This window comes from Methylobacterium sp. D53M, assembly GCF_053345625.1.
The window spans coordinates 110,731-331,511 of sequence record NZ_JBKFAL010000003.1; the positions used below are offsets into that span (position 1 = coordinate 110,731).

Here is a 220,781-nt window from a genome sequence, read left to right on the forward strand (position 1 = left end):
TCCCACGCATCAGCGGACGATCCTCACGGGGATGCCTAGAAGGCGCTCTGCATCCGCGCGCGACAGCTTCGCGATCGGGCCGGCCGGTGCGCCGAGGTTCTCAGCACCGACGGACAGCTCGTGCTCGCCGCGATGGACGCGGGCCGGCGCGGGCCTGGCCGAGCGCGTGCCGAGCAGCCAACGGAGAACGATGCGCTTCAGCAGCATGGCTTGGCGTTCCTCATCGCCATGGAGCGGCGGACCTCGAACTCGCCGGCCCGGGCCTCGTCGTACGGCGTCTCAGCCGAGAGCTGCACCAGCGACGGGATCAGTCCCTGCCGACGAAGGTGGTCGCCGTAGGCCTGGGCCGCCGGGTCGCGCTGGAGGCGCTGCGCATGGCGAAGCGCCCGGTCCGCGTCGACCGGGGTGAAGTCGGGGCGTGCGGTCAAAGGATGATCGCCTCATGGGCGCCCGGCTGGAGCACGTGCTGCTCGGCGCCGGTCCAGGTGAAAAGGTACTCGACCGCCCCGCGGTACTTCGGGTTGTCGAGGACGTAGCCGACCGTGTCGTGCCGCCACCGGCGGCCGGTCGGGGAAGGGATGCCGTCGCGGTTCAGCCCCTCGGCGATCGCCTGGAGGGTCGCCCGCGGGCGCTTGCCGCGGCCACGCTCTCGGAAGATGCGCCGGACGATCGCCGCCTGCTCCGGAACGATGACAAGGCCGCCGGCTCGGTCGGTCGCGTAGCCGTAGGGGACCCGGCCCCCAGCGAAGCCGCCCCGGCCGGCCTTGGCGAGCTTCCCGCCTGCGGTCCGGTCCCGGATCGTGAAGCGCTCCGATTCCGCCATGCCGGCGAGGATGGCGAACACCGTGCGCCCCATCGGCGTCGCTGTGTCGATCGGCTCGGTGACGGACCGGATGCCGACCTCGTGCGTCTCGGCGAGATCCGCCACCGTGGTAACCGCGTACCGGATCTCGCGGGCTAGCCGGTCAAACCGGTAGACCAGCAGCACCGAGAACTTCCCGTCGGCCGCGAGCTGCAGGACCTCGCCGAAGCCGGCGCGATCGGCGGGCCGGGTCGCTCCGGACACGCCCGCATCGGTGATGACCGCGACGAGCTCGTAGGCCTGGCTCTCGGCGAAGGCGCGGAGGGCTCGCTCCTGCGTCTCCAGCCCGAAACCGTGAGCGGCCTGCTCATCGGTGGAGACCCGGAGGTAGGCCACCGCTCGGGTGGCCAGAACCGCCTTCGCGGCCTTCTGGGTTTTTATTCTGCCTCGGGCGCGAGCAGTTCGCCGCGACCCTGAAATCGCGGGTAAGTCACTCATATTGCTTCGTTATTTACGCTGTCGGGGCGGTTCTTGCGGAAATGTCTTGGTAATTCCGCATCGACCTACAAATCAGGCCGCCCGACGCCGCCGGGCCACCGTGTACGGCTTGCCCTTCTCGCTCCGCCCGGACGTGCCGAACGTGCGCTTCTCGACGGTCCCGATCAGTGGCCGAAGCTGGCGGATCAGCGACCGGATGCGCCGGCAGTGATGGTCCCGCGCGGCGAGGTCGACGTCCTGGCGCCCGGTCGCGCGGAGGCGGCAGAGCGCGAGGCTCTCCTCCTCGATCGCGGTGACGATAGCGTGGGCGCTCATCGGGGACCGATCATGGCATGGAACACCGCCCGCGTCTCATGGGGCAACGCCTAAGCTGTTGAGCGGGTTCGGTGAAGCTGGGTCCGGACATGCAAACGCCCGGCGGCTTCTCAGCCCCGGGCGTGCGTCTCGCGACCTCTAAGGGAATGGACGGTTTCGCCCGTCGGGTCAAGAACACGCGATCCTGATACTGCGCCAGCGCTCAGCTTCCTTGCCAGGCCGCTCGCGATCAGATGCATTGCGATCAGGCTTCGAGTTTTCTGAGGGCATGATGATACGGTTCGCAGTTGCGTGCGCGGTATGTTTGGCAGCGGTAACAGCGACCGCGCAGGTTGCCCCGAATATCCCGAACTCATCGGCTGCGCAGGACCAAGGCCCTACAAACTCACGAGGCGCACCTCAAGCAGAGAAGCCAACAGGCCCTTCCGCGGGGCAGTCGGTGACTCAGGAAGCACCCTCTGAAGCGCCAAAATCAATATCTCAGCCAGAGAAAGCCTCGTCTGCCGAAAAAGCTCAGGCTCCGCGTATGGAAGCGAAATCTGAGGATCATGAAGATTGGTGGACGACGTTTTTCTCGGAAGTGAAAGCAACGGATGTAGCTATTGCAATATTCACTCTAGCATTGGTATATTATACTGCCAGACTCAATAATTCCACCTTGAAACTATGGAGCGTGGCTAAACAGCAGGGTGAAGACGCAAAAGAGGCTATCGCAGCGGCGCGTTTGAGCGCTGAGGCCGCCAAACAATCAGCCGAGACGGCACGACTTGCGCTTCTGAATGATCAAAGAGCACTGCTCAGCATGGATATCCTACTTACTGGCGATCCAATAACGCTGAATTCAAGCGTCCTGCACATGCTCGGTATAGTAAGCGTGAGGAACGTCGGGAAGGTACCAGCTAAAAATGTTAGCCTTGATTGCTGGGCAATCACTACAAGCAGCGGCGATTATCTAGATAAGTTTTTGGCAAGATGTGAGCAATCGCGCAAAAATCATGCAGAACAGATCTCTGTCATGCCGAGTCCACTTTGGCAGACTCTTTTTCCTGGAGATTACCTAAATCCCGGGATAGCTAATTATGGCTTTTCGCTTAGCCGGGATGAGCTCAGCGCAGCGGCAGATCCAAATCGCAATCAGTCCATGATCAACATATGGCTGGTCGCCTGTGTAAATTACACTTTTGACACAGACCCTTCTCACGTACACCAGACCAGAAACACGAGATTGCTCCTAGGGTTTGAGCCTATCCTCCTGGAGCACGAGGAATTGAGCATACCACCTGGTAAGATCACTATGATTGCTGGACCGGATCTGGGAGCCGGCGCCGATTGAGGAAACGTGCTCACCGGCAGCCGGCCATGACTGCCTACGTCACCCGTCCTCACCCACCCGGTACCGCGCCGCCACCCTATCCCGCACCTTCGCGGTCCGCCCGGCCAGCGCCAGCGCATCCCGGTTCATCTGCGGCGCGTAGCGGGCCTCGCTGATGCCCCAGGCGTGGCCCTTGCCGGCCGGCACCGTGCGGCCGCGGGCATCCGTCTCCTCGCCCATCCGCTCGCCCTGGAAGAACCGCTCCTGGACGCCCTCGACACCTTCAGCCGCGAAATCCTCGTCGAGGTTCTCCATCAGGATCCGGAAGTGCGCGGCGATCTGGCTGGTGCCGCGGTCGCCACCCTTGCCGCGGGCCTCGGCGAACTGGGCGAAGGTCTGCCGGCCGGTGAGCACCTCGTGGAGGAAGCGGGCGCCTGGCACGCCGACGGCGCGGACGACCTTGTCCTTCAGCTTCGCCACCAGCCGGGCGTCGTCGATCGCGTAGATGACCGACAGCTCGTGCGCGATGGTCATGTCCTTCGAGCCGCGGACCCCGAAGTCCATGGAGCCGAGCCGGGCGCCAGAGGCCCGCTCGAAGATCGCCTGGACCTGGCGCCCGACCTCGTACTGCGAGACCGTGAGCCGCCCGTGCGAGCGCTCCATCTCCAGCACGTCGACGCGGCGGTTGACCGCGGCGAGCGAACGACCGCCCGGCGTCCACGGATCGTCGACCGCGACGGCCGCCGTCTCGATCGGGCCGCGCTTGCCCCGGACCGGCTTCGACAGGTCTGTGCGCGGGTCGAAGGCGCCGGCGTGGTCGTACCGGTCGCCGCGCGGATCCCGGCGCCGCTCCGGCTGGGCGAAGCGCACATGGGTGTGGGTTGCCGGCGAGCCGGCGAGAGAGATGGCCTTGGTCCTGGACGCTGCCACGGTGGTGCCCCTTGAGGCGGTCGACCTTCCGTCGATCCGTGACACCTGATCTGCGTCCCGTTTTTGGACATACGCAAGCGTGATCTATGCCTGCGTCACTCCGGCCGGCCGCTATCACGTGCGTTCCAGGCATCGGCGAGGCGCTCGCAGGCTCGCTTCCGGCGCCGGTCGAAGGTGCGCCGCCAGATCCCGAACTCGCGGCAATGGTCGGTGATCGATCCGCCCGGCACATCCTTCAGCAGCCGGAGGCGCCTGTGCCTTCTGATCCTGCCTCGCGCCTTGGCCCGGGCCCAGGTGAGGAGCGCGACCCGCTCGTCGCTGTCGCGCCCCAGGATCTCACCCGAGAAGACGATCCAGTCGAAGGTCGCCCGCATCTCCTCCGGGTCGTTCGGCTGGAGCCGGTTCGGCCGGACGCTGAAGATGCCCGAGCTGGTGAAGGCCATGAACGCCGCCACCAGCCACCGCTCCACGTCCGCGCACGTCATGGCCGGCGGGTCGGGCCCCTCAATCCTCAACGGGTTCGCCATCAGCACCGGGCGCCGTGTCTCCGTTCTCGTCCGCGACTACGGACGGCCGGCCGTGGGCGGCGGCTCGCCGCGGCGCCCGGCCTCGTACTGGTCGCGCAGGACGGCGCCGAACGCGCGAACGACGCCGCACTCGTCCGCGAGCATGTCGGCAACCGTGCCGCCCAGCTCATAGGTGCCGTCGCTCTTCAGCTTGAGCAGAACGTAGCTGGGCGGGTGGTAATAGATGGTCTGCTCCGCCGGCATCGTCAGGAAGGCGGGCTGATCCGCCGAGATGGTGGGCTCGTCCGTCACGGTGCGCTCCTGCTGAGGGTGCCAGCTACTTCCCGACGTTGAGCATCGGAAGGGCGCCACCAGGCACCATGGTGCTCGGCAGCTTTCCGTCCCAGCGCTCCGCCTGCGTCAGGGCCACGAGACCGGGGTTCGAGCCGAGCGCCTCGGCGCGGGCCCGGATCGCGCTCGCTTCCGCATCGCCCCGGAGCTTCGTGGCATCAGCCTCGGCCTGCGCCCGCTGGCGGATGGCGTTCGCCTCGGCGCCGGCCTTCGTGCCGACGATCTCGGCCTGGACCTTCTCGCGGAGGGCGTTCTGCTTCAGCCGGTCGACCTCGACGGAGGCCTGCATGCGCTGCTCGATCGACCGCATGTACTCCGGCGAGAACTGGATGTCCTCGATCTGCACGGCCTCGATCACGATCGGCGCGTTCATGCCGCCGATCGCCTCGTGGATGGCCGCCGCCATCTTGGCGTTGAGCTGCACCCGCTCCTGCACGGCCGTGACCGCGTCGAACTGGCCGAACACGTTCTTCGACTGCTCCAGCACCTTCGGCTCGACGACGCGGTCCTCCAGGTTCGCGGTCGACGTGAACCGGCTGTAGACCTCGGACACCCGGTCCGTCGGCACGTGGTAGAGCACGGACAGCTTCATCACCGCCGGCTGCTGGTCGCGCGAGTAGGCCTCCATCTTGTCGAATTCGACTCGGTGCGACTCGACGCTGATCGACACGGCCGACTGCACGAACGGCAGCTTCCAGTGCAGGCCCGGGTCTGCCTCGCCGACGACGGCGCCGTTCGTGAGCAGCACTACCCGCTCGCGCTGATCGACCGTGTAGAACGAGCCGCCGACGACGGAGAGGGCGACGAGGCCCGCGACGCCGATGAGGCCGAGCCGGACGTAGTTCATCTTCTTCGTTTCCCCTTGCCCCGGATCGCGCCCATCGCGCTGCCGTTCGAGCTGTGTGCCTTTAGCCATCGTTCCCTCACCCAGCCGCGCGACGTGGATTCACGCGGCCTGCTCTACTGTATGCGGAGGCAGAGGAATCGCCGCCCGCGCCTCGACAATCGCAAGGCACTCCCGGTCGGCGCACGACCACAGGCCGTCGGAGAGATTCCGAAAGACCCCGAAGCCGAACGAGGCGCCGAATACACCGCACTCGGCGCAGACGTGCTCGCCCGGCGGCTCACGCTCTGCCTCGGCGGCCTTCCGCGCGGCCTCGCGGTCGCGCAGCTCGGCCTTCCATAGATCGGGACGGCGGCTCACGACGCACCTCCGGTCAGGCCTTGGCGCTGGTCGAGGCGGGCCATCAGCCGGCCGATGTCCGGACCGTGGCCGGTCGCGCGGAGCCGGGCGAGGTCCTCGTCCAGCTTCGCCCGCTGCGCCCGGGCGATCTCGGCCGGCGTCTCGGCGCGGCGCCGCTCGGGCTCGGTCTGCCGCATGCGCTTCAGGTGCGCCTCGGCCACCTTCGCGACCTCCGCGCGCTGCTCCGCCGTCGGCTCATCGTAGATCTCGGCCTCGAGCACGTGCCGGATGTGGAGGAGTTGCCGCTTGAGCGGGATCAGGCCCTCGCGCACCTCTTCGGCGAACTCGGCCGGGGAGGGCCGGAATCGCTTCGACCAGGGACGCAGCGCCTCGCCGGATCGGAAGCGCTCGGCCGCGGCGTGAATCGCGGCCAGCGGCAGCGCCTTCAGCGCCGACACGTACTCTGCGATCAGCACCTCGTTCTCGTCGTCGCCGCGGCCGCGCCCTTGCTCGAATCCCAGCAGCACCCGGGTCACGACTACGTCGACGTGTCGGGGATTCGAGGCCGCCGTCAGCTCGGCCCTAAGCCGCTCGGCGAGCGCGCAGAGCTGCTGCCGCTCGGTGGTCGAGACCGCCCTGTCCCGCCGCACGCAGTACCGCGTCGGAAGGACGGGATGCGCCTCCAGCCTGCCATGCAGTGCCGAGATCCTCTCCTCGGCTTGGGCCGGCGTCAGGGTCGTTCGCGTCGATGGCAGGCGGTTCGACATCGTAGGCTCCCGTCAGGGATTCGGCACGTTGGCGGATGAGGCGGGCGGCGAGGCCGGTAGGTGCGGGCTGAGCGGGGCGTCCGCGGTCCGGGCGCCGGCCAGTGGCTTCGCGCCGGGCCTGGAGGCGCCGCTCGACCCAGGTCGAGAAATCGGCCAGCTCGCGCCCATCGGCCTCCTCGATCAGGCCGAGCACCACCACAGCCTCGTCGTGGGCGATGCCCAGCCAGTGCCCGATCAGGCCGCGGGCCGAGTGCTCGGACCGACCGGTGTTGGCGCAGATCAGCGAGATGCCCCGGGTCATCAGCTCCCGGCGGAAGCTCCGGGTCTCGTCGCCATCGGCCGCGCCAGCGCCGCCAGCCTGCCCGACGACGTCGGCCGACCCGTCAGGGTCGGAACCGGGGGCTGGGGAGGGGTTAAGGGGTGGGGGTGGAGGTGCAGGAGGAGGGGGTGGACCATCCGGGGAGGGGACGGGGGGTAACGTGCCGTCTGCGGTGTCACGTGACTTCACGTGACGCGTCCGGCCCTGGCGGACCCGGTCGGAGGTCCGGCGCTTCTCGATCGCCTCGACGGCGACCTGCGCGCGCGCGAGCTCCATCGCGACACGCTGCAGCAGCTCGGGTTCGAGGCCGGCGCGGGCCAGATCGGCGATGAGGGTGGGATCGCCCATCGGCCTACTCCGCCGCCATGGGCATGGGGCCGGGCTCGTGGTCAGCCTCGGTGTAGTCCTCCCAGGACATGCGGCTGAGCTGCGTCGGGCCGCGGTGGGAGAGGTCCCAGACGAACCAGGCGTGGGCCATGTTCGAGGACGCCTTCGGGCCCTCCCAGCCGTCGCGATGCATCATCGGCAGGCGCTTGCGGAAGCAATACACCCGGGCCAGCGTGCCGGTGTCGAGGATGGAGCCGCGCGAGATGCTCTCGTAGAACGAGAACCGCAGCAGCATCATCACGCGCGGACAGAGCCGCACCGCCTTCTCCACGAAGGCGCGCGCGTCCTTGTAGGGCGGGTTCGTGACGATGCAGTCGATGCCCTCGGGCGCCGCGTCGACCTTCAGGAAGTCGAGGCCCGAGACCTGCCCCTTCCAGCCATACTCGACGAGGTCGGTGGCGAGCACGTCGTGCCCGCCGGCATACAGCTCGCGCACGATGGCGCCGGGCCCGCAGGCCGGCTCCCAGATCCGCTGCGGCATCCACTCGATCGCCATCAGCGCGCGCACGGCCACGGCCGGCGTCTCGTAGAGGTCGTTCCCGCGCTCCGAGAGCGCATGCGCCTTGTTCTCGCGGTGGCTCACGCTGCAGCCCTCCGCCGGAAGGCCGGGACCATCCGCGAGAGCACCAGCATCACGCCGCGATCCAGGCGCGGCGCCAGCTCCGTCCCATCCGGATGGAAGTCGCGCTGGCAGAGGCGCATGGATTCGGCCGCGTCGAGCGCGCCTGCATAGGTGCCGCGGAACAGCTCGCGGCCCGAGAAGATGAGCACCCATGTCATGCCGCCGCCCTCACGGCTTGCGGCTCCAGCGCCGTGACCTGGATCACCAGCTCGGGCGTCTCGCCGTAGAACTTGCGGACAAGGCCATCGACCACGGAGGCGTCATCGGCCCAGACGACGTGGTTCAGCGCGTCGATGACCTTGGCGATGTTGTCCCAGTCGGGCTTGGTCGTGGGCCGCAGGCGGCGCTCGATCGCATCCAGCCGCTTCCGCCTCGACCAGCTCGCCGGAATCGGCATGGTGGCGAAGATCCGGACCTCCAGCGGTCCGGTGAGGAGGGCGCGCCCGCGCATGACGGCGCCGGCCGCGAGGCGCAGGGCGCTCTCGTAGGCCTCGGTCTTCTGGTCGGGATGGGAGTGGATGCGCGCCACGCCTCCCCGATGGACGAGCTGCGCGCGGTGCCGGCCCTTCCCGCGAGGGGCACCCGGCAGGCGGATGATGACGGTCTCGGACACCGCGCGCCTCCAGGCTCAAGCGTCCGCGGGTTCGCGCGTGCGGCGCGACCGGGTCTCGCGGGTGGGCGGCTCCGGCAAGGGCGAGCGACCGGCCTCCTCGCCGTCGCCGTCACCATCCTCGTCGCCGTCCTCGGCCTCCGAATCCTCGTCGATCGGCAGGTCGGGCTGATCCTTGTCCGCGACCGCGTCGGCGCGCTGGCCGAAGAAGACGCTCGGCTCCGCCAGGACGAGGACCGCAGGCTTCGCGCCGTGCTCGGCCAGCTTCGTGATGTCGTCGACCGAGCCGGAAGCGCCGACCTCGAGCTTGAGGCCGTCCTTCACGGTCCACTTGCCGGTCGACACCACCAGGTGGTCGAAGCCCTGGTGCGCCACGACCTTGATGGCCTCGCGCACCGTCTTGGCGGCCACCTCATCGGCGCGCCCGATGATGGTCCGCTGCTCGTGCTCGGACATCTTGGTCCAGCACGGCATCTGCCGGCAGATGTTGTCGAGGATCCGGTCGCGGATGTCGCCGCGCAAGGTCTCGATGCCGAGCTCTACAGCGGCTTCGGCTTGCGCGACGGCGTCTGTTGTGGCTTCCATTGCTCTCTCCATGGATGGGCACCACGCCCATTCGGTTCAGACCGCCCGGCACCCGCTCCCACAGCAGGCCGGGCGGTTCTCGTTTCAGGGTCAGGGGTGCGGACGGCCGCCGAGCGGATCGGAGCTCGCCGCCACGGCGTCGCCAGTGTCGTTGCGGCCGCGCGGAACGCCGGGCCCGTTCGATAGCGGCAGCGCCAGAGACGCCGCCGTCGCCTGGACGCCTGAGCCTCCGAGGCGACCTTCGAGCGCCCGGAACTCGTCGCGCATCGCAGCGAGGATCCGCGCCTCGGCCTCACCGACGGCGCCCTCGACGCAGATCTTCACCCTGGTCTCGGCGCGCTCGACCTCGGTGCGGATGCCAGCCTCGGCGTCGGCGACCGTCTCCCGCACGGTCTGAAGGCGAGCGCGCAGGCCGCCTTCCAAGGCGAAGAGGTCGTCGCGGACCCCTTCGGTGAGGGACCGAACGAACGACCGGATCGCGGAGAGGGGATTGAGCGTGAGGCGCATGGTCAGGCCGCCCAGCTGTCACCGGGCAGATCAATCCGCGTCGGCTGCATCACCGCGCGGTTGATCGCCATGAAGGCCTCTTCGACCTTGGTGCGGCCGATGGCGTACCAGCGCGGGTCGAGAGTACCGGCGGGCATCGCAGCAAGCGCGTCGAGCCGGCGCAGGACGATCTCCTCCAGTTCCTTGTTCTCGTTCACCAGCGTCTTCATGACGTCGGTGATCGGCCGATAACCTGCGATCGAGGCCGAGGCGGTTCCTGCCTCGACGACCTCCTGATCCTCCGGCACCGTGTCACCGTCGGCGCCCTTGCCACGCATACCCATGCTCAGCTCCTGAAGGTGGCCGAGCGGCGCCGATCGCCGCCCGGAGGTGGCGGGTCAGCCGATGCGAGCGCGGATGCGTTCGGCCGCACGCAGGATGCGCAGACGCGGTCCGTGCAGCTGCTCGATGCGGTCGTTCAGCGCGTCCGTCAGGCTCGGAGGCTCGGCGCGCGTCGCCGTGCCGCCAGCGCCTTGGGGCTCGGAGCCAGCCAGCGTCTCGGCGATGCCTTCGATGACGCTCGCGGCCTCGTTGAGGCTCTCGTTGTGCTCGCTGAGGCTGCGCAGGGCCGCATAGAGCGACGGCATTTCGCGAGGTGCCGCCGGTGCCGCTCCCTGCAGCGACGCGTGCGATTTCTGATGATCGGCTCCGTAAACCATGGTCTCACTCCTCCTCGTTCGCGGCCCGCCACAGCGGCAGGTCCGTCAGATCACCCGCACCCGGCAGGCCCGGCACACGCGGGCGAGCATCCGGAACGACCAGTGCCGATGCGGCCGCCCGTCCTGGACGGCGCGGAGCTGCGCCCGCAGCCGGCGCGCCTCCCGGTGTGCGCGGATGAGCCGCCCGATCTCCCCGAAGAGCCGCATGGAGATCCTCCCGGAGCAGAGCGTTGGTGGCTTCTGCGGCGTCGGCCGCGGCCTCGATGTTCGAGCAGAGCCGCTCGTAAGCGGTCCGGATGTTGTGCAGGACGTGCCCGTCGAGGCCGGTGTCCTGGCGCCCCATGAACTTGCGGACCCAGGAGCCCGAGGCGCCGATCCGGCGCCCGACCGCGTCGTAGGCGGCCATCTTCGAGCCCATGCTCGACTGGGCGAGGCGGACGAGCGCCGACAGCTTCGGCAAGGTCTCGTCCCGAGCTTGAGATGCGGTCAGCATTGCTCGGTTCCGGTCAGTCTTTGTCCCCACAGCGCCATTCCTTCGCGACATCTTGCGGATGTCGCAGAGGAGCGCAGCGAATGCGGGAGGTTGACGGAGTACGCACGACACACAGCGCGACCGGCAGCTTGCAGGCGGAGACGGGCGCGCAGGAGAAGGGACGACCCGGCCGAGGGTCCGAGATTGCGATGGTCTCGGCCGGGTCGCTCGCTGGCGGGAGGCGTGAGCCTGCGACCGCTGCGATGGGTTGAGGCTATGCACAGTCGCGCAACAGCCAGTAGAGACGCCGATACCGTGCAACGGCTACTGTTCTCGCAACCGAGGGCAACGGAACCGGCGATGTGCACGGGCACCGACATCTCAGGCCGCCTTCCGGAAGAGGCGGCCAACCGCGCGGATGACGCGCTTCAGCGCGCCGGCATCGTTCGCCGCGGGCCGATGCTGCTCCGGCTGGCGAACGACAACCGCAAGCGGGAGGAGCAGGACGTCGCCGCCGGCGGCGCGGTGCGCGAGGTAGGCCTGCAGGTCCGCGTCCGCCGCCTGGCGGTCCAGCTCCTGCGCCGCCTCGTGCATCCCGAGCGCCAGCAGGGCGATGTCCGCGCTCCGGCCCGTCGCCGCTTCCGCGGGACGGCGGCGCTGGATCTGCTCCACCTCAAGGAATAGCCCCGAGGCGCCGAAGCGCAGGATCCGCGCGAGCTGCATCAGGCGATCGGCGGCGGTGAGGGCTTGCGGCATGGCAGTCGTCCGGAGGGAGACCGCCACCGAGGCCGCAGCCTCGACGCTGGCGACGGCAGGGGCACGCGGCGAAAGGCGAGGGGCGGCGCTCACCGGAGCGCTCCGCCGCAGACGATCAGCCCCGCGCCGACGACGAGGCCGACGTGGCTCGCACGGCGGACCAGACCGTCAGACGGACCACCCGAGATCAGGGCGCGCCCAGCGGTGCAGCTCAGGACGGACCACGCACCGAGGAAGAGGCATGCCGTACCCATCAGCGCCGGCCCTCCCCATCGGGGAGCAGGCGCGCGTGCTCGGTTGCCTCGTCGGCAGAGCAGAGGATGCCGTTCACGATCCGGCCGTCCTCGGTCACGGCCCGATACCGCACGGCGAACGGCTCACCCCACGCGCAGGGCCGGCCGGTAAGCGGCGCCCGCGACAGGGCGATGCCGTGAAAGCCGAGTTCGGTCAGGGTCGCCCGGGCGGCGATCGGGTCGGCCTCGCAGGCCACGAGCGCCAGCGGCAGCAGGGCCACCAGCGCGGGCCGGAGTATCCGGTGGACGCCCGGCCCGCGCGGCCTACCATCGGAAGTGCGAAGACCGATGGAGCTGAAGATGGTGGGAGATGGGCCAGAGAGCGCGCGGCTCGACGCGCTCGAAACCGCACTCGGCATGGTCATCACGCGGATGCGGAGAGATGAGGCGAACGCCATCGTCAGCGATCTCCGCAATCTGGCGAAGTCGAGCCGCAATGATCCGGAGATCGCTCTGGAGACGATTGCGGCCGTCGATCGGCTTGCGGGCCTACTTGGGCAGTGGGCGAGGCTTCCACCGCCGCTTCGTGAAGTCTGAACAGCCGCTGCACCTGAGACTGGCGGAGCACTCTCGTATGCGTGTCGATGTGATCGGCGCCCATCACGCGGCCGCTCCCTCGACCGGTGCGGCGGAGGGCGGGTTGTCGCGCATGTACGCTCGGATGCGCGACGCCTTCTCCAGTGTGACCGTGCTCCCGGCCTGGAGGCGACTGACCAGCTTACCGTCGTTGACGGCCTTCCGGCCGAACGTGCTTGCTGCCATCCGAGCTTCGCGGATGAAGCACTCGATCTCGCGGAGAAGCTGGCTGGTCTCGCTCATGGCAGGCGAGATAAAGGGCATTTGCCCATCACGTCAATGGGCATCTGCCATATTGGCGATGGGCAAGCCGGTGGGCAGTCTCCCACTATGATCGAGAACGCAGTACGTCGCCGCCTGGAAGGCGAGATGCAGGCGCAGGGCCGCGAGATGAAGGAACTGTCCTTGGCTGCTGGCCTGGGGGAGACTTACGTTCGCGACGCTCTGAAGCGCGGCCGCGGCAAGCTGGAGAACCTGTTCAAGGTCGCCGCCGAACTCGGCAAGTCCAGCGAATGGTTGCTCGGGACTGCCGAGCCCGGACCAGCCGCGACGAAGGGCGGCGGGCCCGTGACGATGAAGCCGAACGCTTCACGTCGCGAGCCTGCACCGTCCTATGGTCCGCCGTTGGACGTGCTCGGCGTGTCGCGAGGAGGCGACGATGGCAAGCTCGTCTATAACGGGCAGGTGATCGAGACGATTCCGCGCCCGCCGCAGCTGGAGAACGTCGACGAGGCCTACGCCACCTATGTCGTTGGCGACAGCATGCGGCCGCGCTTCAAGCCGGGCGAGAAGGTATGGGTGCATCCTCACCGGCCGCCGCGCCAAGGCGACGACGTCGTTGTTCAGCTTCATCCCGAGACCGAGGGAGAGGCGCCGGAGGGCTACATCAAGGAATTCCGCAAGTTCACGCCCACAAAACTGGTGCTCTGGCAGCATAACCCAGGCGAAGAGATCGAGATTAATCGCGGCCTAGTGAAGTCTGTGCACGTCATCGTTGGCTCGCTGTACATTTGAGATCGGCGCCGATCACTTCCAGTGATATGCTTTTACCGAGGCCGCCAGCAGCGTAGCAATCGTGGCATTTTAGTCGGCGGCCCAGATCGCCGAAGGTGACACAGCCCGCGTCCGACAGGTCCGCAAGTCGATCAGCATCTAAGTATCCCATATGGCCGCAGTCGTCGCATTGCACTCGGACAGATGGGGCAGAGGTAAGTGGTGTAGATAATCGAGGATCAACCGGCGTTCTTTTTGCCATCACCACGGAAGAGAGTCCTCCAAAAATTCAAGCGGTACGGAGCCGTTCTGGGCGAAGATCTCCGCATCCGCCCAGTCTCCTTCCTCGGGATCGCCGGTACGCGAAAACGCCACCGCGCCAGCCAATCCGCCGTGCAGCGTCTCCACGATCCGCTCCGCCTCTCGCCGTGAATGCACGCGTCGAGGCTCGCCGGGCGCGATGCGTCCGCGCCCGGCATCACAGAATGGCTGAACGACGAAATAGGTGAGGCTTGCCACGACCGACCTCCCGGGCTCCGTTCGCCTCAAGGTTGCACCTAAAGGAACAGAACGGGAACAAAGTTGCCCCGCCATCCCCAGATTTTCAGCTGCCCTGTGGACAACCTCCGATGGGCATTTTGGGGCGTTTGCCCATTTAATCGTTGACAGGGGGCATTTGCCCATTATCATCTGCCCATCGCCGCTCTCCGAGCCGATGGAGCCCCAGATGCTCACCGCCTACCTCGACAATCTCCAGCACGCCTCGGCCACGGTGGTGGTCGCGCACTGCCTGCTCGGCTCGCTGACCATCGGCCTCGCCCCGTTCGTGCCGGCGTTCATCGCCCAGCACGTGGCCGCCGTCCGGGGCGCCCGCTGATGGGCGGCCGGATCGTCAGCGACGCCGACCGTCGCATCGCCGAGCGCGTGAAGGCCGCTCGCCTCGCGGCCGGCATCAGCCAGACGCAGCTCGGGGAAGCCCTCGGGATCACCTTCCAGCAGATCCAGAAGTACGAGGCCGGCGCCAACCGCTGGTCGGGCGGCATGCTCCAGGGCGCCGCGCTGCGGATCGGCGTGCCGGTCGCCGGCTTCTTCGACGACGCGTCCGAGGCGGCCTGACCATGGCGCGCCTCGAACTCCCCGCCGGCTACCGGATCACCGGCTCCTCCGTCGGCTACGCCCTGCGCGGCCCCTACGGGCCCCTCGGCGACGACTTCGACTGCTGGGCCGAGGCCTGTTTCGCCGCTCAGGACCACGCCGATTCCCTCGCGCTGGAAGCCGCCGACGAGCTGGCCGCCATCGCGGACTTCGAAGCCGACCAGTATCGCGAGGCAGCATGAACGCCCAGCATCCCATCCGCGCCGCCTTCGGCCACCTGCCCAAGGTCGCCCCGCACCTCGTCGAGAGCGTCGCCGAGGATCAGCCCCTCGTTCGTCTGGCGCCGGGCATCGCGGTCCAGGCCGTGACCGAGCCGCTGCCCAGCGCTTCCGAGGCGCTCGGGCGCCTGGAATCCTCCCTCGCGATCCTCGACGCGATCAGCGAGTCCTCGCTCACGGCGGTCCACCACCTGGAGCGGGCCACCATCGCCGGCGCCGGACAGCGCGCCGATATGGGCCGCCTGGAGGACGTCGCCGCGAAGCTCGCCGCCGCGGCGCGCCGCGCCGAGGCCGCCCGCGCCCGCGTCGCCGACAAGCTGGCGGGTGCGCGATGAGCTGCGCCGTCCGCTCCGCCCCGGACCATCAGGCGTTCATCGCCCTAGTCGACCGCCACGCCGCCGCGTTCGGCGTGCCGAGCTACAGCGAGCTGGTCCGCGCCATCCACGCGCAGGACCAGCGCGCCGCCGAGCTCTACGCCGCCCTGCGCACCACCACCGAGCACGCCGCGGCAGCGCAGGTTTTGCTTTTGAACACCGGCTTGGACCAGCCGCGCGAGACGCTGGACCGCGTGCTCGAGGAGGCGCTGGAGCGCGCCACCGCCGGCACCATGGCCGGGAACATCGCGCTCTTCACTGCCGAGACCCGCGTCGACCTCGACGGGCGCGACGACGTCACCGTGCTCGCCGACGCGCGCACCCGGCTCCGGGCCGCCGGGAGGCGCCTGTGACCCTCGAATCCTTCTCACAGACCGAGGCCGTGATGACCCGTGCCGTTCTCCCCGCCGAGATGCGCGAGCCGCGCGCCGTAACGCCGGCGCACCGCGCCACCTTCCTCGGCATCCGCCCGCCGGTCCGCGCCTGCGAGAGCACCCTGCGCGGCCTCGCCGACGCCGATGGGACGGTGTTCGCGCTGGTCATCCCGGCCGGCTCCGCGAGCCTCGACCGCGAGCGGGCCGAGATGCTCGCCGCCGCCATCAACGCTGGGCTCGGCGTCGCCGGCCTACCCGTCACCGCGGAGGCGTGACGATGGCGCTGGACCTCGAACCCTACTGGCTCGTCCACGGCGCCGGCCCGGCGAACCACCGGCACGGGACCAAGGTGGCCGCCATCCGCGAGGCCGAGCGCCTCGCCCGCGAGAACCCGGGGCAGGCCTTCGTGGTGCTGGAGGCCGTCGAGGCGCTCCGCCTCGTCGAGTTCGAGCGCCTCACCTTCGGCGAGCCGTCCGAGGTCTCGCCCGGCCCGATGCCGGGCAGCCGCGCTCGTCGCTTCGACGACATCCCCTTCTGAGGAGCGCCCCATGGCCTTGCTCGCCCCCGACGCCCCCGCGCGCCCGTCCTCCGTGCGCATCCACGCCGACCTCTACCAGGGCACCGACGAGTGGATCGCCGCCCGCTGCGGGATGCTCACCGCCAGCGAGATGTCGCTGATCCTCACGCCGACCCTCAAGGCGGCCAAGAACGAGAAGGAGCGGGCTCACCTGTACGAGCTGCTCGCCCAGCGGATCACCAAGTTCGTCGAGCCCCGGTACGTCAGCGACGACATGCTGCGCGGCCGGGACGACGAGATCGAGGCGCTCACCCTCTACGCGCGACACTACGCCGAGACCGAGACCGTCGGCTTCATCACCAACGACCGGTGGGGCTTCACGCTCGGCTACTCGCCGGACGCGCTGGTCGGCACCGACGGCCTCGTCGAGTGCAAGTCGCGCCGGCAGAAGTACCAGGTCCAGACCTTCCTCGAGCACGTGCCCGAGGGCGCGATCCCGGCCGATTACGTCCTCCAGATCCAGACCGGGCTCCTCGTGTCCGAGCGGCTCTGGTGTGACCTCGTCTCGTATTCCGGCGGCCTGCCGCTCGCGGTGATCCGCGCCTACCCGGACGAGACGATCCAGGCCGCGATCATCTCCGCCGCTGGCGACTTCGAGCAGCGCCTCCGGGACGCGATGGGCCGCTACCACGACGCCGTCGCCTCCGCCGGAGCCATCCCGACCCAGCGCGTCGAACGGGAGATCATGGCGTGATCGACATCTCGCAGACGGTCGCGCCCAAGAGCGACCAGCTCAACGCCGACGACCTGATCGGCGGCCCGCGCACCATCACGGTGACCGGCGTCGTCAAGAAGGACGGCGACCAGCCGATTTCCATCCACTTCGAGGGCGATGGCGGCAAGCCGTACAAGCCCGGCAAGTCGATGCGGCGCGTGCTCCTGCAGCTCTGGGGCAGCGACGGCAACGCCTATGCCGGCCGGCGGATGACGCTCTACCGAGACAACGCCGTGCAGTTCGGCGGCGTGGCGGTCGGTGGCATCCGGATCAGCCACATGTCCGGCATCCCGGGCGCCGTGACGTTGCCGCTCACCGTCGCCAAGGCTGTGCGCCGTCCGTTCACGGTCAGGCCGCTCGCCGAGGAGCGCGCGGCCGACAACCAGACGGCCCCGAAGCGGACCCTCCCCGATGTCGCGCGCGAGAAGGCGCGTGCGGGCCGGGACGCGTTCGAGGCGTGGCACCGGCAGCTCAAGCAGCACCACGTCGCGGCGCTCGCTCAGATGGAGGGCGAACTCGACCGGCTGATAAACGAGGCCGACACGCGGGACGATGGGCCGCCGCTCGAAGACGACCGCGGCTTCCCGGGCTTCGCGCCGGCAGACGAGCAGGCCGCCTGATGTGCTGGCCGAGCTTCTTCACCGGGCTGGCCGTGGGTCTCGCCCTGGCCGGGGCCGCCTGGGCGCTCGTGTCCTCGTACCGCGCCCTCAAGGCCGAGGATGCCGCGCGCACAGCGTCCTCTCACGATCAACCGAGCAGCGGACAGGAGAAAGTCTGACGTGACCGAGCCTCGTGACCGGCTGCCCGAAGGCTGCGAATGCCGCCTGGACTTCTACCTAACCTCCGACTCCAACGGGATGGAGATCAAGGTCGGGATCGGCGGTTTGCCGATCATCCCATCCTTCAAGGACCAGGCGCCCGACGCGCTGAAGCTCATCGCGTCGCTCGGCGCCGCCGTCGAACCGCTGGCCAACCTTGCGCAGGATTGGCGGTTCATGACCCGCGCTGAGATCGCAGATTACAAGTCCCGGGAAGAGGAGGACGCCTGATATGGCGCCCATCTTCTGTGCCGACTGCGGCACCGAATGCGCCCTCGTCGACGGCCGCGATGTCGACGCGCGCGACCCCGAGATTGTCGACGTGTGGGTCTGGGCCTGCCCGGTGTGCCCGGCATCGTGGGCGCATCAGGACAAGGCCGGCGGCTGCGTCGGGCTCCCGGCCGGACTGGCGACGGTGAACGCTCGCGCGCTGCTCCGCCTGCAGGTGGTGGTGCCTCTCGTCCGGCAGGCGCCGCCGAACGAGCAGGTCCTGGCCGCATCCCGCGTCCGCGCCTTCCTCGCCGACCATCTGGAGCTGGCCGACCAGGAGGGGCTTCTCGCGCACCTCAACCTCGACCAGCTCCGCCAGGCTTGGCGCGTCCTTCACGCGGCGACCTACGACGACGTGCGGATCTGGGCCCAGCGGCACCGTGGCACGAAGCGGCGCGCCCCGGCGAGCGGCGAAGGGGTGGCGGCATGAACGCGCCCACACCGATCCTCCGCGGTTCGCGGCAGCACGACCTCTTCGCGCTGACGGCCGAGCGCCTGGTCTACGACGACGCCGTCGAGATGACCCTCGCCTCGCTCCAGGCCTACGGCCCGCAGCACGAGCACTGGGCCATGGCGTGGTCCGGCGGGAAGGACTCGACCGCGACGCTGACCCTGATCGTCCACCTGATCGAGGCCGGCCGGCTCGCGCCGCCGAAGACGCTGACCGTCTACTATGCCGACACCCGCCAGGAGCTGACGCCGCTCGCGATCGCCGCGGCCGACGTCATGGCGCGGCTCGCCCGCTTCCCGTGGATCCGGCTGCGGGTCGTCACCGCGCCGCTCGACCGCCGATTCCTCGTCTACATCCTCGGCCGGGGCGTCCCGCCGCCGAACAACAACACGCTCCGCTGGTGCACCCGGCAGATCAAGATCGACCCCATGGCGGCCGCGATCGAGGCCGACCTCGCCGGCCTGCCCGAGACCGACACGGTTCTGACGATCACCGGCGTCCGCCAGGGCGAGAGCGCGATCCGCGACCGGCGGATCGAGATGAGCTGCTCGAAGGACGGCGCCGAGTGCGGCCAGGGCTGGTATCAGCAGGTCCTCCCCGACATGAAGGGCGTCCGCGGGCGCCTCGCGACCCTCGCGCCGATCCTGCACTGGCGGGTCTGCAACGTCTGGGACTGGCTGCGGGTCTACGCGCCGATGCGCGCCTACGGCGGCTGGGCGACCGCGATGCTGGCCGACGCCTACGGTGGCGACGAGGCCGAGGAGGCGAACGCGCGCACCGGCTGCGTCGGCTGCCCGCTGGCCGCCCGGGACAAGGCGCTAGAGGCGGTCGTCGCACTGCCGGCCTGGTCGTACCTCGCCCCGCTGCTCGGCCTGCGCCCGATCTACCGGGAGTTGCGGCTCGCCCGGAACCGGCTGCGCCAGCCCGGTGGCGAGACCCGCAAGGACGGGACGCTGGTGCCGAACCAGCAGCGCATGGGCCCGATCACCCTGCCGGCGCGCCTCGACGCGCTCGACCGGATCCTCGCCATCCAGGCCGCCTGCAACGCCGAGGCTGACCGGCTCGGCCGGCCGCTCGTCGACTTGCTGAACGCCGAGGAGGAGGCGCGCATCCGCGAGCTGATCGCCGCCGGCACGTGGCCGCAGCGCTGGACGGGCGACGAGCCGACCGCGGACGTGCCGCTCGATGCCGTCTTCTCAGACGGGTCCGTCCAGCCACTCCTCATCACCGACCACCCAGCCCTCACGCCCGCGGAGTAGCAGCATGGCCGAGTCCAGCACCATCACGCGCGAGGGTGGGCGGTCAGGCCGTCAGCTCAAGCTTCGCGCCTTGGATGGTGACGTATTTGAAGGCGCCTTGCTTGAGGCATCGAAGCCGAACAACTCCATCCGGCTCCTGATGACTGCTCAGAACTATCAATGCCTCGCCGTCGTCGATCCGACGCACGCGGCTGCCCGTCCGCACCTGCCAAAGATTTTTCGCGTCGATCATTTCGACCCTCCGCGACGTCCCCCCACCACGCAAGCACCCCTTTTGCAATCGGGCGCCGATAACGTGTTTTCAGTGAGCACCTTAGCGCCCGACCGCCAAACCGACTACTAACAGATGTGAGTAGGACAATGGCCGTACACAGTACTGATGGTCACGAACTCGTGTTCCCGAAGGCGCTGACGCCCGAGGTTCGGGACGTCCTAAGCATCATGTGCTTCGAGGCTGCACCGATCGCGCGCGCCTTCCGCGAGTCCGGGCGCGCCGAAATCAAGACGCGGGCCGAGGACGAGCAGGCCTTCGTGCTGCACTGGCTCCTCACGATCGCGCTGGAGCATGGGGCCGAGTGGCGGAAGCATGCCAGCGAGGCACTCGCGCCCGTGATTGCCGAGGCCAAGGCCGCGATCGCCGCCCGGAAGGAGGCCCTCGCGCCGGGAGGCGCCCGTGGCTGAGAACAGCAAGATCGAGTGGACCCACCACACGATGAACTTCTGGCTCGGCTGCACGGCGCTGAGCCCCGCGTGCGACCACTGCTATGCCGAGGGCTGGGCGAAGCGCACTGGCAACGCAGCCCTGTGGCAGGGGGAGCGCCGCCGCACCAGCGCCACGCTATGGCGCCAGCCGGCGAAATGGGACGCCGCGTGCGCCGCCGCCGGCATCCGGCAGCGGGTGTTCACCAACTCGCTAGCCGACTTCTTCGACAACCAGGTCCCGGCCGAGTGGCGGCATGACGCCTGGGAGGTGATCGCGGCCGCTCGGCACCTCGACTGGATGGTGCTGACGAAGCGCCCGGAGAACATCGCGAAGATGCTTCCGGTGATGGACAGCTCGGTGCCCGGCTACCGGCCGTGGAACGAGCGCTGGCCATGGCGGAACGTCTGGCTCGGCACGACGATCGAGGACCGGGCGCGGCTGCATCGCCTCGACAAACTGCGCGCGGCCCCCGCCGCGATCCGCTTCCTGTCGATCGAGCCACTGCTCCAGGACCTCGGCGAGCTGGATCTGTCCGGCATCCACCTCGTGATCGTCGGCGGCGAGAGCGGGCCGCGCGCCCGCCCGCTGAACCCCGCCTGGGCCCGGTCCCTGCGCGACCAGTGCGCAGCGCAGGGCTCGGCGTTCTTCCTGAAGCAATGGGGCGAGTGGGCAGACATGGCCGCCGCCCGGATCGCAGCGGACGGGCCGGTTATGTCCCGTGCCGGCATCGTGATGGACTGGATGGACCGGGCCGTCACCTTTGAAGACGGCAGCTCGGCTCGGCTTCGCGGCCACACCTTCACCGGGCACGGGACCGATCTCGTCTTCCGCGTCGGCAAGAAGGCGGCCGGTCGCCTCCTCGACGGCGTCGAGCACAACGGATTCCCAGAGGTGCGGCCGTGAACCTCTATGCGAACGTGACGCCGAGTCGATCGGGCTTCCGCCAAGTCACACGGACATCGCGGATCTCGCCGCTGTGCCCGACTATCAGCGTGAACGACTCGGGGAGTCCAAGCGCGTGGGCAACTTTCAGCGAGACGCCCGAAGCGGATCGATCAATTACAGTGCAGGACACCCGCCTTCCATCATCGCCAAGGATATGTGCTGCAACATTCTCTGCCGAATGCAGATTTTCGCGTCGATCGCAGCTCACTTTCCCCCTCCATAAATCCGCGCCGCGATCAGACTGTCACGTCAATGATCTGTCTAATCATCTCAGTTGCGCTCTGTTGGGCGGGCGAGGCCATTCTTTGCGTGATAGCAACGGGCACACTTTGCTTGTCGCCGAGTGGCAATCCCACGCGGAAAGCTTGCAACTGCGCGGCCCGCACCATCGCGAAATAGCTATTCGTAGAGACGGTCACCATCTATCCCTCCCGCCATCAATCTATATTGAATTTACGCGGATTAAAAATGAATTAAAAATTCGCGTATACAATCCATCCGCCCTATCTATGCTCGTCTTTATGGCAGCAGCCTGCCGACCGGGAGCTGGTGCGATCAAGGTGCCGGCTCCCCCCGACCGACGCGCTCAACATCGCGGGGCGACATGACCTGCTACGTCGATCAGCCCATCTTCCCGTTCGGCCGGATGGTTATGTGCCACCTCTGGGCCGACAGCCTCGGCGAACTGCTAGCGATGGTGGACCGCATCGGCGTCGACCGGAAGTGGATCCAGGGCCACCCGGATCTCTCGTTCGGGAAGCACCGCAACGCCTCATGGGTCCACTTCGACATCGCGAAGGGCAAGCGCGCCCTGGCGATCCAGGCTGGCGCGCTGGAAACCGACAGGTACGGGGCCAGCTACTTCGACGCGCAGCAGCGCGGTCGCACGAAGATGGTCTCCGACATCGAGGCGATCCGGGCCAAGGCCGGGAAGCCGGTCGACGGCATTATCCGACCGGCCGAGGAGCTGATGCTGGAGGGTCCGCGCTGATGCCCCGAGAGCAGTTGGCCAGCGCCGCCGACCTGGTACGTGAATTCGGCTTCACCGAACGGCACTGGATCCGTCAGGCTGCGGCCGGGCGAATCCCCGGTGCTCGACAGCCGTTCGGTCCGCGGTCATCGTGGGTCTTCGACCTGCGTGCCGTGCGTCAGTGGTGGGATGCTTCGACGAGGACGGTGCCAGAATGGCCGACATCTACCTCCGCGGTAAGACGTGGTGGGGCCGGGTCCAGAAGAACGGCCAGGACATCCGCGAATCCCTCGGAACACGATCTGAAAGCGTTGCTCGCCAACGTCTTGCGATCTGGCTCTCCGACCTCGAAGCCCAAGCGTGGGGCGGGAAGCCGCGGCTGAACCTGAACGCTGTCATCGCGTCCTTCATCACCGATCACGGGCCGTCCCTGCGCCCGAGCACGCTCCGCCGGTACGGCGTGTCGATCAACTGGCTGAACGAGCACTTCAAGGGCAGCCTGCTCTTGGAGCTGCGGGCGAAGGACCTGAAGGAGTTTGAGACTGCGCGGCGCACGGCCGGCGCCTCGGCTCCGACAGTCCGGCGCGACCTCGCCTGCCTGTCGACGATCTTCGGCTTCGCGATCGAGAACGAGTGGGCCGACCTCAACCCGGTGATCCCGTTCCTCAAGCAGCGGGCGAAGCGCGGGCTGCGGGAGGCGCCGCCGCGGACCCGGTACCTCAACCGGGCGGAGGAAGGGAGGCTGCTGGAGTCAGCGGTGCCCTACGTCCGTGACGCAATTCTGTTCGCGATCTACACCGGCCTGCGCCAGGAGGAGCAGTTTTCGCTCACGTGGCCGCAGATCGACCTCGCGCGGAAGCAGCTCACCGTCTCGGCCGAGACCGCCAAGGGCAAGCGCGAGCGCACGGTGATCCTGCTGAAGCCGGCGCTCAAGGTGCTCGCCCGGATGCCGCGGCATCTGACCAGCCCCTACGTCTTCCATCACGGCGCGGCGACGACGAAGCGCGGCGCCGCCCGAGCGTCGGCGGCAGCGCGACCGGAGCGCAACGACGGCGAGCGGTTCAACCACCTGGACCGCGGGCTCCGGAACGCCGCCGGCCGCGCGAAGGTGAGGGACCTGCGCTGGCACGACCTGCGCCGGACCCACGGCTGCCGGCTGCTCCAGGAGGAGAAGTGGACGATGGAGATGGTGCGCGACCAACTCGGCCACCGCAGCGTCGTCCAGACGGAGCGCGCCTATGCGTTTCTCGAGGTTGAGGCCCGGCGCGCGGCGGCGCATGGTGCCGGCACAAATCCCGGCACAGGTGAGGGCGGGGCATTCCCGCAGGAGATCGACGCCGCGACCGGCTTGCCGATCGTTGCACAAAAGCCGGCACAGGGGCAGCGGACTGATCTAGAAAAGCGAAGTCGTGCAAGACGTTAATACTTGGGGGTATTGGCTTTTGGTACCGCCATTCCCAGGTTCGAATCCTGGCGCCCCAGCCAAGCCTCCGCTAAGTCATTGATCTGATTGCATTCGGCTCTCGGCCGCTTCGGCGGTCCTGCCGATTGTACGCAGAGATGTTGCACGCGCTTGTCCACAGGGGCAGGCCGTTGACGATTTGTTCTAACGTCTACCGTCGCGGGGCGGTATACTGGTGGCGAAGGCGATTCCGTTGCGATGAGCGGACACGACCGGCCGGTGCCCCTGTTAGGGGGACGTCCACCACGGTCGCTCTGAGCCTGGGCACCACCGACCCAGCCCGTGCGCGCACACTCGGCTGGGGGCTCAACGCGGAAAGCCTCCGCGTCCGGGATGACCCCGCCATGCAAACAGCGACTCAAATCCGCGACCACCTCCGCGCGTTCGTCGATCGGGAGCGAAGCGCGCGGATCGCGCGCTTGCAGCGTGACCTCAATCCACCGCGCGCGCCTCTCATCGGCGACTGGTCCTCGCTCATGGAGAAACGGGAACGGGAGTATCGGATCTTTGGACGCCTTCAGGCACTAGCGGCCAAGGAAGGCTTCGAAGCAGGGTACGACAGCGAACTCGATGCCCGCCTGAAGCGGGAAGGCTTCAGCCTGACGGAGCGCGGAGCCATCCGACGGCGCATCGAGAACGGTTACCTGCGCGATCTCGGTCGCCCGGACGAGACTGGTCGGCTCACGCCACCGCGCTCTTATCTACAGACGATGCTGACCAGCATGAACGAGCCTTTGACGGAAGCTGGCCTCAATCGCTGCCTCCGTGGCCTCGCGGCGCTCTCCAGCCATGTTTCACGCGAGTTCGCCTCAACCTATGCCGAGGCGCGTGCAGATCCACGGGAAGCCTGGGCCAATCTCTCAGTGATGCGTGCAAAGGGCGAAGTACCCCGCGACACATTGGGCTGGGCCAAGTCGGACTTCGACGGCGCCGACAGCTTCGAATGGGGCAACTTCGAAGTTGACGTCCCTACCCCGTCGCAGCAGGCGATGGACGATGATGAGAGATCTAACGCTCGCCAAACCGAGCCTGCATCCTCTCGGACTTTCGAACAAGATGCTGTGCCCAGCAGGCGAGACCAGACCTCCGCCGCGCCGACGCCTCCTCATCAAACGGATAGCGCTGCGCCTGAGCAGGCCTCAGAAACCCTTGGCACTACGTCAGTGAATGAAGGTCGGAACCCCGTTGAGAACGCCACCATCGGCACCGAGGTTCTCAACCAAGAAAGCTCAAATTGTAACGACAATCAAACTGAGACGACCTCTGCCGAAAAGACAAATTCTCTCATAGAAATCGTCGAAGAGCTCATCGGCCACAAAGGTAAGACGTGGGACGAGAAGACCCAGCGTCAGCATCGGGCCGTCTCCAAGATGCTGGTCGCTATCGCGGGCACTGACGATCTGGGAGAGATCAAACACGCCCATTGCGTCGCCTATGTCCAGAATCTCTCGAACTTGCCGAAATCTTACGGCAAAAGCCAAAGGGATGCGGAACTCTCGATCGCGGATCTTCTCGAACGTGGGCAGAGGTTACGGGCTTCTGGACAGGCCGAGAAAGTCGGGCTCAGTCCTGCGACGGTCAATCGGCATATCACACAGCTTTCGACCATTTTGAAATACTGCCGCGCCAATCAGCGTCCGATCGGAGAAGTGGAGCTCTTACGCGACTTTCGCCTGATCGACCCCCAACGGGATGGCGACAAGCGACCTGCCTTCGAGGTTGAAGATGTCGAGCGGCTCTTCGCGCATCCCGTCTGGACATCGACGACGTCCGAGGTGGATATGCGGCAGATCGCAAGCCGACAGCAGATTTTCGCGGCCGTCTATTGGCTGCCGCTTCTCGGCTACTACACCTGCGCACGCTTGTCGGAGTTGACCTATCTCGAGATCGACGACGTCGATGTAACGCGGGGCACGCTCAGGATCAGGCCAACCCGCAGACGGCGTCTCAAGAATGCGGTGTCACAGCGAACTCTGCCGATCCATCCCGAACTTATTCGGCTCGGCTTCCTCGATTTTGTGCAGAGACGGTCGGGAAAACGAACGGACCTAATTTTTTCGGAAATTGAACAGCTCGGTGAAAACACCCCACTGTCGAACTTGTTTGACAAGCGCTGGAGCGTCGTCCTGGACGAAGCCGTGCCGTCGGCACGGGAAGAAGGAAAAACGTTCCATTCCTTCCGGCACTTCGGCAACATGGAAATGATCTTAGCCCTTGTCCTCGACCCGATACGCGAGTCGATGATGGGTCACGAGGGCGCCACAGTGAATTCGCGCCACTATAAAAAGACACTCAAGCCCGAGAAGCTTCAAACTGCTATCGCTGCCATACCTGAGGTCACAAGGAGCTTGAGCGCGTACGACTGGTCGCTGATGGAGAAGGCGCTCATGGAAGACCCGCCGAAATCAAGAGCAGCACGACCTTGTGAGGCGCGACGTCCGACATCCGGCGGATCACCCCGGCATGCTTCAGGCAAGGATCGCATCATCGTGCCTGGACGTTCGCCACATTCTGTCGAACCCCGCTCAGAACCACGCCGCAACCTGAAAAACACGACCTAACCGACTATGGATCGCGTCCGCTTAGATGTGTCATTTGTCCGGAGCGGACATTCTGCAAAGCGCCCATCCCGGTCATACAACCGCATCCTCACGATGCCTGAAAGCGGACATGCAAGCTTGGCATCGATTGTTCAGCAGCAGCAACGCTTCGATCAGCAATGCTGTGATGTAAGGCCTCCGGATATCCATGGTCACCGACGACCGTCCCGAGTCTGTGTGGCCATGTATCGTTGTGCTATGGAGTGCGGGGAGGATGACACGTCAGGATGCGGTCCATCGGTCAGCACCTCGTCGACGCATGGCCGCGCCTGTATCGCTACGCGTTGACCCTGACGCGCGAGCCTGACGCCGCACGGGACCTGATGCAGCAGAGCGCGCTCAAGGCGCTCTCCACGCGGACGACTCCCCGTGAGCCTCGGGCGGCCCGCGCCTACCTGTTCCAGATCGTGCGCCACGCCTGGATCGACCGGATCCGCCGTTCCCGCATCCGCAACGAGGACGATCTCCTCGATTGGCCCGACGAGGGGTTCGACGACCGCCTGATCGAGGCCATCGCAGTGCGCCAAGCCTTCGCCGCCCTCGACGCACCCTGCCGGTCTGTCGTGACCTGCGTGGATGTCGAAGGCTTGAGCTACCGGGAGACCGCCGAGCGGCTCGGTGTTCCCATCGGCACGGTCATGAGCCGACTGCACAGGGCGAGGAGGATCATGCTGCACCGGATCGCCGGGACATCCGATGGGAGCGAGGTGCCGTGATGCGCTGGGAGACCCTCAATGCCTATGTCGATGGGGAGCTCGATACGCAGAGCCGGCACGAGGTCGCGGAGTCGCTGGCCCGGGACCCGGTCCTGGCCGCGCGGGTCGCGACCCTGACCCGGCTGAAGCAGGGCCTTAAGGCGGCGGTCGTGCGGCCCCGGCGCGCGCCCATCGCCCGCGCCTCCCTCGGATGGGCCTGCGCCGCGGCCTTGGCCGTCCTCGTCGGCGCCGGGTGGCTGGTGATGGCGTCCCGGCCCTCGGCCGACCCCGCGCGTGCGGCCTTCACCGCCTGGAGCGCGGCGGGCTCGCCCGCGAACGACGTGCGGCTCGCGGGCGGCTTGCGTGGCTTCCCCCTCGATCTCGGAGTGGTCGGCTTCCGCTTGGTCTACCTGTCCCCGGACGACGGTGCGGCCGGTCGCCTCGCCGGGTACGAGGGACGTCATGGCTGCCGGCTGGCCCTCTGGAGCGGGCCGGCGCCTGCCCAAGCCGGTCTCGCAATCGCGGAAGGCAGAAGCGGCCTGCGCCTGGCCCGCTGGGACAGCGAGGGTCGCCACTACGTACTCCTGTCCGAGACGGTGCCGGCCGAGCGGTTCGCCCTGCTGGCCGAGGCGGCCGTGCTGCTCACCAAGCCGGACATGACCGACCGCCTGCGCATCGCCCTGGACCGGGCCACCGGCCTCCCGGAGCGCCCCTGCGCCGGGTGAGGGGCGAGGATGGAAATTATTTCGATCCGCCGCGAATAGACCGGGGGCGCCATGCGTCTCCCCTTCCGCACAGCGCGGGCCCGAACGCCGGAGCCGTGCGCGGACGGGGGAGGACTTTCGGATGCTCGACAGACGGGATCTCATCAGGCGCGCGGGCCTCACGGCCCTGGCGGGCCTCGGCGGCGGCAGCCTCGCTCCGCTGCGGGCACTCGCGGGTGAGACAGCCGCGCTGCCCTTCGGCAACGGCGAACGGCCCCTGGTGGCCTATCCGGGCAAGCGCCCGCTGCTCCAGATGACCGCGCGCCCGCCGCAGCTGGAGACCCCGTTCTCGGTGTTCGACGAGGGCGCGATCACGCCCAACGACGCGTTCTTCGTCCGCTACCATCTCGCCGACATCCCGACCGAGATCGATCCCGAGACCTACCGGGTCGCGATCAAGGGGCATGTCGAGAAGGAGATCTCGCTCTCGCTCGCCGACCTGAAGGCGATGCCGACGACCGAGATCGTCGCGGTCAACCAGTGCTCGGGCAATTCCCGCGGCTTCTTCGAACCACGCATGGCCGGCGGGCAGCTCGCCAACGGGGCGATGGGCTGTGCTCGCTGGACCGGCGTGCCGCTGAAGGCGGTGCTCGACAAGGCCGGGGTGAAGGCGGGCGCCGTCGAGGTCGCCTTCACCGGCCTCGACGGCCCCGTGATCCCTGAGACGCCGGACTTCGCCAAGTCGCTGAAGATCGACCACGCCCGCGACGGGCAGGTGATGCTCGCCTGGGGCATGAACGGGCAGGACCTGCCCTGGCTCAACGGCTATCCCCTGCGCCTCGTCGTGCCGGGCTTCTACGGCACCTACTGGGTCAAGCACCTGGAAAGCATCAGCGTGCTCGACAAACCCTTCGACGGCTTCTGGATGCAGAAGGCTTATCGCATCCCCGACAACGACTGCGCCTGCACCCAACCCGGCAAGACGGCGGACAAGACGGTGCCGATCAACCGGTTCACCGTGCGCTCCTTCCTCACCAACCTGACCGACGGGGCGGATGTGAAGGCCGGGCGCACGCCCTTGCGCGGCATCGCCTTCGACGGCGGCTCGGGAATCAAGTCGGTGGCGGTCTCGACCGACGACGGCAAGACCTGGACGGAGGCGCAACTTGGGCAGGATCTCGGCCCCTACGCCTTCCGGCCCTGGACCCTCGCTGTCGACCTGACGCCGGGGGCGCACGCGATCCGGGTACGGGCCACGGGCAAAGACGGGGTGAGCCAGCCGATGGAGCCGCGCTGGAACCCGGCCGGCTACCTGCGCAACGTGGTCGAGACCACCCGCGTGCGCGTGGCCTGAGGGAGTGACGAGAATGACCCGCATCACCCTCGCCCTGACGGCGGCCCTCGCCCTCGCGACCGGCGCAGCCCTGGCCGCGCCGAAATCCTACGAGGTGCCGGAACCGACCGCGACCCTGCGGGCGCCGAAGGCCGGCACGCATGCGGAGGGCTTCGAGGCGGCCCAGGCGAACTGCCTCGTCTGCCATTCGGTGGACTACATCGCGATGCAGCCGCCGGGCAAAGGCGCGGCCTTTTGGGAGTCCGAGGTGCATAAGATGGTCAAGGTCTATCACGCGCCGATCGACGAGGCGCAGGCCAAGGCCATCGCCGCCTACCTCACAGACACCTACTGAGCTTCGGCTTGCAAAGGGGGCGGTCCGGCGACCGCCCCTCCTCTCGTTACTGCGGCGCCTGCGTCTGGACCGTCGCGCCGGTCTCGCCGGGCTTGCCCTCGACGATGACGAGGCTGCGCCGCGCGGCCTCGTTGGCGTTCTGCGTCACCTGCCGGATCGGGCCGACGGCGTTGACGATGGCCGCGCCCGCCGGGTTCGTCATGAAGGCTGCAAGCGGCTCCAGCGGCCCGGTGCCCTTCGGATCGGCCGCGAGGGCCAGGACGTAGGGCTTCTTCGGCGTGAGGCCGGTCACCGCCGCCTGCAGGGTCTGCAGGACGCCCTGGTCGAACAGCGTCACCTGCGTGGCCGCCTCGCCGTCCGGCCCGGCCAGCGTCAGCGTGCTCGATTGGCCCGCCACCCCCAGAGGCTGGAGGTTCGGCGCGCTGGCTCCTTCCGGCACCGCCTCGGGGACGTAGGCGACGCCCTGAGGCCCCTGGCCGATCGGGATCGTGGCGATGACGGTGTTGCTGCCCGTGTCGATCACCGCGACCGCATCGGCATTCTCCAGGCCGACATAGATCCGCGATCCGTCGCCCGAGGGCCAGAGGCCGTGGGGAAGCGCGCCGGTGGGAATGGTCGCGACCTGCGTGAAGTCGTCGGTGCGGAACACCTTCACTTGGTTCAGGCCGCCGATCGTCACGTAGGCGAACTGCCCGACCTTCGTGCGCGCGATGTTGACGTGGTTGGTGATCGGGCCCGTCTCGATGGTCTTGAGCGCCTTGAAGGGCGGCGTGGCCTCGAACACCTGGACGCGGCCGACGTCCTTGAGGGTGAACCACACCTGCTTGCCGTCCGGCGTCGCCGCGATGTCGGGGCAGAACGGGCTCTCCTGCTTGATCCGCCCGACGATCTCGCGGCTCTTCACGTCGATGGCGACCGTCTCGGGGCTGAAGCTGGAACAGACGTAGCCGTAACGCCCGTCGGGCGAGAAGATCGTCATGCCGGGCCCGTTCGGCACGGTGATCCGGCCCGTCTCCTTGCCGGTCCCGGCGTCGAGGATCGCGATATAGTCCTCGCCCCGCACGCTCACCCAGACTTCGCGCCCGTCCGGCGTGAAGAATGCCTCGTGCGGCGAGCGGCCGACATAGTTCGTGTGGCGTACCGTGTTGGTGGCGGTGTCGATGAAGCTGACCGAGTTCGAGCCGATCGAGACGGCGAGCAGAGTCTTGCGGTCGGGCGAGAAGCCCATCCCATGGACGAGGAGCTGACCGCGATAGAGCGGGCTCAGGTTCGCGGGCGTCGTGTCGCCGAGGCGGATCACGCCGAGGAGTTTGTTGTCGGCGGGATCGATCACCGAGACCGTGTTGGAGAACTGGTCCGAGGTGTAGAACCGGTCTCGGGGGCCGACCGGCACGTCCGGCGCCGAGGCGGACCCCGGTGCCTGACCCGCGAGGGCGGTTCCACCGAGGAGGGCGAGCAGCAGGGTCGCCGGAATGACGTGTCGCATCGTAAGGTCTCTTCGCGCTGACGAGGGGGATGGCGAGCGGCGATCCGCTCAGTGATGGTGAGGGGCCGGGCTCCGCTGCGGCGTGGCTTGCGCGACCGGCCGCTCGGCCAGGGCGCGGCGCATGACCTCGATCTCCTGCGCCTGCTCGACGATGATGCCCTGCGCGAGCCGGCGCAGGACCGGATCGCGGCCATAGGCGAGTTCGGCCTTCGCCATCTCGATCGCGCCCTGATGGTGCGGGATCATCATCGCGGCGAAGTCCCGGTCGGGGTCGCCGGACGGCGCCACCGCCATGTCCGCGTGCATTCGCGCCATCGATTGGGCCATCATCGCATCGAAGCCGCCGTGTGCGGACTCCGCATGCCCGGCGCGCATCATCATGCCGCCACCTAAGGCACCCCCGGCCATGAGCAGGGTGATGAGGATCGCCGTCGGTGCTCCGCGCATGGTCTCTCCCGCAGTGTCGAGGTCACGCGGTGAGAGATGCCGGTAGGGCCGGGATATTCCCCGCGGCACCGAGCGCGCCGATCACGGATGCGTGATCGGATTTCGACATGCTATTCCGGAATAGATCCGGCGTTTCCGGCATCTCTTGTCCAAGCGGCGGCGCGAGCATGGCCAGCGCCCCGATCCGGAGACCGCCTTGGACGATCTCGCCGTCCTGATCGAACCGCAGATACCGGCCCTGCGCCGCTACGCGACCGCGCTGCTGCGCCAGCGTGAAGCGGCCGACGACCTCGTTCAGGACACGCTGGAACGGGCGATCCGCGCGTGGCCGCAGCGCCGCGAGGGCGATCTGCGGGCGTGGCTGTTCGCGATCCTGCGCAACCGCTACCTCGAAGGCGTCCGCCGCCGCCGGGGCATCGAGGTCGGCGTGGAGGCGCTGGACACGATCGCCGATTTGGGGGCCGATCCCGAGGCGGCTTTGGGCGCGCGGGACGTGCTCGATGGGATCGCCGCGCTTCCCGAGGAGCAGCGATCCGTCCTGCTCCTCGTCGCAGTCGAGGACATGTCCTATGCCGAGGTCGCCGCCGTGCTCGCGGTCCCCGTCGGCACGGTGATGTCGCGCCTCAGCCGGGCCCGGGGGCGGATGCGCGCCTTTCTCGATCTGGCGCCCACGATCGTCACCGGGCATCTGCGGAGGGTGAAATGACCGCGTCCGACCCGCGTCCCGTCGGCGAGGACGACCTGCACGCCTTCGTGGACGGACGGCTCGATCCGGGCCGCCGCGCCAGCGTCGAGGCGTGGCTCGCCGCGCATCCGGAGGCAGCTGCGCGGGTCGCCGCCGATCGGGAGGTGCGGGACCGCCTGCGGGCTCGGCTCGCGCCCGTGGCGGAGGAGCCGATCCCCGCCCGCCTGCGCATCGCGAACCTCGCGGCTCCGCGCCGGATGGGGATCCCGCGCTGGTGGAAGAACCTGGCGGCGGCGGCGCTCCTGCTCGCCCTCGGCGGCGTGGCCGGGTGGGCCGGGCGCGGCGCCATGCCGGGTGCGGGCGCGCCCGCCGAACCGATGACCCAGGCGGCCGTCTCCGCCTTCCGCACCTACGTGGTCGAGGCCGCCCATCCGGTCGAGGTCCGCGCCGATGGCTCATCCGACCTCGTGCAATGGCTCACCGCGCGACTGGGACGGCCCGTCATCGTGCCGGATCTGCAGGCGCAGGGTTTCCGGCTGATGGGCGGTCGCCTGCTCCCCGCCGGAGACGAGCCGGCGGCCATGCTGATGTACGATGACGACCGGGGCACCCGTTTGACCCTCTACAGCCGGGCCGGGCCGTCCGGTGGGCGCGGCGTGTTTCGCTATGCCCGCGCGGACGACGTGGCGGCCTTCTCGTGGATCGACGCGGGCATGTCCTACGTGGTGACCGCCCGCACGGACGAAGCGCGGCTGCTCCGGGTCGCCCAGGCGGTCGATGCGCAGGTCTCGGGCCAACGCGAAGGCGCGCGGTGACGCGCGCGTCCAGTGTGCATAGAGACGCGACGGCCCCGCCTAATCTCCCCCGTCCGCCCAGGCCCTTCTGAGCCCGAAACGCCATGACCCTCGACCAGTTGCGGATCTTCGTGGCGGTGGCTGAACGCCAGCATGTCACCCGGGCGGCCGAGGCGTTGAATCTCGTCCAGTCGGCGGTCAGTGCCGCCATCAACGCGCTGGAGACCCGGCACGCCGTCAAGCTGTTCCACAGGGTCGGCCGTGGCATCGAACTGACCGAGGCAGGAAGCGTCTTTCTCGGTGAAGCTCGCGCCGTGCTCGCCCGCGCCCAGGCGGCCGAACTGGTGCTGGCGGACCTCAGCGGCCTGCGGCGCGGCACATTGACCATCCAGGCGAGCCAGACCATCGCCAGCCACTGGCTCCCCCGGCATCTCGTCGCCTTCCGGGCGGCCTACCCGGACATCGTCCTGCGTCTCGGCATCGGGAACACTGCGGAGGCGGCCGAAGCGGTGCGGGCGGGGACGGCGGAACTCGCTTTCGTGGAAGGCGCGATCGACGATGCCAGCCTGGGGAGCACGCCGATCGCCGAGGACCGGCTGGTGCTCGTGGTCTCGGCCGGCCACCCCCTGGCCGGATGCGCACGGCCGGAACCAGCCGACCTCGCTTCGGCCTCCTGGGTGCTGCGGGAGCCCGGATCGGGCACGCGCTCCGCCTTCGAGGCGGCGCTCGTTGCTTTGGGCATCGCGCCGGATACCCTCGCCGTCGCCCTGGAACTGCCGTCGAACGAGGCCGTCCTCGCCGCCGTCGTCGCGGGGGCCGGCGCGAGCGTGCTCTCCGAAGCGGTTGTCGGACCCGCGCTGCGAACCGGCGCACTCGTCGCCGTGCCCCTCGCCCTGCCGACGCGGACCTTCCAGGTCCTGCGCCACAAGGAGCGTTACCGCAGTCGCGCCGCCGACGCACTGCTCGCCCTAATTCACGCCGCCCCCTGACCGGCTGCGCGACTCAGGCGACCTCGACTCGCACACGGTGCCACGAAGCGCTGAGGTAGCCCTTGAAGTTCCACGTGTCGTCCGGCTGCGCCGGCTGGGTCTGCCCGGCCGAGTCCCAGGCGCGCACCGCGAGTTCGTGTTCGCCGGGCGGAAGGTCCAGCACGATCTCCCAGAACGTCCAGGCGAAGGGCGCGTCGGCCTCGTGGTCCAGCGTGGCCTGGCGCCAGGAGCGCCCGCCGTCGCCCGAGACATCGACCCGCACGACCGCCCGGTCTCCCGCGATCGCGTACCCACGGACGGGGGTCTCCCCCGCTTCGAGCCGAGCCCCGCGCGGGGGCTCGCAGATCGCCGCGTTGAGCGGCATCGTCTCGATGGTGTGGCCTTTGGAAGGATCGGCGGTCTCGGCCGTCACGTCCGGTGGGAACAGCTTGTAATCGTCGGCTTGCATCGGGTTGGCCGACGGATGGTCCTGCACCGTGATGCGCCGCAGCCATTTCGGGCTGCGCACCCCCGCGAAGCCCGGCACGACGGCACGGGCCGGGAAGCCGTGCTCGGGCAGCAGCGGTGCCCCGTTCATCGCAAAGGCCAGCAGCGTCTCGTCGGCGAGCGCCTTGGCGAGGGGAATGGAGACGCCGTAGGGCCGGCCCTCGACCACGTCGTGGCTTTCGAAGGCCACGTGGAGATCCGCTCCCGGCGTCACCCCTGCCGCTCGCAGGATGTCGCCGAGGCGGACGCCCGTCCAGTCCGCCGTCCCGATGGCGCCAGCGTCCCAGGGATCGCCCGAGACCGGGGCGACCGCTCGCATATCGGCACGGCGGTTGCCGGCGCACTGCATCGTGGCTGTGACGGTCACCTCGGGAAAACGCGCGCATAGATCCGTCAGGGACAGATCGAGAGGCATTGCCACCGCACCGTCAACGGACAAACGCCATGTGGAGGCGTCGATCTCCGGCAGGTCGCCGTGGGAGCGGACGTAGAAATCGTCCGCGGCGGTCCGGTAGTGCGCCCGCAGGCGGTCCAGCGGCGGCTCGGCGTTGTAGGGCCGCTCGCTGTGGACGATCAGGCGCGCCATGCGCTCGGCTAAGCTCTGCATAGTGGCTCCTTCCGGGGAGAGGTCGGGGTTCAACGCATTCGGACGCACCGGGTGGCGCGCCCCGGTCAGGCGATGCCGAGCAGGCGGATCAGCCCGAGGCTCACGACGGTCAGGGCGGCGAGAGAGGCGACGACCGCCAGGGTGACGCGGGGTCCCGCCTTGACGACGCTGCGCACATCGACCCCGAGGCCGAGGGCCGCCATCGACACGATAGTTAGCCCGTTCGCCGTCGCGGCCATGGGGTGCACGGCCGCCTCGGGAATGAGCCCCGCCGAGCGGAGCCCCGCCAGGGTCAGGAAGGCGAGGATGAACCACGGCACCAGCCGGTGCAGCGGCACCCGGCTCGGGGCGGGGCCCTCATCGACCGTCTGGGACGGGACGGTTGCGTCCGCCTCTCCCCGCAGCCGGCTCGCGCCCAGCGAGAGGGCGAGCACCACCGGCCCGAGCATCAGCACGCGGACCAGCTTGACCAGAGTTCCGACCTGGACGCTGAGAGCCGCCACCGGAGCCGTAGCAGCCAACACCTGCGGTACGGCATAGACCGTAAGCCCCGCGAGCACGCCGTACTGCATCGGCGAGAGCCTGAGCAGCGGCACGAGCAGGGGCAAGCCGAGGACGACGAGGACTCCGAGCACGGCGGTGAACGCGATGGACGAGGCGACGTCCTCGCCGTCCGCGCCGATCACCGGGGCCGCCGCCGCGATCGCCGAGTTTCCGCAGATGGAGTTGCCGCAGGCGACGAGGATGGCGAGGCGCGGGGCCAGCCCGAGGGCCCGGCCGATGCCGTAGCTCCCGGCGATGGCGAGAGCCACCACCCCTGCAATGCCGATGAGCAGTCCGGGTCCTGCCGCAAGCAAGGTACCCAGGCTCAGCGAGGCGCCGAGCAGGACGACGGCGATCTCCAGGACGGTCTTGGCGCCGAACGCGATACCGCGAACGAAGCGCGGCCCCGGGCTCCAGGCTGTGCGAACGGCCGTGCCTAGCACGATGGCGAGAACGAGAGCCTCCAACCACGCACGACCGAAGAAATACTCCTCGACCCCTTCCAGGGTGAGGGCGGCGCCTGTCACCGCGAGGCACAGGATCAGGCCGGGCAGGACGTGGCGCAGGGCAAGCTTGCGCGACATGGAAAAGGTTGCTGCGAACATGGTGCGGACACATCGTGGGCTGGATCTGCTCTGGATCATGGCCGCAGTCAATCGATCAATCCAATGGAACGTATCGAACGTTTTGATCGAATTATTTGATGAGTTGCCGGTGATCAGCAGCTTTCGTTTCTCCTCACGGCCGTAGCGCCATCGGAGTGAGTGGACAGATTGCGCGGAAGCCCTGCAGATCTTGGTTCCGGAGTTTCCAACGCAAACGACCGGATCCTTCAGGCGAGCTTGTGTCGCCTGAACAGCCAACAGTACGCCGAGCAGGGGCTGTTGAAATTACGGCTGATTTTCCCATCAACTCATCGGAGCGGACGGATCGATTTCGGTCACGCCCAGCTTCGTTGGCGGGTGCCTTAAATAGTTGAGTTGGATGGATTTCTGCTGGTCCGCTTTAAAGCAGAAAGGCGTCGGAGCGGGCGTAGCCGTGTCGCTGACGCATCCACAGAGGCAGTCTGACCGTCCGAATGCGGATGAATGAAATCAGAAGCGGCCCGCGATGGTGAGGCGCACAGCCGTGGGTTCGACAGGGTGAAACACGCGATCGATCAGCCCTTCGGCCGGCTCGCCGGGCAGGCGCGAGACATACGCGTAGGTGATCTGATCGGACTTGCTGTTCGTCAGGTTCAGCACGTCTAGGGAGATGCTAATGCCGCTCTCGAAGTTGTAGCCGACCCGGCCGTTGAAAAGCGCGGTCGCCCGCGAGCGGATCGAATTGTCCTCGATCAGCGGACGCGGCCCGAAGTAGCGGAAGCGGAGGGACCCGAACCAGCCGAGCGGCTCGCCGAAGGTGACGCCCGCCGAGGCGATCGTGGTAGGCGCCTCAGGCACCCGGTTGCCCACCGGGTCGAAGCTGGAGAACCGGGCGTTGGTGATCGTCAGATCGCCCTCTAGCGAGAGCCAGGGCGTCACGGCATAGCGGTTCGTCCACTCGACCCCGAAGCGCCGGGTCGGACGGCTCGGCTCCGTGGTGCCTGTGTCGCCCTGGAAGATGTTCTCGGAGGCGAAGTCGAGCCGAAACAGCGCGAGGCTCGTCTCCAGCCCGGCGATCGAGCGGTTGCGGACGCCGACCTCGTAGCCCGTGGAGGGCACCAGGAACGGCGAGCGGGTGATGTTGAACAGGGGGCTCGCAGGATCCACCGTGGCGGTGACGCCGCGGGCGTCGTTCGAGTGGAACCCGCCGCCGTAATTCACATAGAACTCGGTGTCGAACCACGGCCCGAGCACGAGACCCAGCTTCGGGTTGACGATCCCGTCCGTGGCCTTGCCCGAGTTGGCCGGCGTGTCCGAGCGGACATCGGCGTAGTAGCCATCGGCGCGCACGCCCACGCTCGTGCGCAACCACTCGGTCCAGCGCACACGCGTGTCGAGGTAGAGCGCACCGCTCGACTCCAGCACCCGGTCGTCGAGCACGCCGGAGCGGTACTGGCGTGCAGTGGTGTTGAACAGGCCGACCCGGATTGAGTCGGTGCGGGTCTGGGCGCCGACCTCGACCTCCAGCGGCCGGCCGAACAGGTCGCCCTGGAAGATGTGCAGGACCTCGCCGCCGCCAAGGATGCGCTGATCGAGCTGGTGGAACTGGTCGCCGTTCACTGGGTCGTTGAGAAAGTAGGTGAAGTCGTTGAATAGGTTCATCTGGTAGCGGATCACGTAGGCCGAAGCCCGGGTGATGCCGGTGTCGTCCGTGGCGCTGAACCGCCCCGAGAGGGAGAAGCGGCTCGTGTCGCCGCCATCCGTGGGGTTGATCGTGCCGTAGCGGCTGAGCTGCCCCGAGACCACGGCACGCTCGGGTATCTGGTTGGTCGCCGTCCACTTGGCGGCGTAGGCCATGCCGGTGATCGAAAACCCGTCCAGCGCCGTACCCTGGCTGTAGCGGGCGACGCCGTTGATCTTGCGCAGGGCGTCCGGCACGACCCACGGCCCGTCGTAGACCTGCGCCTCACCGGCCACGAGCAGGTTGCCCTCGCCCAGCGGCACCGAGGTGATCGATAGGGCTCGCTTGTAGCCGAATGACCCTATTGAGGTCAGGGCGAGGTTCTTGGGCGTGCTGTCGAGGTAGTCGATCCGGACCGAGCCCGCGGAGGCGAAGTCGCCGTCGCGCACGAAGTACGGGCCCTTGTGGAACTCCACCGCGCCGACGAGTTCGGGGATCAGGAAGTTGAGGTCGGCATAGCCCTGACCGTGGGCGTGGGTGCGCATGTTCACCGGCATGCCGTCGACGCTGATGGCGATGTCGGTGCCGTGGTCGAGGTTGAAGCCGCGCAGGAAGTACTGGTTGGCTTTGCCCTCGCCGCTGTGCTGGGTGACGATCAGACCCGGGACCTCTTCGAGCACCTCTCCGGGGCGTGTGACCGGCCGGGCGTTGATGGCCGCGCCGCTGATGATGCCAGCGCTGGCGGAGTCCACCGTCAGCAGGGCGCCGCCGATCCCGGTAACGCCTCCGACGTACCCGGCGCTGGCGTTCGGCGTCCCTGGCGTGAGAGTGGTCGAAGGCTGCGCGGAGACCACGGAGATCTCGGACAGCGTGACTGCGGACGGTGATGGCGCAGCCGCATCGGGAGCTGCCCATCCAAGAGTGCATGTCGCAATGACGAGACCGCCAGTGGTGAGCAGCGGACGGGTGACGCTGCGAACGCGAATGCCTAGTGCGGAGCAACTGGGCCGGGAGATCGGACGAGGCACTTGCAGACCGGGCAAAGCGTGACGGTTCGCTTGTTCTGGCACGGATGGAGTATGAGAAACATACGGATAACTCACACCGCCGGATTAGCTTGGCCCTGTTGCTCGTGAGACGCAGCGCCATCGGCAACCTTGTTGTCATGGCCATGCAGATGATGAGCTTCGTCACCTTCAGGGATGAGATGCAGATGACCGTAACGGACCCCGCGCTGGGTAATGACGGCGTCCGCGTAGCTCTGCATCTGAGAGACTGACCCGTGCAGAACGGCCACCTCCAGGCAGTCGTCCTGGTTGAGGTGGACGTGCATGCTGGCGATGGAGACGCCGTGCTGGTGACCCTGATCGGTCAGCCGGCGGGCCAGATCGCGCGTGCCGTGGCTGTAGACGTAGCTGAGCGCCCCGTAGCAGGCCGCTGATCCAGCGCCGGCGGCGCGGGCAGGCGCCAGGGCGTCGCGGACAATATCGCGCACGGCCTCGGAGCGGCTGCCGTAGCCGCGGCTGTCGCAGAGTGCATCGATCGCCGTCAGCAGTTCGTCGTCGATGGTGATGGTAACGCGCTGCATGAGTGTCTCGATGTGACCGTCGCGGCGCAGCCAGGTGGCACCGCTTTCCACCCTTAGTCGAAGTCGTCGGAGAACGGACGAACGGCCACTTTAGATAACCGCCGTTAGCGTTTCGATCGGCTGGGGTGGGTGGAAAGCTTCCGGTCCGCTTCCACGCCGATCAGTTTGAAAAGGAGGCCTCGGCCGACCTGCGTCAGGCCAGCGACTTGGACATGCGATAGTTGTGGATCACGATGCCGTTCAACACGAAGTCGTTTCGGACAACGACCTTGAAGCCTCGACGCTCGAAAAGAGGGCGCGCGCCTTCGCTGGCTTCGACGTACAGAACTGCTACCGCCGCAGCTCTAGCTGCGTCTTCCAGGGCGGCGTAGATCGCGGATCCGACGCCTGTCCCGATCCTGTCTGGACGACAATAAAGGTGGTCGATATGGCCGTTGGGTTCCAAGTCCCCATAGCCGATAGGCTGTCCAGCTTCATCGATCGCGACGAGGAATGTCCGACCCTTGGACTGTCGAAGATACCGTTCGGGTTCCGGCCTCGACGGGCTCCACGCCTTCACCTGCGTGTCGGAATAGTACCGACGACCGGCTTCATGGACAGACGCATGAAACAGCGTTGCAAGCGCATCGGCATCTGACGGTTCGAAGGGGCGAATGATCATGCCAAAGCGCTATGGCTGCTTCTAAAAAATCGAAAGGGGCTCCTCAACGGCGGCAAAGGGTCGTTAGGAGGCCGTCCGCTTTTCCAGCGGACTTATTCGGAAGCGGACCAGCTGCTTTCGGCCAATTCCAGCCAACTGTCGAGCGTCCGATTTCTTCGAGCTTCCTCCCTAAACCGGAACAGCAGCAATTCACCCAACATAGATCTTCATCAAGTCTTCTCTGCGCTTGCGCTACGATATCTGATACCTGCCGTACAGTAGTGGGGTTTGGAACTCCACTCATGCCAATGCGGCATCGCATTCGAAGGGAACAGCCTCTTCGCTTTTGACTACGTGAACATCACCGCTGGTACCATAAGGCTCGGCGGTGGCGCTGCTCCCGATTACGCGTTGCGTCGACGCAGGTCGGCGATGCGCGCGATCAGCATGGTGCGCAGCTCCTGCACTTCCGCGTAGGCGGCCTCCGCCTTCTCGAAGGCGCCAAGACCTTCGCGGCGGATCTCCTGTGTCAGCGCCTCGATGCGCTTCACCGCCCAGAGGAAGCTCGGCGTCTCGGGCGCAGCGGTCATGTCGGTGCGGATCGTGGTCATGCTAGGGTTCTCCACGTTGTGGCTCAGTGGGTGGTTACGGAGGGGATGGCTGTGGTCCAGGCTTCGACCCGGGCGGGCACGGTGCCGTCCGGGAAGAGCAGCAGCAGGTCTGTCTCGGCGCGGGCCTGCTCGGCCGTGCTGACGATCCGGCCCGTTTCGGCCGCGATCACCAGCGTCAGGGCTTCGCTTAGGAGATCCTCCTCCCCGCTCTCTTCGAGCAGGGCAGCCTCATTGAGCGGGGTGGCCCCGGCGGTATCGGCAGCTGATGCGGACTTCGCGCTGACACAGGTGGCAGCGGCGAGATTGGCGAGTAGGCTCCGCTCGACCGCTTGGCCGAGGTGACGCAGCCGCTCGTCGGCCTGGTCAGCGAGATTGCGCAACGCCCGATCGAAGGCGGCCCCGGCCCGGGCCAGGACGATGCGGCCCGCCGCCTCCAGCTCCGCCTCGATCGCGGCATCGAGGTCGGCCAGCGCCCGCTCGGCCCGGTTCCCGGTACGCTCGACGAGCTGGCGTACCAGCATCGCCGCCGCCGTCGGGGTCGGCTCCGAGCGCGCCGCCACTGCATCGAGCGCGGTGCAAGGGGTGCCGGCATGGCCGAGGCCCGTGATCAGGTTCGGAACCTCAGGGTGCGCGGCAGCGTTCGCTGTCCCGAATGCGTTAAGAGGCCGGAACGCCTCGACCGGTCCGCCGCCCCGGCAGACCAGCGTCGCGGAGAGGCCGTGCTCGTGCTGAAGGCCCGCTACCCGGGCGAAGGCCTCGGCCAGCGAGCGCTCCGCCCCCGCCCCCTCGAAGATCGCCCAGACCCGGTGGATCCGGATCAGTCCAGCTACCTCCAGCGGCTGCAGCACGTGCTCGACGTCGCGGCGCACCTCGCCGTGCTCGGAGACGACGAGGGCGATGTGGCAGGGATCCTCCGGTTCGCTCCAGGTCTCGGGCCCGAAGCGCCGTCCCTCCAGGCGCAGCCGCTGCAGCGTGCGCTCGCGGTCGAGATCGGCCTCGAGCGGGACCTGACCGACGCAGATCAAGCCGATGACCTTGGCCTGGACGCCGGCCCCGCGGCCGAAGCGCTGGCGCAGGCTGGTGCGTAAGGTGAGCGTGACCGTGCGGTTGACGAGCCCGGCGGGGTCGAAGTCCGGACCGTACTCGGTCCGGATCTGGGCGAGTTCAGCCGAATCGAGCCGGGCCTTCAGCCGGGGCGGATCGTTGGTGAGGCGGGCCTCGGCCTCACCGAGCAGGATGAGATAGCCGTCCTGTCCGTTCGGCTCCGCGGTGAGCACGCTGGCGCGCACCGTGTGCTCGCCGCGCAGGCGCTGGCGCAGCCAACCGATCAGGTCGCGCAGCTCGCCGACGACCGCCGCCTCGGAGTGAACCGCATCGCCCGCATCGGGCAGGCTTCGGCGGCCGCCGTCCGGCAATGAGGCCGGACGCGGCGGTCGGGGCGGTGTGTCCGACCCGTGATGGAATCTGTGATGACGCATGGGATGTCGGAATCCTGTGTTGTTGTGAAGGTGTCGCGAACGCGCGGGCTCGCGTGCGGAGGGTCGAGGAGCAGCGTGAGACGCGGTGACTGAGGAGCGGATCCGGCCGCCCGGATGCGGGCAGCCGGATCGATATTCACCGCCTCAGTCGAACAGCGGCCCCTGTCGGGTGGGGCCCGGATCGGTGGGAGCTTCGGACGCCGATGCAGGCGCTGTCGCGACCGGGTCTGGACCGAGCGCGCGGGCGATCGCCGCGAGGCGGACGTAGCCCCCGGTCCGGAGCTCGCCGCGCAGGATTTCGGTAAGATCAGCGAGCAGCGCCTCGGCGGTGTCGCAGGCGCGGAAGGCCACGCCGTCGATCAGGGTCGGCGCGCTGACCCGACGGAACAGCACCGGTACCGGCAGCACGGCGATGCGGCGCATCAGGCCCTCGTCCGAGAGCGCCCGGTGAGCGAAGCCGAGGCCCGGCTCGACCACAACCGCGTCGAGGGTGCCCCAGTCCCACTGGTCGTAGACCGCCGCGAAGGCCTCGTGCAGCGCAGCGACCGAGCCCGGCTCCTCGTAGGCGACGGGCAGGCGGATCAGCTCGATCAAGCCTTGCTCGTACCAGCGTGCGAGCGTCGCCCCGATCGGGTGAGGCGCGGCGTCGTCCGGCTCGATCAGCACGACCCGCCGGAGCTTCTGAGGGACTGGAAAGCCGCGTTGCCGGTCCCACAGTCCATCCGCTTCCAATGCCGCCTGCGCTATCCGATCCTGTTCGCGCCAAGCCTGGAGGAAGGCACCGCGCTCGAGCCCGAGCACCTGCCCGGTCAGTCCGAGCAGCGGATCGACCACCAGGGTGAGCAGCAGGGTGTGCTCGCCCACGAGGTGGTCCGGGTCGAGCAGGACGCCCGAGGCTGCCTCGATCTGGCGCAGGAAGGGGCCGGAGAGGACGGCGCTGAGCCGGCCCGGGCGATGCGGATCGAGTGGTTCGAGCGCGAGCAGTAGCCCGTCCCGGTGCCGGCGCGATTGCCGGACCTGGGCGCGGACCCAGAGGCCGGTCGGGGTCAGCGCGCAGCCGGGCTCGTTCGCGCCGGAGGGCGCGTCGTGATCTGTCATGGTGGGGGGACTTTCGTGATGCGGGGTCAGGGGATCGAAGGAGCCTCGCCGACCTCGGGCCGGCGCTGTGCGAGCGCCGCCCTCCGTCATCCCGTCGTCAGGTCATTCCGGGGTTTCGAGCGAAGGTGCCTTCGCCCTGCTTCCCCATTCTTGTGCTCGTCCTCGCCTGTTCTCGTCCCTGATTCCCCACCCGAGCCTGTACGGCGGCCCCGGCGGCACCGGCTCGGGTGAGCACGCCATCGTCCAGTCCTTCGTGTGTTGTCCAACGCAGCGCCAAGTCTTTGCTACAAAATCGGCATTCGGCCTCGGGTGTTGTCCAACGCACCCCCCTGCCGATGTGTGACGTAGGGTCATCCGTCTCGGCGTCGTACCCCTATCCCATCTGCCGGATCCCACCGATCCGGCAGCCTTCCTTCGTCTCCCCGGCACTCAGGCCGACAGCGGCTCGGCTTGGAGCTCCGGCCCGCGTGCGGCCTCGACCCGCCTTCAATATCCCATGAAGGCAACACGATGCGTCCCGACTAGGGGAAAGTTGTACTGCCAGATCAGCAACGCACTCCAAGTGACGATCCACTCGTACATCCAGTCGTCGTTCTCGGCGAAGGCGTCCCAGAATGCTTTCTCGCGAGCTACATCATGGGCTGCGAGGGCCTTTCGCACATCCCTCACGGTGAGGTAGCCGCACGCCACCATCTCCAGGCCGACGTGGATCAGGTCGGCGCGATCCTGCATCAGCACGGCCATCACCTCGCGGCGCAGACGCTCGCAAAGCACCGAATCGGTCAAGACGAGCAGCGCGTCGTCGTCGAGCCCGGCCATAACCTTCAGCGGGCTCTTCTTCCCTCGACCCTCCCGGTAGGCGACGACTGGGTGCCTCCTATCCGTCTCCTGGCCCTGGACGAGCCTATACCGGCGCAGCCAGAGGTCGGCGGTGGGCTCATCCCAGAGATCGATCGGCCCCTTGAGCTCGCCGGGCTCGGGCGGCCAGTCCATCATCCACTCGGCGACATCCGCGATTGTCCAGCGCTCCAGCGCCCGGGCGCCCGGCACGAGCGGGAGATCCCAGCAGGGATGATGGGCCAGGATCTCCGCCGGTGGACGCCCGCGGAAGCCGAGGTCGAACGGCGCCTCGGCATAGACCCTCTGCTCCGGCGCCAGCAGGGAGAGGTCACGGCAGGCCGCGCGGGCGTCGCGGAAGGCGTCGGAGGCGAACACTTCGGGCAGGGCGCGCACGATCTCGGGATCGGTCAACGGCATCGGAGCGTCGAGGCGCGCCTTCCAGACAGCCGGGTCGAGACCGGCATTCTGCGCGAGCGCGTAGAGGATCGGGCGCATCCGGGCATTCAGGCTCTCGCGGGCCGCATGGCGGCGCGCCGCCTTGGTGCGCGCGGGCGCCGGGCGGTCCTGGCGCGGCCTGTCGACAGCGGCGGCCGCGCCATCGCGCCGGTCCGCCGTCTCTCCGACGACGTCTGGCGCCTGCACGCCGATCAGTCCCAGGCGGAAGCGCTGGCTCATGAGGCCGGCGCGCATGTGGTCGAGAAGCGACACGACGGTCGCCGGGTCGCGGGGCGGATCCCGATCGCTGACGGGATCGGTGGTGGGGCGGGTGTTCGACATGATCGTGGGTTCCTAGTGCTCATGCTGCGGGATGGGAGCGCCCCAGCATCGGGGCTGCCCCGGCGGCGCGGCGCCCGGGGATTGGGGCCGGCCAGTAGGGCGTTGCGCTGGGGATCGAGGCTGGAGGCGGGGCGGTCTTCGTCCGGCCTCCGGGGTGAGACGCCGGAGCGCTCCCAGCTACCGAGACGCCCTGATGCTGGAGCGCCGAGATGCCGTGATGCCGAAGCGTCAAGATGCCGGAGCGTCACGGCATCAAGGCGTCGTGATGCCGGGCGGTCGGGACCAAGGCATGAGCGGGGTCAGCTCGTGTCCCGGTGGATCGGGGACGGCAGGTGGCCGCTCTCGCGCAGGACCGCCTCCGCGCCCTCGACCAGCAGGTCGTTGACCTTGCAGTCGCGGGCGAGCGCGAGCTCCTTCAGGCGCCGCAGCGTCGCCGCGGACAAGTAGACCGAGGTGCGCCGCGTCGCCGCGGAGCCTCGGCCCGCGGCCGGGCACACCTCGCTCCGCGCCGCCGGGACGCGCTCCGCCGGAATGGCCGACGGGCCGGAGCCGGGCGGTGCCCCGCCCAGATCGTCCAGGCTGCCGAGCAGGTCGAGCCGCTTCCGCGGGGGCCGGGTCGGGTCGGTCATCGTGGCATCTCCATCAGGCGCTGCGCGGTCCAGGCCCAGAGCGCGCGAATCTCGGCCGCCGCCTTGCCGGTCGGGGCGAACTCGGTGACGGCCTGGCCACCCAGCAGCGCGTCCTGATGGTCGATCCGCTGGGTCAGCGGCGGTTCGGCCAGATGGCCCCAGCGGCGCAGGCGCTCGGCGTAGCCGGCGGTGCGCGCGCCGGCCTGCGGCGGGCACTGGCTCAGAAGGAGCGCCAGGCGCGCGGCGAGGCCGATCTGGGCGAGCGCCCGCAGCGTCGGCTCGGTGGCGAGGAGATCAAGCAGGGTTGGCCGGGTCGGGACCAGGACGAAATGGGCCGCGCGCAGCGCCTGGTTGGCCACGGGGCTCAGGGCCCCGGCGGTGTCGAGGACGACGAGGTCAAAGCCGCGTCGCGTGAGCGCGGCGAGGATCTCGGGCAATTGCCCGACCCGCTCGAGTCCGAGATGATCGACGGCCGGATCGTCCGCCGCGCGGCGTGTAGCCCAGGCGGCGAGCGAGCCCTGCGGGTCGAGGTCGAGGGCGGCGACGCGCCGCCCGGCCTGATGGGCGGCGACCGCGAGGTTGACGGCAGCCGTGGTCTTGCCGGAGCCGCCCTTCTGGTTGGCGATCGCGAGGACGTCCATCACGACGGTCCCCCGCGCGCGGGCAGGCCCGGGGTTGCCGCATCACGGCGCCCCGACGCATCGGCATCACGACGCCACGGCATCACGGCGCTGCAGCGCCAGGTCATCGTGATGCGCCAGCGCCGTGGCGTCCCCGCATCGTTGCGCCACTGCATCGCAGCGCCACGGCATCCTGGCCTCACAGCGCCATGACGCTGCAGCCTCGTCGTGCGGGGCCGGCCGCTCGCCAGGTGCGAGGCGGGCGGGCGGTATCGGGTCCGACGGGCACGGGGATTCTTCATATCAGTCTCCGATCCCGCGACCGCCACAGCCGCGTCCGTTTCGCTTTGGCTGTGGTGCGTGCTGCCGCCGACCCGCGCGACGATTGCCGGTCGCGGCAGCCTCGTCCGCGCCGTGGACGGCCAAGAGCGGCAGGCGCAGCGGCGGGGCCTCGGCCGACGAGCGGGCCGGAGGGGCGACCCGAGGCGCCGGGTCGGTCGCTTCGCCGCGCGGCGGCCAGGGCGCATCGCTCTCGTCGTCGCGCTGTTGCGGCCCAATCGCCACCCGGTCCGCAACAGGACCGTCGGCGTCGGAGGATGCTGCTATCCGGACCTGCGCTTCCCGCACCGGCTCGACCGCTGGGACCCGTGGCTCGGGCTCACTCCGGATCGCCGGTGTCCCGACCTGCGGGAACTGGATCGGGATGGGTTTCGTGTCTGCGGTAGCCGGACCAGCGACTATCTCCGACGTGGCCAGGGCCGGCTCGGCCTGCTCCGGCGGCGCGTCAGTCTCGACCGCGACGGCGACCGGAGCCGACGTGGTGTCCCCGATCTCTGGTTTCGGCCGTACCGGCACCGGCACCGTCGGCGGCACCGCGGTCTTGTCGGACATCGGCGCGACCGCGGGCGGGTCTGCCGGCGTTGTGGCGACAATGTGCTCAACGCTCTCCGCGACGATGGGCGGTGCGGACGCCGGTGTAGGCAGAGCCGAGGCTGGCGGCGAGAAGGCGCTACGCGCCTCGGGCGGTCGCGCGAGCGGCTGACCTCCACCCGGATCCGCGGCCCCTGTGCCCGCACGATCGGCCGTGGGGTGAGGAGCAGGCGGCGTCAGCGGCGCACCGTTCGAGCGGTGGCTTCCGCCGAGGCTGAAGACGGGTGGTCGGACGCGTTCGTGCTGGGGCGGTCGAGGCCGCTGGGCTGGGATCGGATCGACCTGAGCTTTGCCATGCCGCTCCGCCGCACGCGCGACGGCGTCCGACCAGGACGAAGCGCGGGTGACGACCGGCGCGATCTGAGCCGGCGGCTCTGCCGGGGGGGTTGTCGCGGGCCTCAGGTTCGGTGTCGGTTCGCGCAAGGCGATCGCCGGCGACGGCCTCCCGGCGGCCGCCTCGGCCCCGTCCGGCACGACCTCGGCGTATCGATGCCAGAGTGCCGCAGTGATGGGCTCTAGGTTCGCCCGCACCCGGGCCGCGAACTCAGCCTCCGGGACCGGATCGGTCGGAACAGCAGTGATCGACGGATCCGGGCCAACTGCTGAGGCCGCTCCCGCCCGCGCCGGGTCCATGGGCCGCGTTCGCCCAGCCGGAGAGAGGTCGGCGCGGATTCTGTCTAGCCGCCTCTGTGCGTCCGCGATCCGGGCCTCGTAGGCCGCAGCGAGCTGTCCCGCCCTTCGATCGAGCCGCTCGCACAGCCCGACGAACTCGCTTCGGCGCGCCAGACCGAAGGGCGCGCCCTCCGGCACCGCGGAATCCGCCCCGGTGATCCCGCGCGGATCGGCCTTCGTGGCCCGAGCGGGCGCGGGCGTCGCGCTTGCCGCCAAGAGCAGGCGCGGCCGGGACTGGGTTCGCGCGCAGACGAGCCGAGCCAGATCCCGCCCCAGCTCGAGCCTGCCAATCTCCACGACGAGGGCGAGCCCGCGCTGGATCAGCAGCCGCACTGGTTGGACGGGGTCGCTGGCCCTGTCACGGCCGGCGGCACCCCGCTCGCCCATCGCGGGGCGCGGCGCGGCGAACTCGGCCTGCCGGCCGCGCTGCAGGAACAGGCCGAGCTTGGCCCCGGTCGCCGCGGCCCGCGCCTCGAGGATGCGGTCCGCCTCGGCCTGCCACTGCCTGCGGGCAAGGTCGGCCCCCGCCTCGGTCAGGGCGCCCTTGCGCTCTTTGTTGTACTGGCGCGCCGGAATGTGCACGCCCGGCGCCAGGGCGATGCCGATCGTGGCGTAGGCGCGCAGGTCATAGCGCTTGCCGATCCCCGCCTCAGCCAGCACCGCGTTGCAGCACGCCCCCCAATGCGTCCGCAGCTCAGCGATCCAGGTGCGGTCGTGGCTGGCGCGATCTTTGGACTGCCGGTAGGGCCGCGTCAGCACCCGGGTGCGGTTCGCCCGCCGCCTCTCGCAGGTGATCGCGAAGTCCCAGCTCGGCGCACCCGTGTCCGGGTGCGGCATCCGTCGCGCCGGGCGGTCGTAGTAGACGATGTGGACGTGGACGTTGCGGGCGTCGTTGCGTTCGTCGGGCGCGTGCACCACCGCCCAGAAGGGAAAGCCCTTGCCCGCGAGCTTGCCCGTGAAGGCCTCGACGATGGCAAGCCGCTGACGGGCGTCGATCTCGTGCGGCAGCTCGGCGATGATCCGGGTCTGAATGCGCCCGCCGCGCCCCGGCGCGATCGTGACCGGCGCGTCCGCGCCGAGGCCGATGGCCCAGCGCCACAGCGCGAAGGCGTCCTCGGTCGGGAGCGTCAGCGTCAGGGGAGCCGAACGCTGTAAGCCCGCCGCCCGCAGGATGTCTCGGGCTGCCTCCGGTGCCGCGTCGATCGCGGAGAGCGCCCGCGCCCACCAGTCCGGGTCCCGCCCCGGCACGATCCTGATCCGGTCGCCTCGGGCCGAGCGCTCGCTCTCCTCGACGAGCGTCCAGAACTTTGACCGCTCCGCGGGCGTGTCGCCGATCGTGCCGAACGAGGCGAGCGCGAGGGCGTCGTCCGGGTCGACCTCGACCGCTCCGTCGCGCTCGAGATAGGCCTGCTGCGCGCGACCGTCGCGGCCGGTGGCGCGTCGGCTCCGTGCCGGCCCGAGCCGCTCGGCGGCGCCCGGCCGCTCGATATACGCCTCGTGCGCGACGGCGCGTGATCCCTGGTAGCTCCGGCCGGCCTTGGCGGCCCGAATCCTCGCGAGGATCGGCGAGGTCTTCGAGACCGAGGTCTGAGAGAAGTGGCAGGTCACCGCCCCGTCGCGCGAGAGCGGGCGCTCGCGCTCGCGCTCGCCGCGGCTGGCGAAGCGCACGCCCGGCGCGCCATAGAGGTGCCGCAGCGTCTCGGGCAGGCGAGCGCGGCCGAGGTCGTGTTCGGGCAGGAGCGGGCCGTCCGCGTCGTGGCAGAGCGACGCGAGGACGCCGCGCACGAAGGGGTGCGTGATGGTCGGTTCGGGCATGTTCGATGGCCACCGGCAAGCACCGGCAAGTGCAGATGGCCAAGCTTAGGCAGGCTCTACCGATTCACGCAAGCGCATGAAAAGCATTGAGCGATTCGGGCAGAAGCAACCGTCTTACGCGGCCGCATTGAGGTCTTGACCTTAACAAACGAATCGCAAACGGTAACGAATTGTTAGCTATCTGAGATTGAGTCGATGCTTTCATGCAAACTCTACGTTGCGTGTGTTGAAATGCGATGTTCTGCCGCATGAATCATCTCGCGCCGGTTGTGGGGCGCGTTCTGACAGGCCGCCCGCGCCCGTCACGGGGCGAACCGGCGGACGTGTCAGACGGGCTCGGGCAGCCTCGTGCCGAGCCGATGGACACATCGCGATTGAATGGCTGACGGCCCGGTCAGCCTGCTCTTGTTTTGGGAAGTCGAAGCCGGCGCGTAGGTGCCGCCTAATCGAGAGTGGCCGCCGGGCTGCTCTGAATTAGGGGAGCTGAGCCCTGTCCCGGTTCGGCTCGCACCTCCGAGCCGAACCGGGACGTCCTTCCGGGATCGTCCTTCCCGGGATCGATGTCCTTCCGGGGTGCTGGCCGGGCTTTGGTTCGCGCGCCCGAGCGAACGGCAAAGCCCGGCCGCCGCCCGTCGGGGCGGCCGTCTTCTGGGGTTCTCTTCCGGGGTTTTGAGGGCTGCCCAGGCCATTCGCCGCGGTGGCCCAGGCAGCCGATCCGGCGCTCCGACACGGTCAGCAGAAGCTTGACGGTTGGCCGCGCGTCCTGGTCGCCTTCACGCGGGAGCCCGTCGCCGATCCCCGGCGCGGCCTGAATGCAAGGTGCGTGGTGTCGTGAAGCGGAAAGTGACCAACCTGGATGTCCGCGAGGTGTTCGCGGCCCTGTGCGCCCGCTTCGGGTTGCAACCCCACCAGCCCCGTCCCGACGCACCGTACGTCTGGGGCGAGGAGAAGCTGCGGGCCCGCTGTAACCGCCTGATGCGGCAGCTCACCGTGATCGAGGCCGAGCAGGAGGCCGCGACGCAGGCCTTCGCCCGCAGGATGCACGAGCTCGGCCAACGGCGCGCGGCCTGCCTGCTCGAGCTGACGATGGCGGATTTGTATGCCGCGGCGGCGGAACGGTCGGGCAAGCCCGACGCGGCCGCGCCTGCCCCGGACTCAAACGCGCAGGCGGTGTCGCCCCTCGGGACGACGGTCGCACCCTCATCCGATCCGGGAAGCAGGGAGACGCCGACGCTTCCCGATCACGAGGCCGATCCGGGAAGCGGAGAGCCGGTGCCGGCTTCCCGGACGAACAACGGAGCGGGAGCCGAGGATGTGCATGGCGACGGCGTGTCCATGGCGCAGCGGCCTGCCGATGGTGACCCCGGCCCGGGGCCGGCTGCCGATCCCATCGAGTACGATGTCGATCCGGAGCTCGCAGCCATGCTGCCGACGATCGAGGCGTGTGCGCCGGATTGGCGCGACGTCAGTTCGCCCCCGCAGAGCGTGCGTGAGCGCTTTCCCTTGTTCGAGAAGCGGATCGGTCCACTGAGGGATATCGACCGCGAGGATCTGATCGAACTCCTGGTGCTGCTACCCGCAGAGCATGACGATCTCGTCCGGGCGGCGCCCATCTTCGCGGCGCATCTGTTCGAGTGGTTCTGGTCCGAGGACGGGGCCGCCTGCCGGGCAGCGCTCTCGCAGGCGATCGAGCGGGAGCAGGCCCGCCGAGCCGTCTGGTGCAATCTGCTCGGGTGGTATCGTTGGGTCGTGGCGCTCGCGCCCGGCGGCTCGTGGCAGGCCGCGACGCGCGAGCAGGTCCGGGCGATGTTCCAGGAAGAGCAGGCTGAGTTCGTCGCGACCCTGGATCCCCATCGACTTTCCGTCTGGCTCGAACTCACAGCGCTTCTGGCCGGCGGCGCCTGAAGGACCGATGAGTACGGCAGGATGTTGAGCAGAGACCAGCAGGCCGGCAGCGCGGTTCGCCGGCAGACGCCCGGCGCGGGTCATCCGCCGCGCCGGGGGCCACGCTCGGGATCAGCGCAGGAGCTGGAGGATGCCTTGGTTGGCCTGGTTGGCCAGCGACAGCGCCGAGATCGCCAGCGACTGGCGCGTCGACAGCGCCTGCGAGATTGCGGCCTCCGCGTTCATGTCCGCGTTCACGAGGTTGCCCGAGCCGGTGTCGAGCACGTCGACCATCTGCTTGGTAAAGTCCTGGGGCGTCTGCACCACGGACAGGTTCGAGCCAAGGCTCGAGGACAGCGACTTCAGCCCCGTCAGCGCGTTCGTTAGCGCGTCGGAGGCCTTCGACAGGTCTGCGTTGTTCTGCACCCCGAAGTCCGCGCCCACCTGCGCCGTGGCCGCGTCGACGAAGCGTCCGAGCCCGAGCGCGTCGGCTGTAATGGCGCTGCCCTGCACGGACACCTTCGTGCAACCGTCGACGCCCGGCCTCGTCGCACTCGTTCAGCGTGGAGCCGCTCGAGCTCGGCGCGTCGCCGCCATCTGCACGGCGGCCTTTGTCCTCGGCAAGGCTCGACGGGCGGCGGGTCACGACGCACTGGATGCATGCGCGGGAGCTACAGGTCCAATTCCCGCAATGCACGGCCGACACGGATCGCATTTTCATCAACTACGGCCCGATCTGGACGTCGGCGGGCATGAGCGCTGGAATCGACCTGGCGCTCGCCCTGATTGAGGCGGATCTCGCGGCCGGCGTCTGGGCCGCCCTGCACCGGGTGATGCTGAAGCAGCGCCAGGATGCCGACGCGCTTGATCGGTCACGGCCCGCCATCGACAGTGCGAGCCTACCTGTGAAAAAAGGGGCTCCGCGACGGGGCCGAACCCGACGGATCGGGGCAAGCCAGGCACGAAACGCCACCTCGTCGTGGACGCCAACGGCACGCCGCTCGGCCTGACGCTTACCGGAGCAAACTGCCACGACAGCCGCATGCTGGCCGCCACGCTCGATGCGGTGCCGGGCGTACGCACAGGCCGGCGCGGTCGCCCGCGGCGCAGACCGGACAAGTTGCGCGCCGACAAGGGCTACGATCATCGCCGCTGTCGGGGTGAGTGCCAGGCGCGCAGCATCACACCTCGGATCGCGCGGCGCGGCATCGAGAGCAGCCAAAACTTGGGATGCTACCGCTGGATCGTGGAGCGCACCCTGGCGTGGCTGGCTCGCTTCCGTCGCCTCGCCATCCGCTACGAAGGTCGCGCCGACCCCACCTCGCCTTCACCACGCTCGCCTGCGCCCTGATCTGCAGAACTCAGGCCAAACGGTTTTGTCCCTAACTCTAAGAGCATGTCCTTCAGGTCTGGACGAAAGAGCCCGAACGCTTCAGGCTCGACCCGTCACATCACATCCCGGGACCATACACCTAGCACAGAAGCATCGCGAATCTGGGTCCGGAATCTGGGACATCAGGGAGGGCTATCTCAGCCTAATCACCGACACGCTCGATCCGGAGGTCTGTATCAGCGATCTGCGCTCGCGTCGTGACGATCTGACGAATCGCCTGCATAAGGTCTATCAGGGCGCGCCGCAGACCACCGGCAAGGCCTACTCTCAGGCACAAGATGCTTTGAAAAACAAGGAGGACCTAACTTTCTCAGAGAATGAGTTCGACTTACTCCCCCCCCACCCCCGCTTTGCGTCCTTCTGCGCGCAAGACGTCAGAGGTCAAATTCAATGTGGTCGAGAGCGTGAGTGGCGGCGAAGGACATTACAAGAGACAGTAGTGCGAGAAGCCCGAAAATGGCGTAAGGCATAAAATATATCTCAATATATCAAACAGATAAGCGCTATAATTGCATCAGCCTAGATCATTGGGTGCAAGATGACGAGCGGACCGACGCAGGGCGGCATTCACGCGATCCGAGGTTTTGATTACCAAGCGACAGTGATCCTTGATCGCCTGTTCGCGCACTTCGACGCGCATGGCGCTGGCGCGACGGTGAGACCGGAAGGTACTGACGATCTCGATCTCGCCTGGATTGCGACCGACGGCGTCCTGCATCGACGCTTCGAACAGATCAAAAAACCGCGCGAGGATCGGGACCTGAACCCAACCGGCCGCCCCTGGACCTTGGCGGCGGTTGCTGGCGACTTGCTCCCGGACGCCCTATTCCACCTTGAGGGAAACACGCATGAGCAAGTCTGGATCCTGGGTGACGAAGTCGAAGACGAGGTTGCCACCCTCGTCGCGGCTGGTCGGGCAGCGCCGACGCGCGTACCCGCCGCTTACTGGCGGGCGGTCCACCTGCTCGCGCGCGACGAGACCCTGAAGGCCACGGCTGCAGAAGCAGGGGTCCGGAGACGCCTTTTGCGTTGGTCGGTTCCCTCGGACCTTCCGCCTGACCCGGATGCGGCTCTCGCCCACCTAACGGCAGAGTTCAGCCGACTTATCGTGGCACTTGGGGGCGATCCAGCCATTGCCGAGGGACATTCGACCGCTGCCCACCGCGCTCATGCCCTTCTGCCGAACGTGCTTGCAAGGCTCCACTTCGAGTCGGTGTTCGGGTCCGAGGAGGAGGTTGCGCGCCGCGTTCAGGATCACCTGCAGCACCGCTACGGCCTTCAGCCGTCGGTCGTGGGGCCCACACTGTTCCGCAACCTCCGGGGCTTCATCAACGACATCGCCAAGCAGCCGGGCCGCTGGTTCGACCAGGAAGAGTTCGAATGGGAGTTGCGCTCAGTCTGGCCCACCATGATGCCGATCAGGGAGCCGCCGCTTCTCGACGAGGATCACATACCCAGAGCCGACCTCTCCGCCCGGTTCACGACCGGTTGGACAGGGCGGGCCGTAGAGGCGGTCGGGGTCTCAGGGGCAGGCAAGACCATGTTGGCCGCGGAAGTCTGCGAACGATCCCGTTTCATCGAGCCCGATCGCCTCGTCATCTACGCGGAGATCAGGCCCGACACCGCACTACGCGATGTCTTGGTCGGAGCCGCGTTCCATCTACGACGGTTCGGGATTGATCGGCCGTTCGCTACGGGCGTGGAGAGTATGACGGCGAGCGACGCGGTGATGGAGCAGCTAGCTGAGTCACTTTCCTCCATTCCGAGGAGTCTGCTACTCCTTGTCGACCTCGTCCAAGGCACATGTAGCGAGGCGTTCGCCCGCGACTTGGCGATCTTCGTTAGGTCATTGGTCCCGCCGGTGTGCCGGGTCGCGGTGCTCGGTCAGGAGAGTGCTTTCCGCCAACTCACGGCCGTCGACCGCGCGCGGCTTGGCGTGGGGGGCGTCGATGTGCGGGGCTTCAATGTCGACGAGTTCGTCACGCTCGCTCTCCGGCGCCATCCCGGACCGAATCATGCCCGCTTCCACGAGGTGTTCCGCAGGGTGACGGCCGGCCGGGCCGCCGGCCTCTACGCTAGACTGGCTCGGTCGCTTGCCGACGCACCCTCGCTGGAGGCTATGACGGATCTTTCACGGCGACCTGCCGACGAGATCCTCGAGCGTGCCGAGCAACTGCGCTTCGCTGGCATCAGCGACGGCGCTCGCCCGGCGGCGGAGAAACTCGTCTGCTTCGCGCTGCCTTTCGAGCGCGTTGAGGCCGAGGCGGTTTTCCCTAACGACAATGTCGGCGCGGCGATCCGTGAGTTGCTCGGCCTCGGACTTCTTCGCGAGACGGGTGACAACGGCTACGAGATGCACGAGATCGTGCGAGGCGGTCTTGAGAACCTGATCGCGCCGCGCACGCGCCGCGAAGCGCACGGCGCACTGGCGCATCACTACGCGAGGCAGGGCGACGTGGTCGCCGAGATCCTGCACCTCCAACGCTCCAGCCGTTCGGAGGAGGCGCGGGAACGCGCCCGTACCTCGTTTCTGCGCGGCGAGCGGTGGGCCGGCCTCGCCGGTTTCGTGACGGCCCACAAGCTGGTCACGCCGGGCGAGGTAATCCGCGTTATGGCGGCGCCGGACAGGGTCGAGGACGCTTACCTGTTCGGCGATATCCTCGCACGGCTGGACGAGCCGGTGGACTTTGAGGAGATCGCGACCGTCCTACGCAGCCAGACCCAGCGATACGTTTCTGACTTCAACTGGGCGTTGGCGCTTGTTGAAGCTTGCCTCTCCCGGGAACCTAACCGCCTGATCGAGCTGATCCGCTTCGGTCTCGGTGTTGCGATCGGGATTGATCGCGATCAACCCGGCCGGGCTGATCGTGATTTGACCGTCATCCTGATCGCGGCCCGTCGACACGGGCAGGTGTTCGGTCCGGAATTGCTCGCGATATTCGATGGGGCGGCGCCCGACAGTAGGCACCTCCTCATACCCTTCCTCCTCGCGGACGGCCGGCGTGACGCTCTCCGGCGCGCTTTGGCCTTCATGGCAGATAATGAGCCCGATGACCTCGACCGGCGCAGGACGCGATGGTCACACCGCGATCTCACCATCGTGGGCCGTGAGGCGGCGGCGGAGTTCCTCGCCGCTTTGCCGGACGTGAAGGGCCACGTCATGCTGGTGCATCGGTCTCCACTCTTTGGTCCGCTGGCCCCACTCGTCTGGCGCAATCGCCAGTCTCTCAGGCCGCACTGCATTGATTTCGCGCAAACTTCGGAGGTCGAGCCGGCGATTCAGGAGGCGGCCATCCGCGTCCTGGCCCTCCTTGGAGAGCCGCGCCTGTGTGCGCTATGTGAGGCGCTCGCGGAGCAGAAAGACAACCCGATCCACGGGTTCGCCGCCCTCGCGCCAAGCTTGGTGCCGACGTTGGTCGATCGCGTCCGCTATGAGGCGATCCTGCTCGACGAAGGAGAGAACCTCCAAGGTCGGATAGTCGCTCTCGCGGTCCTGGCTGCGGTTGGGGCCGACCTCGGCGCGTTGTACGAGCGCCTCAAGGCGTCCGGCGAGATTGAAGTCGGCCGCCCAGGCATCTGGAGTTTCCTCTTTCTGCAGATGGCGGCGCGGAGCCCGTTCGCCGCGGCTATCCCCTTGCTAGAAGCTGAGCTGTGGTCCGCCGAGACGGGCAAGACAAATTTATTCCTAAGCACCCTCACGAGTCTCGGCCGCCTGCCTGACTCGGCGGCGACCGCGATGTTGCTGAGGGCGTCCTCCCACCCTGACCGTTCGGTGCGGGTAACAGCTGCGTTGTTGTTGGCCAACAGGCGCGCGAGGACGGCCCTCGCGACTTTGAAGGAGCGACTCGCCGCCGAGACGGACCCGGCCATCGGCGTTTTTCTAGGCACCGCCATTGTGGCCTCAGGCGCCTCGTCGGTCGCCGACCTTACTGGCGCGTCATCCGAGTCAGTGCACTTCTTGTTGTGGCGGTGCGTGCTGGCCGCACGCACGCGCGACGCCTCCTTCGCACCTCAGCTCGTCCTGCTCGCCAACAATCCCAAAGCCAATTGGCAACTGCGCCGTGCCGCAATCAACGCGGCGGGGTTCCTGCCTTTCGAGGCTGCGCTCTCGCAGATGCTGCCCATCCTGCGCGAAGCCTCGCCGTTGACCATCGACAATCATCAAGGTCTTCACACACATTTGATGCTTTCATGGTTATTGCTGGAGGAGGGGGCGGGCCTGCTGCCGGCGTTCCTCGGCGGCGAGGCGCGCTTTGTAGCGCTCATGACGGGCATTCTCGAGGACGCGCAGGCCGACCTCATCGACCCGCGCGGCATAGCCCCTGGCACGGAGATATCTAAGTGGCTCTACCAAAGCCTCCTCGAACGCGGCTGGCCCGCAACCCCGGGCGTGCTCGACGACCTGATCAACGAGTTGCACGTCCCACTACTCCGCAGCGCTGTCCTGCGTGCCCTGAGATGCACCGGTCGGATCGACTTGATTGAGGGCGAGCTCGCGCGCGCGGACCACGTTTGGATAGCGACGAAGTGCCTGCTCGAGTGCCTGAGAGGCGCATCGGCCGGTACGGCCGCTCGGCTTGCGGTGATTGTGGCGGGCTCGCCGATAGCGGGCGAGCCACGGCTTACGTTCATCCTGGATAGAGCCCGTGAGGACGAAGTTACGGCCAAGCCTACCCCGATTACATCCGAGAGTGTCGAACCTGCTCCGCAGAGATCAACGTTCCGCTACGAGGAGGCCGTCTCGACACTGACCTGCGTCGAGCCGAATGCTGAGCTCAGCCGTCGCGCACCACTCGTCTTCGAGGAGATGACCTCCGCCCAGTTCGAGCACCTCGCGCGGTTGGCCGACCCAGCCAACGACCGCGAAGTCCCGGTCGAGCGTTACGTCCCACAGGTCACGCTCGGCGGCGAAAGTCACACCGTCGCACAATGGCAGCGAACCTACAGCAGCAGCTCAGAGACGGTGGGAGCTTGGATCCGCCCTGCCTTAGTTGCCGCAAACCACTGCGACATTCCTATCCGCTGGCACGAGAAACTCCTGTCCGGACCATACTTAGACGCGTACGCCGGGCGGCTGCTCGCCTGCCTCGCCGCGGCGGGAAACGCTAAAATCTTCTACCGGCTGCTTGACCGCGACGGCGATGCTCTGCTTCCCCACATCTGCTCATACTCCGGACGCCAGCAAATTGCCGTCTTCATCGACGACCGGCTCATCCCGTTCCTCAACGTGCATCTATCTTCCGGGACCGACGAAATCTTCGCAGGCCTCTGCGGGCTTGCGCGGGCCATCGTGTCTCCATCCATCGACGGGGTGCTGACCGCGCTGTTCCAGCGCTGGACGGGTACCGTCGCGCGCGGAGGAGAATCTGGCCCGAGACGGACCAGCATTGAACTCTGGCGTGCCTTCGACGATCTCGCAGGCCATCCCCGCTTCGATCTGATCGAGGATTGGCAGGGACTGTTGTCGCCGGTGCTGCAGGGGCCGCTGCGATGGTACGAGAAGCAGACGGTCTTGCGCGTGCTCGAACGCGACCAGCGTTCATACATCCAGATAGAGTCAATGCTGTTCAAAGCCGAGGATTGGGAACATTTCAACGAAAGCGAAGTCGAGCGTCTCGAAAGGGCTGCCGAAAGCCTTTTCGCTAGAGTCGCGGACTGAGCCTTGTTGAGAGGTGCAGCATCAAACGGTGTGACCTTTAGTTCGCAACCCGCAGGCGACGTTGCGAGCGGGAAATTATAGACTATTTGGACTGGAATTGTCGATATCACTGTCATCCCCAGGGGGGCGCATCTGTGTTGGCGGCAATGTCACGGTCCAGACGAACTACGCCGGAGCGTCCACCCAGGCCGGATCACCCCGCCGGGCGTACGAGTTTCAAGCGCCGCAGTTCATCCACGATCACCGGCCCGAGGCGCAGCGTGCCGATGTCCTCGATTCCCGCCAGCCACCTGCGCGCCGCATCAGGCGTGAGCTGGCTGTCGGGGAATTCCGGCTGGAGGGCCGCCGCAGCGATCCGGGACAGGCCGAGCTCCATGAACGACCAGCCGGACTTGGTCGGAATGCCCAACTCCAACGCCAACGGGAAATCGTAGACGTCGCCGATCAAACCTTCCTGCCCGGTCTCCCGGAGGACGATATTGAGGATGTCGATATACGCCTTGCCGAGCTGGACGAAGCGGAAGCGAACCTGGTCCTCGATGAGGTCGAATTCCCGGCGGACGACGTCGTCGATGACGATTTCGCCGGGATCTCTGACCCGGCTGCCAGGGTTCCGCTCGCGCTCGATCCTGTTCTTTTCGCGCCTCTTGTCGTCGTAACGCTTCTGGCGTTCGACCGCCTTCGCCAGCATGACGGGATACGGCACGCCGCTCATCCACCGAAGAGCAATACCCGAGACGAGGCCTGCGAAGCCGGCCTTACCGCGGTTCACCTCGCGGTGGATCCGAGTGAAGATCTTACCGTACCTATCGTAGGCTCCCTTATCGAGCGGGCTGATGGGCATCAGCTTGAGCGTCTCCTTCTCTGCGACTTTCTTCAGCATGTTGTCGTAGAGCCGACGCAGCCCGAACGGATCGACGGTCCAGTTCGTCGACAGCAGCGTCGCCGGGAGACCGATCTTCTCGTGCGCGGCGAGGCTCGCTTCGGTTAGGCGGTTTCGCAGCCCCTCGTCCAAGCTGCCGAGGGTCCGGTCGACGTACCCGCGGACCTCGTCTCCGGCGGCCTTAGATATCAGCAGTCCGGCGGCTGCCCTGACCCGCCCAGCGTCCTCGTCTTGCGGCGACTCGGTCGGCATGGCACCGCCCAAGGCACCGAGTAGGCGATCGGGAAGCTCGGATGCAGTGCGCAGGAACGCCGACTGGACCTCGTAGCCGACGAAGGCATCGAGGGGTTTGTCCGGCCAATCCTCGTAGTCGACGAGGAACACGTTGCCGACGATCTCCGAGGACATGCGCCCAGCGCGCCCGGCGAAGTTCCACAGCGCAGCGGGAGCGAGCGGCTTCTTCGTGCCCCTCGTGGGCGTGTCGATGAAGACGTTCCTTGCCGGGAGGTTGATGCCCTCGAACAGCGTCGTCGTGCAGACGAGGAACTTCACGTGGCCGTCGCGGAAGGCGCCCTCCAGGGTCTCGCGAAGGAGTGTCGGCATCTTGCCGTAGTGGAACGCCACGCCCTTCCGGATCATCCCAGCGAGCGTATAGTCGGGATGGATGTGCTTCCTCACGAAATCGGAGATCGTGACCAGGGCGGGGTCGCCGCCGTCCTCGAGGTCGTGGGTCAGTTGCCGCGCGACCTTCTCCGCGTCCGTTGGGCCGGTCGCGTAGACGAGGGATCCCCCTGTCGAGCCGAGCTCGAGGGCTGCGGCCGCCAATCGGCTATCCTGCACGTCAAAACCCCGCCCGCTCCGGTAGATGCCGAGCCGCCGCGGACCGTCCGGCGTCAGCAGGTCCAATTCGAGCGCGTTGCTGACTTCCGCCTTCTTCAACTGGATCCTGTTCTGGAGGACGGAAGGAAGCTCGGAACGCGCCACGGTGAGGTCAGGCGCGCCGATCGAGGCGCCGACCGCCTCGAAGCCGCGGGCACCCGGAGCGAGGAGCACGAGGCGGGTGGTCACGCTTCGGCTGACCGCCTGCTCGACGCTATCCTGAAGGATCATCCCCCGGGAGCCGTCTGAGAGATTCTGGGCCTCGTCGACGACGACGAGGTCGAATGTCACGGCCGAGGCGGCGAGCAGCACCTGGAGGCGTTCCTGTGTCAGTACGAAGACTTGGCGGTCTGGGCCGGAGGGGTCCTGCGTCGGCACGGTGGTGATCCTAACGTCGGCCGCCTCGCCGAGGCGCCTCTGGATCTTCGCGCTCACCTCCGACAGAAGCGCCCTCGTAGGAGCAACGTAGACGGCGCGGAAGGACGCCGCCCGCTCGACCTGCCGGCACAGGTGCTCGATGACGAGGAACGACTTGCCCGCCGACGTCGGCGCCGAGATGGCGATCGCCCGCGCGTCGGGCAGCTCGTCCCAGACGTCCTTCTGGAAGTCGGTCAGGGGGATCCACTGGTCGCCGACCCTGACGGTGTTCAGCTCGCGCGAAAGCGTCCGGCGGAGTGCGTCGAGGAACGAGGCCCCGGTCTCGGCACCCTCGCGCCTGACGCAGTCAAGCGCGGGGAAGTTGCCAAGGTCCGTCAGGATGCGGCGGCCGCGCTGGTACGCTCCCTCGTCGCCCCCCGCGACGATGAGCGAGTTCAGGGCGATGGACTGGGCCATGCGCCTGTAGGCGAGATCGTCCGTCTGCACGAAGACGCCTGCGCAGTAGAGGAGCTTGTGCAGGTCCTCGTCGGAGGGCAGCTCCGTCACCGTCTCGATCTCGGCGTCAATAGAGCGGGCGGCGCCCAGGCTCTCCAGGCGCCGCAAGATGTCCGAGAACGCCGCGTGGCCCGCGATGCGGTCCGAGAGATCCTGGGCAAAGCTCATGCCGGGTCGCCTTCCGCGTCCTCGTCGTCGTCCATCTCGAGGTCGTCGCCGTCCAGCGGCAACTCCCGTTCAGCCACGCCCATCGCCGCGTAGAACGCCTTCCGCAACTCGCGCACGTCGGGCACCGCCACGAGGAGGATGATCGCCTTCGCGGGGTCTGCACCATGCCTCAGCAACTGCTTCCTCGCGGCAAGCCGCAGCTTGCCGTGGTCGGCGGCGTAACGTTCCGCGAAGTCGCGCTCGTGGATGTCGGGGGGCTGGTCGTCGCGTATGCGCAGGCGCTTGCCGAAATGCCGCGGTGCCGAATGGCAGATGATCCCGACGAACCGTTCCTTGCGCCGGAGTTCGGGGTGGCCGATTACGTCGAAATGATCGAGAGCGCGCTGTCTTGCCTCGCCCTCGAGCGCATCTAGGTTCCCGAGATCAGCGACGATCTCGTACTCGCGGAGGTACTGGCGGCGATCGCCCAGGAACTCGGCGGCCGACGCTGCGTAGGACGCCACGCCCCGCCGGCCCTCGCTCGCCAGCTTCGACTCCAGGAAGTAGACGGTCAGCGCGCCGTTCTCGAAGACCGCGTGGATGCCGTCGAGCCCATGGACGGGCATGTTGGCCGCCGTTTTCAAGGACATCTTGCTCGCCACCTGCGCGGCCCCGAGGTGCTCTTGCACCAGGCAGTAGGCCAGCACTTCGCCCAGTTCGCTCGCGCGCTCGGGATTGCGCGCGTTGAAGTCGATGAAGATTTCCCTGACGGACCGGTAGCATCGCGCGACCGCCGCCATGTCCGCCGCGATCTCGCGGCGGAACTTCTCCTGCCTGCGCCGGGGGAGTGCGTAGTACATGCACTCCGTCCAGAGGAGGTAGGCAAGGTCTTCTACCCTCGGCGTGTCCTCGCCGAACCGGACGTGCAGCAGACCCGTCCGGGGGCCTTCCCACGCCTCGTCATGGACCGCCCGAACGCAGCAGTTCACCAAGCCATCGATTTTCGAAGGATTCAGCAGGGTCGCGAGCGCGCGAGCGAGGGCGTCCACCTCCGCGTCGGAGCCGTCGCGATCCGATCCGTCGTCCGTCATCCTAATTCGAGGCACGGTCATCAGCGCTCGGGTTCCCCGGGCGGCGTGGCGGGTATGATTGTGGTTCGGTCGACTGCATCGATCCAGCTTGTGCGGGAACGGCCGACTAGAGCCGATGGTCGGCCCAACCGCAACCTGTGGAAGAACGGCTTGTTCGTTGCATACAAGAATTCATCGGGTGTTCGCGGGCGGCGACGATTCCTACATACTTCCCGGCGCACTCGATAAGCGACGAGAGAATGATCGACCAAGGGGTAGTTGCCAACGCCCCTGGCCTGACTCCCCCTTGAGGGCAATGACCTATGCGCCAGCCGGACGCGACTGCTCACGCCTGCGACCAGGAGCGCCCGCTGCCTCCCAGCAGAACTTGATTCAATGCTGGGAATTCATGCGGCAACTAGTACCAGGATGAATGACCGGCGGGTTTTTGGATTGAGCCGAACCTAGCTGAACGGCGAGGATGAGCGCGAAGCAAAAAATTCAGTTCCGGGTAGCGAGTTTATATCCGCTTCTGGCGGATCTCGTTGAAAAACTCAGAGGCAGTGCCATGAGCATAGCCCAAGACAGGACGCTGGAGAGTTATTGTCTCTATCCTGTCGTGCGACGTCGCGATAGCGACACCTTCTGTATGATGCGGGAGTAGAAATTTCTACGGCAAGCGCGGCTTTCGGTGCCGCTTCGGCCCGGCCCGAGTTTTTCAACAAAATCGGCGCCTTGTGGACCTTCGGCATGCTTCAGGGCGACCTGAGTGAGCGAGAGGGCGCTGCCTTATAGCCGCTTGTGGATGGCGAGAGGGGGCCCTTGGCAATGAGCGCGGGATCGTATCCACTGCGTGTGCACACGAAGCTAAGGCGCCTGCAATTGCAATAACTTAGCTGATGCCTTTTGTTGATGTCATGCTAGGTGAGAATCCTGGCGCCCCAGCCAAATTTCCCAAGGAAAACAGGACCTTCGGGGCCGGGACTGAGCGGGCCCGCCGGAACGCGCGGTGTCGCCCCGCGGCACGAGAATCCGCACGGTCCCGAGCGGGCCGCGCGGGCCGCGCGGGCCGTCCGGCGCCGGCGCTCCGCACCGTGAGGCCGAGACGACCGCTGTGGAGAGCGAGACCGCGACGGCTGAGCCCTTCACGATCCCGACAGGCCACCACGTCGACGTGGCCCAGGCCATCGAAATGCGCTCTCAGGCGAGGAGCCTCCGCGCCGACGCTGCGCCGCACGTGGCCGAGAGCGCGATCAACATGAGTTTCCCGAGGACGACATGAGCGACGTGCCCGATCCGAAGCGGAAGACGATCGCCGACAGCGTGCTGGTTCGTCTCAGCACGTTCGCGCTGGGCATCGGCCTGTACGACGGCATCGCCCGGAGCATTGTCGAGAAGGCGGTTGCCGACATGCCGGAGGCCACCGTCGAGCAGATCGCGGCGGCGGCGCGGATGATGATGCTGTTCGTGTCGGGCTGAGAGCGGTACATGGCCGGGACAGCGACCCTGCTGGCGTATCCGGTGAAGGGATGACTGCGTGATCCTGCCTCCCCTCCGCCGGACCGCGGCCGACGCGCGGACGGTGGCCACCGTCGCCCACGACGGCCAAGTCGACAAGGCCGGCAGGCCGTATATCGAGCATCTTGCGCGCGTGGCTGCCGGCGTGCTCGGGCTGTCGGAAGGGTGCCCGTTCTGGTCCGACCTGGAGCGGGACGAGGCGCTGCAGGCCGCGTGGCTGCACGATGTGGTCGAGGACACCCGCTACGGGTTCGGGGACTTGGCCAAGGAGGGCTTCAGCGACAACGTGCTGACCTCGGTCGCCATGCTCACGAAGCCCGGAGGTCGCGTCACCTACGCGGCCTGGATCAACAACATCGCGAAAGTGGGCACCCTCCGGGCGACCCTCGTCAAGCTCGCCGACCTCGAGGACAATTCGGATCCCGGGCGTCTGGCGCTCCTGCCCGCGGAGACCCGCGAGCGGCTTCATCTCAAGTACGAGCCGGCCAAGGCTATCCTGCGCGCGGCGGCGGCGGCGAAGGGCTGGCTCGGTTCACCGACGACGGTCGAAGGCAGCGGGCCGCGTTAGCCCCGCGCCTTGCCCATGCGGCGAAGCTTCGCGCGACCGGCGCCGTCCCGCTGTCACGGCCGCGGCATGCGCGGCGACCCGCGCCGCGACAGCGAAGCCGCCGTCGACGGCCTGATGGATCAACCGCTCGGCCATCTCGGTCAGGACGATGTCGGGCTTCACGCGATCGACCAGCCCGTCAACGATCGAGGTCGGCCAGACGAGGTCGACTGGACGACGTGCACCTCCCGGAATGTCTCGGCGAACAGGATCGTCAGCATGAACGGCGCCCGGTGGCCGAAGCTGTCCCCGAAGAGCAGCGGCCGCCCGCGACCAAGGCCTGGACAATCGAGGGAAGGTCAAATCATCCTCTTCCCAGATCGTGGACGTGCGCCAGCGCACGCGATTTACAATGCTCGCGGTTCGCGCGCGGATGAAGAGCCGATCATGTGAACGTTAATACAAGGGGCCTCGATCTCTGGGGGCATCGTGTGAGCCGCACGTATCCGAACACTCGCAAAGGGCGAGCTTTGCTGTTCAGCCGTCAAGCTGAGCCGACCATTCGGACGTCGGATCTAGTGGGAGCCACGGCCGGGGTCGCACTCCTGGGCGGCCTGTGCTTGCTGCTCGTGGCCCTGCTCACGAGCGAGGCCCAGGGGTTCACGGATCTCACGTCGATCCTCACGGACAGCTAGAGCAAAACCCGACCCTGTTGCGGCCGGACGCGCGCCCGCTTCCGGGCCGCGTGACGGACTCGCGCATCCCGGTCAGGCTGCCGCACGTCGCGCGGGCGGCACCGCTCCCGCGGCGCGGGTCCCAACGAGACGCCCGGTTCCGGCAGCGGCGAGGCTGCGGGTTCCAGGTCCCGGCCGTTCGTCCCGCCCCGACCCGCCTCGGCCCTCGACCGCGCGCCGGATTCCTGCACGATGGGCGATCGGGACGCGCGGACGAGGGCAGCGCCCGCTGCCCTGGCGCGGGACAGCACTCCGGAAGACCATCGCGGCTCGGCGGGAGGCGGTTTCGCGGCGCCCGAGGGGCACGCGGCGATCGCCGACGGCGGTTCGCACAGGCGTTCGGTCGGAAGAGCGTTGAATCGCGGCCGCCATTCGGAAAGGCTCGCTCCGCCCGATCCGCATCGCCCCCCGGAGGTGAAGACCCTGTGCCGCACGCGACCGAACTGATCGCCATCATCGCCCTCGGGCTGACCCTCGCCTTCATCTGCGGGATGGTCGCGCAGCGCCTCAGGCTGCCGCCGCTGGTCGGGTACCTGGTCGCGGGCGTCCTCGTCGGCCCCTACACGCCGGGCTTCGTGGGCGACAGCAACCTCACGGGCCAGCTCGCCGAGATCGGCGTCATCCTGCTGATGTTCGGGGTCGGGCTGCACTTCTCGTTCAAGGACCTGATGGCCGTGCGCGCGATCGCCCTGCCCGGAGCGGTGGTGCAGATCGCGGCGGCGACCGCCATGGGGATCGGCCTCGCCTTCGCCTGGGGCTGGACCCTCGGGCAGGGCCTGGTCTTCGGCCTCGCCCTCTCCGTCGCGAGCACGGTGGTCCTGCTCCGCGCGCTGGAGGAGCGCGGCCTCCTCGACACGGACAACGGCCGCATCGCGGTGGGCTGGCTCATCGTCGAGGATCTGGCGATGGTGCTGACCCTCGTGGTCCTGCCCGCCCTCGCGCCCTCGCTCGGGGGCGAGGCCCGGGGCCTCGGGCACGGCACGGCCCACGCCCTCACGGACCTCGTCGCCCAGCTCGTCGGACCGGAGTACGCGCAGAGCCTCGCGCTCACCGTCGTTCTGACGCTCGCCAAGGTCGCGGTCTTCGCGGGGCTGATGCTGGTGGGCGGACGCCGCTTCGTGCCCTGGCTGCTCGACCAGGCGGCGCGCACCGGCTCGCGGGAGCTGTTCACCCTCGCGGTCCTGGCCCTGGCCCTGGGCATCGCCTTCGGCTCGGCGGAGCTGTTCGGGGTCTCCTTCGCCCTCGGGGCCTTCTTCGCCGGGATGGTGCTCGCCGAGTCCGATCTCAGCCATCAGGCGGCCGCCGATTCGCTGCCGCTGCAGGACGCCTTCGCGGTCCTGTTCTTCGTGTCGGTCGGGATGCTGTTCGATCCGGGGATCCTCCTGCGCGCGCCGCTCTCGGTCCTGGCGGTGCTCGGCGTCATCATGGTCGGCAAGTCCCTCGCGGCCGTCGCCATCGTGCTGGCCTTCCGGCACCCGCTCGGCACGGCCCTGACGATCGCCGCGAGCCTCGCCCAGATCGGCGAGTTCTCCTTCATCTTGGTATCGCTCGGCCTGTCGCTGAAGCTGCTGCCCGAGGAAGGGCGCAACCTGATCCTGGGCGGAGCCCTGCTGTCGATCACGCTGAACCCGCTCTTCTTCGCCCTGGCGGCGCGGATCGAGCAGGTCTTCGCCGACCGGCCGGACCTTGCCGCCCGCTTCGCGCGCAAAGGCGCGGCCGACGTCGCCATCTCGGGCGGGGAGCCGCCGCGACGGGACCACGTCGTGATCATCGGCTTCGGGCGCGTCGGCAGCAGCATCGGCGCGACGCTGGAGACCTGGGACCTGCCCTACGTGGTGGTGGAGCGCGACCGGCGCCGCGTGCTGGCCCTGCGCGCGGCCGGCACGCAGGCCGTGTTCGGCGACGCGACCGCGCCCGGCATCCTCGAGGCGGCCGGTATCGGCACCGCGCGCCTGCTCGTCGTCGCCACGCCCGACGCGCATCAGGCCCGTCGCCTCGTCGAGGCCGCGCGCGCCGCCAACCCGGGGATCGACACCGTGGTCCGCACGCACAGCGAGGCGGAACGTCGGCATCTCGAGGAGGACGGCGTCGGCCTCGTGCTGATGGGCGAGCGGGAGCTGGCCCTCGGCATGTCCTTCTACGCGCTGCGCAGTCTCGGCGTGCGCGAAGGCGAGGCGCGCGTCTTCATCGACACGGCGCGCGCGGAGAGCCGGAGCGACGCGGAGGTCACCGTCGGGCCGGTGAAGGGGACCCCCGAGCTGCGCCATCAGCACGACCGCGACGGGGCGGACCTGTCGTGACGCGGGACCGCGGGGGCGGCCCGGTCGTGGCCGCTCCCACACGCGGCCGCGGCGGATGTTGGCGGCCGGGGGGCCGCCGTCAGAGGTAGCTCAGGACCGGCGATGTCGAGGCCCGCTTCAGGCGCACCATGGCGCGGCACGCCAGCCAGAGGGGAACGCTCACGGCGGCCGCGACGAGCCAGAGCGCGAGCGGCGAGCCGGCCTCCACCCGTCCCGACGCCCCGGCGAGGCCCAGCGCCACCGCGCCGTCGTAGAGGACGCGCAGCAGCGCGAGGTGGAGCAGGTAGAAGAACAGCGGCGCGCCGCCGAAGACGCGCAGGCCGCCGAGGAGCCGCTGCGGCATCACCTCGAACAGCGCCAGCAGGCCGAGACCGAGGCCGAGGGTCAGCAGCAGGAAGTCGGCCGAGGGCGGGTACTTGGTCAGGTTGACGAAGGACAGCACCGTGGCGAGCGGCGTGGCCCCCGCCTGCCACGGCACCGGCTCGCCGTAGCCGTTGAGCCCGCGCAGGACGAGGAAGCCGACCAGGGCGGCCGCCCCCAGCCCGAGGAGCCCCGCGCGTCGGCGCGCGGCGTCGACACCGCCGGCGAAGAGCGGCCCCAGGGCGTAGCCGGCCGCGATCACGCCGATCCAGGGCAGGAGCGGGTACGAGGTCCGCGCCAGCCCGCCCCAGGGCAGCGCGATCATCCCGCGCTGGTGCAGGATCGACCAGAGCACGTAGCCGGGCTCGTCCGCCCGGATTGCGACCCCGTCCAGCAGGTTGTGGCCGAGCATGAGCGCCAGGGCCCCGGCTACGAGGGCGGCCCGCGGCAGCCAGAGCAGGCCGGCCAGCGCCACCATGCAGAGACCGATCACCCAGATCACCTGCAGGTACAGGATCGGCGGCCGGACGCTGCCGGCCCAGGCGACGTTGACGAGCGTCACTTCCAGCAGGATCAGGAGCAGACCGCGCTTGAGCAGGAAGGCGGCGGTCGCCCGCGCGCCGTGCCTCTGCCCGTAGAGGCACGCCGAGAGGCCGGTGAGCAGGACGAAGACCGGCGCGCAGAGATGCGAGGCCGCCCGCGTCAGGACCAGGTCGGGCGGCGTCGCGGCGAGGTCCATCGGGTCGCGGACCTGCGCGTGAAGGTAGAAGAACTCCCGCACGTGGTCGACGAGCATCAGCAGCATCACCAGCCCGCGCAGGGCGTCGATGGAGCCGACGCGCCGCGATGCCGCCGGACCGCCGGGCGCGGCGGCGGGCGCCCAGGACGATGCGACCATCAGGAGCGCGCCGCCGTGCCGAGGGTGCCCCGCGGGGGAGCGCCGATGTCGGCTCGGACGCCGCCGGCGATCGCGCGGAATGCCGGCGTCCATCGAGCGGCGCCGTCCTGGCGGCGGCTCGCTCGGGCACCGGCCTGCGCGCGGAGGGCCTGCGGATCGGTGATCAGGACGTTCTCCTGCGCGAGGGGCCGTGGCACGTCGGTCGCGCCGCGGCGGGTGAGGGGGTCGAGCGCGATTTCGGTCTCGTACCCGAACCCGGCCTCGGGGCGAAGGGCCGGCTGGCCCCGTCGATGCCGGTGTCGGACCGGAAGGAAGCCGCCTCGCCGTGTCGGGGGCACGGCCTGGGCTCGTCCGGGGCACGGCCAGCCGGCCCGGATCACGGCACCGGCCGCTCGCGGGCGTACCGGACCGGCGGCCGGCCGACGTGCCGGGCGAAGGCGACGCTGAACGTGCTCGCCGAGCTGTAGCCCACCCGCGCGGCCACCTCGGCCATCCCGACCGCCTCGCGGCTCAGCAGATCCTTCGCCAGCGCCATCCGCCACGCCAGCAGGTACTCCATCGGGGCGACCCCGACGGCGCGGCGGAATCGCTCGAAGAACGTGGACCGGGAGAGGCCCGCCTCGCGCGCGAGCGCGGCCACCGTCCAGCTCGCCGTCGGCCGGTCGTGCATCCGCCGCAGCGCGGCGGCGAGCCGGTCGTCGGCGAGCCCGCGCAGCAGTCCCGAGGGCGCCGCCGGCCCGGCGGTGGCGCGCAGCGCCTCGATCAGCACGACCTCCAGCAGGCGTGACAGGACCACGTCGCGGCCCGGCCGGTCGGCGCGGGTCTCCTCGTTCACGAGGCCGAGCAGGGTGGTCAGCCGGGCGGCGCCGCGCACATGGACATACCGGGGCAGCAGCGAGACGAGCAGATCTGCGTCACTCGACGCGAAGGCGCAGTGGCCCACGAGCATCCGGACATTCGGCGGCCCCTCGGCGTCGCCGAGCCGGAACACGCCGGGGCTCACCGCGACGGGAGGCTGCGCTGCGCGCCGCGGGGGCGGCGGCTCGAGGCTGGTGGTGATGAACGCGTAGGCCGCGGGGATGAGGACGAAGTCGCCCGCTCCGAGCACGATCCCGGCCTCGCCGTCGATCGCGAGGCGGCACCCGCCCTCGAGCACGGCGGCGTAGAACGGAAGCCCGGAATCCGTGCGCCGCACCGCCCAGTGACCGAAGCCGGTGACGAGCTTGGACAGCGGGGCGCTCGGCCGGAGGAGGCCGACCACCTGGGTGAGCGGATCGGGCATTCTCGGACGCTCGCCAATGCGAAACGGACTTGCGCACGTATCAGGTCCGGCCCGCGCTCCCTATCACCCCGTTGCCGCTTCTGCACGGGAGTTCCCATGAACACGATCCTGATCACCGGCTGCTCGTCCGGCTTCGGCCTGGAGACGGCCCGCACCTTCCTCGAACGGGGCTGGCGCGTGGTCGCCACGATGCGCGGGCCGCGGAGCGACCTGCTGGCGCCCTCCGATCGTCTGAGCATCCTGCCGCTCGACGTGACCGACCACGACAGCATCGACCGCGCGGTCGCGGCGGCCGGACCGGTCGACGCGCTGGTCAACAACGCCGGCGTCGGGCTCCTGAACGCGCTGGAGGGCGTCTCGATGGACGCCGCGCGGGAGGTGTTCGAGACCAACACCCTCGGCAGCATCGCGATGACCCGGGCCGTGGTGCCGCAGTTCCGGGCGCGCCGCGCGGGCGTCGTCGTCAACGTGACGTCGAGCGTGACGCAGCGCCCGCTGCACCTGCTGTCCGTCTACACGGCGAGCAAGGCGGCGGTGAACGCCTTCACCGAGTCCCTGGCGCTGGAGCTCGAACCGTTCGGAATCCGCGCCCGGCTGGTCATTCCCGGACGGGCCCCGGAGACCGCGTTCGGCGCCAACGCGCGCGCCCGCATGGGCATGGACATCCCCGAAGCCTACGCGGCGGTGGCCGCGAAGGTCTTCGCCGGCATCCAGCAGGCGGACGGGGACCTGACCCGGTCCTCGGACGTGGCGGAGGCGGTGTGGCGCGCGGTGACCGACCCGTCGTGCCCCATGCGTCTGCCGGCCGGCGCCGACGCGGTGGCGTGGGCCAAGGCGGGCTGAGGGCGAGTCGAGAGCTGGCTGAGGGCGGCGGCGAACCGCGCAGGCCCCAGGCCGGAGATCCGGGATCCCGACGCGGGAGCCCGGATTCAGGACGGATCGGCGCGCGCGCCGGCCTTCCGGCGCGGGCCCAGGGCCCGATGCAGGATGCGGCCGAGCTGCTCGGCCGAGTACGGCTTGTGCAGCAGCGTGAAGTCGTGGGTGTCCGACTGCGCGAGCACGTGGCTGTAGCCCGAGGTCAGCACTACGGGCACCTGCGGCGCGCGCCTCCGGAGCTCCTGCGCGAGCGCGACGCCGCCCATGCCGGGCATCACCACGTCCGAGAAGACCAGGTCGTATCGGTTCCCCACTCGGCCGAGCTCCTCCAGCGCCTCCTCGGCGTTGGCCGCCCAGGTCGGCCGGTAGCCCAGATCCTCCAGGATCTGCGTCGCGAACTGCCCGACGCCGACATTGTCCTCCACGACCAGGACGCGCTGCCCGCTCCCGAGCGGCGCGAGATCCGCATCCGGCAGGCGGTCGCCGGCCGGCCGGTCCTCGGACGCCACCTGCGGCAGGTAGAGAGTGAACGCGGTGCCCGCACCGAGGGTGCTGCGCACGTCGACGTCGCCGCCCGACTGCTTGGCGAAACCGAAGACCTGGGACAGGCCGAGGCCGGTCCCCTTGCCCACCTCCTTGGTGGTGAAGAACGGCTCGAAGATCCGCCCGATCCGCTCGGGCGGGATGCCCGTGCCGGTGTCGATCAGCGACACGGCCGCGAAGGGCTTCCGGGACCCGGCATGGCCGCGGATGGCCGGGAGGGCCGCGCCGCAGGTCACGCGCAGGGTCAGCGTGCCTTCCCCGTCCATGGCGTCGCGGGCGTTGACCGCCATGTTGACGAGCGCGGTCTCGAACTGGCTCACATCCGCCCGGATCAGGCAGGTCGCCTCCGGCACCTCGGTCACGACCTGCACCCGCGCGCCCGTCAGGGTGTCGAGCATGTCGGCGATCGCCCGCACCCTCTGGCCGACCTCGAACACCTCGGGCTTGAGGGCCTGCCGGCGGGCGAAGGCCAGCAGCTGGCCGGTGAGCTTCGCGGCCCGCTCCACGGTCTCTGAGACCGCGTCGAGGTAGCGGCGCTTGCGGATCTCCGGCAGGTCGGGCCGCCGCAGGAAGTCGACGGACGAGCGGATGATGGTCAGCAGGTTGTTGAAGTCGTGCGCGACGCCGCCGGTGAGCTGGCCGACCGCCTCCAGCTTCTGGGACTGGCGCAGCGCCTCCTGCGCCTGGGCCAGCTCGGCCTGGCCGCGCAGCCGCTCGGTGACGTCCATGACGAACTGGTAGCAGCCCGTGCGCGCGCCCCGCGCGTCGCGCAGGGTGCGGAAGCTGATCTCGTAGGAGGGGCGCGCCCGCCCGGCATCGCCGAACGCCTCGACCAGGGTGATCTCCTCGCCGGCGAGCCCGCGCCCCCACCCCGCCCGCACCTGCGCCTGATGCTCGGGCTGGTCGGCCAGCAGGTCGAGCATGTTGTCGCCCACCTTCGGCCTCACGCCGTAGATGCGAGCGAACTCGTCCGCATTCGCCTTATTGATCGCCAGGATGTTGTAGTCGAGATCGGCCGCCATCACCATGATGTCGGTTCTCTCGACGATCGTGGCGAAGAGATTGCGCTCCGCAGTGCGCTCGGAGACCTGCAGCTCCAGGGTCTCGTTCAGGTGCTGGAGGCGGCGCTCGCTCTCGGCGAGCCGCGTCTCGGCCTCCTTGCGCCGGCTGAGATCGGCCGTGACGATCAGCAGGCTCTTGAGCCTGCCGTCCGCGTCGTCGAGGCGCCGGATGCTGCTGCTGGCCCAGATCGCGCTGCCGTCCGGGCGGAGATAGCGCTTGTCGAGGGTGACGTCGCGGTCGGTCTCGAGGGCCCGCGCCAGCGCGGCCGCGCTCGGCGCCCGGTCCGCGGGATCGGTCACGTCGGCGACGCCGAGCCGCAGCAGCGCCTCGGCCGGGCGCCCGAGGATCCGGCACAGCTCGGTGTTGACCCGCAGGAAGCGCCCCGCGGCATCCACCTCGGACAGGCCGACCGAGGCGCCGGCGAAGATTGCCGCCAGGTGCTCCTCGCTCTTGCGCAGGGCCGCCTCCGCGCGGGCGCGCTCGATCGCCGCCTTCACGCGCTCGCCGACGTCGCGGATCAGGTTCCCCTCGGCGGTGGTCCAGGCGCGCGGCACCGCGCTCTGCACCGCGAGCAGGCTCACCCACTCCGCGCCGCGGAACAGCACGACGTCGACGAAGGCCGCGACCTCGCGGGATCCGAGGCCGGCGCGCGCCGCCTCGCTGAAGCGGGGATCGGCCGCCACGTCCTCGACCGCGACCACCGTCCCGTCGCGGTAGGCGGCCAGCAGGTCGGGGCCGAACGCCGCCAGGGAATGCTCCCCGACGATCGAGCCGACGCCCCGGACGTATTCCCGCTCGACCTTCATCAGGCTGCCGGCGATCTCGGCGTAGAAGACGCGGCTCGCGCCGACGCGCTCGCCGAGGCGCCGCGAGGCCACCGCGACGATCTCCGCCGACGCGGTCAGCGGACGGAGCGTGTCGCTGAGATCGAGCAGGAAGGATTGCCGCTCCTCGTTGTCCCGGCGCGACGCCTCCGTCTCGCGCGGACGGCGGGCGGCGGCCGCCTGGCCGGCGATCGCCGTGCAGGTCCCGACGAGGCCGGTGACGCGCCCCGCCGTGTCCCGGACCGGCACCAGGGAGAGCGCGAAGCGCGCCGCGTCGGCACCGCCGTCGCCGTGGAGGAGAAGCTGACCCTCCGCAGTGTGGACTGGCCGGCCGGCATAGGCCCTGTCCACGAGGGGCGCGAGACCGGCCCCGACCCCGCCCCAGACCGCGAGACAGTCCCGGCCGAGGGCCGCGGGATGCCGGTCGCCGAGGATCTCCGCGTAGAGATCGTTGTACAGGAGCCGCCGCTCGGGGCCCCAGAGGATGAACGTCGGCCGGTTCGCGCCGAACATGACCCCGACGAGGGTCGTCAGCGATTCGGGCCAGGCGAACAGCGCGCCGAGGGGCGTGCTGTCCCAGTCGTGCGCGCGCAGGAGCACGGCCATCGCGCCGCCGTCGGCGAGGAAGGCCGGGTCGCGGATCGGGGCGTCAGATCTCCCGTGCATGGCGTCCTGACGCGGCTTCGACGGGCATCGGGGGTTCCTCGCGCGATGGGGTCTCGGCGAGACTCGACCCGGCCCGTTCGATCGTCGGGGCGGCATCGCGCATCTGGCCGCCCGGCATGCCAGACCGGTCCCACGTGACGCCGAGCTTGTCAAAGCCGGGATAGCGCCCGCGTGGCCGGATCGCAGGATCCTGATGCCGCCGGTGCCCTCAGGAGACGGCGGCCGGGCGACGCGCCGGGTCGGCGGAGGCGAGATGGCGCCGCAGCGTCAGCGCCAGGGCGTTCGAGCGCCACGGCCGCCGGACGATGTCGGCGACGGGAACCGCCGCGAGGAGTTCCGGCTGCACCGCGTCGGTCGACAACAGCGAGAGCACGATCGGCCGCCCGGAGATCCGCGCGGCGCGGTGCGCGAAGGCGAGGCCCGAGAGATCGGCGAGACGGTTGTCGACGATCAGCAGATCGAACCGCCCCGGCTCCCGCCGCAGGACGGCCAGGGCCGCCTCGGGATCCGCGTAGCCGACCGGCTCGTAGCCGAGCGCCGCCAGCGTCTCCTCGTCGTCCTGGACCGACCGGCGCGTGCGCCCGACCAGCATCACGGTCCCGCCGGCCGCCGCGCCGGCCGCGGCCTGCGGGATCACGGGCAGCCACACCGCGAAGGTGCTGCCGCTGCCCGGCGCGCTGCGCACGTCGAAGGCGCCGTCGTGCTCCTGGACGAACTCGAAGGCGGTGGCGAGCCCGAGGCCGGTCCCGGCCGGTCGGGTGGTGAAGAACGGCTCGAAGATCCGCGCGAGCGTGGCCTCGTCCATGCCGCGGCCGGTGTCGGACACGCGGATCCGGACGTAGGCGCCGGGCCGCAGGGTGCCGTGGGTCAGGGCGCTCGACCGCGGCAGGGCGACGTGGTCGAGTCGCACGTCGACGGCCGCGCCCGGCGCGGAGGCCTGGACGGCGTTGCGGATCAGGTTGTGGACGACCTGCTGCAGCTGTGCCGGCTCGCCGCCGACGCGGGCGCCCGCCGCGGTGCCCGAGAGCGCGATCGTGGCCGGTCCGGCCGTGGAGGCCCGGATCTGCGCCACGGTCTCGTGGACCACCGCGTCCGCCGCGCTGGTGCACTGCGCGGAGCGCGCGGGGCGGCCGAAATCGAGGATCTGGCCGGCGATCTCGCGCGCGCGGCCGCCGGCCTGGACCAGCAGCCCGATATGCTCGGCCGCCCGCCCCGGATGGGCCGGCAGGGCGTCCCCGGCGATCTCGGCGTGGCCCAGCATGACGTTGAGGACGTTGTTGATGTTGTGGGCGACCCCGCTGGCGAAGGTCCCGATGGCCTCGAGCCGCTGGGCGCGGCGCAGCGCCGCCTCGATCTCGCGGCGCTCGGCCCAGACGTGCTGTCGCTCCAGGGCGGCCGCGAAGCTGTCGGCGACGACCTGCAGCAGGCCGCGCGAGTGCCGCAGCCAGGGCGGCAGGCCGGAGGTGGTGCGCTCGAAGCAGAGCAGGCCGACGATCCGATCGCCCCGGCGCAGCCGCGCGCAGGCCCACGAGACGACGCCGCGCTCGGCCAGGGAGCGGCGCAGGGCCGGCGGCCCGGTCTCGTCCGCCACCTCGACGAAGATGAGGTCGCTGGCGGCGGCCGCGACGTCGTGAACGAGGGTCTGCTGCGCCGCCGGCCAGCCGCTCGGCGGCGCGAGGCCGGGCCGGTTCCAGAGATGCACCGCGCCGGTGCCGTCGAGCATGAGAACGTAGCCGTGATCCGTGTCGAGCCCTTCGCCCACCATGGCGAGGACGTCCACGATGCGCGTGTCGGTCTCGTCGGGCTGGATCGCCAGGAAGCGGTTGGCCGCCTGCGCCACGACGGTCTGGAAATCCACGGTCCGGCGCAGGATCCGGGTCCCGGCACGCATCAGCACCCCCACGCGGACCACGAGGGCGAGCAGCGCGAGGGCGACGGCGTAGAGCGCGAGGCGGAATCCGTCCGCCCGGGCCTGGCGCCGGTCGCGGAGGCTTCGCCGGGATTCTAGGAGCGCCTCGCGGGCCGCCTCGCTCGACGAGGCCGGCAGCGAGCGCGTGACCGCGTCGACGTGCGGCAGCAGTTCCAGGAGCTGGCGCCCGTGCAGGACGATGGCGTCGACGTCGCCGGCCCGGGCGGCCGCCCCGTCGGCGGCGTGCAACGTCTCGAGACGGGTGCGGATGTCGGCGAGGCGCGCGGGCGTCGAGTCGCGCACGAGTTCCGAGATGCGGATCTGGAGCGCGGCCACCGCGCGCGCGAGGCCGGGGGCGATGTCCGACTCGGACAGCCGGTCGCTGAGCGAGTCGAAATAGGCGATCGAGTTCTGCACCAGGGCGTTGCCGGTCTTGAACCGTTCGACCATCGCGGCCTCCCGCTCCACCGCTTCGGCCAGCGCCTGGACGTCGGGATCCCCGGCATTGCTCGCCTGCAGGTCGGCCGTGGCCTTCTGCATCTCGCGCAGGTGCGCGACGATCGGGTCGTAGTTGCGCAGCAGGCCGGTCCGGGCCCGCAGCACGTCGTGCTGCATGCGCGACTCGGCCAGCGCCAGGGCGTCGACGGTCCGCTGGGTCGCCAGGTAGGCGGCCTCCATCCCGCCGTTGCCGTTGATCAGCAGCCACGTCAGCAGCGCCGCGAGCAGCGCGCCGAGCGTGACGGCCTGCAGGGTCAGTCTCATAGCTGCGGCTTGCCGTCCTGAAAGGCCGCGCCGGGCGCTGGCGGCGCGGTCAGGGGCCGGCCCTCGTAGGTGCCGGTCAGGGTCCCGAGGAAGGCGACGATCCCATCGATCTGCGCGGGGGTGAGTTCCCGGCCGAGCTGCGCCCGCGCCATGAGCCGCACCGCCTCGGGGAGCGTGGCGATCCCGCCGTCGTCGAAGTAGGGCGCCGTGACGGCGACGTTGCGCAGGCTGGGCACCCGCAGCACCTCGGCCACCTTGTTGGGGATCGTGACGAAGATGCCGACCTTCTCGAACAGGTTGCCGCCGACATTGACGCCCTGGTGGCAGGACGCGCAGCCGATCCGGCGGAACAGGTCGTAGCCCGCCTGCTCCGCGCCGGTGATGGCGTGGGCGTCGCCGCGCAGCCAGCGGTCGAAGCGGCTGTCGGGTGTGAGGAGCGTGCGCTCGAAGCTGTTGATCGCGTCGATCACCGTCTCCCGGTCGACCGCGCGCCCGTAGGCGGCCTGGAACATCGGGGCGAGCACCGGGTCGCCGCGCACCGTGTCGAGGATCCGGGGCCAGGAACCGCCCAGGAACTCGGGCCTCGTCAGGGCGAGCTCGGCCTGCTCGCGCAGGCTCGGGATGTCGCCGGCCCAGCCCAGCCGGAAGCTGAGCGCCGCGTTGAAGGCCGTCGGCGTGTTGCGCGGAACCGGCGTGCCGTCGGCGGTCAGGTTCCGGGGCACCGCGCTCGCGCCGCTGGTGCGGATGTCGTGGCAGGTGATGCAGGCCCGGTCGCCCCCGCGCGACAGCCGCGTGTCGGTGAAGAGCAGGCGGCCGATCGCGGCCCGGGCCGGGTCCGCCTCCAGGGTGTCCGGCACCGGGGTGATCACCCCCAGCGCGTCCGCCGCCTCGGCGGAGAGCGCGGTGTCGGCCGGCCTGTCGTGGCCGGCTGGCCTCTCGTGGGCGGCCGCGGCGAGGAGCGCCGCGGCGCTGCCGAGGAGCGCCGCGACCGCGACGCGCCATCGGCCGGCCCGGAACCGGGTCACGGCTATAGCTTCTCGACGGTCGCGGCGAGGACGTAGCCGACGCCGCGCTCGGTGACGATCAGGCGCGGCGCGCTCGGATCCACCTCCAGCTTGCGCCGCAGCCGCAGGATCTGGACGTCGATGCTGCGGTCGAACACGTCCTCGTGGACGCGCGTGGCCTGCAGGAGCTGCTCGCGGCTGAGCGGGCGCTGGGGCGCGTCGAGGAAGGCCACCAGCAGGGCGTACTCGCCCTTGCTGAGCGCGACATCCGCGCCGTCGGGATTGGTGAGGCGCCGGCGACGCCGGTCGAGCACCCAGCCTTCGAAGCGGCTGCGGTGGGATTCCTGGACCCGCGCCGGGGCGGGCGCCACCTCGGCCCGGCGCAGGATGACCCTGACCCGCGCGAGCAGCTCGCGCAGCCCGTAGGGCTTCACGAGGTAATCGTCGGCGCCGAGCTCGAGGCCGATCACCCGGTCGATCTCGTCCCGGCGATGGCCGGTGGTGATGATCACCGGCAGGTCGCTCCTGGCCCGCAGATCGCGCAGCAGGTCGAGCCCGTTCTCCGAGCCCAGCCGCAGGTCCAGCACGACGAGGTCGAATTCGGCCTCCGCGAGCCGCTTCTCCGCCTCCGCCCGGTCGGTCGCCGCCGTCACGGCGACGTCGTGGTCGGCGAAGTGGTCCGAGACGATGCGCTGCATGCCCGCGTCATCCTCGACGAGGAGGATGCGGGTCGTGCCGGCGCGCGCGCTCCGACCCTGACCCCGGTCCAGACTGGATTCGATCATGGCCACCTCCGCTTCGCGGCGGCCCGCCGCGACGGCACGATCTCGACGCGCCGGTTCGGGGAGCGGGAGGAGCGTCCGGTCGGGCTGATAGCGCCACCCGGATGTCCTTCGCGTCCGTCGCCGGCCCGCCCCGGCGGCCAATCTGGGCGCGTCCGGTCATCGGGCCTTACACGGCTGAGTTGATACCACGCCCCCTAAAAGATTGCGCGCTTCATATTGTGCGTGACAGCACAGCGCGAGCATTCGTCCCGGCACGTACCGTATCGAACAAACGAGAACGCCACCGTTACGGCTGTAACCGAGATCATCTTGTTGAGACACCGGGATGTAACCCGCGGAAACCAGGATCGTGCTCTCACAATAGAGAGGTGATCATGACTGACGCCGCGATCCCGGAGATCGGTCCGCACCTTCACCGAAATCTCTGCAAGTCCGAGCCCGACTGTCGGAAGCCCGCCGCTGGTCTTCCCGGTCCGTCGGGACGCCCGGCGCGGGAGCGCGGCGGCCCGGCTTCGTCCCCGATCGCCGCGCCGCGACCGGTGTTCGCCGGCCACGGACGATGGCTGCTCGACGCGCTGGTGTTCAGCTTCGCATTCGGCGGGTGCATTCACAGTATCCACCCGGACTACGTCGATTTTCTGCGCGATATCAGCAGCAGAAATCGGCACCGAAGCTGACGATCCTGCCGTCCAGATCTCCACGTCGTCTTTCAGACCGTTCCAGGGAGGTCAGCTGAGTCGCGGCCTCCGCGCGCCTCCGCGCGCGATCATCTCGGGACATCCAGATCATGTCGCTCAACGTCCTCTGCATCTCGTGGGGCACCACCGGCAATCTCAGCCCCGTGCTCACGGCGGCCCGGCAGCTGCGCCGGGCGGGGCACCGCCCGCGCGTCATGGCCGACCCGGCGATGTGCGGGGAGGTCGCGGCGGCGGGCTTCCCGTTCGTCGGCTGGCGCCGCGCCCCGACCGGCCTCGACGCCGACCCGGCCGATTTCTCGGATCTCGCGGACTGGCTGCGGCAGACGATGTTCTCCCCGGCCGGCGCCTACGCGGCCGACACGCTCGACGAGATCCGCCGCCTCCCGACCGATGCCGTCCTGAGTCTCGACCTCCTGCCCGGCTGCGCCCTGGCGGCCGAGGCGGCCGACTTGCCGCACGCGGTCCTGTCGCCGCATATCAGCATCCGCCCGCTCCCCGGCATTCCGCCCGCCGCGAGCGGCCTGACGCCGCCGCGGACCGAGGCGGAGCGGGACGCGGTGGACGCGGCGACGGCCGCGATCGTGTCGGCGATGGAGCGGGGCCGGCCGGCGCTCAACGCCGCGCGGCGCGCCTTCGGGCTGCCGCCGGTCGCCAGCGCCTTCGCCCATTTCGATCGCGCCGACCGCGTCCTGCTGGCCGTCAGCCGCGCCTTCGACTTCGACACGCAGGCGCTGCCCGCCAATTACCGCTACATCGGCCCGCTGCTCGACGAGCCGAGCTGGTCCCGCGGGACGGGGCATGGGTGGTCCGGTTCGGGACGGCGGCGGATCCTCGTCGCCGGCAGCACCGGCGCCCAGAACCAGACCGACCTGCTGCGGCGCGTCGCGCGCGCCGTCGGCGCGGTCGAGGCCGAGACCATCGTGACGACCGGACCGAATGTCGGGCCCGCGGACCTGGCCGCCCCCGCCGCCGTCCGGGTCGTGGCGGCCGCCTCCCACGACGCCCTCATGGCGCAGGCCGACCTGGTGGTGTGCCAGGGCGGTCACGGGACGGTCAGCCGCGCCCTGCTGCACGGCGCGCCGCTGCTGGTGATCCCCCTGGCCCGCGACCAGGCCGACAACGCCGCCCGCGTCGCCCTGCGCGGCGCCGGCCTGCGCCTGCCCGCCGACGCGGGCGAGGCCGAGATCGCCGCGGCGGCGCGCCGGCTCCTGGCGGAGCCGGGCTTCCGCAGGGCCGCCGCAGTTCTCGGGGCGGCCGTGCGGGCGGATCTCGACGCGGGCGGCCTCGTCCGCGAGATCGACGCGATGGTGGCGGCGCGCCGGGCCTCCGTGGACCGGGGCGGCGCCCGGGGCGGAGACCGGCTTTGGGCCTGATCCGCGCGCCCGCGCCGGCGCGGCCCCGCATCCGCCCCGGCTCGGCCGCCTTCTCGGCGCTCCTCGGGCTGCTGGCGGCGCTCCCGACCTTCGGGATCGACATGATCCTGCCGAGCCTGTCGGACACGGCGACCGCGCTGCACGTCCCGGCCACCGCGATGGGCGCGGCCCTGGGCGTCTACCTGCTCGGCTTCGGCGGCGCGCTGCTGGTCTACGGCCCGGTCTCGGACCGGCTGGGCCGCAAGCCGGCCATCGTCTGCGGCTGCCTCCTCCTCGTCGTGGGCAGCCTCGGCTGCGGCGCGGCGCGGACGCTGCCGGACTTCCTGCTGTTCCGGGCCCTCCAGGGAATCGGCGCGGCGGGCCCCGGCATGGCGGTCCTCGCGATGGTCCGCGACCTGTTCGAGGGCGAGGCCGCGCGCGCCCGGATGTCCTTCGTCGTCCTCACCATCAACGTGGTGCCGATGGTGGCCCCGACCGTCGGCGCCGGGCTGATGGATCTCGGCGGCTGGCGCCTGATCCACGCCGCGCCGGTCGCCGCCGCCCTGGCGGCCCTGGTGGCGATCCGGCACATCGACGAGCCCCTGCAGCGGGCCGCGGGCCCCGGGCCGGCCTCGGGGATCCTGCGCGGCTATGGGCGGATCCTGGCGAGCCGGGTCTTCCTCGGCCACGCCCTGTGCAACGCCGCGGCGGCCGGGGCGGTCTTCGCCTACATCACCGGCTCGGCGCTGGTGTTCGTCGACGCCCTCGGGCTCAGTCCGCTGGCCTACGGGCTGGTCTTCGGGGCGAGCTCCCTGTCGGTGATGGTCGGCGCCTTCCTGAACGGGCGGCTCGCGGCCCGGGGCGTCCCCCCACCGCGGGTGATCGCCGCCGGCCTCGTTCTGGCGACCGGCGCGGCTTCCCTGCTCCTCGTCGCGGCGCTCGCCCGGCCGCCCGCGGGCCTGCCGGTGGTCGCCGCGATGGTCGGCGTGGCCCTGGCCTTCGGCCTCGTGTCGCCCAACGCCGTGCACGGCGCGACGGAGCGAAGCCCGGAGGCGGCGGGCGCGGCCAGCGCCGTCGCGGTCTTCCTGCAGATGCTCGGGGCGGCCGTCGCCAGCGACCTCGTCGCCCGGTTCTTCGACGGCCGGTCCGCCCTGTCGATGGCCGCCGTGATGCTCGGCTGCAGCCTCGCGGCCGCCGCCGCCCACGTGGGTCTCGCCCGGCCGGCGCCCCGCGCCCCCTCCCGACCCTACGGAGAACCCGCATGCACTTCGATCCGCCCCCCTGGCAGCCCCTCCACCTGACGCGCGACGGCGGCCGGCTCGCCCATATCGAGGCCGGGCCGCTCACCCCCGAGGGGCAGCCGCTGCTGCTGATCAACGGCTGGACCGGCGATCACGGGATCTTCACGCCGCAGATCCGGCACTTCTCGCGGACGCGCCGCGTCGTGGCGGTCGACCTGCGCGGTCACGGCGCCAGCGACGCGCCGGAGCGCGACTACACCGTCGCGGGCTTCGCCGAGGACGTCGCGTGGCAGAGCCGGACGCTGGGCCTCGCGAAGCCGATCGTCATCGGCCACAGCTTCGGCGGCGCGGTGGCGCTGGAGCTGTGCGGCCGCCATCCCGACCTCGCCGCCGGCCTCGTCATGATCGACTCGATCGTCCTGCCGTCGGCGGACGCGGCGGGCGGCGCCGCGATCGAGGGGCTGCTGGCGGGCGTCGGCGGCCCGGATTACCGGTCCGTCGTGCGGGAGATGGCCTGGGCGATCGGCGGCGCCTACGACCACCCGGCCCGGCGGAAGGCGATCTTCGAGACCTTCATCCTCGGCCCCTGCCAGCGGACACCGCAGCACGTGGCCTACGCGGCGCTGCGCGACATGGTGCTGGCCCACGATCCCGTCCCGGCCGCGCGCGCCTGCCGGGTCCCGATGGCCTACATCTCGGCGGACGTGCCGCTCGTGGCGGAGGCCCGCGACCTCGACCGGCTGCGGGAGCTCTGCCCGCAGCTCGTCACCGCCCAGACGCTGCTGGCGGGCCACTTCAACACGATCGAGGTGGCCGAGCAGGTCAACGCGATGATCGAGCGCTTCCTGGCGGTCGGCCTGCGGCCGCGCGCGCGGTAGCGGGACGCCGCGGGACCAACGCCCGTCAGGCGGGGCGGGCCCCTCCGCGGAGGCCGTCCCGCGACCCGTCGCGCGGGGCGCGTCAGGACGCCCGACCGGCCTCCGTCCGGTCGCCCAGGAGGCGCCGCGCCGACGAGATGACCTGGAGCGTCTGGGAGCTCAGCTGCTCCTGGCGCGCCCGCTGCTCGTACTGTCTCAGGCGGACGATCAGGCCGTCCTCGTCCGGGATCCCGTGGTCCATACCGCCGATCACGAAGTCCGTGATCGTCCGTCGGAGCAGCGTCTCGAAGACGTCGTCCGTATTCGCCAGCCCTGCAACCATGAGGACTTCTCCTTCTGCGAAGCGGCGCCTTTTTCGAAGGGTCAAGTTACGGCATGATTTCGGAACATCTCACACACCATCCGCGCGGCGACCGGCGTGCTCTTCCGCACAAGGCGGCCGCGGCGGCGACCGGGCCGCCGGCGCGCCGCATGTTATGGCTGTAATGTTCGACCCAGCTCCCGCAATCATCCTGTAGTCCGGGCTTCCGAGAGTTCTCGCGCAACACAGCAGCGAGAACGCACAGATGAATGCGACCGAAGATCTGACGCGGCAGGCAGGCCCGACCGGCACACCGAACCGCGTCCCGACCGGCGTCCCGACGCTCACGGTGGCGGAGCTGGAGGCCGACCCGCACGGCGTCTACCGCGCCTGGCGGCCGCGGCTGCCCTTCGTCGGCCACGAGGTCGCGGGCGTCCTCGTCCTCCGCGCCCGCGACGTCGACCTGCTGATGCGCGACCCCCGCGCCCAAGCCACGGAGACGCTCTATCCGGAGTCGCGCGCGATCCCCGAGGGGGCGCTGTTCGACATCTTCGCGCACGGCATGCTCACGGCCAACGGCGCGGTCCACCGCCGGCGCCGTTCGCCCTTCACCCGCACCTTCGCGGCGCGCCTGATCGAAGGCCTTCGGCCCCGGATCCGCGTCGCCGCGGAGGGCCTCGTCCGCGACTGGCTGGGGGACGGGGAGGTCGACCTCGTCGCGCGCTACACCGCGCAGATCCCGGCCCAGGTCATCGCCGACATCCTCGGCCTGCCGCGGGACGACATCCCGCGGTTCACGCACCTCGCCTACGAGGTCTCCCGGGTGCTGAGCTTCACCTTCGGACCGGAGGACATCCCCGATCTGGAGGCGGCGGCGGTCGCGCTGCAGGACTACGTGGCCGGGATCCTCGCCGCGCGCCGGTCGGCGCCCCGCGCCGATTTCCTGTCGCGCTTCCTCGCGGAGACCGAGGCCGCCGGCGAGCTCACGCAGCAGGAGGTGGTGATCCAGCTCGTGCAGATGATCATCGGCGGCACCGACACGACCCGGGTCGCCGGCGCCATGCAGGTGGCGCTGCTGCTGCAGCATCCCGAGCAGTGGGCGGCGGTCAGCCGCGATCCCGACCTGATCCCGGCCGCGGTGGCGGAGTCGCTCCGCTACGAGCCGAGCGCCGGCTCCGCCGGCCGGGTCGCCCGGGAGGACATTCCCCTCGACGGGCACGTCGTGCCGGCCGGAAGCCTGATGCTGCTCTCGACGCTGTCGGCGATGCGGGACGAGACGGTCTACGCGCGTCCCGACACGTTCGACATCCGGCGCACCGACCTCCCGCGCCTCCACCCGGTCTTCGGCGGCGGCGCGCACCGGTGCATCGGCGAGGCCCTGGCGCGGGTCGAGCTGGAGGAGGGACTGGGCGCCGTGCTGCGCCTCGCCCCGCGCCTGCGCCTGACCGGCGCGATGCCGGTCCTCCGCGGCCACAGCGGCATCCGCCGCATCGACGCGCTGCGGGTCGCCGCCTAGCGCCGTTCCCGACCGGATAGGGACGGCGGCGCTCGCCGAGCCCTTCGCCGCGCATAGCGAGGTCCCTCTCCCGCACGGGAGGGGGACCAGGGCGCGGCTGCCTCGACCGGAGTCGCCGCCCCTCCGGACCGCTGCGACCCTGTCGCGCCGTCTCCCGCGCGTCCGACGCGCGCCCGTTGCAGCCGTAGCCGCTTCGGCCCCGCGCCGCAGCGACGCCGTAACGGACCGCCCCCAGCCTCGCTCCCGGACGCCCCGGCGATCGCGCCGCGATCGCGGCGCCCTCACGCCCCCCACGGAAAGGACAAGCGATGAAGGTCCTCCTCTGCTCGACGCCCGCCACGGGCCATCTCAATCCCCTCCTCGCCATCGCCCACATGCTGATCGCGGACGGCCACGAGGTCATGGTGCTCTCGGGCTCGGCCTTCCGCGACCGCATCGTGGCGGCCGGCGCCCGCTTCATGGCCCTGCCGGGCGCGGCGGATTTCGACGGCCGCGACCTCCGCGCGGTCGTGCCCGAACTGGCCGAGATCGCGCCGGGACCGGACTGGCTGCGCGTCGCCATGGAGCGCGTGTTCGTCGACCGCATCCCCGACCAGGCGCGCGGCCTGCGCGCGGCGCTCCGGGCCTTCCCGGCCTCGCTGGTGATCGGCGACGACATGTTCTTCGGCGCCCTGCCGCTGCTGCTGGGGCCGCGCGCGGAGCGCCCCGCCATCGTCCTGTGCGGCACGTCGATCCTGCACTGCGCGCGGCCCGACCGGGCTCCGGCCTTCCTGGGTCTCCCGCCGGCCGAGACGCCCGAGCAGGAGGCCGCCTACGGCCGCATCGCCGAGGCCTACGAGGCGGCGGTCGACCGGCCGGTCGGGCTGAGCCTCGCCGCCAAGCTGGCGGAACTCGGCCGGGCCGCCCCGCCCTGGCCGCTGTTCGACGCGGTGGTCCGGCTCGCCGACACCTACCTGCAGCTGACCGTCCCCAGTTTCGAGTACCCGTTCCCGCTGCCGCCGACGGTGCGCTTCATCGGGGCGCTGCCGATCGTCCCGGGGCAGGCGGCGCTCCCGCCCTGGGCGAGCGACCTCGACGGCGCGCGCAAGGTCGTGCTGGTCACGCAGGGCACGGTCGCGAACCACGATTTCGGCCTGCTCGTCGGCCCCGCCCTCCGGGCCCTCGCCGATGAGCCCGACATCCTGACCGTGGTGACGGGCGGCGGCCGGGGGCTCGACGCGATCCCCGGCCCGATCCCGGCCAACGCGCGGCTCTCGCCCTACCTGCCCTTCGAGTGGCTGCTGCCCCGGGTCGACGCCATGGTGACCAACGGCGGCTACGGGAGCGTGAACCAGGCCCTGAGCCACGGGATCCCCCTCGTCGCCGCCGGCCTCACCGAGGACAAGGCCGACGTGAACGCCCGCATCGCGTGGTCGGGGGCTGGGATCGACCTCGCCGCGAATGACCCGACGCCGGAGGCGATCCGGAAGGCGGTGCGGACCGTGCTCGACGCGCCCGGCCATCGCCGGGAGGCGCGGCGCCTCGCCGCCGAGTTCGCCGCCTACGACGCGAAGGCCGAGATCCTGCGGCTCCTGTCCAGCCACGGCGGCCGCGCGCGCAGCGCCGCCTGAGCGTCCGCCGCACCCGGCGCGGGACCGTCCCGGCGGGGACAGCCCCCGCATCCGCGCCCATCACGGCACCCGGTCCGGCGGACCGGATGCCGTTCGCGTGTCGGGGCGACCATTGGGGCGACTGTCGGGGCGACGAGCCCGGACCCGGGTCACGACCGTCCCGGCAACGATCCCGCGCCCGTCCGTTGTTCGCGCCGCATGTCTGCTGTCATTGTTTTCCGATCCGCCGAAATCGCGGTGAAAGATCGGAGTTTTACTTCGGACGCTCCACCACGAGGAGCACGAGATCATGATCTCACACCGCACACGGGCCGCCGCAGCCACCGCGCTCGGGACGATGCTGACAGTCCTGGCGGCCCCGACCGCCGCGCCGGCGCAGCCGGTCCCGCGCTTCGCGCAGCCCGACGTCCCGAGCGTCGCGGCGATCGCCCGGACACGCCCGTTCCGGACGGATCTAGACCTCCGCTCCCCCGCCGTGGAGCGGGAGCATTCCCGGGCGCAGCGCATCATCGCCCGCGTCTGCTCGCGCTGCTGATGCCCGCGATGGCGCTGCGGGAGCCCCGCGCGGACACGGCGGACGCCTGTTCCGGGCTCGCTGGCGGTGTCGGGCGACGGGCGCGGGCCGTTCCCCTCCGCCGACACCTCGCCGTCGCGGCGGCGGGGCGCGGCCAGCTCCTCGCCGCAGCGCCGCTGCCGCTGCTCCTGGCGCTCGCGGCCACGACGACGCCCGAGCCCGTCACGGTCGGGCTCGGCGGGCTCGCCCTGGCATGGCTCTCGCTGCGGGTGCAGCGCCTGCGCGGCGCCGCGTGCGCCGCGACGCGGCAGCGGAACAACCTCGCGCGCCTGACCGCGCCGACGGTCGCCCGATGGGTCGCCGAGACGGATCGCGCCGCCCGACGCCCCGGCTGGGAGCAGGAGGCGACGGTGCTCTTCGCCGACATCCGCGGCTTCACCCGCCTCTGCGAGGGCATGGCGCCCGGCGAGGTCGCGGCGTTCCTCGCCGCGTTCCGGTCCCGCGCCGCGCGGGCGATCGAGGCGGCGGGCGGCTTCGTCGACAAGTTCGTCGGCGACGAGGTGATGGCGGTGTTCGGCGTGCCGGACGCGGCGCCCGGGGATGCCGGTCGCGCCGTCGCGGCGGCCCGCGCGCTCGCGGCCGCGATGGCGACCTGGAGCCGGGAGCGCGGACAGGCCGGCCTGCCACCGGTGCGGGTCGGCATCGGGCTGCATCGCGGCCCGGTCTTCATCGGCGTCATCGGGGCGGAGCGGGTCGAGTTCACGGCAGTCGGCGACACCGTCAACGTGGCCCATCGGCTGGAACAGATGACCCGCGCGCTGCCCTGCGACTGCCTCGCCTCCGAGGCGGTCGTCCGGGCGGCGCCGTCCGGCGGGGCGCGGATCGTCGCCGTCGGGCCCGTGCGCGGCGGCCGCACCGTCCTGCGCCTGTTCACCCTCCGGCTCGATCCGGCCGGGACGCGTGCGGACCGAACCGACGCCTCCTGAAGACCCGGCGGGGCAGGGGGCGGCGAACGCGTCCCGTCCCGCCGCCGTTCCGGATACCGCCCTCAGACGCGGGGCCGGTCGGCGAGGTCGTCGAGGTCGACGCGCCGGGTGATCCCCAACGCGTCCAGGAAGGCCGCGTCGTGGCTGACGACGAGCAGCGCGCCGTCATAGGCCGCCAACCCGGCCTCGAGGGCCTCGACCGCGTCCAGGTCGAGGTGGTTGGTCGGCTCGTCGAGGATCAGGAGGGGCGGGGGCGCGCGGTTGCCGAGCACGCAGGCGAGGGCGGTCCGGACCCGCTCGCCGCCGCTCAGCGCCGCGACGGGGCGGTCCGCGGCCGCCGCCCGGAACTGGAACCGCGCCAGTGCCGCCCGGCACCCGTTCGCGTCCTCCTCCGGGTTGAGACGCGCGAAGTTCTCCGCCACAGTCCGGTCTCGGTCGAGGAGGTCGAGGCGCTGGTCGAGCAGCGCGGCGCGCCCCCCGACCGAGACGCGGCCCGACCACGGGCTGAGGCGGCCGGCGACCAGCGCGAGCAGGGTCGACTTGCCCGAGCCGTTCCGCCCGCAGAGGGCGACGCGCTCCGGACCCGTGACCGCGAGGGACACGTCCCGCAGGACCGGCTGACCCGGCCGGTAGCCGACCGTCACGTCGGTGAGCGCGAGGACGCGCCGGTCGGCGTGGAGCCCGCTCGGCGGGAGCGCGATCGCGGCCGGCTTCACCGCCGCGATCCGGTCCCGGGCCTCCGTGAGATCGGCCTCGGCGCCGGCGCGCTGGCGCTCGGTGAGGCGCGCGCTCCCGCCCGCGGTCCGCTCCGCGTTGTCCCGGCGAGCCCCGGCCAGGATCCGGGGCAGGTCCCCCTTCGCGGAGCGGCGGTGCCCGGCCGCGTCGCGGCGCTGCTGGCGCTCGACGCGCTCCTGCGCCCGGCGGGCGAGGTCCGTCGCCCGCTTCTCGGCGACCGCGAGGTCGTGCTCGGCCGCGGCGAGACGCGTCGCCTTGGCCTGCCGGAAGGCGTCGAAATTGCCCCGGTAGCGGGTCGCCTCCCCCGGCGCGAGGTCCACGATCGCGTCCATCGCGTCGAGCAGGGCCCGGTCGTGGCTGACCACGATCGCGCCGGCGCGCCACGCCTGCAGAAGTTCCTGGACCGCCCGCCGCCCGTCGCGGTCGAGATCGTTGGTCGGCTCGTCGAGGAGCAGGAAATCCGGCGCGGCGAAGATCGCCGCCGCCAGCGCCGCGCGGGCGCGCTGCCCGCCGGAGAGGCGCCAGAGCGGCGTGTCGGGGTCCACCGCCACGCCCATCCGCGCCAGCGCTCCCGTCAGGCGCTCCGCGAGCGTCCAGTCGGCGGCGGCGAGCTCGTCGGCCTCCGCCGCACCGGCCTCCGCGCGGCGGAGCAGCGCCAAGCCCGCCGTCGCGCCGAACAGGTCGGCGACGGTCTCGTCGGCGGTCGGGCCCGCGAACTGGCGCAGCAGGGCGACCGTGCCCTCGCGGTGGATGCTGCCGCCCGTCGGCGCGAGGCGGCCCGCCAGGAGGTTCAGGAGCGTGCTCTTGCCGGCGCCGTTGCGGCCGACGATGCCGGTCCGCTCCTGCCCGAAGCTGGCGGTGATGCCGGAGAGGACGGCGCGCCCGTCAGGCGCGGTCCACGCGAGGTTCAAGAGGGAGAGCTGTGCTGGCATGCGGAGAGACGGTCCTGGCGGCAAGGCGGGGCGGCGTTGCAGTCAGGGTCAGTCTCATCGGCGTCTCGGCTCCGTCGGGGGGCCTCCGTAGCGCCGGTCGCGGCCTCTCGCAACGCCGCGGCCGTCGCTTTTTGCGGCGGGATGTCACAAACCGGGATGCTGCATCGTCCTGTCGCCGACCGGGACGCCGGAGCGGCAGGGTGCCCCTCGGCCCGGTCCGCGCGGGAGACAGACGTCATGAAGATCGTGGTGATCGGCGGCAGCGGGTTGATCGGCCGGCATCTGACGGCCGAGCTGGAGCGCGCGGGCCATGAGGCCGTCCCGGCCTCCCCGAGCACGGGCGTCGACGCCGTGACCGGCGCCGGCTTGACCCAGGTTCTCGTCGGCGCCGACACCGTGGTCGATGTGGCGAACGCGCCCTCCTTCGAGGAGGCGGCGGTGCGCGACTTCTTCGAGCGCTCGAGCCGCAACCTCCTCGCCGCCGGCCGGCAGGCGGGCGTCAAGCACCATGTCGCCCTCTCGATCGTCGGCGCGGACCGCGCGGACGGCAACGGCTACTTCCGGGCGAAGGTCGCGCAGGAGCGGCTGATCGCGGCCTCGGGCCTTCCCTACACCATCGTCCGCGCCACCCAGTTCTTCGAGTTCGTCGCGACGATCGCCGAAGCCTTCGCGGTCGGGGAGCGGATCCTCGTGCCGGACGCGGATTTCCAGCCCGTCGCGGCGGCGGACGTGGCCGCGGCGCTCGCCGCGGTGGCCGTCGGCGCGCCCGCCGACGGGACGATCGACGTCGCGGGGCCGGAGCGGCTGCCGTTCCGGGCGTTCGTCGCCCGGCGCGTGGCCGCCGCCGGCGACGGCCGCGCGGTGACGGTCGACGCCGCGGCCCGCTACTTCGGTGCCGCGCTGGCGAGAGGCTCCCTGGTCCCCGACGACGCGGCCGCGGCCCGCCTCGGGGGTACGCGCTTCGAGACCTGGCTCGCGACGGCATGACGGGACCCGACCTTCCCCGCGGGCGGGCTCCGCCCCGACGCGATCAGGCCTCCGGTCCGGTCATGCCGCCGGGGCACGGGGACGGGACCGCCGCCTTCGAGGCCCACCGTCCCCGGCTCCTGCGCATCGCCTACCGCATGCTCGGCTCGCGCAGCGAGGCCGAGGACGTCGTGCAGGACGCGTGGCTGCGCTGGGTCGCCGCGGACCGGAGCGGGGTCGCGGCGCCCGACCGGTTCCTCGCGCGCGTCGTGACGCGCCTCTGCCTCGACCAGATCAAGTCGGCGCGCGCGCGCCGGGAGAGCTATGTCGGCCCCTGGCTGCCGGAACCGCTGATCGAGCCGCCGGTCGAGCCGGGGGCGGACGGCGTGGACGAGGACGACCTCACGCTGACGCTGATGCTCGCGCTCGAGCGGCTGTCTCCCTTGGAACGCGCGGCCTTCCTGCTCCACGACGTGTTCGGCCTGCCGCTCGGCGACGTCGCGGAGACGCTCGGGCGGGCGGCGCCGGCCGTGCGCCAGCTCGCGGCGCGCGCCCGCCGGAACGTCCGGGCCGCGCGCCCGCGCTATCCCGTGACGCGCGACGAGGGCGAGCGCGTCGCCCGGGCGTTCTTCGAGGCCTCCGCGAGCGGCGATGTCGCGGGGCTGCGGACTCTGCTCGCCGACCGCGTGACGCTCGCCTCGGACGGCGGCGGCAAGGTGCTCGCCTTCGTCAACCCGATCCGGGGGCTGGAGCGCCTGCTCCGGCTCTACGCGGGCGCGCGGCGCAAGTGGGGCGACGGCCGGGCGGCGCTGGTCGGGTTCGTGTGGATCGACGGGCTTCCGGGCTATGTCACCCGCGAGCGCGGCGGCCTCCTGCAGACGACGGCCCTCGCGATCGAGAACGGCCGGGTCGACGCCATCTACATCACGCGCAATCCCGACAAGCTCCGCCACGTCGCGCGCGCCGTCGCGGCCGGCCCGGGACCCGGCAACGCGGGCGGGCCTGCGGCGCGCCGGTCTTGACGATCCGCCCCGCGGCGCGGCTTGCATGGCGCGCGGCGGGCCCTCGCGGCGCCGCTGGTGAAACGACCCACGCGGACTGATCAACCATGCCGGCGCGCCCGCTCGTCCTGTTTCCCGATCCCCGCCTGACGCGCCCGGCCGAACCGGTCGACGCGTTCGACGCGGCCCTGCGGGCCCTCGCCGACGACGTCCGGGACACGCTCATGGCCGAGAGCGCCATCGGCCTGACCGCCCCGCATATCGGCGTCCCCGCGCGCCTCGTGGTGGTGCGGATGTCGCCGGACGAGAGCGCCCGCGTCTACGTGAACCCCGTCGTGTCCTGGGCGTCCCCCGACACGGAGGCCCACGACGAGGGCAGCGTCAGCATGCCGGGGGTGCGCGAGCGGATCACCCGGGCCGCCCGCATCCGCCTGAGCTACCGCGACCTCGACGGGTCCGCCCACGAGGAGGAGACCGAGGGCTTCCCGGCCGCGGTCCTCCAGCACGAGATCGACCAGCTCGACGGCGTGTTCTGGATCGCCCGCCTGTCGCGCCTGAAGCGCGAGCGACTGCTGAAGCGGTTCGGGAAGGGCCGGCCCGCCTGATCCGGTCGGGGCTCGCGGCGGGCGTCGGCACCCCGCCGCGGCGCGCTGGTAGAGCCGGCGCGGGGCGGGCTACCATGGGCGCGACCTCGCCGACCCTCCGGACTCGTCCCCTCTGAACGGACCCTGCGCATGCATCCTGCCGTGGCCGCCGCCAACGCCTTCAGGGCGGTTCATGACGCCGGTCAGGTCCCGGACTACGAGCGCATCCTGCGGCAGGGCTACAGCCGCTTCCTCGCTCCGGGGGATGTCGTCGTCGACGTCGGCGCCCATACCGGGCTCCACCTCGTCGCGTTCGTCGACATCGTCGGCCCGACCGGCAAGGTCCACGCCTTCGAGCCGATCCCGTTTCTGATGAAGGATCTGGTGGGGCGTTTCGGCCGACGACCCGAGGTCGAGCTGCACGACCTCGCCCTCTCCGACGCGGCGGGGCGCACCGATTTCACGGTCGCGAGCGTGCCCGGCGAGAGCGGGCTCCTCGCCCGCTACTTCAGCAGTCCCGCCATCACGTCCAAGACCATCAAGGTCAGGACGGAGAGGCTCGATACCGCCCTCGGTCACGTCCCCGCGGTGGCCTACATCAAGATGGACATCGAGGGCGGGGAGTTGAACGCTCTGAGCGGCGCGGCCCAGCTCCTCCGGCGATGCCGCCCGATCGTCAGCGTGGAGTACGGCTGGGCCGGCTACTCCGCCTACGGGCACGCGCAGGATTCCCTCTACCGGTTCGCCGAGAGCCACGGCTACATCTGCGCGGACATCACCGGAAACCTGATCGACGATGCGAGCACGTGGCTCGCGGTCAGCGACTACGTGACATGGGATTTCTTCCTCGTCCCGCAGGAGCGTCGAGCCGACTGGGCCGCTCTGTTCGCGCGCCGCCCGGAGCCCGGACCCGCGTGATCCGGACCCGCGTGCTATGGACCCGGGCGGAACGGCGCGGCCGGACCGTCCGCGCGGCGGAACAACGGCTCCGCATGGTGCGTTGCACGCTCCCACCTCTAGGCCGTCCGGCGCGGCCAGCCACCCACCGTGCCCAGTCCCGAAGGTCCACCAGGATCGCGCGCAGGGTATCTCAGATCAACCCGCGTGAAGGGTCGTGACCGTGCCGAACTCGCGGCAGCCGTTTCAATCCTCGTCCGCCGCCAGCGCGCCGCTGGCGAGCCTGCGGCGTGGGTCGGGCCAGCTCTTCGAGAGCGAGCGTCGCCTCAACGCGGTCCTCGACAACGCCTTGGTGTCCATCTTCCTGATGGATGACCGCCAGCACTGCATCTACATGAACCGCGCCGCCGAGCAGTTGACCGGCTGGACGCTGCGGGAAGTCCTCGCCCGCGATTGCCCGCTGCACGACATCGTCCACCACACCTACCCGGACGGAAGGCCCTTCCCGCTGGAGGAGTGCGCGATCGACCGCGCCTTCCCGGAGAACAATCAGGAGCGCGGCGAGGAGGTGTTCGTGCACAGGGACGGGCACTTCTTCCCCGTGGCGTTCACTGCCAGCCCGATCCGCGACGACGCGACCAACATCATCGGGACGATCATCGAGGTCCGCGACATCAGCGAGGAGAAGGCGGCCGCCGAGCGCCAACGCCTGCTGATCAACGAGCTCAATCACCGGGTGAAGAACACTCTCGCCACGGTGCAGTCGATCGCCGCGCAGACCTTCCGCGGGCAGACGGACCAGACGACGCGCGCCGTCTTCGACGCCCGGATGGCGGCCCTGTCCAACGCCCACAACGTGCTGGTCGAGGACAATTGGGAGAGCGCCAGCCTGCGCGGCGTGGTCGAGCGCGCGCTCGCCCCCCACCTTTTGGCAGAGGTCGATGCCGGCCGTTTCCGGTTACAAGGGCCGGACGCGCGACTGCACCCTAAGGTGGCAGTGACGCTGGCAATGGCCCTCCACGAGTTGATGACCAACGCGGCGAAGTACGGCGCCCTGTCGACGCCCGAGGGCGGGGTCGCGGTGACCTGGTCCCTTCACGATCGCGATGACGGCCGTCAGCAGCTCGACCTGCTCTGGGAGGAGCGGGGTGGCCCGCCAGTCACGCCCCCGACCCGGAAGGGGTTCGGCTCACGGCTCATCGAGCGGCAATTGCCGCTGGAGTTCGACGGCAGCGCGGCGATCACCTTCGCGCCGGCGGGCGCGACCTGCCAGATGCGGATCCCGCTGACCCGGCTCGGCTGGATCGGCCAGGAGGCGGTCGAACGGCCGCGCGCGCCATGACGCCGCTCGCCGGACGCCGGATCCTGCTGGTCGAGGACGAGAGCCTCGTCGCCATGCTCGCCGAGGACATGCTGCTCGACCTGGGCTGCGAGGTCGTGGTGGCGATGCGCCTCGAGCAGGCCCTGGCCCATGCCCGGACCGAGGCGTTCGATCTGGCGGTGCTCGACGTGAATCTCGGCGAGGCGCGCAGCTACCCGGTCGCCGACCTGCTGCTGGCGCGCGATACGCCGTTCCTGTTCGCCACCGGGTACGGGCAGCACGGCCTGGACGCCGCCTATCAGGCGGTTCCGGTGCTCCAGAAGCCCTACCAGGCGGCGCCGCTCGAGCATCTTCTGCTGCGCCTGTTGAGCCGTGAGGGGCCGAACCGCACGGGCCCGACCGGCCTGCCACCCGCCTGCCGCTGTCGGGCGTCCGAGCCCGCCCACGGGCAGTTCCGCGCCGATCCGATCCGCTGAGGCGCCCGGGCCGGCGCGGGACCGGAGCGACCGAGTACGGCGCCGACCGGCGCGGAAGGGCACCACCGTGATCGATCTCAACACGGCGACGGCCGAGGAGCTGGACAGCGTTCCGGCACTCAAGGGCCACGGCTTCGAGATCGTGCGCTACCGGGAGGAGCGCGGCCGGTTCACCAGCCTGCGGCAGCTCGACGAGGTGCCGGGCCTCAGCGGCAAGACCGACGGTGTCGCCGATCAGGTCACGATCGCGGACAGTCCTTAGCGCCGGTCCCGACCGGTCCGGCGCGGATCTCGGTCAGGCCCGAGATCCGTCGGGAGAGGTCTGCTCTCGCGGAGCGCCCGGTCGGGGATCAGGTCCGTCCGGACGAGGCACATCCGGACCCAGCGGCTCCACCACGCGCTCCACCTCGAAGCGTCCTGCCGCTCCCCAACGCCCTCCCGCACGGGGGAGGGGGCACGGCGCGGCTGACATGCTTTCGCCGCCTGTCCGTGTGATGGGCTGCGCGAGCGGCGTGAAAGCCGCGCGGGTCGACGACGCCCGCGCAAGCCCGAGCTTCGAGAAGCAACGATGGACATGCAGGTCGAGAAAGCCCAGGGCCGGCCTCTGAAAGGCATCGACCGGAACAAGGTGATCGCGCAGTCGCTGCGGCAGTTCGCGCGCCTCCCGGGCCTGCCCGACACCAAGAAGGGCGTGCGCTCGTACCAGAGCCACGTCAAAAGCGACCCCTGGCTGCCGCTCCTGTTCGTCGTCTGCTTCGTCCTGCCGACCCTGGCCGCCGGGATCTACTACGGGCTGATCGCCTCCGACCGCTACGTCACCGAGGCGCGGTTCGCGATCCGGCCGACCATCGGCACCGCCGACAAGGCGACGCCCGACACGGTCGGCACGAATGCCGGTGTGATCAAGGCGACCGTCGCCCAGGAAACGCTCATCGCGCAGGAATACATCCACAGCCGGCCCATGGTCGAAGCGGTCGCGGCGGAACTCCCGATCCGCGCGTGGTTCGGTCGGGACGACATCGACATGTTCTCCCGCTTCAACCCGGAGAAGCCGGTCGAGAAGTTCCTGCGGTACTGGCGCCGCCGGGTCGACGTCGACGTCGAATCGGCGTCCGGCATCATGTCGCTGACCGTCGAGGCCTTCGATCCCGACGAGTCGCTCGCCATCACCAAGGCGGTCATGACGGATACGGAGCGGATGCTGAACGACCTCAGCCTGCCGTCCCGGAAGGACGCCCTCGACGTGAGCACGCGCGTCCTGAAGCTCGCGGAGGAGCGCGAGGCCAAGGCCAACGCCGCCCTGAACGAGCTGCGCAACCGCGAGGGCGTGCTCGACGTCATCAAGTCGAACACCGCCACCATCAAGTCGGTCTCGGAACTGCGGGAGACGCGCACCAAGCTCGCCGTCCAGCTGGCGGTGCTCCAGCGGGACCTCGGCCCGCAATCCCGCAGCATCGTCGACCTGAAGCAGCAGATCGGCGATCTCGACGCGAACATCGCGCGGGTCCAGCAGCAGCTGGCCGGCACCGCGCCGACCGAGAAGCGGCGCCTCTCGGACGCGCTCACGCGGTTCGAGGATCTCGAGCACGAGCGCGAGAATGCCGAGAAGTATCACCGCGACGTGCAGCTGGCTTATGACCGGGCCCGCATCGTGGCCCAGCAGCAGGTCGTGGCCCTGGTGCCGATCGTCGAGCCCATCAAGGCCGGGTCCTCGACCGAGCCGCGCCGCATCCTGATGACGAGCATCATCACCGCCGGCGCCGCCGTGCTGTTCGCGGCCGCGATGTTCACCCGCCGCATGCTCATTACCTGATCCCGAGCCGGGTCGGCGCGCGGACGCGGTCGGGACGGTCCGCGGCCCGCGGCCCGCCGGCAGCGCCGACGAAAAAGCCCGCCGCGGCGAACCGGGCGGGCTGAGGGAGTGCTTGGGAGGAAGCGCAACCGTACGGCGGACCCTGCTGGCATGCCAGATGCCGAATCGCAGGGCAGGTCTGCGAAATCGGGCGGTCTCTCGATAGAATACTTTTCCTGAACGGCTCGACTTGCCGGGCCGACGGCCGCCGGGGTCGCTCGCGACGATCCTAGGCGGCCGCCGCCCGGGACCGCGTCCGCTCCTCGAGGCCGCGGATCGTCGCGGCGAGCAGGCTGTCCAGGGCGTCGCACGTGTCCGCCCGCTCGGCGCAGGCCGCGTTCCGCGCGTCCTCCTCGATGACGCGCAGCCGCGCCACGAGGACGCGCGCGCCGACATTCGCGCTCATCGACTTGAGGCTGTGCGCGGCCCGGGCGATCGCCGGCTGGTCGGAGGCGGCGAGGGCGGCTCTCAGACCGGCGAGCGCCACCGGACCCTGCGCCCGATACAGGTCGAGGACGCGGTCGAGGAAGGCGCCGTCCCCGAGGCCGAGCAGCCCGTCGATCACCTCGGCGTCGATGAGGTCGTCGGCGGCGTTCGCGACGGCCGGCGCGGCGAGCGGAGCGACCGGGGCCGGCGTCACGGTATGCGCCGCGGCGGCAGCCGGCGCGACGCGGAGCGCCGGGACTTGCGCCTGCAGCAGGTCGGCGAGTTGCCGCAGCGTGAAGGGCTTCAGGAGCGTCCCGTCCATGCCGGCCACCGCCGCGGCGTCGGCGGCCTCGCCGAGGACGTGCGCCGTGAGGGCGACGATCGGGACGCGCCCGCCGGTGGCCGCCTCGCGCTGCCGGATCCGCCGCGCGGCCGCGAAGCCGTCCAGGACCGGCATGCTGCCATCCATCAGGATCAGGTCGAAGCGTTGCGCCTCGGCGGCCGCCACCGCCGCGGCCCCGTCCTCGACGGTCACGACATCGGTCACGCCGCAGCGGGCCAGCGCCTCGAGGGCCACCTCGCGGTTGACCGCGCTGTCGTCGGCGACGAGCACCCGCGCGGCCGGGAATCGCGGGAGTGCCTCGTCCGTGCCGGCGGGCGAGGCCGGGGAGGCGGCCGCGGCGAGGGCGTCGCCCGCCGCCAGCGCCGCCAGGACGGGCTGCCACTCCGCCTGGGTCACCGGCCAGCGCAGCACCGCGTCGGCGAGACCGGCGCGGAGCGCCGCGTCGGCCGCGCCGTCGCCCGGTCCCGCGACCGCGAGCACCCGCACGGCCCGGTCCGGCCGGCGGCCCGCCGCCACGAGGGCGGCCGCGTCGCCGATCCAGTGGTCGGCGGCGCTCCCCGGCGCGACCGGCGCGAAGCCGGCCGCGCGCAGGCCGGCCGCGAGGGCGGCGCGGGTGGCGGGACCGGCCGTGTCGAGCGCGATCGCGGCCGGCACCGCGTCGCGGCGCCGGACCGGGCGGGCCGGCTCGGCGACCGTGACGGGGATGCGCGCCGAGAAGGTCGAGCCGGCGCCGACGCGGCTCGTCACCGCCACGGTGCCGCCCATCGCGGCGACGATCTGCTGGGCGATCGAGAGCCCGAGGCCGGTGCCGCCGAACCGGCGGGTCGTCGACTGGTCGGCCTGCGAGAAGGCCGAGAAGATCGTCGCCAGCTTGTCCTGCGGGATGCCGATCCCGGTGTCGGAGACGGCGATGACGAGGCACCTGTCGGCGGCATCGACCGTCATCCGGACGGCGACGTGGCCGGCCTCGGTGAACTTCAGCGCGTTCGACACGAAGTTGCTCAGCACCTGCCCGAGGCGGACCGGGTCGCCGAGGATCGCCCGCGGCACCTCCGGCCCGACCTCGGCCGCGAGGTCGAGCCCGGCCGTCCGGGCCCGCTCGGCGAAGAGCGTCACCGCGGTGTCGGCGAGCTCCGCGGGGCTCACGGGCACGCGCTCGAGCTCGAGCTTGCCCGCCTCGACCTTCGCGAAGTCGAGGATGTCGTTGATGATCGCCAGGAGCGACCGGCCGGACCGGGCGATGACCTCGGCGTAGCGGCGCTGGCGCGCCGGCAGGTCGGACCCCGCCAGCAGCTCGGCCATGACCAGGACGCCGTTCATCGGGGTCCGGATCTCGTGGCTCATCGTGGCCAGGAAGGCCGACTTGGCGGCGTTGGCGGCGTCGGCGGCCTGCTTGGCCTCGCTCAGGTCGGCCGTCCGGGCGCTGACCTCCGCCTCGAGGTGGGCGCTGTGGGCGGCGAGGCGGTGATCGCGCTCGTTCACCGCGGAGAGCAGGTCGTTGAAGGTCCGCGCCAGCGCGCCGACCTCGTCGTCGCCGCCCACGGGCGCGCGCTGCGCGTAGTCGTGGCGCAGGCGGACCGCCTCCATGGTGCGGGCGAGGGCGGCGAGCGGGCGCGTGACGCTGCGCTGCAGGTAGAGCGACACGCCGACGCCGATCGCGACGGCGAGCAGCGCCGCCAGCGCGGCGTTCTGCGCGGCGGCCCAGAGATGGCCGAGGATGTCGTCGGTCTCGCCGATCAGCACGACCCGGCCGACGGGGACCCCGTTCTCCACGATGGGCGCGGTCGCCTGGAGGCTGCGGGTGGCGAGCAGGTGCAGGAGCGACAGGTCCGCGCCGTCCTGGGCGGCGTCCCGGGTCAGGCGCAGGCCGATCCCCTGCTCGGCGAGCACGGACCCGTCCGGACGCTCGATCGCCCCGTAGACGATGGACGGCACCTTGCCGATCGCCCGCAGCGACGCGTCCGCCCCGTCGGCGTCGCCCGCCGCGGTGGCCCGGGCGCCGCCATGCGCGAAGACCTGCGCGACGGCCTCCAGCGCCGCCTGCTTGTCGGCGGCGTAGCGGGCGACCTCGCGCCAGACCGACAGGGCCGCCGCCAGGACGAGCGCCGCCGTGACGGCGCCGGTCACCGCCAGAGCCAGCCGGCCCGCCAGGGAGCGCCTCGGCCTCAGCCACGCGAGATGCACGCTCGGCTCCTTCAGGTGGCCCGGTCGGGCCCGGTCGCGGGGAGGGACGGGGAGGGGCGGTAAGGGAGACGGTACCGGGGAGCGGATCAGGCGGCGGCGCGCAGGCAGGTCCGCGCCACCGCGTCCCAGCCCGCGAGGAACGCCTCGACGCAGCGCGGGTCGAAGTGGCGGCCGGCTTGGTCCGCCACGAAGGCCCGCGCCCGCTCGAGCGGCCAGGCCGCCTTGTAGGGCCGCTCGGTCACCAGGGCGTCGAACACGTCCGCCACAGCCACGATGCGGCCCGAGAGCGGGATCCCCTCGCCGCGCAGGCCCTTCGGGTAGCCGGTGCCGTCCCAGCGCTCGTGGTGGCTCTCGGCGATCTCGGCGGCGAGCCGCACGACGTCGGAGGTGCTGCCCTCCAGGATCCGCCGGCCGCGCTCGGCGTGCTTCTCCATCTCGGCGCGCTCCTCGGCGGAGAGCGGTCCGGGCTTGAGCAGGATCGCGTCGGGCACGCCGATCTTGCCGACGTCGTGCATCGTGGAGGCGAGCTTCAGGATCCGGATCTCCTCCGGGCCGAAGCCGAGGTTCCGGGCGATGACGCCCACGTAGCCGGCCACCCGGGCGATGTGGTCGCCGGTATCGGTGTCGCGGTGCTCGGCGGCCCGCATCAGCAGGGCGATGATCTCGCGCTCCCGCGCCTCGATGACGGCGACCGCCGCCGCGACCTCGCGGGCGAGCCACGCGGCCCGGTCCTGCTCCTGCCGGTGGGCCGCGCTGATCTTCATCAGGTTGGTGATGCGGGCCTGGATCTCCACGGGATCGCAGGGCTTGCCGAGGAAGTCGGTCGCGCCGGCGCGCAGGGCCTCGTGGCGCAGGCTGCGCTGGTCGAGGCTCGTCACCATCACGATCGGCACGTGCGCGAAGCCCGGGACCGCCCGCGCCGCCGCGATCACCTCGAGGCCCGTCAGGCCGGGCATGTCGTAGTCGGTGACGACGACCCCGATCCGGTCGACATGCGCCCGCAGGAAGTCGAGCGCCGTCACGGGGCACGTGAAGGCGACCGGCTCGCAGTCGGCCACGGGCTTGAGCGCCTGCATGATCAGCAGGTTGTTCATCTCGGAATCGTCGAGGATCAGCGCGAGCACCGTGTCACTCCCAGGCGACGAGTAGTCGACGCAGGATCCGCATCGCGTCCTCCCTACTGGGACAGCAGCAGCTTGCCCGAGAGGGGTCCGACCCCCTTCGGCACCGGCACGCTGGTCCCGTCGTAATTCGCGTTCAGATAGAGGTTCGGGCCCTGGTACAGGTTGACCTGCTGGGCCACGATCACCGTGTAGGCCGACTGGTCGGCGACGGGCTTGTCGGCGTCGATCACCACGCGGCCGGCCGGCAGGTAGAGCGTCCCCAGCATGGTCCGCGCGTTGTCGCTGATGATGCGGTAGGTCCGCATGGGCTTGGTCGCCGCCAGCGGCGGCGGGGTCGGCGACGGTGGCGGCGGCGCAGGCAGCAGCGGCGTGACGATCTGGTCGACCAGGCCGGCGAGGATCGCCGCGGGGTCGACGGGATCGCTGACCGTGCGCTCTTCCATCATCAGCAGGCCGGCCATGGGGCCGGTGGTCGGCGCCGACAGGCTGATCGTGGTCTTCTTGTCGAAGAGCAGACCGCCCTTGTTGCCGGTGAAGTAGAAGGCGACGTCGGTCCCCGTCATGGCGGCATTCTTGTCGACGATGAGCGGGCCGTCCTTCATCACGTAGATGCCGGCGCGCAGCGTCACGGAGGCGTTCTTGGTGATGTACAGGCCGCCGCAATAGGTGCCCGGATCGAGGGTGACGCTCTGGTCGACGAGGTTGCCGCCGGTGGCGCGCTTGCTGTTCGCCGAGGACGGGATCGCCGTGCACGCGCCGACCGGCGGCGCTGCCCGGTCCTTCAGGGGGTCCTGGATCGGAGGGCAACCCGTCTGCGGCGGCGGCGCGAAGTTCGCGCGGGCGCCGTCGAAGCCGCCCGCCGTGCAGATCGTCTGCGCCCGGGCATAGGCGCTGTCCTTGCCGACCATGCCGCGCGGGCTCTGCGAGTTGCTGTAGAGCGAGCAATCCTGGGCGGTCACCTCGGCGCTCTTCTCCAGCTCGAACGCGCCGGCGGCGAGCGGGTCCAGTGTCAGGAGGCACAGGCGCATCTTGCCGACGACGCGGACCGTCGAGCGGACCGAGACCTTGACGGTGGGCACCCCGACGAAGCCGCCGAACGCGAGCTTGACGGTCTCGTCGACCGTCGTGGCGACGCTGGTCTTGTCGTCCGCCACGTCGACCCGGAGGGCGTAGGGACTCTCGGGCCGCGGCGCCGCCTGGGCATGGACCGTGTCGACCACGATGCTCTTGGCCGCCGCCGAGGTCGATACGGCGAGCTTGAGGTAGTTGCCGGCCGCGAGGACTCCGGCATCGGCCGCGTTCTGGAGCTGGCTGCGCCGCGAGGCGAGGCGGGCGTAATCGATGCCGCCCCCGGTCAGGCCGAGCAGCACCACGGCGCTCAGGCCGAAGGTCAGGGCGACCGAGCCGGACCGGTCCGTCAGGGCCCGCGGGCCGGCGCGGAGCACTCTCCAGAACAGGGAAATGGACGCGTCTCCCAGGGCGGGACCGGATCGGCGGCTGCGGCGGCACCGGCCACCGAACCGTTGGCCTAAGGCACAGCTCCTAAAAATCCGTGGCGTCCGAGCACCGCGAAGCTATCGCCACGCGATAGAGCCGCTTTTAGCTGTGAACAACTTCTATATGCGACCGCACAATGCCCGGCACCGTCTCGACGACTGATCGCCTCACCGGCCTGCCGCCGAATGAACACAACAGCACACAACCTCAGGGTGAATTTGCGTCCTCATCACCGATCGCGGCCGCAAAATCTTGCTGAACCCGCAATTTCTACCCAGATTTGAACCGTTTTTAAACGGCCTCATCATAGGGTTATTTCTGTCCGCGCCTCTACGGCCGGACGGCGGCAGGCACCAACCTGCAGAGTTCGTTTGGCATGATGGGCATCTTTCGGCGCGTCGCGACCGTCCGCCGTCCGGGTGGGACCGAGGGCCGCGCCGGCACGGCCGGACGCGTCCGACGGTTCGCCGGCCACCGGACCGGCGCCTCAGCGGTAGAGTTCGCGCTCCTGGCCGCGCCGTTCCTGGCTCTCCTGGGCGTCGTGGCGGAATCCGGCGTCATCGCCATCGAGCAGCAGACGCTGGATATCGCGGTCGACCGGAGCGTCCGGCAGCTGCGAACCGGCACCTTCCAGGACGGCTCCGACGGCAGCGATCCGAGCGAGCGCCTCCGCAGGATCGTCTGCACCGGCCCCTCGGCGCTGTTCCCCTGCGCCGACCTGCGCCTCGACGTCTCCCGGACGCCCTCGTTCTCGACCTCGCAGCCGGCGGAGCCGTTCGACAAGACCACGAAGACCTGGACGCCGGGCTTCGGCCAGCGCTTCGAGTGCCCGCAGGGCGGCGACACCGTCACGGTCCGGGTCGCCGTGCCGGTGATGCGGCTGTTCCAGATGCTCGATTTCACCGGCCGGATCATGGCCGACAAGACTCAGCTGCTGGTCACGACCGAGATCTTTCGGGCCGAGGATTACGAGCCCAAGCCGTGCTGAGCGGTCGCCTGCGCGCCCGCCTGATCCGCCTGATCGGCGACCGGGAGGGCGTGAGCGCGATCGAGTTCAGCGTGATCGCCCCGATCCTGCTGCTGATCCTGATGGGGTCGATCGAGCTGCCCCGCGCCTACATGATCGGGAAGCGGCTCGACAACGCGGCGGCCACGATGGCGGACCTGATCTCGCGCGGCAGCTACGCCGACCTCAAGCCGGTCTTCGCCGCGACGAGCGCGATCTCCAACCCCTACGACGTGAGCCGGGCGAGCATCGTGCTGACGGCGGCGGGCACCTACAGCGACGGCAGCTCGGCGGCGACCAAGGTCTGCTCGAGCGCCGAGTCCAACGGACAAGCCCGCACGGCGGGCTCCTCGCTCGGCGCACCGCCCGCCGGGATGACCCGGAACGGCGACCGCTTCGTCGTGTCGGAAGTCACGATGACCTACCACCCGATCTTCCCGGTCCTCTCGAACCTGACGCGGTGGACCTTCCGGTACAAGAAGATCTGGCCGGTGCGCGGCGGCGAGATCTACAACGGGCAGAGCGAGGTGGTTCTGCCGGGGGGAAAACCCTGCCCGGCCTGACGGGTAGGCTGACGCTTCGTACCGGGCCGGCGCTGCGGCCGGCGCCACCGGATGGCCCGATGACGCCGGATCGCGGACACGCCCCGCCTCAGCGGGCCGGGACCGCGGTGGCGACGACCCGGCGCGAGGCCGGGCTCGCCGGGACGAGACGCGGCGTCGTGGCCAGCTCGGAGGCGGGCCGAACGGCGGCCGTGGGACGCGCCTGCTCGCGATAGAGCGGCGGGGTCAGCGCGATGCTCTCGTCGGCGCGGGCGGCCCCGATCATCGGAACGGCAGCGAGGCCGGCGAGAACGATGGTGCGAACGGTCATGATCTGAAGTCCTCTCGTTGTCCGGGGCGTGCCCGGCTTCGAGGGGATATCTACGCTGCAAAGCAACATGATCCAAACAGATGCAATCGATTTTCATTATCGATCTAGTCAATGATGGGTCGCCGGTGAAACTGCCGGTCGGCGCCGCCGTCTTCCTGGCTCGCATTCTGCATCCCCGGCCCGCCGAGCGGCCGGCGCGGAGTGGAGGTGTTGCTGGACCCGGACCGTGACGGGGTTGTCCTATGACGGACGGCCCCAGCGGACGGGCCGAGTTAATGCAAAATTAACCCCCCCCCGAATGTCGGGCGCGCAGTCAAAAATCTTCGAAATACCAGAGGTTTAACGCGTAAAACTTTATCTGTTCGCGCGGAAGGAGACGGCCCGTTGCTGGTTGCGGCCCTGCTTTTCGCGGTGGGCATATGGGAGGGCTGGCGGTATCGGGCATCGGTTCTGATGGCCAGCTCGATGCTGGTCACCCTCGGGTGGCTGGCCCTCTCGATCTTCGTCTGGGCCGAGTTCGACGCCGAGAAGGTGCTGCTGCTCTTCGCCTACCTCACCGCCCTCCAGGCCGGCTACCTCGTCGGGGCCTATATCAGCGCCGATACCGGCCCGAGCCGCTGACCGGTCCGGCGGCGCCGCCGGGATTGGGGTCCGGCCGGCAGACGCATACTCGGCGCGCGCTCAGTGGCCGAGCGCGACCGGGATGCTGAGATCGACGATCCCGTCCACACCCAGAAGTGCGGCGGGCGGCGCGGGCGCCGGACTGATGCCCTGCACGGCGCGGAGCGCCCGCTGATCGAGCTTCGCCGAGCCCGAGCTCTCCTCGATCTCCGCGCCCTGAACCGCACCGTCCGCGGCGATCTGCACGTGGACGACCACGGTTCCGCGGCCACGGCCGGATCCCGGCCGCGTCCCGGCGCGGTCCGCGGCATCGATCCGCGTGACGAGGTCGGAGAGCCAGGCCCGCGCGGCGGGTCCCGGTGCGGTCCGCGCCGCCACCGCCGCCGACGAAAGGGTGAGGCCGAACACGACGGCAGCGGCGATCACGGCGCGCGGCAGCATGGGGAGCGGCGACATGGGGAACGGTGGCTCCTCGAGCCAGGGATCGGGGATCGACCCTACGCGCAGAGGCGGGTCCCTAGCGACCCCGTCCGCCGGTCGCCGTCACGAGACAGCGGTGGATTTCCGGCCCTTCGGTCCCGCGGCGGCCAGCATGATGTCGTCGCTGCCGACCTCGAGGCCGGTGTAGCCCAGCATCTCGGCGAGCTGCGTCCGGGCCCGCCAGACCCGGCTCTTCACCGTGCCGATGCGGCACTGCATGACGGCGGCGGTCTCCTCGTAAGTGAGGTTCTCGATCGCCACGAGCACCAGCGCCTGCCGCATCGGCGGCGCCAGGCGGTCGAGGGCGGCCTGGACGTCGCTCAGGTCGAGATGGCCGCCCTGCTCGGGCAGCGAGACCATCCGCTCCGCCTGCGCGCCGTCCTCGTCCTGCACCTCGCGCCCACGCTTGCGGTGCTCGTTGTAGAACTGGTTGCGCATGATGGTGAACAGCCACGCTTCCAGGTTCGTGCCCGGCGCGAAGCTCGCGCGCGAGCGCCAGGCCCGGAGGAGCGTGTTCTGCAGGAGGTCGTCGGCACCGACATGGCTGCGCAGGAGCGAGCGGGCGAAGCGCTGCAGGTTCGGCACCAGGGCGAGGAGCGAGGCCTGGAACGCCTTCTCGCGCCCGTCCTGCGCCCGGCCGAAGGCGCCGTCGAGCAGCCTCAGCAGTTCGGCGAAGCGATCCGCGATGGTCGGCTCGACGTTGTCCTGCGCGTAGGTCGCCGCGAGCAGATGGCCGAGGTGATACTGCACGCTGTCGGGGAGCCGGGGGCCCTGCGCGTCGATTGTATCAGCGTCGAGCGAGAGTTCGAGCATGATAGCCGATCACCTGAAGGGTACGAAAAATCGCGTGGCGCCATTAATCGCTGAATACGCTGCATCCGCCGCAACATAGATCAGCGGATAGGCACATCTTCGGATCAATATATGCTGGCATCCGCGACAATCGCGACAGAGATGTCGACGGAAAGAGGGAGTTCGATGAGGTCATACGCACCGGAAAACTGTTCGCCGCACGGTCGTATCTGCGGCAGCGCACGCGAAGATCTCGCTGCTGCGAATGCCCGCCCCGGGCGGGGCGGCCGCAGGACGCTCTCGACCGCGGGATCGCGCCCATGACCCGGCTCTCGGATCTCGAGGACGATCCCGCCTTCCAGGAGGCCGTCCTCGCCGTTCGGGGCGCGGCCAGCACCCTGAGCGGCCGGGCCGTGACCGTCGAGGAGGCCCGGTTCCTCGTCGGCATCGCCCTGACGACCTTCGCGCATGCCGGCGGTCTCGAGGAGCCCAGCCGCAGCCGGCTGGCCCGTTTCTCGGCGCGCATCGGGCCAGGCACCGTCGTCGAGACGCTGACCAAGCACTGAGCGTGGGCGCCGGGGGGTGCGGGCCGGCCGCCCGCGCCTATCCGGCCTCCGCCATGGCCGCCCGCAGAACCCGAAGGAGGTCCGCCATCACCGCCTCCCGGTCCGGATCGCGCGCCGCGAGGCGGAGCCCCGCGGCGACGTGCTGGTCGATGATCAGGAGGCCGACCTCGCGCAATGCCGCGGTGGCGGCCCGGATCTGCTGGATCTCGTCGAGGCAGTGCCTGTCGGCCTCGACCATCGCCCGCAATCCTCGAACCTGACCCTCGATCCGCGCCAGTCGCCGGACCAGCGGCGCGCGCTCCGCGTCGGTCCGGGCGAGGCAGACACGACCGTCGACGAGCGTGCCGCGTGTCACCGTCCTGCGAGCCACCTGTTCCCGTCCGCGCGCGGGTCGCGGCGCACCGGAGCGCCGCGACCTCGGGTGAGCCGTCCCGGCCGGCGGATCAGCCGATCTGCTGGCTCTCGGCGCCGCTGTCGGGCCGGGCCGGGCCGAGCACCGGCTCCTCGCCCATCGGCTGGTTCTGGACGACGCTGAACTCGCCCTTGCCGTCGAGCGACGGGCCCTGCGTCCAGCGCCCGGCCGGCGGCGGCGAGCCGTCCGCCGACGTGGAGAAGAAGTTGTAGTTGAACTTCTGGTTCTCCTTCTCCTGCGGGAAGGAGTTCGGGATCGGCAGCGTGCCGGCGTGGCCGCCGAGTTCCTCGATCACCGCCAGCCATTGCTGCTGGTGCATCGTGTCGCGGGCGATGAGGAAGCTCCACATGTCGCGCATGCCCGCATCGTTGGTGGCGTTGTAGAGCCGCACCGCCAGGACGCGCCCGGTGCTCTCGGCGGCGACGTTGCAGTACATGTCGGCCGCGATGTTGCCGCTGGCGTAGATGTGGCTCATGTCGAAGGACTGGCCGTCGGAATTGCCCGGGAAGGCGGCCATGCCGGTCGACAGCAGCGTCTTGTGCAGCATGCCCTCGGCGATGTGGCGCGGGTTCTCGCCGCCCATCACGGCACCGACGATCGCGTCGGCCGCCCCGGCCTCCTGGACCTTGGTGGGGGCGTTCTCGAGGTTCAGCGCCACCGCAGTCGCGAGCATCTCGATATGGCCGATCTCCTCGGTGGCCGTATTGAGCAGCATGTCGCGGTACTTGGTCGTCGGGGCGCGGTTCCCCCAGGCCTGGAAGAAGTACTGGAAGGCGACCCGGATCTCGCCCTCGATGCCGCCGATCGCCTGCTGCAGCATGCGGGCGTAGATCGGGTCGGGGCTGTCGACCTTGACCGGGTACTGAAGCCGCTTGTCGTGATAGTACATGATATCTGTCCCTCGCGAGAGGCACGGCGTGCTCAAGCCCACCGCACGATCGGCCGTCGGCCCGGTACTCCGTGGGAGCATCGCGCCTCGCACCCTGTCCAACCCCGCTTCGGGACCACGGTTCGATCTTTCGCGAATTTTATAACGATCAATATTTGACCGAACGCATTTTCCTGCGCCGTGCCAGGGTATTGTCGTGAAAATCCACGATCAGGGCCGCGCTTAACCGGCCAGAATTACACAATGTAAGTTAAGGGCGCCTCACCCATGTTAAGGGGGCGCCGCGAATGACCGGATCAGCGGCCCCTTTCTCTGCCCGCGATGCGCCGCGTGAGGGCGCTCGGTGGTCGGACAGGGGACAGCTCTCTTGGGATCGCCGGGCGCGCGCGGCGCGGCCGCGGAACGCGCCGCTCTACGGGCGCCTACAGGAGCCCGGTGCGCCGGGCGAGCATGATCCCGAAGGCGAGGCAGGCGGCGAGGCTGACGGCCAGCATGGCGACGTTGGTCCAGAACCGGACCGGTCGGCTGGACCCGTCGATCCCGCTCGCCCGCAGCCGCACCCACGGCACGTAGAGGTAGAGGGCGATCAGCGTCAGGATCAGGAACGCGAAGGTGGCGACCCGCCCGGTGATCAGGGCCGCGCCGGCCAGGACCGCCCATCCGATGACGAGGCCCAGCATGGTGAACAGGGCTGTCGAGTTCACGTCCGCGCGTCCCCTTCAGCGGATGGTGTCGGCCGGGCAGCCGACGCGATCCTCAGTCTGCGACGGGTTCCGCTAGGGAACCGTTAGCATCGTCCGGACTGTTTGCGAGATCGGGAAGGTTTCTGGTGCTGCGAGAGAGGATTGAACTCTCGACCTCTTCATTACCAATGAAGTGCTCTACCACTGAGCTACCGCAGCAGGTGACCGGGGCGCTCCCGCGAGGGCGTCTCCGTCCGGCCGAGTGGGGCCATAACGGATCGCCGCCGGGTTGGCAACGCCGTGTTGCGCTTCCGCGCCGTTTTAGGTGCGCGATGCGGCCCGGATCAGGGCGGCGAGCCCGGGCTCGGACACGGCCTCGGCGGCGTCCGACGGGGTGAACCATCGGAGTTCCCGCTGGCGCGCCTCCGGGAAATGCTTGAGCTGCTTGCGCACCTCCAGCGGAAACACCTTCACCTGGCACAGGACGGTGTCGAGGTTCCTCAGACGCTTCTGGTAGAGGTACAGCCCGATCGGCCGCTTGCCGACCGCACCGCGCAGGCCGGCCTCCTCGTAGGCCTCCCGCGCGGCCGCCTCGAACGGCTTGCGACCCTTCATCGGCCATCCCTTGGGGATGACCCAGCGGCGGCTCTCCCGGGAGGTCACCAGCAGGATCTTGGTCTTGCCGTCCCGCCCGTGCCGGAACGGCAGGGCCCCGACCTGCCGCCGCGGCTCGCCGTCCTCCTCGAGGACGGTCACGGGCGCACCCGGCGACGCGGGACGCCCCTCCGATCCGACCGGATCGACGGCGCGCGCGGGCTGTGAGCGGGCTGGGGGATGATCGGATCCTCGGTCGGCAGCTCACGACAAGCTACACGGCGCGCCGGCTCATTCAACTTGCAATAGTCGAACGCCCCGGCGTGTCCGTGACCCCGCGGCGCTCCTGTCATCTCGCGCTCGGACGGCCGGCGCGGCGTGAAACCGGTCACCCGATCCGACGAACCGGCCGCTCACCCGAGCCGGAAGGCGGCAACGCCGCGGACGCCATCCCGGCCGAGACCGGGTCGGCACCGGCCGCCTTCGAGGCGCCCGCCTTCGCCGGAAGGACGGTCGGGATCGGGCCGGTGGAGGTCGACGCCGCGGACGCGACCGAGGGCGACGACGCGGCCTGGGCCGACGCGGAGGTCGACGCGGGTGTCGGCGACGGGACCGGAGCAGTCGCGGCGGCGGGGGACACGGTCGGAGGCAACACGGGGACCGATGAGGCGAGCGGTCTGGCGCCCGGCGCCGCGGCGTTCGGGGCCGCCGGCACGAGGGCCGTGCCGGCGGCATCCGCCTCCGGCTCCACCGCGGACGCGGCACCGAGCGTGTTCGGGGGCTCGCGCCACGCGAAGGCGTCGAGGCGCCCGGTCACCGGCGAGACCGGCGCCCAGGTATCGGTGGCGATGCCGTCGGCGATCCACACGCGGTCGCGCGGGGCGCGGGCGGCCCGGGCCAGCCACTCGCGGGCCTGACCGGAGGCGGCCCCGTGCTCGGCCTCCTCGATGGCCGCCATCATCAGGCAGGCCCGGGCGGTCGGACGGTCGGAGAGCAGGGGCTTCACGGCCTCGCGGGCCCGCTTGTAGTCCCGCGCGTCGAGGGCGGCCTGGCCCAGGGCGAGGCGGGATTCGGGGTCCCAGACCGACAGCTTCGCCAGGACTTCGGCGCGGGCGAGGCGGTCGCGGACCGAATCGCCGGGACGCAGGCCCAGATAGACCTTCGCGAGGTCGGGATGGGGATTGGCCTTCCAGGCCGCCTCGACGATCCGGGCGGCCTTCTTGACGTCGCCGCGACGGGCGAGGAGGCGGCCGGCGATGCAGGCCGCCGGCACGAGGTCGGGAGCGAGCTTGACCGCCTGCAGGGCCCGCTCCGTGGCGATTTCCGGCTCGCCGGCCTCGCGCTCGCCAGCGATGGCGGTGAGGAGCACCGCCCGCTGGCGTCGGGCCGCGGCCTTGTCGATCAGTCCGAGGGACGAGCGGCGCTCGATCGTCTCCAGGGCGGCCGCCCAGTCGCCGTCGGCGCTCTGCGCCTCCAGAAGGGCCTCGTTGGCCCAGGTCACGCTCGGGGCGAGGCGGGCGGCCTCGGTGGCGTAGGCGCGGGCGGCCGTCTCGTCCTCGCGGCGCCGGGCCTCGACGAACAGGCCGCGCAGGCCCAGGACCCGGGTCTCGGGATCGTCGACCATGCGCTGGAAGGCGCTCTCGGCCGCGTCCCGGTCGCCGGAGATCTGCGCCGCCTGCGCCTTCAGCAGCAGGGTCAGCGGCTCGGTACCGAGGAGCCGCTCGGCGTCGCCCGCGAAGCGGCGGGCCGCCAGGGGATCGCCCGAGCCCACCGCCACCATGCCGCGGGAGAGGGCCGAGAGGCCCTTGGCCCGGCGCCGCTCGGCCGAGCCGCGGACCAGGGCCTCGGGCAGGCCGATGACACCGCGCACGATCGCCCAGAGGACGCCCAGGACGATCGCCGCCGCGATCACGCCGACGAGGGCGACCGCGAGGCTGGTGCCGATCTGGTAGCCGTTCCAGACGACGGTGACGGTGCCGGGCCTGTCGGCGATCCAGACCGCCCCGAAGGCGGCGAGTGCGAGCAGGGCCAGGAAGGCGAGGGCGCGCCACATGGGGTCAGTATCTCCTGTCGGCGGCCGGCTGGCGGCCGTCGCGGGGTGCGGGAGGAGCGGGGCGCCTGCGCGCCCGCTCGGAGATGGTGCGGCCGCGCAGCGCGCGGATCGGGGCCCTCACCGGCCTAGCGCCCGGGGGCTGCCTGGGCCGGCTGGGCGGCGCCGACCGGCAGAGCCTTGAAGGCGCCGTCGAGCAGCGCGCGCACGGCCTGCTCGGCCTCGGCCCGCGCCTTGAGCTTGGCGCCGAAATCCCCGGCCTGCTCCCGGGCCTCGGCCGGGAGCGCCGCGAAGGCCGCCGAGGCCGCCGGCAGGTCGCCGCGGTCGAGGGCCGCCTGGACCTTGCTCTCCGGATCGTCCGCGGCCTCGGGAGCGGGTGCGTCCGCCTTGCGGATCTGCACGAGACCGTCGGCCATGCTGAGGAGCTTGGTGCGGAAATCGCCGGTCTCGGCCGCGCTCTTGGCCCGCTGCGCCTGCCGCTTGGCCGCGATCCGCTCGGCGATCGGCCGGAACGTGTCGGCAAGATCCCCCGCCGAGGGAGCACCGCCGTCGGCGAAGGGCGCCAGGGCCTTGGCCTGCGCGTCGGTCCCCGGATCGAGCTTGCGCAGGGTCGCGAGCGGCTCGGCGTAGCTCGTCCCGGATTCCAGGGCGGCCGCCACGCGGTCGGCGACGACGACCCGGAGCGCCGCCTGGACGGTGCTGGCCTCGGCGCGCTGCGCGACGCTCTTGTCCAGGGCGGCGATCTGGTCGGCCTGCTCCTGCAGCCGCCGGTCGACCGCCTTCGCGGCCTCCGCGGCCTGGGCCTGTCCGGCCTCGGCGGCGGTGCGGCTCGCCTGGGTCGCCGCCTGGACCGCCTCGGTCGCGGCCTTCACCCGCGCGTCGACGGCCTGCTGCAGCGCGTCGAGGCGCTGCCCCAGGGCCGCGTCGGCCTCGGCGTTCGCCTTGGTCTTCTGCTCCACCTCGCTCTGCAGCGCCGCGACCTTCCGGGCGGCCTCCTCGGCCGCGCCCTTGTTGGCGCCGCCATCCTCCACCGCCTTCAGGCGGGTCTCGAGGTCGGCGATCTGCTTCGCGTTGTCCTGGACCACGCCGAGCTTCGAATCGGCCGGCTGGTCGCGACCGGGCTCCTGACCCGGCTCCTCCTGCAGGGCCGCGACGCGCTGGTCGAGGCTGTCGAGGCGGGCGACGAGATCCGGCGGCACGGCGGGGGCCTGACCGGAGGCCTGACCGGCCGCTTGCCCGTCGGCGGTGGACGTGGGCGCCGCACCGGACTTGTCCAGGGCCTGCTTGGCGCTCGCCTCGGCGGCGGCGACGCGCTTGTCGAGCGCCGTCACGGCGTCGCGCGGGGCCAGCCCGTCGAGACGCTTGTCGAGGGACGCGAGCTGGCTGGAGAGCCTCTGGTCCAGGGCGCTCAGGCGCGGGTCGGGACCGATCCCGGCCTTCTCGGCGCCGAACAGCAGGCCGGCGCCGATCACGCCGCCGAGCAGCCCCGCGGCCGCGAGCGAGCCGAACCCGGCCCGGGCCCGGCCGGTGGGCGCGGCGGCGCTCCTGCTGGGATCGACGGCGGCCACCGCGGGGATCGGGCCCTTCGGCGGCTCCTTGCCGTCCCTGGAGGCGTCCTTGGAAGTATCCCTGGAAGCGTCCTTGGAAGCGTCCTTGCCCGGCTCCTTGCCGGCGGCCGGCGGATCCGGGATGCGCTTGGCCTTCAGGTCGATGATCGGGCCGGCCGTCACCGCGCTGGCCGCCGCCGGGCCCGCGGCGCCGGGTGCGGGTCCGCCCGGACGGGGACCGCCCTGCGTTCCGGCTCCGGGCTGCGCGGCCTTCGGATCGATCTTCGCGCCGGACGTCCCGGACGCGGCGGTGGAGGCCGTCGACGACGAGGCGGACGCTCCGGTCCTGCCGTCGGAGGCCGACGACGCGGCGCCCGCCGTCACGGGATCGGGCTTCGCACCGGCCGACTGGGCGGCCGGGCCGGTCGACGGCTTCAGGCCGTCGGTCCCGGAGACCGGCTTGCCGGCGTCGGCCTTCGGATCGGTCGTGCCGGGCTTGGCGGTCACGACCGGGTCGGTCGCCGGCCTGGGCGGCGTTCCGGACGCGGATCCCTGCGGCCCCCGCACGCCGCCGGCGGCGGTGGAAGAGGTGGAGGCCGACATCGAGGCCGACGTGGAAGCGGACGTCGAGGCCGACGTGGAGGCTGTGGACGCCGACGTCGCGGCCGGTCGGGACGCGCCACCGGGCGGGCTGGACTGCCCGGGCTTGCCGGGCGCGGCGTCCGGCTTCCGGCCGCCGGGGCCGGGCTTGTCGGCGTCGCTGGGTGGTGGCGTCACGGGCAAGTCCTCCAACTCTTCGGCGTCGCCGCGCCCCCCTAGCACCGCGGCGGCGCCGGGCGCGAGGGCGAGATACGGCGGCCCGGCCTCCCTGTCACCGCGCGGTTAGCCCGGTCGCCCTGCCAGGGCGTCGAGCAGGTCCGCTTCGCGCGGGCGTGCCGCGACGAAATGGACCGGAACACCGGCCGCTTCCAGGGGTGCCGCAACATCCGGCGATAGGCAGTAATGCCTCAGCCGGCGGAAAGCTCCGCCGTGCTCCGATCCATCCGCGAGGGCAAGGGCGACGGCGGCGCTGCGCCGGGAATAGTGAAGGGCCGCCTCGAGGCGGTTCTCGGCGAGTTCGCGGCCGACCGCCGGCGGCAGGCGGTCCAGCGCCTCGGCCCGGTACGCCACGAAGGCCGTGACCCGGAATCCGGCGGCCGTGAGCGTCGCCGCCGGTTCCGGCTTGCGCTCGGCGCCCGTCGCGTGGAGGAGCGGCTGGCCGGGCGGCAGCGTCGCCGCCACCAGGGCGGCGAGGCCCGCGGCGTCGCCCGGCCCCTCCCGGACGGGGCCGAGACCGGCCGCGCGGGCCAGGGCGGCCGTCCGAGCGCCGACGGCGAAGACCGGGAGGCCGCGCAGGGCCGGCGCGTCGCGGATCGCCGGAACCGCGTTGGCGCTGGTCAGCAGCAGCGCGGCGAAGGGTCCCATAGGCGGGGCCGCCGCGGTCGGCCGCACGGCCAGGACCGGCGCCACGAGCGGCGCGTGGCCGAGTTCGGCCAGGGCCGCCCCGGTCCGCGTCGCTCCCGGCTCGGGCCGCGCCACCCAGATCCGCAAGGGCTAGGTCTCCAGCGTCAGGCGGACGCCGTGGCGCGCCGCGGCGCCCGGGGCGAGCAGGCGCTGCGAATCGCGCGCGGCGAGGTCGCCCGCGAAGTCCGACCAGTCGGCGTAGCCGGTCCAGCACTCAAGCGATAGGAAGGGTGCGGTCGGCTTGGTCCAGACCGCCAGATGGGGGAAATCCGCCATCTCCATGCGGATCGATCGTCCCGGGCCGGTGAAGCGCATCCAGCGGCTGCGGGCATTCCGGAACACGAAGGCCTCGGTGAAGAGCGCCGGATCGAGGGGCAGCGTGTCCCCGGCGAGGGGGATCGGCTGCTCGTCGCGCAGCAGCAGGCCGCCCGGGCCGACCTGGGGGGCGAGGGGCCGCTCCGCCTCCTCGAAGGCGACCGCGTAGCCGCCGTCGCGGGCGCGGGTGCCGCCCGCGAAGGGCCACGGGAAGGCCGGGTGGAAGCCGAGGGCGTAGGGCAGGGGGACGGCGCCGGGATTGGCGACGGTCACGTCGAGGTCGAGCCCCGCCGGGCGGACCCGCGCGGCGATGTCGAGCCGGAACGCGAACGGGTAGTGCGCCCGCGTCTCGGGCCCGTCGGTCAGGCGCAGGGTCACCGCGTCGGCGCTCCGGTCGACCACCGCGAAGGGCAGGTCCCGGGCGAAGCCGTGCTGGGCCATCGGGTAGTGCTCGGACCCGACCGTCACGTGCCCGCCCGCCGAGGCGCCGACCACCGGGAAGAGCCAGGGTGCGTGGCGGTTCCAGTGCTCGGGATCGCCGCTCCAGAGATACTCGGTCCCGCCGACCCGCCACGAGACCGGCTCGGCCCCGTCGGTCGCGAGCGTCGCGGTAGTGCCGTCCGATGCGGTCAGCTCGATGCGCGTGGTCACGGTGCTCTCCCGGTCTGCCTCGGTGAGCCGAGGTAACGGAGGCGGGGGCGGACGCAAGGCCCCGGCGCGCGGTTGCTCAGGCCGCCGTGCCGAGCCCCGGCAGGACCGTCTCGGGCGGCCCGGAAGCGACGATCCGGCCGGCCTCCAGGACGTGGACCGCGTCGGCGCCCTCCAGGGTCGAGAGGCGGTGGGCGATCAGGATCAGCGTCCGCCGGCCCGAGAGGGCGCGCAGCGCCCGCATCACGGCCGCCTGCGTCTCGTCGTCGAGGGCCGAGGTCGCTTCGTCGAAGACGATGACGTCCGGGTCGTGGTAGAGGGCCCGGGCGATGCCGACGCGCTGGCGCTGGCCTCCGGACAGCCGCGCCCCGCGCTCGCCGACCCGCTCGGCGTAGCCGTGCGGCAGGGCGGCGACGAAGTCGTGGGCGCCGGCGAGCCGCGCCGCCCGCTCGACGGCGGCGAGGTCCGGCGCGTCGAGGCCGAGCGCGATGTTCTCCGCCACGGTCCCGTCCACCAGGAACACCTCCTGCGGGACGTAGCCGATCCGGTTCTGCCACGCGGGCAGGGTGCCGGCATCGAGGGGCCGACCGTCCACGGTGATCCGTCCGGCGGTCGGGCCCAGCACGCCGAGGATCAGGCCTGCGAGCGTCGACTTGCCCGAGCCGGTGCGCCCGGCAAGGCCGATCGTGGCGTTGACCGGGATCGTCAGGTCGATCCCGGCGAGGGCCGGACGGCCGGTGCCGTAGTCGAAGCCGAGGCCCTCGAGCCGGATCGCCCGCGCGAAGGGCAGCCGCTCCGCGGTGCGGGGTCGGGGCTCGCGCTCGTCGGCGAGCTCGTCGACGATGACCCGCACCGCCGGCAGGGTGAAGCGCATCAGCGCCACCGAGGTGAAGATGTTCTGGAAGGCCGGCAGCATGCGGTAGCCCGCGAAGGCGAACAGGCCGAGCAGCGGCAGGATCCCGGCGACGTCGAGCCCCTGGGCGAGCGCGAACAGCACCACCACGATCACCCCGCCGAACGCCAGGGCCTCGATGACGAATCGCGGCATCTGGCCGGTGAGCTGGCTCGCCGCGGTGGCGAGGGCGTAGGCCCGGGCCGGAGCGTCGAACCGCGACGCGAACGCCTCCGCGCGCCCGTAGAGCTTCAGCTCGGTGAGCGCCCCGAAGGTCTCCTGCACGATCCGGAAGCGGGCCTCGTTGTCGGCGACGGTGCGGCCGCCCAGCCGCGCCAGCCGGGCGCGCATCACGAGGTAGATCCCGACATAGAGGCCGCCGAAACCGCCCCCCAGGATCAGCGCGAGCTGCGGCGCGTAGGCCAGCAGGAAGGCGATCACCGCGAGCGCCGAGCTCGCCCGCGAGGCGAGCACCGTGGCGGGCGTCAGCGCGCCGATGACCAGCCGGTCGGTCTCGGACAGCACGTTCTTGGCGAGCTCGGCGCTGTTGGCCTTCGCGAAGAACAGCCGCTCCCGGTCGAGGTAGCGGAACAGCAGCCGCCGGCTGAGGCTGTAGCCGGCCAGGTGCGTGAACCGGAGCTGCGCGTAGGTCAGCCCGGCATTCACCAGCGCGGTGACGAGGATCGCCGCGAGCGCCGCGCCGCCGGTCACCAGCAGGAAGCCGCGCTCGTCGGTCAGTCCGAGGGCGCTCCGGGCCTGGGCCAGGTAGGGGATCCGGGTCGCCGCCGACGGGTCCCCGACCAGCGTCAGGAACGGGATCACCGAGGCGACGCCCACCACCTCCAGCAGCGCCGCCGCCGCGAGGCCGAGGGCGATCAGGGCGAGCCGGCGCCGGTCGGCCGACCGCATGGCGCGGACGAGGTCGATCAGCGCGCGCATGGCATCGCGGGGTCTGGCGGGACGGCTCGCATGGTCGGGCCGGGCTTAAGCGCGCCGTCCCGGCCTGTCCACGCCGGGCTCAGTCGAGCTTCTTCAGGGAGCCCAGGTCGACCTCGCCGTCCTGGCCGGTGAAGGTCAGGGTCTTGGCCGCCCCGTCCGCCTGCGCGACGCCGCCGATCCGGTGGTCGCCGCTGTCGTAGGTTGAGACCTGCCCGTCGCGGTCGACGAGGAGGCGGCGCTTGTCCGGGAAGAACGCGTACCTCATCCCGTTCTGCGCGCCGCTGGTCGCGGGCTCGCCGAGATCCTTCGGCCACCAGGGCTCCGCGCCCTTCATCAGTTTCATCGGCTCCATGGGCTTCATGGGTTCCATCGGCTTCATCGGCTCCACGGCGCGCACCTCCTGTCCGGCGAGAGACAGGAGGACGCGGCAGGCGCGGAAGGGTTGCACGCGGGCCCGCCCGGGCCCGGCTCAGAGCGGCGGCAGCCCCGGCGCCGGGCGCTCCCGCACCTGGCCGTCGAAGCCGACATGGAGCTGGTGCTCGCGGCCGTCCCGGTCCTTCGCGGCCACCTCGAAATGGCGCGGCCCGCGGCCCGTGACCCGCACGTCGCCGTAGCCCGCCGCCTGGAGCGAGGCGGTCAGGGCGGCCATGTCGGGCTTCGGCCCGAGACCGAGCCGGTCCTTGGCCCAGTCCAGGCTGCCGGTCGGAGGGCCGCCGGCCGGCCCGAGCAGCAGCGTGCGCCCGTCCCCGTGGGTCAGGACCCGGGCGCGCAGGAAGCCGGTCTCGAAGCGACCCTGCACCGTCACGGTCTCGCCCTTGGCGACGAGGCCGCCGTCCTCGCCCTCGCGGCCCGTCTCCACGAGGGCCCGCCCGGTCCCGTCCTGCACCACGAACTTGTTGCCGAAGATCTCCGCGACCTCACCCTTGATAGCGGTCGCGCCGGAGGGGGCCAGGGCCTGGATCGCCACCGGCGCGACCGGCGTCGGCTGGAACGGCGTTCCCTGCGCCAGGGACAGGCCGACGGCGCCCAGGGCCAGCGGCAGCGCCACCGCGCCCACCACCCAGGTCCGCCGCGGCACCGCCCGCGGCGCCGGCTTGGCGGCCTCGGTCTCGCGGACTTCCCGCGCGGTCCCGTCGATGGTCTTGTCGTCGCTCATGATCTCATCCTCTGAAGGGTCCGGATCGGCTCGATCCGATGCCCCTTCCTAGGGAGGCGCCGGCAATCCGGTCTGAACCGCGCGGTTCAGGCCCGGTTAAACGCGCCGCCCTAGAGCGCTCCGTGTGGAACCCGTGCGGGTTCAGAGGCTTGGCAGCGGGCGTTGATGCGGGCCGACAGGTCGGCGCCCGGGCGGCCGTCCCGGGAGCCGACGTGAGACCACGGCCCTAAGTGCCGGCGGCAGCGGGCGAAACCGGCCGGCCGCCGCGGTCCAGACGGGGAGGTGAGACCGGTGAAGATCCTGCTGGTGGAGGACGACGCCGCCCTCGCGGCGGAGGTCGCCAAGGTCCTGCGCGCCGAGAACTTCGTGCTCGACCATGCCGCCACCGGCGAGGACGCCCAGCATCTCGGCGAGACCGAGGGCTACGACGCCGTCGTGCTGGATCTCGGCCTGCCGAAGGGCGACGGCGTCTCGGTGCTGCGGGCCTGGCGCGGGGCCGGCCGGACCCTGCCGGTGCTGGTGCTCACCGCCCGGGACGGCTGGAGCGACAAGGTCGCGGCCTTCAAGGCGGGGGCGGACGACTATCTCGTGAAGCCGGTGCGCGTGGAGGAGTTGGTGATCCGCCTCCGCGCCCTCGTGCGCCGGTCCCAGGGCGGGGGCGCGAGCCGGATCACCTGCGGTCCCCTCAGCTTCGATCCGGGTCTCGGCGCCTTCGAGCACGAGGGCCTGCCGCTCAAGCTCACCGGCCTGGAATGGCGGGTCCTGTCCTGCCTGATGCTGAACCGCGAGACCGTGGTGCCGCGCCCGCACCTGATCGAGCGGGTCTACGAGGGCGACGCCGACGTCGATTCGAACTCCGTCGAGGTGATCATCACGCGCCTGCGCCGGAAGATCGCGCCCGCGCGGATCGAGAGCGTGCGCGGCCACGGCTACCGCCTGCACGCGGAGCCCGCCTGATGGCGGCGACGGCGCGGCGCCGCTCGCTCCGCACACGACTGCTCGCGTCGGCCCTGGTGCTGGTGCTGGCGGCCCTGGTGGTGGCGGGCCTCGCCATCGGGGTGATCCTGCACCGCTTCGTGCGCGGGCAGCTCGACGGCCGGCTCGACGCGCAGATCGTCGCCCTGCGGGCCGGGCTCGAGGCCGGGATCCTCCCGCAGGGGCTCGACGCGCCGCCCTTCGACCGGCCCGGCCCCGGCTGGGCCTGGGAGGTGCGCCGCGGCGCCGAGACGATCCGCTCCGGCTCCTTGCGGGGCGGGGACATCCGCCTGTCCGATCCCGGACCGGACGACGATCCGGGCCGGCCGCACCCGGCCTCGGGCACGGGGCCGCGCGGCGAGCCCCTCGTCGCCCGCGTGCTGGCCGTGCCCGGGCCCGAGCCGGCGACGATCGTGGTGGCGGCGCCGGAGGGGGAGCTGCGCGGGCCGCTGCGCGAGGCGCTGACGAGCCTCACCCTGGCGCTCGGCATCCTCGGCCTGTGCCTGCTCGCGGGCCTGGCCTTCCAGGTGCGCCTGGGCCTCGCGCCGCTGACGCGCCTGCGCGCGGACCTCGCGTCGGTCCGGGCGGGGCGGCACGAGCGCGTGCCGGCGGACCAGCCGGCCGAGATCGCGCCGATGGTGGCGGAACTCAACGCGCTCCTCGACCAGAACGCGCAGAACCTGGAACGCGCCCGCGGCCACGTCGCCAACCTCGCCCACGCCCTCAAGACGCCGCTCGCCACCCTGTCGATGGCCCTCGCGGAGCCGGCCCGCGACCCGGACGGCGCCCTGCGCCGGCAGGTGGACGACATGGACCGGCGGGTGCGCCATCACCTCCGGCGCGCCCGGGCCGCGGCCCTGGCGGGTTCGGCCCGGGGCCGCACGGCCCTGGCGCCCCGGCTGTCGGACCTGCGCGCGGCGCTGACGCGGATCCACGCCGAGAAGGGCGCGGCGATCGACCTCGACGTCCCGGAGACCCTGTCGGTCTCCTGCGAGGGCCAGGATCTCGACGAGATGCTCGGCAACCTCGTGGACAATGCCTGCCGCTGGTGCCGCGGCCGCGTGCGGGTCTCGGCGGCGGCGCGCGACGGCGCGGTGGCCGTAGTCGTGGAGGATGACGGACCCGGCCTCGACCCGGCGGCGGCCTCCGCCGTCATGGCCCGGGGCCGGCGCCTCGACGAGGGCGTGCCGGGCCACGGCTTCGGGCTGCCGATCACCCTGGAGCTCGCCGAGCTGTACGGCGGCGGCCTGAGCCTCGGGCGGTCGGATCTCGGCGGCCTGCGGGCGGAGCTGCGGCTGCCGGCCTGACCGGGCCCCTCAGCCCAGCGCCTCCCGGAGGATCGGCCGGATCCGCGGATCGGCGCAGTGGGCCACGTTGAAGCGCATGTAGCCGTTCCACGTATCCGACAGGCTGAACGAGGTCCCGGGCGCCAGCACCATGCCGCGGGCCAGCGCGCGGCGGGCGACGTCGGCCCCGTCGCGCCCGTCGGGCAGCCGCATCCACAGGAAGAAGCCGCCCCGGGGCTGCGCCCAGGTCTCGAGGCCGCAGGCGCGCAGCTCCGCGGAGGCCTGCACCAGCGCGCCGGCGAGCCGGCGGCGGGTCTCGGCGAGGTGCCGCCGGTAGGCGCCCTCGGTGATCAGCGCGTGCACCAGCGCGGCCGTGATGTGGCCGTTGCCGAGGCTGAGGGCGAGCTTGAGATCGACCAGCGGCTCGACCCAGTCGGCCCGGAGCGCGATCCAGCCGCAGCGCGCGGCCGCCGACAGGGTCTTGGAGAAGCTGCCGATCTGGATCACGCGCTCCAGTCCGTCGAAGCCGGCGAGCCGAGGGGCGGCCTCGGGCTCGAGGTCGCCGAAGATCTCGTCCTCGACGATGAGCGTGTCGTGCGCCTCGCACAGCTTGAGGAGCCGGTGCGCCACGGTCGGCGCGAGGCTCGCCCCGGTCGGGTTCTGGAGGGCGGCGTTGGTCAGGTAGAAGCGCGGCCGGTGCTGCTCCAGCAGGGTCGCGAGCGCCTGCAGGTCCGGCCCCTCCGGCGTGATCGGCACGCCGACCACCGCCACGCGCTGCGCGCGCAGCAGCGCCAGGAAGTTGAAGTAGCAGGGATCGTCGACCAGCACGGTGTCGCCGGGCTGGAGCAGGAACCGGCAGACGAGGTCCAGCGCCTGCGTGGCCGATTCGACCAGCACGATCTGGTCGGGCTCGGCGCCGACGCCCTTCTCGCCGACCTTGCGGGCGATCTGGTGGCGCAGGGGCTCGTAGCCCAGGGGCCGGTCATAGTTGGTCATCTCGGCGAGGTCGGCCCGGGCCACCCGGCGCAGGCCCCGGCGGATCGCCTCGTGGGGCATCCAGGAATCGGGCAGCCAGCCGGCCCCGGGCTTCAGCTGGTCGGAGCCGGCCTGCTGCGCCTGCCGGGTGATCCAGAGCGGGTCGACGATCCGGTCGAGCCGCGGCCCCATCGCCTGGAGCGAGAGCGGCCGGGTCTTGCCGGCGACGTAGAAGCCCGAGCCCGGCCGCGGCACCACGGCGCCCTCGGCGGCGAGGCGCTCGTAGGCCTCCACGACGGTGGATTTCGAGACGCCCATCGTCTCCGCGAAGGCCCGGACCGAGGGGATCCGCACGCCCGGGACCAGCCGCCGCGCCGCGATCCGCTCGCGAATCTCGCAGACCACGGCCTCGACGCGCGTCCCTGAGCTTCTGACTGCGACCGCCATCCGTACTGCTCTTTCGTCCGGACAATTCTTCCGAACCGTACCGAAGTGTTCCTGTCGCCGCCAGCCCCCGCCCGCCAGGATCGCGACGCCCCGGAACGATGGAGGAGGGGATCCATGACTCAGTGCCTGACAGAGACCGCCGCCCTGGAAACCCGGATCGGATCCCGGATCAGATCGCGCGGCGGATGGCTCGCCCGGATGGTCGGGCCCGTGCTGACGGTCGCCGCCGAGGTGCGCGCGGGCCTGTCGCGGGCGGCGATGAACCGTCGCGTGCTCCAGCGGCTGTCGACCCTGTCGGACCGGGAACTGAAGGATATCGGCCTGACGCGGCAGGACGTGGCCGATGCCTGCGTGCCCGGCACGGGCGACGCGATCCACCTGCTGGTCGGCCGGCGCGACGAGCGACGCCACGCTCGGGCGGCCGTGCGGCCGTGGTGATGCGGTGGTGACGCGGCGGCGTGCGGCGTAGGGTGCGCGCATGACGCTGCGCGACGGGCTCGCCGCAATCCTGGTGGTCACGATCCTCGGGCTGGCCTTCGTGGCCATCAAGGTCGGCCTGGAGACGGTGCCGCCGCTGATGCTGTGCGCCCTGCGCTTCGGCTTCGCGGCGCTGCCGGCGGCGCTGGTGATCCGGCCGCCCCGGGCCCCCGTCGTCCTGGTGGCGGGGTTCGGCCTCGCCCTCGGGGTCGGCCAGTTCGGGCTGCTCATGACGGCGATCCGCCTCGGCATGCCGGCCGGGCTGTCGTCGCTCCTGATCCAGGTCCAGGTCCCGTTCACCGTGGCGCTCGCCTGGGCGCTGCAGGGGGAACGCCCGCGCCGACGGCAGATCCTGGGCGGCAGCATCGCGCTCCTCGGCGTCGCCGCGGTGGCGCTCGGGCGGGGCGGGGGCGCCCCGCTCGGCCCGCTGATCCTCGTCGTCGGCGCGGCCCTGTCCTGGGCCAGCGCGAACGTCGTCGCGAAGCGGATCGGCCGGGTCGACCGGCTGGCGCTGATGGTCTGGAGCAGCCTCGCCACCACGCCGCCCCTGCTGATCCTGTCGCTGATCGTCGAGGGGCCCGGGGCGCTCACGGCGCTGGCGCATCCGAGCTGGGGGGCGATCGGATCGGTCGCGTTCCAGGCCTACCCGACGACGCTCCTCGCCTTCGGCCTCTGGAACGGGCTCCTGACCCGTTACCCGGCGGCTGCCGTGACGCCCTTCGCCCTGCTGGTGCCGGTGGCCGGCATCCTGAGCACGCATCTCGTCCTGGGCGAACCGCTGAGCGCCGACATCCTGGCCGGGGGAGGCCTGATCCTGACGGGAATCGCCCTCAGCCTGCGCGGGACGCGGCCGGGCGCGGTCGCTCCGCCGAGTCCTGCCCCCGAATCGTCGAAGGTGGCCTGACCGCACGGCCGAGCCATCACCCGTCCCGCTCGGGCACGCGCGACTGCGCGTCGGCACGGTGCACCGCGAGACGACTTCTGATGGTGATATCGGGGGGACGTGGCGCGGGCGACGGGGCTCGAACCCGCGACCTCCGGCGTGACAGGCCGGCACTCTAACCAACTGAGCTACGCCCGCACGGCGTGGTCGCTTCGAAGGGGCGTTTCGCCCGGCGACGGGGCGGGGTTTATGGGGCGCCCGGTGCCCTGTCAAGCGCGTCCCGCACGGATTCGCATCCGCCTCGATCCGCGACCGCCGCCGCAGGCATACCAGCCCCCCGACTCGGGCCTGCGCGCTTCCGTCGTGTTGCGCCGGCGCCGCGCAAGCCCATCTCGGACATGACCGACAGGACGACCGACAGGATGGCTGACAGCGCGCTTTGTGCGACGCGACAAGCCATTGTCACGGGCCGGCGGCTCGACTAAGCCTCCGGCCGCGCGCATCCTGGCATAAGAACAATTCCACGGGCGGATCCGGGTCGGCGTCGCACCGCGGTTTCACTCGTCTCGCGAGGCCCTGGCATGACCGGATTGTTGGCGGATTACCTGCCGCTCATCGTGTTCATCGGCGTGGCGCTGTTCATCGCCACGGCGCTCCTAGTCGTGCCGTTCCTGGTGGCCTTCAAGAGCCCCGATCCGGAGAAGCTCTCGGCCTACGAGTGCGGCTTCAACGCGTTCGACGACGCCCGCATGAAGTTCGACGTGCGCTTCTACCTCGTCGCCATCCTGTTCATCATCTTCGACCTCGAGGTCGCGTTCCTCTTCCCCTGGGCGATCACCTTCGGGGACCTGGGCTGGTTCGGCTTCTGGTCGATGATCGTCTTCCTGGGCGTGCTGACCGTCGGTTTCGTCTACGAGTGGCGCAAGGGCGCCCTCGAATGGGATTGATCTCCCGCCGCTCGCCGCCCGCACCGAATTCTTGAGTCGCCGATGGCCCTGATCACCGACACCAACCGCGCCCCCGCGATCGCGCCCCAGCCGAAGGGGATCATCGATCCCAACACAGGCCGCCCGATCGGCGCGGACGACCCGACCTTCCTGTCGATCAGCGACGAGCTGGCCGACCGGGGCTTCCTGCTCACCACCACGGACGAGCTGATCAACTGGGCCCGCACGGGCTCGCTTATGTGGATGACCTTCGGTCTCGCCTGCTGCGCGGTCGAGATGATGCAGATGTCGATGCCGCGCTACGATTGCGAGCGATTCGGCTTCGCACCCCGCGGCTCGCCGCGCCAGTCCGACGTGATGATCGTCGCCGGCACGCTCACCAACAAGATGGCCCCGGCTTTGCGCAAGGTCTACGACCAGATGCCGGAGCCGCGCTACGTCATCTCCATGGGCTCCTGCGCCAACGGCGGCGGCTACTACCACTATTCCTACTCGGTTGTGCGCGGCTGCGACCGGGTGGTGCCGGTGGACATCTACGTGCCCGGCTGCCCGCCCACCGCCGAGGCGCTGCTCTACGGCGTGCTGCTGCTGCAGAAGAAGATCCGCCGGACCGGCACGATCGAGCGCTGAGGAGCGGCCATGACGAACGGCATCTCGATCCTGCCCCACACCCAGCCGGCCTACGGCGACGACGCCGTCTCGGCCCTGGCCGAGCGCGTCCTCGGCGCCCTCGGGCCAGCGGTCGTGTCCCACACCGTCGCGTTCGGCGAGCTGACGCTGGTGGTCCAGGCCTCCGACATCGTCTACGCGCTGACCTACCTGCGCGACGATCCGGCCTGCGCGTTCCGCAACTTCATCGACATATGCGGCGTGGACTATCCGCAGCGCGAGAAGCGCTTCGACGTGGTCTATCACCTGCTCTCCCTGCGCCATAACCTGCGCATCCGGGTGAAGGTGCAGACCGACGAGGTGACGCCGGTCCCCTCGGTGATCGAGGTCTTCCCGGCGGCCAACTGGTACGAGCGCGAGACCTACGACCTCTACGGGATCCTGTTCTCGGGCCATCCCGACCTGCGCCGCCTGCTCACCGATTACGGCTTCGAGGGGCACCCCCTGCGCAAGGACTTCCCGCTCACCGGCTTCGTCGAGGTCCGCTACGACCAGGACCAGGCGCGGGTCGTCTACGAGCCGGTGCAGCTGACGCAGGAATTCCGGAACTTCGACTTCTTGTCCCCGTGGGAAGGCACCGACTACGTGCTCCCCGGCGACGAGAAGACGTCGGCTTGAGCCGCGGAGAGCGTCCGTGACCGAACACAACATCCGCAACTTCGCGATCAACTTCGGCCCGCAGCACCCGGCGGCGCACGGCGTGCTGCGCCTCGTGCTGGAACTCGACGGCGAGGTGGTCGAGCGGGTCGACCCGCATATCGGGCTGCTCCACCGCGGCACCGAGAAGCTGATCGAGTACAAGACCTACCTGCAGGCGACGCCCTATTTCGACCGGCTCGACTACGTGTCGCCGATGAACCAGGAGCACGCCTTCTGCCTGGCGATCGAGAAGCTCGCCGGGATCGAGGTGCCGCGCCGCGCGCAGCTGATCCGCGTGCTGTTCTGCGAGATCGGCCGCCTGCTGTCGCATCTGCTCAACGTCACCACGCAGGCGATGGACGTCGGCGCCCTCACGCCCCCGCTCTGGGGCTTCGAGGAGCGCGAGAAGCTGATGATCTTCTACGAGCGGGCCTCCGGCGCCCGGCTCCACGCCAACTACTTCCGGCCGGGCGGCGTCCACCAGGACCTGCCGCCGAAGCTCATCGACGACATCGACGCGTTCTGCGACCCGTTCCTGCAGGTCGTCCAGGACCTCGACGACCTCGTCATGGCCAACCGCATCTTCAAGCAGCGCAACGTCGATATCGGCATCGTGTCGGTCGACGAAGCGATGGAGTGGGGCTTCTCGGGCGTGATGGTGCGCGGCTCCGGCATCCCGTGGGACCTGCGCAAGGCGCAGCCCTACGAGTGCTACGAGGAGATGGAGTTCGACATCCCCGTCGGGAAGAACGGCGACACCTACGATCGCCAGGTGATCCGCATGGAGGAGATGCGCGAATCCGTGCGCATCATGAAGCAGTGCGTCGCCAAGCTGCGCGAGCCCGCCGGCCAGGGGCCGATCGCCTCCGTCGACGGCAAGTTCGCGCCGCCGCCGCGCCGGGAGATGAAGCGCTCGATGGAGGCGCTCATCCACCACTTCAAGCTCTACACCGAGGGCTTCCACGTGCCCGAGGGCGAGGTCTATGCCGCGGTCGAGGCGCCGAAGGGCGAGTTCGGCGTGTACCTGGTGTCCGACGGGACCAACAAGCCGTATCGCTGCAAGATCCGCGCGCCGGGCTTCGCGCACCTGCAGGCGATGGACTGGATGTGCCGCGGGCACCTCTTAGCCGACGTGTCCTGCGTGCTCGGCACGCTCGACATCGTGTTCGGCGAAGTGGATCGGTAAGACAGAAGCGATGGCAAACCGCAGACTCGCCCCGGCCTCGGAGCAGCCCGAGAGCTTCGCGTTCTCCCCGGAGAATGCCGAGTGGGCCAAGACCCAGATCGCCAAGTACCCGGAAGGCCGCCAGGCCTCGGCGGTGATCTCGCTCCTGTGGCGGGCGCAGGAGCAGAACGGCGGCTGGCTGCCGCGGGCGGCCATCGAGGCGGTGGCAGCCGAGCTCGGCATGCCGAACATCCGCGTGCTGGAGGTCGCGACCTTCTACACGATGTTCGCCCTCGAGCCCGTGGGCCGATTCTGGATCCAGGTCTGCGGCACGGTCCCGTGCGATTCCTGCGGCGCGCGGGGCCTCAAGGAGATGCTCCAGGCCCGTCTGGGCCCGGCCGGCCACGTCTCGGCCGACGGCACCTTCTCGTGGCTCGAGGTCGAGTGCCTCGGCGCCTGCTGCAACGCGCCGATGGTGCAGATCAACCAGGATTACTACGAGGACCTGACGCCCGAGTCCCTCGGCCAGCTGATGGACGACCTCGCCGCCGGCCGGCCCGTGAAGGTCGGCTCCCAGACCGGGCGCGTCTCGTCCGAGCCCCAGGACGCCGTGAACACCCTCACCGACCCGACGCTGTTCGACGGCTCGCGGGTCGGCGCGTGGCGCAAGCGCTTCGAGGAGGCCGGCAAGGCGGAGGAGCCGGCCGCCCAGACCGGTGAAGCCGCGTCCAGCACGCAGCAGGCCGCCGAGAACCCGAAGCCGGCCCGGCCCGACGCCGGCCGCCCGGTCGAGCGTCCCGTGAGCGACGCTCCGGCCCAGCGCGCCGCCAACGGCGAGAGCCCGGTGAAGCCCGAGGATCGCGCCGACGCGGCCGAGCGCGGCCGCTCCACCGCCAAGCACGGCGCCGCCCGGCCGGGCGACGCGGACGTGCTCGACACGCCGGCCAAGCGCGTCGCCGAGGGCGAGCCCGCCGCCGGCGAGCAGGGCCACCAGGCGGTGCCGAACCGCGACGCCGTCCCGCAGCAGCCGGAGGCCTCCGGCGCCAGCGAGAGCGAGGTGGCGGCCGAGACCGAGGAGGCGCGCATCGCCGGCGCGCTCGCGGCCCTGCCGAAGGACGCGAGCCCCGAGCAGAAGGCCGACGCCGTGGGCAAGCGGCCGCCGGGGCTGGAGGCCGCCCGCGCCGGCAAGCCGGACGAGCTGACGCGCATCAAGGGCATCGGCCCGGGCAACAGCCAGCGCCTGAACGGGCTCGGCATCTACCATTTCGACCAGATCGCCGCCTGGTCCCGCGACGAGATCGCCTGGGTCGGCACCTACCTCGCGTTCCCGGGTCGCATCGACCGGGAGAACTGGGTGGGGCAGGCCAAGGCCCTGTCGGCGCCGGCTCAGTGAGGACCTGACATGCTGTCGGATCAGGATCGCATCTTCACCAACCTCTACGGCCTGCACTCGCCGGGCCTGGAGGCCGCCAAGAAGCGCGGCGCGTGGGACGGGACCAAGTTCCTGCTGGAGCAGGGCCGCGACTGGATCATCGAGGAGATGAAGGCCTCGGGCCTGCGCGGCCGCGGCGGCGCGGGCTTCCCCACCGGCCTCAAATGGTCGTTCATGCCCAAGAAGTCCGACGGGCGCCCGCACTACCTCGTGGTCAACGCCGACGAGTCGGAGCCGGGCACCTGCAAGGACCGGGAGATCATGCGGCACGACCCGCATCTCCTGATCGAGGGCTGCATGCTGGCCTGCTTCGCGATGAACGCGCATGCCTGCTACATCTACATCCGCGGTGAGTACGTCGCCGAGAAGCACGCCCTCCAGAAGGCCGTGGACGAGGCCTACGCGGCCCGCCTCGTCGGCCAGTCGAACGTCCACGACTACCCGTTCGACATCTACGTCCACCACGGCGCCGGCGCCTATATCTGCGGCGAGGAGACGGCGCTCATTGAGAGCCTCGAGGGCAAGAAGGGCATGCCGCGGCTGAAGCCGCCGTTCCCGGCCAATATGGGCCTCTACGGCTGCCCCACGACCGTGAACAACGTCGAGTCGATCGCGGTCGCCGGCACGATCCTGCGCCGGGGCGGCGCGTGGTTCGCCGGCCTCGGCGGCAAGAACAACACCGGCACCAAGCTCTTCTGCGTCTCCGGGCACGTCAACAAGCCGTGCAACGTCGAGGAGGAGCTCGGCATCACCTTCCGTGAGCTCATCGACCGCCATTGCGGCGGCATGCGCGGCGGCTGGGACAACCTGTTGTGCTCGATCCCGGGCGGCTCGTCGGTGCCGCTGGTGCCGGCCGAGCAGATCGTCGACGCCAAGATGGACTTCGACACCCTGCGCAACCTGGGCTCCGGCCTCGGCACCGCGGCGGTGATCGTGCTCGACAAGTCCACCGACATCGTCGCGGCGATCACCCGGATCTCGTACTTCTACAAGCACGAGTCCTGCGGCCAGTGCACGCCCTGCCGCGAGGGCACCGGCTGGATGTGGCGGGTCATGCAGCGCATGACCGAGGGCCGCGCGCAGAAGCGCGAGATCGACATGCTGTTCGAGGTCACGAAGCAGATCGAGGGGCACACGATCTGCGCGCTGGGCGACGCGGCGGCCTGGCCGATCCAGGGCCTGATCCGGCACTTCCGCCCCGAGATCGAGAAGCGCATCGACCGCTACACGGCCAACCCGCACAGCGAGCCTGTGCCGATGGCCGCGGAGTAGGAGCACGATGCCGGTGTCCAACCCACAGCCTCATCCTGAGGTGGCCGCGACAGCGGGCCTCGAAGGAGGCCTCCGGACAGCGCGAGGCGGGCTGGACATCTCCTTCGAGGCTCGGCTGCGCCTCGCACCTCAGGATGAGGGCGTGGGTGGGATCCGGCCTCGCGCGTTTGGGCCAGTTTACGAGACGATCCGATGACAAAAATCCTCGTCGACGGCACCGAGGTCGACGTCCCCGCCGATTACACGCTGCTCCAGGCCTGCGAGGCCGCAGGGGCCGAAATCCCGCGCTTCTGCTTCCACGAGCGCCTGTCGATCGCCGGCAATTGCCGCATGTGCCTCGTCGAGCTGAAGGGCGCGCCGAAGCCGGTGGCCTCCTGCGCCTACGCGGTGAAGGATTGCCGCCCCGGCCCGAACGGTGAGCCGCCGGAGGTGCTGACGCGCTCGCAGGGCACCAAGAAGGCGCGGGAAGGGGTGATGGAGTTCCTCCTCATCAACCACCCGCTCGACTGCCCGATCTGCGACCAGGGCGGCCACTGCGACCTGCAGGACCAGGCCATGGCCTACGGAGTCGATTCGACCCGCTACACGGAGAACAAGCGCGCGGTCGAAGAGAAGCATATCGGCCCGCTGGTGCGGACCGCGATGAACCGCTGCATCCACTGCACCCGCTGCGTGCGCTTCCTCGCCGAGGTGGCGGGCGTGCCGGACCTCGGTGCCATCGGCCGCGGCGAGGACATGGAGATCACCAGCTACCTCGAGCAGTCGATGGCCTCGGAGCTCCAGGGCAACGTCGCCGACCTCTGCCCGGTGGGCGCCCTCGTTCACCGTCCCCAGAGCTACAACGTCCGGCCCTGGGAGCTGAACAAGACCGAGTCGGTCGACGTGATGGACGCGGTCGGCTCCTCGATCCGCATCGACACCCGCGGCCGCGAGGTCATGCAGATCGAGCCGCGGATCAGCGAGGAGATCAACGAGGAGTGGATCTCCGACAAGACCCGCTACCACATTGACGGGCTGCGCATGCAGCGCCTCGACCGGCCCTACCTGCGCGAGAACGGTCGCCTGCGTCCCGCCTCCTGGGGTGAGGCGTTCCAGGCCATCGCCGCCAAGGTGAAGGGCGCGGATCCCAAGCGCGTCGGCGCGATCGTCGGCGACCTCGCGGGCGTCGAGGAGATCTTCGCGCTCCGCGAGCTGATCAAGAGCCTCGGCTCGCCGAACCTCGACTGCCGCCAGACCGATGCCGGCCTCGACCCAGCGCTGGGCCGCGCCTCCTACATCTTCAACCCGACCATCCCGGGCATCGAGGCGGCGGACGCGATCCTGATCGTCGACGCCAACCCGCGCACCGAGGCCTCGCTGCTGAACGTGCGCATCCGCAAGCGCTGGCGCATGGCGCCCCTGGCGGTGGGCGTGATCGGCGAGCCGGTCGACCTGACCTATCCGAGCCACTACATCGGCGCCGGCCCCGATTCGCTGGCGGCGCTCGCCCGCGGCGAGCACAGCTTCCTCGAGATCCTCAAGGAGGCGAAGGCGCCGCTCGTCATCGTCGGCGCCGATGCTGCACCGGGCATCCTGGCCGCGGCGGCCACGCTCGCCAAGGAGATCGGCGCGGTCTCGGCCGAGGGGAACGGCTTCGGCGTGCTGCACACGGCCGCGGCCCGGGTCGGCGCGCTCGATCTCGGCTTCGTGCCGGGGGAGGGCGGCCTGACCTTCGCGCAGATGCTGGAGCCGGACGCGCTCGACGTCCTGTTCAACCTCGGCGCCGACGAGCGCGACGTCGCCCCGGGCGCCTTCGTGGTCTACCAGGGCAGCCACGGCGACCGCGGCGCCGCCCGCGCCGACGTGATTCTGCCGGGGGCCGCCTACAGCGAGAAGTCGGCGACCTGGGTGAACACCGAGGGCCGGGTCCAGATGGGCAACCGCGCCGCCTTCCCGCCGGGCGACGCCCGCGAGGACTGGGCGATCCTGCGCGCGCTCTCGGACGTGCTGGGCAAGCGCCTGCCGTTCGACTCGCTGACCGCGCTGCGCCGCGCGCTCTACGCCGCCCACCCGCATCTGGCGGCGGTCGGCGCCGTCGAGCCGGGCAACGTGACCGAGGCGGTCGACCGGCTCGCCGGCCTCGGCGGCACCGCGACCGGTCCGGCCTTCGCGTCGCCCGTGACCGACTTCTACCTCACCAACCCGATCGCCCGCGCCTCGCGGATCCTCGCGGAGTGCTCGCGCCTCGCCCGGGAGCGCGCCGCCGAGGCGCGGCCCCTGGCGGCGGCCGAGTAGGAGCTCAAGACCGATGACGCCGCTCGAAATCCTCGGGACCGTGCTCCTGATCGTGCTGAAGAGCTTCGTGCTGCTCTCGGCACTGCTCGTCTTCATCGCCTACGCGCTGCTCGCCGACCGCAAGATCTGGGCGGCGGTGCAGCTCCGCCGCGGCCCGAACGTGGTCGGGCCGTTCGGCCTGTTCCAGTCCTTCGCCGACCTGATCAAGTTCGTGATCAAGGAGCCGGTGATCCCGGCGGGCGCCAACAAGGCGATCTACCTGCTGGCGCCGCTGGTCTTCGCGATGCTCGCCCTGTCCAGCTGGGCGGTGATCCCGCTCGCGGACGGCTGGGCGATCGCCGACATCAACGTCGGCATCACCTACATCTTCGCGATCTCGTCGCTCGGCGTGTACGGCGTCATCATGGGCGGATGGGCGTCGAACTCGAAATACGCCTTCCTCGGCGCGCTGCGCTCGGCGGCGCAGATGATCTCCTACGAGGTCTCGCTCGGCTTCGTGATCATCTGCGTGCTGCTCTGCGCCGGCTCGCTCAACCTCTCGCGCATCGTGATGGCGCAGGACACCAGCCTCGGCCTGTTCGGCTGGTACTGGCTGTGGCTGTTCCCGATGTTCGTGGTGTTCTTCGTCTCGGCGCTCGCCGAGACCAACCGCCCGCCCTTCGACCTGCCGGAGGCGGAGTCGGAGCTCGTGGCCGGCTACATGGTCGAGTACTCCTCGACGCCGTACCTGCTGTTCATGCTCGGCGAGTACGTCGCCATCATGAGCATGTGCGCCCTCGGGACCATCCTGTTCCTGGGCGGGTGGCTGTCCCCGATCCCGTTCGCGCCCTTCACCTGGGTGCCGGGCGTGATCTGGTTCACCCTGAAGGCGAGCTTCCTGTTCTTCCTGTTCGCGATGGTGAAGTCCATCGTGCCCCGCTACCGCTACGACCAGCTCATGCGCCTCGGCTGGAAGGTCTTCCTGCCGATCTCCCTGATCTCGGTCGTCGTCGTCGCCTTCGTGCTCAAGCTGACCGGCCTCGCGCCGGGCGCCTGAGCCCCCCTTCGCATCGGAGATCCGGGCATGAAGCTCGATCAGGTCGCCAAGAGCCTCCTCCTGAAGGAGTTCGTGTCCGGGATGATCCTCGGCATGCGCTACTTCTTCAAGCCGAAGGCCACGATCAACTACCCCTTCGAGATGGGCCATCGCGGCCCGCGCTTCCGGGGCGAGCACGCGCTGCGCCGCTACCCGAACGGCGAGGAGCGCTGCATCGCGTGCAAGCTCTGCGAGGCGATCTGCCCGGCGCAGGCGATCACCATCGAGGCGGGCCCCCGGCGCAACGACGGCACCCGCCGCACGACGCGGTACGACATCGACATGGTGAAGTGCATCTACTGCGGCATGTGCCAGGAGGCCTGCCCGGTGGACGCCATCGTGGAAGGGCCGAACTTCGAGTTCTCGGTGGAGACCCGCGAGGAGCTCCTCTACGACAAGCAGAAGCTCCTGCTGAACGGTGACCGCTGGGAGCGCGAGATCGCCCGCAACATCGCGATGGACGCGCCGTATCGCTGAGCCGTCGTCCCGGGCACCGGTTGCCGGTGTCCGGCAGAAGATGACGCGAAAACAAGGCTCTAGAGCATCACACCGGTTCCCGGTTCCGGTGGGATGCTCTAGAGCCATGCCGGGGGCGCTGTTGTGCCCCCGTCGACCGGGTTCTATAGACGGGCCGCCCGCCGCGGACCGTCTCCACGCACGGCAGAAGGGGCCGCTCCGGCGGCCGATCCCGATCAGCGCATGACCGCAGCAGCCGCCTTCTTCTATCTGTTCGCGAGCATCACGGTCGCGTCGGGCTTCATGGTGATCGCCTCGCGCAATCCCGTCGCCTCGGTGCTGTTCCTGATCCTCGCCTTCGTGAACGCCGCCGGACTGTTCGTCCTGATGGGCGCCGAGTTCCTCGCGATGATCCTCGTGGTCGTCTACGTCGGCGCGGTCGCGGTGCTGTTCCTGTTCGTGGTGATGATGCTCGACGTCGATTTCGCCGAGCTGCGCCAGGGCTTCCAGCAGTATCTTCCGATCGGCGCCCTGATCGGCGCGATCTTCCTGGTCGAGATCCTGCTGGTCGTCGGCTCGTGGAGCATCGATCCGGGCCTCGTCCAGGCCCCGCTCGGCAACGTCGCCTCGGCCGAGAACCTCACCAACGCGCAGGCGCTGGGCCGCGTGATCTACACGGACTACGCCTACTTCTTCCAGCTCGCCGGCCTGATCCTGCTGGTCGCCATGATCGGCGCCATCGTGCTGACGCTGCGCGACCGGCCGGGCGTCAAGCGCCAGAACATCGCGGTCCAGAACGCCCGCACCCAGGCCATGGCGGTCGAGACCCGCAAGGTCCCCTCGCGCCAGGGTGTCGAGGTCTGATGCGCGCGCTGATGAGAGCCGGAGGAATCGAACGATGATCGGCCTGAGCCACTACCTAACCGTCGCGGCGATCCTGTTCACGCTCGGCGTGCTCGGCATCTTCATCAACCGCAAGAACATCATCGTCATCCTGATGTCGGTCGAGCTGATCCTGCTCTCGGTCAACATCAACCTCGTCGCCTTCTCGACGCAGCTGAACGACATCACCGGACAGGTCTTCGCCCTGTTCGTGCTGACCGTCGCGGCCGCCGAATCGGCGATCGGCCTCGCCATCCTGGTGGTGTTCTTCCGCAACCGCGGCTCGATCGCGGTGGAAGACGTCAGCATGATGAAGGGCTAGGGCCTTCCCCTTCGCGCGCCCCGAGTGACATCCGGACGCCGCCGCTTCGCGGCCGGCCCGGAGGACGGACTGCAAGAGAGCGATGTATCACGCGATCGTCTTCTTCCCGCTCATCGGCTTCCTGATCGCCGGCCTGTTCGGCCGGTACATCGGGGCGCGGGCCTGTGAGTACATCACCACGTCCTTCCTCGCCTTTACGGCGCTGATCGCCTGGGGCGTGTTCATCGACGGCGGGCCGGCCGAGCGCGTGCAGGTGGCGTCCTGGTTCGCGGCCGGCGACCTCCAGGTCGACTGGGCCTTCAAGGTCGACACCCTGACCCGGGTGATGCTGGTCGTCGTGACCACCGTCTCGACCCTCGTGCACCTCTACTCCGTGGGTTACATGGAGGAGGATCCGCACCGGCCGCGCTTCTTCGCCTACCTGTCGCTGTTCACCTTCGCCATGCTGATGCTGGTGACGGCCGACAACCTCGTCCAGATGTTCTTCGGCTGGGAAGGCGTGGGCCTCGCCTCGTACCTGCTGATCGGCTTCTGGTACGAGAAGCCCTCGGCCAACGCCGCCGCCATGAAGGCGTTCATCGTCAACCGCGTCGGCGATTTCGGCTTCTCGCTCGGCATCTTCCTGGTCTTCGTGCTGACCGGCTCAGTGGCGTTCGACGCCGTCTTCGGCAAGGTCGACGCGATCAAGACGCTGAGCTTCCACCTCCTCGGCTACGACTGGAACGCCCTGACGCTGGCCTGCCTGCTTCTGTTCATGGGCGCCATGGGCAAGTCGGCGCAGTTCCTGCTGCACACGTGGCTGCCCGACGCCATGGAGGGCCCGACCCCGGTTTCGGCGCTGATCCACGCCGCCACGATGGTCACCGCCGGCGTGTTCATGGTCGCCCGCCTGTCGCCGCTCTTCGAGGAGGCGCCGAACGCGCTGATCGTCGTGACGGTGATCGGCGGCATCACGTCCCTGTTCGCGGCCACGATCGGCCTCGTGCAGAACGACATCAAGCGGGTGATCGCCTACTCGACCTGCTCGCAGCTCGGCTACATGTTCGTGGCGCTCGGCGTCGGCGCCTACGCGGCCGGCGTGTTCCACCTGTTCACCCACGCCTTCTTCAAGGCGCTGCTGTTCCTCGGCGCCGGCTCGGTCATCCACGCGATGCACCACGAGCAGGACATGCGGAACATGGGCGGCCTGCGCCGCTACATCCCCTACACCAGCGCCATGATGGCGATCGGTTCGCTCGCGCTGATCGGCTTCCCCTACACGGCCGGCTACTACTCGAAGGACGCGATCATCGAGGCGGCCTACGCCTCGACCCGCCCCGGGCACACGCTCGCCTTCCTGTGCACCGTGGTGGCGGCGTTCTTCACCTCGTTCTACTCCTGGCGCCTGTTCTTCATGACCTTCGAGGGCCCGGCCCGCTGGGGCGCCCACGCCGCCCACGATCAGCACCACGCGCCCGCGATCGCCCACGCGACTACGGCCCACGCGACCATGGCCCACGAGGCCGACGGCGCGCCCGGGCACACCGAGGGCGTCGCCCACGACGACAAGGGCCACGACATCGAGCCGGCCCACAAGAGCGACCTCGTCGCCGACGACCACCATGGGCACGGCCACCACGGCGACCACACGCCCCACGAGAGCCCGCTGGTGATGACGATCCCGCTCGGGGTGCTCGCCTTCGGCGCGATGTTCGCCGGGATCATCTTCCACAACCGCTTCATCGGCGAGGGGATGGAGGCGTTCTGGGGCCACGCCCTGGCGCACGGCCCGAACAACCACATCATGCACGAGATCCACGACGTCCCGGCGCTGGTCTCGTACGCGCCGCTGATCATGCTGATCCTCGGCTTCGTCGTGGCCTACTGGATGTACATCCGCCGGCCGGAACTGCCGGGCGCGCTCGCCGCGCAGCAGCCGTCGCTGTACCGGTTCCTGCTCAACAAGTGGTACTTCGACGAGATCTACGACCGGATCTTCGTCCGCCCGGCCAAGGATTTCGGCCTGTTCCTCTGGAAGCAGGGCGACGGCCGGATCATCGACGGCCTCGGGCCGAATGGGATCGCGGCGCGCGTCGTGGACGTGACCCGCGGGGTGGTCCGTCTCCAGACCGGCTACGTCTACCACTACGCCTTCGTCATGCTCATCGGCGTCGCCGGCCTGATCAGCTGGTACCTGATGTCCGGCCTGCCCAAGGGTGCACACTGACATGCTCGGCCTCGGCATCCTCTCCGGCCTGCTGATCGTGCCGCTCTGCGGCGCGGCCTTCATCCTCACGCTGAACGGCGACGAGGAGTCGGTCGCGCGCAACAGCCGCTGGGCCGCGCTCGCCACCACGGTCGTCACCTTCCTGCTCTCCCTGGTGGCGTGGAGCCGCTACGACACCGCCTCGTCGAGCTTCCAGCTCGTGGAGAGCCACGCGTGGCTCACCGAGACGATCCGGTTCAAGCTCGGCGTCGACGGCTTCTCGATGCCGCTGATCCTGCTGACCACGTTCCTGATGCCGTTCTGCATCGGCGCCTCGTGGCACTCGATCCACTTCCGGGTGAAGGAGTACTTCGTCGCCTTCCTCGTCCTCGAGACGACGATGATCGGCGTCTTCGCCGCCCTCGACCTCGTGCTGTTCTACCTGTTCTTCGAGGCCGGCCTGATCCCGATGTTCCTGATCATCGGCATCTGGGGCGGCGCGCGCCGGGTCTACGCCAGCTTCAAGTTCTTCCTCTACACCCTGCTCGGCTCGGTGCTGATGCTGCTCGCCGTGATGGCGATGTACTGGCAGGCCGGCACCACCGACATCCCGACCCTGCTGCAGTACCGCTTCCCGGTGCAGATGCAGACCTGGCTGTGGCTCGCCTTCTTCGCCTCCTTCGCGGTGAAGATGCCGATGTGGCCGGTCCACACCTGGCTGCCCGACGCCCACGTGGAGGCGCCCACCGCCGGCTCGGTGATCCTGGCGGGCATCCTCCTGAAGATGGGCGGCTACGGCTTCATCCGGATCTCGCTGCCGATGCTGCCGGTGGCGAGCCACGACTTCGCGCCGTTCGTGTTCGCGCTGTCGGTGATCGCGATCATCTTCACATCGCTCACCGCGATGATGCAGACCGACATCAAGAAGCTGATCGCCTACTCGTCGGTGGCCCATATGGGCTTCGTGACGCTGGGCCTGTTCACCCTGAACGAGCAGGGCATCCAGGGCGCGCTGTTCCTGATGATCTCCCACGGCATCGTGTCGGGGGCGCTCTTCCTCTGCGTCGGCGTCGTCTACGACCGGATGCACACCCGCGAGATCTCGGCCTATGGCGGCCTCGTGAAGCGGATGCCGCTCTACGCCGTGGCCATGATGGTGTTCACGATGGCCAATGTCGGCCTGCCGGGCACCTCGGGCTTCGTCGGCGAGTTCCTGGCCATGCTCGGCGCCTTCAAGGCGAACCCGAACGTGGCGTTCTTCTCGACCTTCGGCATCATCCTGTCGGCGGCCTACGCCCTGTGGCTCTACGCCCGGGTGATCTACGGGAAGCTGGAGAAGCCGAATCTCCAGGGCATCCTAGATCTCGACACCCGCGAGAAGATCATCCTGGCGCCGCTGGTCGTCCTGACGATCTACTACGGCGTTCACCCGGCCCCCGTGCTCGACGTGTTCGCGCCCTCGACCGACGCGCTGATGGCGAGCATCAAGACCGCGCTCTCGAACACCCAGACGGCCGCCGCGGCGCTGCCGATCCCGCGCTGAGGCGGACACCATGACAACCGTCCACTCCGTCCTGCCCTCGCTGGCGCCGCTCATGCCCGAGCTGATCCTCGGCGTCGGCGTCATGGGCCTGATCCTCTACGGCGCGTGGCGCGGCGACCGCTCCGCCGAGACCGTGAGCATCGGCGCCCTCGCCCTGCTCCTCGTCGCCCTGTCGGTGGTAATCTCGCAGCCGGTGCACGGCCGGGTCACGACCCTGTCGGGCGCGTTCGTGTCCGATTCCTTCGCCAAGGTGATGAAGTCGCTGGTGCTGCTCGGATCCTCGGCGACGATCCTGCTGGCGCACGACTTCTTCAAGCGCGAGCGCATCGACCGTTTCGAGTTCCCGGTCCTGATCGTGCTCTGCACCATCGGCATGATGGTCATGGTCTCGGCCAACGACCTGATCGCGCTCTACCTGGGCCTGGAGCTGCAGTCGCTCGCCGCCTACGTGATCGCCGCCTTCCACCGCGACGACGTGAAGTCCACCGAGGCCGGCCTCAAGTACTTCGTGCTCGGCGCGCTCTCCTCCGGCATGCTGCTCTACGGCGCCTCGCTGGTCTACGGCTTCACCGGCACGGTCTCGTTCCCCGGCATCGTCTCGGCGCTCAACGAGAATGCCGGGTTCGGCATCGTGCTGGGCATCGTGTTCCTGGCGGCCGGCGTGTGCTTCAAGCTGGCGGCCGTGCCGTTCCACATGTGGACGCCCGACGTCTACGAGGGCTCGCCGACCCCGGTGACGGCCTTCTTCGCCTCGGCGCCCAAGATGGCCGCCGTGGCGATGACCGTGCGGGTCTTCATCGGCGCGATGCCGGACGTGACGGCCATCTGGCAGCAGATCTTCATCTTCGTCTCGATCGCGTCGATGGCGCTCGGCTCGTTCGCGGCGATCGGCCAGACCTCGATCAAGCGCCTGATGGCCTACTCGTCGATCGGCAATATCGGCTACGCGCTGATTGGCCTGGCCTCCGGCTCGGAGGAGGGGATCAGCGGGCTCGTCACCTACATGATCATCTACCTCGCGATGACGCTCGGCACCTTCGCGATCATCCTGTCGCTCCGGCGTCGGGACGTGATGTTCGAGAAGATCGAGGACCTGTCGGGCCTGTCGCGGACCCATCCGTGGCTCGCCTTCTGCCTCGCCGCGATGATGTTCTCGCTCGCCGGCATCCCGCCGCTCGCCGGGTTCTTCGCGAAGTTCTACGTCTTCGCCGCCGCCATCAAGGCGGGTCTCGTGACGCTGGCGGTGATCGGCGTGGTGACCAGCGTCGTGGGCGCCTACTACTACCTGCGCGTCGTGCGGATCATGTACTTCGACGAGCCGAAGGAGCCGTACGAGGCGATGGCCCCGGGCCTGCGCATCGTGCTCGCCCTGTCGAGCGTCGTGGTGGTGCTGTTCTTCCTGCTGCCCGGGCCGCTGGTCGGCGCCGCCGGCCGCGCCGCGAAGTCGCTGTTCTAGGACGGCCTTGACCTACCGACTCGGGCCCTCGGCGCGCGCCGAGGGCCACCGCCTGCACGTCCACGACACCCTCGGATCCACCAACACGGAGGCCGTGGCGCGCGCGCGCGCCGGCGAGACAGGCCCGCTCTGGGTGGTGACGCACCGCCAGGAGGCGGGCCGCGGTCGGCGGGGCAACAGCTGGTCCTCGCTCCCCGGCAACCTCGCGGCGAGCGTGCTCTGGCCGGTCGCCGGGGTCGCGCCGGACCACCTCGCCGAGTTGGGCTTCGTGGCCGGCCTCGCCCTGATCGAGGCGCTGGAGGCGGCCTGCGGCACCCTGCCGGATACCGGATCCGGCGCCGGGGCCCGATCTTTTCAGCTCAAGTGGCCGAACGACGTGCTGCTCGGCGGGGCGAAGCTCGCCGGCCTGCTCCTGGAGGCGGAGACGCTCCCGGGCGGGCGGCGCGCCGCGGTCATCGGCTTCGGCGTGAACGTCGCGGCGGCGCCGGAGGGCCTCGGGGCCGCGAGCCTGGCGGCGGCGGGTTACGCGTGCGGCGCCGAGGCGCTACTGGAACATCTCTCGGACCGGGTGGCCGCGCGGGCGCGCGCCTGGGACCGGGGACGGAATTTCGCTGACCTGCGCGCGGCCTGGCTCGCGCGGGCCGCGGGTCTCGGATCGGAGATCGCGGTGCACAGCGGCGGTCACATCCTGCGGGGCGTGTTCGAGACGATCGACGAGGGGGGGCGGCTCGTGATCCTCGCCCCCGACGGGAACCGGCATACCGTGACGGCGGGCGAGGTGCATTTCGGATCGGCCGCGACGGCGGCCTGAGTTTGGACGACGACAGATGGTTAAGGGACAGGAGGAGCTGGTCTTCCTGCCGCTCGGCGGCGTGGGCGAGATCGGAATGAACGCGGCGCTCTACGGGTTCGGCCCGGAGAAGGGCCGGAAGTGGATCATGGTCGATTGCGGCATGGGCTTCGCCGGCGAGGAGCAGATGCCGGGCGTCGACCTGATGTTCCCCGACCTCTCCTTCATCGAGGAGCGGCGCAAGGACCTGCTGGGGATCTTCATCACCCACGCGCACGAGGACCACATCGGGGCGATCTCGGAGCTGTGGCCCCGGCTCAAGGCGCCGGTCTACGCGACCCGTTTCGCCAAGAACCTGCTGGAGACCCGGCGCCTGTCCGAGCCCGGCGCCCCGAAGGTCGAGTTGCGCGAGGTGAAGCCCGGGCGGCGCGTGACCGTCGGGCCGTTCGAGCTCGAGTACGTGCCGGTCTCGCACTCCATCCCGGAATCGAACGCCATCGCCATCCGCACCGCGGCGGGCCTCGTCCTCCACACCGGCGACTGGAAGATCGATCCGACCCCGGTGGCCGGCTCGGTGACGTCGCCGGAGGCGTTCACGGCGCTCGGGGACGAGGGCGTCCTCGCCATCGTCTGCGACTCGACCAACGTCGTGCGCGAGGGCTTCTCGCCGAGCGAGAAGACCGTCGCCGAGACGCTGAAGACGCTGATCGCGGACGCGCCGCACCGGGTCGCGGTGACGACCTTCGCGTCCAACGTGGCGCGCATCCGCGCGGTCGCCGAGGCCGCCGCCGCCTGCGGGCGCGAGGTCATCGCGGTCGGCCGCGCCATGGACCGGGTGATCGACGTCGCCCGCGAGTGCGGCTACCTCGACGGCCTGCCCGAGTTCCGCCGCTCCGATTCGTGGAAGAGCCTGCCGCGGGAGCGCGTCGTCGCGCTGCTCACCGGCTCACAGGGCGAGCCGCGGGCGGCGCTCGCCCGCGTCTCCCGCCGCGACCACCCGGATATCAGCCTCACCGCCGGTGACCAGGTGATCTTCTCCTCGCGCGCCATCCCGGGCAACGAGCGCGATGTCGGCTCGATCATCAACGACCTGATCGAGCAGGGCGTCGAGGTGATCACCGACCGCACCGACCTCGTCCACGTCTCCGGCCACCCGCGCCGGGACGAGATGGTCGAGATGTACCGGTGGACCCGCCCGGGCACCGCGATCCCGGTCCACGGTGAGGCCCTGCACCTCGACGAGCACGCCCGCTTCGCGCGGGCGCAGGGCGTGCAGAACGTGGTCAAGGCCCGCAACGGCAGCCTGATCCGCCTGAGCCCCGGCAAGCCCGAGGTGATCGACCACGTGAAGGCCGGCCGCCTGTTCAAGGACGGCGACGTCCTGATCGACGAGAAGGACCGGGCGATCCCGGAGCGGCGCAAGCTGATGCAGGCCGGCCTGGTCTCGGTGGCGATCGCCATCGACGAGGACGGCGTCGTGCTCGGCGAGCCGGCGGTGGACATCATCGGCCTGCCGAACCGCGGCCGGTCCGGCGAGCCGCTGATCGAGACCGTGGTGGACGCGGTCTCCCGCACCCTGTCGGGGATGTCGCGGGGCAAGCTGAAGGACTCGGAGAGCGTCGAGAAGACGGTCGACCGGGCGGTGCGCACCGCGGTCAACGAGGTGTGGGGCAAGAAGCCGGCCTGCCACGTGCAGGTGGTGGAGGTGTGAAGCTGGCTGCCGATAGCGGTTGGCTGTAATCTAGACGGAGCCGAAGCAGCCGATCATCCGATCGGCTGCCGGACAGGGCCCGGGTTCCCTCTCGCGCACGGGAGAGGGACAGGGTGAGGGGGACAGGTTCTGCCGGAGAGGGCTCGTCCCTCACCCCAACCCTCTGCCGCACGGGAGAGGGGGCCGGTCGCGTCCGCGCGTACGGGCGGAGCCTTCCCCGCGAACGAACGAAGCTCCCGGTCAGGGAGCCAGCATGCCGGGGAGGAAACATCATGATCGGCCGTCTCAACCACGTGGCCATCGCCGTGCAGGATCTCGACGCCGCCTGCGCGGTCTACCGCGACACGCTGGGCGCGACGATCACCGCGCCCCTGCCGCAGCCCGAGCACGGCGTCACCGTCGTGTTCGTCGAGCTGCCGAACAGCAAGATCGAGCTGATGTCCCCCCTGGGCGAGGGCTCGCCGATCGAGTCCTTCGTGGCCCGCAACCCGGGCGGCGGCATCCACCACGTCTGCTACGAGGTCGACGACATCCTGGCCGCCCGCGACCAGCTCAAGGCGCAGGGCGCACGGGTGCTCGGCACCGGCGAGCCGCGGATCGGCGCGCACGGCAAGCCGGTCCTGTTCCTGCACCCCAAGGACTTCCTCGGCACCCTGGTCGAGCTGGAGCAGGTGTGAGCCGGATGATGAACGCGCTGGCCCGCTCGACGCCGGTGACCCTGGCGGCAATCACCGTCCTGATCGCCGCCTTCGTGGCGGCGGCGGTGAGCCTGTTCAAGCTGACGGTGGGCGGGGCGATCGCCCTCTACTTCGTGGTCTGGTGGACGCTGCTCTTCGCGGTCCTGCCCCTGCGGAACCAGCCGGAGACGCGGCCCAGCCACGTGGTTCCGGGCCAGGATCCCGGCGCGCCGGCGGCGCCGCGACTGCGCGAGAAGGCGATCTGGACGACGCTGGTCGCGGGCGCCGCCTTCCTGATCGCCCTGGCGGTGTTCCCGCTGACCGGACTTTAGGACGGCTCTGAGCGGCGATCCGGGAGACGCCCCGCGTCGGGTCACGGCCCGGGAAACCAGATGGGCGCGGGCCCTCCCGGTGGTCCGACACGGCCGCGCCGACCGGACCCAAGAATAAAAAAAGCAAGGCCCGAGGCCTTGCTTTCAAGCTTCACTGGCTCGACCTTGAAATATCCCTCGCATTGGCTGCGGGGCGGTCGCTTTTCCTCCCGAGACTCGGACCTTGCGCCACCTCTTCCGGGCGTCGCAAACATCGCCGGACGCTTATAGGAACAACAATTCGTGTTGTCACCGGGTCTGCGAGAAAAATCTGCGCTTTCTTGCCGGCAAATGGGCATACCGCTTTCCGCCTAGGCAGCGGCCTCAGCGCGGCCGGGTCGCCGCCTCCGGTTCGCCGCGATTACGCCCCGCCGTGGTCGCGCAGTGCTTGTAATTTGCGTCTCCGGCGTGTTGTGTGCCGGCGCGCCGCGGCTCCTCCCGGCCGATCCTCTTCCAAGACTCTGACGACATGCGTCTCTCCCGCTATTTCATGCCGACCTTGCGCGAGACGCCCAAGGAAGCCGAGATCGTCTCGCACCGGCTGATGCTGCGCGCCGGCCTGGTCCGCCAGGAAGCCGCCGGCATCTACGCCTGGCTGCCGCTGGGCCTGCGGGTTCTGGAGCGCGTCTGCGCGGTGATCCGGCGGGAGCAGGACCGGTCCGGCGCCGTCGAGATCCTGATGCCGACGGTGCAGTCCGCCGAGCTGTGGCGGGAATCCGGCCGCTACGACGCCTACGGCAAGGAGATGCTGCGCCTGAAGGACCGGCACGACCGCGAGATGCTCTACGGCCCCACCGCCGAGGAGATGGTCACCGAGATCTTCCGGGCGAGCGTGCGCTCCTACAAGGACCTGCCCAAGAACCTCTACCAGATCTCGTGGAAGTTCCGCGACGAGGTGCGGCCGCGCTTCGGCACGATGCGCTCCCGCGAGTTCCTGATGAAGGACGCCTACTCGTTCGATTTCGACCAGGCCGGCGCGCGCCACGCCTACAACCGGATGTTCGTGGCGTACCTGCGCACCTTCGCGGGCCTCGGCCTGAAGGCGATCCCGATGCGCGCCGATACCGGCCCGATCGGCGGCGACCTGTCCCACGAGTTCATCATCCTGGCCAAGACCGGCGAGAGCGAGGTCTTCTGCGATAAGGCCTATCTCGACTTCGACATCCCGCCGGCGACGGTCGATTTCGACGACGTCGCCGCCCTCCAGGGCATCGTCGATGCCTGGACCTCGCACTACGCGGCCACCGAGGAGATGCACGAGCCGGCGGCCTTCGCGGAGGTCCCGGAGGACAACCGCATGGCGGCCCGCGGCATCGAGGTCGGGCACATCTTCTACTTCGGCACCAAGTATTCCGAGCCGATGGGCGCCAAGGTCGCCGGTCCGGACGGGATCGAGCGGCCGGTCCATATGGGCTCCTACGGCATCGGGCCGAGCCGGCTGGTCGCCGCCATCGTCGAGGCCAGCCACGACGAGGCCGGGATCATCTGGCCGGACTCGGTGGCGCCGTTCGACGTCGCGCTGATCAACCTCAAGGTCGGGGACGCGGCCACCGACGCCGCCTGCGCGCAGATCCAGTCCGACCTCGAGACCGCCGGCCTGTCGGTGCTCTACGACGACCGCGACGAGCGTCCCGGCGCGAAGTTCGCCACCGCCGACCTGATCGGCCTGCCCTGGCAGGTGATCGTCGGGCCCAAGGGCCTGGCGGAGGGCAAGGTCGAGCTGAAGCGGCGTGCCGGCGGCGAGCGCGAGAGCCTCGCGACCGTCGATCTGCTGGCACGCATCCGGCGCGTCTGAGGCGTGCCGATGGCCGCCTCAGCGAAGCTGGACCGGGTTCGGACCTTCGCGGCCTCGTTCGCGGCCTCGTTCCGCCAGGGCACCGCGCCCTTCGCGCCGTTCGAGTGGATCCTCGCCGGCCGCTACCTGCGCGCCCGGCGCCGGGGCGGCGGCGTCTCGGTGGTGGCGTTCTTCTCGGTGCTCGGCATCGCGCTCGGCGTCGCCACGCTGATCATCGTCCTGTCGGTGATGAACGGCTTCCGCGCGGAACTGCTGTCGAAGATCGTCGGCATCAACGGCCACCTGTTCGCGACGCCCATCGACCGGCCGTTCAACGACTGGACCGACCTGTCGGACCGGCTGTCGAAGGTGGCGGGCGTGCGCGCCGCGGTGCCGCTGGTCGAGGGCCAGGCCTTCGCCTCGTCGCAGTACGGCGGATCCGGCGTCATCATCCGCGGCGTGCGGGCGGCCGACCTCGACGCGCTGGCGGCCGTGTCCTCGGCGATCCGCGGCGGCACCCTCGAAGGTTTCGACGACGGCACCGGCGTGCTGATCGGGCGGCGGCTCGCCGACACGCTGGGCCTGCAGGCCGGCGACACGATCACGCTGGTCACGCCCAAGGGCTCGTCGACGCCCTTCGGGACGGCGCCGCGCACCAAGAGCTACACGGTCAAGGCGGTGTTCGAGGTCGGCATGACCGAGTTCGACCAGACCTTCGTGTTCATGCCGCTGGCCGAGGCCCAGGCGTTCTTCAACAAGGACGGCGACGTGAGCATGATCGAGATCTACGTCGACGATCCCGACCATGTCGGCGACATGCGCGAGCCCCTGGAGATGGCGGCCGAGCGCCCGATCCTGCTCACCGACTGGCGCCAGCGCAACCGGACCTTCTTCGGGGCGCTGGAGGTCGAGCGGAACGTGATGTTCCTGATCCTCAGCCTGATCGTCGTGGTGGCGACGCTCAACATCGTCTCCGGCCTGATCCTGCTGGTGCGCGACAAATCGAGCGACATCGCGATCCTGCGCACCATGGGGGCGACGCCCGGCACGATCATGCGGGTGTTCCTGATCAACGGCGCGCTGATCGGCGTCGTCGGGACGCTCAGCGGGCTCGGCCTCGGCATCCTGATCACGCTGAACATCAAGCCGATCCAGCACGTGCTGTTTCCGGGCGCCTGGGACCCGACGGTGCGGTTCCTCGCCGAGATCCCGGCGCAGATGAACCCGAAGGAGATCACCGCCGTGGTGATCACCTCCCTGCTGCTGTCGCTCGCGGCGACGCTGTATCCCTCCTGGCGCGCCGCCCGGCTCGATCCGGTGCAGGCCCTCCGCTACGGCTGACGGGCCGCATCCGATGAGCGATTCGAGCCAGACCGCCGGCGACCAGCCGGTGCCGGCGCTGTTCTTCTCCCGCGTCGAGCGGCGCTACGCCCAGGCCGAGGGTGCCCTCGAGATCCTGCGCGGGGCCGACCTCGCGATCTGGCCGGGGGAGTTGGTCGCACTGGTAGCGCCGTCGGGAGCCGGCAAGTCGACCCTGCTGCACCTCGCCGGCCTCTTGGAGCGGCCGGACGGGGGCGAGATCTATATCGGCGGTCAGCCCACGGCCGCGATGGCGGATTCCGAGCGCACGCGCCTGCGGCGCGAGGAGATGGGTTTCGTCTACCAGTTCCACCACCTGCTGCCGGAGTTCTCGGCGCTGGAGAACGTGGTGATGCCCCAGCTCATCCGCGGCCTGAAGGCCCCGGAGGCGAAGGCCCGCGCCACGGAACTCCTGAGCTTCCTCGGCCTCAAGGAGCGGCTGCCGCACCGTCCGGCGGAGCTGTCGGGAGGTGAGCAGCAGCGCGTCGCCATCGCCCGGGCGGTGGCCAACGGCCCGCGGCTGCTGCTCGCCGACGAGCCGACCGGCAACCTCGATCCCGGGACGGCGGGCCACGTCTTCTCGATCCTGATGGCCCTGGTCCGCGCCTCGGGGCTCGCCGCCCTGGTCGCGACCCACAACCTGGAATTGGCCGCCCGCATGGATCGGCGGGTCACCATCCGGGACGGGCTGATCACGCAGCTCGACTGAGCGGGCCACCCGCTGAGCAGATCTCCCGTGTGCCGGCGCAGCGACGGCACGCGCGGCGGCGCGCCCCTTACACGCCGCGCCCCGGCAGCCTCGATCAACCACAGGGCGCATCGCTCCCGGCCCGCGACGCCAGCCGGCCCGCGGACCTCCGAGCCCCGCAAGTGCACGCGATCTTTAATCCGTCGCGCCGCGTGCGACGCGTCACGTCGCGGAAGACACTGGGCCCCTATCTTGTGATCACGCAAGATAAAACAGAGCCGAACAACCGGTCTGTACTGCGTTATCTCTGGAGCCTGACCATGAAGACCCGTATCTCCGCAGCCGTCACCGCACTTGTCCTTGGCGTTGCCCCGATCTCGTCCGCTCTGGCGGCGAACGGCGCCCGCTGGACGGGCCTCGCTCCCTACGAGGTCGAGACCACGGGCTCGCTCGGACTGGGGGTCCACGACAACCCCAACTACGTCGGCTGCCCGCTGAGCTCGGCCGCCGAGGGCAACGCCGACCAGCAGACCCGGCCGGTGAAGCAGTACGGCCAGACCTCCGGCGGCTACCGCTGCTGAGCCGACGCGAGGACGGATGAAGCTCAAGGCTCTCTCCTACGTCATGATCGGCGCCTTCGTGAGCGGCCTGCTCATGACGTTCGTCGGTTCGGCCACCGCGCTGCTCGGGCAGTAATCGAAAGGGCGCCGCTTCGGTCGGAGGCGGCGCCCCCCCCCCCCCCGCGTTCGGGCAGCCGGCGCGGTCAGGACGCGCGGGACGGGCCGGGACCGGCCTCGGCGGCCGTCAGCCGCTCGACGTAGTCGCAGGCGTCGAGGACGGCGTCGCGGCCGTCCGCCATCCGCGCCCGCGCCGCCGCGCAGGCCCGCGTCACCGCGGGGTCGGCGAGCAGCCGGCCGAGGACCCGCGCCGCCCGCGCGGGCCGGAAGGCGCGGCGGCTCAGGGTGGCGCCGAGATCCCGATCCTTCAGCCGCCGCCCCTCGTCGAAATGGTCGAAGGCCACGGGCACCACGAGTTGCGGGACGCCCGCGGCCAGCGCCTGCGCCACCGTGCCGACGCCGCCGTGGTGGACCAGCGCCGCGCTGCGCGGCAGCAGGGCGCTCAGGGGGGCGTAGGGCAGGTGGATGATCCCGGCCGGCAGCGGCTTCGGGATCTGCCCCCCCTGCGGGGCGAGCAGGACGCCGCGCCGGCCCATGCGCCGGCACAGCCGCACCGCGGTGTCGAAGAAGCCGGCGCCCTGGCGCATGGCCGAGCCGTAGGTGAACACGATCGGCGGGTCGCCGGCATCGAGGAACGCTTCCAGCTCCGGCGGCATGGACGCGACGTCGCCGAAGCGGTCGACCAGCGGGAAGCCGAGCTGCACGGCCTGGCCCGGCCAGTCGGCCTGCGGCTCCGCGTACCAGTCGGGGAACATCAGGAGCATGCCGGTCGGGCTGTTCCACCAGTGCCGCAGCCGGTAGACCGGATCGAGGCCGAGACGCGCCCGCAGGGCGTTCAGCGGCGGGAGAGTGAACGGGCCGACCGCCACCTTGTCGACGCCGAGATTCACGTAGGCCCGCAGGGCGGCCGGCAGGACGCGCGGTAGCGGCAGGCCCGGCAGGCGCGGCGGATCGTACCGGCTCTCGATCAGGAACGGCATGACGTGCAGCGTCGCGGTCGGCAGATCGTAGAGGTCCTGCGCGAGCCGCGCCCCCCAGCCCAGCGGCGAGGCGACCACCCGCAGGTCGATCCCCCGGGCGCGGGTCGCGCCGAGCCACAGGCAGGCCGGCTCGGCCACCCGCAGGGCGTAGTCGAACATCGGGCGGAACCCCTGCTGCGGGTGCCACAGATCCGGCTGGCGGATCACCGCCTCGTAATCGGCGACCGTGCCCAGAGGCTGGAAGGCGAGGCCGGCCCGGCGGGCCATCGCCTCGAACGGGGCCGGGGCCGCCAGCGAGACGCCGTGGCCGCGCTTCAGGAGCTCGTGCCCCAGCGCGATGAACGGAAGCACATCGCCGTGTGTGCCGACGGCCACGAGGGCGACGTCGAACCGTTCGACCGTCCGGTGCTCGGGAATGGCTTGCTCCTTCGAACTCCCCAGCCGGTGACGAGCTCGTCTCGAAGGCGGGGGCATGCCAGCCCGCCCGATCCGCATCAAGACACTTTTTACCCTGTCGAAGAAACGGGGCCGCCCTGTGACCCGCAGACCCTTCCCATAGAACAAAACATGAACATACTAGGGCCGGAACACAGGAGGCAGGTCGATGCTGAAGCGGGTGATCCTGACCGGAATGGTCGAGTTCATGGCGTTCGGGATGCTGTTCGCGGCGGTGGGCGCCTGGGCGATAGCCTTGGCACCGGTTCGTTAGCCGGATTTTTCCGAAGACCGCCCGGTTCCGTCCGTGGACGGGTTATGCACAGGCGATCGCCTCGTGGGCGCCGATTGTCCACAGGGCTGGGCCGAACTGGTGCTTCCGGGGCACGACCGGTGGATATCGTCCGCCGGCGGCGCGGCGCACGTCGACTTGAGGCCGGCGAGCGGGGATGCTGCCCGACCCCGGAACAAGGTCGGCCATGCCACGCCAGCTCAAGGAGGTCGGATTCGTCCACCTCCACGTCCACTCGTCCTATTCCCTGCTCGAAGGGGCGCTGAAGGTCGGCTCCCTGATCAAGGCGGCGGTCGCCGACAGGCAGCCGGCCCTGGCCCTGACCGACACCAACAACCTGTTCGGCGCGCTGGAATTCTCCGAGAAGGCGGCCGGGGAGGGCGTCCAGCCGATCGCCGGCGTGCAGCTCTCGGTGGCGTTCGAGGCCGCGGACCCGCACCAGCGTCAGGCGCCGACCAGCCACGGCATCGTGCTCCTCGCCCAGGACGAGACCGGCTACGCCAACCTGCTGCGGCTGGCGAGCCGCGCCTATTTCGACACGGCCCTCGGCGAGGCGCCGCGCCTCGATGCCGGAGCGCTCGCGGGCGCCTCCGAGGGGCTGATCGCGCTCACCGGCGGGATGGCGGGCCCCCTCGACGCGGCCTTCCGGGCGGGCCGGCCGGAGCTCGCCCTCAACCGCCTGAAGCGCCTGAAGGAGACGTTCGGCGAGGACCGGCTCTACGTGGAGATCCAGCGCCACGGCCAGTCCGAGGAGGCGCGGATCGAGACCGCGCTCCTCGACCTCGCCGGCCGCCACGGCCTCGGGATCGTGGCGACGAACGAGCCCTACTTCGCCAAGCCCGACGACTACGACGCCCACGACGCGCTGCTCGCCATCGCGGAGGGCCGCCTCGTCTCGGACGAGCGCCGCCGCCGCCTGACACCGAGCCACGCCTTCAAGACCCGGGCCGAGATGGCCGAGCTGTTCCGCGACCTGCCGGACGCGCTCCAGGCGACGGTCGAGATCGCCATGCGCTGCGCCGTCCGTGCGCGGACCCGCAAGCCGATCCTGCCGAATTTCGGCGCCGTGGCGGCCGGCGAGACGCCGCCCATGGCGGAGGCCCTGGCGGAGGCGTCCGACGCGGGCGCGCGGGCGGTCTCGGCCGACGAGCCGACCGAGCTGCGCCGGCAGGCCGAGGCCGGGCTGGAGTTGCGCCTGAAGCAGCACGGCACGGCGCCGGGCTTCTCCGAGGAGGATTACCGCAAGCGCCTCGAGTTCGAGCTCGACGTCATCGTCAAGATGAAGTTCCCGGGCTACTTCCTGATCGTCTCCGACTTCATCAAGTGGGCCAAGGACCACGACATCCCGGTCGGTCCGGGCCGCGGCTCGGGCGCCGGCTCGCTGGTGGCGTGGTCGCTGCTCATCACCGACCTCGACCCGCTCCGGTTCGGCCTGCTGTTCGAGCGCTTCCTCAACCCCGAGCGCGTCTCGATGCCGGATTTCGACATCGACTTCTGCGTCGAGGGCCGCGAGCGGGTGATCCGCTACGTGCAGCAGCGCTACGGCGAGGGGCAGGTCGGGCAGATCATCACCTTCGGCACGCTGCTCGCCCGCGGCGTGCTGCGCGACGTCGGCCGCGTCCTGGAGATGCCCTACGGGCAGGTCGACAAGCTGACCAAGCTCGTGCCGCAGAACCCGGCCAACCCGGTGACGCTCGCCCAGGCCATCGAGGGCGAGCCTAAGCTCCAGCAGGCCATGGAGGAGGAGCCGATCGTCGGCCGCCTCATCGACATCTCCAAGAAGCTGGAGGGCCTGCACCGGCACGCCTCGACCCACGCCGCCGGCGTGGTGATCGGCGACCGGCCGCTCGAGGAGCTGGTCCCGCTCTACCGGGACCCGAAGACCGGCATGCGGGTCACCCAGTTCAACATGAAGTGGGTCGAGCAGGCGGGGCTGGTGAAGTTCGACTTCCTGGGCCTCAAGACCCTGACGATGCTGCGGTGCTGCACCGATCTGCTGAAGCAGCGCGGCATCGACATCGACCTCGCCTCGCTGCCGCTCGACGACCCGAACACCTACGGGCCGATGGGCCGGGGCGAGACGGTCGGCGTGTTCCAGGTGGAATCGGCCGGCATGCGCAAGGCGCTCTGCGAGATGCAGGCCGACCGGCTGGAGGACATCATCGCCCTGGTGGCGCTCTACCGGCCGGGCCCGATGGCCAACATCCCGGTCTATTGCGAGCGCAAGCTCGGCCGCGACGCCGGCAACGAGGCGTCCTGGTACCCGGACCCGAAGCTGGAGCCGATGCTGAAGGAGACCTTCGGCATCATCGTCTACCAGGAACAGGTGATGGAGATCGCCAAGGTGCTCGCCGGCTACTCGCTCGGCGAGGCCGACATGCTCCGGCGCGCCATGGGCAAGAAGATCCGCGCCGAGATGGACGCGCAGCGCGACCGGTTCCTCAAGGGCTGCACCGAGCGCGGGCTGACCAAGGCCAAGGCCAACGAGATCTTCGACCTGCTCGCCAAGTTCGCCGATTACGGCTTCAACAAGAGCCACGCGGCGGCCTACGCGCTGCTGACCTACCAGACCGCCTACCTGAAGGCGAACTTCCCGGTCGAGTTCCTGGCCGCCGCCATGACCCTCGACATCGACAACACCGATAAGCTCGCCGAATTCCGCCAGGACGCGCAGCGCCTGAAGATCACGGTCGAGCCGCCCTCGATCAACACCTCCGGCGAGGTGTTCGCGGTGCGCGACGGCAAGATCTTCTACGCGCTGGCCGCCATCAAGGGCGTCGGCCGCGAGGCGGTGCGGGCGCTGGTGGAGGCGCGCGGCGACCGGCCGTTCAAGGATCTCGCCTGCCTCGCCCGCCGGCTGAACCCGCGGATGATCAACAAGCGCACCCTGGAGAGCCTCGTCCAGGCCGGGGCGCTCGACTGCATCGAGCCCGACCGCGCGCGCGCCTTCGCGGCGGTGGAGCCGATGATGAAGCTCGCCGCCAGCGCGGCGGAGGCGGAATCGGCCGGCGTCACCGACATGTTCGGCGGCGTGGTTGCGGACGACGTGTCCCTGCGGATCCCGCCGCACGAGATCTGGCCGATGGCCGACACGCTCAAGCGCGAGTACGCGGCGATCGGCTTCTTCATCTCGGGCCATCCGCTCGACGAGTACGGCGACCTCTTGGACAAGCTGCGGGTGCAGAGCTGGACGGATTTCTGCCGCGCCGTGCGGGCCGGGACGTCGAGCGTCGGCCGCGTGGCGGCCTCGGTGCTCGACCGGGCGGAGCGGCGGACCAAGACCGGCAACAAGATGGGCATCGTCACCCTGTCGGACCGGACCGCGCATTTCGAGGCGATCATCTTCTCCGAGGGGCTCGGCCAGTACCGCGACATCCTGGAACCGGGCCGACCGCTGGTTCTGCAGCTCCAGGCGAACCTGGAGGGCGAGGACGTGCGCGCCCGCATCCTCACCGCGGAACCCCTCGACCAAGCGGTCGCCCGCCACCAGAAGGGCATCCGCATCCATCTGAGCGACCCGCGCGGCGTCGCGCCCGTGCAGCAGCGCCTGTCGATGCGGGGCGAGAGCGAGGTCTCGCTGATCCTCAAGCTCGACGGCGGCGAGCGCGAGGTGGAGATCCGGCTCCCGGGCAAGTTCCAGGCGAGCCCGGCGCTCGCCGGCCAGCTCCGGACCGTGCCCGGGGTGGTGCAGGTGGAGGTGAGCTGAGGGGCGGCTGATACCAAGCGCCTGTGGGTTCGGTCGGCCCGCGCCGTCTTCGCGAGCGGAGCGAAGCGATCCAGGGACGCGCCACGCTGGATGAGGGCGCGCGACACGGGGTTGCTTCGCTCCGCTCGCAAGGACGGGTGGGCTTTTGTGAGTTCTGTCGCCGGGAATTGTAGGTGCGTGCCCGTCGAGGCCCTCAGCTCGCCGCCGTCCCGCTGGCCGCCAGCACCACCGCCCGGCTCCCCACCGGCACGCGGGCGTACAGGTCGATGATGTCCTGGTTCAGGAGCCGCACGCAGCCCGACGACACCATCGTGCCGATGGTCTGCGGCTCCGTGGTGCCGTGCAGGCGGTAGAGCGTGTCGCCTCCGTCCCGATAGAGGTAGAGCGCCCGCGGACCGAGCGGATTGCCGGCCCCGCCGGGCAGGCCGCCGGCATAGGGCCCGTAGCGCTCGGGCTCCCGCTTGATCATGGCCTGGGTCGGCGTCCAGCGCGGCCATTCGGCCTTGCGGGCGATGACGGCCGCGCCTCGGAAGTTGAACGCCTCATCGCGACCGACGCCCACGCCGTAGCGGATGGCGCGCCCGCCCTCGCGCACGAGGTAGGCGTAGCGCGCCGAAGGATCGACCACGATCGTGCCCGGCGGCTCGGCCGTGGCGTAGGCCACCTCCCGGCGCAGGAAGCGCGGGTCTATCGCGGACAGGTCCACCGCCGGCACGGGGAAGGGCTCGCCGTCGAGCGCGGCGTAGAGGGCCGTGTAGGCCGGGTCGACGGGCGGGCGCAGCGCGGCGACGGGGCGCGGCTCGCGGGTGACGCAGCCGGCGACGAGCAGGGGCGTGCCGGCGAGCAGGCTGCGGCGGGTCGGAAACATCGATGCTGCGCTCCAAGGTCTGGCGACGACGCACAGAACCGCCACGCTGCCGCCCCGTCCATCGGCTATGGGGTGATCGCACCCATAACCGGATGGCATCCATGGATCTGACGCTGGCCCTGCGCGCGTTCCTCCGGACCGTCGAGCGCGGCTCGATGACCGCGGCCGCACGCGACCTCGCGGTGTCGCAGCCGGCGATCAGCAAGCATCTGCGCAATCTGGAGGCCCAGGTCGGCGCGCGGCTCCTCGAACGGTCCGCGCGGCTGGTGCGTCCGACCCAGCAGGGCCAGCGGCTCTACGCGGCCTGTCAGCCCGCGCTCGCCACGATCGACGCCGCCCTGGAAGATGCCCGCACCGAGGCCGGCCGCATCGAAGGCCGGCTGCGGCTGCACGCGCCCGCCTGCATCGGGGCGGCCCATCTGCACCGGATCGTGGCGGCGTTCCAGGCCGAGAATCCGCGGGTCACGGTCGATCTCGTGCTGGACAACCGGCTGATCGACCTCGTCTACGAGGATTACGACCTCGCGCTCCGCTACGGCCGGCCCCACGGGCAGGACGTCGTGACGCGGCGGCTCGGCTGGGTGCGCCGCATCCTGGTCGCCGCCCCGGCATACTTGGCGCGGGCCGGCGGCATCGACGCGCCCGAGCAGATCGCCGACCGGGCCCTCGTGACGACTACATCGGTCCTGGACGACCGGAACACGCTCGTACTCCAGCACGGGCGCGAGACGCTGAGCCTCGCCGTCCGCCCGGCCCTGCGGACCAACAGCGCGGAGGTGCTGTTGGCCGAACTGCGCGCGGGACGGTACATGGGCCCGGTCCAGCACCTGCTGGTCGCCGAGGACTTGGCGGCCGGCCACCTCGTCCGCGTCCTGCCCGCGTACGAGGTGCGCTCGACGGACGCCTATCTGGTCTACCCGTCCGTCCGCCACATGCGCCCGGTCGTCCGTGCGTTCACCGACTTCGCCGTGCCGCGCATCCGCGCCATCGAGGGGATCAGCCACGCCGGTTGACCGACTCCGGCGCGCTGCGGCCACGACGAACGGGCCGGGGTGGCCGACCGCCGCGATCGCGACCCTAGAACGGCGCCGCGAGGCAGCCGCTCAGGGCGCCCTTCAGCGCGGCGGCGTCGGCCTCCGCCACCGTGAACGTGGCCGTCAGGGTCGCGTCCTCGCCGCGCGGGCTCGCCTGCGTCCAGGTCAGCTTCGTCCCGGGCTGGACGAGGGCCAGGGCGACCCCGCGCAGCGGATCATCGCCGCGGCGCGCGCCCGCCACCGTCAGCGTGAAGCCCGCATCGGCCCCGGTCGCGGCGCCGCGGACCGGCATGCGCACGGAGCGCACGCTGCCGGCGCTGGAGACCAGGAGGCCGGTCAGGGGCTTCTCGCTGTCGGACCCTTCGAGGCCCGCGAAATCGAAGCGCGGCGCCAGTTCGGCGAAGCGCGGCACGGTCAGCGCCGCCGACAGGCCGGTGCCGCCCGGATCGCAGGCGACGTGCAGGGTCGCCGGCCGCTGGTCCGCCGCAAGGGTCGCGGTGCCGATCAGGTCCGCGCTGCCGCCGGGCGCCCGGGCGCTGCCGGCGAGCAGAGGGGTCCGGCCGGTCAGGATGTCGGACAGGCTGTCGCCGCGGCTCAGCGGCCCGGCAAGCAGAGCAACGGCGGCGATGACGACCACCGCCATGGCCACGCCGATCCGGAGCCGCATCCCATCCTCCGCCTGTGGACATCACGGGCCGGCGGCATAGACGATCGCGGCCGCATCGCAACCCTCCGTTCACCACGTCCGCAGGGAATCGGCCGCCGGCGCGTCCGCGTGCACCGCAGCAACTCGGTAAAAACCGATCGTTCCTATGCACCGACGCTCAACCTTGAGCGTCGCCATGCGCACGAAGATCCTGCTCGTCCTCACCCTCCTCGTCTACGTCACCACCGGTCGCGCCCCCGGCATCCGGGAGCCGCGCAATCCGGACGCGGAGCACGGCGGCGGGCGCCTCGTGGTCGCGACCAAGCGGGCCTGGATCTGAACCGCTGCCCGGTCGACGCGACCGTCCTCGCGAGCACGGCAGCACCGACGCGCTCGACAGGAGACAGTCTCACGCCCCGGGCGCGCAGGCCCTGAGGCGCGCGGCCACGAGGGCCTGGAGGCTCCAGAGGTGGCGGTCGCGGATGCCGAGGCGCTCGCAGGCCTCCACGGTCCGGAACAGGTACTCGGCGCTCGGCCCTTTGTGGCCGCAGGCCGCGGCGATCTTCTCGGCGATCTCGGAATCCGAGAGGCGTCCGGCGTAGCGGTCGCTGGCGCGGTTCGCCAGGAAGGTCAGGGCCGGGACGGTCCCGGCCTCGGTGGCGACCGGCAGCCAGCGGGCGACGTAGCCGCGGCCGCGCATCTCGCGGCGCCAGACCGGCATCAGCGCCTCGCGGATCTCCATGCCGGGCAGGCGGAAGGCCACGCCCCGGCACAGGCCGCCGCGGTCCAGCGCCAGGACGAAGCCCGGCCGTTCCGGCGTGCCGCGGAACCGCCGCTGGAGCAGGCAGAAGCGGCGGTGGAAGCCGCGCACCGTCCCGATCCGGCGCTCGGCCACCGGGAATTCCGGGTTCCACATCAGCGAGCCGTAGGCGAAGACCCAGAGGTCGCTGCCCTCGCGCCCGGCGACGATCGCGTCGAGCCCCGGGCGCAACTCGGCGTCCGACAGAACCTCGAGCGCGCTCGGGTCGTCGGGGATCGGGACGGAATGGGCGCGGGCGATCAGGTCGAGGCTGAGGTCGAGGGTGCGGACGGACGCGGCGGGCATGGGCCCTCAACGCCCGGGCCTCACGGCTTGTTGCCCAGCGCGTCGAGTTCGGGAAAGGGCCGGGTGCGGTGTCCGGTGCAGACCTCGTCGTCGTCGAGCACCGTGAGCCGGTCGTTGTCGTAGCGCAGCGCCACCCTCGGGCGCTCGGGCTTGCCGAAGGTCCGGCCGTACATCCGGCCCGACACGCAGTAGATCACCCCGCCCCCCTCGGCGATCGGCCCGGCGATCCGGCTGCCCGCGAACCGCACCGGCAGCAGCGAGACCGCGCCGAAATCGACCTGCCTCAGCGCCAGGGCGGCGATCCGCCGGAGGAGGGCCGGGGAGGGGTCGGCCTCGGCGGCGGGCTCGGCGGCGGGCTTCGGTGCGCGCGGCGCGGCCTGCGCGCCGGCGGCGAGGAGGACCAGCAGGGCGGCGAGGGCGGCGCGGAGCGGCATCGGTCATCGCTACCCGGCCAAGGTTGCCCGAGGCTGGGACCGCGCGGGGCAGCGCCGGCGGCCGCGGCCCCCTATATGAGAGACAGGCGCGAAGCGCGCCTCTCACCCGATCTCTCACACGAAGACGCGACGTTCGATGCAGTGGACCGATGACGCCCTGGTGCTCGGCCTGCGCCGGCACGGGGAGACCGGCGTCATCCTCGAGGCCATGACCGAGGCCCACGGGCGCCATCTCGGCCTCGTGCACGGTGGGCGCTCGCGCCGGATGCAGCCCGTGCTGCAGGCCGGGAACCGGGTCCGCGTGACGTGGCGGGCGCGCCTCGACGAGGGTCTCGGCGCCTACGCGGTCGAGCCCCTCGAGTCACAGGTCTCGCGGCTGATCGGATCGAGCCTCGCCCTCTACGGCATGAACCACATGGCCGCGCTGCTGCGGCTCCTCCCCGAGCGCGACCCGCATCCGGCGCTCTACGCGGCGGCGGGGATCCTGGTCGAGCACCTCGACGACCCCGCCATCGCCCCGCCCCTGATGGTGCGGTTCGAGCTGGCGATCCTGTCGGAACTCGGCTTCGGCCTCGACCTCACCGCCTGCGCGGCCACCGGCGGCAACGACGCCCTGGCCTACGTGTCGCCGAAGAGCGGCCGGGCGGTCAGCGCCTCGGCGGGCGAGCCCTACCGGGACCGCCTGCTGGCGCTCCCGACCTTCCTGCACGCGGGCGGTTCCCCGGGTCCCGACGGCGTTGCCCAAGGGTTTACCTTGACGGGGTACTTCCTCGACCGGCACGTCTGGGGCCCCCGCGGCCTCGGGCCACCCGAGGAGCGGGCGCGATTCGTTGCGCTCGGCCGCGAGGCCGGGTAATGTTCTTGTTCTGTTCTTGATACCCCGTCGTCGTTCCGGGTGCCGAAGGCGCGCCCGGAATCCAGAACCACCGTCCGCGCGCACGCGCGGGACGTCGGCGGCTCTGGATTCCGGGCCCCGCTGCGCGGCCCCGGAATGACGGCGCGCGGTGAAGACGTTGTAGTGAGGAGCCGTCATGGGCCAGCCCTTCGAGCCGCCGTCCGGCGACGGGATCGAGAGCGTCGAGCTGAAATCCGCGCTGGAGGAGCGCTACCTCGCCTACGCGCTCTCCACGATCATGCACCGGGCCCTTCCGGATGCCCGCGACGGGTTGAAGCCCGTGCATCGGCGCATCCTGTACGGGATGCGGCTGCTGCGCCTCGACCCGACCACTGCGCACAAGAAGTGCGCCAAGATCGTCGGCGACGTGATGGGCGATTTCCACCCCCACGGCGACCAGGCGATCTACGACGCGCTCGTCCGGCTCTCCCAGGATTTCGCCCAGCGCTACCCGCTGGTCGACGGCCAGGGCAACTTCGGCAACATCGACGGCGACGGTCCCGCGGCCTACCGCTACACCGAGGCGCGGCTCACCGAGGTCGCGCGCCTCCTGCTCGACGGGATCGACGAGGACACGGTCGACTTCCGCCCGTCCTACAACGGCGAGAAGGAGGAGCCGATCGTCCTGCCGGCGGCCTTCCCGAACCTGCTCGCCAACGGCAGCCAGGGCATCGCGGTCGGCATGGCGACCTCGATCCCGCCGCACAACGCCGCCGAGCTGTGCGACGCGGCGCTCTACCTGATCAACCATCCCGAGGCGACCTCGGGGCAGCTCGCCAAGTTCGTCCAGGGCCCGGACTTCCCGACCGGCGGCATCCTCGTCGACTCGGCCGAGTCGATCGCCGAGGCCTACCGGACCGGCCGCGGCGCCTTCCGGGTCCGCGCCCGCTGGGCCAAGGAGGATCTCGGCCGCGGCACCTGGAACATCGTCGTCACCGAGATCCCCTACGGCATCCCGAAGGGCCGGCTCATCGAGAAGATGGCCGAGCTACTGCAGGAGAAGAAGCTGCCGCTGCTCGCCGACGTGCGCGACGAGTCGGCCGAGGACGTGCGCGTGGTGCTGGAGCCGCGCTCGCGCACGGTCGACCCGGTGATCCTGATGGAATCGCTGTTCCGGCTCACGGAACTCGAGACCCGCATCCCGCTCAACCTCAACGTCCTGGTCGGCGGCCTCGTGCCGAAGGTGATCGGCCTCGCCGAGTGCCTGCGCGAGTGGGTCGACCACCGCCGCGTGGTCCTGCAGCGCCGCTCGCGCTACCGCCTCGGCCAGATCGACCGGCGCCTCGAGATCCTGGGCGGCCTGCTCATCGTCTACCTCGACCTCGACGAGGTGATCCGCATCATCCGCGAGGAGGACGAGCCGAAGGCCGCCCTCATGGCCCGGTTCGAGCTGACCGAGCTCCAGGCCAACGCGATCCTCGACACCCGCCTGCGCTCCCTGCGCAAGCTGGAGGAGATAGAGCTGAAGCGCGAGTTCGAGGCGCTGACCGCCGAGAAGGCCGAGATCGACGCCCTGCTCGCCTCCGAGCCGGCGCAGTGGAAGGCGATCCAGGCGCAGATCCGCGCGGTGAAGAAGACCTTCGGGCCCGAGACCAAGCTCGGCAAGCGCCGCACGACGCTGGCGAGCCCGCCGGATGTCGGCGGCATCGACTTCACGGCGGCCCTGGTCGAGCGCGAGCCGATCACCGTGATCGTCTCGACCAAGGGCTGGATCCGGGCGCTCAAGGGCCACGTCGCCGAACTCTCGGGCGTCGCGTTCAAGGGCGACGACACCCTGAAGATCGCCTTCCCGACCGAGACGACCCAGAAGATCCTGCTGCTCGCCACCAACGGCAAGGTGTTCACGCTCGAGGCCTCGAAGCTGCCGGGTGGCCGCGGCTTCGGCGACCCGGTCCGGCTGATGGCCGACCTCGACGACGGCACCGAGATCGTGGCGGCGCTGCCGTACCGGCCGGAGACCAAGCTGCTGATCGCCGGCTCGGACGGGCGCGGCTTCGTGGCGCCCGCCGACGTGCTCGTGGCCAACACCCGCAAGGGCAAGAGCGTGCTCGGCCTCGACGGCGACGCCACGGCCGCCGTGCTGGTGCCGGCCGACGGCGATCACGTGGCGGTGGTGAACACCGAGAAGCTGCTGCTGGTCTTCCCGGTCTCCGAGGTGGCGGAGCTCGCCCGCGGCAAGGGGGTCCGGCTGCAGCGCTGCCGCAGCGGGACGCTGCTCGACGCGCACGTGTTCAAGCTCGCCGACGGCCTGCCCTGGCAGGACGGCTCGGCCGAGGGCCGGCTCGCCAACGCGTCGGTGCTGGAGAAGTGGCTCGGCCACCGCGCCGAGGTCGGGCTGATGATGGCGCGGAGTTTCCCGAAGTTCGAGCGGTTCGGACGATGAGGCAGGGGGGTGACGGGCCTCCAACCCGCGCCCTCATCCTGAGGTGCCCGCGTCAGCGGGCCTCGAAGCACGCATTTGAAATGCTCCGGCGCCTCGGGATCAAGAGCGGGTGCGATGAGTCCTGTGTCGGTGCGAACGCTGGTCTAACCAGAGCGCACCCAGGGCCAGCACGCCCCCACCGATCGGGACAGCGAGCAAAAGGAGAAACTGGGCTGTCGTCATGGGCGAAGGTTCCGCAAGGCGTGCCTCACAACCCAATGTATGACGCCACTCATGATCCAGCAAATCGCCATCGCGACGAGTACGGGCGCGAAGTGAGGGCTATCCGATAGCGCAGTCGAGATGAACGGCGCGAAACCACCCACAGCGAAGATCGCGACGGCGAGACCATTGGCGTAGGTCGACGTGAACTTGATGCGCTCGTTCGCGACGAGCTTCTCGCGCGCGTCCTCGTCCCCGTCCGACATCGAATCCGAGCCCCCCGACCGGCACCTGCGTTAGCCCACCCTGGCGATGCGGGGAACGAACGACGCCCCTCGCTTCACCGCCCCTTCACAGCCGCCTCGTCCGCCGCCCAGAGGTGCTGGGCCGCGTAGGCCCGATACGGCCGCCACGCCTCGGCCCGTGCCAGGAGCGCCGCCGGGCTCGGCCGCCCGGAGCCATCCTCCAGCGCCCGCAGAAGGCCGACATCGCCCACCGGCAGGGCGTCGGGCAGCTTGAGCGCCCGCATGGCGATGTACTGCGCGGTCCACGGTCCGATCCCGCGGATTGCCGTGAAGCGCTGAACCGCGTCCTCCAGCGACGCGGCCGGGGCGAACAGCTCCGGATCGGCGAGCGCCGCCGCCGCCAACGCCCGGATCGCCGCACCACGGGCGCGCGGCATGTTCAGGGCCAGCGCGACATCCGCCTCGACGAGATTTTCCGGTGCCGGAAAGATGTGGGTCAAGCCGCCGACAGGCTCGGCGAGCGGCGTCCCGAAGGCCGCGACCAGCTTACCCGCGAGCCCGATCGCGGCGGCCACCGAGACCTGCTGGCCGAGGATCGCCCGGCATCCGGTCTCGAACGGGTCCCAGGCGCCGGGCAGCCGAAGCCCGGACCGCGCGGCCACGAGCGGCGCCAGGATCGGATCCCCGGCGAGGCAGGCCGCGATGGCGACTGGATCCGCGTCGCAGTCGAACAGGCGGCGCAGGCGCGCGGCGACCGCTTCGGCCTGCCTGGCCTCGACGCCGCGGAGTACGACCTGCAGGCAGCCCCCGCCGGGCGCCACGGTCAGGACCCCGTGCCGACCCGCGACGCTGATCGTGCGCGCGTAGGCCGCCGCCGGGTCCGTCGCCTCGACGCCCAGGATCGCCCGCTTGGCCAGGAAGGCGCGGATCGCCACCCAGTCGTAGGGCGGCCGATAGGGCAGGCGGAGTTCGATCGCCCCCTCAAACGCGAAGGGCGGCCTCTCGGCCGCCCCGCTGATCACCGTCTGGGACAGGTCCCGCCTCAGCCGCGCTGGTCCACCGCCACGTAGTCGCGCTGGGCCGGGCCCACGTAGAGCTGGCGCGGACGGCCGATCTTCTGCGACGGGTCCTCGATCATCTCGGCCCACTGGGCGATCCAGCCGACCGTGCGGGCCACCGCGAACAGCACCGTGAACATGTCGGTGGGGAAGCCCATCGCCTTGAGGGTGATGCCCGAGTAGAAATCGATGTTCGGGTAGAGCTTCTTCTCGATGAAGTACTCGTCCTTGAGGGCGATCTGCTCCAGCTCCATGGCGACGTGCAGCAGCGGATCGTCGGTCTTGCCGAGCTCCTTCAGCACCTGGTGGGTGGTGCTCTGCATGATCCGGGCGCGCGGATCGTAGTTCTTGTAGACCCGGTGGCCGAAGCCCATCAGGCGGAACGGGTCGTTCTTGTCCTTGGCCTTGGCGACGTACTTGCCGACGTTCTCCGGCGTGCCGATCTCCATCAGCATCTTGAGCGCCGCCTCGTTGGCGCCGCCATGGGCCGGGCCCCACAGGCAGGCGATGCCGGCCGCGATGCAGGCGAAGGGGTTGGCGCCGGACGAGCCCGCGAGCCGCACCGTCGAGGTCGAGGCGTTCTGCTCGTGGTCGGCGTGCAGGATGAAGATCTTGTCGAGCGCCCGGGCGAAGACCGGGTTCACCTCGTACTCCTCGCACGGCACCGCGTAGCACATGCGCAGGAAGTTCGACGTGTAGTCGAGGTCGTTCTTCGGATACACGAAGGGCTGGCCGATCGAGTACTTGTAGGCCATCGCGGCGAGCGTCGGCATCTTGGCGATCATGCGGATCGACGCGATCAGCCGCTGGCTCTCGTCCGTGATGTCGGTGGAATCGTGGTAGAAGGCCGAGAGGGCGCCCACCGAAGCGACCATGACGGCCATCGGGTGCGCGTCGCGGCGGAAGCCGGTGAAGAACCGGTTCATCTGGTCGTGCACCATGGTGTGGCGCGTGACCCGGTACTCGAAATCGGCCCGCTGGGCGGCGGTCGGCAGGGCGCCGAACAACATCAGGTAGCAGGTCTCGAGGAAGTCGCCCTTCTCGGCGAGCTGCTCGATCGGGTAGCCGCGATAGAGCAGCACGCCCTCGTCACCGTCGATGTAGGTGATCTTCGACTCACACGAGGCCGTCGAGGTGAAGCCCGGGTCGAAGGTGAAGGCGCCGGTCTGGGCGTAGAGCTTGCCGATATCGATCACGTCCGGCCCGATCGTGCCGGTTTTCACCGGCAGTTCGATCGACTTGCCGTCCACGGTGATGGTGCTGGGTGCGCTCATGGATCGTGGACCCTTCTCTGGCGACGTGGCGGATGCCGGCCTCGGGCTGCCCGAGTCGGTCCCGGGGGCCTGAGCACACGCATTATGCTGCGGGTGCTCACAGCCATGGGTTACCCAAACGGCAGTGCAGCAGCAACGGGGTCGGTGACAACCCGCCCCCGTCGCCAAGCGAATTCCGCCAACCGATTTCCACCCAACGCAATCCGGGTCGGGGCCGGCAGTTCCCTCTCCGCTCCCGGTCCGCGCGCGGCGGTCCCAGCGTCGCCTCGTCCCCGCCTCGTCCCTGCCCTCAGCCCGGCCTCAGCCCTGCGGCGCCTGATCTCCGAGGCGCGCCAGGGTTTCCTCCCGGCCGAGCACCGCCATCACGTCGAACAGGGGTGGGGAGGTGGTGCGGCCGGTGAGCGCCGCGCGCAGGGGTTGGGCCACCTGCCCGAGCTTGCAGCCGGCCGATTCCGCGTACTGCCGCACCGCGCCCTCGGTGGAGGTCGCGCTCCAGTCGGGCAGCGCCTCGAGCACCGGCCGCACCCCGGCGAGGCGGCCGCGCCCCTCGTCGGAGAGCAGGGCGCGGGCCTTGTCGTCGAGCGCCAGGGGCCGCTGGGCGTAGAGGTAGTAGGCGCTGTCGAGGAGCTCGATCAGCGTCTTGGCCCGCTCCTTCAGGCCCGGCATGGCCTGGACGAGCTTGTCCTTGAGATCGGGCCGCAGCGGCGCCGACAGGCCTCGCTCCGGCCCGACGTTGGGCAGGATGGTCTCGATCGCCGCGACGAGGTCGGAATCGGCGCTGGTGCGGATGTAGAGGCCGTTGAGGTTGGCGAGCTTGGCGAAGTCGAACCGCGCCGCGGAGCGTCCGACCGCGCCGAGGTCGAAGGCCGCGACCATCTCGTCGGTGGAGAAGACCTCCTGGTCGCCGTGGCTCCAGCCGAGCCGCACGAGGTAGTTGCGCAGGGCCGCCGGCAGGTAGCCGAGATCGCGGTAGGCCTCGACGCCGAGCGCGCCGTGGCGCTTCGAGAGCTTGGCCCCGTCCGCCCCGTGGATCAGCGGGATATGCGCCATCCTCGGGATGTCCCAGCCGAGGGCCGAGAAGATCTGGCTCTGGCGCGCCGCGTTGGTGAGGTGGTCGTCGCCGCGGATGATCTGCGTGACGCCCATGTCGTGGTCGTCGACCACGACGGCGAGCATGTAGGTCGGCGTCCCGTCCGAGCGCAGCAGGACGAGATCGTCGAGGTCCTTGTTGGCCCAGGTCACGCGGCCCTGGACGGCGTCCTCGACCACGGTCTCGCCCTCGGTCGGGGCGCGCAGGCGGATCACCGGCTTGACCCCGGCGGGGGCCTCGGACGGGTCGCGGTCGCGCCAGCGGCCGTCGTAGCGCGGGGCGCGCCCCTCCGCGCGGGCGGTCTCGCGCATCTGCGTGAGCTCCTCGGCGGTGGCGTAGCAGTGATAGGCGCGGCCCGCGGCCAGCAGCTCCTCGGCGACCGCGCGATGGCGCTCGGCGCGGGCGAACTGGAAGACCACGTCGCCGTCCCAGTCGAGGCCGAGCCAGGAGAGGCCGTCGAGGATCGCGTCGATCGCCCCCTTGGTGGAGCGCTCGCGGTCGGTGTCCTCGATGCGCAGCAGCATCTTGCCGCCGGTGTGGCGGGCGTAGAGCCAGTTGAACAAGGCCGTGCGGGCCCCGCCGATATGCAGGTAACCCGTGGGCGAGGGGGCGAAGCGCGTGACGACGGCTGAGGACATCGGTCCGGTATGTTCCGGGGCTGGTCGCGGACGGGGCGCGACGGACGGCGAAGGGGCGGCGGAGCGGCGAGGGGCTCGACAGGGCGCCCGTAGCACGAAGAACCCGCTGTAGCACGGGCCGGCGGATGCGTTAAGAATCGCCCGCAGAATCGCCCGGCCCCGACGACAGGTCGCGCGGAGCGGGGCGGCGGCGATGCGGCGGATCGGCGCGAGGCGGGCGGACGGCGCGGTCGCGCTGATCGGCCCGCGCGCCCGAGCCCTTCCCGCCGCCCTCTTGGCCGCCCTCCTGGCCGCCCTCCCGGCGCTCCGCGACTGGGTCGTCGCCGGCCTCGCCCGCGAGGCCGAGCAGCGCCGGCTGTTCCCCTGGCTGGCGGTGGCCTTCGGCGGCGGGATCCTGGTCTACTTCGCGGCGGCCGACGGCGCGCCGAGCCTCGCCGCCCCCCTGATCGCGGCCGGCCTCGCGCTGGCGCCGGTCCCCGTCCTCGGCGCGCGGCCGGCGGCCCTGGCGGCGGCGCTCGCGGTGGCGGCCGCGTTCCTCGGCTTCGCGGCGGCGACCTGGCGGGTCTCGCAGGTCGCCGCACCGATCCTCACCCGCACCACGATCGGCCCGCTCGTCGGAACGGTCGAGGCCCTGGACGAGCGCGAGGTCGGCGCCCGGCTGGTGATCCGGGTGGAGAGCTTCGCCGGCCTCGCGCCGGAGGCGCGGCCCGCCCGGGTCCGGGTCTCGTTCCGGAAGACGCCGATTCCGCGTCCCGGGGACGGCGTCGCCGCCACGGCCCGGCTGCTGCCGCCCCCGGAGGCGGCCCGGCCCGGCGGCTACGACTTCGCCCGGGACGCCTATTTCCAGGGGATCGGCGCGGTGGGCTCGCTGATCGGCACCGTCACCGTCCGGGAACCGTCCGGGCCGCCGCCGCTGGGCCTGCGGCTCGCCGCTGCGCTCGACGCGGCGCGCAACGGGCTCACGCGCCGGATCGCAGAGGCCGCCGGCGGCCAGGCGGGCGCGGTGGCGGCGGCCCTGGTGACGGGCAAGCGCGGCCTCATCGGGCCGGCCACCAACGACGCGCTCCGCGCCGCCGGCATCTACCACGTGGTGTCGATCTCGGGCCTCCACATGGTGCTGGCCGCCGGCGTGGTGTTCTGGCTGGTGCGGGCGCTCCTCGCCGCGGTGCCGCTCTGCGCGCTCCTCTGGCCGATCAAGAAGATCGCGGCCGGCTTCGCCATGGTCGGCGTCACCGCCTACTGCGCCTTCTCGGGCTGGGACATCGCGGCCGAGCGCTCGCTGATCATGACCCTGATCATGCTGGGCGCGATCCTGGTGGACCGGCCGGCCCTGTCGATGCGCAACCTCGCCCTCGCGGCGCTGATCGCGCTCGCCCGGGAGCCGGAGGGCCTGCTCGGCCCGAGCTTCCAGATGTCCTTCGGCGCCGTGGCCGGGCTGATCGCCTGCGCGCGGCTGATCGACGGGCGGCTGCTCGTGCGCCCGGGGGCCGGGCGGATCGGGCGGCTCGTCGGGACCGGCCTGTCGGCGATCACCGGGACCCTGGCCACGACCCTGGTGGCGCAGGTCGCGACGGCCCCCTTCGCCACCTACCACTTCCAGACGGTCCAGCCCTTCGGCCTCGTCGGCAACGCCCTGACCCTGCCGCTCGTCTCCCTGGCGGTGATGCCCGCCGCGGTGATCGGCTGCCTCGCCTATCCCTTCGCCCTCGACCGGCCGGTCTGGTGGCTGATGGGGCAGGCGGTGGCCGGGATGCTGGCGATCTCGGACTGGATCGCCGGGTTCGAACGGGCGGTCCTGGTGCTGCCGGCCTTCGGCGCCGGGGCGCTCGCCCTGCTGACCGCCGGCCTGCTGCTGGGGACGCTGCCGGCCTCGCGCCTGCGCTGGCTCGCCGTGCCGCCGGTCCTGCTCGGGCTCGTCCTCGCGGCCCGGCCCGACCACTACGACCTCTACGTCGACCGGCAGGGCGCGGGGGCCGCGGTGCGGGGCCCGGACGGGCGGCTTGCGGCCCTCGGCAGACCCTCGGGCTTCGTCCTCGAGCAGTGGCTGAAGGCGGACGGCGACGGGCGGCGGCCCGCGGCGCTGATCGTCCGGTCGGGCAGCGGGCGCTGCGACCGGCTCGGCTGCACCGCCCGGCTGCCGGACGGGCGGGCGGTCGCCCTGGTCCGGGACCGGCGGGCCTTCCCGGAGGATTGCGCCCGCGCCGCGGTGCTGATCACGGGCCTCGCGGCGCCGCCCACCTGCACGGGGCCGCTGGTGATCGACCGGCGCGTCCTCGCCGCCCGCGGGGCCGTGGCCCTCCGGACCGACGGCGACGGCTTCGCCGCGCGCTACGCCCGGGACGACGGCCGCGCCGTGCCCTGGCGGCCGGCCGCCGGGCGCGGGCCGGGACCGCCGCGGCCGGTCACCGCGGAGCCGGGCGACCGCCCCGCGGAGGACGGGGTCGCCGCGACGCCGGAGGCCGACGCCGCGCCGGGCGGAGACCTCGCCCCCGACGACGCGCCGGCCGAGCCGCTTCAGTAGCGGCGGACGAGGCTCACGAGGCGGCCCTGGATCCGGACCCGGTCGGGCCCGAGCACGCGGGTCTCGTAGGCCGGGTTGGCGGCCTCGAGGGCGATCGACGAGCCGCGGCGGCGCAGGCGCTTGAGCGTCGCCTCCTCGTCGTCGATCAGCGCCACGATGATGTCGCCGGTATTGGCCGTCTCCTGCTTGCGGATGACCACGAGGTCGCCGTCCAGGATGCCCGCCTCGACCATCGAGTCGCCGCGCACCTCGAGGGCGTAGTGCTCGCCGCCGGCCACGAAGTCCGGCGACAGGGTGATGGCGTGGCTCTGGTTCTGGATCGCCGAGACGGGCGTACCGGCCGCGATCCGGCCCATGACCGGGATCGAGATGGCGCGGCCGGACTCGTCGATCATCCGCGTGCTCGCCGGGGCCGGCGGCTGCTTGGACTTACCGCCCTCGACCACGCTCGGCGTGAAGCGGCGCGGCTCGGCGGGGGCCTGAGTCGCCGGAGCGGCCTGGGTCAGGCTCTCGGGGATCCGGATCACCTCGATGGCGCGCGCCCGATTCGGGAGGCGCCGGAGGAAGCCGCGCTCCTCGAGCGCCGTGATCAGCCGGTGGATGCCGGATTTCGACTTGAGATCGAGGGCATCCTTCATCTCGTCGAACGACGGCGGGACACCGCATTCCTGCATCCGGCTCTGGATGAATCGCAGGAGGTCCAGCTGCTTGCGCGTGAGCATCGACGGGGGACTCGCGGCTTGGCGGACCGCCACGTGACGGTCTCCGAAACAAATCACGAACAGGTTAAACGTTCCGCAAGTGTTCCGCAAGAGCGGCACCGCTCGGCCCGGCGCTCCGCGGCGCGCCCGCGGGAGAAGGTCGAGAAACGCATTGACGGCGCAAGCGGAGCCGTTTCAATGCATCGCGGCGCCCCGCCGGGAAGGCGGCGGATCCGGGGCGCGGGCTGGGACCCTCTTGGAATGACGAGGATGCGACGACCCGCAGCTCTGCTGCCCCTCGGCCTCGCCGCCCTCGGCCTCGCCGGCTGCACCACCGGCTTCTCCTACATCTCGCGGAACTACGTGGCGCTCACTCCCCAGGTCGTCACGATCGGCTGCAAGGAGCCCTACGAGGTCTACGACAACCGGCAGCTGCGCCGGATGCTGATCGTGTCCAACGCCCTGCGCGAGTATACCGGCTGCAACCTGAGCGAGGTCCGGATCGATCCGGAGCCGGGCGCCACCCGGGTGAAGCGCTTCCGCACCGCCGCCCGGGCCTATCTCGACGAGACCGTGCGCGAGGATTGCCGGATCACCGGCGAGACCGTGTTCGATCCGCTGAAGACCGAGTTCGCCTACGCCTGCGACGCGCCGATCGAGAAGCGCGGCACCGTGGTCCCCCGCCTGCCGGGCCGCAATCCGGGCCTCGGCGTGCGCTGACCGGCCGGCGGCGCGTCCTCAGGCGCCCGGCTTCGGGAAAGTCCGCTCCGCGGCGTCGCCGGCGGCGGCCAGCAGGGCGCGGGCGAAGGCCCGGGCCTCCGTCCGGTCGAGCACGATCGCGGCGGTGACCGGCGCACCGCCGAGGTCGGCGAGGGCGAGTTCCAGGCGCACCCCGTCGGGCACGGCGCTCGCCTGAAGGCTCCAGCCGGAGCCCCGGTCCGTGCTCTCCGCCATCGTGTTCCTCCCGCATGCCCGGCACGGCGCCGCGCGCCCACCGGAACGGCCAGGCCCGGGACCGCTCCCGGAGCCGCGCTCCGGTCTTCCCTGCCTCGCCTGTCCGCGTTCCTCAAGGCCACAGGCCGCGCAGGGGTGGAGATGCGCGCCGTCGCGGATGCCGGCGGCCGCATCGCGGCGGCACGGGGCGGCACGGGGCGGCACGGGGCTGCGCCCGCGCCGCGGCGCGGGCGAGGGCAGGGGCGGCCGGGATGGGGGCCGGCTTCGGGGCGATTGACGCGAGGCCGCCGATGATGTCTCCCGCGGGCTCCGATCAGGTGGAGTTCGAACATGCAAGAGATCTGGTTCCGCACGGGCGAGGCCACGGTGCTGGCGGCCGAGGGCCAGTACACCGACGCCATGCCGGAGGTGCTGATCGGCTCGGTGCGCGGCCCGGTCGGTCAGGCCTTCGCGTCGATGATGGGGCAGGTCCAGGGCCACACGCGGATGTTCGTGGTGCGCGACCTCAACCAGCTCGTGCGCCCGGCCACGATGATGACCACCAAGGTCACGATCCACACGGCCGAGTATGCCGAGCTCCTCGGCGGCGTGGTCCAGGCCGCCACCGGCGACGCGATCGTGGACTGCATCATCGAGGGCATCCTGCCGAAGGACGGGCTCGACGAGCTGTGCATGATCATCATGATCTGGCTCGATCAGCGATGCGCCGAGGACGACAACCTCGACCAGAAGGACCTCTACCGGACCAACTACGAGGCCACGAAACTCGCCATCGCCCGCGCCCTCAAGGGCGAGCCGACGGTCGACGAGCTGATCGCCAACCGGAAGACCGTGAAGCACTACGCGCTCGACGGCGTGATCGAGTACTGAGCGGGCCCAGGCCACGCATCCTGCCGGCTCAGGTCCGCCTCAGCCCGGCGGGATGCGCCCCACCGAGCAGAGGGTCCGCATCGCGCTGCTGCCCGGGTCGGTGTAGCAGGAGGCCGACCAGCCGTTCTGCTGGATGAACGACTTGCGCCGCTCCGCCAGCGCGGTCCGGTAGGCGCTGGCGATGATCGGCTCGACGGTCGCGGCCGGTTGGCCGACGAGGATCTCGGAGGCCACCGACAGGTCGCGGAAGAAGGTCGCCGAGGGGCTCGGCTCGGCGGAGGTCGCCTGCACGATCGGCTCGGCCCGGCAGGTCACGTCGAACTTGATCGGGCCGGCCACGCGGATGTCGATGCTGGGGCCGGCGCGCTTGCCGACCCGGCCGCCGATCGCGTCGGCGATCTGGCGGGTGAGGTCGTCGCAGCTGTCGGCCCGGGCGGCCTCCGCCAGGAGGGGCAGGGCCGCGCAGGCGGCGAGGAGGAGGCGCGGGACGGCGAAGCTCGACATCGCCGCACTCTACGCGCGGCGCGGGGCCTGTCGAGGGGCTGGTCGAGGGCCGCTCGAAGGGCCGGCCTCAGTGGAAATCCCGGCTGGGGAACACGCGCCGGTCCGGGGGCACGCCGAAATCCGTGTTCTCGGGCGGCAGCTTCATGCCGGCCTCGCGCAGATCGCGCAGGGCAGCGGTGAGGTCGCGAAACCCCTCCGCCACGAGGTGGACCACCCCGTCCGCCCGCTGGATCCGGCCGCGCACGGCGAGGAACCGCGCCTGCATGGCGATCCGGCGGTTCGCCTCGAATACGGTCTTCCAGACGATCACGTTGGCGATACCGGTCTCGTCCTCCAGCGTCAGGAAGACCACGCCCTTGGCGGTGCCGGGCCGCTGGCGGATCAGCACGAGCCCCGCCACCGTGACCCGCGCCCCCTGGGGCAGCGACGGATCGAGATGGGCCCGGGCCGGGATCGCGCCGATCCGGGCGAGCCGCCCCCGGAAGAACGCGACCGGGTGCCCCTGGAGCGACAGGCCGGTGGCGGCGTAATCCTCGGCCACGGCCTCGGACGGGGCCAGGGGCTGAAGGTCCACCGTCGGCTCGTGCCGGAACAGGCCGTCATCGGCGTGCCACGCGAAGAGCGGCAGGGGTGCGTCGAGGAGATGGGCGCGGCGCTCGCTCGCATCGGCCTTGGCGGCCTTGCGGGATGACGTCCCCTCCAGGGTGCGGACCATCCACAGGGCGGCGCGCCGGTCGAGGCCGAGCGAGCGGAACGCGTCCGCCTCCGCCAGCCGCTCCAGGGTGTTGCGGGGCAGGGCGAGGGACGCCTGCAGGCCCTCGATGCTGGCGTAGCCGTTGGCCCGCAGCCGCACGAGCCGGCGCATCGCGGCCTCGGGCAGGCCGCGCACGACGCGCAGACCGATCCGCACGGCGTGCAGCGCCGGATCCCCGGCCGGCTCCAGGGTGCAGTCCCAGTCGCTGGCGTTGACGCAGACGCCCCGCACCTCGACCCCGTGGGCCCGGGCGTCGCGCACCAGCTGGGCCGGCTGGTAGAAGCCCATCGGCTGGGCGTTGAGGATCGCGGCCAGGAAGACGTCGGGGTGCCGGCACTTCATCCAGGCCGAGGCGTAGACGAGGAGCGCGAAGCTCGCCGCGTGGCTCTCCGGGAAGCCGTAGGTCGAGAAGCCGCGGATCTGCGCGAAGCAGCGCTCGGCGAAGTCCTGCGGGTAGCCCCGGCGGGTCATGCCGCCCACGAACTTCTCCGCGAAGCCGCCGATCGACCCGACGTGGCGGAAGGTCGCCATCGCCCGGCGCAGCCCGTCGGCCTCGGCCGGGGTGAAGCCCGCCGCCGTGATGGCGATCTGCATGGCGTGCTCCTGGAAGAGCGGCACCCCGTAGGTCTTCTGCAGGACCTCCTTCAGTTCGTCCGCCGGGCCGTGATCCGGATGCGGGGCCGGGTACTCGACCGGGTCGATCCCGGAGCGCCGCCGCAGGTAGGGATGGACCATGTCGCCCTGGATCGGGCCGGGGCGCACGATCGCGACCTGCACCACGAGGTCGTAGAACTCCCTCGGCTTCAGGCGCGGCAGCATCGACATCTGCGCCCGGCTCTCGACCTGGAACACGCCGACGGAATCGGCCTTCGTCAGCATCGCGTAGGTCGCGGGATCGTCCTGCGGCAGGTCGGCCAGCGTCTCGTAGAAGGTGCCGTGATCCTTCTCCAGGAAATCGAGGCCGCGCTTGAGGCAGGTCAGCATGCCGAGCGCCAGCACGTCGACCTTCATCAGGCCGATCGCGTCGATGTCGTCCTTGTCCCACTCGATGAAGGTGCGGTCCGCCATGGCGCCGTTGCCCACCGGCACGGTCTCGTCGAGGCGGCCGCGGGTCAGCACGAAGCCGCCGACATGCTGCGACAGGTGGCGGGGGAAGCCGATCAGCTGGTGGGCGAGGTCGAGCGCCTGCCGGATCGCCGGGTTCTCCGGGTCGAGCCCGGCCTCGCGCACGTGCTGGTCCGGCATGCCGGTGCCCCAGGAGCCCCAGACCGTGTCGGCGATCGCCGCGGTCACGTCCTCGGTCAGGCCCAGGACCTTGCCGACCTCGCGGATCGCCATGCGGGGCCGGTAGTGGATCACCGTGGCGCAGAGGGCGGCCCGCTCCCGGCCGTAGCGGGCGTAGAGGTGCTGGATCACCTCCTCGCGGCGCTCGTGCTCGAAGTCGACGTCGATGTCGGGGGGCTCGCCGCGGTTCTCCGAGATGAAGCGGGCGAAGAGCAGCCGGTGCTTCGACGGGTCCACCGCGGTGATGCCGAGGCAGAAGCACACGGCGGAATTGGCCGCCGAGCCGCGGCCCTGGCACAGGATGCCCCGGCCGCGGGCGAACTCGACCACGTCGAACAGGGTCAGGAAGTAGCGGGCGTATTTCATCTTGGCGATGAGCCGCAGCTCCTCGCGCAGCGTCGCCGCGACGCCGTCCGGGACCTCGCCGCCGTAGCGCCAGCGCGCCCGTTCCCAGGTCTTCTCCTCCAGGTATTCCTGCGGCGTGCGCCCGGGGGGCACGGGCTCGTCCGGGTACTCGTAGTGCAGCTGCGACAGGCTGAACTCGCAGGCCTGCGCGATCTCGACGGTGCGGGCGAGCGCCTCCGGGTGGTCGGCGAACAGCCGCGCCATCTCGGCGGCGGGCTTCAGGTGGCGCTCGGCATTGGCCTCCAGCCGGTAGCCGGCGTCCTCGATCCGGCAGCCTTGGCGGATGCAGGTGACCACGTCCTGCAGCGGGCGTCGCTCGGGATGGTGGTAGAGCGCGTCCGAGACCGCGACCATCGGGGCGCCGGAGGCCGCGCCCAGCTCGGCGAGCAGCCCGAGGCGCCGCCGCTCGTCGCCGCGGCGCGTGTGGCTCGCCCCCAGGAAGGTCCGGCCCGGGGCGGCGGCGGCCAGCGCCTCCAGCCGCGCCCGGAACCCCTCCGGCAGGCGCCGGGCCGGCGGCATCGCGATGAACATCTGCCCCTCGGCGGCCTCCACCATCTCGGCGAAGGAGAAGCGGCACGCGCCCTTGCGGACGCGCCGGTTGCCCAGGGTGAGCAGCCGGCAGAGGCGCCCCCAGGCGCCCCGGTCCATCGGGTAGGTGACGGCCTCGAACCCCTCCTCGGTGACGAGGCGCACCCCCGGCAGGATCCGGATCGGTGTGCCTTCCTGGTCGAGCGCCAGCGCCGCCGCGTGCGCCCGGACCACGCCGGCCACGGTGTTGCGGTCGGCGATGCCGATGGCCGCGAGGCCGTAGGACGCCGCCTGCACGACGAAGTCCTGCGGATGGGAGGCGCCGTGCAGGAAGGAGAAGTTCGTGGTGACGGCGAGCTCGGCGTAGGCGGGGCCGCTCACGCGAAGAGCCCGTGGACGTACCACGCGGCCGGGCGATCGGGGGCGTGCGGGCCGTCGCGGTAGAGCCAGAGCCGGTGCCCGGCCTCGCACTCGATGCGGTAGTAATCGCGATCCGCGCCGGGCGCGCGCCACCATTCGGCGGCGATCCGCTCCGGCCCCTCGGCATGGGCGACCCGGTGGATCCGGGCGCGCCAGCGGAAGCGCCGGGGCGGCCCTTCCGGGACGGTCGAGAGCACGTCGAGGGCGGCCTCGCCGCGGGGGAAGATCACCAGGGGGCGGGGCGGGAGGTGGTCGGACCAGGGGGACGCGCCGGTGCGCGCCTCCTCTTCCGCCGCTGGGCCGGAAGGCTCAGCCATCACGGTTGAACGCCGACGCTGAAGGAGCGCACCCGCCCCCCGCTCCCGTTCGGGAGCGGGGGGCGGGAGAGGCGCCCGTGGCCGGCCGACGCCTCGATCGGTCGACGGTCCGTGCCCCATTCCGGCAACCCAGACCCGGTCCCGGTCGGCCCGCTCCGGCAGGTGGCTCGCCCGCGGCTCGAGCCGCAGGAGCGCCCGCCCGAGGCGCTGCGCCAGGGCGTCGGCCAGGAACCCGATCCCGTCGCCCGGGGCCGCCGCGCCGAGATCCGTCTGGCGGGCCCGCATGGGGCCGGTCACCGTCACGGCGAGCGCCACCGTCTCGAAGCCGAAGCCGGCGTCGAGGGCGGGGCCCAGCCGGTCGAGGCGCAGGGCGACGAGGGCCGCGACCCGCTCAGGATCGCGCTCGGGGCGGGACAGGCCGAGATCGATCACCCGCAGGGCGCCGTCGACCCGGTGCAGGCCGAGGCGCAGGGCGCAGGCGCCGAGCCCGTCCCGCTCCAGCCGCGGCGCGGTCTCCGCCATCAGGTCCCGGGCGGTCCGGACGATGTCCGACTGCCGCCCGATCGGGTCGAGGAAGCCGCGGGCGGCGGCGTAGGCGGCCGCCGCCGTCAGGGGCGCCAGCGGCTCGGGCCGGCGGCCCAGGGCCTGGTCGAGGCGCAGCAGCAGCGCCGCGCCGAAGCGGCGGGCGAGGGCCCCCCGGGGCAGGGCGTCGAGTTCGCCGATCCGGCGCAGGCCGAGCCGCTTCAGGCCCGCGACCGTGCCGGGATCGAGGCGCAGGGCGTCCACCGGGAGGGCCCGCAGGGCCTGCGAGGCCCCGCCCGGCAGCACCACGACCGGATCGGGCCCGCCCTGCCGCGCCAGCGCGAAGGCGGCGCCGGGCGTGTCGGCCAGCGCGATCCCCGCCGGTACGCGGCTCCGCGCGAGCCGGGTGGCCAAGTCCGCGACGAGGTTCGCCTCGCCGCCGCGCAGGTGGCTCGCGCCGGCGACGTCGATGTAGAGCCCGTCCGCCGCCTCGCCCGGCCCGAACGGGGCCACGTGGGGCGCGTAGCCGCTCGCCCAGCGGCACAGCCGCAGCAGGGCGTCCCGGTCGGCCTCTGGGTCGGCCGGGTAGACCTGGAGCGGCACGCCGATCCGCGCCCGGACCCGGCCGAGGGGCTCGCCGACCCGGAGGCCGAGGGCGCGGGCCTCCGGGTCGAGGGCCACGAGCCGCAGCCCGCCGGACCCCTCGGCCGCCACCGCGAGGGGGCCGCGCTCAGGCGCGAGACCGGCCCGCCGCAGCCGCGTCACCGGCCAGTGGCTCAGGCAGATGCAGACGATGCGCGGCATGGTCCCACTCCAGAAGCCAGTCGCCGCCCCGCCCGTTGCGGCAGCGCTCGAGCCGCGCCCGCCAGCGCGGCCTGTCCAGGGTGCCGAACCGGTCCCGCGCCGCCGGGGCGGCGGCGATCCGCCAGCGCGTGGCGGCCCCGTTGGGCAGGCTGGCCGGCGCCGGCCGCAGGATCAGCAGCAGCGGCGGCGCCGGACCTTCCGCGGCGAGCTGCAGGCGCCGGCCCGGCTTCAGCGGCAGCCCGTCCCGCAGGAGGCCGATCAGGGCCGTGAGCGCCCGCGCGTGCAGGGCCGCCTCCAGGGCGCGGAACACCTCCGCGTCGCTGCCGGCTTCCAGCAGCAGCAGGCGGCCGGGGTCGAGGCCGAGGCCGGCGAGGCCGTGCCCGTAGGGCAGGGGCTGGCCGGGCGCGGCGGCGATCAGCGCTTCCCCCGGCTCCCGGGCGAGCTGGCGGGCGCAGAGCGCCAGGGCGAAGCCCAGGGCCGCGATCGCGTCCGCGGGCTCGGCCGGCGCGATCTCGTGGGGCGGCCCGAGGGCGAGACCGCCGCCCGGCAGGTGCGCGTCGAGATCCGGAACGCCCAGCGGCAGGACCGGGGCCGGATCCCGGCCGCGATCCGGCGGCGCGAGGCGCGCCCGCAGAACCGCCAGCCGGGCCCGGAGATCGTCCCGCGCGATCGCCGCCTCGGTCTCGTCGGCAGGGTCCAGCCCCATCTCCATCGGCTCCGGTCATGCTGGACGATAGGAACATAACAGGAACATGCACAAACGGTTTCCGCGGGGTCCCGGAATCGCGCGTGGCGGCAGCGGCTTGGCCTGTGGACGGCTGTGGACGCCTGTGGAATCGGCCGCCCCCGCGGCGTCCGAGGTCGCGGTTGACCGCAATCGCAGGGCGAGACCAATGTCCGGACGCCGCGCGCGTGACGCGGCCGAACCGGACCGCGCATGCGCTCAGCCCTCAGCTCAGCCCTCACCCTGACGCTCCTGCTCGCCCTGCCGGGCGCGGCGCTCGGCCAGCAGGCGGATCCGCCGGGGGCCGCCGCCCCGGATCCCGCCGCGTCCGCCCCCGCGACGGGGCGGGCGCGCCCGGCCCGCCCGCGGGTCCGCCACGCGCAGGCCCCGAGCCAGCCGATCATGGTCTACGACGCGCGGATCGAGGCCGGCGACCTGAGGATCTCGGGCTCCGTGCGCAAGCCCGGCGCGATCGTGGTGCTGGACGACGACATCTCGATCCAGGCCGACCGGCGCGGCCGGTTCACCTTCCGGCTGCCCTACCGGCCCTCGACCTGCGTGGTGACGCTGAAGGCGGAGCCGGACGAGCGCGAGGCGGTCGTGGCGAACTGCGCGCCCGAGGGTCCGCCCGGACCGCCCGGTCCCCAGGGTGCGGCGGGACCGCCCGGCGAGACGGGGGCCAAGGGCGAGACAGGGGCCAAGGGCGAGACCGGCCCCAAGGGGGATCAGGGTCTCAAGGGGGATCAGGGCCTCAAGGGCGATACGGGTCCCCAGGGCGAGACCGGCCCGAAGGGGGAGCCCGGTGCCACGGGCGCGGCCGGCCCGCAGGGCGCACCGGGCCCGAAGGGCGACACGGGAGCCTCGGGCCCGCCGGGCGCACCGGGCTCGCGGGGGCCGATCGGGCCGCAGGGCGGCCCGGGCCCGAAGGGCGAGGCCGCCAGCCTGCGGCCCGTGCGCAAGTCCGACTGCCCGGGAGGCTGCACGATCACCTGCGGGACCGGGGAGATGCTGGTCACGGCCCACTGCCTCAAGGGCGGCGCGCCGACCTACGACGGGGAGGGCGCCAGCTGCCCGGCGGAGGCGACCGGCATCGTCGGGTTCTGCACGCGGCCGTGAGCCGGGCGGGTCAGCCGCCGCTCTCGCGCAGCCAGTCGAGCATCCCGGCGGCGGCCGACCGGCCGCCCGCGAAGGCGCCCTGGAGGAGGTAGCCGCCGGTCGGCGCCTCCCAGTCCAGCATCTCGCCGGCCAGGAACAGGCCGGGATGGGCGCGCAGCATGGACCGCCCGTCCAGCGCGTCGAGCCGGACGCCGCCCGCCGTCGAGATCGCCCGCTCGATCGGCGCGGAGGCGGTGAGGGTGATGGGCGCCGCCTTGATCAGCCCGGCGAGGGCCCCGGGCTCCGCCGGGAGGGCGGCGCCGGCCGCCTCGCGCAGCAGCCCCGCCGCCGCGGGCGCGAGGCCCGCGGCCTTGCGCAGCCGGGTCGCGGCCGAGTCGCCCGGCCGGGCGCCGGACAGGCGGCGGGCGAGGGCGTCCCGGGTCAGGTCCGGGCGGAGATCCACGACGAGCCGCGCGCTGCCCCCGGCCGCGATCGCCTCGCGCAGGACGCGCGAGAGGGCGTAAATCGCCCCGCCCTCGATGCCGGCCTCCGTGATCACGGCCTCGCCCCGCACCGTGGTGCCCGCGCAGGTGAGCGCCACCCGCTTCAGCGGCGCGCCGGAGAACCGCTCCCGGAACAGGTCGGACCACGCCGCCGCGAAGCCGGCATTGGCCGGACGCAGGGGCGACACCGCCACGCCGAGCCCCTCGAGGAGCGGCACCCAGCGCCCGTCCGAGCCGAGGCGCGGCCAGCTCGCCCCGCCCAGCGCCAGCAGGGTGGCGCGCGGCCGGAGGTCCAGGGGACCGTCCGGGGTCTCGAAGCGCAGGCCCCCGGCGATCCCCGTGAGCCGGTGGCGGGTCCGGATCCGGACGCCGAGGCGGTCGAGCCGCGCCAGCCACGCCCGCAGCAGGGGCGAGGCCTTGAAGCTGCGCGGGAAGACGCGCCCGCTCGTGCCGACGAAGGTCGGCTCGCCGAGATCCGCGCACCACGCCCTGAGCGCGTCGGGCGGGAAGGCCGCGATGGCCGCATCGAGGGCGCCGCGCGGATGGTAGCGGGCGAGGAACTCGGCCCGCGCCTCGCCGTGGGTGATGTTGAGGCCGCCGCGCCCGGCGATCAGCAGCTTGCGGGCGACCGACGGCATGCGCTCGTAGACCGTGACCGCGCGGCCGGCCTCGCCCAGCACCTCGGCCGCGGCGAGCCCGGCGGGCCCCCCGCCCACGATGGCGATTGCGTCCCTGTCATCCGGCATGGGGCGGGAGAGCGACAGCCCGGCCCCCTCTGTCAAGGGCGAAGGTCGGATCGGCGCCGGGCGCCATGGGCCGGCCTCCGGCGTTGCGCTAGGAAACGGACACGCCCGAACGCACGTTCTTCCCGATCCCGGGCGCCGCGGTTACCGGTGCACCGGCCCGCGACCGCGGCCCGCCCGCGCCCCCCTCATGCCGCCCCAGGCCCCGTCCGCCCCGGACGGTCGGCCGGCACGGTCCGGATCAGAGGCTCTCAGACACGTGGCCAGTCCCGTCGCCGTCACCGAGATCCAGCCGCAGGCCCAGGCGCGGCCCGCCCCGCAGGCCGCGCTCAGCCCCGGCGAGATCCGCGCCATCGTCTACGGGCTGATGACCGCGATGCTGCTCGCGGCCCTCGACCAGACCATCGTGGCGACCGCCATGCCGACCATCGGCCTCGACCTCGGCGACGCCGCGAACCTGCCCTGGATCGTCACCGCCTACCTGCTGGCCTCCACGGCGGTGACCCCGCTCTACGGAAAGCTCAGCGACATCCACGGCCGGCGGGTCATGCTGCTGATCGCCATCGCGACCTTCGTGGTCGGCTCGCTCGCCTGCGCGCTCGCGCCCACGATGGTGGCGCTGGCGCTCGCCCGGGGTCTCCAGGGTGTCGGCGGCGGCGGTCTGATCGCCCTGGCGCAGACCATCCTGGCCGACATCATGTCGCCCAAGGAGCGGGCGCGCTACCAAGTGGTGATCGCGGGCGTGTTCGTGACGGCCTCGGTGGCGGGGCCGCTGCTCGGCGGCCTCTTCGCCCAGCACCTGCACTGGTCGCTGATCTTCTGGATCAACCTGCCGATCGGCGTCCTCGCCTTCGCGCTCACCAACGCCAACCTCAAGCGCCTGCCCCGCCACGAGCGCCGCCACCGGCTGGATTATCCCGGCGCCGCCCTGATGGTGGCAGGCTCCGTCACCCTCCTGCTGGCCCTGAGCTGGGGCGGGGTGCGCTATCCCTGGGACTCGGCGCCGGTCCTCGCCCTCCTCGCCGGGGCGGCCGTGCTGGGCGGCGCCTTCGCGGCGCGGCTCGCCACGGCGGCCGAGCCGCTGATCCCCACGGAGGTGCTCAAGGACCGGGTGGTCTACAGCGCGACGCTGGCCGCGTGTTTCGCCATGGGCACCTTCATCGGGCTCACCATCTACGTGCCGATCTTCCTCGAAGGGGTGATCGGGCTCTCGGCGAGCGAGTCCGGGGTGGCCCTGGTGCCGCTGATGATCGGCACCGTCACGGGCGCGACCCTGTCGGGCCGGTCGATGCTCCATTTCCGGCACTACAAGCGCGTGCCCCTGGCGATGATGTGCGTCAGCCTCGCCTGCTGCGCCACCATCGCCTGGCAGGGCCGGGCGCTGCCCTTCTGGCTCATGGAGGTGCTGTTCGCGCTGCTCTCCATGGGGATCGGGACGATCCTGCCGCTCTCGACCATCTCGATCCAGAACGCGGTGGAGACGCACCAGCTCGGCATCGCCACCGCCGCGATGAACTTCTTCCGCTCCCTCGGCGGGGCCCTGATCGTGGCGGCCTTCGGCACGATCGTGCTCGGCGGCGCCGCCGGCGGGGCGGGGGGAGGGGCCCACGACGTTGAGAGCCTGATCCGCGGCGCGGACCCGGCCCAGCTCGCCCTGACCTTCCGCCACGTCTTCCTGGCCGCCTGCCTCGGCCTGCTCGGGGCCTTCACGTTCCTGGCGCTGATGGAGGAGCGGCCCCTGCGCGAGCGCACGTCCCCCAGGATGGCCGCCGAGACGCCGGACGCCTCCGCCTGACGGCGGCGCGGGACCGGACGCGGTCCATCACCCCGCGCGCGCTCCTGCTCCGGGACAGGAGGTCGCCCCGACACGCGCGCCCGCGTCGCGGCGGGGCCACGGGGAGCGGATAGCGTCACCGGACCGCGCGCCGGCCGGGCGCTCTGCCCTTGATTCGCCCGGATCACCGCTTACGTCGGCCCCATCGGCTGCGGGCCCCTCTGGCGGGCGCTCCTCAGCGCCCGTGATGTCGGAGCCGATGCTTTCCATCTGGAATCAGCATCAGGTCCCCGCACATGATGGACGTCCTCACCGTCGAATGGCTCGGTAAGCCGTTGTGGATGTGGCTCGGGTTCCACGTCCTGATCGCCTGCCTGCTCGCCTTCGACCTCGGGCTCCTCCACCGCGACAAGGAGCACGAGATCGGCGTCCGGGAAAGCTTGGCTCTCACCGGCTTCTACCTCGCCCTCGGCCTCGCCTTCGGCGGCTGGATCTGGTGGTATCTCGGGCCGTCTTCCGCCGAGGAGTACGTCACCGGCCTCGTGGTCGAGAAGTCGCTGTCGATGGACAACGTCTTCGTCATCGCCATGATCCTCACGGCCCTGGGCATCCCGCGGGCGGCCCAGCACCGGGTCCTCCTCTGGGGCATCCTGGCGGCCGTGGTGCTGCGCGGCCTGATGATCGGGCTCGGCGCCGCCCTGGTGCACGAGGTGCACTGGGTGCTCTCCCTGTTCGCCGCCTTCCTGATCTACGCCGGCCTGAAGATCCTGCTCTCGGGCGACGAGGAGGAGGGCGACTTCCAGAACAGCGCCGTCGTGCGCTGGTTCAAGACGACCTTCCGGGTCACGCCCGACCTGCACGGCCAGCGCTTCACCGTGCGCAAGACCGACCCGAGGACCGGCAAGGTCGCCCTGTACTTCACCCCGCTGGCGCTCGCCCTGGTGCTGGTGAACGGCGCCGACGTGATCTTCGCGGTCGACAGCGTGCCGGCGATCTTCGCGATCACCACCGACACGTTCGTGGTCTACACCTCCAACATCTTCGCGATCCTGGGCCTGCGCGCCCTCTACTTCGCGCTCGCCGCGATGGTCGACCGGTTCGCCTACCTGAAGACGGCGCTAGCCTTCATCCTGATCTTCATCGGCGCCAAGATCGTGGTCGCCGACACGTTCGGGCTCATCCACGTGCAGCCCTGGGTCTCCCTGGTGGTGACCCTGACGCTGCTGGCGGCCGGCGTCTTCTACAGCCTCTGGCGGACCCGGACGGACGCGCCGGTCGCGCCGGCCCCGGAGGCCGGGCACCCCCGTGAGGCCCGGGCCCACCGCGCCTGAGAGGGCCCGGCGGGCGCCCGGCCCTCAGGCCGCCGGCAGCGCCGCTATCAGGTCGCGCAGGGTGGTGATGGTGGAGGCGTCGGCCACGCCGTCCACCCGCGCCGGGCGGAAGTGGCGCTGGAACGCGGTGACCACCGCCTGGGTGCGCGCGTCGAACAGCCCGGTCACCGGCAGGTCGTAGCCGTAGAGCGCGAACATAGCCTGCAGCGCCTCGACGGGCTGGCCGGCATCGCCCCGCGCGAAGAACCGGCCGTCCTGGAGGCTGGCGGGGGGCACGCGGTGCCCCACCCCCGCCGCCGCCAGACGGTCCCACGGGAAGATCTCCCCCGGATCCTCCTTGCGCTCGGGCGCGACGTCGGAATGGGCGAGCACCCGCTCCGGCGGGATCGGCCAGCGGGCGAGGATGTCCCGGGCCAGCGCGATCACCGCCTCGACCTGGGGCTCCGGGTAGGGCGGCAGGCCGCCGGCATGGCCCGGATGGACGATCTCGATCCCGATCGACCGGGAATTGACGTCCGTCTCGCCCTTCCAGGCGCCGGCGCCGGCGTGCCAGGCCCGGCGAGCCTCCGGCACCATCTGGACGATCCCGCCATCCTCGAACACGAGGTAGTGCGCCGAGACCTCGCTCAGCGGGTCGCGCAGGCGCGCGAGGGCGGCGGCCCCGCTGTCCATCCCGGTGTAGTGCAGGATCAGCATGTCGAGCGGCCCCGCGCGGCGGGCGCCGTGGTTCGGCGAGGGCGCGACGCGGCGGGCGAGGGGGCTGTCGGGGGTCAGGCTCACCGCAGCCCGCGCTCCTGCGCGATCCGGTCATAGGCGGCGTTGATCGCGGCGAGCCGCCGCGTGGCGATGGCCACCGCCTCCGTCGGCAGGCCGCGGGCGAGCGCCCGGTCCGGGTGGTGCTCGGCCACCAGCGCCCGGTGGCGGGCCTTCACGGCGGCGTCGTCCGCCTCGCGGTCGAGCCCGAGGACGCCGTAGGGATCGTCCGGCAACCGCACGTGGCGGGCGGCGATGCGCCGGAACGCCGCCTCGTCGAAGCCGAAGATTCCCGAGACCGCACGCAGGTAGCGCTCCTCGGCCTCGTGCAGCGCCCCGTCGGCGCCGGCGATCTGGAACAGGCCGTCGAGCACGTCCTCGAGGAGGGCCGGCTCGTCGCCGAAGGTGGTCGCCAGCTGCTGGGCGTAGGCCTCGAAGCCGTTCGTGGTCTTCTTGGCGAGGTCGAACAGGCGCTCGACGCCCGCCCGCGCGGACGGCTCCACCTGCACGACCCGGCCGAACGCCTCGACCTCCGAGGGCAGCACGACGCCGTCGGACTTGGCCATCTTGGCGGCGAGCGCCACGAGTCCGGTGGTGAACACGACGTCGCGCGGCGTCCGCCCGAAGGGCGCGCCGACGCGGTCGAGCAGGAAATGACCGGCGACCCCGCCGATCAGCGCCCCGAGGGGGCCGCCGATCGCGAGGCCGAATCCGGCGCCGCCGAGCTTGCCCCAGACGCCCTGAGTCTTGGTCGCCTGATTCATGGGACGACCGGTCCCGGCGCTGATCCTCGGCTCGGCTCTGTCATCGGCGGCGGCGGGGTTCCGGCACCGGGACGGGCCCGGCCGAGCGACGGGATAGCCGCTCCGCACGCCGCGAGGAAGGGCCGGGACGCGCCCGGCCCTTACCCTTCAGCTCAGCGGCAGTACACGTTGCCGTAGGCGTCGCGATAGGTGCCGTAGGGGCAGCGCGGCGCGGTCGAGGCGCCCACGATGGCACCGCCGGCGCCGCCGATCGCGGCACCCGCCAGGGCACCGCCCGCGCGGCCGGTGGCCGCCGCGCCGATCGCGGCACCGGTCAGGGCGCCGAGGCCGGCGCCGCCCAGAGCCCGGTCCTCCGGGGTGTTGCAGCCGGCGAGCGAGAGGGCGGCGATGGTGGCGATGGCGGCGGCCGTCAGCTTCTTCATGGTCCCCAGAACTCCCTTGTGAATCCGGTCCGGCCGGTGGCCGTGATCGTTGCGGATCGGGTCGAGCTTAGCAGGAAAGGAATGTCGGCCATACGGCTAAGGTTCCATCGGACGCGAGACGCGTTGCGAGACGAGTTGCGCCCGGTTCCCGTCTCGCCCTATGCCACGTTCGGAGGCGCTCCGGCCGCGGTGCCGCGACGCCCTATCCGGCACCACGCCCGGCACCAGTCCGGCACATGTCCGAGGGTCTCATGCCGACAGCCACCACGATCGTCCGCCGGGCCGCGGTCCGCGCCGACCGCGTCGCCGACACGGTGACCCTCGACCGCGCGGGCCGGGCTGCCGTCGCCGGATCCCTGGTCGCCGAGGGCGGCCTCGGCTTCGACGTCGCGCTCACAAAGGCCGCGGCGCTCGAGGACGGCGACGCCCTGCGCCTCGACGACGGCCGGCTCGTCGCGGTGCGGGCGGCCGCCGAGGATCTCCTGGAGGTGCGCGCCGAGAATCCGGCCCGCCTGCTGCGCTTGGCCTGGCAGCTCGGCGGCAGCCACGTGGACGCCGAGATCGGCGCGGACGTGCTCTACGTGCCGGCGACGCCCGCCGCGGCCGAGCTGGTGCGCGGGCAGGGCTGCGTCGCGACCCCGGTCTCCCGTGCCTTCCGTCCCGAGCAGGCCGCCCACGATCACAGCACCTGTGGGCACGATCACGGGCACGACCATCACGCCCACCATCATCACGACCACGGGCATGAGCACGGCCATGACCACGGGCATGACCACGGGCATGACCACGCGCACGATCACGGGCACAGCCACGATCACGGGCACGAGAAGCACGGCCACGATCATGCCCACGGTCACAGCCATGATCACGGCCATGATCACGAGCACGGGCACCAGAAGCACGGCCACGTGCACGGTCCCGGCTGCGGCTGCGGCCACGATCACTAGCGGTTGAGCCGGGCCCGATCGGGGATCCCGCACCGGGCCCACACCGCGGACGGTCCGCCGCCGTCACGCGGTCCTCACGCAGCCCTACGCGGCCGTCACTCTGCCGGGACGAAGCGCAGCGTGCCGGCGCGCCGCGTGGGCTGGCCGGTGTCGTTCGTGTGATTGACGCCGTCCATCACCGGGACCTCCGGAAAGTCGAAGGGACTGACCCCGTCCAGGCAGGCCACGTTGACGGCGTGGACGTTCGGGTCCGACCGCCGCTGATGGTGCGTGTAGACGCCGCAGCGGGAGCAGAAGAAGTGCTGCGCCGCCCCGGTATGGAACCGGTAGGTCGTCAGCGCCTCCGCCCCCTCCAGGATCCTCACCCCGCCCGGCCGCGCCATGACGACGACGGCACCGCGCATGCGGCAGTAGGAGCAGGTGCAGCGTCGGATCGACGCGAGATCCCCGTCGAGGGCCGCCTCGAAGCGCACCGCCCCGCAGTGGCAGCGTCCGGACCGGGTCGTTGCGTCGTCCGCCATGGTGCTGGGCATCCCGTGCGTTTTCCTGCGATCGGGCGCGGCGGCAGAGCCGGCCGGCACCTCGAACCCTAAGTTTCCGGCACCGTGCGGACAATCACCATGTCGTCACACGATGTGTCAGGAAAACTCACGCAGGGTCTCCGGCGGGCCGAGATCCTTGCCGGTCACAGGCGCTTCGGGACGGGCCTGAGGCAGTAGAGGCGCGACGCCTCGGCGGACAGGCTGTCCTGGGCGGCCACGCACTGGTCGAGGGTGAGACCGATGCTGGCCGCGTAGGGCTCGTTGGGCGACAGCGCCGCGCGGGCGAGGGCCGCTAGGTACAGCAGGAACGCCGCGACCGCGACGACCAGCGCGGCGACGAGGACGCGGTTCATCAGCATCGCCGGCGACCGCTCACGGGATCCCGACCAGCAGCAGCGCGAGCGCGAGCACCGTGAGTCCCGCTCCGATCAGCGTCACGGCGGTGTAGTCGCGTCCGGACCGCCGCGCGGGCGCGCGACCGGGCCGGATCGTGATCCGCGCCCCGGATCCCTGCGCGGGACCCGGATCCCCGGGCTGGCTCACTGCAGCAGACCCCACAGGCCCGTCGCCAGTCCGAAGGTGAGCGAGAGCATCGCTGCGCAGAGCAGGACCCGGTCGATCACGCGGGCGGCCCGATCCTCCGGCTGAACGTCGATCATGGCGGGACCTCCTCGTGGCCAGAGTGACGAGCGGCTGTTGCTGACCTGTGTCGGCCCCTCGCCGGCACACGGGTTCGTGTTGTCCGCGAGGGGGAAGGGCGGCGGGCGGCCTCGAACGGGGCTGTGCCGGCGGGGCGCGGCGCCAGGGCACCGGAACACCCGGGATGCCGTGCGGTTGGACCGGCATCCCCATCGGAGACGACGCGTGACCACGGATCCGCTGCACAAGCATCCCCGCCCGCCCTTCGCGGCGCAGCCCCAGAGCTTCCCCGGCAAGACCGGCCGCATGGAGCCCGAACCCGACCACGGCGAGGCGAGCTACAAGGGCTCGGGCAAGCTGACCGGCCAGGCCGCGCTGATCACCGGCGGCGATTCCGGTATCGGCCGCGCGGTCGCCATCGCCTTCGCCCGGGAAGGGGCCGACATCGCCATCTCCTACCTGCCGGACGAGCAGGCCGACGCGGAGGCGGTCGCCCAGTGGGTCGAGAAGGCGGGTCGGCGGGTGCTGCTCCTGCCGGGCGACCTCAAGGACGCCGCCTACGGGCGCCAGATCGTCGCCCGCACGGTCGAGACGTTCGGGCGCCTCGACGTGCTGGTCAACAACGGCGCGTTCCAGCAGCCGAACGAGGACCTCGCCGCGATCGACGACGCCGTGTTCGAGGACCATTTCCGCACCAACGTGTTCGGCGCGTTCTACGTGACCAAGGCGGCGCTCGCCCATCTGAAGCCCGGCGCCTCGGTGATCTTCACCTCCTCGGTGAATTCCAAGCACCCGATGCCGTCGCTCATGGCCTACAGCGCCACAAAGGGCGCCCTGAGCAACATGGTGCTCAGCTTGGCCCAGCTCCTCGCCGAGAAGGGCGTGCGCGTGAACGGCGTGCTGCCTGGGCCGATCTGGACCCCGTTCATCCCCTCCGGGATGAGCCAGGATTCGGTGAAATCCTTCGGCAGTCAGGTGCCGTTCGGCCGGCCCGGACAACCGGCCGAACTCGCCTCGGCCTACGTGATGCTGGCCTCCGAGGAGAGCAGCTACACGTCGGGCGCGCTCGTCACGGTGGCCGGGGCCATGCCGGTGTTCTGACGCGCCTCTCCCGCGCGTTTCACGGACAGGCCCCGCGGCAGCGGCGCCCGTCCGGGGCGACGGTGCGCTCAGGCGGCGCGCATCTCGACGAGGAAGCGCATCACCTCGGCGCGCAGGGCCTCGGCGCTGCGGCAGACGTCGCCGGCCGCGGCACCGACCTCCCCGGCCACGCGGTGCGTCGCCTCCGCCGCCGACGAGGCCGAGACCACGTTCGCGCTCACCGCGTCGGTCCCCCGGGCGGCCTCGTCGATGTTCTGCGAGATGTGCCCGGTGGCGAACCGCTGCTGCTCGACCGCCGCCGCGATCGCGCTGGCGATCGCGTTCATCGTGTCGACGGTCCTCCCGATCGAGTGGACCGCGCCGACCGCCTCCGTCGTCTCGCCCTGGATCGCCGCGATCTGCGCGGTGATCTCCTCCGTGGCCTTCGCGGTCTGCCCGGCCAAGCCCTTCACCTCGGCGGCGACCACCGCGAAGCCGCGCCCCGACTCGCCCGCCCGCGCCGCCTCGATCGTGGCGTTCAGCGCCAGCAGGTTGGTCTGCTCGGCGATCGCCGAGATGATCCGCACGACTTCCCCGATCCGCTCCGCCGCCCCGGCGAGGCCGCGGATCTGCCGGTCGGTCCGCTCCGCCTCGCTCACCGCCTGACCGGCGATCGCGGCCGACTTGGTGACCTGCCCGCCGATCTCGCCGATCGAGGCGGACAGCTCCTCGGTCGCCGCCGCCACCGTCTGCACGTTGGCGGCGGCCTGCTGCGCCGCCCCGGCGGCCGAGCCGGCCTGCCGCGACGCCTGCGCGGCGGTGTCGGCCATCGCCCGACAGGCCTCCCGCATGCCGGCCGCGGCGGTGTCGACCCGTGCCAGGAGCTGGCTCGCCTCGGTGTCGAAGCTGCGGGTCACCGCCTCCATCCACTGGGCCCGCTCCTGCCGACGCTCCTGCTCGGCGCGCTGCTCGGTCGACAGGGTCCGCGCCTCGATCATGCTGTCCCGGAACACGCCGGCGGCCTCGGCCATCTGGCCGATCTCGTCGCGCCGGCCGAGACCCGGGATGGCGACGTCCGTCGCGCCGCCGGCGAGGCGGCGCAGGGCGGCCGTGAAGGCGCTCAGGGGGCGGGTGATGCTGCGCGCCAGCAGGAACCCGACCAGCCCGATCCCGATCGCGAGGGGGATCAGCCAGAGCAGGGTGGTGACCATCCGCGCCCGGTCCAGGGCGTGGATGTCGTCCACGTACAGGGCCGAATTGATGACCCATTGCCAGGGCTCGTAGGCGAGCGAGTAGGCGACCTTCGGGGCGGGCTCGGTCTCGCCGAGGCGGGCCCAGCGGTACTCGGTGAAGCCGCCGCCCTCCCGGGCGTGCTGGATCATCGTCCAGACGAAGGTCTTCTTCATCGCCGCGTCGTCGCGGGACCGCGTGCCCTCGATCTTGGGATCGGGATGCACGACGTTGCGGCCGATGTTGCCCGGCTCCGAGCTGTAGACGAAGACGTAGTCGCCGCCGTTGTAGCGCATGGCCCGCAGCGCCTCCGCCGCGCGCCGCCGCGCCTCGTCGGCCGAGACGGCGCCGGCCTCCGCCTGCCGGGCGAACGCCGCCACGATGCCGTGCGCCGACTCGACCTGGGCGCGGATGGCGGCCCTGCGCCCCTCCATCATCACCGCGCCGACGGACGAGACCTGGACGCCCACGATCGATATGAATGCCAGTAGGATGCAACTGATAAGACAAAATATTTTTCTACCGATCGTCATCTCAAATATTCCCGCTTATAAATAAAATCATACCGCGAAGCTCGCGGATCGAATCAACTGTCCTCCGGCGCCGCGCCCGCCGATCATCTGCCGAACATTGGAATAATTCCATTCCGGCCACACATGCGAGATATGCTTCATCGCGCTCCCGGCGGAGCGGTCGGCCGGGACGATCGACCTCGTCGCGGACGGTCTCGTGCCGCCGTCGCACGCCCCGCGGGCGCCGATCGGCGGCCCGGACCGCGAGCGGTCAGGCCCGCAGAAGGCGGCGACGGACGCGTCCGCCGCGCTGCCGGAGCGAGCGAGGCTGAACACGACGTTCGAGAGGTTCACGCCGCGCGACACGTGGCGGGCCAGCGAGCCGCCGGTCGTCCACGCCCGCCCGTCGGCCGCGCTCGACCGGCTGCTCCGGGCGGCCTGCCGCCGGTCCGCTTCCGGGAGTCAGGGCGGGGGAGGCGGGTTGCGCGCAGGTCCCGGCGGTGAATCGTCGGACGCTGTCGCGCCCCGTGGAGCGCGAGGCGCGCGGCCCGACTGCGACATCGATTTCCGGCGTCCCGGCCGAGAGGATGCCCGGGGCTGACCCGGATCGCGCCGGTGCGGCCTCGAACCCGGAGGCTCCGAGCGCGGCGGGCTCAGGGATCGCGGTGCCGCTCGCGGGCGACGTGCGCGCGCCGCCGCGCCGTCAGCCTACCGCCTCGGCGCGGCGCGGGCGCTCGGCCCGGTCGCGGGCCACCCGCGCCGCCTCGACACCGCGCGCCGGAAGCGACGCGGCGGCGCGTGGTCCCGCGCGGAGCGCGTGACGCGCCGCGGTGACGTGAGGCGGCATCGACGGCGCGCCGCGTCGCGGTCCCACGCGGCGCGCCGCTCCGGCGTCAGCGGAGAAGGTTCGGGGGCACCGGCGGGCTCGCGTTGAGCAGCGTGATCGTCACCCGCCGGTTCGGCGCGAGGTAGGGATTGTCCGGGAAAACCGGCTCCGTGTCGCCGCGTCCCGATACGGAGGAGAAGTTGTCGTTGGGAACCCCGGCACCCGACAGGACCTCGCGCACGGCGAGGGCACGCCCGGCGGAGAGGTTCCAGGGCTCTCCGGCCCGCGTCGAGCCCGGGCGCGCGACGGCCGTGTAGCCGGTGATCGACAGGCGGTTGGGCAGCCGCCGGATGGCGGGCGCGAGGGCCTCCAGCACGCGACGGGTGCGGTCGTAGGGCTCGACGGACCCCTCGCGGAACATGGAGCGGCCGTCCTGGTCCACGAGGGAGACGTTCACGCCCTCCTTGGTCTGCTCGATCACGATGTTCTTCGACAGTTCGGCGATGTCGGGCATCGTCTGGAGCGCCTGCCGGAGGCTGGCTATGGCGCTGAAATTGGCCTCCACGTTGGCGACCGGGCGGCTGGCATCGACGTCGCTGACGCGCCCCGGGCTGGTCGGGCGCGTGATCTCCTCCCGCTCGGCGGAGCCCCGCTCCGCGTCGCGGGGCGTGGACGGCTTGTTGCCGGACGTGTCGAGGGCGGTCCCGTACAGGATTCCGCCGGCGCCGCTGGTCGCAGGGCTCAGAGCCGCCGGCGAGAAGTACTCCGCCAGGCCGATCTTCTGCTCCTGCGTCGTCATGCTGATCAGCCACATCAGCAGGAAGAACGCCATCATGGCGGTCACGAAGTCCGCGTAGGCGATCTTCCAGGCCCCGCCGTGGTGGGCGTGGGCGGCCTTCTTGACCTTCTTGATGATGATCGTCGCCATGGACTCCCTCCCGGATGTCGGATCAGCTCTGGGCGGGCAGAGCGGCGGTCGCCGCTTCCACTTCGTTGAAGGTCGGGCGGACGTCGCTCATCAGGGACTTGCGGGCGAACTCGACCGCCATCACCGGCGGCTGGCCGGCGATGTGGGCGAGCAGCCCCGCCTTGAGCGAGAGATAGTACTTGGACTCGGCCTCGAAGAGGCTCTTAAGCGACTGCGCCATGGGCCCGAAGAAGCCGTAGGCCACGAAGACGCCGAAGAAGGTGCCGACGAGCGCGCCGCCGATCAGGTGTCCCAGCACCTCCGGCGGCTCCTTGATCGCCCCCATCGTCTTGATCACGCCGAGCACGGCGGCGACGATGCCGAGCGCCGGCGTCCCGTCGGCGAGCGACTGCATGGCCGAGACGACGCGCTCCTGCTCCTGGTGGTGCGTCTCCAGCTCCTCATCCATGAGCGCGTCGATCTCGTGGACGTTGTTGGCGCCCAGCGTCACCATGCGCATGTAGTCGCAGACGAACTCGACCGCGTGGTGGTTCGCCGCGAAGGTCGGGAAGGCGTTGAACAGCGTCGACTCGCCCGGATCCTCGATGTGCGGCTCGAGCGCCATCGCACCCTTCTGCTTCGCGAGCTTGAACAACGAATACTGCATTCCCAGCAGCTCGACATAGGATTGCTGGTTGTACTTGGGGCCCTTGATCAGCGTGCCCAGCATGGCGGGCACGGCCTTGAGCACCGGCCCAGTGTTGCCGATGACGAAGGCGCCGATCGCCGCACCCAGGATGATGACGAACTCGAACGGCTGCCACAGGACCAGCAGATGGCCGCCCATCGCCGCGTAGCTGCCGAAGACGCAGGCGAAGACGATCACTGTGCCGACGATCAGCCGCATGATGTGCCATCCTTGCGCGGCGGCAGATGCACTCCGCGCGACGCTACCAATGACCTGGGAAATCACTGATCTTGGTTAACGGCGCGTTTAGAGCCGCGGCGGCGCGCCGGTCGACGGTCCGGGCCCCGCGGTGAACCGTGCCGTCTCTTTTGACGACGATCCGGGCGTGATACCCCGTCGTCCCGTGCTTCCCGGCGGACTCGACGATGGTCCCCATCGCGCCCCCGCGGTGGGACCGGACGGGGCCGAGCAGGCACGGCACAGCCGGATTCCGAGCAGTCCGACGCCCGATGGGGCACGCCGAGGTACAGCACGAGAGCGACAGCAAGTGATTGCCGCAACGGAAGAACCCAGAAATCTCAGCGGATGGCGCTTCTCCGTCGCCCCGATGATGGACTGGACGGACCGCCACTGCCGGGCGTTCCACCGGTCCCTCTCGGCGCGCGCCCGCCTCTACACCGAGATGGTGACGACCGGCGCGGTGCTGCACGGGCCGCGGGAGCGCCTGCTCGGCTTCGCGGAGATCGAGCACCCGGTGGCGGTCCAGCTCGGCGGCTCGGACCCGGCGGACCTGGCGCGGGCCGCCCGGATCGCCGCGGATCTCGGCTACGACGAGGTCAATCTCAACGTCGGCTGCCCCTCGGACCGGGTGCAGGAGGGCCGCTTCGGCGCCTGCCTGATGCGCGAGCCGGCCCTGGTCGGCGACTGCGTCGCCGCCATGAAGGCCGCGGTCCCCGTGCCGGTGACGGTGAAGTGCCGGATCGGCGTCGACGACCAGGACCCCGAGGCGGCGCTCGACACCCTGGCCGACGCCGTGGTGGCGGCGGGCGTCGACGGGCTGATCGTCCACGCCCGCAAGGCGTGGCTCCAGGGACTCTCGCCCAAGGAGAACCGGGACGTGCCGCCCCTCGATTACGGCCGCGCCGCGCGGCTGAAGCGACGGCTTCCCGGCCTGCCGATCGCGGTCAACGGCGGCCTGCGCGACCTGGATTCCGCGCGGGCGCGGCTCGCCGAGGTCGACGGCGTCATGGTCGGCCGCGCCGCCTACACCGAGCCGGCGCTCCTGCTCGGGGTCGATCCCGACCTGTTCGGCGTGCCGGCCCCGGCCCCCGACGCCTTCGCGGCGGTCGCAGCGTTCGAGCCCTACATCGCCGCGTGCCTCGCCCGGGGCGAGCGCCTCCACGCGGTCACCCGGCACATGCTCGGCCTGTTCAACGGCCGGCCGGGCGCGCGGGCCTTCCGGCGCCACCTCTCGACCCACGGGATGCGCCCGGAGGCCGACCTCGCGACCCTGCGGGAGGCGGTGGCGCTGGTCTCCCGCGCCGCCCCCGAGGCCCGCGCCGCCTGAGCGCCTCGCGCGGCGGCCCGGTCAGGGCCGGCGCAGGATCAGGCGGTCGCCCCGGACCTCGTAGCCGGAGAGCCGCGACAGGAAGGTCTGGCCGAGGAGGTTCGCCGAGAGCGCGCCCGGCTTGGCCACCATGGCGTTGACGCGCCGCTCGGTGATCGTCCCGACGCTGAGCGAGTCGAGCTGGGTCGGCGCCGCGTAGGTGATGCCGTTGGCGGTGGAGACGCGGGCGGTGAACTCGGAGGGCGCGGGCGTGAGCCCCAGCGCGGCGGCGTTCTCGGCGGTGAGCACGACGCTGCTCGCCCCGGTGTCGAACAGGAAGGGCTGCACCCGGCCGTTGACCAAGGCGTCGACCCGGAAATCGCCGTCCGCCCGCCGGGTGACCGTGACGGCGCCGTCGCCGCTCGAGGTCGCGCTCCCCGGCCGGAGATCGCCGAGCACCCGGGCGCCGACGTCCTGGATCCGGTCGCGGTAGCTGTAGCCGATCACCAGGGCGAGGCCGATCAGCGCCCAGGCCAGGAGCGCCTGCAGGTTCGCGCCGAGCCGGGCCGTGAACTGCCGCCAGAACCCGGCCACCACCAGGAGCAGGATCGTGCCGGTCCAGGCGAGGTTCGCCAACTGGTCGGGCTCGATCACGCCGCCGACGCTGTCGCTGCCGTCGCTGAGGACCAGGGCGACGAGAACCAGGGCGAGGGCCGCGAGGCCGAGATAGATCATGACGGCAGCGGCGCTTCCAGGGGGGTGAGGCCGGCGGCCCGCATCCGGGCGCCGAGCCCCGCCATCACGGCGCGGCGCCGGTCTTCCGACAGCGAGCCCCAGGCGGCGATCTCGTCGCGGGTCCGGCCACAGCCGCAGCACAGGCCGGTCGCGGCGTCGAGGACGCAGACCTTGGTGCAGGGCGAGGAGGGTTTCGGCGCGGGCGGCATCGGTGATCCTTGGCCGGGGGATCGTGGCCGGGTCAAGACGCGGCGGCCTCCCTCAATCCGCCACGCCCGCCGTCGCCGCCACCAGGGCCAGCAGGGCGGCGATCTCCGCGACCTGCTGGCAGGCGCCGATGACGTCGCCGGTCTGGCCGCCGATCCTGGCGCGCGCCAGCCGGGTCAGGCCCAGGGCCGCGAGGCCGGCGCACAGGATCATCAGAGCGATCCCGCCGACAGGCAGGCCGAGGGGCACGGCGCCGAGCGCCAGCACCGCGCCGAGGCCCAGCGCGGTGGCGAGGCTCGCCCGCCCCGGGCGGCCGACCGAGGCGGAGAGGCCGCCCGGCCGCGCCGGCGCGAGCAGCACCATCGGGGCGAGGGCGGCGACCCGCGACAGGGCGGCCGCCAGGATCAGGCCGGTCACGGCCGCGTGGCCGATCCGGTCGAGGAGCGTCGCCAGGGCGCCGATCCGCAGGGCCAGCGCCAGGACCAGGGCGGCGCCGCCGTAGGCGCCGATCCGGCTGTCGCGCATGATCTCCAGGCGGCGCTCCCGCGTGGCGCCGCCGCCGAACCCGTCGGCGACGTCGGCAAGCCCGTCCTCGTGGAGGGCGCCGGTCGCCACCACGGCGACCGCCACCGCGAGGGTCGCGGCCAGGAACGGCCCGAGCCCGACGGCCCAGCCGGCCGCCAGCACCAGGGCGGCGGGCAGCGCCAGGATCAGGCCGGCCAGCGGCAGCATCCGCGGCAGGGTGGTGAAGTCGGGGCTCCGGTGCGGGTCCGGCTCGCCGGGCAGTTGCGGCACCGGCAGGCGGGAGTAGAAGCGCAGGCACCCGGCGAGGTCGTAGAGGGCGCCGCGCCCGGGCCAGTCGGCCTCCCCGCCGGTCTGCCTGTCCATCGCGGCCTCTCGCATCCGCCCGCCACCGCGCGCCGCTCCCGTATAGTCTCCCCGTCCGGAGGCGCCCACAGGAAATCATCGCCGCCATGACCGATTCGACGACCGCTCCCGAACCCGGCCCCTTCGACGACATCCGCAACCTGCTGAAGGCGATGCCGGGCCCCGACGCGGAGGCGAAGGAAGCCGTCGCGGCCCGGGACGCGACCCTGACGAAGCCCGCCGGTTCGCTGGGGCGCCTGGAGAGCCTCGTGACGTGGCTGGCGGCGTGGCAGGGCAAGGCGCCGCCGACCTTCGACCGGCCGCTGGTCTGCGTCTTCGCCGGCAGCCACGGGGTCACGCGCCGCGGCGTCTCGGCCTTCCCGGACGCGGTCAACCGCCAGATGCTCGACAACTTCGCCGCCGGGGGTGGGGCGATCAACCAGATCTGCGCGGCCTACGGCCTCGGCTTCAAGGTGTTCGACCTCGCCCTCGACATGCCCACCGGCGACATCGCGGAGGGGCCGGCCCTCGACGAGCGCGCCACGGTCGCCACCATGGCGTTCGGCATGGAGGCGGTGGCCGCCGGCACCGACTGCCTCGGCATCGGCGAGATGGGCATCGGCAACACCACGGTGGCGGCCGCCCTCTACGCCGCCCTGTTCGGCGGCGATCCCGCCCACTGGGTCGGGCGCGGCACGGGAGTCGACCGGGACGGCCTGTCCCGGAAGGTCGCGGCCGTGGAGGCGGCGCTCGCGCACCATGCCGGCCACCTCGCCGACCCGCTCCAGGTCCTGGCGCGCCTCGGCGGCCGGGAGATCGCCGCCATGGCGGGGGCGATCCTGGCCGCGCGGCTGCAGCGCATCCCGGTGGTGATCGACGGCTACGTGGCGACCGCCGCCGCGGCCGTGCTACACGCCGCCGACCCAAATGCCCTCGACCACTGCCTCGCCGGCCACGTCTCGGCGGAGGGCGCCCACGCGGAGGTTCTGGAGCGGCTCGGGCTGGTGCCGCTGCTGGCGCTCGGCATGCGCCTCGGCGAGGCCTCGGGCGCCGGCATGGCGATGGGCCTGCTGAAGGGCGCGCTCGCCTGCCACACCGGCATGGCGACCTTCGCGCAGGCCGGCGTGTCGGGGAAGGGCGCGGGCTGAAGACGCGCGGGCACCTGCGCCCTCGCGTCTTTGCGAGCGGAGCGAAGCAATCCAGCGGCGCCACGCCCATCAGCGGCCCGCTGCCCTGGGTTGCTTCGCTGCGCTCGCAAAGACGAACCTTCCTCGGGAGCGCCCAAACTCAGGCGGTCTTCTCGATGTTCCAGAAGAACTGCACCGGCGCCATGACCATGCCCTTGAGCTTCGCGCTGACCGCCATCGGCTGCTGCACGAGGCCCGCGGGGGCGTAGGGCACGACCGCGAAGGCCCGCTCCTCGATGCGCGCGGCGAGCGCCTTCTGCTGCGCCTCGTCGCTGGTGGCGATCCACTCGCTGCGCAGGCCCTCCAGGGTCGGGTCGTCCGGCCAGCCGAACCACGCCGCCTGACCGTTGGCGCGGATCAGTGGGTGGAGCGCCGGGTTCAGCACGTCGGCCCCCGACCAGAGGGTGTGGAACAGCGACCAGCCGCCGGCATCGACCGGCCCGCGGTTGCCGCGGCGGGCGATGAAGCTGCCCCAGTCGGTCGAGACCAGATCGACGTTCATGCCGAGCTGCTTGAGCAGGTCCTGGGTCACCAGCGACTGGTTGTAGGCGATCGGCTGGTCGGCCGGGGCCAGCAGCACCACGCGCTCGCCCTTGTAGCCGGCCTTGGCCAGCATCGCCTTGGCCTTGGCGAGGTCCGCCTGCATGGCCGCGGCCCCGCCGGCCCCGGTCGACATCGGCGAGCCCGGCGTGAAGAAGGTCTTGGCCTCCCGGTAGTATTCGGGGCTGCCGACCACCGCCTGCATGTAGTCGTCCTGCTTCATGGCCATCATCACGGCCCGGCGGATCTCGGGATTGTTGAACGGCGGCTGCGTGTGGTTGAACCGCATCAGCAGGATCAGCCCGAGCGGCACGTTGCGGATCTCGATCCCCGGCTTGCCCTTGAGGACGGGGATCAGGTCGATCGCCGGCTGCTCGTACCAGTCGACCGCGCCCTGGATCATCGCGCCCACCGCCGCCGAGGCCTCGGTGATGGCGAGCCACTCGATCCGGTCGACCTTGGCGACCTTGCCGCCGGCCGCCCAGGAGGGCGCCTCCTCGCGGGGTCGGTAGCCCGCGTGGCGGGTGTAGATCGCGTTCTGGCCGGGGATCCATTCCCGCGCCTCGAAGCGCCAGGGCCCGGAGCCCGTGGCGTCGGCGATCGGCTTGGACGCGTCCTGGAGGGCGACGCGCTCCGGCATGATGAAGGGCACGTTCGAGGACAGCTTGCCGAGCGCCGCCGGGAGCAGGGGGAACGGCTTCTTCAGCGCGACCGTGAAGGTCCGCGCGTCCTCCTGGCCGTACCCCTCCACGAAGCCCGCCAGGGTCTGGCCGAACGCGTCCCGCTTGGACCAGCGCGCGATGGACGCGATGCAGTCCTTGGCCTCGACGGGGGAGCCGTCGTGGAACGTGAGGCCGTCGCGGAGATGGAAGGTCCAGCGCAGGCCGTCGGGCGCGGTCTGCCACTCGCTCACCATCTGCGGCTGGATGCGGAAATTCTCGTCAGTGGCGAACAGCGTGTCGTAGACGAGATAGCCGTGATTGCGGATGACGTAGCTCGTGGCGACGATCGGATCGAGGGACGGCAGGGGCGTCGACGGGATGAAGCGCAGCACGCTGCCGCCGCCGGGCTGGGCCCGGACCAGGTGCGGGAGGCCGAGGCCGGCGGCCGCGCCTGCGGTACCGGCCAGGATCTGGCGGCGGGAGAGCGTCATCGCGGGCACCCTTTTCGTGATCGAGCCCGTTGCCCGATTGATTTTATACAATTTCAACACCGGAGCTCCGCCGTCAAGGGTCCTGCGGGGCATCCGGGGTCGACCGGGAGCGAGACGATGAAGAACCGGACCATCGCGGGCTCGATCGGGACCGAGATCCGGCGGCGCATCCTCGACGGCCGCTATCCGGCCGGCTCGCAGCTCCGCCAGGACGGCCTCGCGGCGGAGTTCGGCGCCAGCCGGATCCCGGTGCGGGAGGCGCTGTTCCAGCTCGAGGCCGAGGGCCTCGTGCGGATCCTGCCCCATCGCGGGGCCATGGTGGCGCCGCTCTCGCCGGCGGACGCGGCCGAGGCCCTCGAGCTCCGGGCCGCCCTCGAGCCGCGCCTCCTGGCCCTCTCGGCGCCCCGCCTGACCGACGACGACTACGCCCGGGCCGACGCCCTGCTGGAGGAGTACGCCGCGGCCCTGCGGGCGGGCGCGACGGTGCGCTGGGGCGCCCTCAACACGGAGCTGCACCTCCTCCTCTACGGCCGGGCGGAGCGGCCCCGCGCCCTCGGTCTGGTCGGCTCGCTGCTGGCCGAGTGCGACCGCTACACCCGCCTCCAGCTCTCCACCGACAGCGCCGAGCTGGAGCGGGCCGACCGCGAGCACCGCGAGATCGTCCGGCTGTGCCGGAACGGCCACGTCTCGGCCGCCTGCGCCCTCCTGACCGACCATATCGACCACGTCGCCGCCGCGCTGATGGCGTTCCTCGGCGCCGCGCCGGTCCCGGCCCGCGCGACAGAGATTGTATAAAATCCTTGCCAGACTCGCGCGGCGCTGCCATGGAGAGGCGTGCCGCCCCGCGAGGCCCGCGGGGCCGGCCGGGACGATCCCACCTCCCAGCAGGCGAGCCGGCGATGGCCTTCGATCGACACATCTTCTCCGGCACGATCCCGGCCCTGATGACGCCCTGCCGGCCGGACCGGACGCCCGACCTCGACGCCCTCGCGCGCAAGGGGCGGGAGCTCGTCGATGCCGGCATGTCGGCGGTCGTCTACTGCGGCTCGATGGGCGACTGGCCGCTGCTCACCGACGAGGAGCGGATGGCGGGCGTCGAGCGGCTGCTCGCCGCCGGCGTCCCGGTGATCGTCGGGACCGGCGCGCAGAACCCGAAGCGCGCCGCGGCGCTCGCGGCCCACGCCAAGGCGGCCGGCGCCCACGGCCTGATGATCATCCCGCGGGTCCTGTCGCGCGGCAGTTCGTCCGCGGCCCAGGAGGCGCATTTCGGCGGCATCCTGGAGGCGGCCGTCGACCTGCCGTCGGTGATCTACAACAGCCCCTATTACGGGTTCGAGACCCGGGCGGACCTGTTCTTCCGCCTGCGCGCCCGCCACCCGCACCTCGTCGGCTTCAAGGAGTTCGGCGGCGCGGCCTCGCTCACCTACGCGGCCGAGCACATCACCGGCCAGTCGCCCGACATCACCCTGATGGTCGGGGTGGATACCCAGGTGGTGCACGGCTACGTCAATTGCGGCGCCCGGGGCGCCATCACGGGCATCGGCAACGTCCTGCCGCGGGAGGTGCTCCACCTCGTCGCCCTGTGCGAGAAGGCCGCCGCGGGCGACGTCCGGGCCCGGCGCCGGGCCGAGGAACTCGACGCCGCGCTGGCGATCCTGTCGAGCTTCGACGAGGGGACCGACCTCGTCCTCTACTACAAGCACCTGATGGTGCTGGAGGGGAACCCGGAATACGCGCTGCACTTCAATGCCACCGACGCGCTCAGCGCCGGTCAGCGCCACTACGCGGAGACGCAGCTGCGCCTGTTCAAGGCGTGGTACGCGCAGTGGTCGGAGGCGGGCGCCGGGGCCTGATCCCCGGCCGCGCCGCCGAACGCAGGGCAGCCCGCCTTTGCGCGGGACCGCCCGTCGGCGCTATGGCGGGGGCGAGATCGGCCTTACCCGCGAACCGTCCATGAAGATCACCCAAGCCTTCACCTTCGAGGCGGCCCACCGGCTGCCGAACGTGCCCGAGACCCACCGCTGCCACCGGATGCACGGGCATTCCTACCGGGTCGAGCTGACGGTCGCCGGCCCGGTCGATCCCCACACCGGCTGGGTGATCGACTTCTACGACATCGAGTCGATCTTCGGGCCGCTGCTCGCCCGGCTCGACCACCACTGCCTCAACGAGATCGAGGGGCTGGAGAACCCGACCGCCGAGAACATCGCGGCCTGGATCTGGCAGCGCCTCCGGCCGGACCTGCCGGGCCTCGCGCTCGTGCGGGTCGCCGAGACGCCGATGTCCTGGGCCGAGTACGATGGCGAGTGAGACCGCGATCGCCGGGGATCGCGCCGCGCTGGTGCTGTTCTCCGGGGGCCAGGATTCGGCCACCTGCCTCGCCTGGGCGCTCGACCGGTTCGACCACGTCGAGACCCTCGGCTTCGACTACGGCCAGCGCCACCGGGTCGAGCTCGACCGGCGCGCGGCCCTGCGGGCGGGCACGACCGCCCTCGATCCCGCCTGGGCGGCCCGCCTCGGCGAGGACCACACGCTCGCCCTCGACGCCCTCGGGCAGGTCTCCGAGACGGCGCTGACCCGGGAGGCCGCGATCGGCTACGAGGCGTCGGGCCTGCCCAACACCTTCGTGCCCGGCCGCAACCTCGTGTTCCTGACCTTCGCGGCGGCGCTCGCCTACCGGCGCGGGCTCCGGCACGTGGTCGGCGGCATGTGCGAGACCGACTATTCCGGCTACCCGGATTGCCGCGACGACACGATCAAGGCGCTGCAGGTGGCGCTCAATCTCGGCATGGAGCGGCGCTTCGTGCTGCACACGCCGCTGATGTGGCTCGACAAGGCGCAGACCTGGGACCTCGCCGAGAGCCTCGGCGGCCGGGCGCTGGTCGACCTGATCGTCGAGGAGAGCCACACCTGCTACCTCGGCGAGCGCGGGCAGCGGCATCCCTGGGGCTACGGCTGCGGGACCTGCCCGGCCTGCCGCCTGCGGGCGGACGGCTACGCCCGGTTCACTGCGGCCTGAGGCCGTCGACCAGCACCGCCAGCGTCCCCCGGAAGGCGTCGGGGCTCGCGAACAGGCGCTCCATCAGGAGCGCCCCCTCCAGGGTGGCGACGACGTAGCGGGCGAGCGCTGCCGGATCCGCGCCGCCGCGCACGCTGCCGTCCGCCTGGCCCGCGCGCAGGATGCCCTCCAGCCACGCGAGATGGTCCGCGAAGAAGGCCGCGACGTCCCGGCGCAGGCGCTCGGGCAGGGCCTCGCCCTCGATCGCGAGCGCGGCGCAGAGGCAGCCGAGCCCCTGCTCGACGCCGCCGAGGTAGAGCCGCCCGTAGGCCTCGACCCGGCCCGGCCCGTCCGGCACGTCCCGGCGGATCGCCTCCAGGGCCGCGGCGTAGCGCGCCGCGTAGGCCGCCACCAGGGCGGCGCCGAGATCGACCTTGGTGGGGAAGTGGTGGTGGATGCTCGCCTTGCGGATGCCCACCGCCGCCGCGAGGTCGGCGTAGCTGAAGCCGGCGAAGCCGCGGCCCCGCACCAGGGTCTCGGCCTGCATCAGCAACTCGGCGCGGGTATCCCTCATCGCGGCGAACGTCGCTCCAAAACGCGCCCCCATCATCGCACGAAGTCACGCGAACGTGCGGCCGCGGCGGGGACCGGCTCCCGGCGGCCCCTTGACGGACGATCAATCTACCTACTTAATGGTAGACAATCAAGAACGGGCAAGATCGGGAGGTTTCGGCATGACGGCACGCGCCGTCCATCCGCGGGTGCAGGCCGCCGGGCCGACGCGGCGGCACGCCCTCTTCGCGGGGCTCTGCCTGTGCTGCCTGCCGACGCTGGGCCGCGCCGCCGAGAGCTTCACGATGGAGGAGGTCGGGCCGGGCCTGTACATGCGCAAGGGCCTGATCGCCGACGCCACCCCCGACAACGCCGACGCTATCGCCAATATCGGCTTCCTTGTCGGCAGGACCGGCGTGGTGGTGACCGAGTCCGGCGGCAGCCTCGCCGACGGCCAGTGGCTGCGCGCCGAGATCGCCAAGCGCACGGACAAGCCGATCACCCACGTGGTGCTGACCCACGTCCACCCGGACCACGTCTTCGGGGCGGGGGCCTTCGTTCAGGACAAGCCGGTCTTCATCGGCCACGCCAAGCTCACCGAGGCGCTGGCGGCCCGGGGCGAGTTCTACCGCAAGCGGCTGATCGATCTGCTCGGCGAGGACCGGACCGGGCCGGTGGTCTACCCGACCATGACCGTCGCCGACACGGCCGAGATCGACCTCGGCGACCGGCGCCTGACCTTCACGGCGCACGGCCCGGCGCACACCACCTCGGACCTGTCGATGATCGATTCCGGCAGCGGCCTGCTGTTCCCCGCCGACCTGCTGTTCGTGAACCGGATCCCCTCCCTCGACGGCAGCCTCAAGGGCTGGCTCGCCGAGATCGAGCGGCTGAAGGCCATGGGTCCCGCCCGGGCCGTCCCGGGCCACGGCCCCGTCGCGGTCGACCTCGCCCCGGCGCTCGCCGACCTCTCCGGCTACCTGACCGCCCTGCGCGACGGCACCCGGGCGGCGATCGCCAAGGACGTGCCCATCGAGAAGGCCGTGACCAGCGTCGCGGCGGACCAGCGCGACAAGTGGGCCCTGTTCGACACCTACAACGGCCGCAACGTCACCGTGGCCTACCAGGAACTCGAGTGGGAATAGGTTTTTAGGATCCCCATATCCAAGCCAATCGGGAGGCACGCCATGACGCACAGGATCGGACAGACCTTCATCGGACAGACCTTCTCCAGCCTCGCCCTCGGCCTCGTCCTGGCGACGACGGCGCTGTCGGGACCGCTCGCCGGCGCCGCGCGGGCGGCCGGCGCCTCCGACACCGATCAGGAGCGGGCGGCCCGCTGGCAGGAGATCGCCAAGTCGATCTTCGGCGACCGCCAGATCGCCCCGACCGACAGCCTCGTGAAGATCGAGGCGCCGGCCCGGGCGCTCGACGCCGCCCTGGTGCCGATCACCCTGACCATGCCCAAGGACGGGCAGATCAAGGCAGTCTCGCTGATCATCGACGACAACCCGGCGCCCTACGCGGCCAAGTTCGAGTTCGGGCCGGCCGCCGACCCGGCCGAGCTGAAGCTGCGCGTGCGGGTCAACAACTACACCGACATGCACGCCGTGGTGGAGACGACGGACGGCAAGCTCTACGAGGCCAAGCAGTTCGTGAAGGCCTCCGGCGGCTGCTCGGCCCCGATGGGGATGAGCGACGAGGAGGCCATGAAAGGCATGGGCGACATGCGCATGAAGTTCGCCGAGACGGCGGCCGGCAAGCCCGTGGAGGCGACGCTGATGATCCGCCACCCGAACTTCTCCGGCATGCAGATGAACCAGGTGACCCGCGACTACACGCCGGCGCGCTACATTGACAAGCTCACCGTCTCGGCGGGCGACCGGAAGATCTTCACCATGACGGGCGACATCTCGATCGCCTCGAACCCGGTGATCAACTTCGCGTTCAAGCCGGACGGCAAGCCGATCCAGGTGGCGGCTTCCGACAACCAGGGCGGCCAGTGGCAGCACAGCTTCACCGCGCCGAGCCCGACGAACTGACCATGCGGCGCCTCCTCCTGACCGGCCGGACCGCGGCGGCCTGCGCCGCGCTCCTCTGCCTCGCCGCGGCGCCGGCCGATTCGCCGGTGAACGTGCCCGAGCCGGAGGGGCTCTACGCCGGTCCTCCGAAGGGCTACACGCCGCCGACCCTCAAGGGCGCCGCGGTGGTCGACGCCGACGCCGTCGCCGCCCTGATCGCCGGCCCCGACAAGCCGGTGCTGCTCGACGTGGCGGCGCCGGACCGCAAGCCGTCGAACTTCCCGGAGGGCCGCCTCTGGCTGCCGGTGCATCCGTCGATCCCCGGCGCCGTCTGGATGCCGGAGGCCGGCGCCGAGCCCCTGGCGCCGGCGCGTGAGGCGCTCTTCTACGCCCGCGTCGCGGCGCTGACCGGGGGCGACAAGGCGAAGCCCGTCGTGGTGTTCTGCCACGTCGAGTGCTGGGGCAGCTGGAACGCCGCCAAGCGGCTGGTGCTGAAGGGCTATACCGGCGTGCGCTGGTTCCCCGAGGGCGTCGAGGGCTGGCAGGAGATGCACGAGACCGCGAACCTGACGGTCGATCCGGACTGGAAGGCGGGCGCCGAGCCGCAGGCGGGGCGCTGACCCGCATCGCCGGGCATTGTAAGAGACGCCGCGGAACGAGGCTCGCGTGGCGGGGCGCGCCCTCTCCCGGGCGGGAGAGGGGGCCCGCGCCGCGTCCCGAGTGGCCGGAATGAGGTCTGAACCATGTCGCAGGTCGTGCAGTCCCGACGGCTCCGGGCGGTCGATATCGGCAAGCGCAAGGCCGAGGGGCGCAAGATCATCGCGCTCACCGCCTACCACGCCCACACGGCCGGCATCGTCGATCCCTATTGCGACTTCATCCTCGTGGGCGATTCCCTCGGCATGGTGATGCACGGGATGGAATCGACGATCCCCGTGACCCTGGAGATGATGATCCTCCAGGCCCAGGCGGTGATCCGCGGCACGCAGAAGGCGCTGGTCGTGGTCGACATGCCGTTCGGCTCCTACGAGGCGAGCCGGGAGCAGGCCTTCCTCAGCGCCTCCCGGGTTCTCAAGGAGACCGGCGCCGGCGCGATCAAGATGGAGGGCGGCGCCCATTTCGCCGAGACGGTGGCGTTCCTCGTCCAGCGCGGCGTGCCGGTGATGGGCCATATCGGCCTCACCCCGCAGGCGGTGAACACGATGGGCGGCTTCAGGGTCCAGGGCCGGGCCCCCGACGACGAGCGCCGCCTCCTGGAGGATGCCCGCGCCATCTCGGAGGCCGGCGCCTTCGCGATCGTGCTCGAGGGCATCGTCGAGCCGGTGGCGCGGGCGATCGCGACCTCCCCCCAGGTCACCGCCGCCACGATCGGCATCGGCGCCTCGGCGGTCTGCGACGGCCAGATCCTGGTGCTGGAGGACATGCTCGGCCTGTCCGAGCGCACGCCGAAATTCGTGCGCCAGTTCGGGAGCCTGCGGACCCACATCGAGGACGCCGTGAAAGCCTACGCGGACGAGGTCCGGGCCGGCCGGTTCCCGGCCGACGACCACACCTACGGTTAGGGCAGGGCGGCCCATGACGCGCATGATCGGACCGTGGAGGGCGCCCGCCGCGTGGCCTGTCCGCGCGCTCGCGGTCTGCGCCGCCCTTGCCGGATCGGGGCCGGCCCGCGCGCTGGAGAATCCGGCCTCGGCCTTCTGCGCGACGATGGGCGGGCAGACGATCCTCGCGAAGCTGCCCGATGGCGGCACGATCGAGCTCTGCGCCCTTCCGGGGCGGAAGATCGTCGAGGAATGGACGCTGTACCGGATGCTCCGCGGCGTGAAGCCGGCACCCGACGCCGACCCGTTCCGCTAGCCCGGCCGGTTCCCGAACAGTCTTCGTCCGTGTCCGTCGGGCCGGCCCGCGCATTCGCGGCGCGGCCCGGGGCGGCGCGATTGATTTCGCCGGCCCGACGATGCCACTCTCGAGGTCCGAACTCTCTCAGGCGGGATCGACGACTCATGCAGCGGGCCCGATCGCGCCGGCGCCTCGTCGGCGCGTGCCTCGCCCTCGGCCTGATCGCGGCCGGGCCCGGAGCCGGATCCGCCGGGACGCTGACGCGGGCGCAGGTCGAGGCGCAGCTGCCGGCGCTGGAGGCGCTGGCGCGGCGGGCCGTCGACGGGGGCGCGGTGCCGGGCCTCGCGGTCGCGGTCGTCCTCGGCGACGAGACGCTCCTCCTGAAGGGATACGGCCTCAGGCAGGCCGGGAAGCCCGAGCCGGTCGGCCCCGACACGGTCTTCCAGATCGCCTCCCTGTCCAAGCCCGTCACCGCGACGATCGTGGCCGCCCTGGTCGGCGACGGGGTGGTCGACTGGGATTCGCGCGTCGCGGATCTCGACCCCGCCTTCCAGCTGCACGAGCCCTACCCGACCGCGCAGGTCACGGTGCGCGACTTCCTCAACCATCGCAGCGGCCTGCCGGGGACCGCCGGCGACGATCTGGAGGCGATCGGCTTCGGCCGCGACGCGATCCTGCACCGGCTGCGCCTCGCGCCGCCCGCCTCCAGCTTCCGCGCCGGCTACGCCTACAGCAATTTCGGCTTCACCGAGGGCGCGGTCGCCGCCGCGAAGCCGACCGGCCAGCCCTGGGAGGCGGTGGCCCGGGACCGACTGTTCCGGCCGCTCGGGATGACCGCCACCGGCACGACCCACGCGGATTTCCTCAGCCGGGCCGACCGCGCGGCGCTCCACGTCCGGGCCGGCGGCGTCTGGACCGCCAAGATCGAGCGCGATCCCGACGCGCAGGCACCGGCCGGCGGCGTCAGCAGCGATGTCCGCGACCTCTCCCGATGGCTGCGGCTCGTGATCGGCAAGGGCCGTTTCGAGGGCGCGCAGCGCGTCGCGGCCCCGGCCCTGGCGCAGACGCACGCCCCGCTCATGGCCCGCGGCCGCAACCCCGTGACCGGCGGCGCGTCCTTCTACAGCCTCGGCTGGAACGTCGAGTACGGCCGCCACGGCCTCGTCTGGGGCCACGCGGGCGCCTTCAGCGTCGGCGCGCAGACGCTCGTCTCGATCCATCCGGAGGCCGGTCTCGGGATCCTCGTCCTGACCAACGCCTTCCCGTCCGGCGTGCCGGAGGGGCTGGCCGACAGCTTCGCCGACCTCGTCTTCGACGGCCGCGTCGACCGGGACTGGGTGACGGCCTGGGGCGCGGCCTACGAGAACCTGTTCGCGCCCGGCATCGCCGCCGACAAGGCGGCCTACGGCACGCCGCTGGCGCCGCCCGCCGCACCCCTGGCGCTCTCGGCCTATGCCGGGCGCTACGCCAACGCCTATGTCGGCGAGGCCGTGGTGGCGGAGGCGGACGGCGCCCTGACGCTGACGGTCGGCCCCGCGGGCGCGCGCCGCTACCCCCTCCGGCACTTCGACCGCGACCTCTTCCTCAGCTTCCCGGACGCCGAGGCGCCCGACCGCCCCTCCGCCATCCGCTTCGCCATCGGCAGCGACGGCCGGGCCGCCGCCGTGACGGTGGACGCGCTCGACGCGAGCGGGCTCGGCACCCTGGCGCGGCGAGACTGACCGCCGCCGTCACCCCGCCCGCCGCGACGGCAGCCGCAGGCCCGGGGCCGGGCGCTCCAGCAGCACCTCCCGGCGGAAGCGCACCAGCCGCGCCGGCCGGCCGGCGGCGCCGCTGGTCACGCTCTCGGTCTCCTCCACCAGCCCCTGCTGGGCCACGAGGCGCCGGAAGTTCTGCTTGTGCAGCTGCGTCCCCGACAGGGCCTCCACGGTCTTCTGCAGCTGCAGCAGGGTGAATTCCGGCGGCATCAGCTCGAACACCACCGGGCGGTACTTGATCTTGCCCCGGAGCCGGCCGATCGCGGTCGCGAGCACCCGCCGGTGGTCGAACGCCATGGGGACGCCGGTCGGGTCGTTCGGCAGGGCCGGGCCGGGATTGCCCCGCGCCTCCGGGATCAGCCCGGCCTCGAACAGCAGCTCGTAGCGCTCCAGGACGCGCTCCTCGTTCCACGTGCCGCCGTTCATGCCGAAGGTCAGGCCGAGGCGGTCGAGGCGGCGGGTCCGGGTGGCGCAGTCCGCGGGCTCGAACGCCCATTCGGCGAGCCGCGCCTCGATGGCGTCGAGCTGGCGCGGGCGCCCCTGCCGGAAATCCTCGTAGGGCAGGTAGCGGTACCAGTTCTGCCACGCGGCCTCGGCGAGCCCCGCCGGCCGCTCCTCGCGGACGAGCGCCAGATAGGCCACCGAGAGGGAGTGCACCCCCGACAGGGTCGCCGTGCCGGAGCGGTCGCGGTCGCCGAAGGTGTAGAGCTGCTCCACGTAGCCGAGGCGCTGGTGCGTCTGCCGCTCCACCCAGGCGCGCAGGCCCCGCTCCAGCGTGGCGTGCTCGGGGACGAGGGGGCCGGCCGGCAGGCCGTCGCCGCGGCCGGGCGCCTGGTCGGGGACCCGGATGGTCAGGGCGCGCGGCTCCCCCTTGGTCGCGGCGACGATCACCGCGACGAGGCCTACGGAGGAGCGCTCCGGCGGGGACTGCCCCCCGCGCGCGTCCGTCTGCGCCGCGGCACCCGTCATCGTTCCTCGACCGTCCGTCCCCCGGGATGCGCCGTAGCGGATCCCACCTATAGGGGGACAGGATCGCCGCGCGTCAACGCCGCCGTATGACGGAGCGGGGGGGCCCGTCGACGCACCGCTGTCCACCCGCCGCTTGCCAACGCCGCGAGCCCTGCCCAAACAGGGGTCCGGGTAGGCCGGCACGGGACCGGCCGAGGCGGACCGAGCGACGACAGCGATGCCAGCGAGCGCGACTTCCCCCGCAGATTCCCCCTCGACCCCGACCGGCAGCCGGGCCGTCGACCTGCGGCTCTACGGGCTCCTCGATGTCGGCGTCTGCGGCGCCGACGGGGCGCGGCTGGCGGAGCTCGGCGCCGAGGCGGTGGCGGGGGGCTGCACCCTGCTCCAGTACCGCGAGAAGGACATCGCCGATGCCCGCGCCGCCCTGGCGCGGATCCGGGCGATCCTGGCGGCGGTGGGCGGCCGTGTCCCGGTCCTCGTCAACGACCGCGTCGACCTCGCCCTCGCGGCCGGAGCCGACGGGGTGCATCTCGGCCAGGGCGACCTCCACCCGGCCGACGCCCGCCGGCTGCTGGGGGAGGGCGCGATCATCGGCCTCACCCTGAAGAAGCCCGCCCAGGCGGACGAATTGTACCGGCTGCCCGTCGACTACGCCTGCATCGGCGGCGTGTTCGCCACCACCAGCAAGGACAATCCCGACCCGCCGGTGGGCCTCGACGGCTTCGCCAGCATCGCCTTCCGCGCCCGCCTCGCCCGCGGGGCCGGCCTGCCGCTCGGCGCCATCGCGGGGATCGGCCTCGACAACGCCGCCGCGGTGGTCGCCGCGGGGGCGGACGGGGTCGCGGTGATCACCGCGCTGTTCGGCGCGGAGTCGGTGCGCCAGCGCGCCCGCGACCTGCGCGCGCGGATCGACGGCGCCCTGGCGGAGCGGGCCGGCGCCCGATGAGCGGCTCCGCGCCCATCGCGGTCACGATCGCGGGCTCGGATTCCGGCGGCGGCGCCGGCATCCAGGCGGACCTCAAGACCTTCTCGGCGCTCGGCGTCTACGGCGCCAGCGTGATCACGGCGCTGACCGCGCAGAACACGACGGGGGTCCAGGGCATCCACGACGTGCCGGCGGAGTTCGTCGCCCGGCAGATCGACAGCGTGTTCTCCGACCTCGCCGTGAGGGCGGTGAAGATCGGCATGCTGTCGCAGACCGCGGTGATCGCGGCGGTCGCCGAGGGCCTCGCCCGGCACGCCGGGTCGATCCCGGTCGTCCTCGACCCGGTGATGGTCGCCACCAGCGGCGACCGGCTGATCACCGACGACGCCGTGGCGACGCTCCGCGAGCGGCTGCTCCCGCGGGCCGACCTGATCACCCCCAACCTGCCGGAGGCGGCGGTGCTCCTCGGCGAGCCCGTCGCCGCGGATGCGGCGGCGATCGTGGCCCAGGCGCGGCGGCTGGTCGCCCTCGGCGCCCGGGCGGTGCTGATCAAGGGAGGCCACGGCGCGGGGCGCGAGAGCATCGACCACCTCGTCACGGCGGACGGCACCCTGCGGACCCTGTCGGCGCCGCGGATCGCGACGCGCAACACCCACGGCACCGGCTGCACCCTCTCGGCGGCGGTGGCGGCGGGCCTCGCCCAGGGCCTGGCCCTGCCGGAGGCGGTGGCGGAGGCCAAGGCCTACCTCACGGCCGCCCTCGCGGCGGCGGACAGCCTCGCGGTCGGGACGGGGCACGGGCCGGTCCACCACTTCCACGCCGTCTGGACTTAGAGGCCGATCCGGCCGCCGCTTTCCGGTGCGCACGCCGCCGCGCACGCCGCCCGCCGCCTTGCAACCGGGCGTCGATTGCGTTTGAAGAAGCGCACGATCGTTCGGATAATGGAACGGTGCAGGCGGATCGGGGACGATGCAGGATCAGGCGGAACGGCCCGACCGGGCGCGCGGGCGCGACCTGCTGACCGGCGCGCAGGTGCTCTCCGGCCAGCTCGGCAAGACCATCCAGCGGCTGCGCAAGGCCTACAACCTGTCGCTCTCGGAACTCGCCGAGCAGTCCGGCGTGGCCAAGTCGATCATCAGCCAGATCGAGCGCAACGAGACCAACCCGACGCTGGCGACGATCTGGCGCCTGTCCCAGGCCCTCGACGTGTCGATCGAGCGGGTGTTGGCGGCCGGCGACGAGGAGCCGTTCATCGAGAAGACCTCCCGGGCCGACACGCCGATCCTCGTCTCCGAGGACGGGAAGGTGCGGCTGGCGATCATCGGCTGGCTCAAGACGATCGAGTGGCTGCAATGGTACGAGGTCACGGCCGACCCGGGCGGCGTCCTCGACTCGGACCCGCACCAGCGCGGCTCGGTGGAGTCGCTCTCGGTCACCGAGGGGGCGTTCGAGGTCGAGATCGGCGGCGTCGTGCAGCGGGCGCGGGCCGGCGAGACCCTGCGCTACCGCTGCGACCGGCCCCACCTCGTGCGCTGCACGGACGGTCCGGCCCGGGCCACCATGGTGGTGATCATGAAGGCCGCCGTGATGGAGTGAGGCGGCCCGGTCGGCCCTCCGGCCCACCCTCGGCGCCCCGCGCGAGGGCGCGCACGCGGTAGTCGCGGGGGCTCAGGCCGTAGCGCTCCTTGAAGCGGCGGGAGAAGTGGGACTGGCTGAGGAAGCCGCAGCCATACGCCAAGGTCCCCAGCGGCATGTGGAGGCAGCCCGGATCGGCCAAGCGCTTGGCGGCCGCCTCGAGCCTGCGGTGCCAGATCCAGTCGGAGACGTGCCGGTCCTGCGCGCGGAACAGCGCCTGCAGCCGGCGCAGGGACACGCCGGCCGCGGCCGCGAGCCGGGGCGGGTCCAGGGTCGGATCGTGGAGATGGGCCTCGAGATAGGCCCGGGCGCGCTGCACCACGACGCTGTCCTGGACGGGCCGCTGCGCCTCCCGCGCGAGCCGCTCCGCGAGGCTGGCGACGATGAGGTCGAGCCCCGTGGAGACCATGCTCTCGGCCACCTGGGGCGTCAGCCGGTCGCCCAGGCTGAGCAGGTTGCCCAGGAACGACCGGGTCAGGGTCGCGGTCGGCAGATCGCCGCCGACAGTCACGCCGGCGAACAGGCGCGCGGAACCCAGAGCCCCCTCCAGCCGCTCCCGCGGGATCCCGATGGCCAGCACCTCGCTGTAGCCGCTGTGCTCGATCGTCCAGGGTGTATTCGTATCCCGGATCGAGAAGTCGCCGACCCGATCCGTGCTCGACCGATCGTACTGATCCGCGCGGACCTGTCCCGAGAGCACGATGCTCATGAACAGGTGGTCGGTCTTGTGGTTTTCATGGCGAAGCGTGCGCGGCGTCGTGGCCGCCCGCAGGTTGCGCAGCGCGAATTTCGTGAAGATCAGGCCGCCGATACTGGCCCCCTCGATCGTCGCGTGAAAGGGCTCGTCATTGAGACAAGTCTGCGCCATCGGAACCAGGCGATCTTCGCAGACATCTCGCCAAAGGCGAAACTTGTCCTTCTCTAATACACCTTCAGTTGAGAACAGAGTCTGCATCACGGCAGCCGTATGACCGCGATTGCTGCGAACCGCAACCGCGCCCCGTCCACGCACGCCGCCGCGGCGCCGCGGGACACGGATTGATCGGCAGGAAATCCCGCGCGCCCACGATGGACCGTCGGGCCCGTCCCATCACCCGTGGCGCCTGTCGGGCCGTGGAGCGGATCCGCACGGCTGGCATTCGGAGGACGTTCCGTCGCGAGCGCCCCGCCCCGGCGGCGGCGTCGGCGCGGCCCGGCCGCGGGGCCGTCAGCGCCCGCTGTTCACCCAGCGCACAACGTCGGCCAGCACGATGCTCAGCGCCTGATCGAGGGCGCGGGCGCCGCTGCCGGCATCGATCTTGGACACCGGCACGCGGGCCGTGAAGATCCGCGCCGCCGCAACCCTGCCGGTGCCGTCGGCCACGAGCTTCAGCGACAGGTCGACCACCGCCTCGCCGGTCCCGGACTGCACGTCGAAGGCGCGGATCTCGCTGATCAGCTGGTAGTCGGCCACGACCTTGTCGCCGGGCCGGCTCACCGAGCGGAGCCGCCCGGAATTCTCCAGGCTCTGGATGAGCCGCGTCTGGATCAGGCGCGGCAGCCGGTCGGCCCACTGGCCGCCGCCCAGGAACGACAGGGCGCCGCCGTTCTCGCGGACGATGATCCGGTCGGCCTCGAAGGGCTGGATGCTCACCGGCTCCGAGACCGCGATCGAGCGGCCGGCCGCGATCGGCCGCCCCGCGGCCGGCAGCGCCGCGAGGTCGAAGGTGAGGGGCGCCGCGCCGCCGCAGCCGCCCAGGAGGGCGGCGAGCAGCGCGGCGGCGGCGATGTGGGACGAGCGGACCATACGCATGACCTGGAGGACCCCGCCGGCGAACGGCGGAGCTGTATAAGCTATGCGGTTAAAACTAATCCGCTGCGGCATCCGTGCCGTGCGCCGGGACACATCCGCCCGGCGACGCGGCATTTCACCGGCCACCGTTGTATTCAGGCAACGAAGGCTTGCCGCCGAAGATCACTTGGCTCGGGTCGCGCTCCAGGCTGCGCACCGTGCGGTTGAGGGTGCTCAGCGTCCGCTGCCCGTCGCCCGACAGGGCCTCGACCTCCCGGCGGCCGGTGCCACTCAGCCGGCCGAAATTGGCCGAGATGCTGGCGGTGCGCTTGTCGAGGTTCTCCGACATGGTCCGGAACGCCTTGCCGGCGTCGCGCACTGAGATCGCCGCCGCGCGGATCTCCGTGAAGGTGCTGGAGCCCTCCTGGCCGGAGGCCGAGCCCAGGAAGCTCTGGGCGCCGTTCAGCACCGCGTCGATCTTGTCGGCCGAGGCGCTGAGCTTGCCGGCGAGCAGCCGGGCGTCGTGCAGGCCGGCCTCGATGTCGGGGCTCGCCTTGGACAGGGCGGCCGAGAAGCGGTCGGCGTTGTCGATCACCCGGCCGAGCTTGGCCCCGTCCACGGCCTTGACCAGCGCCGAGATGTTCGGGCCGGCATCGGCCAGCGTCTTCGAGAAGGTCTCGACGTTGGTCAGCGACCGGTTGATCGCCCCCTCGTTGGCGGAGACCAGCCGGTCGAGGCGGGCCAGCATGTCGTCGGCCCGCTGCGCCACCTGGCGCGCCAGCGCCATCATGTCCTGCATGTCGGAGGAATCGGCGAAGATCGTCGGCGGCTCGCCGTTGGCCATCGGGGTCAGCACCGGCGCGTCGGCGTTGCCGCCCGACAGGGAGATCACCGAGACGCCGGTGAGCATCGCCGAGTCGAGGCGGGCGCGGGTGTCGGCCCGGAGCGGGGTCGCGGGATCGACCTTGATCGTGGCGAGCACCCGGCGGGGATCCTGCGGGGCGAGGCGGATGTCGGTGACCTCGCCGACCTTGATGCCGTTGAAGTTCACGCTCGAGCCGCGCGACAAGCCCCCGACCGAGCCGGAGAAGACGATGCGGACGAGCTGGCTGACCTGCCGCGAGGAGCCGCCGGAGAGCCACAGCACGGTGCCGAAGCCCGCCAGGATGACGGCGATCGTGAAGGCCCCGATCAGGGCGTAGTTCGCGCGGGTTTCCATGCGCTCAACCTGCGGTTCTGGCCGGCGGAGATCCGGCCGGGCCTGGAGCCCCGGCTCCCGGAGGGGAGCAGGGCGGGATCTGGGTGGGACGGTGGCGATCGGGCATCGGGTCAGGCACGGGATCAGGCATGGGCCGAGGCGCCCCCCGTCGCGATGGTCCGGGCGCGCTTGCCGTGGAAGTACGAGCGCAGCCAGGGATGGTCGCTCGCCAGCATCTCGTCGATCGTGCCGGCGGCGATGATCTGGCCGTCGCCGAGCGCCGCGATGCGGTCGCAGGCGGTGTAGAGGCTGTCGAGGTCGTGGGTGACCATGAACACGGTCAGCCCCAGCGTCTCCTTGAGGGTCGAGACGAGGTCGTCGAACTCGCCCGCGCCGATCGGGTCGAGGCCCGAGGTCGGCTCGTCGAGGAACAGGATCTCGGGATCGAGCGCCAGGGAGCGGGCGAGCGCCGCGCGCTTGATCATGCCGCCCGACAGTTCCGAGGGCAGCTTGTCGGCGGCGTCGGGCTTGAGGCCGACCATCTCGATCTTGAGCCGGGCGAACTCGTCAAGCAGGCGCTCGGACAGGTTCAGGTGCTCGCGCATCGGCACCTGGATGTTCTGCTTGACGGTGAGCGCCGAGAACAGGGCGCCCTGCTGGAACAGCACGCCCCAGCGCTGCTCCATCCGGCGCCGCTCCGCGTAGGTGAGCTCGTCGACGTCGCGGCCGAACACCTCGATGGTCCCGGCCCGCTTCGGGTTGAGGCCGAGGATCGTCCGGGTGAGCACCGACTTGCCCTGGCCCGAGGGCCCGACGAAGCCCAGGATCTCGCCGGCGCGGATGTCGAGGCTCAGGCCTTTCAGGATGTTGCGGTCGCGGAAGCCGACCACGAGGTCGCGCACGCGGATGATCGGGGCGGGGCCATTCGGCGAGGCGGTCATCGGGGCATTCATCGCGGCGGCCTCAGAAATCGATCGCGGCGAAGAACACCGCGAACAGGCCGTCGAGGACGATGACCATGAAGATGGACTTCACCACCGACGCGGTGACGTGACGGCCGAGCGATTCCGCGGAGCCCTCGACCGCGAAGCCCTCGATCGTGGCGATCACCCCGATCGTCAGCGCCATGAACGGCGCCTTGATCAGGCCGACCATGACGTGGTGGACGCCCACCGCCGCCTGGAGCCGGACCAGGAACTGGTCGAGGGTCAGGCCGCCGTAGAGCATCGCGGTGAGGCCGCCGCCGGCGAGCGCCGCGAGGTCGCCGATCAGCGTCAGCATCGGCAGGCCGATCATCAGCGCGAGCACCCGGGGCACGATCAGGATCTCGACGGGGTCGAGGCCCATGACCCGGAGCGCGTCGACCTCCTCGCGCATGCGCATGGAGCCGATCTCGGCGGTGATCGCCGAGCCGGAGCGGCCGGCGACCATGATCGAGGTGAGCAGCACGCCCATCTCGCGCAGGATCAGGAGGCCGATCAGGTTGACCACGAAGGTCTGGGCGCCGAAGCGCTGGAGCTGGAAGATGCCCTGCTGGGCGACGATGCCGCCCACGAGGAACGAGATCAGCACGATGATCGGCGTGCCGTTGAGCGCCACCTGCTGGATCTGGTTGATCAGGGCGTTGCCGCGGAACGTGCCGGGTCGCAGGGCGACGCGCCCGCAGGCGGCGATCAGCTCGCCCAGGAACGCGAGGGCGGTGACGAACTCGCGGCCGCCCTGCACGGTCCGGCGCCCGGTGGCGTCGAGCAGGCCGACGACCGGGCCGTGCCGCCGCGGCGGCGGCGCGTCCGGCTCGCGCAGCCGGACCTCGCCCAGCAGGGTGCGGTGCTCCGGGCGGGCGCCGAGATAGGTGAGGGCGCTGCCCGCCTGCTCGATCTCGGCGCGGGTCCGCTCCAGGACCCAGGCGCCGAGCGTGTCGAGGCGCTCGATCCCCGACAGGTCGACCGCCACCGGCCCGGCGCGGCCGGCCGCCGCGATGCGCGCGGCCGCGGCCTCGACGGTCGGGGCCTGGTCGGCGGTCCAGCGGCCGTCGAGCGCCAGGCGGCCGTCGGCCGACCGGTCCCGCAGCGCGGCGCCGGCCAAGGCGCCGGGAACAGTGCCCTCGCTCAGCAACACCCATACTCCTCGATCGAGGCACCACCCTGCCCGGCGGTTATGACGACATTACGGTTGACGATCCGTCTCCAACCTCACCCCCCGCGCGCGGCGGGACGCCAGGGCGAGGCCCAGGCCGGCGGCGGCGAGCGGCGCCATCAGCAGGAAGGCGAGGGGGCCGCCGGCCCGGTAGGCGACGCCGCTCCCCAGGGTCGCGACCACCGAGATCCCGGCATTGACCGCACTGAGCGTGCCCTGCGCCCGGCCCCGCGCGCCGTCGGGGGCGTAGGCCGAGACCGCCGCCATGGCGCCGAGCTGGGTCGCCCCGAAGGTCAGGCCGTGGAGGCACTGGAGCGGCACCAGCGCGGCGAGATGGTCGCCGAGGAGGTACATGCCGATCGCCCGCAGGATCGCCGCGACGGCCCCGGCGCCGAGGAGCCGCACCGGGCCGCGCCAGGCGGCGGGCAGGGCGGGGAGGCCGGCGAACAGGGCGATCTCGGCCAGGACGCCGATCGCCCAGAGCGCGCCGACCCAGGTCGGCGGGATGCCCTGGCCGGTCCAGTAGATGCTGCCGAACCCGTAGATCGCCCCGTGGCTCGCCTGGATCGCGGCCGCCGCGCCGATGCACAGCCAGAGCCGCCGCGGCAGCCGCGTCCGGCCGTCGCCCGCCGCCGACGGCGGCAGGGCCGCCACCGCGCGGCTGCGCCACGCCACCAGACCCGCGCCGAGGGCGAGGCCGGTCAGGAGCAGCGGTACGGCGAGCCGGCCGCCGAGCGCCGTCAGCAGCAGCCCGCCCGCGAGGTTCGCCAGCAGGAACGCGATGGAGCCCGCCATCCGGATCCGCGCGTAGGTCAGGCGGGCGTCTTGGCGCACGGCCGCGAGCGTCAGGTAGTCGATGCAGGGCACGAGCGGCGCGCCGGCGACCGCGTTGAGCACGATCAGCCCGGCCAGCAGCGGCCACCCGATCCCGGCCGCGGCGGGCATCAGCGCGTAGGACAGGCTCAGGGCGAGGCTGCCGAGCAGGATCAGCCGCCGGGGCCCGAGGCCGCGGTCGAGGAGGCTCATCAGCGGCGCCGTGGCGGCGATCCGCGTGGCGATCGGCAGGGCGAGGAGGAGACCGATCACCCGGGCATCGAGCCCCAGGGCGTCGAGCCACAGGGGCATGAACGGCATCGCGATGCCGATCTCGGTGAACACCACGGCGTAGAGCAGCGACAGGCGCGCCGGGCCGGACGGGCGGGGCAAGGCGGGTCTCGACGAGCGGGGTGAGCAGGGAGGCGGGACCGGGAAGGCGTCCGTAAGCGCCCGTTAAAGGCCCTCTGTCAAATTCGCCGCGATTGGCGCGCATCGGGGCCGCCGCCGCGCCCGCATTCAGCGTCCAGAGAGGCCCATGTTCGGTTCCGTCAACCCGAGCGCGCCCGCTTCGGCCGAGTACGAGGCGATCGAGGCGACGATCAGCGCCAGCGAGCGCGGCCGCTGGTTCCTCGCCGAGTACGCCCGGCGCAACCGGGGCGCCGAGACCGAGGTGCTGCTCGGGGCGATCGCGCGGCTGGAGCGGAGCGTCACCGCCGACCGCGGGCAGGAGGCCTTCGGGCACCTGCGCGGCAATCTCCTCGACATGGCCGACGCGATCAGCCGGACCAAGGGCGAGATCGCGGCGCTCAACACCCCGAACGGCGACGAGACCCGGCTGACGCAGGCGTCGCTCGCCCTCGACGCCATCGTGCGCGAGACCGAGCAGGCCACCTCCGACATCCTCGGCGCCGCCGAGTCGATCCAGGAGGCGGCCTGGACCCTGCGCGAGCGCGGGGCCGACGCGCAGGCCTGCGACGCCCTCGACCGCCACGCGACCGCGATCTACACGGCCTGCTCCTTCCAGGACCTGACCGCGCAGCGCACCGCCCGGATCGTCTACACCCTGCGCTACCTGGAGGACCGGGTCTCCGCGATGATCGCCATCTGGGGCGAGGACGCGGTGCGGGTGCCGCCCCACCGGGGCGCGCGGCCGGACGGCGAGCCGGCCGACCTGAACCAGAGCGACATCGACCGCTACATCGCCATGGACGTGCCGGCCGTCACCGTGGCGGCCCTGGTGGCCCGCCCCGGCAGCCCGGCGCTGCACGAGGACCTGGTGTTCCTGCCGGTCCAAGCGGAGGCCCGGGCGCCGGAGATCGAGCCGGAGGCAGAGGTCGCGGCCGAAGTGCCGGCCGCGCCGGAGCCGGTGGCGGAGGCCGAGCCGGACGCCGTGTCCGAGCCGACGGGAGCGGCCGCGCTGGCATTCGCCCCGGAACCGGACCTCGCCGCCGCGGCGGGGGACGGGCCGGAGGCCGCACCCGCGGCCGACTTGCAAGCCGGCTTGGAGGCCGATCTGGTAGCCGACTGGGCGGTCGATCTCGAGGCTGCCCCGGAGCCGGAGTCGGCTCCGGACGTCGCCCCCCTTCCCGTCGCCGATCCGTCCGCCGCGGACGCGCCGGAGGCCGCCACCGCGATCGAGGAGGCGTTCGAGACGGACGTCGAGGAGGATGTCGCGCAGGACATCGCGCGGGACGTGGCCGACCTCACCTGGGGCGAGACCGTCGCGGCCGCTCCCGAGCCGGCGATGCCGCCGGAGGAGCCGGCCCTGAGCTTCGCCGAGATCGACGCGCTGACGCCGGAACAGCGGCTCGCGCTGTTCGCCTGACAGGCTCCGACCGGGCCTCGGCGCCGACGCCGCGCGGCGGGGCGGTTCGACAGGCGCGCGCCGGCGCGGACCCTGCTATCAGGGGCGCCCCCGGCAACCCCGAGCACGCGCATCCGTGGCCCTGCACCTGATCAAGCTCTGCGTCGGCCCCGCCACCATCGCCGACCTCGAGGCCCGGCAGGCCCGGTTCCGGGAGGAGGCGCTCCGGGACGGCCGGCAAGCGGCCCCGTTCCACGTCACCCGCACCCTGCCCAAGCGCCACCGGGAGATCACCGGCCACGGTTCGATCTACTGGGTGATCCGCGGGACGCTGTCCTGCCGGCAGGCGATCACCGCGATCGAGCCGCTCACCGGGGAGGACGGCATCCCGCGCTGCCGCCTGGTCTTCGATCCCCGGCTCGTCCCGGTGGCGCCCCGGCCCTACCGGCCGTTCCAGGGCTGGCGCTACCTCACGGCGCGCGACGCGCCGGCCGATCTCGGGGCCGAGGCTTCCGGGGACCTCGCCGAGATGCCCGAGGCCCTGCGGCGCGAACTGGTCGGCCTCGGCCTGCTGTGAGGGCGGGGCGGCGCCCGCGCCGCCCGGTCCCGCGCGCAACGTCAGGATACGGGGGCGGGTGCGACGGATCTCGTCGTCCCCGGCGTGTGCCCCGCCGGCGCCGCGAACGGCCCCGGCGGGATCGGTCCTACGCCCCGTCGAAGCGCCCGCTGGCATGGGCCAGCATGGTGTAGACCTTGCCGGTCTCCGAGGTCAGGTAGGCGTCGGTGCGCTTGGCGTCGCTGTCGTTCTTGACCACGTCGCCGAGCAGGCGCTCGAACTCGCTGACGTAGCGGTCGACGCTGCGGCGGAACTCCGCGTCGGTCCTGTAGCGGCGCTGGATCTCCGCGAAGGTCGCCCGGCCCTGCGGCGTGTAGATCCGCGGGTCGAACAGGTTCGGCTCACCCCGGCGGTATCGCTCCCACAGGTCGACCGCGGTCCGGTGCTCGATCATCTTGGCGATGTCGGTCGAGATCGTGTCGAGGGCGATCCGCCCGGTCTCGGCGGCCGCCACCGCGGGGCGGCGGGCCGCCGGCGCGGGCGCCGGGGCGGCGGCCGGCGCGTCGGCCGCCGGCTCCTCGTCGTCGTCCAGCGAGGCGCGGGTCAGCAGGTCGGACAGCCAGCCGCGCTTGTCGCCGGCCTGCGCCGGGCGGGCGGTCGCGGACGGCCGCGGCGCCTCGATCTTGGCCGTGGCGGGCCGCGGCGTCGCCGCGGGCGCCGGCAGGGCCGGAGCCGCGGGGGCCGCCGTCGGCATCGCCGGTGCGACCGGGGCCGCGGCGGGCGCCGCCGCCGCGACGGCGCGGCCGCCGCTCTCCGCGACCCGGCGCTGAGGCTGCGCCTGCGGCTGGGCGACGTCGACCGAGCGGCCGGAGCGGGAGACCAGGGACGACAGCTCGTTGAGGGCCTTGATCTGGTCCGCCACCACCCGGCGCATCTCGCCGGTGGCGTCCTGCGTCTCGCGCGGCAGCTCGAGGACGCCCTTGGCGAGCTCGGCGCGGGTCGCGTCGAGTTCGCCGCGGATCGAGCCCGCCATCTCGCGCAGGGCCGAGAAGGAGTCGCCGAAGCTGGCCTGGGCCTCCTGGAAGCCGCTGCGCATCTCGCGGGCCGCCTCCTCGATGACCTGCCGGACGCCCTGAGCGGCCTTCTCGCCCTCGGCGCTGGCGCTGTCCTTCAGGTCGGCGAAGGCGCTCGTCACCGAGGCCCCGGCGCCCTGGGCCGACTGGGCCAGGGACTCGCCGACGCTGCGGGCGCGCTCCTCGGCGGCGCGCAGGGTCTGCTCGATGGTCTGGGCCAGGGCGGTGCCGTTCTGCTCCAGGGCGGCGGCCCGGGCCTCGAACGCGGCCAGCGCCTCGGTCAGCTTGGTCTCGCGGCCCGACAGGGCCGAGTCCAGGCGCTCCTCGATGGCCGCCAGGGAGGCCGCGGCCCGGTCGAGGGCCGCCACGTGCGCGGCGGTCTGCTCGCCGAGGGAGCGGCCGCGGCCGTCGAGGGTCTCGGCGAGGCGCGAGGCCTCGCTGAGCGCCCCGTCGGCGGCGCCGCGCAGGGCCTCGACCTGGGCCGAGACGCCGGCGCTGGCGCGGCCGGTCTCGGCGGCGATGCGCTCCAGCGCCCCCTGGACCTGCTCGATCCGGCCGGCGAGACCCTGCTCGATCGCGCCGAGGTTGGTGTCGGCGCCGGCCACGAGGCCGGTCAGCGCCGTGTTGGCGGCCTCGATCCGCTGCAGCAGCGCGCCGAGCTCGCGACCCATCCGGTCGTTGGTCTCGAACAGCTCCGAGAGGGTGCGGCCCGCGCCGTCCTCGACGGCGGCGCGCAGCAGCTCGGCCGAGGCCCGCGACTGCACGGCCAGCTCCTCGGTCCGCTCCCGCAGGCTCTCGGCGAGCGGCATTCCGGTCTCGGCGAGCGTCCGCTCGATCGCCTCGGCCCGGTCCGACAGGGCCCGCGACAGGTCCATCATCGGCCCGTCGATGGCGCCGCGCAGGCGCTCGACATGGCCATCCAGGCTGTCGCCGACGGCGCGGCCGCTGCCCTCGACGCTGGCGAGCAGCGCGCCGCCGCGCTCCTCGATGGCGCGCACCAGGGTCTCGGCGCTCTCGGCGAGGCGGCGGGACAGGGCCTCGCCGCGGGCGTCGACCAGGGCACCGAGCGCCGTGGCGCGGCGCTCGAACCCGGCCCCGAGGGCCTCGGTGCGGGCGTCGATCAGGCCGGCGAGCGCGGCCTCGCGGCGGCTGAGCGTCTCGGCCAGGGCCGCGTTGTGGGCCTCGACCTGCTCGGCATGGGCGCGGGCCCGCTCGTCGAGGGCGGCGACCAGGGACGCCGTGCGCTCGTCCATGAGGCCCGCGAAGGCCTCGTGGCGGTCGTCGAAGGCGGTGGCCAGGGTGTCGGCGCGCTGCGCCACCAGGGTCGCGAACAGCCGCATGCGGCTGTCGATGCGCTGCGTGAAGGCGTCGGCGCGGGCGTCGACGCCGCGGGCCAGGGCCTCGCTCTGCGCCTCGACGGCCTGCGCCAGGGCCGCGGTGCGGCCCTCGACCACGCCGTCCAGCTCCCGCAGCCGGGCATCGAAGGTCTCCACGAGGGCGCCGGTGCGGCCCTCGACGGCGCCGTCCAGGGCGCGCAGGCGGGCGTCGAAGGTCTCGACCAGGGCGCCGGTCCGACCCTCGACGGCACCGTCGAGGGCGCGCAGGCGGGCGTCGAACACCTCCACCAGGGCGCCGGTCCGGCCCTCGGCGGCCGCCACCAGGGCTTGGCCGCGGTCCTCCAGCAGGCCCTCGATCGCGGCGCGCGCCTGCTCGAAGGTCGCCCGCAGGGTCTCGACGCGCGCGTCGACCCGCTCGGACACGTCGCGGCCGGTGCCCTCGACCAGGGCGCCGAGGCGGTTCTGCACCCGGTCGAACAGGGTCTGCAGCTCGCCCGTCCGCTCCTTGAGGGTCTCGGCGAGGCGGTTCTCGCGCTCCTCGAGCAGGCCGGCGATCGCCGGGTTCACGCCCTCGATCGTGGTCTGGAGCGCCTGCGTGCGGTGCTCGATCGTGCCGGCGATCTGTCGGCCGCGGGTGTCCACGAGGCGGTCGATCTCGCCCTGCGCCCGCTCGAACAGGCCCTGGA

The 220,781-nt window shown here is 71.3% G+C and carries 219 protein-coding genes, 2 tRNA genes and 2 pseudogenes (2 of these 223 only partly in view); 114 read left to right on the plus strand and 109 right to left on the minus strand.

Features of this window, described 5'->3' with window-relative positions:
- From ACLBYG_RS07900 to ACLBYG_RS07920, 5 genes are all read right to left on the minus strand, one after another.
- On the minus strand, positions 1-10 hold the 5' portion of the coding sequence (locus ACLBYG_RS07900) for a hypothetical protein (RefSeq protein ID WP_441009419.1). The gene continues 137 nt to the left of window position 1, outside the view; 10 of the gene's 147 nt are visible here — the first part of the coding sequence; its start codon is at positions 8-10; its stop codon lies off the left edge, out of view.
- Positions 10-207, minus strand: coding sequence for a hypothetical protein (locus ACLBYG_RS07905; RefSeq protein ID WP_447681106.1), 198 nt, complete (start codon positions 205-207; stop codon positions 10-12). Before ACLBYG_RS07905 ends, ACLBYG_RS07900 begins: the two co-directional genes overlap by 1 nt.
- On the minus strand, positions 198-428 hold the full coding sequence (locus tag ACLBYG_RS07910) for a hypothetical protein (protein ID WP_447681107.1): 231 nt from the start codon (positions 426-428) through the stop codon (positions 198-200). The genes ACLBYG_RS07905 and ACLBYG_RS07910 overlap by 10 nt, the downstream gene beginning before the upstream one ends.
- Positions 425-1,198 (minus strand): recombinase family protein, encoded by a 774-nt coding sequence (locus tag ACLBYG_RS07915; RefSeq protein ID WP_447681108.1) that lies wholly within the window; start codon positions 1,196-1,198, stop codon positions 425-427. Before ACLBYG_RS07915 ends, ACLBYG_RS07910 begins: the two co-directional genes overlap by 4 nt.
- A 174-nt stretch (positions 1,199-1,372) precedes the next feature.
- The gene (locus tag ACLBYG_RS07920) at positions 1,373-1,615 is read right to left on the minus strand and encodes a hypothetical protein (RefSeq protein ID WP_447681109.1); all 243 of its coding nucleotides are present in this window, start codon (positions 1,613-1,615) and stop codon (positions 1,373-1,375) included.
- Positions 1,616-2,054: 439 nt separating this feature from the next.
- Here ACLBYG_RS07920 and ACLBYG_RS07925 point away from each other — a divergent pair, with 439 nt between their 5' ends.
- On the plus strand, positions 2,055-2,948 hold the full coding sequence (locus ACLBYG_RS07925) for a hypothetical protein (protein ID WP_447681110.1): 894 nt from the start codon (positions 2,055-2,057) through the stop codon (positions 2,946-2,948).
- A 39-nt stretch (positions 2,949-2,987) separates the two neighbouring features.
- Here the strand turns inward: ACLBYG_RS07925 and ACLBYG_RS07930 are convergent, their stop codons facing one another.
- From ACLBYG_RS07930 to ACLBYG_RS08015, 18 genes are all read right to left on the minus strand, one after another.
- A complete protein-coding gene (locus ACLBYG_RS07930; protein ID WP_447681111.1) occupies positions 2,988-3,857 on the minus strand; it encodes a hypothetical protein in 870 nt (289 codons plus the stop codon).
- A 95-nt stretch (positions 3,858-3,952) separates the two neighbouring features.
- Positions 3,953-4,342 carry a hypothetical protein gene (locus ACLBYG_RS07935; protein ID WP_447681112.1) on the minus strand — a complete coding sequence of 130 codons (390 nt, stop codon included), beginning with the start codon at positions 4,340-4,342 and terminating at the stop codon, positions 3,953-3,955.
- Positions 4,343-4,420: 78 nt separating this feature from the next.
- Positions 4,421-4,675 carry a hypothetical protein gene (locus tag ACLBYG_RS07940; RefSeq protein ID WP_447681113.1) on the minus strand — a complete coding sequence of 85 codons (255 nt, stop codon included), beginning with the start codon at positions 4,673-4,675 and terminating at the stop codon, positions 4,421-4,423.
- Positions 4,676-4,700: 25 nt separating this feature from the next.
- Complete coding sequence (locus tag ACLBYG_RS07945; RefSeq protein WP_447681114.1) at positions 4,701-5,561, minus strand: SPFH domain-containing protein; 861 nt, start codon at positions 5,559-5,561, stop codon at positions 4,701-4,703.
- Between the two features lie 99 nt (positions 5,562-5,660).
- Positions 5,661-5,918 (minus strand): hypothetical protein, encoded by a 258-nt coding sequence (locus tag ACLBYG_RS07950; protein WP_447681115.1) that lies wholly within the window; start codon positions 5,916-5,918, stop codon positions 5,661-5,663.
- Positions 5,915-6,547, minus strand: coding sequence for a hypothetical protein (locus tag ACLBYG_RS07955; protein WP_447681116.1), 633 nt, complete (start codon positions 6,545-6,547; stop codon positions 5,915-5,917). The genes ACLBYG_RS07950 and ACLBYG_RS07955 overlap by 4 nt, the downstream gene beginning before the upstream one ends.
- The gene (locus ACLBYG_RS07960) at positions 6,480-7,331 is read right to left on the minus strand and encodes a hypothetical protein (protein WP_447681117.1); all 852 of its coding nucleotides are present in this window, start codon (positions 7,329-7,331) and stop codon (positions 6,480-6,482) included. The genes ACLBYG_RS07955 and ACLBYG_RS07960 overlap by 68 nt, the downstream gene beginning before the upstream one ends.
- A gap of 4 nt (positions 7,332-7,335) precedes the next feature.
- Positions 7,336-7,953, minus strand: coding sequence for a class I SAM-dependent methyltransferase (locus ACLBYG_RS07965; protein WP_447681118.1), 618 nt, complete (start codon positions 7,951-7,953; stop codon positions 7,336-7,338).
- Positions 7,950-8,150 (minus strand): hypothetical protein, encoded by a 201-nt coding sequence (locus ACLBYG_RS07970; protein ID WP_447681119.1) that lies wholly within the window; start codon positions 8,148-8,150, stop codon positions 7,950-7,952. The genes ACLBYG_RS07965 and ACLBYG_RS07970 overlap by 4 nt, the downstream gene beginning before the upstream one ends.
- On the minus strand, positions 8,147-8,605 hold the full coding sequence (locus ACLBYG_RS07975; RefSeq protein WP_447681120.1) for a RusA family crossover junction endodeoxyribonuclease: 459 nt from the start codon (positions 8,603-8,605) through the stop codon (positions 8,147-8,149). Before ACLBYG_RS07975 ends, ACLBYG_RS07970 begins: the two co-directional genes overlap by 4 nt.
- A gap of 15 nt (positions 8,606-8,620) precedes the next feature.
- Entirely contained in the window at positions 8,621-9,187 is a 567-nt protein-coding gene (locus ACLBYG_RS07980) for a hypothetical protein (protein ID WP_447681121.1), read from the minus strand.
- A 90-nt stretch (positions 9,188-9,277) separates the two neighbouring features.
- Positions 9,278-9,694 carry a hypothetical protein gene (locus ACLBYG_RS07985; protein ID WP_447681122.1) on the minus strand — a complete coding sequence of 139 codons (417 nt, stop codon included), beginning with the start codon at positions 9,692-9,694 and terminating at the stop codon, positions 9,278-9,280.
- Positions 9,695-9,696: 2 nt separating this feature from the next.
- Positions 9,697-10,017 (minus strand): Acb2/Tad1 domain-containing protein, encoded by a 321-nt coding sequence (locus tag ACLBYG_RS07990; protein ID WP_447681123.1) that lies wholly within the window; start codon positions 10,015-10,017, stop codon positions 9,697-9,699.
- 54 nt (positions 10,018-10,071) lie between these two features.
- A complete protein-coding gene (locus tag ACLBYG_RS07995) occupies positions 10,072-10,392 on the minus strand; it encodes a hypothetical protein (RefSeq protein ID WP_447681124.1) in 321 nt (106 codons plus the stop codon).
- Between the two features lie 4 nt (positions 10,393-10,396).
- Positions 10,397-10,885: a hypothetical protein gene (locus ACLBYG_RS08000; protein WP_447681125.1), complete on the minus strand. Its 489-nt coding sequence runs from the start codon at positions 10,883-10,885 to the stop codon at positions 10,397-10,399.
- A 360-nt stretch (positions 10,886-11,245) separates the two neighbouring features.
- The gene (locus tag ACLBYG_RS08005; RefSeq protein ID WP_447681126.1) at positions 11,246-11,713 is read right to left on the minus strand and encodes a hypothetical protein; all 468 of its coding nucleotides are present in this window, start codon (positions 11,711-11,713) and stop codon (positions 11,246-11,248) included.
- The gene (locus tag ACLBYG_RS08010; RefSeq protein ID WP_447681127.1) at positions 11,710-11,874 is read right to left on the minus strand and encodes a hypothetical protein; all 165 of its coding nucleotides are present in this window, start codon (positions 11,872-11,874) and stop codon (positions 11,710-11,712) included. The genes ACLBYG_RS08005 and ACLBYG_RS08010 overlap by 4 nt, the downstream gene beginning before the upstream one ends.
- Positions 11,874-12,134, minus strand: a complete 261-nt coding sequence (locus tag ACLBYG_RS08015) for a hypothetical protein (RefSeq protein WP_447681128.1) — start codon at positions 12,132-12,134, stop codon at positions 11,874-11,876. The genes ACLBYG_RS08010 and ACLBYG_RS08015 overlap by 1 nt, the downstream gene beginning before the upstream one ends.
- Before the next feature lie 67 nt (positions 12,135-12,201).
- Here ACLBYG_RS08015 and ACLBYG_RS08020 point away from each other — a divergent pair, with 67 nt between their 5' ends.
- Positions 12,202-12,450, plus strand: a complete 249-nt coding sequence (locus ACLBYG_RS08020; RefSeq protein ID WP_441009445.1) for a hypothetical protein — start codon at positions 12,202-12,204, stop codon at positions 12,448-12,450.
- Positions 12,451-12,513: 63 nt separating this feature from the next.
- Here the strand turns inward: ACLBYG_RS08020 and ACLBYG_RS08025 are convergent, their stop codons facing one another.
- Positions 12,514-12,732, minus strand: coding sequence for a hypothetical protein (locus ACLBYG_RS08025; RefSeq protein ID WP_447681129.1), 219 nt, complete (start codon positions 12,730-12,732; stop codon positions 12,514-12,516).
- 87 nt (positions 12,733-12,819) lie between these two features.
- Here ACLBYG_RS08025 and ACLBYG_RS08030 point away from each other — a divergent pair, with 87 nt between their 5' ends.
- A complete protein-coding gene (locus ACLBYG_RS08030) occupies positions 12,820-13,503 on the plus strand; it encodes a S24 family peptidase (protein WP_447681130.1) in 684 nt (227 codons plus the stop codon).
- Positions 13,504-13,743: 240 nt separating this feature from the next.
- Here ACLBYG_RS08030 and ACLBYG_RS08035 read toward each other — a convergent pair whose 3' ends face one another.
- Positions 13,744-14,001 carry a hypothetical protein gene (locus tag ACLBYG_RS08035; protein ID WP_447681131.1) on the minus strand — a complete coding sequence of 86 codons (258 nt, stop codon included), beginning with the start codon at positions 13,999-14,001 and terminating at the stop codon, positions 13,744-13,746.
- Between the two features lie 208 nt (positions 14,002-14,209).
- On the opposite strand from ACLBYG_RS08035, the gene ACLBYG_RS08040 reads away from it, so the two are divergent.
- Genes ACLBYG_RS08040 through ACLBYG_RS08115 form a run of 16 tightly spaced genes read left to right on the plus strand, consistent with a single transcriptional unit; the run spans position 14,210 to position 21,299 of the window.
- The gene (locus tag ACLBYG_RS08040) at positions 14,210-14,359 is read left to right on the plus strand and encodes a hypothetical protein (protein WP_175556276.1); all 150 of its coding nucleotides are present in this window, start codon (positions 14,210-14,212) and stop codon (positions 14,357-14,359) included.
- The gene (locus ACLBYG_RS08045) at positions 14,359-14,598 is read left to right on the plus strand and encodes a helix-turn-helix domain-containing protein (RefSeq protein ID WP_447681132.1); all 240 of its coding nucleotides are present in this window, start codon (positions 14,359-14,361) and stop codon (positions 14,596-14,598) included. Before ACLBYG_RS08040 ends, ACLBYG_RS08045 begins: the two co-directional genes overlap by 1 nt.
- Before the next feature lie 2 nt (positions 14,599-14,600).
- Entirely contained in the window at positions 14,601-14,819 is a 219-nt protein-coding gene (locus ACLBYG_RS08050) for a hypothetical protein (RefSeq protein ID WP_447681133.1), read from the plus strand.
- Positions 14,816-15,190: a hypothetical protein gene (locus tag ACLBYG_RS08055; RefSeq protein ID WP_447681134.1), complete on the plus strand. Its 375-nt coding sequence runs from the start codon at positions 14,816-14,818 to the stop codon at positions 15,188-15,190. The genes ACLBYG_RS08050 and ACLBYG_RS08055 overlap by 4 nt, the downstream gene beginning before the upstream one ends.
- On the plus strand, positions 15,187-15,582 hold the full coding sequence (locus tag ACLBYG_RS08060; RefSeq protein ID WP_024828614.1) for a hypothetical protein: 396 nt from the start codon (positions 15,187-15,189) through the stop codon (positions 15,580-15,582). The genes ACLBYG_RS08055 and ACLBYG_RS08060 overlap by 4 nt, the downstream gene beginning before the upstream one ends.
- The gene (locus ACLBYG_RS08065; protein WP_447681135.1) at positions 15,579-15,878 is read left to right on the plus strand and encodes a hypothetical protein; all 300 of its coding nucleotides are present in this window, start codon (positions 15,579-15,581) and stop codon (positions 15,876-15,878) included. The genes ACLBYG_RS08060 and ACLBYG_RS08065 overlap by 4 nt, the downstream gene beginning before the upstream one ends.
- Before the next feature lie 2 nt (positions 15,879-15,880).
- Positions 15,881-16,141: a hypothetical protein gene (locus ACLBYG_RS08070; RefSeq protein WP_447681136.1), complete on the plus strand. Its 261-nt coding sequence runs from the start codon at positions 15,881-15,883 to the stop codon at positions 16,139-16,141.
- 10 nt (positions 16,142-16,151) lie between these two features.
- A complete protein-coding gene (locus tag ACLBYG_RS08075) occupies positions 16,152-16,874 on the plus strand; it encodes a YqaJ viral recombinase family protein (protein ID WP_447681137.1) in 723 nt (240 codons plus the stop codon).
- Positions 16,871-17,515, plus strand: a complete 645-nt coding sequence (locus ACLBYG_RS08080) for a hypothetical protein (RefSeq protein WP_447681138.1) — start codon at positions 16,871-16,873, stop codon at positions 17,513-17,515. Before ACLBYG_RS08075 ends, ACLBYG_RS08080 begins: the two co-directional genes overlap by 4 nt.
- Complete coding sequence (locus ACLBYG_RS08085; RefSeq protein WP_447681139.1) at positions 17,515-17,673, plus strand: hypothetical protein; 159 nt, start codon at positions 17,515-17,517, stop codon at positions 17,671-17,673. Before ACLBYG_RS08080 ends, ACLBYG_RS08085 begins: the two co-directional genes overlap by 1 nt.
- 1 nt (position 17,674) lies before the next feature.
- The gene (locus ACLBYG_RS08090; protein WP_447681140.1) at positions 17,675-17,944 is read left to right on the plus strand and encodes a hypothetical protein; all 270 of its coding nucleotides are present in this window, start codon (positions 17,675-17,677) and stop codon (positions 17,942-17,944) included.
- Position 17,945: 1 nt separating this feature from the next.
- Entirely contained in the window at positions 17,946-18,413 is a 468-nt protein-coding gene (locus tag ACLBYG_RS08095) for a hypothetical protein (protein ID WP_447681141.1), read from the plus strand.
- On the plus strand, positions 18,410-19,693 hold the full coding sequence (locus tag ACLBYG_RS08100; RefSeq protein ID WP_447681142.1) for a phosphoadenosine phosphosulfate reductase domain-containing protein: 1,284 nt from the start codon (positions 18,410-18,412) through the stop codon (positions 19,691-19,693). The genes ACLBYG_RS08095 and ACLBYG_RS08100 overlap by 4 nt, the downstream gene beginning before the upstream one ends.
- Positions 19,694-19,697: 4 nt before the next feature.
- Positions 19,698-20,036 carry a hypothetical protein gene (locus ACLBYG_RS08105; protein WP_447681143.1) on the plus strand — a complete coding sequence of 113 codons (339 nt, stop codon included), beginning with the start codon at positions 19,698-19,700 and terminating at the stop codon, positions 20,034-20,036.
- Positions 20,037-20,053: 17 nt separating this feature from the next.
- Complete coding sequence (locus ACLBYG_RS08110) at positions 20,054-20,374, plus strand: hypothetical protein (protein ID WP_447681144.1); 321 nt, start codon at positions 20,054-20,056, stop codon at positions 20,372-20,374.
- Positions 20,367-21,299 (plus strand): phage Gp37/Gp68 family protein, encoded by a 933-nt coding sequence (locus tag ACLBYG_RS08115; RefSeq protein WP_447681145.1) that lies wholly within the window; start codon positions 20,367-20,369, stop codon positions 21,297-21,299. The genes ACLBYG_RS08110 and ACLBYG_RS08115 overlap by 8 nt, the downstream gene beginning before the upstream one ends.
- Positions 21,300-21,577: 278 nt before the next feature.
- Here ACLBYG_RS08115 and ACLBYG_RS08120 read toward each other — a convergent pair whose 3' ends face one another.
- Complete coding sequence (locus ACLBYG_RS08120) at positions 21,578-21,763, minus strand: hypothetical protein (protein ID WP_447681146.1); 186 nt, start codon at positions 21,761-21,763, stop codon at positions 21,578-21,580.
- A 182-nt stretch (positions 21,764-21,945) separates the two neighbouring features.
- On the opposite strand from ACLBYG_RS08120, the gene ACLBYG_RS08125 reads away from it, so the two are divergent.
- The 7 genes from ACLBYG_RS08125 (at position 21,946) to sorB (ending at position 29,460) form a co-directional block, all read left to right on the plus strand.
- Positions 21,946-22,332, plus strand: a complete 387-nt coding sequence (locus ACLBYG_RS08125) for a DUF4031 domain-containing protein (RefSeq protein ID WP_447681147.1) — start codon at positions 21,946-21,948, stop codon at positions 22,330-22,332.
- 193 nt (positions 22,333-22,525) lie between these two features.
- A complete protein-coding gene (locus tag ACLBYG_RS08130) occupies positions 22,526-23,734 on the plus strand; it encodes a tyrosine-type recombinase/integrase (RefSeq protein WP_447681148.1) in 1,209 nt (402 codons plus the stop codon).
- Positions 23,735-24,117: 383 nt separating this feature from the next.
- The gene (locus ACLBYG_RS08135) at positions 24,118-26,334 is read left to right on the plus strand and encodes a hypothetical protein (protein ID WP_447681149.1); all 2,217 of its coding nucleotides are present in this window, start codon (positions 24,118-24,120) and stop codon (positions 26,332-26,334) included.
- A 266-nt stretch (positions 26,335-26,600) separates the two neighbouring features.
- Positions 26,601-27,089, plus strand: a complete 489-nt coding sequence (locus ACLBYG_RS08140) for an RNA polymerase sigma factor (RefSeq protein WP_447681150.1) — start codon at positions 26,601-26,603, stop codon at positions 27,087-27,089.
- A complete protein-coding gene (locus ACLBYG_RS08145; RefSeq protein ID WP_447681151.1) occupies positions 27,089-27,793 on the plus strand; it encodes an anti-sigma factor family protein in 705 nt (234 codons plus the stop codon). Before ACLBYG_RS08140 ends, ACLBYG_RS08145 begins: the two co-directional genes overlap by 1 nt.
- A 121-nt stretch (positions 27,794-27,914) precedes the next feature.
- On the plus strand, positions 27,915-29,126 hold the full coding sequence (gene sorA / locus ACLBYG_RS08150) for a SorA family sulfite dehydrogenase catalytic subunit (RefSeq protein ID WP_447681152.1): 1,212 nt from the start codon (positions 27,915-27,917) through the stop codon (positions 29,124-29,126).
- A 13-nt stretch (positions 29,127-29,139) separates the two neighbouring features.
- The gene (sorB, locus tag ACLBYG_RS08155) at positions 29,140-29,460 is read left to right on the plus strand and encodes a SorB family sulfite dehydrogenase c-type cytochrome subunit (RefSeq protein ID WP_447681153.1); all 321 of its coding nucleotides are present in this window, start codon (positions 29,140-29,142) and stop codon (positions 29,458-29,460) included.
- Positions 29,461-29,506: 46 nt separating this feature from the next.
- On the opposite strand, the gene ACLBYG_RS08160 is transcribed toward sorB, so the two are convergent.
- Positions 29,507-30,946: a YncE family protein gene (locus ACLBYG_RS08160; protein WP_447681154.1), complete on the minus strand. Its 1,440-nt coding sequence runs from the start codon at positions 30,944-30,946 to the stop codon at positions 29,507-29,509.
- Between the two features lie 48 nt (positions 30,947-30,994).
- Positions 30,995-31,327: a CopM family metallochaperone gene (copM, locus tag ACLBYG_RS08165; protein WP_447681155.1), complete on the minus strand. Its 333-nt coding sequence runs from the start codon at positions 31,325-31,327 to the stop codon at positions 30,995-30,997.
- Positions 31,328-31,589: 262 nt separating this feature from the next.
- On the opposite strand from copM, the gene ACLBYG_RS08170 reads away from it, so the two are divergent.
- The 3 genes from ACLBYG_RS08170 to ACLBYG_RS08180 all read left to right on the plus strand — a co-directional run bounded on the left by ACLBYG_RS08170 (position 31,590) and on the right by ACLBYG_RS08180 (position 33,861).
- Positions 31,590-32,099 (plus strand): sigma-70 family RNA polymerase sigma factor, encoded by a 510-nt coding sequence (locus ACLBYG_RS08170; protein WP_447681156.1) that lies wholly within the window; start codon positions 31,590-31,592, stop codon positions 32,097-32,099.
- A complete protein-coding gene (locus ACLBYG_RS08175) occupies positions 32,096-32,893 on the plus strand; it encodes an anti-sigma factor family protein (RefSeq protein WP_447681157.1) in 798 nt (265 codons plus the stop codon). Before ACLBYG_RS08170 ends, ACLBYG_RS08175 begins: the two co-directional genes overlap by 4 nt.
- Before the next feature lie 83 nt (positions 32,894-32,976).
- Positions 32,977-33,861 (plus strand): LysR family transcriptional regulator, encoded by an 885-nt coding sequence (locus tag ACLBYG_RS08180; RefSeq protein ID WP_447681158.1) that lies wholly within the window; start codon positions 32,977-32,979, stop codon positions 33,859-33,861.
- 13 nt (positions 33,862-33,874) lie between these two features.
- Here ACLBYG_RS08180 and ACLBYG_RS08185 read toward each other — a convergent pair whose 3' ends face one another.
- The 12 genes from ACLBYG_RS08185 to ACLBYG_RS08240 all read right to left on the minus strand — a co-directional run bounded on the left by ACLBYG_RS08185 (position 33,875) and on the right by ACLBYG_RS08240 (position 49,460).
- Complete coding sequence (locus ACLBYG_RS08185; protein ID WP_447681265.1) at positions 33,875-34,954, minus strand: molybdopterin-dependent oxidoreductase; 1,080 nt, start codon at positions 34,952-34,954, stop codon at positions 33,875-33,877.
- Positions 34,955-35,019: 65 nt separating this feature from the next.
- On the minus strand, positions 35,020-36,081 hold the full coding sequence (locus ACLBYG_RS08190; protein ID WP_447681159.1) for a YeiH family protein: 1,062 nt from the start codon (positions 36,079-36,081) through the stop codon (positions 35,020-35,022).
- A gap of 510 nt (positions 36,082-36,591) precedes the next feature.
- Entirely contained in the window at positions 36,592-38,616 is a 2,025-nt protein-coding gene (locus ACLBYG_RS08195; RefSeq protein ID WP_447681160.1) for a TonB-dependent receptor, read from the minus strand.
- A 245-nt stretch (positions 38,617-38,861) separates the two neighbouring features.
- The gene (gene nikR / locus ACLBYG_RS08200) at positions 38,862-39,350 is read right to left on the minus strand and encodes a nickel-responsive transcriptional regulator NikR (RefSeq protein ID WP_447681266.1); all 489 of its coding nucleotides are present in this window, start codon (positions 39,348-39,350) and stop codon (positions 38,862-38,864) included.
- 193 nt (positions 39,351-39,543) lie between these two features.
- Positions 39,544-40,011: a GNAT family N-acetyltransferase gene (locus ACLBYG_RS08205; RefSeq protein WP_447681161.1), complete on the minus strand. Its 468-nt coding sequence runs from the start codon at positions 40,009-40,011 to the stop codon at positions 39,544-39,546.
- 383 nt (positions 40,012-40,394) lie between these two features.
- Positions 40,395-40,601 (minus strand): hypothetical protein, encoded by a 207-nt coding sequence (locus ACLBYG_RS08210; protein WP_447681162.1) that lies wholly within the window; start codon positions 40,599-40,601, stop codon positions 40,395-40,397.
- Between the two features lie 23 nt (positions 40,602-40,624).
- Positions 40,625-42,079: an exodeoxyribonuclease VII large subunit gene (locus ACLBYG_RS08215; protein WP_447681163.1), complete on the minus strand. Its 1,455-nt coding sequence runs from the start codon at positions 42,077-42,079 to the stop codon at positions 40,625-40,627.
- Between the two features lie 144 nt (positions 42,080-42,223).
- Positions 42,224-43,177 (minus strand): hypothetical protein, encoded by a 954-nt coding sequence (locus tag ACLBYG_RS08220; protein ID WP_447681164.1) that lies wholly within the window; start codon positions 43,175-43,177, stop codon positions 42,224-42,226.
- A gap of 486 nt (positions 43,178-43,663) precedes the next feature.
- Positions 43,664-44,794, minus strand: a complete 1,131-nt coding sequence (locus tag ACLBYG_RS08225; RefSeq protein ID WP_447681165.1) for a hypothetical protein — start codon at positions 44,792-44,794, stop codon at positions 43,664-43,666.
- Positions 44,795-45,093: 299 nt separating this feature from the next.
- On the minus strand, positions 45,094-45,423 hold the full coding sequence (locus tag ACLBYG_RS08230; protein ID WP_447681166.1) for a hypothetical protein: 330 nt from the start codon (positions 45,421-45,423) through the stop codon (positions 45,094-45,096).
- Positions 45,420-46,064, minus strand: coding sequence for an AAA family ATPase (locus ACLBYG_RS08235; RefSeq protein WP_447681167.1), 645 nt, complete (start codon positions 46,062-46,064; stop codon positions 45,420-45,422). The genes ACLBYG_RS08230 and ACLBYG_RS08235 overlap by 4 nt, the downstream gene beginning before the upstream one ends.
- Before the next feature lie 282 nt (positions 46,065-46,346).
- The gene (locus ACLBYG_RS08240; RefSeq protein ID WP_447681168.1) at positions 46,347-49,460 is read right to left on the minus strand and encodes a MobA/MobL family protein; all 3,114 of its coding nucleotides are present in this window, start codon (positions 49,458-49,460) and stop codon (positions 46,347-46,349) included.
- A gap of 843 nt (positions 49,461-50,303) precedes the next feature.
- Between ACLBYG_RS08240 and ACLBYG_RS08245 the strand changes: the two genes are divergently transcribed.
- Entirely contained in the window at positions 50,304-51,365 is a 1,062-nt protein-coding gene (locus tag ACLBYG_RS08245; protein WP_447681169.1) for a hypothetical protein, read from the plus strand.
- Positions 51,366-51,476: 111 nt separating this feature from the next.
- Here ACLBYG_RS08245 and ACLBYG_RS08250 read toward each other — a convergent pair.
- Positions 51,477-51,731: pseudogene (locus ACLBYG_RS08250) on the minus strand (flagellin); the annotation flags it as partial.
- A 413-nt stretch (positions 51,732-52,144) separates the two neighbouring features.
- Between ACLBYG_RS08250 and ACLBYG_RS08255 the strand changes: the two are divergent.
- The 3 genes and pseudogenes from ACLBYG_RS08255 to ACLBYG_RS08265 all read left to right on the plus strand — a co-directional run.
- Positions 52,145-52,730 (plus strand): annotated as a pseudogene (locus ACLBYG_RS08255) (IS5 family transposase); the annotation flags it as partial.
- An 80-nt stretch (positions 52,731-52,810) separates the two neighbouring features.
- Positions 52,811-53,209 carry an SLATT domain-containing protein gene (locus ACLBYG_RS08260; protein WP_447681267.1) on the plus strand — a complete coding sequence of 133 codons (399 nt, stop codon included), beginning with the start codon at positions 52,811-52,813 and terminating at the stop codon, positions 53,207-53,209.
- A gap of 66 nt (positions 53,210-53,275) precedes the next feature.
- Positions 53,276-58,396 carry a hypothetical protein gene (locus tag ACLBYG_RS08265; protein WP_447681170.1) on the plus strand — a complete coding sequence of 1,707 codons (5,121 nt, stop codon included), beginning with the start codon at positions 53,276-53,278 and terminating at the stop codon, positions 58,394-58,396.
- Between the two features lie 193 nt (positions 58,397-58,589).
- Here the strand turns inward: ACLBYG_RS08265 and ACLBYG_RS08270 are convergent, their stop codons facing one another.
- Both ACLBYG_RS08270 and ACLBYG_RS08275 read right to left on the minus strand, forming a co-directional pair.
- A complete protein-coding gene (locus ACLBYG_RS08270) occupies positions 58,590-61,199 on the minus strand; it encodes a DEAD/DEAH box helicase (protein ID WP_447681171.1) in 2,610 nt (869 codons plus the stop codon).
- Positions 61,196-62,269 (minus strand): HamA C-terminal domain-containing protein, encoded by a 1,074-nt coding sequence (locus tag ACLBYG_RS08275; protein WP_447681172.1) that lies wholly within the window; start codon positions 62,267-62,269, stop codon positions 61,196-61,198. Before ACLBYG_RS08275 ends, ACLBYG_RS08270 begins: the two co-directional genes overlap by 4 nt.
- Positions 62,270-63,526: 1,257 nt before the next feature.
- On the opposite strand from ACLBYG_RS08275, the gene ACLBYG_RS08280 reads away from it, so the two are divergent.
- The 4 genes from ACLBYG_RS08280 to ybaL all read left to right on the plus strand — a co-directional run bounded on the left by ACLBYG_RS08280 (position 63,527) and on the right by ybaL (position 67,347).
- A complete protein-coding gene (locus ACLBYG_RS08280; RefSeq protein WP_056532440.1) occupies positions 63,527-63,727 on the plus strand; it encodes a hypothetical protein in 201 nt (66 codons plus the stop codon).
- A gap of 58 nt (positions 63,728-63,785) precedes the next feature.
- Positions 63,786-64,334, plus strand: coding sequence for an HD domain-containing protein (locus ACLBYG_RS08285; protein ID WP_020095358.1), 549 nt, complete (start codon positions 63,786-63,788; stop codon positions 64,332-64,334).
- A gap of 66 nt (positions 64,335-64,400) precedes the next feature.
- A complete protein-coding gene (locus ACLBYG_RS08290) occupies positions 64,401-64,766 on the plus strand; it encodes a hypothetical protein (protein ID WP_447681173.1) in 366 nt (121 codons plus the stop codon).
- A gap of 706 nt (positions 64,767-65,472) precedes the next feature.
- Positions 65,473-67,347 (plus strand): YbaL family putative K(+) efflux transporter, encoded by a 1,875-nt coding sequence (gene ybaL, locus ACLBYG_RS08295; protein WP_056532444.1) that lies wholly within the window; start codon positions 65,473-65,475, stop codon positions 67,345-67,347.
- A 79-nt stretch (positions 67,348-67,426) separates the two neighbouring features.
- Here the strand turns inward: ybaL and ACLBYG_RS08300 are convergent, their stop codons facing one another.
- Positions 67,427-68,605 carry a DUF1624 domain-containing protein gene (locus ACLBYG_RS08300; RefSeq protein WP_056532446.1) on the minus strand — a complete coding sequence of 393 codons (1,179 nt, stop codon included), beginning with the start codon at positions 68,603-68,605 and terminating at the stop codon, positions 67,427-67,429.
- 376 nt (positions 68,606-68,981) lie between these two features.
- A complete protein-coding gene (locus ACLBYG_RS08305; RefSeq protein ID WP_447681174.1) occupies positions 68,982-69,887 on the minus strand; it encodes a cupin domain-containing protein in 906 nt (301 codons plus the stop codon).
- Between the two features lie 96 nt (positions 69,888-69,983).
- On the opposite strand from ACLBYG_RS08305, the gene ACLBYG_RS08310 reads away from it, so the two are divergent.
- The gene (locus tag ACLBYG_RS08310; RefSeq protein ID WP_447681175.1) at positions 69,984-70,730 is read left to right on the plus strand and encodes an SDR family oxidoreductase; all 747 of its coding nucleotides are present in this window, start codon (positions 69,984-69,986) and stop codon (positions 70,728-70,730) included.
- A gap of 86 nt (positions 70,731-70,816) precedes the next feature.
- On the opposite strand, the gene ACLBYG_RS08315 is transcribed toward ACLBYG_RS08310, so the two are convergent.
- The 4 genes from ACLBYG_RS08315 to ACLBYG_RS08330 all read right to left on the minus strand — a co-directional run bounded on the left by ACLBYG_RS08315 (position 70,817) and on the right by ACLBYG_RS08330 (position 78,318).
- Positions 70,817-73,858, minus strand: coding sequence for a PAS domain-containing protein (locus tag ACLBYG_RS08315; protein ID WP_447681176.1), 3,042 nt, complete (start codon positions 73,856-73,858; stop codon positions 70,817-70,819).
- Positions 73,859-74,066: 208 nt separating this feature from the next.
- Positions 74,067-76,529 (minus strand): two-component system VirA-like sensor kinase, encoded by a 2,463-nt coding sequence (locus ACLBYG_RS08320; protein ID WP_447681177.1) that lies wholly within the window; start codon positions 76,527-76,529, stop codon positions 74,067-74,069.
- Entirely contained in the window at positions 76,526-77,554 is a 1,029-nt protein-coding gene (locus tag ACLBYG_RS08325; protein ID WP_447681178.1) for a cytochrome-c peroxidase, read from the minus strand. Before ACLBYG_RS08325 ends, ACLBYG_RS08320 begins: the two co-directional genes overlap by 4 nt.
- A gap of 2 nt (positions 77,555-77,556) precedes the next feature.
- Positions 77,557-78,318, minus strand: coding sequence for a response regulator (locus tag ACLBYG_RS08330; RefSeq protein WP_447681179.1), 762 nt, complete (start codon positions 78,316-78,318; stop codon positions 77,557-77,559).
- Positions 78,319-78,692: 374 nt separating this feature from the next.
- On the opposite strand from ACLBYG_RS08330, the gene ACLBYG_RS08335 reads away from it, so the two are divergent.
- From ACLBYG_RS08335 to ACLBYG_RS08350, 4 genes are all read left to right on the plus strand, one after another.
- A complete protein-coding gene (locus ACLBYG_RS08335; protein ID WP_447681180.1) occupies positions 78,693-78,995 on the plus strand; it encodes a hypothetical protein in 303 nt (100 codons plus the stop codon).
- A gap of 110 nt (positions 78,996-79,105) precedes the next feature.
- Positions 79,106-80,389, plus strand: coding sequence for a glycosyltransferase (locus tag ACLBYG_RS08340; protein ID WP_447681181.1), 1,284 nt, complete (start codon positions 79,106-79,108; stop codon positions 80,387-80,389).
- Complete coding sequence (locus ACLBYG_RS08345; RefSeq protein ID WP_447681182.1) at positions 80,380-81,669, plus strand: Bcr/CflA family efflux MFS transporter; 1,290 nt, start codon at positions 80,380-80,382, stop codon at positions 81,667-81,669. The genes ACLBYG_RS08340 and ACLBYG_RS08345 overlap by 10 nt, the downstream gene beginning before the upstream one ends.
- Entirely contained in the window at positions 81,630-82,487 is an 858-nt protein-coding gene (locus tag ACLBYG_RS08350) for an alpha/beta fold hydrolase (RefSeq protein WP_447681183.1), read from the plus strand. Before ACLBYG_RS08345 ends, ACLBYG_RS08350 begins: the two co-directional genes overlap by 40 nt.
- Positions 82,488-82,569: 82 nt before the next feature.
- Here the strand turns inward: ACLBYG_RS08350 and ACLBYG_RS08355 are convergent, their stop codons facing one another.
- Positions 82,570-82,809 carry a hypothetical protein gene (locus ACLBYG_RS08355; RefSeq protein ID WP_056532465.1) on the minus strand — a complete coding sequence of 80 codons (240 nt, stop codon included), beginning with the start codon at positions 82,807-82,809 and terminating at the stop codon, positions 82,570-82,572.
- A 244-nt stretch (positions 82,810-83,053) separates the two neighbouring features.
- Between ACLBYG_RS08355 and ACLBYG_RS08360 the strand changes: the two genes are divergently transcribed.
- From ACLBYG_RS08360 to ACLBYG_RS08375, 4 genes are all read left to right on the plus strand, one after another.
- A complete protein-coding gene (locus ACLBYG_RS08360) occupies positions 83,054-84,304 on the plus strand; it encodes a cytochrome P450 (RefSeq protein WP_447681184.1) in 1,251 nt (416 codons plus the stop codon).
- Between the two features lie 308 nt (positions 84,305-84,612).
- Entirely contained in the window at positions 84,613-85,914 is a 1,302-nt protein-coding gene (locus tag ACLBYG_RS08365; RefSeq protein WP_447681185.1) for a glycosyltransferase, read from the plus strand.
- A 289-nt stretch (positions 85,915-86,203) separates the two neighbouring features.
- The gene (locus ACLBYG_RS08370) at positions 86,204-86,449 is read left to right on the plus strand and encodes a hypothetical protein (RefSeq protein WP_447681186.1); all 246 of its coding nucleotides are present in this window, start codon (positions 86,204-86,206) and stop codon (positions 86,447-86,449) included.
- A gap of 8 nt (positions 86,450-86,457) precedes the next feature.
- Positions 86,458-87,414: an adenylate/guanylate cyclase domain-containing protein gene (locus ACLBYG_RS08375; RefSeq protein WP_447681187.1), complete on the plus strand. Its 957-nt coding sequence runs from the start codon at positions 86,458-86,460 to the stop codon at positions 87,412-87,414.
- Positions 87,415-87,476: 62 nt separating this feature from the next.
- Here the strand turns inward: ACLBYG_RS08375 and ACLBYG_RS08380 are convergent, their stop codons facing one another.
- Positions 87,477-89,081, minus strand: a complete 1,605-nt coding sequence (locus ACLBYG_RS08380) for an ATP-binding cassette domain-containing protein (RefSeq protein ID WP_447681188.1) — start codon at positions 89,079-89,081, stop codon at positions 87,477-87,479.
- A 237-nt stretch (positions 89,082-89,318) separates the two neighbouring features.
- On the opposite strand from ACLBYG_RS08380, the gene ACLBYG_RS08385 reads away from it, so the two are divergent.
- The 8 genes from ACLBYG_RS08385 (at position 89,319) to ACLBYG_RS08420 (ending at position 96,139) form a co-directional block, all read left to right on the plus strand.
- Entirely contained in the window at positions 89,319-90,068 is a 750-nt protein-coding gene (locus tag ACLBYG_RS08385; protein ID WP_447681189.1) for an SDR family oxidoreductase, read from the plus strand.
- A gap of 62 nt (positions 90,069-90,130) precedes the next feature.
- Positions 90,131-91,069: a sigma-70 family RNA polymerase sigma factor gene (locus ACLBYG_RS08390; RefSeq protein WP_447681190.1), complete on the plus strand. Its 939-nt coding sequence runs from the start codon at positions 90,131-90,133 to the stop codon at positions 91,067-91,069.
- 86 nt (positions 91,070-91,155) lie between these two features.
- Positions 91,156-91,653: a peptide deformylase gene (locus ACLBYG_RS08395; RefSeq protein ID WP_447681191.1), complete on the plus strand. Its 498-nt coding sequence runs from the start codon at positions 91,156-91,158 to the stop codon at positions 91,651-91,653.
- 129 nt (positions 91,654-91,782) lie between these two features.
- The gene (locus tag ACLBYG_RS08400) at positions 91,783-92,550 is read left to right on the plus strand and encodes an FkbM family methyltransferase (RefSeq protein ID WP_447681192.1); all 768 of its coding nucleotides are present in this window, start codon (positions 91,783-91,785) and stop codon (positions 92,548-92,550) included.
- A gap of 202 nt (positions 92,551-92,752) precedes the next feature.
- Positions 92,753-93,871 carry a sensor histidine kinase gene (locus ACLBYG_RS08405; protein ID WP_447681268.1) on the plus strand — a complete coding sequence of 373 codons (1,119 nt, stop codon included), beginning with the start codon at positions 92,753-92,755 and terminating at the stop codon, positions 93,869-93,871.
- On the plus strand, positions 93,868-94,326 hold the full coding sequence (locus ACLBYG_RS08410) for a response regulator (protein WP_447681193.1): 459 nt from the start codon (positions 93,868-93,870) through the stop codon (positions 94,324-94,326). Before ACLBYG_RS08405 ends, ACLBYG_RS08410 begins: the two co-directional genes overlap by 4 nt.
- A 67-nt stretch (positions 94,327-94,393) precedes the next feature.
- On the plus strand, positions 94,394-94,588 hold the full coding sequence (locus ACLBYG_RS08415) for a helix-hairpin-helix domain-containing protein (RefSeq protein ID WP_020092206.1): 195 nt from the start codon (positions 94,394-94,396) through the stop codon (positions 94,586-94,588).
- Between the two features lie 306 nt (positions 94,589-94,894).
- Positions 94,895-96,139, plus strand: coding sequence for a capsule polysaccharide transporter (locus tag ACLBYG_RS08420; protein ID WP_020092207.1), 1,245 nt, complete (start codon positions 94,895-94,897; stop codon positions 96,137-96,139).
- A 268-nt stretch (positions 96,140-96,407) separates the two neighbouring features.
- Here the strand turns inward: ACLBYG_RS08420 and ACLBYG_RS08425 are convergent, their stop codons facing one another.
- The 3 genes from ACLBYG_RS08425 to ACLBYG_RS08435 form a co-directional block, all read right to left on the minus strand.
- Positions 96,408-99,131, minus strand: a complete 2,724-nt coding sequence (locus tag ACLBYG_RS08425; protein ID WP_447681194.1) for an ATP-binding protein — start codon at positions 99,129-99,131, stop codon at positions 96,408-96,410.
- An 86-nt stretch (positions 99,132-99,217) separates the two neighbouring features.
- On the minus strand, positions 99,218-100,255 hold the full coding sequence (locus ACLBYG_RS08430; protein ID WP_020092209.1) for an HD-GYP domain-containing protein: 1,038 nt from the start codon (positions 100,253-100,255) through the stop codon (positions 99,218-99,220).
- Between the two features lie 53 nt (positions 100,256-100,308).
- On the minus strand, positions 100,309-101,700 hold the full coding sequence (locus ACLBYG_RS08435) for a TadE/TadG family type IV pilus assembly protein (RefSeq protein ID WP_447681195.1): 1,392 nt from the start codon (positions 101,698-101,700) through the stop codon (positions 100,309-100,311).
- A gap of 428 nt (positions 101,701-102,128) precedes the next feature.
- On the opposite strand from ACLBYG_RS08435, the gene ACLBYG_RS08440 reads away from it, so the two are divergent.
- Together ACLBYG_RS08440 and ACLBYG_RS08445 are read left to right on the plus strand one after the other, a co-directional pair.
- The gene (locus tag ACLBYG_RS08440) at positions 102,129-102,740 is read left to right on the plus strand and encodes a TadE/TadG family type IV pilus assembly protein (protein WP_091680321.1); all 612 of its coding nucleotides are present in this window, start codon (positions 102,129-102,131) and stop codon (positions 102,738-102,740) included.
- Complete coding sequence (locus ACLBYG_RS08445; RefSeq protein ID WP_056532499.1) at positions 102,734-103,321, plus strand: TadE/TadG family type IV pilus assembly protein; 588 nt, start codon at positions 102,734-102,736, stop codon at positions 103,319-103,321. Before ACLBYG_RS08440 ends, ACLBYG_RS08445 begins: the two co-directional genes overlap by 7 nt.
- 88 nt (positions 103,322-103,409) lie before the next feature.
- On the opposite strand, the gene ACLBYG_RS08450 is transcribed toward ACLBYG_RS08445, so the two are convergent.
- Positions 103,410-103,631, minus strand: a complete 222-nt coding sequence (locus ACLBYG_RS08450; RefSeq protein WP_447681196.1) for a hypothetical protein — start codon at positions 103,629-103,631, stop codon at positions 103,410-103,412.
- A 453-nt stretch (positions 103,632-104,084) separates the two neighbouring features.
- Here ACLBYG_RS08450 and ACLBYG_RS08455 point away from each other — a divergent pair, with 453 nt between their 5' ends.
- The gene (locus tag ACLBYG_RS08455) at positions 104,085-104,252 is read left to right on the plus strand and encodes a hypothetical protein (RefSeq protein ID WP_447681197.1); all 168 of its coding nucleotides are present in this window, start codon (positions 104,085-104,087) and stop codon (positions 104,250-104,252) included.
- Between the two features lie 60 nt (positions 104,253-104,312).
- On the opposite strand, the gene ACLBYG_RS08460 is transcribed toward ACLBYG_RS08455, so the two are convergent.
- Positions 104,313-104,708, minus strand: coding sequence for an energy transducer TonB (locus tag ACLBYG_RS08460; RefSeq protein ID WP_447681198.1), 396 nt, complete (start codon positions 104,706-104,708; stop codon positions 104,313-104,315).
- Positions 104,709-104,795: 87 nt separating this feature from the next.
- Positions 104,796-105,545: a sigma-70 family RNA polymerase sigma factor gene (locus tag ACLBYG_RS08465; RefSeq protein ID WP_056532505.1), complete on the minus strand. Its 750-nt coding sequence runs from the start codon at positions 105,543-105,545 to the stop codon at positions 104,796-104,798.
- 299 nt (positions 105,546-105,844) lie between these two features.
- Between ACLBYG_RS08465 and ACLBYG_RS08470 the strand changes: the two genes are divergently transcribed.
- Positions 105,845-106,090, plus strand: a complete 246-nt coding sequence (locus ACLBYG_RS08470; RefSeq protein WP_020092217.1) for a hypothetical protein — start codon at positions 105,845-105,847, stop codon at positions 106,088-106,090.
- A 37-nt stretch (positions 106,091-106,127) separates the two neighbouring features.
- Here the strand turns inward: ACLBYG_RS08470 and ACLBYG_RS08475 are convergent, their stop codons facing one another.
- The 12 genes from ACLBYG_RS08475 to ACLBYG_RS08530 form a co-directional block, all read right to left on the minus strand.
- Positions 106,128-106,445: a metal-sensitive transcriptional regulator gene (locus ACLBYG_RS08475; RefSeq protein WP_026604783.1), complete on the minus strand. Its 318-nt coding sequence runs from the start codon at positions 106,443-106,445 to the stop codon at positions 106,128-106,130.
- 88 nt (positions 106,446-106,533) lie between these two features.
- Positions 106,534-107,391 carry a manganese catalase family protein gene (locus tag ACLBYG_RS08480; RefSeq protein WP_020092219.1) on the minus strand — a complete coding sequence of 286 codons (858 nt, stop codon included), beginning with the start codon at positions 107,389-107,391 and terminating at the stop codon, positions 106,534-106,536.
- Between the two features lie 422 nt (positions 107,392-107,813).
- Positions 107,814-108,095, minus strand: a complete 282-nt coding sequence (locus ACLBYG_RS08485; RefSeq protein WP_020092220.1) for a hypothetical protein — start codon at positions 108,093-108,095, stop codon at positions 107,814-107,816.
- 123 nt (positions 108,096-108,218) lie between these two features.
- Positions 108,219-108,293: transfer RNA gene (locus tag ACLBYG_RS08490), tRNA-Thr, on the minus strand.
- 102 nt (positions 108,294-108,395) lie between these two features.
- Entirely contained in the window at positions 108,396-108,830 is a 435-nt protein-coding gene (locus tag ACLBYG_RS08495) for an NUDIX hydrolase (protein WP_020092221.1), read from the minus strand.
- Between the two features lie 226 nt (positions 108,831-109,056).
- On the minus strand, positions 109,057-110,721 hold the full coding sequence (locus ACLBYG_RS08500; protein WP_447681199.1) for a heme biosynthesis HemY N-terminal domain-containing protein: 1,665 nt from the start codon (positions 110,719-110,721) through the stop codon (positions 109,057-109,059).
- A 125-nt stretch (positions 110,722-110,846) separates the two neighbouring features.
- Positions 110,847-112,772: a translation initiation factor 2 gene (locus ACLBYG_RS08505; RefSeq protein WP_447681200.1), complete on the minus strand. Its 1,926-nt coding sequence runs from the start codon at positions 112,770-112,772 to the stop codon at positions 110,847-110,849.
- Positions 112,773-113,147: 375 nt separating this feature from the next.
- Positions 113,148-113,855: a uroporphyrinogen-III synthase gene (locus tag ACLBYG_RS08510; RefSeq protein WP_447681201.1), complete on the minus strand. Its 708-nt coding sequence runs from the start codon at positions 113,853-113,855 to the stop codon at positions 113,148-113,150.
- A gap of 3 nt (positions 113,856-113,858) precedes the next feature.
- Entirely contained in the window at positions 113,859-114,734 is an 876-nt protein-coding gene (locus tag ACLBYG_RS08515) for an aldose 1-epimerase family protein (RefSeq protein ID WP_447681202.1), read from the minus strand.
- 76 nt (positions 114,735-114,810) lie between these two features.
- Positions 114,811-116,562, minus strand: a complete 1,752-nt coding sequence (locus ACLBYG_RS08520; RefSeq protein WP_447681203.1) for an ABC transporter ATP-binding protein — start codon at positions 116,560-116,562, stop codon at positions 114,811-114,813.
- Positions 116,563-116,641: 79 nt separating this feature from the next.
- A complete protein-coding gene (locus ACLBYG_RS08525) occupies positions 116,642-117,010 on the minus strand; it encodes a hypothetical protein (RefSeq protein WP_447681204.1) in 369 nt (122 codons plus the stop codon).
- Between the two features lie 21 nt (positions 117,011-117,031).
- A complete protein-coding gene (locus ACLBYG_RS08530) occupies positions 117,032-117,718 on the minus strand; it encodes a DNA-binding protein (RefSeq protein ID WP_447681205.1) in 687 nt (228 codons plus the stop codon).
- A gap of 291 nt (positions 117,719-118,009) precedes the next feature.
- Between ACLBYG_RS08530 and ACLBYG_RS08535 the strand changes: the two genes are divergently transcribed.
- Positions 118,010-118,675 (plus strand): response regulator transcription factor, encoded by a 666-nt coding sequence (locus ACLBYG_RS08535; RefSeq protein ID WP_020092230.1) that lies wholly within the window; start codon positions 118,010-118,012, stop codon positions 118,673-118,675.
- A complete protein-coding gene (locus ACLBYG_RS08540; protein WP_447681206.1) occupies positions 118,675-120,000 on the plus strand; it encodes a sensor histidine kinase in 1,326 nt (441 codons plus the stop codon). Before ACLBYG_RS08535 ends, ACLBYG_RS08540 begins: the two co-directional genes overlap by 1 nt.
- 9 nt (positions 120,001-120,009) lie before the next feature.
- On the opposite strand, the gene ACLBYG_RS08545 is transcribed toward ACLBYG_RS08540, so the two are convergent.
- Positions 120,010-121,401, minus strand: a complete 1,392-nt coding sequence (locus tag ACLBYG_RS08545; protein ID WP_447681207.1) for an aminotransferase-like domain-containing protein — start codon at positions 121,399-121,401, stop codon at positions 120,010-120,012.
- Positions 121,402-121,515: 114 nt separating this feature from the next.
- Between ACLBYG_RS08545 and ACLBYG_RS08550 the strand changes: the two genes are divergently transcribed.
- Entirely contained in the window at positions 121,516-121,839 is a 324-nt protein-coding gene (locus ACLBYG_RS08550; protein ID WP_447681208.1) for a DUF1127 domain-containing protein, read from the plus strand.
- A 40-nt stretch (positions 121,840-121,879) separates the two neighbouring features.
- A complete protein-coding gene (locus ACLBYG_RS08555) occupies positions 121,880-122,782 on the plus strand; it encodes an EamA family transporter (RefSeq protein WP_447681209.1) in 903 nt (300 codons plus the stop codon).
- Between the two features lie 100 nt (positions 122,783-122,882).
- On the opposite strand, the gene ACLBYG_RS08560 is transcribed toward ACLBYG_RS08555, so the two are convergent.
- Positions 122,883-122,959, minus strand: a tRNA-Asp gene (locus tag ACLBYG_RS08560).
- A 383-nt stretch (positions 122,960-123,342) separates the two neighbouring features.
- On the opposite strand from ACLBYG_RS08560, the gene ACLBYG_RS08565 reads away from it, so the two are divergent.
- The 22 genes from ACLBYG_RS08565 (at position 123,343) to ACLBYG_RS08670 (ending at position 147,029) form a co-directional block, all read left to right on the plus strand.
- The gene (locus tag ACLBYG_RS08565; RefSeq protein WP_007560754.1) at positions 123,343-123,708 is read left to right on the plus strand and encodes an NADH-quinone oxidoreductase subunit A; all 366 of its coding nucleotides are present in this window, start codon (positions 123,343-123,345) and stop codon (positions 123,706-123,708) included.
- A gap of 42 nt (positions 123,709-123,750) precedes the next feature.
- Positions 123,751-124,338 carry a NuoB/complex I 20 kDa subunit family protein gene (locus ACLBYG_RS08570; protein WP_010686017.1) on the plus strand — a complete coding sequence of 196 codons (588 nt, stop codon included), beginning with the start codon at positions 123,751-123,753 and terminating at the stop codon, positions 124,336-124,338.
- Positions 124,339-124,347: 9 nt separating this feature from the next.
- Positions 124,348-124,995: an NADH-quinone oxidoreductase subunit C gene (locus tag ACLBYG_RS08575; RefSeq protein WP_056532537.1), complete on the plus strand. Its 648-nt coding sequence runs from the start codon at positions 124,348-124,350 to the stop codon at positions 124,993-124,995.
- Positions 124,996-125,011: 16 nt separating this feature from the next.
- The gene (locus ACLBYG_RS08580) at positions 125,012-126,202 is read left to right on the plus strand and encodes an NADH-quinone oxidoreductase subunit D (protein WP_020092237.1); all 1,191 of its coding nucleotides are present in this window, start codon (positions 125,012-125,014) and stop codon (positions 126,200-126,202) included.
- 10 nt (positions 126,203-126,212) lie between these two features.
- Positions 126,213-127,574, plus strand: coding sequence for an NADH-quinone oxidoreductase subunit NuoE (gene nuoE / locus ACLBYG_RS08585; RefSeq protein ID WP_447681210.1), 1,362 nt, complete (start codon positions 126,213-126,215; stop codon positions 127,572-127,574).
- A 9-nt stretch (positions 127,575-127,583) separates the two neighbouring features.
- A complete protein-coding gene (gene nuoF, locus ACLBYG_RS08590; RefSeq protein WP_012319032.1) occupies positions 127,584-128,885 on the plus strand; it encodes an NADH-quinone oxidoreductase subunit NuoF in 1,302 nt (433 codons plus the stop codon).
- A 192-nt stretch (positions 128,886-129,077) separates the two neighbouring features.
- Positions 129,078-131,159 carry an NADH-quinone oxidoreductase subunit NuoG gene (nuoG, locus tag ACLBYG_RS08595; protein WP_447681211.1) on the plus strand — a complete coding sequence of 694 codons (2,082 nt, stop codon included), beginning with the start codon at positions 129,078-129,080 and terminating at the stop codon, positions 131,157-131,159.
- 13 nt (positions 131,160-131,172) lie between these two features.
- Positions 131,173-132,195 carry an NADH-quinone oxidoreductase subunit NuoH gene (gene nuoH / locus ACLBYG_RS08600; RefSeq protein ID WP_020092240.1) on the plus strand — a complete coding sequence of 341 codons (1,023 nt, stop codon included), beginning with the start codon at positions 131,173-131,175 and terminating at the stop codon, positions 132,193-132,195.
- A gap of 27 nt (positions 132,196-132,222) precedes the next feature.
- A complete protein-coding gene (nuoI, locus tag ACLBYG_RS08605) occupies positions 132,223-132,711 on the plus strand; it encodes an NADH-quinone oxidoreductase subunit NuoI (RefSeq protein WP_007560744.1) in 489 nt (162 codons plus the stop codon).
- 222 nt (positions 132,712-132,933) lie between these two features.
- Positions 132,934-133,554 carry an NADH-quinone oxidoreductase subunit J gene (locus ACLBYG_RS08610; protein WP_020092241.1) on the plus strand — a complete coding sequence of 207 codons (621 nt, stop codon included), beginning with the start codon at positions 132,934-132,936 and terminating at the stop codon, positions 133,552-133,554.
- A gap of 34 nt (positions 133,555-133,588) precedes the next feature.
- A complete protein-coding gene (gene nuoK, locus ACLBYG_RS08615) occupies positions 133,589-133,894 on the plus strand; it encodes an NADH-quinone oxidoreductase subunit NuoK (RefSeq protein ID WP_010686008.1) in 306 nt (101 codons plus the stop codon).
- Positions 133,895-133,976: 82 nt separating this feature from the next.
- Entirely contained in the window at positions 133,977-136,100 is a 2,124-nt protein-coding gene (nuoL, locus tag ACLBYG_RS08620) for an NADH-quinone oxidoreductase subunit L (protein ID WP_447681212.1), read from the plus strand.
- Between the two features lies 1 nt (position 136,101).
- Positions 136,102-137,622 (plus strand): NADH-quinone oxidoreductase subunit M, encoded by a 1,521-nt coding sequence (locus ACLBYG_RS08625; RefSeq protein WP_447681213.1) that lies wholly within the window; start codon positions 136,102-136,104, stop codon positions 137,620-137,622.
- A gap of 10 nt (positions 137,623-137,632) precedes the next feature.
- On the plus strand, positions 137,633-139,078 hold the full coding sequence (gene nuoN / locus ACLBYG_RS08630; protein ID WP_056532553.1) for an NADH-quinone oxidoreductase subunit NuoN: 1,446 nt from the start codon (positions 137,633-137,635) through the stop codon (positions 139,076-139,078).
- A 7-nt stretch (positions 139,079-139,085) separates the two neighbouring features.
- On the plus strand, positions 139,086-139,889 hold the full coding sequence (locus ACLBYG_RS08635) for a biotin--[acetyl-CoA-carboxylase] ligase (RefSeq protein ID WP_091680288.1): 804 nt from the start codon (positions 139,086-139,088) through the stop codon (positions 139,887-139,889).
- A gap of 16 nt (positions 139,890-139,905) precedes the next feature.
- Positions 139,906-141,579 (plus strand): ribonuclease J, encoded by a 1,674-nt coding sequence (locus ACLBYG_RS08640; protein ID WP_012319023.1) that lies wholly within the window; start codon positions 139,906-139,908, stop codon positions 141,577-141,579.
- 272 nt (positions 141,580-141,851) lie between these two features.
- The gene (gene mce / locus ACLBYG_RS08645) at positions 141,852-142,256 is read left to right on the plus strand and encodes a methylmalonyl-CoA epimerase (protein WP_020092246.1); all 405 of its coding nucleotides are present in this window, start codon (positions 141,852-141,854) and stop codon (positions 142,254-142,256) included.
- A 5-nt stretch (positions 142,257-142,261) separates the two neighbouring features.
- The gene (locus ACLBYG_RS08650) at positions 142,262-142,588 is read left to right on the plus strand and encodes a DUF1467 family protein (protein ID WP_020092247.1); all 327 of its coding nucleotides are present in this window, start codon (positions 142,262-142,264) and stop codon (positions 142,586-142,588) included.
- A gap of 508 nt (positions 142,589-143,096) precedes the next feature.
- Complete coding sequence (gene proS / locus ACLBYG_RS08655) at positions 143,097-144,422, plus strand: proline--tRNA ligase (protein WP_020092248.1); 1,326 nt, start codon at positions 143,097-143,099, stop codon at positions 144,420-144,422.
- A gap of 9 nt (positions 144,423-144,431) precedes the next feature.
- Positions 144,432-145,742: a lipoprotein-releasing ABC transporter permease subunit gene (locus ACLBYG_RS08660; protein WP_091925833.1), complete on the plus strand. Its 1,311-nt coding sequence runs from the start codon at positions 144,432-144,434 to the stop codon at positions 145,740-145,742.
- Positions 145,743-145,755: 13 nt separating this feature from the next.
- Positions 145,756-146,469, plus strand: a complete 714-nt coding sequence (locus tag ACLBYG_RS08665) for an ABC transporter ATP-binding protein (protein WP_020092250.1) — start codon at positions 145,756-145,758, stop codon at positions 146,467-146,469.
- Positions 146,470-146,768: 299 nt separating this feature from the next.
- Complete coding sequence (locus ACLBYG_RS08670; RefSeq protein WP_447681214.1) at positions 146,769-147,029, plus strand: hypothetical protein; 261 nt, start codon at positions 146,769-146,771, stop codon at positions 147,027-147,029.
- Positions 147,030-147,211: 182 nt separating this feature from the next.
- On the opposite strand, the gene ACLBYG_RS08675 is transcribed toward ACLBYG_RS08670, so the two are convergent.
- Positions 147,212-148,480, minus strand: a complete 1,269-nt coding sequence (locus ACLBYG_RS08675; RefSeq protein WP_447681215.1) for a glycosyltransferase — start codon at positions 148,478-148,480, stop codon at positions 147,212-147,214.
- Positions 148,481-149,019: 539 nt separating this feature from the next.
- Here ACLBYG_RS08675 and dnaE point away from each other — a divergent pair.
- The gene (dnaE, locus tag ACLBYG_RS08680; protein WP_091680284.1) at positions 149,020-152,538 is read left to right on the plus strand and encodes a DNA polymerase III subunit alpha; all 3,519 of its coding nucleotides are present in this window, start codon (positions 149,020-149,022) and stop codon (positions 152,536-152,538) included.
- Between the two features lie 193 nt (positions 152,539-152,731).
- Here dnaE and ACLBYG_RS08685 read toward each other — a convergent pair whose 3' ends face one another.
- A complete protein-coding gene (locus ACLBYG_RS08685) occupies positions 152,732-153,406 on the minus strand; it encodes a L,D-transpeptidase (RefSeq protein WP_447681216.1) in 675 nt (224 codons plus the stop codon).
- Positions 153,407-153,507: 101 nt separating this feature from the next.
- Here ACLBYG_RS08685 and ACLBYG_RS08690 point away from each other — a divergent pair, with 101 nt between their 5' ends.
- The gene (locus ACLBYG_RS08690; RefSeq protein WP_447681217.1) at positions 153,508-154,419 is read left to right on the plus strand and encodes a LysR family transcriptional regulator; all 912 of its coding nucleotides are present in this window, start codon (positions 153,508-153,510) and stop codon (positions 154,417-154,419) included.
- 64 nt (positions 154,420-154,483) lie between these two features.
- On the opposite strand, the gene ACLBYG_RS08695 is transcribed toward ACLBYG_RS08690, so the two are convergent.
- Complete coding sequence (locus ACLBYG_RS08695) at positions 154,484-155,107, minus strand: hypothetical protein (protein ID WP_447681218.1); 624 nt, start codon at positions 155,105-155,107, stop codon at positions 154,484-154,486.
- Between the two features lie 175 nt (positions 155,108-155,282).
- On the opposite strand from ACLBYG_RS08695, the gene ACLBYG_RS08700 reads away from it, so the two are divergent.
- Positions 155,283-155,426 (plus strand): hypothetical protein, encoded by a 144-nt coding sequence (locus ACLBYG_RS08700; protein WP_020092259.1) that lies wholly within the window; start codon positions 155,283-155,285, stop codon positions 155,424-155,426.
- Positions 155,427-155,495: 69 nt separating this feature from the next.
- Here the strand turns inward: ACLBYG_RS08700 and ACLBYG_RS08705 are convergent, their stop codons facing one another.
- Both ACLBYG_RS08705 and ACLBYG_RS08710 read right to left on the minus strand, forming a co-directional pair.
- Complete coding sequence (locus tag ACLBYG_RS08705; protein ID WP_100252278.1) at positions 155,496-156,191, minus strand: gamma-glutamylcyclotransferase; 696 nt, start codon at positions 156,189-156,191, stop codon at positions 155,496-155,498.
- A 20-nt stretch (positions 156,192-156,211) separates the two neighbouring features.
- A complete protein-coding gene (locus ACLBYG_RS08710; protein WP_091977226.1) occupies positions 156,212-156,625 on the minus strand; it encodes a hypothetical protein in 414 nt (137 codons plus the stop codon).
- A gap of 136 nt (positions 156,626-156,761) precedes the next feature.
- Here ACLBYG_RS08710 and recO point away from each other — a divergent pair, with 136 nt between their 5' ends.
- Complete coding sequence (gene recO, locus ACLBYG_RS08715) at positions 156,762-157,481, plus strand: DNA repair protein RecO (protein ID WP_056532586.1); 720 nt, start codon at positions 156,762-156,764, stop codon at positions 157,479-157,481.
- A gap of 175 nt (positions 157,482-157,656) precedes the next feature.
- Positions 157,657-159,903 (plus strand): DNA topoisomerase IV subunit A, encoded by a 2,247-nt coding sequence (gene parC / locus ACLBYG_RS08720; protein WP_447681219.1) that lies wholly within the window; start codon positions 157,657-157,659, stop codon positions 159,901-159,903.
- A gap of 218 nt (positions 159,904-160,121) precedes the next feature.
- Here parC and ACLBYG_RS08725 read toward each other — a convergent pair whose 3' ends face one another.
- The 4 genes from ACLBYG_RS08725 to gltX form a co-directional block, all read right to left on the minus strand.
- Positions 160,122-160,370, minus strand: a complete 249-nt coding sequence (locus tag ACLBYG_RS08725) for an amino acid transporter protein (protein WP_447681220.1) — start codon at positions 160,368-160,370, stop codon at positions 160,122-160,124.
- 74 nt (positions 160,371-160,444) lie between these two features.
- Positions 160,445-161,371 (minus strand): DNA-3-methyladenine glycosylase family protein, encoded by a 927-nt coding sequence (locus ACLBYG_RS08730; RefSeq protein WP_447681221.1) that lies wholly within the window; start codon positions 161,369-161,371, stop codon positions 160,445-160,447.
- Between the two features lie 20 nt (positions 161,372-161,391).
- The gene (gene gltA, locus ACLBYG_RS08735) at positions 161,392-162,681 is read right to left on the minus strand and encodes a citrate synthase (RefSeq protein ID WP_192708322.1); all 1,290 of its coding nucleotides are present in this window, start codon (positions 162,679-162,681) and stop codon (positions 161,392-161,394) included.
- A gap of 300 nt (positions 162,682-162,981) precedes the next feature.
- Positions 162,982-164,409 (minus strand): glutamate--tRNA ligase, encoded by a 1,428-nt coding sequence (gene gltX / locus ACLBYG_RS08740; protein WP_447681222.1) that lies wholly within the window; start codon positions 164,407-164,409, stop codon positions 162,982-162,984.
- A gap of 193 nt (positions 164,410-164,602) precedes the next feature.
- On the opposite strand from gltX, the gene ACLBYG_RS08745 reads away from it, so the two are divergent.
- Positions 164,603-166,930, plus strand: coding sequence for a ComEC/Rec2 family competence protein (locus ACLBYG_RS08745; RefSeq protein ID WP_447681223.1), 2,328 nt, complete (start codon positions 164,603-164,605; stop codon positions 166,928-166,930).
- On the opposite strand, the gene lexA is transcribed toward ACLBYG_RS08745, so the two are convergent.
- Positions 166,924-167,652 (minus strand): transcriptional repressor LexA, encoded by a 729-nt coding sequence (gene lexA, locus ACLBYG_RS08750; protein ID WP_020092270.1) that lies wholly within the window; start codon positions 167,650-167,652, stop codon positions 166,924-166,926. The two genes, ACLBYG_RS08745 and lexA, sit on opposite strands and share 7 nt — an antisense overlap.
- Before the next feature lie 249 nt (positions 167,653-167,901).
- On the opposite strand from lexA, the gene ACLBYG_RS08755 reads away from it, so the two are divergent.
- Positions 167,902-168,351, plus strand: a complete 450-nt coding sequence (locus tag ACLBYG_RS08755; protein ID WP_026604787.1) for a hypothetical protein — start codon at positions 167,902-167,904, stop codon at positions 168,349-168,351.
- Between the two features lie 18 nt (positions 168,352-168,369).
- Here the strand turns inward: ACLBYG_RS08755 and ACLBYG_RS08760 are convergent, their stop codons facing one another.
- The gene (locus ACLBYG_RS08760) at positions 168,370-168,585 is read right to left on the minus strand and encodes a hypothetical protein (RefSeq protein WP_020092272.1); all 216 of its coding nucleotides are present in this window, start codon (positions 168,583-168,585) and stop codon (positions 168,370-168,372) included.
- Between the two features lie 330 nt (positions 168,586-168,915).
- Between ACLBYG_RS08760 and fae the strand changes: the two genes are divergently transcribed.
- A complete protein-coding gene (fae, locus tag ACLBYG_RS08765; protein ID WP_020092273.1) occupies positions 168,916-169,455 on the plus strand; it encodes a formaldehyde-activating enzyme in 540 nt (179 codons plus the stop codon).
- A gap of 39 nt (positions 169,456-169,494) precedes the next feature.
- Here fae and ACLBYG_RS08770 read toward each other — a convergent pair whose 3' ends face one another.
- The 4 genes from ACLBYG_RS08770 to ACLBYG_RS08785 form a co-directional block, all read right to left on the minus strand.
- Positions 169,495-169,959 carry a hypothetical protein gene (locus tag ACLBYG_RS08770; protein WP_447681224.1) on the minus strand — a complete coding sequence of 155 codons (465 nt, stop codon included), beginning with the start codon at positions 169,957-169,959 and terminating at the stop codon, positions 169,495-169,497.
- Positions 169,960-170,026: 67 nt separating this feature from the next.
- Positions 170,027-173,311 (minus strand): error-prone DNA polymerase, encoded by a 3,285-nt coding sequence (locus ACLBYG_RS08775; RefSeq protein ID WP_447681225.1) that lies wholly within the window; start codon positions 173,309-173,311, stop codon positions 170,027-170,029.
- Entirely contained in the window at positions 173,308-174,993 is a 1,686-nt protein-coding gene (locus tag ACLBYG_RS08780) for a Y-family DNA polymerase (protein ID WP_447681226.1), read from the minus strand. Before ACLBYG_RS08780 ends, ACLBYG_RS08775 begins: the two co-directional genes overlap by 4 nt.
- On the minus strand, positions 174,920-175,705 hold the full coding sequence (locus ACLBYG_RS08785) for an ImuA family protein (protein WP_447681227.1): 786 nt from the start codon (positions 175,703-175,705) through the stop codon (positions 174,920-174,922). The genes ACLBYG_RS08780 and ACLBYG_RS08785 overlap by 74 nt, the downstream gene beginning before the upstream one ends.
- A 225-nt stretch (positions 175,706-175,930) precedes the next feature.
- Between ACLBYG_RS08785 and ACLBYG_RS08790 the strand changes: the two genes are divergently transcribed.
- The gene (locus ACLBYG_RS08790) at positions 175,931-176,833 is read left to right on the plus strand and encodes a collagen-like protein (protein ID WP_447681228.1); all 903 of its coding nucleotides are present in this window, start codon (positions 175,931-175,933) and stop codon (positions 176,831-176,833) included.
- A 10-nt stretch (positions 176,834-176,843) separates the two neighbouring features.
- On the opposite strand, the gene ACLBYG_RS08795 is transcribed toward ACLBYG_RS08790, so the two are convergent.
- Positions 176,844-178,061, minus strand: a complete 1,218-nt coding sequence (locus ACLBYG_RS08795; RefSeq protein WP_447681269.1) for a TIGR03862 family flavoprotein — start codon at positions 178,059-178,061, stop codon at positions 176,844-176,846.
- Between the two features lie 256 nt (positions 178,062-178,317).
- On the opposite strand from ACLBYG_RS08795, the gene ACLBYG_RS08800 reads away from it, so the two are divergent.
- Both ACLBYG_RS08800 and ACLBYG_RS08805 read left to right on the plus strand, forming a co-directional pair.
- A complete protein-coding gene (locus ACLBYG_RS08800) occupies positions 178,318-179,853 on the plus strand; it encodes an MDR family MFS transporter (RefSeq protein WP_447681229.1) in 1,536 nt (511 codons plus the stop codon).
- 275 nt (positions 179,854-180,128) lie between these two features.
- Positions 180,129-181,163: a TerC family protein gene (locus ACLBYG_RS08805; RefSeq protein WP_020092281.1), complete on the plus strand. Its 1,035-nt coding sequence runs from the start codon at positions 180,129-180,131 to the stop codon at positions 181,161-181,163.
- Positions 181,164-181,187: 24 nt separating this feature from the next.
- On the opposite strand, the gene ACLBYG_RS08810 is transcribed toward ACLBYG_RS08805, so the two are convergent.
- From ACLBYG_RS08810 to ACLBYG_RS08820, 3 genes are all read right to left on the minus strand, one after another.
- A complete protein-coding gene (locus tag ACLBYG_RS08810; protein WP_447681230.1) occupies positions 181,188-181,943 on the minus strand; it encodes an N-acetylmuramoyl-L-alanine amidase in 756 nt (251 codons plus the stop codon).
- Entirely contained in the window at positions 181,940-182,680 is a 741-nt protein-coding gene (locus tag ACLBYG_RS08815) for a TerB family tellurite resistance protein (protein WP_447681231.1), read from the minus strand. The genes ACLBYG_RS08810 and ACLBYG_RS08815 overlap by 4 nt, the downstream gene beginning before the upstream one ends.
- 152 nt (positions 182,681-182,832) lie before the next feature.
- On the minus strand, positions 182,833-183,102 hold the full coding sequence (locus ACLBYG_RS08820) for a hypothetical protein (protein WP_012318984.1): 270 nt from the start codon (positions 183,100-183,102) through the stop codon (positions 182,833-182,835).
- A 251-nt stretch (positions 183,103-183,353) separates the two neighbouring features.
- Between ACLBYG_RS08820 and ACLBYG_RS08825 the strand changes: the two genes are divergently transcribed.
- The gene (locus ACLBYG_RS08825) at positions 183,354-184,049 is read left to right on the plus strand and encodes an urease accessory protein UreE (RefSeq protein ID WP_447681232.1); all 696 of its coding nucleotides are present in this window, start codon (positions 183,354-183,356) and stop codon (positions 184,047-184,049) included.
- Positions 184,050-184,144: 95 nt separating this feature from the next.
- Here the strand turns inward: ACLBYG_RS08825 and ACLBYG_RS08830 are convergent, their stop codons facing one another.
- From ACLBYG_RS08830 to ACLBYG_RS08840, 3 genes are all read right to left on the minus strand, one after another.
- A complete protein-coding gene (locus ACLBYG_RS08830) occupies positions 184,145-184,570 on the minus strand; it encodes a GFA family protein (RefSeq protein WP_056532787.1) in 426 nt (141 codons plus the stop codon).
- Between the two features lie 164 nt (positions 184,571-184,734).
- Positions 184,735-184,944 carry a hypothetical protein gene (locus tag ACLBYG_RS08835; RefSeq protein ID WP_447681233.1) on the minus strand — a complete coding sequence of 70 codons (210 nt, stop codon included), beginning with the start codon at positions 184,942-184,944 and terminating at the stop codon, positions 184,735-184,737.
- 19 nt (positions 184,945-184,963) lie between these two features.
- Positions 184,964-185,134: a hypothetical protein gene (locus tag ACLBYG_RS08840; RefSeq protein WP_157862090.1), complete on the minus strand. Its 171-nt coding sequence runs from the start codon at positions 185,132-185,134 to the stop codon at positions 184,964-184,966.
- 321 nt (positions 185,135-185,455) lie between these two features.
- Here ACLBYG_RS08840 and ACLBYG_RS08845 point away from each other — a divergent pair, with 321 nt between their 5' ends.
- Positions 185,456-186,331 carry an SDR family oxidoreductase gene (locus tag ACLBYG_RS08845; protein ID WP_447681234.1) on the plus strand — a complete coding sequence of 292 codons (876 nt, stop codon included), beginning with the start codon at positions 185,456-185,458 and terminating at the stop codon, positions 186,329-186,331.
- A 68-nt stretch (positions 186,332-186,399) separates the two neighbouring features.
- Here the strand turns inward: ACLBYG_RS08845 and ACLBYG_RS08850 are convergent, their stop codons facing one another.
- From ACLBYG_RS08850 to motA, 3 genes are all read right to left on the minus strand, one after another.
- Positions 186,400-188,010 (minus strand): cache domain-containing protein, encoded by a 1,611-nt coding sequence (locus ACLBYG_RS08850; protein WP_447681235.1) that lies wholly within the window; start codon positions 188,008-188,010, stop codon positions 186,400-186,402.
- Between the two features lie 935 nt (positions 188,011-188,945).
- The gene (locus ACLBYG_RS08855; RefSeq protein WP_056532644.1) at positions 188,946-189,806 is read right to left on the minus strand and encodes a flagellar motor protein MotB; all 861 of its coding nucleotides are present in this window, start codon (positions 189,804-189,806) and stop codon (positions 188,946-188,948) included.
- A 22-nt stretch (positions 189,807-189,828) separates the two neighbouring features.
- Positions 189,829-190,692 (minus strand): flagellar motor stator protein MotA, encoded by an 864-nt coding sequence (gene motA, locus ACLBYG_RS08860; RefSeq protein WP_020092314.1) that lies wholly within the window; start codon positions 190,690-190,692, stop codon positions 189,829-189,831.
- Positions 190,693-191,020: 328 nt separating this feature from the next.
- Here motA and dusA point away from each other — a divergent pair, with 328 nt between their 5' ends.
- Positions 191,021-192,040 (plus strand): tRNA dihydrouridine(20/20a) synthase DusA, encoded by a 1,020-nt coding sequence (gene dusA, locus ACLBYG_RS08865; RefSeq protein ID WP_447681236.1) that lies wholly within the window; start codon positions 191,021-191,023, stop codon positions 192,038-192,040.
- Between the two features lie 21 nt (positions 192,041-192,061).
- Here dusA and ACLBYG_RS08870 read toward each other — a convergent pair whose 3' ends face one another.
- Genes ACLBYG_RS08870 through cobS form a run of 3 tightly spaced genes read right to left on the minus strand, consistent with a single transcriptional unit; the run spans position 192,062 to position 193,849 of the window.
- Positions 192,062-192,754 carry a retropepsin-like aspartic protease family protein gene (locus tag ACLBYG_RS08870; RefSeq protein ID WP_056532650.1) on the minus strand — a complete coding sequence of 231 codons (693 nt, stop codon included), beginning with the start codon at positions 192,752-192,754 and terminating at the stop codon, positions 192,062-192,064.
- On the minus strand, positions 192,751-192,963 hold the full coding sequence (locus tag ACLBYG_RS08875) for a DUF1289 domain-containing protein (RefSeq protein ID WP_020092317.1): 213 nt from the start codon (positions 192,961-192,963) through the stop codon (positions 192,751-192,753). Before ACLBYG_RS08875 ends, ACLBYG_RS08870 begins: the two co-directional genes overlap by 4 nt.
- A gap of 52 nt (positions 192,964-193,015) precedes the next feature.
- On the minus strand, positions 193,016-193,849 hold the full coding sequence (gene cobS / locus ACLBYG_RS08880; protein ID WP_091925884.1) for an adenosylcobinamide-GDP ribazoletransferase: 834 nt from the start codon (positions 193,847-193,849) through the stop codon (positions 193,016-193,018).
- Between the two features lie 86 nt (positions 193,850-193,935).
- On the opposite strand from cobS, the gene cobT reads away from it, so the two are divergent.
- Positions 193,936-194,976 (plus strand): nicotinate-nucleotide--dimethylbenzimidazole phosphoribosyltransferase, encoded by a 1,041-nt coding sequence (gene cobT / locus ACLBYG_RS08885; protein ID WP_447681237.1) that lies wholly within the window; start codon positions 193,936-193,938, stop codon positions 194,974-194,976.
- Between the two features lie 139 nt (positions 194,977-195,115).
- Here cobT and ACLBYG_RS08890 read toward each other — a convergent pair whose 3' ends face one another.
- Positions 195,116-196,708, minus strand: coding sequence for an ABC transporter substrate-binding protein (locus ACLBYG_RS08890; RefSeq protein ID WP_020092320.1), 1,593 nt, complete (start codon positions 196,706-196,708; stop codon positions 195,116-195,118).
- A 117-nt stretch (positions 196,709-196,825) separates the two neighbouring features.
- On the opposite strand from ACLBYG_RS08890, the gene ACLBYG_RS08895 reads away from it, so the two are divergent.
- From ACLBYG_RS08895 to queC, 4 genes are all read left to right on the plus strand, one after another.
- The gene (locus tag ACLBYG_RS08895; protein ID WP_447681238.1) at positions 196,826-197,503 is read left to right on the plus strand and encodes a GntR family transcriptional regulator; all 678 of its coding nucleotides are present in this window, start codon (positions 196,826-196,828) and stop codon (positions 197,501-197,503) included.
- 104 nt (positions 197,504-197,607) lie between these two features.
- The gene (locus ACLBYG_RS08900) at positions 197,608-198,561 is read left to right on the plus strand and encodes a dihydrodipicolinate synthase family protein (RefSeq protein WP_447681239.1); all 954 of its coding nucleotides are present in this window, start codon (positions 197,608-197,610) and stop codon (positions 198,559-198,561) included.
- 100 nt (positions 198,562-198,661) lie between these two features.
- Positions 198,662-199,018 carry a 6-carboxytetrahydropterin synthase QueD gene (gene queD / locus ACLBYG_RS08905; protein ID WP_020092323.1) on the plus strand — a complete coding sequence of 119 codons (357 nt, stop codon included), beginning with the start codon at positions 198,662-198,664 and terminating at the stop codon, positions 199,016-199,018.
- Positions 199,008-199,727, plus strand: coding sequence for a 7-cyano-7-deazaguanine synthase QueC (gene queC, locus ACLBYG_RS08910; RefSeq protein ID WP_447681240.1), 720 nt, complete (start codon positions 199,008-199,010; stop codon positions 199,725-199,727). Before queD ends, queC begins: the two co-directional genes overlap by 11 nt.
- Here the strand turns inward: queC and ACLBYG_RS08915 are convergent.
- Positions 199,714-200,280, minus strand: a complete 567-nt coding sequence (locus ACLBYG_RS08915; protein ID WP_042673639.1) for a TetR/AcrR family transcriptional regulator — start codon at positions 200,278-200,280, stop codon at positions 199,714-199,716. The genes queC and ACLBYG_RS08915 overlap by 14 nt on opposite strands.
- Positions 200,281-200,440: 160 nt before the next feature.
- Between ACLBYG_RS08915 and ACLBYG_RS08920 the strand changes: the two genes are divergently transcribed.
- From ACLBYG_RS08920 to ACLBYG_RS08945, 6 genes are all read left to right on the plus strand, one after another.
- Entirely contained in the window at positions 200,441-201,403 is a 963-nt protein-coding gene (locus tag ACLBYG_RS08920) for a quinoprotein relay system zinc metallohydrolase 2 (protein ID WP_447681241.1), read from the plus strand.
- A gap of 42 nt (positions 201,404-201,445) precedes the next feature.
- On the plus strand, positions 201,446-202,300 hold the full coding sequence (locus tag ACLBYG_RS08925; protein ID WP_447681242.1) for a quinoprotein dehydrogenase-associated SoxYZ-like carrier: 855 nt from the start codon (positions 201,446-201,448) through the stop codon (positions 202,298-202,300).
- A gap of 2 nt (positions 202,301-202,302) precedes the next feature.
- Complete coding sequence (locus ACLBYG_RS08930) at positions 202,303-202,899, plus strand: rhodanese-like domain-containing protein (RefSeq protein WP_447681243.1); 597 nt, start codon at positions 202,303-202,305, stop codon at positions 202,897-202,899.
- 123 nt (positions 202,900-203,022) lie between these two features.
- Positions 203,023-203,841, plus strand: coding sequence for a 3-methyl-2-oxobutanoate hydroxymethyltransferase (gene panB, locus ACLBYG_RS08935; RefSeq protein WP_447681244.1), 819 nt, complete (start codon positions 203,023-203,025; stop codon positions 203,839-203,841).
- Between the two features lie 13 nt (positions 203,842-203,854).
- On the plus strand, positions 203,855-204,136 hold the full coding sequence (locus ACLBYG_RS08940; protein WP_447681245.1) for a DUF333 domain-containing protein: 282 nt from the start codon (positions 203,855-203,857) through the stop codon (positions 204,134-204,136).
- Between the two features lie 146 nt (positions 204,137-204,282).
- Positions 204,283-205,839 carry a serine hydrolase gene (locus ACLBYG_RS08945; RefSeq protein WP_447681246.1) on the plus strand — a complete coding sequence of 519 codons (1,557 nt, stop codon included), beginning with the start codon at positions 204,283-204,285 and terminating at the stop codon, positions 205,837-205,839.
- A gap of 9 nt (positions 205,840-205,848) precedes the next feature.
- Here ACLBYG_RS08945 and ACLBYG_RS08950 read toward each other — a convergent pair whose 3' ends face one another.
- Positions 205,849-206,844, minus strand: coding sequence for an NUDIX hydrolase (locus ACLBYG_RS08950; protein ID WP_447681247.1), 996 nt, complete (start codon positions 206,842-206,844; stop codon positions 205,849-205,851).
- Between the two features lie 217 nt (positions 206,845-207,061).
- Between ACLBYG_RS08950 and thiE the strand changes: the two genes are divergently transcribed.
- From thiE to ACLBYG_RS08965, 3 genes are all read left to right on the plus strand, one after another.
- On the plus strand, positions 207,062-207,790 hold the full coding sequence (gene thiE, locus ACLBYG_RS08955) for a thiamine phosphate synthase (RefSeq protein WP_091925902.1): 729 nt from the start codon (positions 207,062-207,064) through the stop codon (positions 207,788-207,790).
- Positions 207,787-208,602: a bifunctional hydroxymethylpyrimidine kinase/phosphomethylpyrimidine kinase gene (gene thiD / locus ACLBYG_RS08960; protein ID WP_447681248.1), complete on the plus strand. Its 816-nt coding sequence runs from the start codon at positions 207,787-207,789 to the stop codon at positions 208,600-208,602. The genes thiE and thiD overlap by 4 nt, the downstream gene beginning before the upstream one ends.
- Before the next feature lie 136 nt (positions 208,603-208,738).
- Positions 208,739-209,365 carry a helix-turn-helix domain-containing protein gene (locus ACLBYG_RS08965; protein ID WP_020092335.1) on the plus strand — a complete coding sequence of 209 codons (627 nt, stop codon included), beginning with the start codon at positions 208,739-208,741 and terminating at the stop codon, positions 209,363-209,365.
- Here ACLBYG_RS08965 and ACLBYG_RS08970 read toward each other — a convergent pair.
- The 6 genes from ACLBYG_RS08970 to ACLBYG_RS08995 all read right to left on the minus strand — a co-directional run bounded on the left by ACLBYG_RS08970 (position 209,340) and on the right by ACLBYG_RS08995 (position 215,715).
- The gene (locus ACLBYG_RS08970) at positions 209,340-210,359 is read right to left on the minus strand and encodes a helix-turn-helix domain-containing protein (protein ID WP_447681249.1); all 1,020 of its coding nucleotides are present in this window, start codon (positions 210,357-210,359) and stop codon (positions 209,340-209,342) included. The genes ACLBYG_RS08965 and ACLBYG_RS08970 overlap by 26 nt on opposite strands.
- A gap of 252 nt (positions 210,360-210,611) precedes the next feature.
- Positions 210,612-211,190 carry an ABC-type transport auxiliary lipoprotein family protein gene (locus ACLBYG_RS08975; protein WP_020092337.1) on the minus strand — a complete coding sequence of 193 codons (579 nt, stop codon included), beginning with the start codon at positions 211,188-211,190 and terminating at the stop codon, positions 210,612-210,614.
- A gap of 121 nt (positions 211,191-211,311) precedes the next feature.
- Complete coding sequence (locus ACLBYG_RS08980) at positions 211,312-212,394, minus strand: MlaD family protein (protein WP_020092338.1); 1,083 nt, start codon at positions 212,392-212,394, stop codon at positions 211,312-211,314.
- Positions 212,395-212,516: 122 nt separating this feature from the next.
- Entirely contained in the window at positions 212,517-213,326 is an 810-nt protein-coding gene (locus ACLBYG_RS08985; protein WP_056532693.1) for an ABC transporter ATP-binding protein, read from the minus strand.
- A gap of 10 nt (positions 213,327-213,336) precedes the next feature.
- The gene (locus tag ACLBYG_RS08990; RefSeq protein WP_056532696.1) at positions 213,337-214,491 is read right to left on the minus strand and encodes an ABC transporter permease; all 1,155 of its coding nucleotides are present in this window, start codon (positions 214,489-214,491) and stop codon (positions 213,337-213,339) included.
- 48 nt (positions 214,492-214,539) lie between these two features.
- Positions 214,540-215,715 carry an MFS transporter gene (locus tag ACLBYG_RS08995; RefSeq protein WP_100251979.1) on the minus strand — a complete coding sequence of 392 codons (1,176 nt, stop codon included), beginning with the start codon at positions 215,713-215,715 and terminating at the stop codon, positions 214,540-214,542.
- A 145-nt stretch (positions 215,716-215,860) separates the two neighbouring features.
- Between ACLBYG_RS08995 and ACLBYG_RS09000 the strand changes: the two genes are divergently transcribed.
- Both ACLBYG_RS09000 and ACLBYG_RS09005 read left to right on the plus strand, forming a co-directional pair.
- Entirely contained in the window at positions 215,861-217,150 is a 1,290-nt protein-coding gene (locus ACLBYG_RS09000) for a hypothetical protein (RefSeq protein WP_447681250.1), read from the plus strand.
- A gap of 115 nt (positions 217,151-217,265) precedes the next feature.
- Positions 217,266-217,706, plus strand: a complete 441-nt coding sequence (locus ACLBYG_RS09005) for a DUF1489 family protein (protein ID WP_012318928.1) — start codon at positions 217,266-217,268, stop codon at positions 217,704-217,706.
- A gap of 127 nt (positions 217,707-217,833) precedes the next feature.
- Here the strand turns inward: ACLBYG_RS09005 and ACLBYG_RS09010 are convergent, their stop codons facing one another.
- Positions 217,834-220,781 carry the final stretch of an apolipoprotein A-IV repeat region-like domain-containing protein gene (locus tag ACLBYG_RS09010; RefSeq protein ID WP_447681251.1) on the minus strand. It continues 4,456 nt past the right edge of the window, so 2,948 of the gene's 7,404 nt are visible here — the last part of the coding sequence; the start codon falls outside the window, past its right edge — the gene reads right to left on this strand; its stop codon occupies positions 217,834-217,836.

Bases quoted from the DNA above. Each gene is read 5' to 3' on its own strand.
- ACLBYG_RS08825 (WP_447681232.1), top strand. From the start codon at position 183,354: ATGCCGACAGCCACCACGATCGTCCGCCGGGCCGCGGTCCGCGCCGAC.
- ACLBYG_RS07960 (WP_447681117.1), bottom strand. From the start codon at position 7,331: ATGGGCGATCCCACCCTCATCGCCGATCTGGCCCGCGCCGGCCTCGAA.
- ACLBYG_RS08985 (WP_056532693.1), bottom strand. From the start codon at position 213,326: ATGAATGCCCCGATGACCGCCTCGCCGAATGGCCCCGCCCCGATCATC.
- ACLBYG_RS08695 (WP_447681218.1), bottom strand. From the start codon at position 155,107: ATGCGGCTCCGGATCGGCGTGGCCATGGCGGTGGTCGTCATCGCCGCC.
- ACLBYG_RS07980 (WP_447681121.1), bottom strand. From the start codon at position 9,187: ATGGAAGCCACAACAGACGCCGTCGCGCAAGCCGAAGCCGCTGTAGAG.
- gltA (WP_192708322.1), bottom strand. From the start codon at position 162,681: ATGAGCGCACCCAGCACCATCACCGTGGACGGCAAGTCGATCGAACTG.
- ACLBYG_RS08950 (WP_447681247.1), bottom strand. From the start codon at position 206,844: ATGACGGGTGCCGCGGCGCAGACGGACGCGCGCGGGGGGCAGTCCCCG.
- ACLBYG_RS08770 (WP_447681224.1), bottom strand. From the start codon at position 169,959: ATGTCGAGCTTCGCCGTCCCGCGCCTCCTCCTCGCCGCCTGCGCGGCC.
- ACLBYG_RS08130 (WP_447681148.1), top strand. From the start codon at position 22,526: ATGGCCGACATCTACCTCCGCGGTAAGACGTGGTGGGGCCGGGTCCAG.
- motA (WP_020092314.1), bottom strand. From the start codon at position 190,692: ATGCGGCTGATCGTCGGCACAGTGATCGTCTTCGCCTGCGTCTTCGGC.
- cobT (WP_447681237.1), top strand. From the start codon at position 193,936: ATGACCGATTCGACGACCGCTCCCGAACCCGGCCCCTTCGACGACATC.
- parC (WP_447681219.1), top strand. From the start codon at position 157,657: ATGGGCCAGCCCTTCGAGCCGCCGTCCGGCGACGGGATCGAGAGCGTC.
- ACLBYG_RS08095 (WP_447681141.1), top strand. From the start codon at position 17,946: ATGGCGCCCATCTTCTGTGCCGACTGCGGCACCGAATGCGCCCTCGTC.
- thiD (WP_447681248.1), top strand. From the start codon at position 207,787: ATGAGCGGCTCCGCGCCCATCGCGGTCACGATCGCGGGCTCGGATTCC.
- ACLBYG_RS08875 (WP_020092317.1), bottom strand. From the start codon at position 192,963: ATGCCGCCCGCGCCGAAACCCTCCTCGCCCTGCACCAAGGTCTGCGTC.
- ACLBYG_RS08310 (WP_447681175.1), top strand. From the start codon at position 69,984: ATGAACACGATCCTGATCACCGGCTGCTCGTCCGGCTTCGGCCTGGAG.
- ACLBYG_RS08500 (WP_447681199.1), bottom strand. From the start codon at position 110,721: ATGTGGCGCGCCCTCGCCTTCCTGGCCCTGCTCGCACTCGCCGCCTTC.
- ACLBYG_RS08375 (WP_447681187.1), top strand. From the start codon at position 86,458: ATGGCGCTGCGGGAGCCCCGCGCGGACACGGCGGACGCCTGTTCCGGG.
- ACLBYG_RS08395 (WP_447681191.1), top strand. From the start codon at position 91,156: ATGCCGGCGCGCCCGCTCGTCCTGTTTCCCGATCCCCGCCTGACGCGC.
- ACLBYG_RS08175 (WP_447681157.1), top strand. From the start codon at position 32,096: ATGACCGCGTCCGACCCGCGTCCCGTCGGCGAGGACGACCTGCACGCC.
- ACLBYG_RS07970 (WP_447681119.1), bottom strand. From the start codon at position 8,150: ATGACATGGGTGCTCATCTTCTCGGGCCGCGAGCTGTTCCGCGGCACC.
- fae (WP_020092273.1), top strand. From the start codon at position 168,916: ATGCAAGAGATCTGGTTCCGCACGGGCGAGGCCACGGTGCTGGCGGCC.
- ACLBYG_RS08930 (WP_447681243.1), top strand. From the start codon at position 202,303: ATGCGGCGCCTCCTCCTGACCGGCCGGACCGCGGCGGCCTGCGCCGCG.
- ACLBYG_RS08340 (WP_447681181.1), top strand. From the start codon at position 79,106: ATGTCGCTCAACGTCCTCTGCATCTCGTGGGGCACCACCGGCAATCTC.
- ACLBYG_RS08610 (WP_020092241.1), top strand. From the start codon at position 132,934: ATGACCGCAGCAGCCGCCTTCTTCTATCTGTTCGCGAGCATCACGGTC.
- ACLBYG_RS08140 (WP_447681150.1), top strand. From the start codon at position 26,601: ATGCGGTCCATCGGTCAGCACCTCGTCGACGCATGGCCGCGCCTGTAT.
- ACLBYG_RS08110 (WP_447681144.1), top strand. From the start codon at position 20,054: ATGGCCGTACACAGTACTGATGGTCACGAACTCGTGTTCCCGAAGGCG.
- ACLBYG_RS08050 (WP_447681133.1), top strand. From the start codon at position 14,601: ATGGCGCGCCTCGAACTCCCCGCCGGCTACCGGATCACCGGCTCCTCC.
- nuoE (WP_447681210.1), top strand. From the start codon at position 126,213: ATGGCAAACCGCAGACTCGCCCCGGCCTCGGAGCAGCCCGAGAGCTTC.
- ACLBYG_RS08965 (WP_020092335.1), top strand. From the start codon at position 208,739: ATGCAGGATCAGGCGGAACGGCCCGACCGGGCGCGCGGGCGCGACCTG.
- sorA (WP_447681152.1), top strand. From the start codon at position 27,915: ATGCTCGACAGACGGGATCTCATCAGGCGCGCGGGCCTCACGGCCCTG.
- ACLBYG_RS08105 (WP_447681143.1), top strand. From the start codon at position 19,698: ATGGCCGAGTCCAGCACCATCACGCGCGAGGGTGGGCGGTCAGGCCGT.
- ACLBYG_RS08795 (WP_447681269.1), bottom strand. From the start codon at position 178,061: ATGCCGGATGACAGGGACGCAATCGCCATCGTGGGCGGGGGGCCCGCC.
- ACLBYG_RS08760 (WP_020092272.1), bottom strand. From the start codon at position 168,585: ATGGCGGAGAGCACGGACCGGGGCTCCGGCTGGAGCCTTCAGGCGAGC.
- ACLBYG_RS08420 (WP_020092207.1), top strand. From the start codon at position 94,895: ATGGACATGCAGGTCGAGAAAGCCCAGGGCCGGCCTCTGAAAGGCATC.
- ACLBYG_RS08220 (WP_447681164.1), bottom strand. From the start codon at position 43,177: ATGACAGATCACGACGCGCCCTCCGGCGCGAACGAGCCCGGCTGCGCG.
- cobS (WP_091925884.1), bottom strand. From the start codon at position 193,849: ATGGACAGGCAGACCGGCGGGGAGGCCGACTGGCCCGGGCGCGGCGCC.
- nikR (WP_447681266.1), bottom strand. From the start codon at position 39,350: ATGCAGCGCGTTACCATCACCATCGACGACGAACTGCTGACGGCGATC.
- ACLBYG_RS08870 (WP_056532650.1), bottom strand. From the start codon at position 192,754: ATGATCTATCTCGGCCTCGCGGCCCTCGCCCTGGTTCTCGTCGCCCTG.
- ACLBYG_RS08160 (WP_447681154.1), bottom strand. From the start codon at position 30,946: ATGCGACACGTCATTCCGGCGACCCTGCTGCTCGCCCTCCTCGGTGGA.
- ACLBYG_RS09000 (WP_447681250.1), top strand. From the start codon at position 215,861: ATGTTCGGTTCCGTCAACCCGAGCGCGCCCGCTTCGGCCGAGTACGAG.
- ACLBYG_RS08915 (WP_042673639.1), bottom strand. From the start codon at position 200,280: ATGAGGGATACCCGCGCCGAGTTGCTGATGCAGGCCGAGACCCTGGTG.
- ACLBYG_RS08465 (WP_056532505.1), bottom strand. From the start codon at position 105,545: ATGCTCGAACTCTCGCTCGACGCTGATACAATCGACGCGCAGGGCCCC.
- dnaE (WP_091680284.1), top strand. From the start codon at position 149,020: ATGCCACGCCAGCTCAAGGAGGTCGGATTCGTCCACCTCCACGTCCAC.
- ACLBYG_RS07990 (WP_447681123.1), bottom strand. From the start codon at position 10,017: ATGGGTATGCGTGGCAAGGGCGCCGACGGTGACACGGTGCCGGAGGAT.
- ACLBYG_RS08665 (WP_020092250.1), top strand. From the start codon at position 145,756: ATGAGCGATTCGAGCCAGACCGCCGGCGACCAGCCGGTGCCGGCGCTG.
- ACLBYG_RS08305 (WP_447681174.1), bottom strand. From the start codon at position 69,887: ATGCCCGATCCGCTCACCCAGGTGGTCGGCCTCCTCCGGCCGAGCGCC.
- ACLBYG_RS07935 (WP_447681112.1), bottom strand. From the start codon at position 4,342: ATGACGTGCGCGGACGTGGAGCGGTGGCTGGTGGCGGCGTTCATGGCC.
- ACLBYG_RS08280 (WP_056532440.1), top strand. From the start codon at position 63,527: ATGAGCGACGTGCCCGATCCGAAGCGGAAGACGATCGCCGACAGCGTG.
- sorB (WP_447681153.1), top strand. From the start codon at position 29,140: ATGACCCGCATCACCCTCGCCCTGACGGCGGCCCTCGCCCTCGCGACC.
- ACLBYG_RS08550 (WP_447681208.1), top strand. From the start codon at position 121,516: ATGACTCAGTGCCTGACAGAGACCGCCGCCCTGGAAACCCGGATCGGA.
- ACLBYG_RS08145 (WP_447681151.1), top strand. From the start codon at position 27,089: ATGCGCTGGGAGACCCTCAATGCCTATGTCGATGGGGAGCTCGATACG.
- ACLBYG_RS08385 (WP_447681189.1), top strand. From the start codon at position 89,319: ATGAAGATCGTGGTGATCGGCGGCAGCGGGTTGATCGGCCGGCATCTG.
- ACLBYG_RS08895 (WP_447681238.1), top strand. From the start codon at position 196,826: ATGAAGAACCGGACCATCGCGGGCTCGATCGGGACCGAGATCCGGCGG.
- ACLBYG_RS08710 (WP_091977226.1), bottom strand. From the start codon at position 156,625: ATGCCGCTCCGCGCCGCCCTCGCCGCCCTGCTGGTCCTCCTCGCCGCC.
- ACLBYG_RS08470 (WP_020092217.1), top strand. From the start codon at position 105,845: ATGACCCGGCTCTCGGATCTCGAGGACGATCCCGCCTTCCAGGAGGCC.
- ACLBYG_RS08830 (WP_056532787.1), bottom strand. From the start codon at position 184,570: ATGGCGGACGACGCAACGACCCGGTCCGGACGCTGCCACTGCGGGGCG.
- ACLBYG_RS08440 (WP_091680321.1), top strand. From the start codon at position 102,129: ATGATGGGCATCTTTCGGCGCGTCGCGACCGTCCGCCGTCCGGGTGGG.
- ACLBYG_RS08010 (WP_447681127.1), bottom strand. From the start codon at position 11,874: ATGGGTACGGCATGCCTCTTCCTCGGTGCGTGGTCCGTCCTGAGCTGC.
- ACLBYG_RS08040 (WP_175556276.1), top strand. From the start codon at position 14,210: ATGCTCACCGCCTACCTCGACAATCTCCAGCACGCCTCGGCCACGGTG.
- ACLBYG_RS08455 (WP_447681197.1), top strand. From the start codon at position 104,085: ATGGCCAGCTCGATGCTGGTCACCCTCGGGTGGCTGGCCCTCTCGATC.
- ACLBYG_RS07995 (WP_447681124.1), bottom strand. From the start codon at position 10,392: ATGGTTTACGGAGCCGATCATCAGAAATCGCACGCGTCGCTGCAGGGA.
- ACLBYG_RS08075 (WP_447681137.1), top strand. From the start codon at position 16,152: ATGGCCTTGCTCGCCCCCGACGCCCCCGCGCGCCCGTCCTCCGTGCGC.
- ACLBYG_RS08085 (WP_447681139.1), top strand. From the start codon at position 17,515: ATGTGCTGGCCGAGCTTCTTCACCGGGCTGGCCGTGGGTCTCGCCCTG.
- ACLBYG_RS08350 (WP_447681183.1), top strand. From the start codon at position 81,630: ATGCACTTCGATCCGCCCCCCTGGCAGCCCCTCCACCTGACGCGCGAC.
- ACLBYG_RS08975 (WP_020092337.1), bottom strand. From the start codon at position 211,190: ATGGTCCGCTCGTCCCACATCGCCGCCGCCGCGCTGCTCGCCGCCCTC.
- ACLBYG_RS08555 (WP_447681209.1), top strand. From the start codon at position 121,880: ATGACGCTGCGCGACGGGCTCGCCGCAATCCTGGTGGTCACGATCCTC.
- ACLBYG_RS08030 (WP_447681130.1), top strand. From the start codon at position 12,820: ATGATCGAGAACGCAGTACGTCGCCGCCTGGAAGGCGAGATGCAGGCG.
- ACLBYG_RS08330 (WP_447681179.1), bottom strand. From the start codon at position 78,318: ATGATCGAATCCAGTCTGGACCGGGGTCAGGGTCGGAGCGCGCGCGCC.
- ACLBYG_RS08970 (WP_447681249.1), bottom strand. From the start codon at position 210,359: ATGCAGACTCTGTTCTCAACTGAAGGTGTATTAGAGAAGGACAAGTTT.
- ACLBYG_RS08235 (WP_447681167.1), bottom strand. From the start codon at position 46,064: ATGGACGTCCTCGCGATCGCCAACCAGAAGGGCGGCTCCGGCAAGACC.
- thiE (WP_091925902.1), top strand. From the start codon at position 207,062: ATGCCAGCGAGCGCGACTTCCCCCGCAGATTCCCCCTCGACCCCGACC.
- nuoF (WP_012319032.1), top strand. From the start codon at position 127,584: ATGCTGTCGGATCAGGATCGCATCTTCACCAACCTCTACGGCCTGCAC.
- ACLBYG_RS08805 (WP_020092281.1), top strand. From the start codon at position 180,129: ATGATGGACGTCCTCACCGTCGAATGGCTCGGTAAGCCGTTGTGGATG.
- ACLBYG_RS08820 (WP_012318984.1), bottom strand. From the start codon at position 183,102: ATGAAGAAGCTGACGGCCGCCGCCATCGCCACCATCGCCGCCCTCTCG.
- ACLBYG_RS08360 (WP_447681184.1), top strand. From the start codon at position 83,054: ATGAATGCGACCGAAGATCTGACGCGGCAGGCAGGCCCGACCGGCACA.
- ACLBYG_RS08520 (WP_447681203.1), bottom strand. From the start codon at position 116,562: ATGCGCGCGCTGATCGACCTCGTCCGCGCCATGCGGTCGGCCGACCGG.
- ACLBYG_RS08000 (WP_447681125.1), bottom strand. From the start codon at position 10,885: ATGCTGACCGCATCTCAAGCTCGGGACGAGACCTTGCCGAAGCTGTCG.
- recO (WP_056532586.1), top strand. From the start codon at position 156,762: ATGCAGTGGACCGATGACGCCCTGGTGCTCGGCCTGCGCCGGCACGGG.
- ACLBYG_RS08640 (WP_012319023.1), top strand. From the start codon at position 139,906: ATGGTTAAGGGACAGGAGGAGCTGGTCTTCCTGCCGCTCGGCGGCGTG.
- ACLBYG_RS08185 (WP_447681265.1), bottom strand. From the start codon at position 34,954: ATGCAGAGCTTAGCCGAGCGCATGGCGCGCCTGATCGTCCACAGCGAG.
- ACLBYG_RS08190 (WP_447681159.1), bottom strand. From the start codon at position 36,081: ATGTCGCGCAAGCTTGCCCTGCGCCACGTCCTGCCCGGCCTGATCCTG.
- ACLBYG_RS08940 (WP_447681245.1), top strand. From the start codon at position 203,855: ATGACGCGCATGATCGGACCGTGGAGGGCGCCCGCCGCGTGGCCTGTC.
- ACLBYG_RS08890 (WP_020092320.1), bottom strand. From the start codon at position 196,708: ATGACGCTCTCCCGCCGCCAGATCCTGGCCGGTACCGCAGGCGCGGCC.
- ACLBYG_RS08700 (WP_020092259.1), top strand. From the start codon at position 155,283: ATGCGCACGAAGATCCTGCTCGTCCTCACCCTCCTCGTCTACGTCACC.
- ACLBYG_RS08215 (WP_447681163.1), bottom strand. From the start codon at position 42,079: ATGCGTCATCACAGATTCCATCACGGGTCGGACACACCGCCCCGACCG.
- ACLBYG_RS08545 (WP_447681207.1), bottom strand. From the start codon at position 121,401: ATGGCGGTCGCAGTCAGAAGCTCAGGGACGCGCGTCGAGGCCGTGGTC.
- ACLBYG_RS08745 (WP_447681223.1), top strand. From the start codon at position 164,603: ATGCGGCGGATCGGCGCGAGGCGGGCGGACGGCGCGGTCGCGCTGATC.
- ACLBYG_RS08320 (WP_447681177.1), bottom strand. From the start codon at position 76,529: ATGAGACTGACCCTGCAGGCCGTCACGCTCGGCGCGCTGCTCGCGGCG.
- ACLBYG_RS08370 (WP_447681186.1), top strand. From the start codon at position 86,204: ATGATCTCACACCGCACACGGGCCGCCGCAGCCACCGCGCTCGGGACG.
- copM (WP_447681155.1), bottom strand. From the start codon at position 31,327: ATGATGATGCGCGCCGGGCATGCGGAGTCCGCACACGGCGGCTTCGAT.
- ACLBYG_RS08180 (WP_447681158.1), top strand. From the start codon at position 32,977: ATGACCCTCGACCAGTTGCGGATCTTCGTGGCGGTGGCTGAACGCCAG.
- queD (WP_020092323.1), top strand. From the start codon at position 198,662: ATGAAGATCACCCAAGCCTTCACCTTCGAGGCGGCCCACCGGCTGCCG.
- ACLBYG_RS08575 (WP_056532537.1), top strand. From the start codon at position 124,348: ATGACGAACGGCATCTCGATCCTGCCCCACACCCAGCCGGCCTACGGC.
- ACLBYG_RS08565 (WP_007560754.1), top strand. From the start codon at position 123,343: ATGACCGGATTGTTGGCGGATTACCTGCCGCTCATCGTGTTCATCGGC.
- gltX (WP_447681222.1), bottom strand. From the start codon at position 164,409: ATGTCCTCAGCCGTCGTCACGCGCTTCGCCCCCTCGCCCACGGGTTAC.
- ACLBYG_RS08980 (WP_020092338.1), bottom strand. From the start codon at position 212,394: ATGGAAACCCGCGCGAACTACGCCCTGATCGGGGCCTTCACGATCGCC.
- ACLBYG_RS08300 (WP_056532446.1), bottom strand. From the start codon at position 68,605: ATGGTCGCATCGTCCTGGGCGCCCGCCGCCGCGCCCGGCGGTCCGGCG.
- ACLBYG_RS08365 (WP_447681185.1), top strand. From the start codon at position 84,613: ATGAAGGTCCTCCTCTGCTCGACGCCCGCCACGGGCCATCTCAATCCC.
- ACLBYG_RS08315 (WP_447681176.1), bottom strand. From the start codon at position 73,858: ATGCACGGGAGATCTGACGCCCCGATCCGCGACCCGGCCTTCCTCGCC.
- ACLBYG_RS08400 (WP_447681192.1), top strand. From the start codon at position 91,783: ATGCATCCTGCCGTGGCCGCCGCCAACGCCTTCAGGGCGGTTCATGAC.
- ACLBYG_RS08125 (WP_447681147.1), top strand. From the start codon at position 21,946: ATGACCTGCTACGTCGATCAGCCCATCTTCCCGTTCGGCCGGATGGTT.
- ACLBYG_RS08920 (WP_447681241.1), top strand. From the start codon at position 200,441: ATGACGGCACGCGCCGTCCATCCGCGGGTGCAGGCCGCCGGGCCGACG.
- ACLBYG_RS08270 (WP_447681171.1), bottom strand. From the start codon at position 61,199: ATGAGCTTTGCCCAGGATCTCTCGGACCGCATCGCGGGCCACGCGGCG.
- ACLBYG_RS08275 (WP_447681172.1), bottom strand. From the start codon at position 62,269: ATGACGGACGACGGATCGGATCGCGACGGCTCCGACGCGGAGGTGGAC.
- ACLBYG_RS08135 (WP_447681149.1), top strand. From the start codon at position 24,118: ATGCAAACAGCGACTCAAATCCGCGACCACCTCCGCGCGTTCGTCGAT.
- ACLBYG_RS07985 (WP_447681122.1), bottom strand. From the start codon at position 9,694: ATGCGCCTCACGCTCAATCCCCTCTCCGCGATCCGGTCGTTCGTTCGG.
- ACLBYG_RS08355 (WP_056532465.1), bottom strand. From the start codon at position 82,809: ATGGTTGCAGGGCTGGCGAATACGGACGACGTCTTCGAGACGCTGCTC.
- ACLBYG_RS08450 (WP_447681196.1), bottom strand. From the start codon at position 103,631: ATGACCGTTCGCACCATCGTTCTCGCCGGCCTCGCTGCCGTTCCGATG.
- ACLBYG_RS08755 (WP_026604787.1), top strand. From the start codon at position 167,902: ATGCGACGACCCGCAGCTCTGCTGCCCCTCGGCCTCGCCGCCCTCGGC.
- lexA (WP_020092270.1), bottom strand. From the start codon at position 167,652: ATGCTCACGCGCAAGCAGCTGGACCTCCTGCGATTCATCCAGAGCCGG.
- ACLBYG_RS08530 (WP_447681205.1), bottom strand. From the start codon at position 117,718: ATGAGCGACGACAAGACCATCGACGGGACCGCGCGGGAAGTCCGCGAG.
- nuoI (WP_007560744.1), top strand. From the start codon at position 132,223: ATGAAGCTCGATCAGGTCGCCAAGAGCCTCCTCCTGAAGGAGTTCGTG.
- ACLBYG_RS08410 (WP_447681193.1), top strand. From the start codon at position 93,868: ATGACGCCGCTCGCCGGACGCCGGATCCTGCTGGTCGAGGACGAGAGC.
- ACLBYG_RS08855 (WP_056532644.1), bottom strand. From the start codon at position 189,806: ATGGCGACGATCATCATCAAGAAGGTCAAGAAGGCCGCCCACGCCCAC.
- nuoH (WP_020092240.1), top strand. From the start codon at position 131,173: ATGACGCCGCTCGAAATCCTCGGGACCGTGCTCCTGATCGTGCTGAAG.
- ACLBYG_RS08025 (WP_447681129.1), bottom strand. From the start codon at position 12,732: ATGAGCGAGACCAGCCAGCTTCTCCGCGAGATCGAGTGCTTCATCCGC.
- ACLBYG_RS08685 (WP_447681216.1), bottom strand. From the start codon at position 153,406: ATGTTTCCGACCCGCCGCAGCCTGCTCGCCGGCACGCCCCTGCTCGTC.
- ACLBYG_RS08070 (WP_447681136.1), top strand. From the start codon at position 15,881: ATGGCGCTGGACCTCGAACCCTACTGGCTCGTCCACGGCGCCGGCCCG.
- ACLBYG_RS08055 (WP_447681134.1), top strand. From the start codon at position 14,816: ATGAACGCCCAGCATCCCATCCGCGCCGCCTTCGGCCACCTGCCCAAG.
- ACLBYG_RS08205 (WP_447681161.1), bottom strand. From the start codon at position 40,011: ATGATCATTCGCCCCTTCGAACCGTCAGATGCCGATGCGCTTGCAACG.
- ACLBYG_RS08945 (WP_447681246.1), top strand. From the start codon at position 204,283: ATGCAGCGGGCCCGATCGCGCCGGCGCCTCGTCGGCGCGTGCCTCGCC.
- ACLBYG_RS08230 (WP_447681166.1), bottom strand. From the start codon at position 45,423: ATGACCGACCCGACCCGGCCCCCGCGGAAGCGGCTCGACCTGCTCGGC.
- ACLBYG_RS08020 (WP_441009445.1), top strand. From the start codon at position 12,202: ATGGAGCTGAAGATGGTGGGAGATGGGCCAGAGAGCGCGCGGCTCGAC.
- ACLBYG_RS08815 (WP_447681231.1), bottom strand. From the start codon at position 182,680: ATGAATCAGGCGACCAAGACTCAGGGCGTCTGGGGCAAGCTCGGCGGC.
- ACLBYG_RS08540 (WP_447681206.1), top strand. From the start codon at position 118,675: ATGGCGGCGACGGCGCGGCGCCGCTCGCTCCGCACACGACTGCTCGCG.
- ACLBYG_RS08780 (WP_447681226.1), bottom strand. From the start codon at position 174,993: ATGCCGCGCATCGTCTGCATCTGCCTGAGCCACTGGCCGGTGACGCGG.
- ACLBYG_RS08460 (WP_447681198.1), bottom strand. From the start codon at position 104,708: ATGTCGCCGCTCCCCATGCTGCCGCGCGCCGTGATCGCCGCTGCCGTC.
- ACLBYG_RS07905 (WP_447681106.1), bottom strand. From the start codon at position 207: ATGCTGCTGAAGCGCATCGTTCTCCGTTGGCTGCTCGGCACGCGCTCG.
- ACLBYG_RS08290 (WP_447681173.1), top strand. From the start codon at position 64,401: ATGCGCGGCGACCCGCGCCGCGACAGCGAAGCCGCCGTCGACGGCCTG.
- ACLBYG_RS08380 (WP_447681188.1), bottom strand. From the start codon at position 89,081: ATGCCAGCACAGCTCTCCCTCTTGAACCTCGCGTGGACCGCGCCTGAC.
- nuoK (WP_010686008.1), top strand. From the start codon at position 133,589: ATGATCGGCCTGAGCCACTACCTAACCGTCGCGGCGATCCTGTTCACG.
- nuoL (WP_447681212.1), top strand. From the start codon at position 133,977: ATGTATCACGCGATCGTCTTCTTCCCGCTCATCGGCTTCCTGATCGCC.
- ACLBYG_RS08480 (WP_020092219.1), bottom strand. From the start codon at position 107,391: ATGTACTATCACGACAAGCGGCTTCAGTACCCGGTCAAGGTCGACAGC.
- ACLBYG_RS08660 (WP_091925833.1), top strand. From the start codon at position 144,432: ATGGCCGCCTCAGCGAAGCTGGACCGGGTTCGGACCTTCGCGGCCTCG.
- ACLBYG_RS08835 (WP_447681233.1), bottom strand. From the start codon at position 184,944: ATGAACCGCGTCCTCGTCGCCGCGCTGGTCGTCGCGGTCGCGGCGTTC.
- nuoG (WP_447681211.1), top strand. From the start codon at position 129,078: ATGACAAAAATCCTCGTCGACGGCACCGAGGTCGACGTCCCCGCCGAT.
- ACLBYG_RS08650 (WP_020092247.1), top strand. From the start codon at position 142,262: ATGATGAACGCGCTGGCCCGCTCGACGCCGGTGACCCTGGCGGCAATC.
- ACLBYG_RS08690 (WP_447681217.1), top strand. From the start codon at position 153,508: ATGGATCTGACGCTGGCCCTGCGCGCGTTCCTCCGGACCGTCGAGCGC.
- ACLBYG_RS08570 (WP_010686017.1), top strand. From the start codon at position 123,751: ATGGCCCTGATCACCGACACCAACCGCGCCCCCGCGATCGCGCCCCAG.
- ACLBYG_RS08925 (WP_447681242.1), top strand. From the start codon at position 201,446: ATGACGCACAGGATCGGACAGACCTTCATCGGACAGACCTTCTCCAGC.
- ACLBYG_RS08210 (WP_447681162.1), bottom strand. From the start codon at position 40,601: ATGACCACGATCCGCACCGACATGACCGCTGCGCCCGAGACGCCGAGC.
- ACLBYG_RS08045 (WP_447681132.1), top strand. From the start codon at position 14,359: ATGGGCGGCCGGATCGTCAGCGACGCCGACCGTCGCATCGCCGAGCGC.
- ACLBYG_RS08625 (WP_447681213.1), top strand. From the start codon at position 136,102: ATGCTCGGCCTCGGCATCCTCTCCGGCCTGCTGATCGTGCCGCTCTGC.
- mce (WP_020092246.1), top strand. From the start codon at position 141,852: ATGATCGGCCGTCTCAACCACGTGGCCATCGCCGTGCAGGATCTCGAC.
- ACLBYG_RS08100 (WP_447681142.1), top strand. From the start codon at position 18,410: ATGAACGCGCCCACACCGATCCTCCGCGGTTCGCGGCAGCACGACCTC.
- ACLBYG_RS08785 (WP_447681227.1), bottom strand. From the start codon at position 175,705: ATGGAGATGGGGCTGGACCCTGCCGACGAGACCGAGGCGGCGATCGCG.
- ACLBYG_RS08900 (WP_447681239.1), top strand. From the start codon at position 197,608: ATGGCCTTCGATCGACACATCTTCTCCGGCACGATCCCGGCCCTGATG.
- ACLBYG_RS08790 (WP_447681228.1), top strand. From the start codon at position 175,931: ATGCGCTCAGCCCTCAGCTCAGCCCTCACCCTGACGCTCCTGCTCGCC.
- ACLBYG_RS08725 (WP_447681220.1), bottom strand. From the start codon at position 160,370: ATGTCGGACGGGGACGAGGACGCGCGCGAGAAGCTCGTCGCGAACGAG.
- ACLBYG_RS08705 (WP_100252278.1), bottom strand. From the start codon at position 156,191: ATGCCCGCCGCGTCCGTCCGCACCCTCGACCTCAGCCTCGACCTGATC.
- ACLBYG_RS08120 (WP_447681146.1), bottom strand. From the start codon at position 21,763: ATGGTGACCGTCTCTACGAATAGCTATTTCGCGATGGTGCGGGCCGCG.
- queC (WP_447681240.1), top strand. From the start codon at position 199,008: ATGGCGAGTGAGACCGCGATCGCCGGGGATCGCGCCGCGCTGGTGCTG.
- ACLBYG_RS08060 (WP_024828614.1), top strand. From the start codon at position 15,187: ATGAGCTGCGCCGTCCGCTCCGCCCCGGACCATCAGGCGTTCATCGCC.
- ACLBYG_RS08225 (WP_447681165.1), bottom strand. From the start codon at position 44,794: ATGTCGAACACCCGCCCCACCACCGATCCCGTCAGCGATCGGGATCCG.
- ACLBYG_RS08240 (WP_447681168.1), bottom strand. From the start codon at position 49,460: ATGCCCGAACCGACCATCACGCACCCCTTCGTGCGCGGCGTCCTCGCG.
- ACLBYG_RS08670 (WP_447681214.1), top strand. From the start codon at position 146,769: ATGAAGACCCGTATCTCCGCAGCCGTCACCGCACTTGTCCTTGGCGTT.
- panB (WP_447681244.1), top strand. From the start codon at position 203,023: ATGTCGCAGGTCGTGCAGTCCCGACGGCTCCGGGCGGTCGATATCGGC.
- ACLBYG_RS07945 (WP_447681114.1), bottom strand. From the start codon at position 5,561: ATGAACTACGTCCGGCTCGGCCTCATCGGCGTCGCGGGCCTCGTCGCC.
- ACLBYG_RS08390 (WP_447681190.1), top strand. From the start codon at position 90,131: ATGCCGCCGGGGCACGGGGACGGGACCGCCGCCTTCGAGGCCCACCGT.
- proS (WP_020092248.1), top strand. From the start codon at position 143,097: ATGCGTCTCTCCCGCTATTTCATGCCGACCTTGCGCGAGACGCCCAAG.
- ACLBYG_RS07920 (WP_447681109.1), bottom strand. From the start codon at position 1,615: ATGAGCGCCCACGCTATCGTCACCGCGATCGAGGAGGAGAGCCTCGCG.
- ACLBYG_RS08265 (WP_447681170.1), top strand. From the start codon at position 53,276: ATGACGAGCGGACCGACGCAGGGCGGCATTCACGCGATCCGAGGTTTT.
- nuoN (WP_056532553.1), top strand. From the start codon at position 137,633: ATGACAACCGTCCACTCCGTCCTGCCCTCGCTGGCGCCGCTCATGCCC.
- ACLBYG_RS08335 (WP_447681180.1), top strand. From the start codon at position 78,693: ATGACTGACGCCGCGATCCCGGAGATCGGTCCGCACCTTCACCGAAAT.